Here is a 230,686-nt window from a genome sequence, read left to right as displayed (position 1 = left end):
TCTTCGAGACCCTGCGCCAGTGGCGTGCGGGCATCGCCAAGGCGCAGGGCGTGCCGGCCTACGTCGTCTTCGGCGACGTGACGCTGCGCGGCATCGCGTCGAGCCGTCCGGGCTCGATGGGCGAGCTGGCGGGCATCAGCGGCGTCGGCCAGAAGAAGCTCGACACCTACGGGCAGCAGGTGCTCGACGTCGTCTCGGGGGTCGCGCCCGAGGAGGCGGCGGCCCGGGCGGCGGAGTCCGGTGCCGGCACCGGCGCGGCCGGCTCGGGCGCCATGTCAGGCTCGACCTCGACCTCGACCTCGGCCTCTGGCTCGACCCCGTCGTTCCGGGCGGAGACGAGTTCCCGCAGCCGTCCCGCCGCCGCCCGCAGTTCTCGCCCGACGTCGACGTCGAGCGCGGCCCCGGTGGCCGACTCGGAGCCGTTCCCGTTCGACGACGAGCCGCCCTGGGACCCGTACGACGAGTCGGCCCCGCCCGACGACAACTACTGACGCGCCGCCCAGCCGAATACCGGGCCTGGCTGACGCGAACGGGACGAAGCGACGCGGGGTCCCGCGTCACCTCGTCCCTTTCGCGTCGTATGAGGCACCAGGCTCTCGCGTGGACGGCCGCGTCGGGGCGGAGGAGTCGTGGCGGCAGATCAGCGGCGCGGGGCAGCCTGCTCGGATGGGACGCCCGGACGCACCACGGGCGCAGGCACGACCGCGACCGGCGCCGTCGGCGTCCGTCGCTCCGAGACGGGCCCGGCCGACCCGAGTCGCAGCTCCGTCGTCCGCTGGGCGAGCATCACGAGCGCGACGGTGAGGGCGATCATCGCGCCGAACCCGCCGAGGAAGGGCCCGCCGCCCAGTCGGGTCACGTACGCGGCCGAGAGCAGCATCGCGCTCGCCAGGGGCGTGGTCAGGTAGGCCGCGCGCACCGGGACCAGCGGCACCGCTCCTCCTCGGGTGCCGTGCACCCGGAGGGCGACGAGCGTCGCCGCCACCGCGGCGAAGAGCGCCCCGGCGGTCGCGTAGAGCACCGTCGCGGCGAGCGGGGCCACGGTGCCGACGTGGCCGGCGTGGAGCGCGCCGAGCACGGAGAGCACGGCGAAGCCGACGTGCCAGATGGGGGCGAGCAGCCAGGCGGCCCGCTTCACGCGACCCGCGGGCAGCGGCAGCAGGCCGTCGAGCGGCCCCTCGACGAGGTCGCCCTGCGTCCGTCGTCCGTCGTCGAGCGTCAGCCCCCGCTGCGCTCCTGTACCTCGTCCAGTCCCCACGCGGCGAGCATAGGGAGGGGCTCGGACGGGCCGCAATCCTCCCTGAGGGGGACACCCGTTGTCCCCGCACCGGGCGACAGCGGGCGAGGCGGACGACGTCTTCCGCCACCCGCCCCACACGAGGAGGCGGCCAAAGGGTGAGCGGAACTCGCTTCTGCGAAGGGTGTGCCGCTGCCGCGACCGACCCGGCGACGGGCCGCGGTCAGGCCCGGCGGCAGGCTCGACGCGAGGCGAACGGTGCCTCGCATGCCCCGCGAGGCATGCCGTCTGCGCCACAGTGGTGCCGTGCTCACCTTCCTCAGCCGCGTCGTGCTCGTGCCCCTCGTCCGGCTGCTCTGGCGCCCGAGGGTCGTCGGGCGGCGCAACGTCCCGCGCCGCGGCGCCGTCATCCTCGCGAGCAACCACCTCTCGTTCATGGACAGCGTCGTGATCACGCTCATGGCCCCGCGCGAGGTCTCGTTCCTCGCCAAGAACGCCTACTTCACGGGCACGGGCCTCAAGGGCAGGCTCAGTCGTTCGTTCTTCTCGGGCATCGGCGCCATCGGCGTCGAGCGGGGAGCGGGCGCCGCCGCCCAGCAGGCGCTCGACCTCGGCCTGGGCCGGCTCACCGAGGGCCACGCCTTCGCGATCTACCCCGAGGGCACCCGCTCGCTCGACGGTCGCCTGTACAAGGGCCGGACAGGGGTCGCGTGGCTGGCGCTCACGAGCGGTGCGCCCGTCGTCCCCGTCGCGCTGACGGGCACCCAGGAACTGCAGCCGGTCGGCACGACCGTGCCGCGCCTCCGTCGCTTCACCGTCGAGTTCGGCGAGCCGATCGACCTGTCGCACCACGGCGACGCCAGGTCGGGTCGCGCCAGGCGGCACGCGACGGACGAGGTGATGGCCGCGATCCAGCGCCTGAGCGGCCAGGAGGAGGCCGGCGCCTACAACGAGCCGCCGACCCCGTCGGTCGTCGAGCGGGTCCGTCGCGCGATCCGGCGCGACCCCCTCGGGTCGGACGCCGTCGACTGACCCGGACCGCGCCTCCCGGGGGCCCTCGAGGAGGCGCGTGACGCCTTCCGGGAACAGCTGCCGGAGGCGCGTCGCCCCTCCCCGGGAACGCTGCAGGAGGCGCGGTGCGCCTCCCGGGTCCGGTGTCGGCGGCCGGGCGTACGGTCGATCCCGGCGGCGCGCGGCGCCGTCAGCGCGTCGACCGACCACGATCGACACCACGAACACGAACACGGACACGACGACGACGCGGCCCGGCGAGACGCCCGGCCGCAGGCGAGGAGCAGGCATGAAGGTCGCGGTGCTGGGCACGGGGATCATGGGGCAGGGCGTCGTCAGGACGCTCCTGCACGAGGGGCACGACGTCACAGCGTGGAACCGCACCCGCGACAAGGCCGAGCCGCTCGGCGGCGTCGGGGCGACCGTCGTCGACACCGCCCGCGAGGCGGTCGACGGGGCCGAGGTCGTCGTCACGGTGTTGTTCGACGGCGAGGCCGTGCTCGGCGTGCTGCGCGAGGCGACCTCTCCGGTCGACCCTACCGCCGCCTCCGACGCGACTGCCGCCCTCGGCACCTCGGCCGACGGCCCCGTCTGGGTCCAGGCGAGCACGATCGGCGCCGCCGACACCGCGCGGGTCGTCGACCTCGCCGCCGAGCGCGGCGTGCCGCTGGTCGAGGCGATGATGCTCGGCACCAAGAAGCCCGCCGAGACCGGCAAGCTGGTCATGCTCTCGGCCGGCGCCCCCGACCTCCTGGCCCGGGTGCAGCCCGTGCTCGACGCGATGGGCGCGAAGACGATCACCGCGGGCGACTCCGTCGGCCAGGGCACGGCGCTCAAGCTCGCCGCCAACGCGTGGATCGCGTCCGTCACCGCCGCGGCCGCCCAGTCGCTGGCCCTGACCCGGACGCTCGGGCTCGACCCGCAGCTGTTCCTCGACGCGATCGAGGGCGGTCATGCCGACACCCCCTACGCGCACATCAAGGGCGCCAGCATGATCGCGGGCGAGTACCCCGCGCAGTTCGCGCTCGACGGCCTCCGGAAGGACGTCTCGCTGATGCGCGAGGCCGCGACCGCGGCCGACGCCGGGTTCGACACCTCCTTGCTCGTTGCGCTGGCCGGTCTCTACGGCACGGCCTCCGACCGGGGGCACGGCGGCGACGACATCGCTGCGGTGCACGCCGCCTTCACCGACTGACCGCTCCCCGGGGCTGCGTTCCTGAGAACTTCCCTGACCCTGCCCGTGGCGCGGAATGACCGCGCCGTGGCCCGTGTTGGCACCGCAGGTGCGCGACGACGGGCACTCTCCCCGACGCGTCGCGAGACGACGCGGCCACCTCCTCCTCCCCACCGGAAAGGACCCCTTCGTGGATCTCTTCTCCTCCGCCGTCCTCGGCGACCTCGTCCTCTCGAACCGCGTCACCATGGCGCCGCTGACCCGCACCCGCGCCGACGCGGGCGACGTGCCCGGCGACGTCGTGGTCGAGCACTACGGCCAGCGGGCCACCCTCGGCATGATCGTCACCGAGGGCACCTACCCGACCCAGGAGGGCAAGGGCTACACCGGTCAGCCCGGCATCCTCACCGACGAGCAGGTCGCCGGCTGGAAGCGCGTCGCCGACGAGGTGCACGCGAAGGGCGGCACCATCGTCATGCAGGTGATGCACGCTGGCCGCGTCTCGCACCCCGACGTCACCGGCACCGACCGCATCGTCGCCCCGAGCGCCGTGGCCATCGACGGACAGGTGCACGTCCCCTCCGGCAAGGCCGAGTTCCCCGTGCCGCACGCCCTCACGACCGAGGAGGTGCGCCAGACCGTGCAGGACTTCGTCACCGCCTCGAAGCGCGCCGTCCTCGAGGCCGGCCTCGACGGCGTCGAGCTGCACAGCGCCAACGGCTACCTGCTGCACGAGTTCCTCTCGCCCGTGTCGAACGTCCGCACCGACGAGTACGGCGGCAGCCCCGCCGCGCGCGCCCGCCTCGGCATCGAGGTGGCCGAGGCCGTCTCCGCCGCGATCGGCGCCGGCCGCGTCGGCATCCGCATCTCGCCGATGCACAACATCCAGGACGTCGTCGAGACCGACCTCGACGACGTGACCGCGACCTACGACGCCCTGATGGACGGCCTCGCCCCCCTCGGCCTCGCCTACATGAGCGTGCTGCACTCCGACCCCCGCGGCGAGCTCGTCCAGCGCCTCCGCCGCCGCTTCGGCCAGGCGGTCGTGCTCAACAGCGGCTTCGGCACGGTCACCGACCTCGCCGAGGCGAAGGACCTGGTCGAGAACGGCCACGCCGACGCCGTCGCCGTGGGCCGCCTGGCCATCGCGAACCCCGACCTCGTTGCCCGCTGGGAGCGCGAGACCGAGCTCAACGAGCCGAACCCCGCCACCTTCTACGCCGACGGGGCGACCGGCTACACCGACTACCCGACGCTCGAGTCCGTCTCGCGGTGACCTCGGGGCGCCCTCCGCGCCTCCTCGGCCCGCTCGTCGAGATGGAGCGAGAGCTCCGGCCCGGCACCTCCGGCCACGCCACGGCGTGCGCCCTGCACCTGCAGGGCGCACGCCGTCGTGCGTCCGCCCCCGATCGAGGTCTGTCCGAGGTCGGCGGCGCGGGATACGATCCTCCCGGCGGACGCACCCGGCCCGCCGTCGAGGAGCCGTCGCACCCGGCCCCGCCCGTCAGGAGCAGCCCGTGTCGCCGTCGATCCCTCCCACGCCCGCCGACCTCGAGCGCCTGGCCGGCCTGCTGCGCCACGACCTGACGGGGGCCGAGATCGCCGTCGTCCCGTCCGCGTACTCGACCGACCCGCGTGGGGCGGTCCGGGTCCGTCTCGGTCGCCGCGCGTTCCTCGACCTCGCCGACGACGGCGCCTCCTGGTTCGTCGCGGGCCTCTGGGCCGACCAGGGCGGCGAGACCCCTCCGGGCGAGCGCCGTCGCGAGTTCCTGGCCGTGCCGCTGCAGGCCGAGGCCCCCGTCGTCGCGACCGCGGTCGTCGCCTCCGTCTGGCGCTGGGTCGAGGCGATCGGCGCGCACGAGGCGGACGCTCCGTTCACGCGCACGTCCCGTTCCGCACCTCCCGCCATCCCCGGCCCGGCCGTCTTCGGCGCCCCGGCGCCCGCGCCCTACGCGACGGCACCGGCGCCCTCCGCGACGGCACCGGCGCCCTCCGCGACGTCGGCGGTCGCTCCTCACGCGCCGACGCCCACGCAGTACGCGTCGTACGCGTCGACCGTGCCCGGCTCCACCTGGTCGGCTCCCTCCGCCCGGCCTCCGCGCCGCCGCAGGGGCCTCCTGATCGGCGGCCTCGTCGCCGCCGGCCTGCTCGTGCTCGCGGGCGGCACCGCTGCCGCGGTCGCCGTCGCGCACTCGGCCGCCGAGCTCGCGTCGGCCTCGACCTCGCCGGGCGGCGGCTCCGGCACGACCGGGGGTGCTCCCGAGACGAGCGGGGGCGTGCCCGACACGTCGGCGTTCGACCTCGAGGTGGGCGACTGCTTCGCCTTCGGCCTCGGCGACGCCACGGGCTCGGGCGACGTCGAGGACGTCGACCTGCAGTCGTGCGACGACGAGCACGACAACGAGACGTACCTGGTGTTCGACGCTCCGGACTCGAGCTGGCCTGGCAAGGAGGCCCTGTGGGACGACGCCGACAAGGGCTGCTACGCCGAGTTCGAGTCCTTCGTCGGCATCCCGTGGGACGACTCCGTGGCCGACTTCGGCTACCTGACCCCCACGGAGCAGAGCTGGTCGGAGGGCGACCGCGAGGTGCTCTGCTACGCCTTCATCGACGGCGACACGTCTCCCGGCACCCTCGAGGACTACGGCTACTGACGGGCGCGGTCCTGCGTCCGCCGTGGCGCCCCGAGCCGCCGCCTAGGATCGTCACGACGCCTCACCCGGTTCGTCGCCGCCCCGCCCCGTGACCCCAGGAGACCCCCCCGTGCAGCTCGTCGACCGTCTCTTCCGCACCGACGAGTGGCGGACCGTGCCGAACGCGATCACGGCCCTCCGCCTCCTGCTGCTGCCGATCTTCGTCGTGCTGATCGTCGGCGAGCACTACTGGTCGTCGATGGTCGTCATCGCGGTCGTGTTCCTCACCGACTTCGTCGACGGCTTCGTCGCGCGCCGCACCCACACCACCTCTGAGCTGGGCGCCTGGCTCGACCCGGTGGCCGACCGGCTCACGGTCATCGTCGTGGTGCTGGCCTTCTGGCTGGGCGGGCTCCTCAGCTGGCCGGTGTTCGTGCTGATCCTGCTGCCCGACGTGGTGCTGAGCCTCGTGGCGCTGATCGCGTTCGGGGGCGCCTCCTTCCCCGTGACGTGGGTGGGCAAGGTCCGCACCGCCCTCATCTTCGTGGGCCTGCTGATGCTGCTCGTCGGCGTCGCCGTGGTGGCCGAGTGGCGCGGCTCCGGGGGCGGCGACGGCCCTGAGGTGCTGGGCCAGCTGCTCGTCGTCGTGAGCAGCTTCGTGCTGCTGCTCGGGCTCGTCGGGCACTACGTCGCCGCCGTGCTCTACGGCCGCGACCTGGCCCGCCGCTGGCGGGCTCGCGGCCGCACCGCCTCCTGACCGGCGTCCGGTCCTCGCCGGCGGACACCGCGCCTCCTAGGCTCGGAGCATGTCGTCGCGCACCCTCGCCGCCGCCCGCGAACCCGGCTCGCCCGTGGCCGTGCTGCTGCCGGGGGCCGGCTACCCCGTCGCCGCACCGCTGCTCGCCTGGTCCGGAGCGGTCCTCGCCGCCCGCGGCTGGCACGTCGAGGCGGTCACCTGGTCGTTCGACGCCCGCTCCGGCGAGGGCGACCCCGTCCCGCTGATCGAGGAGGAGGCGGTCGCGGCTCGCGAGTCGGCCCGCGCCGCCGGGGCGCACGGCCCGTGCGTCGTCGTGGCCAAGTCGCTCGGCACGCTCGCCCTGCCGTGGGCGCTCCGCGAGGGCCTCACCGGCGCGTGGCTCACGCCGCTCAGCACCGACGGCGCGGTCCGGACGGCGCTCGCCGACGCCGGCCCGGAGCACCTCGTCGTGGCCGGCGACGCCGACCCGTTCTGGCGGCCTGCCGGGCTGGTCGCCCGAGCTGACGTCGCCACCGTCCCGGGGGCCGATCACGGGCTCACGCTCGGCGACGACTGGCGTGCGTCGCTCGCGGCCCAGTCCGCCGTCTTCGAGCGGCTCGACGCCTGGGCCGCGCAGTTCGACGCGTAGTCGGCGGGTTCCCGTCGTCGACGGCGGGTCAGCGCTGACCCGCCACGGGCGACGGGAACCCGCCGCACACGACCCGGACCCGCCGCGGGCGACGACGACCCGCCGGCTCCGCAGGGCCTCCTGCGGGCAGCGCCTCAGGTCGCGTTCCAGAGCCCCCGGTAGAAGGCGGTCCGCACCGGGTCGGGGTCGATCCCGTAGGCGTCGAGCCAGACGGCGTCCCAGCCGGGGCCGTAGTTCCACTCGAGGCTCATCGTCGCGACGGCGATGTCGGCCCAGCGGTCGGCGACCCCGAGCGCGTCGAGGTCGACGTGGCCCGACCACGTCCCGTCGTCGAGCAGCAGCGTGTTCGGCACGCACGCGTCGCCGTGGCAGACCACGAGCCGGTCGACCTCGGGGGCCGCCCCCAGCGAGTCGGGGTGCGACGAAGGAGGCGCGGTGCGCGCCCGCGCACTCGTCGCGATGCGGTCCTCCACTGACCAGCTGAACGGGCAGTTGGCCACCGGCAGGGCGTCGTGCAGCACGCGGAGCCCGTGCCCCGCCGCCCGCACCGCCCGCTCCGGGTCGCGCACCCACCGCAGGTCGACGGCGCTGCGGCCCGGCAGGCCCGCGGTCACGAGGTGGTCGCCCTCGTCGTCGCTGCCGATCTCGAGCACCCGCGGCACGACGGCGTGCTCGACGGCCCAGCGCAGGCGCATCTCCTCGGCGTGCAGGTCGAGCCCGCTGCCGTGCGGCGCCCACTTGGCGAACCGCCGGCCGGGACCGTCCCCGAGGCGGTACGTCACGCCTCCTGCCTCGTTCAGCCACACCGGCGTGACGGTGTCGCCGTCGGCCGCGGCGAGCACGGGATCCGGCACCACGAGGAGGCGGTCGTCACCGGCCGAGGACGCGTCGGGGATCATCCGCCCACGCTACGGCAGCGCCCGCGCACACGACGAGGCCCGCCCCGCTCAGCGGGACGGGCCTCGTCGACGTACGTGCGCTCAGATCAGCGCGAGGCCTTCTTGGCCTTCTTGATCGCGGCCTTGCGGGCGACGGCGACGTTCTTCTTGGCGCTCTTGCGCGCCTTCTTCACCTGGGGGTCGTTCCAGAACGAGCCGACGTAGCCCGAGATCTGCTTGTAGCGACCGTGCCCCGCCTTCGCGCCGAAGGTGTAGGCGATGAACGCGATGATGGCGATGAGCAAGAATCGGAAACTCATGGGTCCTCCCAGGGAACGTTGACGTGTTGCCTCGACGGTAGTCCCCGCGCCTGTGCGGCGTCTCGCCCGCGCGGATGAGACCGCCGAGGACTCGCTCGGCGGCTCGCCCGGGCCCCGCCCGGGCCCCGCCCGAGCCCAGACCAGGCCCGACCAGGCCCCGATCAAGCCCCGACGGGGCCCGGCCGGGAGTCCCGTCCCCGCCCGCAACCGCCCGGAAACACCCTCGCAACACCCCGTCAGTAGCGTCGAGCCATGGCAGACCTCTTCGACCGCTACGCCGCGGCGACCCCGGCCAGGGGCTCCTCCGCGAGGCAGCCGGCGCCCGCCTGGGACGAGATGTTCGCCTCGGACCGCGAGGTCCGTCGGGCTTACCAGGAGATCCACGCGACCCTCGAGGGCATGACGCAGGACGACCTCCGCGGCCGCACCGCGGCCCTCGCCGACTCGTACCTCGCGCAGGGCGTCACCTTCGACTTCGCCGGCGAGGAGCGACCGTTCCCCCTCGACGCGGTGCCCCGCGTGATCGAGCACGACGAGTGGCTGGACGTCGAGAAGGGCGTGAAGCAGCGGGTCAAGGCGCTGGAGGCGTTCCTCGCCGACGTCTACGGGCCGCAGCGGGCCGTCGCCGACGGGGTGATCCCCGCGGGGCTCATCACGAGCTCGAGCCACTTCCACCGCCAGGCCGCGGGCATCGACCCGGCGAACGGCGTGCGCATCCAGGTCAGCGGCATCGACCTGATCCGTGACGAGGCCGGTGCCTGGTGCGTCCTCGAGGACAACGTCCGCGTGCCCAGCGGCGTCAGCTACGTGATCTCGAACCGGCGGGTGATGGCACAGACGCTGCCCGAGCTCTTCGTCTCGATGAAGGTGCGCCCCGTGGGCGACTATCCCGCCCGCCTCCTCGCGGCCCTCAAGAAGAGCGCGCCGTCGGGGGTCGACGAGCCGACGGTGGTCGTGCTGACCCCCGGGGTCTTCAACTCGGCGTACTACGAGCACACCCTGCTGGCCCGGCTGATGGGCGTCGAGCTCGTCGAGGGCCGCGACCTCTACTGCTCGGGCGGCCGCGTCTTCATGCGCACGACGGGCGGCCCCGAGCGGGTCGACGTGATCTACCGACGGGTCGACGACGAGTTCCTCGACCCGCTGCAGTTCCGTGCCGACTCGGTGCTCGGATCGCCCGGCCTGCTGATGGCCGCGCGCCTCGGCACCGTCACCATCGCGAACGCGGTGGGCAACGGCGTCGCCGACGACAAGCTCGTCTACACGTACCTGCCCGAGCTGATCCGGTACTACCTGGGCGAGGAGGCGCTGCTGCCGAACGTGCGGACCTGGCGCCTCGAGGATCCCGGCGCCCTCGAGGAGGTGCTCGACCGCCTCGACGAGCTCGTGGTCAAGCCGGTCGACGGCTCCGGCGGCAAGGGCCTCGTCGTGGGGCCGGCCGCGAGCCGACGCGAGCTCGACGAGCTCCGCACCCGCCTGCAGCAGGACCCGCGCGGCTGGATCGCTCAGCCCGTCGTGCAGCTGAGCACCATCCCCACCCTCGTCGACGACGGCCTGCAGCCCCGCCACGCCGACCTCCGGCCCTTCGCCGTGCACGACGGCGACGACGTCTGGGTGCTGCCGGGCGGGCTGACGCGCGTGGCCCTGCCCGCGGGCCAGCTCGTCGTGAACAGCAGCCAGGGAGGCGGGTCGAAGGACACCTGGATCGTCGGAGGCGACGTGGCGGCCTGGGCAGGCCACGACGTGAGCGCCCTCATCGCGGAGCAGACGACGCCGACGCAGTCGATCCCGGTGATCACGCCGGAAGCCGCGGCTGCGGCAGCCGCCGCGGCGGACCACACGCCCGACCACGCCCCGCAGGACGACCCCCGCAACGACCAGCAGGCCCAGCAGCAGCAACAACGGGTCGACGACGGACCCGCCACCACGACCGAAGGACGACCATGCTGAGCCGCATCGCCGAGAGCCTCTTCTGGATCGGCCGGTACATCGAGCGGTCCGACGGGACGGCGCGCATCCTCGACGTGCACCTGCAGCTGCTGCTCGAGGACCCGTGGATCGACGAGGACACCGCCTGCCGCAGCCTCCTCTCGGTGATGGGCAGCGAGGCGGCCTCCGACGTGGCTCTCACCCGCGGCGACGTGCTCGCGCGGCTGGCCGTCGACCGGCACGACCCGGCCTCGATCGCGTACTCGCTCGGCGCCGCCCGCGAGAACGCGCGGCGGGCCCGCGAGATCGTCTCGACCGAGCTGTGGGAGTGCCTCAACACGACCCGCGCCCGCATGCCGCGCAAGGTCGCGGGCGACAAGGTTCACGAGTTCTTCGCCTGGGTGCGGGAGCGCAGCGCGCTCGCCGTGGGCATCATCGAGAGCGCCACGAGCCGCGACGAGGTGTGGCAGTTCTTCACCCTCGGCCGCTCGATCGAGCGCGCCGACATGACGGCGCGACTGCTCGCGACGCGGACGCTGACCGAGGCGTCGGGGCCGTCGTGGACGACGATCCTCCGCTCGTGCGGCGCGTACGAGGCCTACCTGCGCACCTACCGGGGCGTGCCGAGCGCGCGCAACACGGCGGAGTTCCTGCTGCTCGACCGGCTGTTCCCGCGCAGCGTGATGTTCGCGGTCAGCCGTGCCGAGGCCTGCCTCCGCGAGGTCGAGCCGTCGAACGGGCGGGTGATCGCGACCGACGGGGGCGTGCGGATCCTCGGGCAGATGCGCAGCGAGCTCGAGTTCCGGCCGATCGGCGACATCCTCGACGACCTGCCGGCCCAGATGGACGCCGTCCAGGCCGCGACGAGCGCCGCCTCCGAGGCCATCCGGCAGCGGTACTTCCCGACCAGCGCGGCCCCGACCTGGGTCGGTGAGCGATCGTGAGCCGGCTCCGGATCCGGCACCACACCGGCTTCTCCTACGCCGGCGAGGCCGTCGCGAGCTACAACGAGGCGCGCATGCTGCCGGCGCACGCCGAGGGGCAGTTCGTGCTGTCGTCGCACCTCCGCATCGACCCGGCCGCGGGCACCCACGAGTACGTCGACTACTGGGGCACCCGGGTGTCGGCGTTCGAGGTCCTGCTGCCGCACCGGCAGCTGTCGCTGACGGCGACGTCGACCGTCGAGCTGCGGCCGGTGCTGCACCCCGAGACGACGACGGGCTGGGACGACCTCGCCCGCGTCGCCGGCGCCACTGCCCAGTTCGTCGAGCACCTCGAGCAGACGCCGCTGACGGCGCCGCCGGCCGACCTGGTCGACCTGGCACTCGAGGCGAAGGGGGCGTCGACCTCGCCCTGCTCGACCGCGATGGAGATCTGCCAGAGGGTAGGAGGCGCGGTCCGGTACCTGCCGGGCGTCACCAACGTGAAGACGACGGCCGCCGAGAGCTGGGCCGCCCGGGCCGGGGTCTGCCAGGACATCGCGCACGTGACCGTGGGGGCGCTCCGCGCGGCGGGGATCCCGGCGCGGTACGTCAGCGGCTACCTGCACCCGCGGCCGTCGGCCGAGCTGCGCGAGACGGTCACGGGCGAGTCGCATGCCTGGATCGAGTGGTTCTGCGGCGCCTGGCACGGCTACGACCCCACGAACCTGATCGACATCGGCGACCGGCACGTGGTCGTCGGCCACGGCCGGGACTACCGCGACGTGCCGCCGCTGCGCGGGGTCTACGCGGGGTCGGGCGCGTCGTCGCTGTTCGTGACCGTGGAGATCACGCGCGAGGCGTAGCCGGCTCAGCAGCGAGCGAACGAGTACCCGGGGTCGTCGGCCGGCACCAGGTCGCGGTCGCGCACGACCGTGCTGCGCGGGGTCGACTCCCGCGAGCAGAGCCCCTCGACCGTGTCGCGGAGGTCGTCCGTGTACTCGATCGCGAGCACGCCGTCGCCGTACACGTCCGTGAAGGCCCCGCACTCGGAGTACAGGTCGCACTCCTCGACGACGGCGAAGTCGAAGCCGATCTCGTCACGGCCGCGCGCCTCCAGCTCTGCGGTGTTCTTCTGGCCGGCGGCGAGGCCTGCCTGGTGGGTGCGCGCGACGAGCAGCGTCGCGAAGGCGACCGCGTCGTCGAGGTCGAGCGCGCCGTCGGAGCGGCTGTACGAGTCGAGGTTGTCGAACTCGACCGCGTCGAAGCCGGCCGCCGCGCAGCCGTCGATGACCGGCGCCTGCAGCTCGGCCAGCGCCTCCCTGGCCTCGGCTGTGGAGGTGTCGAAGAGGTGCTCGTCCGGCCAGCCGGGGTCGACGAGCAGCCCGCCGGAGGCGTCGTGCAGCAGCAGGGACTCGGGCCAGACCGCGCCGGGCTGCGTCTGGAACCCGTTCACGTAGCAGATGTCGAACCCTGCGCCGGCGGGCTCGTCGGTGCTGTCGCGGGCGACGACCGTCACGCCGTCGGGCACGGGGGAGGCACCGCCGAGCTGGTAGTCGAAGCCGGCTCCGACGGGCCAGAGGTCGGCGTCGGACGCGCGTGCCGGGTCGGCAGCACCGGTCGCCCCCGCGGTCGCGGCGTCTGCACCGGCTACGGCGCCTGCTCCGCTCGTCGTCGCCGGCGTCGCGGCCGAGCAGCCGGCGAGCCCGACCACGAGCGCCGTCGCGGCGGCGACTGTCGCGACCACGGCCGCGGCTCCGGCGGCACGGCCCGACCGCTCGCGCGGGGAAGTCCGTCGACGTTCGTCCATGCCGCGAGCCTAGGTCAGCCTGGTCGGACGCCGGACGCCTCGGCGCGTCGGCGATGGATGCCCCATTCGGGACGAGATGCCACGGGGCCCGCCGCCATGTCGTCCCGTTCCCGTCATCTCAGCGCCGAGGGGCGACGGGCGCGGCCTCGTCGCGAGCTGCGTCGGGGGTGCCTGCACCGTCGGTGACGCCTGCACCGTCGGTCCTCGCCTCCGCAGTGGTGCCCCGCCCGCCGGTCGTCGAGCGGACGACTGCGACCGACCTCGCCACGGCGGCCGCGACCGACGTGGTCGCCGCGCGCTGCGCCGTCGAGGCGTGCTGCCCCGCACGACGCGTCGCGGCACCGGCGGCTCGTCGGGCCGTCGCCGCGTGGCGGTGTGCGGCGGTCCGGGCCGCGGACAGCGAGGCGGGGCCGCCGACGGAGGCGGCGGCCGTGCGAGCAGGCACGACGGACGTCGTGACCGGCGACGCCGACCCGGGCACCGCCTCCTGCGCGGGGGTCACGACGGTCGGGGGAGGCGGCGACGAGGTGGGGGAGAGCGCGGGGGCGAGGCGGTCAGCGGGTGCGGCCGTCGACGGGGCCGACGAGCCCTCCGCGGGCAGTTGTCCGAGCAGGCGGTCGGCCAGAGCGACGAGCAGCACGACCACGCCGCCGACGACGAGCGCGGACGCCAGCAGAAGGAACGAGACCGCGACGTAGTCGTAGGCGCCGTCGACGGCGCGGGCGTCCGCTGCCAGGCCGAGCGCGCCTCCGGCGACGACGGCGGCGAGAGCCGCTGCCGCGCACCGCGCTGTCCTGCCCATGTCCGGACCTTCCACGACGGGACGCCGCGGGGCCGGATCAGACCCGAGGACTCGTCATGAGCGGACTGTACGCCGGGCGGCCCGACCGTGGTAGCCCCTTGCGCTCAGCGGCCACGCGTTCACGACGTGCGCGACGTGACCTCGTCGGCGGCCAGCACGGCGGCGGCCTCGTCGCGCCGCTCGCGCGCGGGCCTGCCGCCGTCGCCGTCGTGCTCGACGGTGAAGTGCGGCACGAGCCGCGGGGCGATCCGACGCACGACCCCGGCGTCCGAGGCCGCGGCGACCGGTGCCACGCGCCGCACCCGCAGGTGCTGTCGGCGCACGAGCCAGACGACGGCGATCCCTGCCGCGACGAAGCCGGCCGCGGCGCCGACGCCGATCGCCCAGCGGGGCCCGGCCGTGTCGGCGACCCAGCCCACGATCGGGGCGCCGAGCGGCGTGCCGCCCGTGAAGATCGCCATGTAGAGCGCCATCACACGACCGCGCATCTCGGGGGCGGTCGACAGCTGCACCGTGCTGTTGGCCGTGGTCATCAGGGTGATCGACGAGAGCCCGACGGCGACCAGCACGGCGGCGAACGTCCAGTAGCTGGGCATCAGCGCGGCGACGGTGCAGGTCACCCCGAAGGAGGCGGCGGCCAGCACCAGCACGCGCATCCGCGGGCGCTCCCGTCGCGCCGAGAGCAGGGCGCCGGTCAGCGACCCCACCGCGATGCACGACGAGAGCAGGCCGAACCCGCTGGCGTCGACGCCGAACTCGACGCTCGCCATCGTCGACGTGAAGATCGGGAAGTTGAGGCCGAAGGTGCCGATCACGAAGATCATCGTGAAGACGACGAGCAGGTCGGGGCGCCCCTTCACGTAGCGGAACCCCTCCCTGATCTGTCCCTTCGCCCGCGACACCGGCGGCTTGTGCTCGAGCTGCGACACCCGGATGAACCGCAGCGACAGCAGCACCGCGGCGAACGAGGCCGCGTTGATCAGGAAGACCCAGCCGGTGCCCACGCTCGCGATCAGCACGCCGGCGACGGCCGGGCCGAGGAGGCGCGCGCCGTTGAACGAGGCCGAGTTCAGCGAGACGGCGTTCGAGAGGTGACCCGGGGGGACGAGCTCCGAGACGAAGCTCTGTCGGATCGGGGCGTCGATCGCGTTCACCGTGCCGAGCAGGAGCGCGAAGACCCACACCATCCAGAGCTGCGCGACGTCGGTGAGCACGAGCAGGCCGAGGGCCAGGCCGAGCAGGGCCATCGTGCCCTGGGTGAGCATGAGCATGCGGCGCCGGTCGAACCGGTCGGCGATGAGGCCGGTGACGGGCACGAGCAGGATGGGCGGCGCGAACTGCAGCGCCATGGTGATGCCGACCGCGGTCGCGTCGTGGTCGGTGAGGTGGGTGAGCACGAGCCAGTCCTGCGCGGTGGCCTGCATCCACGTGCCCGTGTTCGAGACGAGCGCGCCGCCGAACCAGAGCCGGTAGTTGTAGAGGCCGAGCGAGCGGAACATCGCGCTCACGAGCGGGTCAGCTTCCGGAGGATCTCGGTGGCGTCGGCCAGGGTGCGGCGCTCGTCGGCGGTCAGCGCGGCCAGCCGCGGCACCAGCCACTCGTCGCGGCGGCGTCGGGTCTCGAGCACGAACGCGGCACCCGCCTCCGTCGTCTCGAGCACCACCCGGCGACGGTCGTCGTCGTCGACCCGACGGCTGACCAGGCCGGCGTCGACGAGCTTGCCGACCGTGCGGTTCATCGACGGGGGAGTGACGCCCTCGTGCTCGGTCAGGGCGCCGATGGTGAGCGGCTGCTCCTGGAAGACGTAGCCGAGGGCCGTCATCTGCGCGTCGGAGACGTCGACGTCGGCCTTCTGCTGGCGCATCCGGCGGGCGAGGCGGAGCACGGAGCCGCGCACGTCGGAGGCGAGCTGGGCGTGCGGGACGGTGCGACGTGCAGGGGCTGCAGCTGCGGGTGCGGTGGTCTCGGTCATCGCCCGCCAGCCTAATCATTTAGCTCGCCTAAGTAAACGATCTGCGTCGATGTGCGACACCTGTTGCCGTCAGGTCAATGCAGGCGTATCGTCGAGGACGGCTCATCGAGGAGTCCCACACGACACGAGGAAGAAGCGACAGCATGGGCAAGTTCAGCGGCAAGACGGCGATCGTGACCGGCGGCGGGAGCGGCATCGGCGCCGAGGTCTCGCGCCAGCTCGCGGCGGAGGGCGCGTCGGTCGTCGTGACCGACATCAACGTCGAGGCGGCACAGCGCATCGTCGACGAGATCACCTCGGCCGGCGGCACCGCTGCCCCCTTCGAGCAGAACACCGCGAAGTGGGAGCAGTCGGAGGCGGCCGTCGCGTTCGCGAAGGAGACCTACGGGGCCCTGCACCTCGCGGTCAACAACGCCGGCATCGGCGCCGCGCCGCAGACCATCGGCGACTACGACATCGCTGCCTGGGACAGGGTCCGCTCGGTCGACCTCGACGGCGTCTTCTACGGCCTCAAGTTCCAGCTGCCCGCGATGGTGGAGGCCGGCGGCGGAGCCGTCGTCAACATGGCCTCCGTGCTCGGCTCGGTCGGCATCGCGAAGAACGCGGCCTACGTCACGAGCAAGCACGCCCTGATCGGCCTGACCAAGGTCGCGGCGCTCGAGTACACGGCACAGGGCGTCCGCACCAACGCCGTGGGCCCAGGGTTCATCGACACGCCGCTCGTCCGCTCGTCGATGTCGACCGACGAGCTGCACGCCCTCGAGGGCCAGCACGCGTCGGGCCGCCTCGGCACCGACTCCGAGGTCGCGGCGCTCGTGCTGTTCCTCCTCAGCCCCGAAGCGTCGTTCATCTCGGGCAGCTACCACCTCGTCGACGGCGGCTACTCGGCGCACTAGCACTCGCGTTCCCGCTGTCCCGGCTGCGTGAGCGGGGTGCGGCGGGTTCCCGTCGTCCGCGGCGGGTCCGCGCTGACCCGCCGGCGGCGACGGGAACCCGCCGCACTTCCTCCCGGGCGTGCAGGAGGCGCGGGCCGGCCCCTCGAGGCCGCCCCGCGCCCCGCTTCAGCCCCGCTTCAGCGCGCCCGCGCCAGGATGGGCACGCGGGCAGGGTGCGCGCGAGGAAGGGGCGGTCGTGCGCGTGCTCGTCGTCGAGGACCAGCCGACGCTGGCCGAGGGGCTCCGCGTCGGGCTCGAGGCCGAGGGCATGGCCGTCGACGTGGCGGGCACCGGCACCGACGCGCTCTGGCGCACGCGCCATGGCAGCTACGACGTGGTCGTCCTCGACATCATGCTGCCCGGCATGAGCGGCTACGCCGTCTGCCGGGCGATGCGCGAAGGAGGCGACTGGACGCCGGTCATCATGCTCACGGCCAAGGACGGCGAGTGGGACCAGGTCGAGGCCCTCGACACCGGTGCCGACGACTACCTCACCAAGCCGTTCTCGTTCGCGGTGCTGCTCGCCCGCCTCCGTGCGCTCGTCCGTCGCGGGGCCCGGGAGCGTCCGGTCGTGCTCGAGGCCGGCGACCTGCGGCTCGACCCGGCGTCGCGCGACGTCCGCCGGGGAGACGAGCAGATCGAGCTGACGAGCCGCGAGTTCGCCGTGCTGGAGTTCCTGATGCGCCGTGCCGGCAGCGTCGTCACGAAGCGCGAGGTGCTCGACGGCGTCTGGAACGACGACTTCGAGGGCGACCCGAACATCGTCGAGGTGTACGTCCGGCACCTCCGCAACAAGGTCGACCGGCCCTTCGGTCGCGAGTCGATCGTCACCCTGCGCGGCGCCGGCTACCGGCTGGAGGCGCGGGGTGGCTGACGACGCCGGTCGCGTCGGCCGCGGTGGTCGCGACGACGGCGGTGGTCGCCCGACCCGCACCGGTCGCCGTGGCTCGCTGCGCCTCCGCATCACCGCGGCCGCCGTGCTCGCCGTGGCGCTCACGCTCGGCGCGTTCGCGCTCGTCTTCGCGCTGGTGCAGCAGGCCGTGCTCGCGGACGCCCCGCGCTCGGCCGCGTCCGCCGACGTCGACCGTGCCGTGGCCGCGCTCGCGGGCGGGTCGAGCCCGGCCGTCGCCGTCTCCGGCGACGCCGACGGAGCGCTCGTGGCCGTCTTCGACGCCGCGGGGCAGCTCGTCGCGACGGGCGGCGACGACGACCTCGCCGCCTCCGCGCGACAGCTCGCGGGGGCCGCCTCGGGCAGCCGGGTCTCGCTCGACGGGGACGACTTCGTCGTCGAGACCGACGGTGCCGAGTCGGTGAGCACGACCACGTCGACTCCCTCGCCGTCGTCGAGCCCGAGCGCAGGCCCGAGCGCGAGTCCGTCCCCCGAGCCCGAGCCGGCGGAGTCCTCGTCCGACGACGACGACGCCCTCGACGAGGACGACGCCGCCGAGGCCGCGCGCGACGCGGCCGACGACGCGAGCGACGCCGCCGAGGACGCGAGCGCAGCCGCCGCGGCTGCCGCCGCCGAGGGCGACGACGACCTCGACGTCGAGACCGTCACGACACGGTGGGACGTCGTGGCCGCGCGCTCCCTCGACGAGGCGCAGGCCGCCTCCTCGGCCAGCCTGCTGACGCTCGGCGTGGCCGTCCCCGTGGCGCTGCTCGTGCTCGGCGTGACGACCTGGTTCGTGGTCGGGCGGGCCCTGCGCCCGGTCGAGTCGATGCGTCGCGAGGTCGCCGAGGTGACCGCCGCGAACCTGTCGCACCGCCTCGCCGACCCGGGCGGGGGAGACGAGGTGTCGCGGCTCGCCTCGACCCTGAACGGGATGCTCGACCGGCTGGACGCCTCCGCGACCGCGCAGCGGCGCTTCGTCGGCGACGCCTCGCACGAGCTCAAGACGCCGCTCGCGACGATCCGCCAGCACGCCGAGGTCGCGCTGCTGCACCCCGAGCGCATCGACGGGCGGGCGCTGGCCGGCACCGTCCTCGGCGAGGAGGCGCGCCTCACCTCCCTGGTGCAGGGCCTGCTGGTCCTCGCCCGCGCCGACGAGGGCGCGCTCGGCGTCGCCCGCCGCCCGGTCGACCTCGACGACCTCGTGCTGACGGAGGCGGCTCGCCTACGGTCGGGTGCGGCGACGGGTGCGGGTGGCGGTGCGGCCTCGGGTTCGGAGTCGACCTCGGGCTCGGACGAGCGCGTCGGTCGCGGTGTCTCCGTCGACGCCACGGCCGTGGGCCCGGCACGTGTGCGCGGCGACGAGGGGCTGCTCGGCCAGGTCGTCCGCAACCTCGTCGTGAACGCCTCCCGGCACGCGCGCTCGGCGGTGGCCGTGGGTCTCGTCGAGACGGCCGACGGCCGCGCGGTGCTCACCGTCGACGACGACGGTGCGGGGGTCGCCACGGACGACCGCGGGCGGATCTTCGAGCGCTTCGTCCGCCTCGACGAGGCCCGCGACCGCGACGCCGGGGGCAGCGGCCTCGGCCTCGCCATCGTCGCCGAGATCGTGCGCGTGCACGGAGGCGAGGTGCGGGTCGAGACGTCGCCCCTCGGCGGCGCCCGCTTCGTGGTCGACCTGCCCGCCGACCCGGCCTGACCTGCGCCGACCTGCCTGCCCGGCCGCGCCTCCTCGTCTCGCCGCTGCAGGGACACCCCGGAGTGGACGATGCACCTCGGAACGACGGGGTGCATCGTCCACAACAGGGTGTGGCGCGCAGCGACGGGTGACAAGTGACCGGTGACGGGCGGGCGGCGACGCTCGCTGAACGTTCCTTCAGGTCGCTTCAGGGGCGCTTCAGCGCCTGCCCGAGACAGTGGGGTCATCGCTCGACAGAGCACCACCCGCCGCACCGCGGCCCCATGATCGGAGTCACCGTGAAGAACGTCCTGAAGAGCAAGAAGTCCCTCCTCGTCGCCGGCGGGATCGTCGGGATCCTCGTGCTGGGCGGCGGCGGCGTGGCCGTCGCCTCGACCCTCGACGACCGCGTCGGCGGCGCGGCGAACGACCGGGCGCAGGAGGCGGCGCTCGCCGAGACCGGCGGAGGAACCGTCACCGACGTCGACCGTCTCGATGACGGCCTGCCCGGCTACGAGGTCGACGTCGTGCTGCCCGACGGCCGCGAGAGCACCGTGCTGCTGGGCGACGACTTCAGCGTCTCCTCGTCGCGCATCGACGACGACAGCGCCGGCCGTGACGACAGCTCCGGCCGTGACGACCGCGACGGCGACGACGACTCCGGCCGCGACGGCCGCGGCGACGACGACCTCTCCGACGACTCGACGGCCACGCCCGGCTCCTCGAGCACACCCGGCTCCGGCAGTACCTCGGGCGGCGACGACGACCTCGTCGGAACCGACTTCGACCAGGCCGCCGCGGCCGCGATCGCCGCTGCCGGCGGGGGCACCGTGACCGACGCCGACCGCAGCGACGACGGCGACACCGCCTACGAGGTCGACGTGCGCCTCGACGACGGGACCGAGGTCGACGTCGACCTCGACGCCTCCTTCGGGGTGCTCCGCACCGACGTCGACGACCGCCGCTGACCTGCCCGGCGCGCGCGCCTCCTCCGCACCCTCGGGACCCGCGCACGCCCGCGTGCGCGCCGGAGGGTGCGCGGCGTCGGCTCCGGGCTCCGGGCTCCGGGCTCCGGGCTCCGGTTCCGGGCTCCGGACTCCGTTCCTGGCTCCGGTTCCGGTTCCGGCTCCGGCTCCGGTTCCGGTTCCGGTTCCGAAAATGCCGACTGTTCGGGCCCTACTTGGGCTGCAACACCGCGATATCCGGTGCTCGCAGCCCTTCCGGTCGGGTTCTGCAGCCCGAGTCGCCCCTGGCGCCGGGCCCGCCGGCAGGAGCCGCCCGACGATGCGAGGATGACACCGTGCCCACCTTCTCCGCCGCGCGAGGCGACCACACGTTCGTCGACGCCCACGGCGTCACCGTCCACTGGTACGTCTGGCGGGCGGCCGACCCGCGCGGCTCGGTCCAGCTGATGCACGGCGTCGGCGAGCACGCGCTCCGCTACGAGGAGCTGGCGCAGCACCTCGTCCACGCGGGCTGGACCGTCTACGCCGACGACCACCTCGGCCACGGCGCGACCGGCCTCGGGCAGCACGGCGGCGACCACACGAAGCTCGGCCGCCTCGGCCCGTCGGGGCTGCGGGGAGCGGTGGAGGCGGTCGTCCAGTTCACGGGGATCATCCGCGACGACGCACCCGGCCTCCCCCTCGTGGCGCTCGGCCACTCGTGGGGGTCGCTGATGCTCCAGAAGATCGTCGACGAGCGGGCCTCGCTCTACGACGCCGTCGTGCTCAGCGGGACCGCTTACCGGGTGCCCGGCAGCATGAACGGCGGCGATCTCAACGCCCGGCACGCGCACCTCGGCACGACCGGCTTCGAGTGGCTGAGCCGCGACCCGGCGGTCGCGGCCGAGATGGCGGCCGACCCGCTCGCCGTCGACGCGAAGGTCGCGACCCTGTTCGGCTGGCGCGACGCGCTGCGGCTGCTCGGGCGCCCGGCCAAGCGGCTCGACCGCGACGTGTCGCTGCTTGTCCTCGTCGGGGGCGACGACCCGCTCGGCGGCGAGGAGAGCGCCCGCAAGCTCGCCGAGGCCTACGTGTCGAGGAGCGGCCTCACGGACGTCGAGCTCGTCGTGTACGACGGCGCCCGGCACGAGGTCTTCAAGGAGACGAACCGGGCCCAGGTCTTCGCCGACCTCGTCGCGTGGCTCGACGCGCGCCTCCCGCGCCCCTGACCCTGACCTCTCTCAAATTTGAGAGTCATCCGTCCCTCAACGGCCCGTGAGCCCTGGAGGCGCGGCGTGCAAGCACGGATCTCTCTCGCGTTGCGACGCGACCGCCGACGGTCACCATCGACCGCAGACCGTGCAGGCATAGGCTGCAGCCATGCACGGTGAGTACAAGGTCCCTGGCGGCAAGCTCGTGGTGGTCGACCTGGAGGTGCGCGAGGGCCGCATCGCCGAGTTCCGGCTCGCGGGCGACTTCTTCCTCGAGCCCGACACGGCGCTCGAAGCCATCGACCGTGCCGTGAACGGCCTGCCGGTCGAGTCCGATGCGGCGTCGATCGCCGCCGCGATCAAGGCGGGCCTCCCCGACGACGCGGTCCTGCTCGGCTTCTCGCCCGACGCGGTCGCGACGGCCATCCGCCGCAGCCTCTCGAAGGCGACCGACTGGCGCGACCACGACTGGCAGATCATCCACGACGCGCCCGTCTCGCCGAACATGCACCTCGCCCTCGACCAGGTCCTGACCGAGGAGGTGGGGGCCGGCCGCCGCCAGCCCACCCTCCGCTTCTGGGAGTGGGACCAGCCCGCCGTCGTCATCGGCAGCTTCCAGTCGCTCCGCAACGAGGTCGACCTCGACGCGGCCGCCGAGCACGGCTTCGAGGTCGTGCGGCGCATCAGCGGAGGCGGCGCCATGTTCATGGACGCCCAGTCGATCGTCACCTACTCGCTCTACGCCCCCGGCGAGCTCGTGCAGGGCATGAGCTTCGCCGACAGCTACGCCTACCTCGACGAGTGGGTCATCACGGCCCTGAAGTCGCTCGGCATCGACGCGTTCTACCAGCCGCTGAACGACATCACGAGCGCGAAGGGCAAGATCGGCGGGGCCGCCCAGAAGCGTCTCGGCAACGGAGCCCTGCTGCACCACGCCACGATGTCGTACGACATGGACGGCGAGAAGATGGTGAAGGTGCTGCGCATCGGTCGCGAGAAGATGAGCGACAAGGGCACCACCAGCGCGGCCAAGCGCGTCGACCCGCTGCGCAGCCAGACCGGGCTGCCGCGCGCCGAGATCATCGAGCGCATGAAGCAGACCTTCACCGGCCTCTACGGCGCCGAGGTCGGCCACGTCACCGACGACGAGCTCCGGGCGGCCGAGCAGCTCGTCACCACGAAGTTCGCGACGCCGGAGTGGCTCCGCCGCGTCCCCTGACCCGAGGAGGCGCGGGCCCGGTCGCCGAGTTCGGTCGCCGGACTGCCGGGCTCGGCCCGAGCCAGCAGATGCCCGAGTGGTCAGCACCTGTCCCTCCCGCGCACGGGAAGGACAGGTGCTGACCACTCGATGTGACGCGCGGGCGTCATGGGTCGGTGCGGCCCGAGCCCGAGCCTGAGCCTGAGCCTGAGCCCGAGCCTGAGCCCGAGCCCGAGCCCGAGGCTGGGCCCGTCTCGGAGGCCAGGCCCTAGCGGGTCAGGAGCTCCTGGTAGTCGACGTGCTCGTCGACCCAGTCGACGACGAACGGGCACATCGGCACGACGCGCAGCGAGGTCTCGGAGCGGACGTCGTCGAGCGCGCCCTGCACCAGCTGTGCCCCGAGGCCGGCGCCGCGGCGGGCGGGCTCGATCTCGGTGTGCGTGAAGCGGATCTCGTCGCCGACGACGTCGTAGGCGGCGAGGCCGATCGTGCTGCCGTCCTCGACGAGGACGTACTGGGCCTGCTCGGGGCGGTTCTCGACTGCTGTGCTCATCCCGACACGGTACGCCGGGTGGCTCGGGGGCTGTCCCCCGGTGCGAGAGGATGGCGACCATGCCCGTCGACTGGACCCGCGCCTCCTCGAGTCTCGTGGTCCACGGCGACAACCTCGACGCGACCGCGACGCTGCCCGACGGCGCGTTCACGGTCGTCTACCTCGATCCGCCCTTCAACACGGGCCGACCCCAGACGCGCCGCTCGACGACGTCGGTGCGCAGCGTGCCCGACTCGGCGACCGCCGTGACGGGCTTCAAGGGGCTCGGCTACGAGCGGATCCGCGGCGACCTGATGCGCTACGACGACCGCTTCGACGACTACTGGTCGTTCCTCGAACCGCGGCTCGCCGAGGCGTGGCGGCTGCTCGCCGACGACGGCACGCTCTACCTGCACCTCGACTACCGCGAGGCGCACTACGCCAAGGTGCTGCTCGACGCCCTGTTCGGCCGCGACTCGTTCCTCAACGAGATCATCTGGGCCTACGACTACGGCGCCAAGAGCCGCAACCGCTGGCCGACGAAGCACGACACGATCCTCGTCTACGTGAAGAGCCCGAAGGGGTACTTCTTCGACTCGGAGACCGTCGATCGCGAGCCCTACATGGCTCCCGGCTTGGTGACGCCCGAGAAGGTCGCGCGCGGCAAGCTGCCGACCGATGTCTGGTGGCACACGATCGTGTCGCCGACGGGACGCGAGAAGACCGGCTACCCGACGCAGAAGCCCGAGGGGGTGCTGCGGCGCATGGTGCAGGCGTCGTCGCGCGAGGGCGACTGGGTGCTCGACTTCTTCGCAGGCAGCGGCACGCTCGGCGCGGTGGCCGAGGCGCTGGGGCGTCGCTACGTGCTGGTCGACAGCAACGAGGAGGCGGTGGCCGTGATGCGCAGACGCCTCCCGGACGCGACGTTCGTCGTCGCCGAGCCGCCCCGGGCCTCCTCGGCCAGTTAGGCGGTTGCTGCGGGGGCAGGGAGGCGGCCCTCGAGCTCGGCGAGTGCCTCAGCCTCTGCCTCGGCGCGCGCCTCGGCGAGGGCGATCTCGGCGAGGGCGTGGTCGTCGACGTCGACGGCGGCCGTCATGGCCTCTAGGAACGACACGACCGCTGCGGTCTCGTCGGGCGAGAGGCCCTGGGCCGCGGTGATCATGCGGCCGTGCATGCCGGAGAGAGTGTCGGTGACCTCGGCGTGCGTGCCCTCGGTGGCCCGCAGCAGGACGCCGCGCTTGTCGGTGGGGTGGGGCAGGCGCTCGACGTGGCCGCTCGCGACGAGCCGGTTGATCAGCACCGACGTGGACGCGGAGGTGATGGCGAGGTGCTCGGCCAGCACCTTGGCGCTGACGGGCTCGTGCTTGCGGCCGGCCCGGACGAGGAACCGCAGCGCGGCGAGGTCGGTCTCGTTCATCTTCATGCTGTCGCGGGTGCGACGACGCATGTCCGACTCGGCGGCTCGGTAGCGGCGCAGGGCGTTCAGCACGGCGACTCCGCGCTCGCTGGCGCTGGAGCCGTACCAGTACCCCGTCGCGTCGTAGTTACGCCGGGTCGGCTCGGGAGGCATGCTAGAGAGTGTAGCTAAGCCGATCAGGGATTCCCATGCTGCGCGAGGGGTTCCCAGTCACTTCATGGCGGGTGCGACGGACCCGGGTCAGGCGGATCGGTCCGAGAACGGCCCGCCTGACCCGGGGCGGTCCGAGGACGGCCCGCCCGACGCGGGTCGCTCCGCCGACGGCCCGTCGCTCTCGACCGGGACGCTGCCCGTCGTCGGCGCGACCAGCGCGCCCGACGCGGCCGCCGCCTCCTGCGCTGCCAGCTCGGCCGCGAGCCGGTCGTCGTTCGCCTCGTCGATGGCCGACTTCTGCCGCAGCGGCGTCGCCTTGAGGAAGAAGCTGAGCACGAAGGCGACCAGCACGATGCCGAGCGCGACCCAGAACACGGTGACGGTCGCCTGCGCGAACCCGTCGAGGAACGGCGCCGCCAGTCGGCTGTCGGCCGTGGTGAGGAACGACGTGTTGCCGTTCAGCGCCCCGCCGACCTGCGACGAGTCGCCGTTCTGTGCCGCCTGGTAGAGGCCGAGGATGCTCGCGTTCGCGCTGTCGGCGGTGACGTTCGGGTCGGCCAGTGCCGCCTGGGCGTCGCGCTGCAGGGCAGGGTCGGCGAACGCCGCGGCGATCGTCTGCGGGATCCGCGAGAAGAGCACCGAGAACAGCACGGCGGTGCCGAGCGTGCCGCCGATCTGGCGGAAGAACGTCGACGCCGAGGTGGCCACGCCGATGTCGCGCGGGCCGACCGAGTTCTGCGACGCGATGGTGAGCGTCTGCATCAGCTGCCCGAGGCCGAGGCCGATCAGCAGCATGCCGATCATCATGAACCAGTAGGGCTTGTCGTACGAGAGGTTCGTGAACCAGAAGAAGCCGAGCGACATGAACGCGGTGCCCGTGATCGGGAAGATGCGGTAGCGGCCGGTCCGCGAGATGAGCTGGCCCGAGACGATCGACGAGATCATCAGCCCGGCGATCATCGGCAGCATCTGGAAGCCGCTCTCGGTCGGCGTCGAGCCGAGCACCAGCTGCAGGTAGAGCGGCACGGTCAGCAGCGCGCCGAACATGCCGAAGCCGACCAGCACGCCGAGCACGGTCGCCATCGAGAAGGTGGCGTTGCGGAACAGCTTCAGCGGGATGAGCGCGTCGTCGCCCATCGCCCGCTCGACCATGACGAACGAGACGATGCCGATCGCGCCGATCACGTAGCAGGCGAAGGCGCCGGGCGACGACCAGCCCCACTCGCGGCCCTGCTCGGCGACGAGCAGCAGGGGCACGGCGGCGACGATGACCGAGGCCGCGCCCCACCAGTCGATGCGGACGTTCTCGCGACGCACCTGGCCGGGGATGTGCAGGAACCGCACGACGATCGCCAACGCGACGACGCCGATCGGCAGGTTGACGAGGAACACCCAGCGCCAGCCGGTGACGAACAGGATCTGGTCGGCGCCCGCGAAGAGCCCGCCCACCAGCGGGCCGATCACGCTCGAGATGCCGAACACGGCGAGGAAGTAGCCCTGGTACTTGGCGCGTTCGCGCGGAGCGAGGATGTCGCCCATGATCGTCAGCGGCAGCGCCATCAGGCCGCCGGCGCCCATGCCCTGCACGGCACGGAACAGCGCGAGCTGGTACATGCTCGTCGAGAAGCCGGCCAGCAGCGAGCCCAGCAGGAAGATCGAGATCGCGATGAGGAACAGCGGCCGCCGCCCGAAGATGTCGGACAGCTTGCCGTAGATCGGCGTCGAGATCGTCGAGACGATCAGGTATGCGGTGGTCACCCACGCCTGCAGGCTCAGCCCGTCGAGGTCGTCGGCGATGGTCCGCATCGACGTGCCGACGATCGTCTGGTCGAGCGCCGACAGGAACATGCCCGCCATCAGGCCGAAGATCACGAAGAGGATCTGGCGGTGGGTCATCAGCCCCTGTCGCTCCGCGGGTGCCGAGGAGGCGGTGGTCGCAGGGGAGGAGGAGGCGGTGGTTCTCGACATGGCGCGGCGTCCTTCGGAGGGAACGAGGTGGTGGGGCTGCGGAGCAGGGCGGGGGCTGCTGGACCGGGCGTGGGCTGCGGAACGGGAGGAGCGAGGCGGCGACGCTGCAGCCGAGGGAGGCGCACCGAACGTGCGCAGACCGCAAAAGTACTGCACCGGCACGGCTTCCACCAGACGTGGCGGCGAGCCTGGGGACGCAGCGGGCCGAGCGGCTGCCGGGGGAGGAGCCGTAGCCTGGTGCGATGCCGTCCTCCCGCCGTCGCCGACCGTCGCATCACCGCTCGTCGGCGTCGGCCCCGCTGGCCGGGCTCGCGCTGGCCCTGGTGACGGCTGCGCTCGCGGGATGCACCTCGGGTGCCGCGCCGGACGCGAGCACGAGTGCGAGGCCGAGCGCGCCTCCTTCGTCGTCTGTTCCCGCCGCGACCGCCGAGCCCTCCGAGGAGCCTGCCCCCGTGACCAGCCCCGCCGAGCCCCCGACGCCCGCCGCGCCCGCCTTCGACAAGTCGGCGATGTCGATCGACGACCCCGCGAGCCTCTGGGTCGTGAGCGACAAGCTGAGGCCGCTGAGCCCGATCGACTACGTGCCGAGCGACCTCGTCACGATCGACGTGGCGTCGCAGAACCCTCCCGTGTTCCGTCGCGAGGCCGGCGACGCCCTGCTCGCGCTGTTCGCTGCGGGGGAGGCGGAGGGGGCCGGACAGTTCCAGGTGCAGAGCGCGTACCGGTCGTACGCCACGCAGGTGAGCGTCTACCAGGGCTGGGTCGACCGGCTCGGCCAGGCGCAGGCGGACATCCAGAGCGCTCGCCCCGGGCACAGCGAGCACCAGACGGGCCTCGTCGCCGACATCAGCCCGATCCCGCTGAGCTGCGCCCTGCAGGCCTGCTTCGGCGACACCGCCCAGGGGCAGTGGCTCGCCGCCAACGCGTGGCGCTACGGCTGGCTGCTGCGCTACCCGGCCGACAAGACGGCCGTCACGGGGTTCACCTACGAGCCGTGGCACTTCCGCTACGTGGGGGTGCCGCTCGCGACCGAGCTGCACACGACCGGCGTGACGACGCTCGAGGAGTTCTTCGGGCTGCCGGCCGCGCCGACCTACGCCGGCTGAGCCGCCGCCGCCGCCGCGCAGAACCTCCGCAAAACGGACGACTCGCCGCGGGGCCCCGCGTCAAGTCGTCCCTTTCGCGTCGCAACGCCCGCGGCAGGCCGGTCGGCCTGCCGCGGGCGGCGGGGCTGGCTAGGCGCCGAGCGCCGCGTCGACGATCTGCTTGGCCTCGGCCTGCACTCGCTTGAGGTGCTCGGGGCCCTCGAACGACTCGGCGTAGATCTTGTAGACGTCCTCGGTGCCGCTCGGGCGGGCCGCGAACCACGCCTTGTCGGTGACCACCTTGAGGCCGCCGACCGCAGCCCCGTTGCCCGGCGCCTCCGCCAGCTTGGCCGTGATGGGGTCGCCGGCGAGCTCGGTCGCCGTGATGTCGTCGCCGCTCAGCTTGCCGAGGCGTGCCTTCTGCTCCTTGCTGGCGGCGGCGTCGACGCGCTCGTAGACGGGGTCGCCGAACTCCTCGGTCAGCTCTGCGTAGAGCTGCGAGGGGGTCTTGCCGGTGACGGCGATGATCTCGCTGGCGAGCAGCGCGAGCAGGATGCCGTCCTTGTCGGTCGTCCAGACCGTGCCGTCCTTGCGCAGGAACGACGCCCCCGCGCTCTCCTCGCCGCCGAAGGCGACCGAGCCGTCGACCAGGCCGGGCACGAACCACTTGAAGCCGACCGGCACCTCCCACAGGCGACGGCCGTGCTTCTCGGCGACCCGGTCGATGATGCTCGACGACACGAGCGTCTTGCCGATGGCGGCGTCGTCGCGCCACTGCGGGCGGTGCGTGTAGAGGTAGTCGATGGCGACCGCGAGGTAGTGGTTGGGGTTCATCAGGCCGCCGTCGGGCGTGACGATGCCGTGGCGGTCGGCGTCGGCGTCGTTGCCCGTGAGCACGTCGAACTCGTCCTTGCGGTGCACGACGCTGGCCATTGCGGAGGCGCTCGACGGGTCCATCCGGATCTTGCCGTCCCAGTCGAGCGTCATGAAGCGCCAGGTCGGGTCGACGCCGGGGTTCGTGACCGTCAGGTCGAGGCCGTAGACGTCGCGGATGGCGCCCCAGTACTCGACGCTCGCGCCGCCCAGGGGGTCGGCGCCGATCTTCACGCCGGCCGCCTTGATGGCGTCGATGTCGATGACGTTGATCAGGTCGCCCACGTAGCCGCGCAGGAAGTCGTGCCGCCCGGCGCTGCCGTCGGCCTTGACGACGTCGACGTTGCCCGCGGCGATGATCTCGTTCGCGCGGTTCGCGATCCACGACGTGGCGTCGCTGTCGGCAGGCCCGCCGTGCGGAGGGTTGTACTTGAAGCCGCCGTCGCGGGGCGGGTTGTGGCTGGGGGTGACGACGATGCCGTCGGCCTTCTCGGTGTTGGCCGGGTCGGCGTTGTGCACGAGGATCGCGTGGCTCAGCGCGGGCGTCGGCACGTAGCCGCCGTCGGCGTCGGCGAGCACGTGCACGCCGTTGCCGACGAGCACCTCGATCGCCGTGCGCTCGGCGGGGGCGCTGAGCATGTGGGTGTCGCGCCCGATGAAGAGGGGGCCGGTGATGCCCTGGCCGGCGCGGTACTCGACGATCGCCTGCGTGATCGCGGCGATGTGCGTCTCGTTGAAGGCGGTGTCGAGCGACGAGCCGCGGTGGCCCGAGGTGCCGAAGACGACCTTCTGCTCGGGCACCGACACGTCGGGGACGAGCGAGTAGTAGGCGTCGACGAGCTCACCGGTGTCGATGAGGTCGCTGTCGAGTGCGGGGGTGCCTGCGCGATCGGTCATGCGCTCATCCTGGCACCAGCCGCCGACCTCCGTCGCTGCCCGGCCACGGCGCTCAGCAGGCTCTCGGACATCAGCAGGTCCTCGGACATCAGCAGGTCCTCGGACATCAGCAGGCCCTGGGTCGTCAGTAGGCTCTCCGTCATGCCGACCCCCGCCTCCTCGTCGACCTACAGCTACCTCGGCCCGGCCGGCACCTTCACGGAGGCGGCCCTCAAGCAGGTGCCCGAGGCCGCGGGCGCCGAGTGGCGCAGCGTGAACAACGTGGGCGAGGCGCTCGCCGACGTCGTGTCGGGCCGCAGCGTCGCCGCCATGATCGCGATCGAGAACAGCGTCGAGGGCGGCGTCTCGGCCACCCAGGACGCCCTGGCCACCGTGCCCGGCCTCCGCATCGTCGGCGAGTACCTGGTCGCGGTCGACTTCGTGCTCGTCGCGCGTCCGGGCACCCGCCTCGAGGAGGTGCGGGTCGTCAACGCGCACCCGGTCGCCTACGCGCAGACCCACCTCTGGCTCGAGGCGAACCTGCCGGGGCACGGGCACCTGCCGGCGACCTCGAACGTCGCTGCGGCGGCCGACCTGCTGTCGACGCCGGCCGGCGCAGGCCGCGCGGACGCCGCGGTGGCCCCGCCCACGATCACCGAGCACCACGACGTCGAGGTGCTGGCCCGCGAGATCGGCGACAACCGCAACGCCGTGACCCGCTTCGTGCTCGTCAGCCGCACCGTCCCGGTGCCTCCCGCGACGGGCGCCGACAAGACGAGCATCATCGTCGAGCTGCCCGAGGACGGCGCGGGCGCGCTCGTCGACATGCTCGAGCAGTTCGCGACCCGGGGCATCAACCTCAGCCTGATCCAGTCGCGGCCGATCGGCGACGCCCTCGGCCGGTACCGCTTCGTGATCGACCTCGAGGGGCACGTGCTCGACGAGCGCGTGGCCGACGCGCTGCTCGGGCTCAAGCGGTTCAGCCCCAACGTGATGTTCCTCGGGTCGTACCCCCGGGCCGACGCCCGCCCGGTCGTCGTCGTGCCGCGCTACGACGACGACGCGTTCGTCGACGCGCGCGACTGGCTCCGCGGGCTGGTCTCGGGAGCCTGAGCCGCGCCTCCTCGGCACGAGCGCGCCCCTTCGTCGTGCCTGACGGTTGGGAGCGGAGGAGGCGCGGGTCGTCAGGCCGGGACGCGCACCGTCAGCGCCCCGGGATCGACCCACGTCTTGATGGCGACGGCCTTGCCGACCGAGTCGCCGTCCATCTCGAAGTCCTGCGGCTCGTCCAGGCGCACGACGATCTCGCGCCCCTTCGAGTAGCGGACCGTGCGCACCTCGCGGCTGTGCGCCATGATCTTGCGTCCGACGGAGCTGCGACGCAGCACTCCGTTCTCCCACACGATCTTGACCCAGATCTGCACCCAGCCGAAGAAGCCGTCGGGGCGCAGGGCGACGATGTCGAAGACGCCGTCGTCGACCGCGGCGTCGGGCAGCAGCATGATGTTGCCGGGCAGCAGCCCGCAGTTGCCGACGAGCACCGTGTGGGCACGCATCGTCTTGCGGCCCTGGCCGTCGAGGTCGTACCGGATGACCATGCTGTTGTCGTCGCGGAGCGAGCGCGCGATGGCGTCGACGTAGGCGAGCCAGCCGACGCGGGCCTTGAGCTTCGGGTTGGTGTTGGCGAGCATCTTGGCGTCGAGGCCGATGCCGGCCATGACGACGAACGCGAAGCGCTCCCGCTCGCCGTTCTCACGCTCGACGTCGACGAGCCCGAGGTCGATGGCGCGGTCGCGGCCGGAGAACGCGGTGGCGACGGAGCCGTCGAGGTGGTCGAGGTCGAGGTTCAGGTTGCGGGCCAGCAGGTTGCCCGTGCCGCTCGGCAGCAGGGCGATGGCGGCGTGCGAGCCGCGGAGCGCCTCGGCCACGGCGCGGACCGTGCCGTCGCCGCCGGCCGCGATGACGACGTCGGCGCCCTCGGCCACGGCCGTCGCGGTGATGCCGCCGCCGGGATCCTCGACGCTGGTCTCGTAGAAGCGGGTCGGCCCCCAGCCGGCCTCGGCCTCGTGGCGCAGCACGGCCGCGCGGACCCTCGCGATGTCGACCTTGATGGGGTTGTAGACGACGGCAGCCGTCTTCTGGACCGTCGCGGCGGCGGGCGCCGAGGAGGACTCGGCGGGCGAGGCGGCGGGGGAGGTCGTCATCCGCCCACCGTAACGGGCGGGCACGACGCGAGGCCTGCCTCCTGCGCCGCCTGGGGAAGGATGCGCGGTCCGCACCTGCGCCTGGGGAGAGCGCCGAGCGTCAGGGGGCGTCCATAAGATGGACCCGTGATCGATCCCCAGCTGCTGCGCGATGCCCCCGACGTGATCAAGACGAGCCAGCGGGCCCGAGGTGAGTCGGAGTCGCTGGTCGACGACGCGGTCGCCGCCGACGCCGCCCGTCGCTCGGCCATCGCCTCGTTCGAGGAGCTGCGGGCCGAGCAGAACGCGTTCGGCAAGACCGTCGCCAAGGCGCCGAAAGAGGAGAAGGCCGGTCTCGTCGCGCAGGCCCAGCAGCTGGCCGCCAAGGTGAAGGAGGCGCAGGCCGCGTCGACCGAGGCCGACATCGCCTTCGACAAGGCCGTCCGGTCGCTCGGCAACGTCGTCGTCGACGGCGTGCCCGCCGGCGGGGAGGAGAACTTCGCGACGCTCCGCGAGGTCGGCACCCGCCCCTCCTTCGACTTCGAGCCCCTCGACCACGCCGACCTCGGCGAGAAGCTCGGCGCGATCGACATCAAGCGCGGCACGAAGGTGTCGGGCTCGCGCTTCTACTTCCTGCGCGGCATCGGCGCCCGCCTCGAGCTCGCGCTGATGAACATGGCGCTCGACAGGGCGATCGAGAACGACTTCACGCCGCTGATCACGCCGACGCTGGTGCGGCCCGAGATCATGGCGGGCACCGGGTTCCTCGGCTCGCACTCCGACGAGGTCTACCACCTGCCCGCCGACGACCTCTACCTGACGGGCACGAGCGAGGTGGCCCTCGCCGGGTACCACTCGGACGAGATCCTCGACGTGACGGCCGGGCCCATCCGCTACGCCGGCTGGTCGACCTGCTACCGACGTGAGGCGGGCGCCGCCGGCAAGGACAACCGCGGCATCCTCCGCGTGCACCAGTTCAACAAGCTCGAGATGTTCAGCTACGTGCACCCCGACCAGGCCGAGCAGGAGCACGACGCGCTCGTCGCCCTGCAGGAGTCGATGATGCAGGCGCTCGGCCTCAACTACCGCGTGATCGACGTGGCCGCGGGCGACCTCGGCTCGAGCGCGGCGCGCAAGTTCGACATCGAGGCCTGGGTGCCGACGCAGGGCACCTACCGCGAGCTCAGCAGCACCTCGAACTGCACCACGTTCCAGGCTCGTCGCCTCGACACCCGCTACCGCACCGAGAGCGGCAAGACCGCGCCCGTCGCGACGCTGAACGGCACGCTGGCGACCACGCGCTGGCTCGTGGCGATCCTCGAGACGCACCAGCAGGCCGACGGCTCGGTCGTCGTGCCCGAGGCGCTGCGTCCGTGGCTCGGCGGCCTCGAGGTCATCGAGCCGGTCGCGTGAGCGGCGGCGAGGTGGCGACCAGCGAGAGCTCGAGCTGGGACGACGACACCCGCCGTCGGTCGGCCCCCGTGGCGGCGACCGTGTCGGCCGACGAGCGCTGGCTCGTCGCGCTCGACGTCGACGGCACGATCATGCAAGAAGGCGGCACCATCTCGGAGGCGGTGGCCGGCGAGATCACGCGCCTCGCCTCCCAGGGGCACGCGGTGATGATCGCGACCGGACGATCGGTGTCGATGACCCTGCCCGTGATGGACCGCCTCGGCCTCGTGTCCGAGTACGTCGTCTGCGCGAACGGAGCCATCACGCTGGGGCGCGACGAGTCGGCGCCGACCGGCTACTCGCAGTTCCACGTCGAGGAGTTCGACCCGACCGACGTGCTGACCACCATCCGCGAGGGACTGCACGAGGCGGCCTACGCCGTCGAGGACCGCGACGGGGTCATGCGCTACTGCGGCTCGTTCCCCCAGGTGGAGCACACGGGCGGTGCCGAGAAGGTCGAGTTCGAGCAGCTCTTCGACATCGCGGCGACCCGCGTCGTCGTGGTGTCGCCGTCGCACGACACCGACGACTTCCTCGAGGTGGTCGAGCGGATGGGCCTGCAGAAGGTGAACTACAACGTCGGCTGGACGGCGTGGCTCGACATCGCGCCCGACGGCGTGACGAAGGCGACGGCCCTCGAGCGCGTGCGTGCCGAGCTCGGCATCCCGCGCGAGCGCGTGCTCGCCGTGGGCGACGGCCGCAACGACATCGCCATGCTGCAGTGGGCCGCCGCCGAGGGCCGCGGCGTCTCGATGGGACAGGCTCCCGACGACGTGCACGAGGTCGCCAACGAGCGCACCCGCACCGACCTCGACGACGGCCTCGCGGAGGCGCTCGCGCAGCTCTGAGCTGGCGCTGGCCGCTCGGAAGGGTGTGAGCCGACGAGAAGTGCGCTTCGGTGGTGGCCCGCGAGCAGTTCTCGCCGTTTCGTGGGCGGAGGGAGTGCCTCGGCTAGACTCGGCGCGGTCGCACCGGCTCCGGCGGGTGTGCCGGGAGGGCTGTCCGAGCGGCCGATGGAGCTTGTCTTGAAAACAAGTGGGCAGAGATGTCTCGTGGGTTCGAATCCCACGCCCTCCGCCACCACAGCCCGAGCAAGCAGCGAGACCAGCCGCGTCAGCCCGACCAACGCGCCGGCCTGCACCGCTGGCGTCGTGACGCTCTAGTCGTCCGTCGGGCGGCGGCGCTGCTGCTTCGTGGCCGAGCGCTCGTTCTTCGCGGTGAGCCGGCGGCGGTCCGAGCCGCGGGTGCGCCGGGTCGGACGCCGAGCTGCCGCGTCGGGAGCGAGTCCCGCTGCGACCACGTCGGCGAGCTTCGCCAGCGCGGTCTCGCGGTTGCGCAGCTGCGACCGCTGCTCGGACGACGTGACCGTCAGCACGCCGTCGACCAGTCGGCCGCCGAGACGGGCGAGCAGCAAGGCACGCTGGTCGTCGTTGACGGCGGCGGAGGAGGCGACGTCCCACGAGAGCTGCACCCGGCTGTCGGACGTGTTCACGTGCTGACCTCCCGGGCCCGACGAGCGCGAGAACCGCCAGACGAGCTCGGCCGCGGGCACGGTGAGCGCACGCGACACGACGAGGTCCATGCGGTCAGCTTCGCACGAGGCAGGCGCGGGCGGTGAGGGAGGCGCGGGTGGGGCTGGGGCGGCGCGGCTACGCGCCCTGCCCGGTCGCCTTGCGCAGCAGCGCCGCGATGACGGGGCTCGTCGTCTCGTCGACGCTCGCGAGCGCGTACGACGTCGGCCACATGTCGCCATCGTCGAGCTGGGCCGCGTCCTGGAAGCCCATCGTCGAGTAGCGGCCGCCGAACTTCGAGCCGGGCTGGAAGAACACGACGATCTTGCCGTCCGCGTCGGCGTACGAGGGGAACCCGTACCAGGTCTTGGGGGCGAGCATCGGGGCGTGCTCGAGGACCAGGGCGTGCAGTCCCTCGGCGACGACCCGCTCCTCCTCGGGCATCGCGGCGTGCGCGTCGAGGACCGCCTGCAGCTCGGCCGCTGCCTTGTCCGCGGACTTCTGCCGCTTGGCCTCGGCGCGCAGCTCGGCCGCGCGTTCCTTCATCGCCGCGCGCTCCTCCTTGCTGAAGCCCTGCTCGCCTGACGCCATGATGTGTTCCTCTCGTCGTGGACCTGTCGCCGCTGTTCGCGCAGCCGCAGCCGCAGCCGCAGCTCCGCGCACGGCAGCCGCAGCCGCAGCTCCGCGCACGGCAGCCGCGAGCGGGTCGCGCTCATCCTGGCCGCGCACCCCCGGCGCCACAAGTGCGCGCCCCTAGGGTGTGCACATGTCGTCGCCGTTCACGCGCATCCCCGCCGACCAGCACGTCGCCGCGAACGAGCTCGCCTTCGCGGTGCGGGACGCGAATCCCGTCTCGCCAGGCCACACGCTGGTCGTGCCGCGACGCGAGGTGGCGACCTGGTTCGACGCGACGGCGGACGAGCACGCTGCCCTCACGGCCCTGGTCGAGGAGGTGCGGCTGCAGCTGGACGACGAGCTCGCGCCCGACGGCTACACCCTCGGCGTCAACGTCGGGGAGGCGGCCGGCCAGACGGTCATGCACCTCCACGTGCACGTCATCCCCCGGTGGACGGGCGACGTGCCTGAGCCCCGCGGGGGAGTCCGCGGCGTCATCCCCGAGCGGCGCGACTACCCGCCGACGCCGTAGGCGGCCAAGGCGGACAAGGCGGCCAAGGCGGCTGGGCAGGCAGGCAGGCAGGCGGCCGGGCAGGCGGCCAGGTGAGCTGTCGGAGCGGGGACGGCAGACCTGCCGTCAGGCGGTCGACACCGCCGCCACGATCCGCTCCGCCCCGAACCGCCAGGCGGCGTCGACGTCGCCGCCGAGTCCGAAGCCGCCGGCGAGCTCCATGCTCACGAAGCCGGCGGCCCAGGCGGTCACCGTGCGCGCCGCCTCCAACGCCCGGTCCTCGCCCGCGAGGGCGCCCGCGTGATGCAGGATCGGCCGGCTCGTCGCCGCGCCGAACTCCGGCCGCGCGGTCGGGACGCCCGGCCCCGGCGTCATCACCAGCTGGAACGCCGCCGGCCGCTCGTGCCCGAACGCCCGGAAGCGGTCGACCAGGTCGCCCAGGTCGGCGCTCTGCTCGAGCCGCTCGCCCACCTCCTCGAGGGTCGCCTCCGCCACCAGCTGCACCAGCTGGTCCCGTCCCTGCACCCGCTTGTACAAGGAGGGGGCGCGCACGCCGACCCGCTGGGCCACCGCCTGCATGGTCAGGCCGGCCAGCCCCTCCGTCTCGAGCAGGTCGCGGGCGGCGGTAACGATGGCCTCCAAGGAGGTGCGGTCGGGAGTCGGCATCCGTCCACCATACCTATTGACCGTAGCCATGATGGCTATGTATCGTAGCCATCATGAAGATCAGCGAGCACGTCCACCGCCTCGGCAACGACATCGTCGCCTCCTACCTCGTCGTCACGCCCGAGGGCGTCACCGCCGTCGACGCCGGCCTGCCCGGGCACCGCCGCGAGCTGCTCGCCGAGCTCGCCTCGCTGGGCCTCGGACCGGCCGACGTCGCCGGCGTGGTCCTGACGCACGGCGACTCCGACCACGTCGGCTTCGCCGAGTGGCTGCGCCGCGAGCACGGGGTGCCGGTCTACGTCCACGCCGCCGACGCCTCCCGCGCGAAGGGCGGCGACAAGCCCGCCGGTCTGAAGCAGCAGATGAAGATCGGCGCGATGCTGCAGTTCCTCACGTACTTCGTCCGCAAGGGCGGCGCACGCTCGGCCTGGCTCAGCGAGGTCGTCGAGGTGCACGACGGCGACGTGCTCGACCTGCCCGGCTCGCCGCGCGTGATCAGCGTGCCCGGCCACTCGGAGGGCAGCATCGCCGTCCACGTGCCGCTCGCCGACGCCCTCTTCGTGGGCGACGCGCTGACGACCAGGCACGTGCTCACCGGCGCGGAGGGGCCACAGCCGGCGCCCTTCACCGACGAGCCCGAGCGCGCCGTCGCGTCGCTGCGCGCCCTGGTCGACACGGGCGCGACGTGGGTGCTGCCCGGGCACGGCGCCCCCTGGGGCGGGGGAGTCGGCGCCGCGGTCGCCGCCGTCGAGGCCGCCGCCGCGCGCTGACGCGCGGCGCGCGCTGACCCGCCGCGGGCCAGTCGCCGCTGGCGGCGGCACCCCGAAGTGGACCATGCACCTCGTCGTTCGGGGGTGTCTGGTCCACTCCGGGGTGCGGGGCCGATCGAGGGTGCTCCGCGCGCGGACCGCTCGCCGATCACGGGCGGACAGCGCGCATGCCTCGGCCGGACAGGACGCACACCGCTGGTGGACAGCACGCACGCCACGGGCACCGAGGAGGCGCGCACGCGACGTGCAGGATCACTCGCGCCGGTCCTGCGCAGCGGGGACGAGCGACGTACCCCCACCCCCGAAGACGGGCGACGGGAGCCTCCGGACGGGGGGTGGGGGCGGATCCGGCGTCGTGGTGCACTGACGTCGTCGCCAGGCGGGCCGATCGAGGCCCGTCGGCCGGCGCCGACGTCCAGCCGTCGGCGCAGCACCTGCGGCGCCGACGCCTGGTCGACGGCGCAGCACCCGCCCGGCCTCGGGAACCTCGTTCCCGGCTCCGGGACCCCGCACCACCTCATCACCCCGAAGGGCTCTCCCGTGATCGACCTCGCCCGCGCGGGCGTCGTCGCCGGGGCCGTCGTCGCGCTCGCGGCCGGTCTCGTCGTCGCGCCCCCCGCCTCCTCGTCCCCCGGCTCGGCTGCGGAGGCCGCGGCTCCCCGCACGACCGCGACCACCACCTCCTCGACGATCCGCACCGCGTCGGCGGCGACCGTCTTCAAGGGCGGGCTGCACGTCGAGCAGCAAGGCCCCGCCGCCACGGCCGCGACCCAGCTCGCCGCCCAGGGGCGCACTGCCGACGCCGCCGCGGCCCGCACGATCGCGGCTCAGCCGATCGCGATCTGGCTCGGCTCCTGGTACGACGACGCGATGCTGGTGAAGGTGATCCAGCGGAACCTGGCCGCCGCCGAGGCGAAGGGGACGACGCCGGTGTTCGTCACGTACGACATCCCCGGGCGCGACTGCGGCGGGCACTCCGCAGGAGGCGCGGCGAGCGACGCCGCCTACCTGGCCTGGAACCAGAGGGTCGCGACCGCGCTCGCGGGGCACCGAGCCGTCGTGCTGGTCGAGCCCGACTCGCTGGGGCACCTCAGCTCGTGCCCGGCCCTGACCGCGACCCGGACCGCCACGATCGCGAGCGCCGTCGCCGCCTTCTCCCGCGCGGGGGTGCCGGCCTACCTCGACGGGGGCAACTCGAACTGGGTGAAGCCCGCCGACATGGCCGTGCGGCTGAAGGCGGCCGGGATCGACCAGGCCCGTGGCTTCTACACGAACGTGGCGAACTACTACCCGGTCGACCAGGAGCGGGCCTACGCCGACGCGGTCTCCGCCGCGACGGGCGGGGCGCGCTACGTGATCGACGTGTCGCGGAACGGGCGCGGGTGGAAGGGCACCTGGTGCAACGCCCCCGGCGCCGGACTCGGGCAGACGCCCCGCGTGGCGACCTCGGGGACGAGCGCGCTCGACGCCCTGCTCTGGGTCAAGACGCCGGGCGCGAGCGACGGCACGTGCAACGGCGGGCCCGCGGCGGGCGTGTGGTTCCCGTCGTACGCGACGGCGCTGGTCGCGAACCGGCGCTGAGGCTCGGGTCGGCGTGCGTCAGGCCCTCGGGCCCGTCGCGCGCTGATCGGCTGCCTTCCTGCGTGCGCTCGGGGGCCGCACATGCCGACCGCAAGCGCCCTGCAGCCCCGATCGTGACCGGAAAACCCGCTGTTGCAAGGGGTGCGGTCGGCATTTGCGGAAAGCAGACCCGCCGCGCTTCGGGGAGGACGGTCTGATCCGAGCAAGGGGCGGCACAGCTGACCGACCGCAGACGCGCAGGAGGCGCGGCGCGAGCCTCGCTCGCACCGCGCCTCCTGCAGGCGGCCGGGTCGTCCCGGCGGGGCCGACCTAGAGCGTGGCCTCGGACGGGTCCCAGGCCTCGGCGAGCGGCTCCGGCTTCGCGACCGTCGAGGCGACCTCGACGACCGAGCGCGACTCCGCGGCCTCGCTGACGGCGAGCAGCACGTCGAGCACGTGCGACGCGACGGCGCCGCTCGCACGCTCGGCGTCACCGCCGCGCAGCGCCCGGGCGAGGTCGAGCACGCCCGAGCCCCGGCCGTAGGTCGATCCCGCGGCCGTGAGGGTGCTCGGCTCGTCCTGGCCGAAGCGCCACATCGTCGAGTCGCCCTCGAAGGTGTTGGGGTCGGGCAGCACGATGGTGCCCTCGGTGCCGCTGATCTCGACGAAGCCCATTCGGGGCAGCGCGTTCTGGAACGAGAAGGTCGACTGCGCCGACTGCCCGCCCTCGAACGAGATGAGCGCCGCGTGGTGCGTCGGCACCTCGACGGGGAACTCGGTGCCGGCACGGGGGCCGCTGCCGATGGAGCGCGTGGTGCGCGACGTCGACGAGACGGCGCTGACCGAGCTCGCGGCGCCGAAGGCGTGCACGAGCGTCGTCACGTAGTACGGGCCCATGTCGAACAGGGGGCCCGCGCCCTTCGCGAAGAGGAACTCGGGGTCCGGGTGCCACGCGTCGGGCCCGGGCACGTGGAACAGCGTCGTCGCGGTCAGCGGCTCGCCGATGTCGCCGCGGGCGATCGCGCGCATCGCCGACTGGATGCCGGCGCCCAGCACGGTGTCGGGTGCGCAGGCGACGCGGACGCCGGCCGCGTCGGCCGCGGCCAGCAGGTCGCTGCCCGAGGCGTGGTCGAGGGCCAGCGGCTTCTCGCTCCAGACGCTCTTGCCCGCGGCGACGATCTGGCGGCCGACCTCGGCGTGCACGGCGGGGATCGTCAGGTTGACGACGATCTCGATCTCGTCGATCGCCAGCAGCTCCTCGACGGTGCCGTGGCGGGGCACGCCGTACTCCTCGGCGCGCGACCGGGCACGGTCGGCGATCAGGTCGGCGACGAAGAGGACCTCGAGGTCGGGGAACTTCGTCATGTTCTCGAGGTAGGTGCCGCTGATGACGCCCGCGCCGACGACGCCGACGCCGACGCGGCCCGTGCGGCCGGTGCCGGTGCCCGTGCCGGTGCCCGTGCCGCCGGAGGCGCCCGTCTCGACGCCGGTCACTTGTCGTTCTCCGCGAGCCACGCGAGCGACTCGGCGATGCCGTCGAAGACGTCTGCGCTGTAGTCGTCGAACTCGACGACGCGCAGCGCGTGCGGCGCGGCGGCGAGCACGGCGGCGACGTCGACGTCGCCCTGGCCGGCGGGCGTCTGGTTCTTGAACGCGGCGGCGAGGGCCTCCGGCACCTCCAGGGCGCTCTCGCTGCTCGGCAGCGCGGTGGCGATGTCGCCCGAGATGCGGCCGTCCTTGACGTGCAGGAACTGGACGCGGTCGCCCAGCGACCGCAGCAGGGCGGGGGTGTCCATGCCGCCGACGGTCGACCAGAAGGTGTCGATCTCGAGCACGACGTCGTCGTTCAGGCGCTCGAGGAAGAACTCGTAGACGGGGCGCCCGTCGACCTTGTTCGCGAACTCCCACTGGTGGTTGTGGTAGCCGAACTTCAGTCCCGTGGCGGCCGCCTGCACCTGCAGCTCGTTGACGCGGTCGGCGATCGCGCGGGCGTCGTCGGCGGTCTGCCAGCGGTCGCTGGGGATGAAGGGGTCGATGACCGTGCCGACGCCGAGCTGGGCGGCGGCGGCGAAGGCGCGCTCGGGCTCGGTCGAGTCGATGACCGGCGCGTGGGCGGAGGGGGCGGTGACGCCCGAGGCGGCGAAGGCCTTCTCGAGCTCGTCGGCGCGGGCGACGAAGTCGTAGGGCTCGACCTTGGTGAAGCCGATCTCGGCGACGCGGGCGACGGCGCCCTGCAGGTCGGCCGAGATGGCGTCCCTGACCGTGTAGAGCTGGACGGAGGGTGACGAGGTCATGGCGAACTCCTTTGTCGTGGTGGATCTCGTGGTGGCCGGAGGGCCGGAGAGGAAGATCGAGGGCGTGCACGTCAACTCTGTCACTTCTGTCGACCCATGACAAAAGGTTCCCGACGATCGACAGGACGGAAGTCGGGATCGAGGAGGCGCCTCCTAGGCTGACCGGGTGCGCCTGCGACTCAGCCCCCGACTGCAGGGCGCCCCTCCCATGGTCGTCGTGCTCGTGCTGTACGCCCTCTCGCGGCTCGTGTCGAGCGCCTGGCTCGGCGGCCTCTTCTCGCTCGCGACCTCGCAGGGCTGGGCGTTCGCCAGCTACCGCGCCGACCCGAGCTTCGCCTCCTTCTCGGGCTCGTGGGACGCCAGCTACTACCGGACCATCGCCCAGCAGGGCTACCCGACCGAGCTGCCCGTCGACGACGACGGCCACGTGCTGCCCAACCCGTGGGCGTTCCTGCCGGTGTTCCCGGGGCTCGTGCGCGGCGTCGCGTCCGTGCTCGGCGTCGACCTCGCCGGGAACGCCTTCTTCGCGATCGGCCTCGTCGTGGCCGTGGTCGCCGGAGGCGGCGCCGCGGTGCTGCTGCACCGGGTCGTCCTCGAGACGGTCGGCCCGCAGAGCGCCCTCTGGGCCGTCGCCCTGTTCTGCTTCGGGCCGCTCTCGTTCGTGCTGCAAGTCGCCTACGCCGAGAGCCTGATGCTGCTGCTCACCTTCGCGGCGCTGCTGGCACTGGTGCGCCGGCAGTACCCGCTGATGGTCCCGTTCGGCGTCGTCGCCGCCTTCACCCGGCCCGGCGTGCTGGCGCTCGCCCTGGCGCTCGCCGTGACCGCGGTCGTGCGGCTGCGACGCGAGGGGCGGGGGTTCAGGAGGCGCGAGCGCGTCTCGGTCGTCGTGGCCGGGCTGCTGATCTCGGCGGCGGGCCTCGCGTGGCCCGTGATCGCGGACCACGTGACCGGCCGCTCGGGCGCCTACCTCGACACCGAGCTCTCGTGGTGGGTCGGGTTCGTCGGGCGCCAGCACTTCGCCCCGCTGACGCCCTGGTTCGTGATGGCGGGCACGTTCCTCGGCGTGGCGGGGATCGTGCTCGTCGGGGTGGTGCTCGGCGTCGTGGCCTGGGCGTTCACCCGTCGCTCGACGCAGGCGATGGGCGTCGAGGTCGTGTCGTACGCCGCGAGCTACCTGCTCTACCTCGTCGCGGTCTTCCTGCCGCAGCAGAGCCTGCCGAGGTTGCTGCTGCCCGTCGCGCCGTTGCTCGGCCACCCCGTGGTCGTGGCCGCGCCGCGCCTCCGGTGGGTGCTGCTCGGGGTCGGCGTCGTGCTGCAGCCCGTCGCCGTCGTGCTGCTCTGGTTCGTCGGCTACCCCTGACGGACGGGTGCCGCCGGTCGGTCCTGCCGACGGGGTCGTGCTCCGCGGCCGGAGGCCCCCCGTTCTGGGCGACGGACCGTTTCGTCGGGTTCCGCCCGTTACGATGCCGTTCTGCCCGCCCATCGCGCAGGCACGATCCCCGCCGACCGTCACCGGGTCCGCGTCGTGCCCGCGTCGACCGAGAGGACTCCGCGTGACCGACGACCGCGACCGCACCGCCAGCCGTGCCGAGAGCCGTACGAGCCGCCGCGCGGCCGAGACCTCGGGGCGCGGCGTCGCCCGTCACGGGCGCCTCCGGGCCACGGGTCCGCTCGGCACGATCGGCAAGGTCGTCGCCGGAGCGCTCGCCGTCGTGCTCGTGAGCGGGGCGTCCGTCGGGGCCATCGCGGCCTACCAGGTGCGCTCGGACCTCGGCACGGGCGTCGCGCTGCCCGCCGCGAAGGGGAAGACCCCGGTCGTCGCGTCCCCGCCGTCCGTCGACGCCTACCCGGGCGGCTTCAACGTGCTCGTCGTCGGCACCGACAACGACGCGGAACAGGACGAGGGCGCGTTCGGCAAGCGCGACGCCACCCTCAACGACGTCAACATCCTGCTGCACGTGTCGGCCGACCACTCCAACGCGACGGCCGTGAGCATCCCGCGCGACATGGTGGTCCCGATCCCCGCCTGCGCGAAGGAGGACGGCAGCGGCTACTACTCGGCCATGTCCGCCCGTCCGATGAACGAGGCGTACTCGTACGGCGGCCTCAGCTGCGTCGTGTCGACGGTGTCCGAGCTGACCGGCCTCGACATCCCCTTCGCGGGCATGATCTCGTTCAACGGCGTCATCGAGATGTCGAACGCCGTCGGCGGCGTCCCCGTCTGCGCCGCGACCCCGATCAAGGACCGCTACACCGGCCTCGACATCCAGGCCGGCGAGACGGTGCTCCAGGGCGAGCAGGCGCTGCAGTTCCTCCGCACGCGCCACGGCGTCGGCGACGGATCCGACCTCGGCCGCATCAGCAGCCAGCAGGTCTACCTGTCGTCGCTGCTGCGCACGGTCAAGAGCGCCGACACCCTCACGAACCCGACCAAGCTGTACTCCCTCGCCCGAGCGGCCGCGAGCAACATGACCCTCTCCGAGCAGCTCACCGACCTCGGCACCATGGTGCAGATCGGCTCGGCGCTGCGCGACCTCCCGCTCGACCAGGTCAACTTCGTCCAGTACCCCGGCACGACCGAGGGCACCGGCGTCTACGCGGGCAAGGTGCAGCCGATCACCTCGGTCGCGACGAAGCTCTTCGACGCGATCCGGGCCGACCAGCCGTTCACGCTCGAGGCAGGAAGCGAGGGGCTCGGCGCGGCGTCCGCCGCCACGGACGACGCGGCTGCGGACGACGCGGCTGCGGGCGACGTCGCAGGAGGCGCCTCCGCGGCGCCCGAGGCTCCTGCTGCCTCCGCCTCCGGGACTCCTGCCCCCACGGCCCCGGCGACCGGCACTCCGACCGACCCTGCCGTGGCTCCTGCCGGCCCGGAGGTCATCTCCGGCCTCACGGGCCAGTCGGCTGCGGAGCAGACCTGCTCGGTCGGCTTCCTGCAGAAGTAGTCCTGCCGACGGTGCCGGCGCGGTGCCCGGCAAGGCGGGGGAGAGGGCGTCCCGGCGAGTAACCAGCTCGCCGGGACGACCGGGGATCCCCGCGCGGGCGCCCGAACGCGCCGTGGGGGGCCCTGCGGTGCCGGGATCAGGGGTTCGGCACCGCAGGGGGTGTGACGTCGACGTCGTCGTCGACAGAGATGCCTCCGGTCGGTGCCGCGTCGGGGAGCGGCACAGCGTCGGGAAGTGCGTCGGAGGGCCGGGGCGGCGTCGTCGGGGGAGAGCCGCCGCGTCCGGGGACGCCCCGTGCTGCCGGGTGGTGCACGACTCCGCCGTCTCCGGCGCCAGGGGTACTCTATGAGTCGGCATATAGGTGGACAAGGCCGCGACGCCCCCCGAAAGGGGGATCAACGGGTGAAACACGGGTGAGCAGGCCCGCTCGTCGCGCCGAGGAGGTGCGGCTCGGCCCGCCGAGGAGGCGCGGTTCGGCAGATCGCGTCCGGCCCGCTATGATCGTGGGTGCGCCGTCACGTCCCGCACGAGACTGCGCATGGAGCCGTCGCATAGTTCGGCCTAGTGCACCACCCTGCTAAGGTGGAGTTCCCTTTGTGGGAACCGTGGGTTCAAATCCCACCGGCTCCGCGGGGCCCCGTCGCGTTGTGATCTCGCCAGATCGATGCACGGGGCCTTTTTCTTCGCCCCGGCGCGGTCGGACCAGTTCTTCGCCCCGGCGCGGTCGGACCAGGCGCCGCGGGGACGCAGGCCTCCCCGAGCCGCACCGCGTCAGCGGACCGCGAGGATGCAGGCCCCTCTGTGCCGCACCGCGTCAGCGAACCGCGAGGATGCCGCCCGCCGCCGTAGGGAACCCGTGAGGACGGCCGTCCGGACCCGTGCGTCGGTGTCTGCTGGGTGACCGTGCCCCCGTGGGGCACGCGACCGGCGCCGCCGGCCGCACCCGCTCCTCCTGGACTCGGAGTCACCACCGTGCTCGACCTCGTCTACCTGCTCGCCATCGTCGCCGTCATGGCGGTCGTCGCCCTCGTGGCGAAGGGGGTGGAGCGCCTGTGACCGCCCTCGGCATCGTCGCGGTCGTCCTCGCCGTCGCCGCCCTCGTCTACCTCGTGGTCGCGCTCGTCGCGCCCGAGAAGTTCTAGGCGGCCGGCGTGAACGACACCCTCGCGGGCCTCCTCCAGATCGCCACCGTCGTGCTGGTGCTCGTGGTGCTGCACCGGCCGCTCGGCGACCACATGGCGCGCACCTTCACGAGCACCCGCGACCTCGCGGCCGAGCGGCTGCTCTACCGCGTCGTCGGCGTCGACAGCTCGTCCGAGCAGACGTGGCGGGCGTACCTCCGCGGCGTGCTCGCCTTCTCGGTCGTCGGCCTCGTCCTGCTCTACGTGCTGCAGCGCACGCAGGCCCTGTTGCCCGCCTCCCTCGGCCTGCCTGCCGTGCCGCCCGACCTCGCGTTCAACACCGCCGCGAGCTTCGTCACGAACACGAACTGGCAGTCGTACTCGCCCGAGCTGACGATGGGCTACGCCGTCCAGCTCGCGGGCCTCGCCGTGCAGAACTTCGTCTCCGCGGCCGTCGGGATCGCCGTCGCCGTCGCGCTGATCCGCGGCCTCGCCCGCGCCCGCAGCGGCACCCTCGGCAACTTCTGGGTCGACCTCACCCGCTCGGTGACGCGCATCCTGCTGCCGCTCGCCGTCGTCGCTGCCTTCGTCCTGCTGGCCGGCGGCGTCGTGCAGACCTTCGCCGCCCCCGAGGCGGTCGGCACGCTGACCGGAGGCACGGCCGTGATCCCGGGCGGCCCGGTGGCCTCGCAGGAGGCGATCAAGCTGCTCGGCACGAACGGCGGCGGCTTCTTCAACGTCAACAGCGCGCACCCGTTCGAGAACCCGACCGCCTGGACCAACCTGTTCCAGGTCGTGCTCATGCTCGTCATCCCGTTCTCGCTGCCCCGCACCTTCGGCCGCATGGTCGGCTCAGCCCGCGAGGGCAGGGCGATCGCCGCAGTCATGACGACCATCGCCGTCGTCTCGCTCACCGCGATGACCTGGGCGGAGGTCCGGGGCGCCGGCACGGCTCCGCAGCTCGCCGGCGGTGCCTTGGAGGGCAAGGAGGTGCGGTTCGGCGTCTGGGGATCGACCCTGTTCGGCTCGACCTCGACCCTCACCTCGACGGGTGCCGTCGACTCGATGCACGACTCGTACACGGCGCTCGGCGGCATGGTCGCGATGATCGACATGATGCTCGGCGAGATCGCCCCCGGCGGGGTCGGCTCGGGGCTCTACGGGATCCTCGTGCTCGCCGTCATCACGGTGTTCATCGCGGGGCTGCTCGTCGGCCGGACTCCCGAGTACCTCGGCAAGGCGATCGGGCCGCGCGAGATCAAGCTCGCCAGCTTGTACATCCTCGTCACCCCGACCCTCGTGCTCACCGGTACGGCGCTGAGCTTCGCGATCCCCGCCGTGCGCGCCGACGTCGAGGGCACGTCGATCTGGAACCCCGGCCTGCACGGCTTCAGCGAGGTGCTCTACGCCTTCACCTCGGCCGCCAACAACAACGGCTCGGCCTTCGCCGGGCTCACGGCGAACACGCCCTGGTTCAACACGGCCCTCGGCGTCGCCGTGCTGCTCGGCCGGTTCGTGCCGATCGTGCTCGTGCTCGCCCTCGCCGGCTCGTTCGCCGCCCAGGGGAAGGCACCCGCGACCGCGGGCACCCTGCCCACCCACCGCCCGCAGTTCGTGGGCCTCCTCACCGGCGTCTCCGTGATCGTGACGGCGCTGACCTACTTCCCCGTGCTCGCACTGGGGCCGCTCGCCGAAGGGCTGAACTGACCATGGCCACCTCCACCGACACACCGACCGACTCGCCGACCGATTCGCCGACCGGCTCGTCCGCCGACTCCGCCACCACCGACCAGGGCACCGGCGTCGCGACCGACGGCTCTGCCGGCTCGGGCTCGTCCCGGGGCGGCGGCGCCTTCAGCGTCGCCCAGCTCGCCGCGGCGCTGCCCGGCGCGCTCCGCAAGCTCGACCCCCGACTGATGTGGCGGAACCCCGTCATGTTCATCGTCGAGGTCGGCGCCGCCTACACGACGGTGCTCGCCGTCGCGGGCGTCGTCACGGGACCGCAGACCTCGGGCGGCTCGGCCGTGCCCGGCTCGTTCACCTGGGCGATCGCGCTCTGGCTCTGGGCGACCGTCGTCTTCGCGAACCTCGCCGAGTCCGTGGCCGAGGGCCGCGGCAAGGCGCAGGCCGAGACGCTCCGGGCGACGCGGACCAGCACGACGGCGCGACGCGTGGCCTCGTGGGACGAGACCAGCGACCCCTCGGCCGAGCGCGCCTCCTCGGAGCAGGTGTCGTCGGCCGACCTCGTGCTGGGCGACGTGGTCGTGGTCGTGGCCGGCGAGGTCGTGCCGGGCGACGGCGACGTCGTCTGGGGCATCGCGAGCGTCGACGAGTCGGCGATCACGGGCGAGTCGGCCCCGGTGATCCGCGAGTCGGGCGGCGACCGCAGCGCCGTCACCGGCGGCACCCGGGTGCTGTCCGACCGGGTCGTCGTGCGCATCACCAGCAAGCCCGGCGAGACCTTCGTCGACCGGATGATCCGCCTCGTCGAGGGGGCCTCGCGGCAGAAGACGCCGAACGAGATCGCGCTGAACATCCTGCTCGCGAGCCTCTCGGTCGTCTTCGTCGTCGTGACGCTGACGCTGAACCCGATCGCGGCCTACAGCGACGCGTCGGTGAGCATCCCGGTGCTGATCGCCCTTCTGGTCTGCCTCATCCCCACGACGATCGGCGCGCTGCTCAGCGCCATCGGCATCGCCGGCATGGACCGCCTCGTGCAGCGCAACGTGCTCGCGATGTCGGGCCGGGCCGTCGAGGCCGCGGGCGACGTGACGACCCTGCTGCTCGACAAGACCGGCACCATCACCTACGGCAACCGGCGCGCGTCGGAGTTCGTGCCGCTGGACGCCGTCGCCCCGGGCGAGCTCGTCGACGCCGCAGCGACCGCGTCGCTCAGCGACCCGACCCCCGAGGGGCGCTCGATCGTCGACCTCGCCCTGACGACGGGCTGGCACGAGGGAGGCGCGTCGGGCGCTCCTGGCGACGGGAGCGTCGTCGTGCCGTTCACCGCCCAGACCCGCATGAGCGGCCTCGACCTGCCCGACGGGAGCGTGGTGCGGAAGGGGGCCGCCGCCTCCGTCGTCGCCTGGGCCGAGGAGGCGCGCGCCCTGCCCGCAGACCGGCGCGAGCAGCTGCGGGGCCTGGTCGACGCCGTGTCGGAGGCGGGCGGCACGCCGCTGGTCGTCGCCGTCGCGGACGCCACGGGCGAGCGCCGGGTGCTGGGCGTCGTCCACCTCAAGGACGTCGTCAAGGACGGCCTGCGCGAGCGCTTCGCCGAGCTGCGCACGATGGGGATCCGCACCGTGATGATCACGGGCGACAACCCGCTCACCGCCAAGGCCATTGCGGCCGAGGCCGGCGTCGACGACTACCTCGCCGAGGCGACGCCGGAGGACAAGCTCGCGCTGATCCGCCGCGAGCAGGAGGGCGGCGCGCTCGTCGCCATGACCGGCGACGGCACCAACGACGCCCCGGCGCTCGCGCAGGCCGACGTCGGCGTCGCGATGAACACGGGCACGTCGGCCGCGAAGGAGGCCGGCAACATGGTCGACCTCGACAGCGACCCGACGAAGCTGATCGACATCGTCCGGATCGGCAAGCAGCTGCTCATCACCCGCGGTGCCCTGACGACGTTCTCGATCGCGAACGACGTGGCGAAGTACTTCGCGATCATCCCGGCCATGTTCGCCGGGGTGTTCCCGGGGCTCGGGGTGCTGAACGTGATGCAGCTGAGCTCGCCGGCCTCGGCGATCCTCTCGGCGATCGTCTTCAACGCGCTCGTCATCGTCGTGCTCATCCCGCTGGCGCTGCGGGGCGTCGCGTACCGCGCGGCGTCGGCCTCCCAGGTGCTCAGCCGCAACCTGCTCGTCTACGGGGTCGGCGGCGTCGTCGCGCCCTTCGTCGGGATCAAGCTGATCGACCTCGTGGTCGCGCTGGTCCCCGGCTACTGAACGAGCGCTGCCTGACGCACCGCCTCCTGCACCGCACCCGCACCACCAGAAGAAGGAACCCCATGGACACCCGCTCGACGCTGCGCCAGTACGGCACGGCACTCCGCGCGATGGTCGCCGCGACCGTCGTGCTCGGCCTCGGCTACACCCTGCTCGTCACCGGCGTCGGACAGCTCGTGCTGCCGCACCAGGCGGACGGCTCCCGGCTCACCGTGGACGGCGAGGTCGTCGGCTCGTCGCTGCTCGGCCAGTCGTTCGTCGACGCCGACGGGGCCGCCCTGCCCGAGTGGTTCCAGTCGCGTCCCTCGGCGGCGGGCGACGGCTGGGACGCCGGCGCCTCGAGCGGCAGCAACCTCGGCCCGGAGAACGCCGACCTGATCGCCGCGATCGAGGAGCGCCGCGCCGCCGTCGCCTCCCTCGACGGGGTGGACCCCGCGTCGGTACCCGTCGATGCGCTGACGGCCTCGGCCTCGGGCCTCGACCCGGACATCTCGCCCGAGTGGGCGCGCCAGCAGGTCGAGCGCGTCGCCGCCGCGCGGTCGCTGCCCGTCGCCGAGGTGCGCGAGCTCGTCGAGCAGCACGTGCACGGCCGCGAGCTCGGCTACCTGGGGGAGCCCACGGTCGACGTGCTCGAGCTGAACGCCGCGCTGACGGAGCTCGGGTCGTGAGGGCGGCGGCTGCCGGGCGTTCGGCCGGTGCCTCGCGTGCGGCCGGTGTCACGCGTGCGGCCGGTGCCTCGCGTGCGGCAGGTGCCACGCGTGCTGACGTCGCCGTGTGCGCGGCCCCGGACGTGTCGGCGGCGCGTGCGAAGCTGGGCGCATGACACGAGGTCGGCTGCGGGTGCTGCTCGGCGCCGCTCCCGGCGTCGGCAAGACCTTCACGATGCTCGAGGAGGGCGCGAGGCTGCGCGACGAGGGCAAGGACGTCGTGGTGGCCGTGGTCGAGACCCACGGCCGGGCAGCGACCGCCGCCCGGCTGGGCGACCTCGAGGTGGTGCCGCGCGAGCGGCACGTGCACCGCGGGGTCGAGCTCGACGAGATGGACCTGGAAGCGGTGCTCGCCCGGGCGCCGCAGGTCGCGCTCGTCGACGAGCTCGCGCACAGCAACGCCCCGGGCTCCCGGCACGACAAGCGCTGGCGCGACGTGCAGGCCCTGCTCGACGCCGGCATCTCGGTGGTGTCGACGGTCAACGTGCAGCACGTCGAGTCGCTGGCCGACGTCGTCGAGCAGATCACCGGCGCGGCGCAGCACGAGACCGTGCCCGACGCGGTGCTGCGCGCGGCCGACCAGATCGAGGTCGTCGACCTGGCGCCGCAGGCGCTCCGCGACCGGCTCGCGGCGGGTGACGTCTACCCCGCCGCCCGGGTCGACGCGGCGCTCTCGAACTACTTCCGGCTCGGCAACCTCACCGCGCTGCGCGAGCTCGCCCTGCTCTGGCTCGCCGACGAGGTCGACAGCGCCCTCCGCGCGTACCGCGTCGAGCACGGCATCGACGCCGCGTGGGAGGCGCGCGAGCGCGTGGTCGTGGCCCTCACCGGAGGCGCGGAGGGCGAGACGCTGATCCGTCGCGCCGCGCGCATCGCGGCCCGCAGCGCCGGGGGCGAGCTGATCGCCGTGCACGTGAGCACCCCCGACGGCCTCCGGCAGGGCGCGCCCGGCGCGCTCGCGGCCCAGCGCGCCCTCGTCGAGAAGCTCGGCGGCAGCTACCACCAGGTCGTCGGCTCGGACGTGCCGAGGGCGCTGGTCGACTTCGCCAAGGGGGCCGACGCCTCCCAGCTCGTGATCGGCGTCAGCCGGCGCGGGCGGCTCGGGTCGCTCGTCACCGGGCCGGGCATCGGCGCGACCGTGATCCGCGAGTCGGGCCAGCTCGACGTGCACATCGTGACGCACTCGGCGGCCGGCCGGGGCTGGTCGCTGCCCAAGCTCGGCGGGGCGCTGTCGCGCTCGCGGGTCGTCACCGGCTTCGTGCTCGCGGCCGTCGTCGGGCCGCTGCTCACCTGGCTGCTCGCGGGGCACCGCACAGAAGACGGCATCGCGGGCACCGTGCTGCTGTTCCAGCTGCTCGTCGTCGTCGTGGCGGTGACCGGCGGCGTCTGGCCGGCGCTCTTCGCCGCCCTGTTGTCGGGCGTCACGCTCGACCTCTTCTTCATCGCGCCCATCTACAGCGTCACGATCGCCGAGCCGCTGCACCTGCTCGCTCTCGTGCTGTACGTGCTCAACGCCGCCATCGTCAGCTGGGTCGTCGACCAGGCGGCCCGGCGCAGCCGGTCGGCGGCCCGGGCCCTCGCCGAGACCGAGCTGCTCGCGACCGTGTCGGGCAGCGTGCTGCGGGGGCAGGACGCGCTGCAGGCGCTCGTCGCGCGGACCCGCGAGGCGTTCGGGCTGAGGCGGGTGCGGGTGCTGTCGGGCGACGAGGTGCTCGGCGACAGCGGGGTGGCGGGCGACGGGCCTGCCGGTGCTGGTGCATCGGCCGACGTCTCGACGCTGCCCGCGGGGGAGCACGGCGTGCTCGAGCTGACCGGCCAGCCGCTGCAGGCGGGCGACCGACGCCTCCTCGCCGTGGTCGCCGCGCAGGTCGAGGCGGCGCTCGAGCACTCGGCGCTCACCCGCACGGCCGGCCAGGTCGCGCCGCTCGCCGAGGTCGACCGGATGCGCAGCGCCTTGCTGGCCGCCGTCGGGCACGACCTGCGCCGACCGCTCGCCGCGGCGACCGCCTCCGTCAGCGGCCTGCGCCAGCCCGGAGTCGAGTGGAGCGACGCCGACCGCGACGAGTTGCTCGCCACCGCGTGGGAGAGCCTGGAGTCGCTGTCGACCCTCGTCACGAACCTGCTCGACGTCAGCCGGGTGCAGGCCGGGGCGCTCGCCGTCCGCACCGCGGTCGTCGACGTCGACGACGTCGTGCTCGGGGCGCTCGACGAGCTCGGGCTCGGGCCCGCCGACGTCGAGCTGGCGCTGCGCGCCTCGGTGCCGGCCGTCGTCGCCGACGCCGTGCTGCTGCAGCGGGTCCTCGTCAACCTGCTCGACAACGCGCTGCGCCACTCGCCCGACGGCACCCTCGTGCGCATCTCGACCAGCGGCTTCGCCGGCCGGGTGGAGGTGCGGGTCGTCGACCGCGGGCCCGGCGTCCCGCCTGAGCGCCGCGACGAGATCACCGTCGCGTTCCAGCGGCTCGGCGACACCGACAACTCCACGGGGCTCGGGCTCGGCCTCGCCCTGAGCAAGGGGTTCACGGAAGCGATGGGCGGCACCCTCACGATGGACGACACCCCGGGCGGCGGCCTCACCGCCGTCGTCTCCCTGCCCGAGGCCCCGACCCCCGCAGCCGGCGCGGATCCTCACGGGATCCCTACGTCGGGAACGCGATCGGCGCCTCCTGCGGGCGGTACCGTCGTCGAGGAGGGCCCGTGAAGATCCTGATCGCCGACGACGACCCGCAGATCCTGCGGGCGCTCAAGGTGACCCTCGGCGCCCACGGCTACGAGATCCACACCGCGTCCGACGGGCGCGAGGCGCTCGACGTCGCCATGACGCAGCACCCCGACCTGGTCATGCTCGACCTCGGCATGCCCCGGCTCGACGGCGTCGAGGTGATCGCGGGCCTGCGCGGCTGGTCGACCGCGCCCGTGCTCGTCGTCTCCGGACGCACCGACGCCGCCGACAAGGTCGAGGCGCTCGACGCGGGCGCCGACGACTACGTGACGAAGCCGTTCGCGATGGAGGAGCTGCTCGCGCGCATCCGCGCGCTCACCCGTCGCCTCGCTCCCGGCGACGACGACACGCCCGTGGTCGAGTTCGGCGACGTGCGGGTCGACCTGTCGGCCACGACGGTGACGCGCGCCGGCGAGCTCGTGCGGCTGACGCCGACCGAGTGGCGCGTGCTCGAGCTGCTGCTGCAGAGCCCGGGCAAGCTCGTCACCCGCGAGACCCTGCTGACGCAGGTGTGGGGGGCGTTCCACGCGAAGGACACGGGCTACCTCCGCCTCTACTTCGCGCAGCTGCGCAAGAAGCTCGAGCCGGTGCCGGCCGAGCCGCGCTACCTCGTCACCGAGCTGGGCATGGGCTACCGCTTCGTGCCGGACGGAGGCGCCGAGAAGCCCTGACCTCCGAGGAACCCGACCGCCGCGGCCGCCGTCGGGCCGCGCGGCGCACGCGATCTGCATGTCCGCCGTGGGCACGCTGGGAGCCTGTCGGGGACGTCCGAAGTCCTCACGACATCCTTACGCCCCACCGCCCCGTGCCGCCTCGCGCCGGGCGTAGCGTTGCTCCGTCGAGCCGTCCCGGGTGCGACGAGCGACGAGAGGTCACCGTGTCCACGACGTCCGAGCAGCGCGACGCCGACGCGCTGGAACCGGCGCTCTCCCGCACGTCGGGGTCGCGCCTCCGTGGCTGGCTGCTGGGCGGCCTCTCCGAGAACAGCGGCGCCCACCAGGGGCCGCACGCCACCACCGTCGAGAAGACGCACTCGTGGTGGCGCGTCATGTGCCTCACCGGGGTCGACTACTTCTCGACCCTCGGCTACCAGCCGGCGATCGCCGCCGTCGCGGCCGGCCTGCTCTCGCCGCTGGCGACGATCGTGCTCGTGCTGCTGACCCTCTTCGGCGCGCTGCCCGTCTACCGCCGCGTGGCCCGCGAGAGCCCCCGCGGCGAGGGCTCGATCGCGATGCTCGAGCGCCTGCTGCCCTGGTGGGGCGGCAAGGTCTTCGTGCTCGTGCTGCTCGGCTTCGCCGCCACCGACTTCATGATCACCATCACCCTCTCGGCCGCCGACGCCACGGCGCACGCCGTCGAGAACCCCTTCGCGCCGTCGTGGTTCCACGGGGCCGAGGTGCCGATCACGCTGTTCCTGGTCGCGCTGCTGGCCGCGGTGTTCCTCCGGGGGTTCAAGGAGGCGATCGGCATCGCCGTCGTCCTGGTCGGCGTCTTCCTGGCGCTGAACCTCGTCGTGATCGCCGTGGCGCTCGCCCACGTCGCCGAGAACCCGGTCGTCATCGGCAACTGGTGGCAGGCGCTGACCGTGCAGCACGGCAACCCGCTCGTCATGGTGGGCATCGCGCTGATCGTGTTCCCGAAGCTCGCGCTCGGCCTGTCGGGCTTCGAGACCGGCGTCGCCGTCATGCCGCAGATCACCGGCGACGCGAGCGACACCCCGCAGCAGCCGCTCGGCCGGATCCGCGGTGCACGCCGCCTGCTCACGTCGGCCGCGATCATCATGAGCTCGTTCCTCATCCTGTCGAGCTTCGTGACCACGCTGCTGATCCCGCAGGAGGAGTTCCAGTCGGGAGGCGAGGCGAACGGCCGTGCCCTCGCCTACCTCGCGCACGCCTACCTCGGCAACGGGTTCGGCACCCTCTACGACGTCGCCACCATCTGCATCCTCTGGTTCGCCGGCGCCTCGGCGATGGCGGGGCTGCTCAACATCGTGCCCCGCTACCTGCCGCGCTACGGCATGGCGCCGCAGTGGGCGCGGGCCGTGCGGCCGCTCGTGCTCGTCTTCACGGTGATCGCCTTCGTCATCACGATCGTGTTCGACGCCGACGTCGACGCCCAGGGCGGGGCGTACGCGACCGGAGTGCTCGTGCTCATCACCAGCGCCTCCGTGGCGGTGACCCTGTCCGCCCGCCGGGCGCGTCAGCGCAAGCGGACCGTCGCCTTCGGCGTCATCGCGGTCGTCTTCGTCTACACGACCGTCGTCAACGTGGTCGAGCGTCCCGACGGCGTCCGGATCGCCGCGATCTTCATCGTGGGCATCATGGCGGTGTCGCTGATCTCGCGCGTGCGGCGGTCGTTCCAGCTGCGCGCGACGTCGATCTCGTTCGACGACACGTCGCTCGGCTACGTCCGCGAGGACGCCGACGAGTACGGCTCGATCCGGATCATCGCGCACGAGCCGGGCCGCGAGGTCGCCGAGATCTACAAGAAGAAGCTGAGCGCCGAGCGCAAGTACAGCGGCATCCCGCAGCGCTCTCCCGTGATCTTCCTCGAGGTGCACCCGGGCGACTCGTCCGACTTCGAGGAGGACCTCGAGGTCACTGGGTGCGTCGTGCACGGCTACCGCGTGCTGCGCGTCACGAGCGGGGCCGTGCCCAACACGATCGCGTCGGTGCTGCTCGCGGTGCGCGACGAGACCGGGGTCGTGCCCGACGTCTACTTCGAGTGGACCGAGGGCAGCCCGCTGTCGAACATGGGGCGGTTCCTGGTCACCGGGGCCGGCGAGGTGGCGCCCGTGACGCGCGAGGTGCTGCGGCAGGCGGAGCCGCACCGCTCGCGCCGCCCCGACGTGCACGTCAGCTAGCCGCCGCGCCGCCGGCCAGCTCAGTTTCTCGCCGGCTCTAGCACGGGCAGCCCTTGCGTCCTCATTTGACGCGTTCCGGACAAATTGAGGCGCAAGAGCGCGTCATCCCGTCCGGAACGCGTCAGTCTGGCGAGTCAGGAGGCGCGAACCGGACGGCCGCGAGGCGCGTTGCCGTGCGCACGCGGCGGGGATCGACGGCGACGTGTGCCGCGCGGAGCAGGTCTGCCAGCCGTGCAGGGTGCACGACGTCGAGGAGGTCGAAGTGCACGACCGTGCGCACCTCACTCGAGCGCAGAAGTTCCCGGTCGCGTGCCTTCAACTGTCGGAGGGCCTCAGCGGTCGAACGTCCGGCGAGCATCTTCCCGTCGACGAGCTTCTCCATGCCGTCGAACTCGAGCAGGGCGCCGTCGTCGGGCAGGTGCATGTCGCCTCTCCCCGCGAACCGGCCGTGCACCGTGACGACCTTCTGCAGGACGGGTGCCTCGACGCCGAGTTCGTGCAGCACGATCCGGGCCAGGGACTCGCCGCCGTTCTCCGCCCACGGAGACGCGAACTCGATCACGCGTGCTGCCGCGCTCCCCCCTCGACGGTCGCCGGGGCCGACCGAGGCGAGCAGATCGGCTCGGACCCGGGCGAGCCGTTCATCGACGTGGGGCCCCGCATCGTGCCGACCGCTGAGGACGATGCGCCGGAGGACCGCGTCGGCACAGAGGACGGCGTCTCCGAACGACGCGGACTTGGCCACGTCGACGACGGTGCGCGAGAGGGACGTCGACGGAACGCCCGCGACTTCGACCACGTCGCGGGCGGCGAGCTCGCCCGGACGCACGTGGACGAGACGAGCGCGGCGGGCCTCGGCGCGGAGAGGATCGACGAGCTGCACGACCTCGCCGAAGGCGCGGTGGACGCGCGGCAGGTCGTGGACGGCGACGGCCGAGTCGTGGGACGCCACGAGCCGAGCAGGATGTCCTGCCAGCGCTGCACGGACGGTGACGACGTGACGGCCACGGTCGTCGAGAGCTGTCCAGGCGGCCGCAGCGACGTACACGCCTCGGCGCACACGATGCATGTCTCCCCGTTCGTGGCCTCGTCTCAGCGCCCGAGCCTCCTTCGCGTCACCGTAGGTCGCCGCGAAGCTCAGCGGGACGCGGAACGGGTCAGGTGCAGTCATGCGCCGAGTGTCGTTCTCCAGGAGGACGCCCGCGTCGCAGGAGGCTGCTGCCGGGGAGAGGCGACCTGTGAAGGCTGCTGGGGAGGAATCGCCTTCGGGATGTCTTCCGGACAGGATGACGCGCTGTAGCGCGGCACTTTGTCCGAACGGAGTCAAGAAGGGCGGGGGAGAGGCGGCGCGGCGCGGCGGGGTACAGCGGGCCGGGCGCTCAGCTTGGCCCCTGCAGCCGCGCAGCCTGTATGTCTGGTGCATGACCGCTTCCCGCTCCATGCCCTACCCCCTCGGCGTCACGCCCCTCGAGGGCGGCGGCGCCCACGTCGCCGTGTACTCCGAGACCGCCGACAAGATCTGGTTCTGCCTGTTCGACGACGCGGACGGCACCGACGGCACCGCGGGTGCCGCGGGCACCGAGACCCGCTTCGAGCTCACCGAGCGCACCGGCCACGTTTTCCACACCGTCGTCGAGGAGGCGCGCGTCGGATCCCGCTACGGCCTGCGTGTCGCAGGCCCCTGGGACCCGGCCGCCGGCCTCCGCCACAACGAGAACAAGCTGCTTCTCGACCCTTACGCCACGGCCCTCGACGGCCGCTTCGACTGGGGCCAGGCCGTGTTCGGCCACGACATGGACGAGCCCGAGACGATGGACACGACCGACTCCGCGTCGGCGATGCCGCGCAACGTGATCGCCGACCGCGACTTCGACTGGGGCTCCGACGAGCGCCCGCTGACCGCCCTCGAGGACACGGTCGTGTACGAGGTCCACGTGAAGGGCTTCACGCAGCAGCACCCGGACGTGCCCGAGGAGATCCGCGGCACCTACGCGGGCCTCGCGCACCCGGCCGCGATCAAGTACTTCACCGACCTCGGCGTCACCGCCGTCGAGCTGCTGCCCACGCACCAGTTCGTGCAGGACAGCCACCTCGAGGAGAAGGGCCTCCGCAACTACTGGGGCTACAACTCCATCGGCTTCTTCGCGCCGCACGACGAGTACGCCTCGGAGGCGGCGGGCACGCGAGGCGGCCAGGTCGCCGAGTTCAAGGCCATGGTCAAGGCCTTCCACGAGGCCGGCCTCGAGGTGTGGATGGACGTCGTCTACAACCACACGGCCGAGGGCAACCACATGGGTCCGACGATCTCGTTCAAGGGCATCGACAACGCGTCGTACTACCGCCTGGTCGAGGGCGAGGAGTCGGCGTACTTCGACACCACCGGCACCGGCAACAGCCTCAACGTCAGCCACCCGGCGGCGCTCGGCCTGATCATGGACAGCCTGCGCTACTGGGTCACCGAGATGCACGTCGACGGCTTCCGCTTCGACCTGGCGACGACGCTGACCCGTCAGGGCGGCGAGGCCAGCGAGCACAGCGCGTTCCTCACGCTGATCCACCAGGACCCGGTGCTGCAGAGCGTCAAGATGATCGCCGAGCCGTGGGACACCGCCGGCTACCAGGTCGGCGGCTTCCCGGCCGACTGGTCGGAATGGAACGGCAAGTTCCGCGACGACGTCCGCGAGTTCTGGAACGGCGAGCCCGGCGTCCTGTCGACCTTCTCCGACCGCGTGCTCGGCAGCCCCGACGTCTACGAGGACTCACGGCGCTCGCCGCTCTCGAGCGTCAACTTCGTCACGGCGCACGACGGCTTCACGCTGGCCGACCTGACGATGTACGCCGAGAAGCACAACGACGCCAACGGCGAGGACAACCAGGACGGCGAGAGCGACAACAAGTCGTTCAACGGCGGCGTCGAGGGCCCGACCGACGACGGCGCCGTCAACGAGTACCGCGACCGCCAGCGCCGCAACTTCCTCGGGACGCTGCTCATCAGTGCGGGCGTGCCGATGATCCTCGGCGGCGACGAGATCGCGCGCAGCCAGGGCGGCAACAACAACGCCTACTGCCAGGACAGCGAGATCTCGTGGTTCGACTGGGAGCGCGCCGACCGCGACCTGCTCGCCTTCACGACCGAGCTGATCACGCTGCGTCGCGAGAACCCGGCGCTGCGCCCCGACTGGTTCCGCTACGCGCCCGAGGTCGAGAGCGACGACCACGTCCAGGTGCGCCGGGCCGACGACCACTCGTTCTCGACGGGCGACTGGCAGCAGGGCGAGAACAAGGCGATCACCTTCGTGCTCACGCACAAGGACGCCGACGCCTTCGCGTACCTGACCAACGGCTCGACGAGCGTGGTCGAGTTCCAGGTGCCCGAGGCGCCCCACGGCGAATGGGAGCTCGCGAGCTCGAGCGATCCCGACCAGCAGGTCGAGGGTCCGGTGACGACGCTGCTCGTGCGCGACGCGAGCTTCACGCTGCTCCGCAGCCGCGCCTCCTAGGGGCACCAGGCGAGAGCTGACCCGAGGAGGCGCGCGTCGCCTCCTCGGGTCGGGTCGAGCCGGTCCTCGGAACAGGACCGCACGAGAACGCCGGAGGGCGGGCACCCAGGGGTGCCCGCCCTCCGGCGTGTGGTCGGGTCGGCGGCGTCAGGCCGTCGCGAGCTGACGTGCGTGCTCGACGAAGAAGTCGGCGTAGGACGGGCCTGCTGCGACGACGGGCACGCGGGGCGTCCGAGAGGTGCGGCGGCGCTTCGGGTAGGCGGCGATGCGGATCGGGGCGACGCTGGACTCGCGTCGGTAGAAGCTGCCGCTGGTGACGTCGACCCGGGAGCGGACGTGCTGGACGAGCTGTTCCGGGTCGAGGGCCGCGAGCTCGCGGGCCGACACGGAGGGGGCGGGGGGACGGGGTGCGTCAGTGTTCATGTTCGGCTCATTCCTGGCGCCCTGCGAACGCCTGATCGAACTGCGGATGATGGCTGTGCCGCCGTGAATCAGCACGTTCCCACTGTCGCAGTCGACCCTGGAAGTGTCTAGCTCACCTAACTATTGTTCGCGTCGCGGATACCCGCGTCACCACATGGGCCGCGCGCACGACCTGTCGGACGCGCCGCGTCGGGCGCGCCGCGTCGCGGGTGCCGCGTCGGGCGCGCCGGGTCGGCCCCGCCGGGTCAGACGCGCCGGTCGACGAGCGCGTCGGCAAGCTGCCGGGTGACCTCGGCGTCGACCGTCACCGGCTCGCCGTCCAGCGACGAGAGGGGCGCGACCAGCCGGCCGCTCGAGACGAGCCAGAGCGCGTCGGCCCGGCGTACCTCGTCCATCGGCAGCAGCACCTCGGCGACCTCGTGCCCGAGCGAGCGCAGCACCTCGAAGGCGGCGGCCTGGGTCGTGCCCTCGAGGATCCCCTGGTCGGTGCGCGGCGTGACGTACACGCCGTCGAGACGAGCGATCAGCGACGCCGACGGCCCCTCGAGCGCGTAGCCGTCGCTGCTCACGAAGAGCACGTCGTCGGCTCCCCGGCGGGCGGCCTCGCGCAGCACGCTCTTGTTGACGGCGTACGACAGCGTCTTGGCGCCCTGCAGCAGCCACGGCGAGGTCTGCGCGACGTCGTGCCGGTAGCCGCGGTCGAGCGACACGACGCGGATGCCGTGCAGGCGCTCGGCGTCGTGGTCGGGCATCAGCTCGGTGCGCACCCACGCCGTCGGCGTCCCGTCGCCTCCCTCGATGCCCCGGGTCACGACGAGCTTCTGCAGGAGGAGCGGCGCGGGCTCGTGCAGCCTCGCCGACTCGAGGCAGGCGGCCCGGATCACGTCGAGGTCGAGCTCGGGCAGGTCGAGCAGGGCCGCCGAGCGGGCGAGCCGGGCGAGATGCGGCTCCAGCGCCTGGATCGAGCCGTTCGAGACGCCGAGGCCCTCGAAGATCCCGTCGCCGCGGGTGACGCCGAGGTCGGTGACGTGGATCGTGTGCTCGGACGGATCGACGGCCCGCCAGCCCGTCTCGCCGGGAGCCCGCGGCGGCCCGCCCGCGGCCGCTCGGTCGATCAGCACGAGGACGGGAGGCGGGGCGTCGGTCATGAGGGCGACGCTAGCAGCGCCCCAGGGCTCCAGGACGGTCGCTAGGCGGACTAGTCAGAACGTCTAGCGAAAGTAGATGATGACCAGGCTTTTCCTTCAGAGTCAACCCCTGCCGGGACGTCGTCTGCAGCCGTAGGCTGGCGGAGCCCGCCTCGAGCAGGCACGTGGCTCTCCGCACCGTCGGAGCTTCACGCAGGGACGATCGCTGCGGAGGGTCACGAGGGGCAGGCCTGCCGCTGCCGGCCTGCCGTCCCCTCCGAGGAGGGGCCGCGCCCCTCGAGCGAGGAGCGCGACCCGGATGCCGCTCCGCGAGCGTGAGCTTCACGGGCAGGGAACGCTCGCGGTGAGCGACATCCTGTGGGACCGGTGAGGTCCCGACCCGACAAGGCTACGCGTTCCGTCGAGTGCCCCGGAAGGGGGCCAGCGGACGCGCACGGCATGCACAGGCTGCACGGAGCAGCTCGGCCGGGCCCGTACCCCGGCGAGGTCCCCCGTCCTGCCCGAGACCGTGCCGGCCACCACCCTGCCGGCCACCACCCTGCCGTCCACGGCCGTCCTGCCCACCGTCGTGCGACAGACTGGCGCCATGAGCTCCGAGCAGCCCCGCACGACCGTGACCGCCCGGGCGGTCGTCTTCGACATGGACGGGACGCTCGTCGACTCGACCGCCCTGGTCGAGCGCATCTGGACCGAGTGGTGCGGCCCGCTCGGCCTGCACCCCGGCGAGGTGCTGGCCTTCGCGCACGGCCGGCAGACCGCGGACACGGTCAGGCGGTTCCTGCCCGAGCTGGACGAGGAGGCGGTGCTCCGGCACGTCGACGCCCTGCTGTCGGTCGAGGGCGAGGCCCCCGACGGCGTGGTGGAGATCCCCGGCGCGGCCGCGTTCGTCGCCGCGCTGCCCGGGCAGCTCGTCGCGCTCGTGACGAGCGCCCCGGGGAACATCGCGCGGACCCGCACCGCCGTCGCGGGGGTCGGGCTGCCCGCGGTCGTGCTCGCCTCCGAGGACGTGCCCGTCGGCAAGCCCGCTCCCGACGGGTACCTGCGGGCGGCCGAGCTGCTGGGCGTCGACCCGGGCGACGTCGTCGTCTTCGAGGACGCGGAGGCGGGGCTGCAGGCCGCGCGCGCCTCCGGGGCCCAGGTCGTGGTCGTGGGCGACCACGACGGGCCGGCCGCCGAGGGGCTGACGCGCATCACGGACTACCGCGGCGCCGTGGTCGAGCTCGGCGACGACGGGCTGCTCACGATCACGCTCTGAGCCTGGGCGGCAGCGCCTGGGCGGCAGCGCCCGGGCGGCCGTCAGCCGCTGAGCGGGTGCGAGCCGGCGTGCGAGTCGCGCCGGCCGATCGCGCGGGCGAAGGCGCGCAGCGTGTCGCCGGAGGAGTGCCGGGGCGTCCAGCCGAGCTGCTCGCGTGCGGCGTCCGTCGACATGACGGGGACCTTGGCGGCGATGTCGAGCCAGCCGGGCTCCGTCGGCTGCAGGCGCAGCAGCCACGTCACGAGCGCCGCGGCGCGCATCACGCGGTAGGGCACCGGAAGCAGCCGCGTGCCGAACGCCTCCGCCACCATCTGCGGATCGACGATCGGCTCGGCCGCGAGGTTGAAGGCCCCACCGACCCGGCGGTCGATCGCGCGCCAGAAGGCGTCGGCGACGTCCTCGGCGTGCACGACCTGCGACACGAAGCGCGGCGCGAGGGGGAGGAAGGGGAGGCGGTGGTGCTGCATCCACCGGGTCGGGACCCAGCGGCCGAGGAACAGGCCGATGATCTCGCTCGCGGCGGCAGGCTGGAACACCAGCCCGGGACGCATCCGGGTCAGGACGACGTCGGGGTGTTTCACGGCCCACGCGTCCATCAGTCGTTCGTTGACCGCCTTGTGCTTCGAGTAGCTCGACCGGCGCACGCCCTTGGTCTTGTAGGACTCCGAGACGCGACGCGACTTGGGGCCGCGGCTGTAGGCGCCGACGGACGACGCGACGAGCACGTGCGGCACCCCGGCCAGGGCGACGGCGTCGAGCACGTGGCGGGTCCCGACGACGTTGGTGCGCCACATCGCGTCACGGTCGTGGCTGGGCTGCAGCGCCCAGCCGAGGTGCACGACGGCGTCGGCGCCGACGAAGGCGCGCGCCAGCCGGTCGGGCGAGGCGTCGTCGCCGACGTCGAGGGTGAACCACTGGACGTCGCCGTACGGCGGCGAGGCCGTGCGGGGCGCACGACGGGCGATGCCGACCAGCTCGGTGACGTCGGCTTCGGACTGGAGCCGCGTCAACAGGGCCGTGCCCAGGTTGCCGGTGGCTCCGACGACGACCACGCGCATGCTGCGGTCTCCCTCGCATAGCTCTCGGACAGGTGTGGACGCCTGGGGCTGCTGTCGCGGACCTGACGTCCCGTCGAGCCTACGCGGCGCGCCTGGGCCGCCGCCCGGGAGGGCGACGTGCTGCGGGCTGCTCCCTGGAGCATCGAGTTGCCCCGAACGGCTGCCTGGCAGTCTCGGAGGCGACCGTTCGGGGCAACTCACGCAGTCAGGGGGAGGTGAGGGAGCGGGAGCGCGCGGGGGAGGCGGAGGGGAGGGAGGGATCAGGCGGGGGCCGGGGCGCCGGCGGCCACGGCGATCGCGCGCACCGCCTCCTCGTCGAGGACGAACACCTCGGCGCCGTCGTGCTCGTCGTGCACCCGCACCGGCGTCGAGCGCACCGAGCCGTCGGGGAGCAGGTCGACGATGAGGAACCCTGACCCGCGCACGGCCCGCTCCGTGCCGTGCGGCGCGCAGACGTCGGTCTCGTTCGCGACCGCCGGGGCCGCGAGCACGGGCACCCCCGCCAGGGAGCCGACCACGGGGCGGTGGTAGTGGCCGGCGAGGACGACGCGGACGTCCGTTCCCTCGAGTGCCTCCGCCAGCGCCTCCGGAGCCTGCAGCGCCAGCGACTCGTGAAGCGTGGTGGGCGCGGGGAGCGGCGGGTGGTGCAGCACGACCACGCTGCCGCGCGGGGCCGGCTCGGCGAGCAGGTCGCGGAGGCGGTCGAGCTGCTCCGGTCGCAGCAGGCCGTAGCCGGCCCGCGGCACCGAGGTGTCGAGTGTGACGACGCGCCAGCCGTCGACGAGCGAGACGCCGTCGACGGGCTCCGTGGCGCAGGGCTGGGCGCCGTGCGCGAGGTGGCCGTCGCCGAGCACCTCCGTGAAGCCGGCGCGCAGGTCGTGGTTGCCGGGCACGAGGACGACGTCGACCTGCCCGTCCCGGCTCGCGGCCCAGGCCTCGAGCCGGTCGCGCAGCAGGGCGTAGGAGGCGGTGCTCCCGTCGTCCGACAGGTCGCCCGAGCCGACGAGCAGCCGGACGCCGTCGACCCGGGCCGCCTCGGCGAGGACGCGGTCGAGGGCGGCGAGCGTGTCGACGGACCCCTGGTGCAGGCTCCCGTCGCCGCTCAGGTGGGAGTCGCTCAGGTGGACGACGCGCAGGGCTCCGGGCGGAAGGGCGAACATGCGCCGACCCTACTCACTGGCCGACGGCGGGTGATCGTGCTGGAGGGCGGGTCGCGCGGGACCCGCCCTCGGCGCCGGATGCCCGCCCTCGGCGTGCGGGCATCCGGGCGTGCGGGCACGCGACCGGTCGGCGCGGCTAGGCCAGGAACTGCTCGACGGGCCCGAGGCGCGCGTCGAGCTTGGCGCCGAGCTCGGCGAACATCGCGGTGACCGCGTCCCACTGCTCGTGCGAGGGGTTCTGCGGCTCGACGTAGAGGCCGTAGAAGCGGCGACCGAGCGCGAGGGTCTCGAGCAGCACCGTCTCGGTGTCGTCGAGGAACTGCGTGCCGTCCTTGTTCAGGTCGGACGGCGACACGTTCAGGCCGGTCAGGGTGCGGAAGCCGCCCGCCGTCAGCGCCTTCGCGGTCGCCGACCGGGAGAGCCGCGGCAGTCGTTCCCGGCCGCCGCGCGGGTCGCCGTGGATGGTGCTCGCCTCGAGGCGGGCCCGGACGTGCGCGAACACGAGCTCCGGCTCGAGCACGGGGTGGGTGCCCGGGGGCGGAGGGGTGGCCATGTGCCCACTGTGGCAGGGCGGGCGGTGCGCGGTCAGGCCCAGTTCGGGGCCGACCCGGCCGGGGGTGGTGGCGCCTCCTCGACGCTGCCATCATGCCGGGAGGCAGCGTGGTCGCCGGCCCGCGCCGCCCTCCCGACGTGCCGGCGACACGACCGAGGGAGCACCGATGTCCGTCCAGCTCACGCCGTATCTCGCGTTCCGCACCCAGGCCCGCGAGGCACTCGACTTCTACGCCTCCGTCTTCGGCGGCGTCCCCACCTACAGCAGCTACTCCGAGTTCGGCATGGGCGGCGAGGGCGAGGGCGACAAGGTCATGCACGGGCAGCTCGCGACGCCGCACGGGCTCCTCCTCATGGCGGCCGACCGGCCCGACTCGGTCCCGCTCGAGAGCGAGAACGCGATCTCGCTCTCGCTCTTCGGCGCCGCCGAGGACGAGGACAGGCTGACCGGCTGGTTCGCCGCGCTCGCCGAGGGCGGCACGGTCCACGAGCAGCTCGCGAAGGCGCCGTGGGGCGACAGCTTCGGCCAGCTCGACGACCGGTTCGGCATCCACTGGATGGTGAACATCGGCGGCGAGGCGGCCTGAGGCGCCGAGGTCGACCCAGGGCGAGGGAGCCGAGGAGGTGCGGGGCGGCCGGGCAGCCGTGCCGCACCTCCTGCGGGCGGTCGCGTGCCGAGCTGGCGCGCGCGGTCGACGATGATGGAGGGATGGACGACTCCGCACGCTGCCCCTGCCTGAGCGGCGAGACCTGGGGGGCGTGCTGCGGGCCCCTGCACGCGCACGTCGTGCCGGCTCCCACCGCCGAGCGGCTGATGCGCTCGCGGTACTCGGCGTTCGCCGTCGGCGACGTCGGCTGGCTGCTCGAGACGTGGCACCCGTCGACCCGTCCGGACGAGCTGGAGCTCGACCCGACGGCGCGGTGGTTCCGGCTCGACGTGCTGCGGACCGAGCGTGGCGGGCCGCTCGACGACCAGGGCGTGGTCGAGTTCGCGGCGCACCGCCGGGTCGACGGGGACGCCGAGGTGCAGCGCGAGGTCAGCCGGTTCGTGCGCGACCGTTCGCGCCGGTGGCTGTACGTCGACGGCGTGCCCAGCTAGCCGGCGGGTTCCCGTCGCCCTCGGCGGGTGGATTCGGCGTGCGGCGGGTTCCCGTCGTCGGTGGCGGGTGGGCGCTCACCCGCCGGGAGCTACGCGAACCCGCCGACTCTGCAGAACAGCCCGCGCGGGGCACGCGGTGCGAGGTCCGGGCTAGGGCTGCGGGGTGCCCTGCGGGTGCGCGCCGGGGTCGAGCTGCCCGCCCGTCGACGCACGGCCGAGGGCGTGGGCGAGCTCGGCGAACGCCTCCTGCGACCGGGCCGCGCCGAGCGCCCCGCCCTTGACGAGACCGGTGCCGAGGTCGCGGCTGAGGCGCACCACGAGGCGGTCGGAGTCGTCGACGAAGTACTGGAGCCAGAGCACGACGTGGAACGCCTTCCCGGCGAAGACCCCCAGGAACAGCGTCTTGGTGAGGTCGCCGCGCACGGCCTTGGTGCTGCCGTTCGGCATCTGCTCGAGCCGGAACCCCTGCGCCTGGGCCACGTGGTCGACGAGCCTGCGCGAGTCGTCGTGCGGTCCCGTGAAGAAGTAGTCGTAGCTGCTGTCGGCCATGCGTCCCCCGTGTAGTTCCCCTGTCGCCCGAGCGGGCTCCGAGCGACAACCTAGCGCCACCCGCCGTGCTCGGACGCGTCCGCGCACGGCGACGCACCGCAGGCCCTGATCCGGTCTGCGGTGCGCCGCCGTGCGGAGCTGTCGCTGTTGCTGTTGCTGTTGCTGTTGCTGTTGCTGTTGCCGTCGCGGTCGCGGGTGCGATCGCGTCGTCGCTCAGGCGCGTGCCCGGCGACGAGCCGCGAGCAGCAGTCCGAGCCCGGCGAGGAGGGCCAGCAGGCCGGCCGCGAGGCCGCCCGTCGACTCGCTGCCGGTGAACGCGAGGGCCGAGGTGTCGGCCGCCGCGGCGACGGGCTGACCAGCCGAGGAGGCGGTCGAGACGAACACGGTGCGTCGCACCGTGGAGGCGGTCACCACGCCGGTGCCGGGGTCGGTCGTCACGACGACCTCGCCGCCGCCGGTCGTCGGCGGGACGTCGCCGTCACCCTCGGTCGTCGGGGTGGTGGGGTCCGACGGGTCGAAGGGGAAGGCGGGCGTCACGGGGACCACCGGGGTGCCGGGGTCCGCCGGGTCGACGGGGGTGCCTGGGTCGACGGGCGTGGTGCCGGTGGTGCCCGTCGGGTCGGTGCTGCTGTCGCCGATGACGGTCACGGCGTTCCCGCCGAGGTCGATCGGGATCGTGATGACGGGGATGATCTGGGTGCCGCCGGCGATGCCGTCGTCGCCCGAGGTGGTGCCGCTGGTGCCGGTGGCGGGCGTGGTGCCGGTGCCGGTGCCGGTGGTGGTGCCGGTGCTGCTGCTGTCGCCGATGACGCTGACGGCGTTGCCGCCAGCCGTGACCGGTGCGGTGATGACGGGCACGATCTGGGTGCCGCCGGCGATGCCGTCGTCGCCCGAGGTGGTGCCGCTGGTGCCGGTGGCGGGCGTGGTGCTGGTGCCCGTGCCGGTGGTGGTGCCGGTGCTGCTGCTGTCGCCGATGACGCTGACGGCGTTGCCGCCGGCGGTGACCGGCGCCGTGATCACGGGAACGACCTGGGTGCCGACGGCGATGCCGTCGTCGCCCGAGGTGGTGCTGCCGGTGCCCGTCGCAGGCGTGGTGCCCGTGCCTGTGCCGGTGCTGCTGCTGCTGCTGTCGCCGATGACGCTGACGGCGTTGCCGCCGGCGGTGACCGGTGCGGTGATGACGGGCACGATCTGGGTGCCGCCGGCGATGCCGTCGTCGCCCGAGGTGGTGCCCGTCGAGCCTGCTCCGGACGAGCCCGAGCCCGTCGAGGGCGTCGTGCCGACTGCCGGCGTGGTGCCGGTCGAGCTGCTGTCGCCGAGGACGCTGACCGCGTTGCCGCCGATCGTGACCGGCACCGAGACGCCGGGGACGATCTGCGTGCCGCCGAGGACGGAGTCCTCACCGCTCGTCGTCGCCCCGGGAGTCGCCGGGGTCGACGTGGTCGGGGTCGTCGTCGCCGGTGCGCCGGCGCCTGTGCTGGAGCTGTCGCCGAGGAGCGACAGCCCGTTGCCCGAGATCGTCACCGGGAGGGCGACGTCGACGAGTGCCTGGGTGCCGCCGCCGATCGAGTCGCTGCCGGAGGTGGTCGCCGCGGGAGCCTCGACCGCTGTGGTCGGAGCCGGTGCGGCAGGAGCCGCGGGCGCGGCCGGAGCCGTGCTGGCCGTGTCGCCGACGACCGAGATCGCGTTGTCGGTGACCGTGATCGGCACGTCGACCGAGATGATTCCCTGCGTGCCCGAGAGCAGACCCGAGTCGCCGCTGGTCGTCGTGACCGGGGCGGGCGCCGGTGCGGCAGCAGGCGCAGGGGCAGCAGGGGCCGCCGGCGCCGTCGCGGCGCTGTCGCCGACGACCGAGATCACGTTGCCGAGCGCCGACACGGGGGCGTCGACGACGGCCTGGACCTGGGTGCCCGAGAGCAGCCCGTCGTCCCCGGTGGTGGCAGGTGCCGCGTTCGCGGCGGTGGTTCCGAGGGCCCAGAGGCCTCCGACGAAGAGCGCTCCGGTGAGCCCTCTCGAGACGTACTTGTTCATGACGAACTCCAAGAGTGAGATGAGGTGTGGTGCCGCGGTCTCGCGGCGTGGTCGCGTGTGTCGTCGGCAGGCAGGTGCCTGCTGTCGGGCCGGCTGCGGGTGCAGCAGGGCCCTGACGACGCGACCGACCTCAGTCGGGGGAGCTGTCGGTGTCGTACGTGGGCGTCGACGGGAGATCGTCGTCGCCGTCCGCGGAGCCCGCCGAGACGGCGAGACCGGGAAGCGAGGAGGGGCGGGCCGCGTCGCCGACGACAGCTCCCGCCGAGCCGGCACCCGCGCCCGCCGAGCCGGAGCCGGTCGACCCGGTGCCGCCCGAGGGCAGGCCCGGGAGGCCGTCGTCGCCGAGGGGCGAGCGGTCGTCGCCGGGCAGGGGAGAGACGGGAGCCGGGGTGCCCGCGCCTGCGGGAAGGACAGCACCGGCGGCGGACGCCTGCGCTGCGATGCGGTCGCGAAGGATGCTGGCGGGGTCGGCCGCGACCACGTCGGCAGAGCCGACCGTCGCCTCGTCGGCCAGGGCGGCGGCGGCCGCGTCGTCGCCGGCTGCGATGCCGCTGGCAGGAGTCGAGGGGAGCGAGCCGCCGACGTGCGCACCGGGCGTGTCGGGCAGGTCGGGCAGGGGAGTCGTCACGGGCGGGACCGGCACGCCGGGCAGGCCCGGAGCAGGTGCTGCCGCCGCGTCGCCCGTGCTGCTGAGCGCGGTGTCGACGACACCGGCGACGGGGGCCGTGACGGCCGAGACCGGTGCCTGGCCGACGACGGCGGGGACGACGGGGGTGGCGGCGACGACCGTGTCGACGACCTGTGCGACCGGGGCCACGACGCTCGAGACGGGAGCCGCCGCGGCGACCTGCTGCACGGCCTGCGGCACCACCGGCGCCACGGCCTGGACGACCTGCTGCACCGGGGGAGCGACCGCAGCGGCCTGGGTGGCGACCTGCGTGACCGTCGACGCCGCGCCTCCTGCGGTCGTCCCGACGGCGGCGACGGGAACGTCGAGCGACTGCACGACGCCCCCGACCGCGGACGTGACGCCGCCGAGCAGCGACGAGTCGGCCGGGGGAGCGGCCGGTGCCGCCGACGCGGACGTCGACGAGAAGAACAGGCTCAGCACGACTGCCGCGAGAGCGACGAGGCCGGAGACCACGAGGAGGCGCACGAAGGAGAGAGCGGCCGGTCGCCGCATCGTCCCCTCGGCCGTCTGATCCACGGCACACCTTCTTCGGTCGCTGAGCTGCTGCCGGGGTGGTTGGGCCCGGCCGACGGGGGTGGTTGCCCCCGCTGTGCCCCTTTTCTACGCCGGTGTGCCGCAGATGTCCACGAAGATCCCTCATTTGTACCCCTGGACGCGTCTGGGGATCTCCTGTGGAGGAGCCACGACGTCGGGCATCTGCCGTCGCAGGCCGAGAGACGACAGCAGCGCCCGGGATCAGGCGAGCGGCAGCCTGAGCTCCAGCTCGCGGCTCGCGGGGTCGAGCACGTACGGCACGGTGACGCCGGTCGGCTCGAAGCCCCAACGGCGGTAGTAGGCGACCGCGCGCGCGTTGTCCTCGTGGACGTGGAGCGTCAGCGCCGAGCCCTCGGTGCGCGCCCACTCGACCACCGTGTCGAGCAGGGCGTCGGCGACCCCCGCCTCCTTGCCTCGGCGGCTCGGCCGCACGTAGACGCCGACGAGCATCGGGCTGCCGGGCGCATCGAGGTAGCCGCCCATGGTGCCGACCCACTCGCCGGTCTCGTCGTCGACGGCGGCGAGCAGCACGCTGTGGGGCGCCTGTCCGCGGGCGCCGCGCGAGCGCCACTCGGCCTCGCCGTGGGTCAGCCCGGTGGCGAGGGTCTCGCCGTACGCCAGGGGGGTGTCCTCGAGCATCTCGAGTCGCAGGTCGCGCACCTGCTGCCAGTCGTCGGCGGTCGTGCGGCGGATCGTGACGGTGCTCGGGACGCGCGGGCTCATGCGCCCAGCGTGCCACGCGCTGCGTGCCTGCCGCGCGCGGCTCAGCGCCGGGCGCGCCCGACGGGCACGGTGCCCTCGGGCGCGGCGAGCCGCTGCACCTCGCGCGCGGGCGAGATCAGCGTCGCGCGCCGGCCGAGCGCGTCGGGCTCGGCGGCCGCCCCGAGCACCTGCATCCGCTCGGGACGCTGCGCCCGCATCGACGCCGTCCACGCGCAGACGAGGGCGTCGAGCAGGTCCTCGCGGTGCTTGTACGGCCGGTCGACGAGCGGCGACGGCTCGTCGACGAGGAGGCGCGACACCGGGTGCGAGAGCAGCCGCAGCGGCGGGTCGACCGAGTCGAGGGCGGCCAGGCGCGAGATCAGGTCGTCGCAGGCGACCGCGCGTGCGCCGCGCCGCTCCTCCTTGGCGACGGTCGTGTCGGGACGCTTGTAGCGCGGCCGGCGCTCGTCGTAGCCGAGCTCCGCGGCCCCGACGAGCGTCGTGTACGGGTAGCACTCGAAGTACGAGACGGCGTCGGCCGGCACGGGCTCGACCCCGTCGTCGTAGACGGCTCCGGAGGCGGCCAGGCGCTCGCCGAGGGTGCGTCCGCCGAGCCACGGCAAGGAGGCGCTGGAGGCGTTCGCCGACACGTGCCACCGACCGTAGGCACGGCCGACGAGCCGTTCGCTCGGCCGCATGCCGGTCGCGTTCGGCACCAGCACGGGGGCGTCGATCGCGACGTGCGACCCCGGGGCGGCCCAGTGCAGCACCCACTCGGTCACCTCGTCGACACCGCGGGCCCAGCCGGCGTCGAGCACTGTCCCGTCGGCGGCGATCACCGCCAGGCCGGTCTCGTTCGCGGGCTTCGTCGGGGTGGAGTCGCGCCAGGCGAGGTCGACGCCGAGGTAGCGCGGGGCGTCGGTGGAGCTGTGCTCGTCGGCGCCCTGCCCGGCTGCCCTGTAGTCGTCGGCGCCCTGCCCGGCTGCCCCGTGGTCGGCAGGACCGTCGGCAGCCTCGGCCCCGGCGTCGGTCACGAGCGGCGGTCGAGCTTCCAGCCGACCCAGGCGGTGACGAGCACGACCCCGGCCGCGGCGAGCCGGGCGCCCGTCAGCACGCCGCTGCCGGTCGAGGTCGTCACACTCATGTCGCTGCCGATCCCGATGCCCCAGACGAGACCCGAGATCGTGAGGCAGGCGACGAGCGCGAGCCCCAGCAGGCCGGAGGTGAGGGCGAACGCCTTGGGCCCGACCGCGTCGACGGCGGCGGGGCTGCGGAGGCGGCCGCGGGCCCTCCCTGCGAGGCGCGAGGCCGTGAAGCGGACGGCGGCGAGCCAGAAGAGGGCGACGGCGCAGGCGCCGACGATGTCGCTCGAGCGGTGCCAGCCGTAGGCGACGGTCTGCTCGGCGACGATCGCGGCGAAGGCCGTGCCGATGAGGAACACGAGCGGGCGCACGTGGCGGCCGAACGCCGTCATCACGGCGAAGAGGGCGGCGACGGCGATCGTCGTGTGGCCGCTCGGGAAGCTGTTGCCGTACAGCTCGCCGGTGAGGTCGGGGCGCGGCACGAGCTGCTTGAGCACCTGGGTCGTCACCGTCGCGCCGATGATGAGCACGCCCGACTGCAGGGCGGCCCCGGGCCGGCGTCGGAGGAACGCGACCAGCATCGTCAGTCCGACGAGCAGCATGAGCGCTGCGGGCGAGATCGCGTCGAGCGCGGAGCCGGAACCGAGGAGGCGGTCGTCGTCGACCGAGCTGAGGATGCTGTCCTCGACGGACTGGCCCGTCTCGGTGAGCACGGCCATGACGTACACGCCGCCGAACGCGACGACGGAGGCGCCCGCCGCCACGATCCACCGGGCAGACCCGTGTCGCCGGACGGCGCTCGAGGTCGGGAGAACGCGGGCTGCAGTCACTTCCCCATAGAACAGCACCCCTCCTGGACGCCGCCTCACACCTGCCTGGTGATGCGTCGAGAAGGGCGCGACTCACAGGAGGCGGCACCTGACGGAGCGGGCCGGTTCCGTCTGCTGCGGCCCGCCTCCTGGGGCGTCCCCCTCCTCCTGGGAGGCGCGGCGGCTCGCCGGAGCATGATCGACGCACATCAGCCGACACGGTCGGCTCGACACGAGGAGGCGCTCGATGAGCACCACGAACAGCAACGAGCCGCAGCAGGGCGGGGTCACCGACGAGACGGCCGAGTTCGGCGACCGCTCGCAGGTCCCCGTCGCGGGCAGCACCGAGAACCACGGCGACGTGGAGCAGCCCGTCGCTCCCGGCACCGACGACGAGCCCGACCACGTCACAGGTCGCGAGGCCACCGGCGACGTGCTCGACCGCACGGGATCGGTCGACGCCTCCGACGTCGACGACCTTCTCGGCCGCCGCGAGGACCGCGACGACGACCACGAGGGCCCGCGCGCGCCGTAGCTCGCGATCGATGTGACGCTTGTGAGGGGTCTGCTCGCCGCAGATGCCCTCGTCGCGTCACCTCGTTCGCCAGAGAGCCGGGCTGAGACGAGGAGGCGCCCTCGATTCGCGAGGACGCCGTCGGTCGTGTATTGTTTCCCCCGGCCATTCGGCCGAGAAAACGCGCCTGTAGCTCAACGGATAGAGCATCTGACTACGGATCAGAAGGTTGGGGGTTCGAGTCCCTCCAGGCGCACAGGACACAACGAAAGGCCCGGTCTGAGACCGGGCCTTTTGCCTTTTCTGGCCTAACTCGCCCTAAACTCGCCCTAAACGACTCGTCGTGACAATGCCTCGTTTTGTGGCCCAGTCGCGGCGAGCAAAGGTGCTCCTGGGGGGGACGCTTGAGACTAGAAGCGGTAGCTGTCAAGAACTTCCGGGGCTACACAGATGAGCAAGAGGTGCTCATCGGGGACCTTACGACCATCGTCGGCCGGAACGACGTGGGCAAGTCGACCATTCTCGAAGCCCTGGCGATCTTCTTCGGCAGTGAGGTCGTCAAAGCCGACGCGGGTGACGTGAACGTCGACTCTGACGCTCAGGCGTTCGAGGTGACCTGTACCTTCAGCGAGCTGCCGGAGAAGATCGTGCTCGATGCCCAAGCGGAGACGTCGCTCAAAGATGAGTTCTTGCTGACGCAAACAGGACGCCTTCGTGTCCGAAAGCGATGGACGTGCTCCGGCGCTAAGCCCAAGGAGGAGGTCTTCGTCGTATGCCATCACCCGGTGGACGACGACCTGAATGACCTACTTCTGCTCGGCAACGCAGCCTTGAAGACACGGCTGGGCAAACATCTGGAGCCAGCCGACGCTGCGGAAGTGAACAAAGCGAGCAACCCGGCGATGCGCAAAGCGCTCTGGGCCTCCGAAGCGGAACTGGTCCTCGAGGAAAGAGATGTTCCCGTAAGTAAGGAGGACTCCAAGCGCATCTGGGAAAGACTTGCGCCGCTGCTCCCTCACTTTGCGCTCTTCCAGTCGGATCGGTCGAGCCGCGACTCGGACAGCAAAGTTCAAGATCCGATGAAGCTTGCCATCACGGCTGCGCTGGCAGAGAACGACGTCCAGCAGGCCTTGGCCGGCGTCGTCTCGATCGTGAGGGAAAGAGCGACAGAGCTGGCGACGCGGACGCACGCGGCCCTCGAAGAACTAGATCCGGAACTCGCGGATGGTCTGGTCGCCTCGTTCAAGAACGATCCCCGGTGGTCGTCTCTTTTCGGCGTGACGCTCGAAGGTAGGAATGGAATTCCGATCAACAAGCGAGGCAGCGGTGTGCGCCGACTCGTTCTCGTGAGCTTCTTCAAGGCTGAGGCGCAGCGTCAGATCGAGGAAGGGTCGAAGAGGAGCGTGATCTACGCCATTGAAGAACCCGAGACGTCCCAGCACCCGCGCAATCAGAAGATCCTTCTCGAGTCATTCCAGGAGATGGCCCAAAGTGAGGGTTGTCAGGTACTACTGACCACCCACAGCCCAGGTTTGGCAGGCCACCTCCCGACGGAGAGCCTTCGCTTCGTGGCGAGAAACGACGACGGTGCTCCCCAAGTTCGACCGGCCAACGAGGACACGTGGGACCGAATCGCACAGGAACTCGGCGTTCTGCCCGACGACCGAGTTCGAGCCCTAGTTTGTGTCGAGGGGCCGAACGATGTTGCTGGGTTGAAGGCTCTAAGCGGTGCGCTCTGCGACGGCGGAGAGTCGCTCATCGACCTACGGACTGACAACCGCTTCGCGTTCGTGCTGCTCGGTGGTGGAACACTGCACCAGTGGGTGTCGGAGCGTTATCTCAAGGGCTTCGGGCGCCCTGAGTTCCATCTCTACGACAATGACGTGTCCAGTTACCAGAAGGCGGTCGACCAAGTAAATGGTCGGTCAGATGGTTCGTCAGCGCGTCTGACCACGCGCCGGGAATTGGAGAACTACCTGCATCCGGATGCGATCACATCTGCCCTTGGTGTGACCGTGAGTTTCGGGCCAACCGATGATGTGCCTGCGCTCGTTTCAGCGGCGATGAAGGCCGACCCCAACCTCAAACCAGTCAAGGCGCAAACTGCCAAGCGGTACCTCGCGGAACGGGTGTTTCCCACAATGACCCGCAGTTTGCTCATCGAGGCGGGTGGAGCGGACGAGGTGCGCGATTGGATGCAAGCCCTGCAACAGATGGCGAAATGAGCCCGACGCTCACGAACTGACGCACGGCCGTCAAATCACCTCGGCGCGGGGAGCAAAGGCGTCCAGAGTGGCTCGGACGTCGGCCTTGAGCTCGGCTCGTTCGACGTACGAGGCCTGGGTGATGACCGTGTTGGAGTGACCCAGGATGCTGCTGGCAGCCGCAAGCCCCTCGTGCTTGTCCACCGCCGTCGCGACTGTTTTGCGGAGGTCGTGGAGGACGAAGTGCTCGACCCCGGCATCGTCGAGAGCCTTCCTCAGCGCTCGATAGATGTTGCTTCGCGAGAGAGGCTTGCCCGACTTGGTGCAGAAGACGAGGTCACTGTTCGGGTTTCGAGGCGCTTCTGCGAGCCGGGTACGCAGCCACTCCGGCACGCGGACGGCGCGCATGCTCGACTTCGTCTTCGTGCGTGGCTGTCGGTGCAGGCCCGTTCCGTTGTTCTGGTCGTTCCTCACTTCGACGGTCGTTCCGAGCACTCGCAGTGTGGGCTCATCGCCCTCAAGGTCGAGGTCGGTCCAGCGCAGAGCCAGGGCCTCGCCGATTCGTAGTCCTCCGCCGCCCAGCATGGTGTCGATGATGAGGTCGACGGGCACGGTGGGGGTCGGGCCGCCGCGGCCGAGTTCGGGTCGCATGTAGCGAGCAACTGCATCTCGAATGCTCTCAAGCTCCGCGGCAGGAAGAGCAGTCGGGGTGCTCGTCTTGGGCTTGACGGAGTCTGTGGCCCGGGCCGGGTTGAACGGAACGAACTGCTTCTTGTGCGCGTAGCCGAAGACGTTCATGAGCATGCTGCGGAGAGAGCGGGCCTGTGAAATCTGCCCACGTTCGACGAACTCCTGGAGGAAGTCGTCGAGCTGCACGATGCCGATGTCACGGATGTCTTCGTCACCAAAAGCTGGTTCCAGGTGAAGCCGCAGCAGGTCTCCGTAACGAACCCGGCTCGAGACGGCCAAGCCCTCACCCTGTGACGCCTTTAGCCAGCGGTGGGCCACATACGAGAAGGAGCGGCGGTCACGTGCGCGCTTGGCGTCCTCGGCCGCTCGACTCTCTTCCTCAGCTTGTTCGATGGACTGCTTCGCACGCGCCTCATTGGCCGCTTTGCGCTCTTCGAACTTGTCTTTCAGTGCCCTCTTGGCATCGGAGGGCGAGGTGCCCTGTGCGGAGACGCGTGTCGTCACGGTCAGGGAGTCTCGTATCGTCGCGGTCGCTGTCCACTTGTTCTTCGCCAGCTCCTTCGTTCGGATGTGGCCGTAATGGCCGACTCCGAGAGCCTTCCTGCCCATCAGCGCGTTCCCGAGTTGGTGGCGATGCAGGCGTCGACATCGGAGCGCCGGTAAAGAACACGGCGTCCTACCGTGAAGCCGACTGGGCCGTATCCAGGCTTGCCCTCGAGTCCCTTTAGGCGCCAAGACCGGACCGTCGAGAGGGTGACGTGGAATTCACGGGCGAGGTCGGCTGCGGTGAGCAGGGTCGTTGGCCGGGGGGCTTCGAGGATGGCGGACATGGCTTCGTTCCTGGTCAGGTTCTGCCGGCAGGCGCCGGCTCGCCAGCACCATGCGCGGCAGCTCACGACTCCTAAAGATGCGGAGTTGCGAAGGCTCTCTGGGGCCGTCTCAGTGGAAACGCAGCCCATGGACACGGTTCGCAGAAGTCATTCCTTCATGCCATCCGTCCGAGTCCGCACGGCGAGGTTTTCACCGGTATGTCAATTCTGGAGGCGCTGATCGTTATGCATTTAGGTAGAGGCGTCGTCCGGTCGACCGGGGTGCGAGCGATCGACGTCCTAGCAGCGACCGAGTTCCAGGCGCATTCGATGCAGCGGGGGACGACCGCTGACGCGTTCTCGCTCGACGGCTGCACGATGGCTGGGATCGATCAGTTGACCAGAGACCGGACCATCGCCGAACGGGACCCGGCTCCCTAGCTCCGCGGGATGTGCCCCTTGCTCTCGTCCACCCAGGTACCGCGGGGTGGCAGCCTCCCGCTAACGTCATGACTCTCGAGCATCTGACGGCAACTGGATGCTCCGTCAGCCTTGCCCGAAGCGGTTGCCTCTGGGTGGGTGCCACCCCGATCTGAGGCCTGGCACCGCTACGGCTCAGCCGCGCAGGCTGGTGTGACGGCGTCGGGCGCGTTGTCTCGAGTAGGAACGCGGTTCGTGGGCAGTCTGGTCAGCGCAAGTGACGGCCCAAGCAAGGTGCTGAGAACGACGGCGTCCTATCGAACGGCGTTGAAGATGAGCTCGTTGCACCTGCCTTCGCACGCGATGGAGGCGCTCAACCACTCCGGTCCGTATCTCTTGGCGGTGTCACGCGGAAGTAGTTTCGCTGGGATGACGGGAGTTACAAAGCCCAACCAGGAATGTAAACTTCGTGATACAAGCGCCCATGCACCTGACTATTAACTATGAGGCCGAATGACCACCCACAGTCCTGCCGAGGCCCAGCGGTCGGCGACCGCAGCCCGCGTCGTTTGGGAGACCGCGGACAAGTTCCTCCGCGGTGTCGTCGAGGAGACCGAGTACGGCGACTACATCCTGCCCTTCACGGTGCTCCGACGCCTCGAGTGCCTGCTCGTGCCGACGAAGGCCGAGCTCGTTCCGTTCATCGAAGACCTCATCGCAAGAGACACCCCGGCGCACTTCATCGACTCGCTCGTCAAGCGAAGGTTCGGCCTATCGTTCTACAACACGTCGCCGCTGAGCCTGGCGACGATTGCCTCGATCGACGACAACGTCTCGAAGTCAGTCACCGATTACGTTGAGGGGTTCTCGCATACGATCGCTGACATATGGACCTCCTTCGAGTTCCCGCGCCTCGTTAAGAAACTCGACGAGGCGAACACGCTCCACCAGGTCGTGCGCCACTTTGCAACACTTGACCTCTCGGCGGCATCGATGCCGAACACGGCGATGGGCGACCTCTTCGAGGACGTTATGTACCGTGCCTTCGACAAAAAGGGCAAGGCCGCGGGGGCCTTTTACACCCCGCGTGACGCCATCAAGCTGATGGTCGACGTTCTTTTCGCCTCCGATGAGGACTCGCTGGCTGGCCGCAACACGACCCGCTCGATTTACGACCCGACTGCAGGCTCGGGCGGCATGCTGCTCGTTGCGAAAGACCATCTCGCCGAGCTCAACCCTGACATCGAGGTCGGCCTCTTCGGTCAGGAGCTTATGGACGGCGCCTTTGCGCTCGGCAAGGCGGACCTCCTTATCCAAGGCGGACTGCCCGACGCCATCCGCCAAGGAGACACGCTCCTCAAGGATGAGTACGAGGGTCAGCAGTTCGATTACGTACTCTCCAATCCACCGTTTGGAATGGACTGGTCGAAGCAGGAGAAGAAGGTTAAGGCAGAGGCGCTCGCCATGGGCTCACGCTTTTCCCACGGTCTTCCGTCTAAGTCCGACGGGCAGATGCTCTTCCTCGCTCACTGCGCCTCAAAGCTCGCACCGGCGGGCAAGGCCGGCCATGGTGGGCGCGCTGCTGTCGTATCTAACGCATCGCCGCTGTTCAACTCGGACAAGGGTCCGAACGCGATCCGCCAGTGGCTGTTCGACGACGACCTCGTCGACGCGATCATCGCGCTGCCGACGCAGATGTTCTACGGCACAGCCATCGCCACGTACGTGTGGATCCTTGACACGAACAAAGAAGAGGAACGCAAGGGCAAAATCCAGCTCATCGACGCCTCGGCTCAGTGGGAAGGTATGCACAAGCCCTTGGGTGACAAGCGTCGCGGGATGAGCGAAAAGAACCGTCAAGCCGCTCTTGACGCGTACAAGGCTTTCGAGGACGCGGACCCTGCGATCTCGCGCATCATGACGCCCAAAGACTTTATGTTCCGAGACGTGCCTGTGTTCAAGCAGGCGCGCCTGGCGACTGTCGTCACCGACGAGGCTCTCGCGACTATCGCCAAACACGGGGCGTACGTGGGGGGTCATGAGGCGGTCATCCGCGGCCTCGACGGCTCGGCTTGGAATGGCTTGGCTGGAGCATTCATGCAGCGCTGCAAGGTCGCAGGTCTCAAGGCTCCGCTTGGCCTCGTCGACGCAGTCACGAAAGCTCTCGGTGTGCAGGACGAAAGTGCCGAGTTGGCTCTGGGCCGCAACAATGACCCGGTACTGCTTGACGGGTGGAAGATCACCGAGCGCGTGCCGATGAGCGAGGACCTTGACGAGCACATGACACGCGAAGTGCTGCCATTCGTCGAGGGCGCGACATGGGACGAGTTAAAGGCCAAGGAGGGCAATGAAATCCCGTTCACGCGCATTTTCTACGTCCCCGAGCAGCCGCGGGGGCTAGCAGAGATCGACGCCGACGTCGGCCGTCTTATGGCCGAGCTCTCGAAGCTGTTTAACGCGGTGCACCGCGATGCATGAGGCTGCTCCCTTCTGGTCGCTCGCGACGCTCGTCTCTGATAGCGCTGAGTCTGGAGATTTCCAAGTCGCACTTGAAGATATGGTCTCTCAAACCGGGCGGCTGGCTGACGGAGACTTGTCGACCTACGGGGCGAAAGGAACTCCGTTCGCCGAGGGGGATGTGCTCTTCGGCAAGCTCCGCCCATACCTGGCTAAGTACTGGCGTGCCGATCGCGCAGGTACTGCTGGCGGCGACATCCATGTGTATCGCCCTGCCTCCGATGTCGATCCGCGGTTCCTGAGTTACATCGTCGGGAGCCGTGACTTCGTGCGCTTTGCCACCGCGGCTTCCAAGGGCGTCAAGATGCCGCGCGTCGAGTGGATGAGCCTTCGGGGGCTTGCAGTCCACAAGCCCGACCTCGCGGCGCAGCGCCGCATAGCCGACTACCTCGACCGTGAAACCCGCGAGATCGACGCAATGATCGCGAAGATGGACGAGCTAACAAAGCAACTCGAAAGCCGGCGTAAAACAGTCGTAGTCTCTGCCACCCATCAGGCGGCACTCGCCCTTGAAGGCGTGGAAGGAGCTACGGCACCGCTACCCAGCGGTTGGCGTCTGCTGCCCCTCAAGTTTGCCGTTCAGGACGCTCAGACGGGTGTGTGGGGCGACGAGCCCAATGGTGGCGTGGACGACGTGCGATGCGCCCGAGTGGCGGACTTTGATCGCAACGAAATCAAGGTCACCGAAGTGCCTACAATCCGTCGCGTGCCCGAGAAGGACCGGGTGAAGTGTTCGCTTGAGCGCGGAGACATCCTCGTCGAGAAGTCGGGGGGCACTGACCGTAGCCCGGTTGGGACCATTGTCGCCTACGAGGGGGAAACGCCCGCGGTGTACGCGAACTTCATTCTTCGAGTGCGTCTCACAAACGAGCATGACGCGCGTTTCTGGCTCTACGCGTTGCACGGTAGCTACGTCGGCGGCCGCACGTGGAACTACGTGCGCCAAACCACCGGAATCCAAAACCTCGACGTCAAGGGCTTTATGTCGATGGTGCACGCCGTGCCATCGCTCGACGAGCAGAGGCGCATCGCAATTCAACTCGACGCCGTGACCTTGCGCATCGATACGATGCTCGCGAAAGTCGCTGAACTGAGGGCCCTCCTGGTGGAACGCCGGACGGCACTCATCACAGATGTCGTCACCGGAGACAAGGAAGCGCCATGAGCCACGCACAGACCCTTGAGCACGAGTTCGAGATGAACATTTGCCATGAGCTCGCGCAATGCGGCTGGCTCTTCGAGCACGATGGCATCACTTCGGCTAACGGCTGGGACGTCGCACGCGCAATGGTGCCCAGGGATGTGCTCGATTGGCTGCGGGCGCAGTACCCGGACGAGTACGAGAAGGCGGTGCCCTCGGACCTGCCCAATAGCTCTCTGATGCAGGCACAGGAAAAGCTTCTCGATCACCTAATCAAAGAGCTCGGCAAGGCGACGAAGATGGACCCTATTTCTGGGCACCCCGTCGGCGGTCTCCTTGGCGTGCTTCGCAGGGGCTTCAAGTACTCGCAGGTCGGTCGTTCGACGGCAGCGTTTGGACCGCTCATCGCTTTCCCTCCTGCCAACCAACTGCTCACTTCCGTCGTCGAGGAAGCAGCCGCAGTGAAGTTGCGCGTTCTGCGCCAAGTGCGTTTCGACACGACGACGACGGAGGAGATCGACGTGGTGCTAACCGCGAACGGCCTGCCGATCGTGACCATGGAACTGAAGACCGACAATACGCAGTCGGTGCAACATGCGATCACGCAGTACCGGAAGGACCGGGTCCCGAGCGCGACGCGCCCGCTGCTGCAGCCCGGGCGGGCTCTCGTCCACCTCGCCGTCTCGAACGACCTCGTCTATATGACGGGCAAGCTTGAGGGCGAGAAGACGACATTCCTGCCCTTCAATCAGGGGCACGGAGGTCATGAGGGCAACCCGCCCTCGGAGACAGGTTCCGCCACGAACTATCTGTGGCGCGACGTCCTGGCCCGCCCCATGTTCCTTCGCATCCTTAAGGACTTCGCGCTTTACGAGCCGAACCGTTCGCAGAAAAACGACGGGCGGCTCATCTTCCCAAGGTTCCATCAGCTCCGCGCCGTGGAGCGGATCGTCGGGAGCATCGAATCTGATGAGCCTCTGTCGCGATTTCTTGTGCAGCACTCGGCCGGTTCCGGAAAAACGAAGACGATCGCGTGGCTCGCCCATCGCCTCATCCGGCACATGGGTGCAGACGCCACCTCTACGTTCGACTCGGTCATCGTGGTCACCGACCGGATGGCGCTAGATCAGAACGTCAGGGACGATATCAAACTCGTCCAGTCGTCTGCCGGCCTCGTGGTCAATATTGGCGATGGGCCGGGCTCGAAGTCTTCGCAGGTGACGCAAGCGCTCCTCGAGGGCGGCCACATCATCACGTGCACCCTGCAAACCTTTCCTCACGTCATGAAGCTCATCGAGGACACGGACGCACTTCACGGCCGTCAGTGGGCTGTCATCGCCGACGAGGCCCACTCGTCGCAGTCCGGATCGTCCGCGAAGGCGCTCAAGGGTCTCCTCGTCGACGTCGAGCTCGACGAGGACGAGGGCATCAGTGCCGACGACCTGCTTGCGGCTACCGACTCGGCGATCGCGGCATCGGCCAACATCACGTTCGTTGCTCTCACCGCGACGCCCAAGGCAAAAACGCTGCGCTTGTTCGGTCGCCAGGTGTCCGGTGAGGAGCGCTGGGAGGCGTTCGATAACTACACGATGGCGCAGGCGATCGAGGAGGGCTTTATTTTTGACGTGCTCACGAACTACTCGACGTACGAGATGTTCTTGCGCGTCAGGAACACGCTCGATCTCGGCGGGGATGAGGACCCGCAGGTCGAGACGGGGCGGGCGGTCAAGGACATCGTGCGCTTCGCTCGCCTCCACCCGACCGCGATCGCGCAGAAAGTGCAGGTCGTAGTCGAACACTTCCGCCGGAATGTTGCTCACCTCCTCGACGGAGAGGCACGTGCGATGGTGGTCACGAGCGGCCGGAAGGACGCCGTGCGTTGGTCGGAGAAGATGAATGCGTACATCGGGAACATGGGCTACACCGAGCTCCGCACCCTCGTTGCGTTCTCAAGCACGATCAAGGACGACGCTGGGCAGGAGGTTACGGAGATCTCCTTGAATGGTCTCTCGGATGTGGCACAGGCGTTCCGAGAGGAGGACGATCACAAGGTCCTTATCGTCGCAAACAAGTTCCAGACTGGTTTCGATGAGCCGCGTCTCATGGCGATGTACGTCGACAAGGTCCTTAGCGGCATCACGACGGTGCAGACGCTCTCGCGTCTCAATCGCATCCACCCTGGCAAGAGTGCGCCGATGGTCGTGGACTTCACCAATGACCCAGCACAGATCCAGAATGACTTTGCGCGCTACTACACCGAGGCGAACATCGAGGGAGAGGTCGACGCGAACGCGCTCCAAACACTCGCCGAGCGCCTCGACGCGGTCGGTCTCTACACCGACTACCAGCTGCGCGCCGTGGCGGCGGCCTACGTCGAAAACCAAGGTGGCGAGGAGATTCGTAAGCAGCTCGGACAAATCACCATTCTGTGGAAGACGGAGCTGCAAAAGGCCAAGCTTACGAGCAACAAGGAGCGCTACGAAGAGCTCAAGCAGTTCCGTTCTGATGCAATCAGCTACCGCAACGCTTGGCAGTTCCTCTCACAGATCGTCGACTATGACGACGAGGATCTGCGGCTGCGCGCGGTGCTTATGTCGCTGCTAGCTCGCAACCTGCACTTGAAGCCCGAAATATACGATGATTCGTATATGGAGAATGTCGATCTCGCTGGTGTGCAGCTGCGCCCTGAAATGATCAACGCGAACTTCGCGCTCGACCCATCGGTCCAGAGTCTGGGTATCGAGATGCCCGGCTTTGACTCGGAACCGGGTAGTTCATCGGCAAAGCCAAAGGGCCCCCTCGATGTGGCTATCGCCCAGGTCAACGAATTGTTCAGCGCGAAGGGCGTTGAGGCAGCGCCCGGTTCGATCTCTGGCTTCATTACGGCTTACTGGGGCTACCTTGAACACGATGAAGAGGCAGCGGCGATGGCGAAAAACAACACGCTCGACCAACTTAAGGGATCGAAAAAGTTCTCTGATGCGAGCGATTACGCCATGTTCCAGGCGTTCTCTGACCACGACGAGATTCGTAAGGCGCTCAATGACCCGGCGATCCTCAAGCAGTTCGCGGCCATCAATGCCGAGATGATGAATGCCAAGTACCACCAGGCGGGGGAGTCGGTATGACACTGCTCTGCCCGACGTCGTGGTCGCGGACGCGTCCTTGGTTACAATTACACCGACAATGGCGGCTGCTAAGCGCCTCGTGGGTTGGGCCGCAGAAGCTATCCGGTGTGCTTTTCCGAGCTGCTACTGCACGGTTGATGCGTGGGCCGCGGCCACGTAGCGTGGAGACAAAGCATGGTTGATCAGACCCCGGGCTCGATGGGAGGGGTGGCACGCCGGATCCGTGCGGCACGCCTGTCCGGCGGGTGGTCGCAGGTCGATCTCGCCGACGCCGCTGGCGTCTCGCGGCCCTCAATAGCCCGTGTGGAGGCTGGTGGTGACGTCAACACTGCGACTCTTCGGGCCATATGTGAGGTTCTTGGGCTCGAGTTCATAGTCACTGAACATGTCGATGACTAGGGCTAATGCTTTTTGAGGCCGAGCTCACGCGCCAAGGCTTCGCGCGCTTGTGAAGAACGCACGAACCCGTCGCGACCAGGATCCGGATCTTTGCCGCTGAACCGATTCGGGCCCGTGCTTGGGAGATGATCGTTTAGTCATACCTGAGCCAAGGCAGAGTCGCGGTGTACTTTCCGCCCAGTACAGCTGAACGTCGCGTTGCGTCGCGCCGTGAGGTCGAGCGCGCCGGGTGTTGCGGCCGTCGCCGACGAGGCGGGGAAGAGTCACGCCGGCAGCCCCATGTAGGCAGCGTCACCCGGCACCTCTTTGAGGCGGGTTGTTGGCCGGGGGGGGTGAGGGCGGCGGACATGGCTTTGCTCCCGGCCGCGTTATGCCCGCAACTGGCGGCTCGCCGGCACCCTGCCCGGCAAACCCCGAGTCCTGTGCAAGCGCGGGTGCAAAGCCTCCTGGGGTGACTTCCTGCAGATTCGCGGCGCCGCGCATGGCGCAGGCATGCAGAAGTCATTCCTCCATGCCAGTGGTCCTGGCTCTCGTGGCGAGGTCCTCACCGGAACGTCCGACCAGATCGTCGAGGCGCTCATCGACCTGCACTTCGGTGAAGGCGTCGACCGGCCGACCGCGATGCGAGCGATTGCCGTCGTGGCTGCGACCGAGTTCCAGGCGGAGTCGATGCACAGGGCTTCGACCGCCGGCACCTTTTCGCTTGACGGGTGCACGATGGCGGAAATCGATCGACTGACTAGAGACCGAACCATCACTGACCGGGACTCGGCTCCCTGGCTCCGCCGCGATGTCCCGCTCGTTCTCGTCCACCCCGGTACCGCAGGATGGCAGCCGCCGCGGGGCAATGTGATGACTCTCGAGCATCAGACGGCTTCTGGCCTGTTGTTAGGTCTCGCCCGTAGCGGCTACCTCCGGGTGGGCGCCATCTCGATCTGAGTTCTGGCACCCACCCGGGGTCAGCTGCGCGTGCTGGCCTGGCGGCGCCGGGCCGCGCGCTCCGCTCGTGCAGCCTCCTCGCGGTCCTCGCGTCGGTCTGCCCGGATCCGGTTGATGCTCGTGGTTCCGAGCTCGAGTCCGTTGCTGCGGAGGGTGAGCTGCAGGTCAGCGGACGTGAGGTCGTCGTCGTCGAGAAGTCGGGCGAGGTTCTGGCGCGACACCGGGTCCAGGGTCCTGACGAACTCCTGGAACTTGCCGGCGTGGCGGGGGCGACGGATGGGCTTTTCGAACATGACGTTCTCTTCCTACGTGTTGCGCCCTCGAGTGGGCACGGATGAGTCTCTTGCGGAGACGAGGGACTTCTTCTCCCTCACCCATCAAATGGGTCACGATCGAACGAAAGTTAAGCCATCACTCCAAATTTGTTGGCGCGCATGTGATCAGGCCAGCGGTCCAGGGCTGGGGCACGGCTTGGCCACCACCTGGGGCAGCGTCGAACTCCCGGAAATTCAGGCCTGTTAGCTCTTCTTTTCTCTTCAGACCGGCAGATTTAGAAGCAAGAGCCGGCCCCCACGGTTCGCAGGTTCCTGCCCGCCCGTCGCTGTTGTTCCGGGCGCCTGCCCCAGGCGCTCGACAGCTGGCTACCCAACCTCTTGTCTGCCGTGTTGGGTTCGGCCCCCAAAAGAAAGATGAGTCCGGCACTTAACTTTCCGTCGTTCTTGCCCCCTTTCCCTTGTGTGCCGCCGAGTGGCGGTGCCCCGGAGACGGGATCACAAGGGATCGACCATGGGGGAAACCACCACCGAGAGCATGGCTCTTGACGAGCAAGACTGGGCAGCGCAGCACGCTGCGATCTGGGGCAGTCACGAGTGGCCCGCAGGCACGGTCATGAGCATCTGCAGCCAGGCTGTCGACAAGGTCACCGGCGTCAAGGGCGCCTTCCGAGGAATCGCGGCCGTCCCCATCAGCGACGCATCAGCTGCCTGGGACGTCCTGGTGACGGCAGCGTGCAAGGGCGACAACGTCTGGGTGGGAGTCGGGGGACTTCGGCCCAGCTTCGGGCCGGGACGGGGCAAGAAGGCCGACGTGCTCGCCTTGCCCGCGTTGTTCGTCGACGTCGACTTCAACAGCGGCGTGCACACGGCTGGGGACCGCAACCCGACGAAGGAACAGGCGCAGCGGTGGATCGATGCTGCTCCGCCGGCGACCGTCAAGGTCTTCACCGGAGGCGGTGTTCACCTTTACTTCGTCCTCGACGACCTCCTCGACCCGCACACCCCCGATGGCGCCGCCCTGCTCGAGGCCCACAAGAAGTTCTGGATGCAGCTCGCCGCGGAGGACGCCCTCAACATCGACGCCGGAGTCCTGGCGGATGCCGCCCGCATCCTGCGCCCCGCCGGGACCTGGAACGCGAACCAGGGCCGGCGCACCCGGCTCGAGTTCGCGGACGGACCCCGCTACTCAGCAACCGAGCTTCTGAGCCGCTACCCCGAGGCGTCAACGCCGGAGCCCCGACCGGAGAAGACCCGGGGCGCTGAGCCGCTGCGCGCGGTGACCGGTTCGGCTCCCGGGGCGTCCGAGCGCGTCGGTGACCGCTTCGCGCTGACCGTGCCGGTGAGCGTCTTCGCCGAAGCAGTCTTCGGTGCCGAGGAGCGCCCCCAGAACGGACTGACATTCCCCGGCCCCGACGGGGACCTCGGCCCACTGGACTCAGCCCGCATCTACCGGGCCACGAACGGTGAGCCGGAGCGGCTGACCATCTTCGACACCACAATCCAGAGCATCTTCGGGCTTGACGGGCAGAACCACTCCTGGTCGTCCTTTGACCTCCTCGCCCACGCCTTCGGCGGCCCCACGGGGTACCGGAGGGCGGCGCGCCTGGTCGCGGACGGCGAACGCGGCGGGACCTGGCCGCTGCCGTTCTTCACCAGCCTCCCCGCCGTGCTCGACCCCGACGTCCTCCGCGCGTTCGGCATCGCACCAGCGCCGCAAACGGTCTCGATGGCGCCACCGCCGGTGACGCCCCTCCCGGCCGTCACCGGGCCGCAGGCCGTTGTTCTGGCACCCGTGGGGGCGTGGGCTGACGACGCTGCCGAAGCCAACGACGAGACTGCGCTGCTGGACCTCCTCGGCCCGACCTCCACGTCGACCCCGGCCGCGGCGGAAGCACCTTTGACCATCGCTCGTGCCGTGGCCGACCGTGTACCCGCCCGGTTCGAACTCGAGGACGGACTACGCGCCTACGTCTGGGACGAGACCGCAGCAGGAGAGACCAGGCACGGCATCTACAAGACCGTCCGCTTCCAGCTACCCGACCTGACGCACGGGGAACGCCTCGAGCGGATCAGCAGCTGGGTCGCGTTCAAGAGCCGCAAGACCGAGCAGCTCACCGTCGACACACAGGGCCGGAAGGTCATCGCCGCCGAGGCCAAGGTCAGCGTCACCCTCGCGAGGTCCGACGGACGGGTGCGCACCCAGGCCGGCTTCACCACTGCGGAAGCGCACTCCGCGAAGACCGTCGTCGACCGCCTCGACGTCGGCGTCAGCCTCCCGATCAGCACCGTCGCCCGCGAGCAGGTCGGCAACGCCCTGCGTGAGCTCGGCACCGACGGTGGCACCGACGTCGTCGAGGCCTACGGCACTCTCGGCTGGCTGAAGCCCGACACCGGGGGATGGACCTACCTCGCGCCTGCCGGATCGGTCAACGCCCAGGGAACCGTCCCGGGCTTCACCGTCGGCAGCCCACCCCGAAGCGAAGAAGACTCCCTCCTCGAAGCGCAGCTCGCCTACGGCTTCACAGACCTCCCCTCGGACGCCACGGCCATCCGGACGGCGGCGTCGGCCATCCCGGCGTTCCTCGCCATCACGCCCACGAGCCACGCCGCGTTCGCGATGCTGGGCCTCGCCCTCGCCGCCCCGCTGGCACTCTCCGAGCGGACCAGCGTGTTCCTGGTCAGCCCGCCGGACGCGGGTAAGACGCAGCTGCTGCGCGCCTTCCAGGCGTTCCTTACGGGCAACGCCTACCTCTCCTCGTGGACGGGTTCTTCCCTGCCGAGCGCTACTGCGCTCGGGGCCTCGATCACCGCCAAATGGGCGCGTCACGCTGTCAGCATTCACGACGATTTCAGGGTCCCCCAGGACCGCCGCAAGGCCGACGTCGTCAACCTCGCGGTCGCGAACGTCGTTCAGGCCAGCTACGGAGGTGCTGGTTCCGGGGCGAAGTCCACTGTCGACGGCGGACTCAAGACTGCCTCCGAAGCCGAGACGTGCGCCATCATCTCCGGCGAAGCCCTGCCCGGCGGAGGAGTCGGTGTACTCTCCCGCATCCTGGCCATCGATCTCCCGCCGGGCGCCGTCGCGATGACGCCCCGAGACGCGTCCCCCTTCGACGCCTTCCGCGAGGCGCATGCGACTGCTGCACAGGCGCTCTACGGCGCCTACATCCGCTTCCTCGCCAGCCGCCTCGACACTGCCGGCACCCTCCGCCAGTTCCGAACCACGAACGAGCGTCTCCGAGCTGAGAACGCACCCAGGGCGGGCCGCTCCGCGAGCAACGCCTCCGTCGTCGGCGCCGGCTGGACGATGCTCCGCCTCTTCGCCGAGACCGCCGGCTTCGCTGACCTCATTCCCATCCAGGAGGACGTCGTCAAGGCGCTCGACGACCTCGCCGGGGCCAACGCAGCCCTCGTGCTGGACGCGAACCCCGCGCAGGCCATCGTCAACGCCGCCCGCGACACCATCGCCTCGAAGACCGGTCACATCGCCCTGCACGACGGCAGCATGCCCACCGGGGAGGAAGCGACGCGCCTCGGCTGGCAGTGGACGGCCCGTACGGCGACCGCTGGCGTCTACGAGCCCACCCGTTTCGAGGTCGGCGTGCTCTCTGAGGACCGTCAGTACGTCGTCCTCCGCAACCAGGCCGTCACGGACCTCAAGCGGCGAAACCCCGCCCTGGAAGGCCTGCCGATGGGGCAGCTCAACGCCGGCTTCCTCAGCCTCGTCAAGGACGGCACGACCCCGGGAAGCAAGGCCCCCCGGTCCATCGCGGGCGAGACCCGCCCCCGCGGCTACGTCTTGCCCGCCGCCGCCTTCGACCTCTGACACCCAACCTGCCGCATGCCCAATCGGTAGGAGCACCCGCGTCCTACCGATGAAAGGAACACCTCATGACCTGTCACCTCAACTGGGGCCAGCCCAGTCCGAGGCCGCCTCCCGGAACCACTTTTTCCGCCGCATGTCTTCCAGGCGCAGGCCACAAAGCGACCGCCACCCGGCGAATCGTCCGGCCGGTAGAGCGAACGCTCGCCCACCTCAGGACGCATCGTGGCCACCACTTTCCTCTCCACCGCCCGAACCCTCACAAGCCAGCAAGAAATGGACTTGGCCAGGCGCATCGCCGCCGGCTCACGGCAGGCGGCCTTTGAGCTTGCCGGTTCAGTCGGCCCGCTCATCCGCTCGCAGGCACGTCGAGTCGCGGCTTCGCACCCGACACTCGATGCCGACGACCTGGACATGCGCGGCTGGCTGGGAGCGGCGAAAGCAGTCGCCCACTTCGCGCCCCAGCAGGACGGCACGAGCGAGGAAGAGGTGCGCCACCCCCAGTTCCCTGCATTCGCCGCGCCCTACGTCCACGCCGAGCTGATGGACGAGGTGCGTCGCTACGCGACCCCCGTCGTCATCCCTGAGCACGTCTTCAAGGCCCGAAAGGGACGCGACGCCGCCTCGGCCGTCATCCTGCCGTGGCTCTGTGCCATCTCGCTCGACGGGGCCAAAAGCACCACGGAGCTTGCCGCTGAGGACCAGGCTCAAGTCATCAGCAGCATCGATGTGCGGCGGGCCATCGGGCAGCTCCCCGACAAGCAGCGCTACGTGATGCTCCGCATCCTGGAAGACGCTCCCGCCACGGACATCGCAGTGGAGTTGGGCGTCGGTACTGCACGCGTCTCCCAGCTCCGCAGTAGCGCCGCGGACTTCCTGCGGGAATCTCTCGCAACATATCGAGCCGCGGCCTAAACATTGTCGCCTCCTTGCCCCATCTACCCATCAGACGCCCCAGTGAGGGGTGCTCGACACCCACCGGCAAAACGCCAGAAAGAGGTAACCATGAACATCACTCGAGCGACCTGCATCTACTGCGACATCCTGCTCGCCACCGTCAAGGCCGACGACGAGCTCGAGGCCGAGGGGCACACCCCACAGCTCGACGGAGCAGCAGGAGACGAGGTCCGTGCAGCAGCCGTCACCATCCGAACCGCTCGGACCTACCTCGCGACGGACCACGAAGGCGCCGACTGCCCCCACCGCGAACTCATCGGCGAATGACGACGCACGCCGAACCGAACCAGTCCCCAAGTCACGCTTCCCGCTCTGGGACCTGGCGTCACAGGGAACTCGTCCTCGCCGCCGCCGCCGACATCCTCGACCACCGCAGGAGCAGCGACTACGCCTGCCGGTGCAGCACATGCGACGCCATCGTCGCTGCAGCAGACCAGCTGATCTAGACCGCGCAACACCACAACCAACAGGAGAACCACATGCCCACAAAGACCAAGGCCGACATCAAGGCTGAAGCTGCACTGTTCAAGTACGAGCGACAGATCCACCTCCGCCGGAGGCTCGGTGACTACACCTACCCCGGGCTCACCCCCGAGCGGATCGAGGAGCTCCTGGACGCGGCCCACATCGTCCGTCAGCTGAACGCGGAGGACGCCTTCAGAGCTGAGCGCCGAGCGGCTCGGCGGGATCTGGCCCGAGCGCGGGCCGCGATGGCCTCGTAGCCGCTCGGCCAACTGTCGTGAGTCCACCTGGTCGGACACCCTGCGACCCCGGCTCGCAACGACGCCGCCCCATGTCGATTGCCGAAATGATGGGCGGCGTCGTCGCGTCGTTGTACGACTGTGCTGGTGCTCAAGTCGCCCGCCGACGACGCCGTGACGAGAGAGCAGCTGTCACACACGTGGACCGGGCTTCCGGCCCGCGGGAACTCGGCTTACGCACCTTCTTCGCAGCGCGAGGACGACGATCTCCTCGAGTGCTTGCCCAGGATCACGACGTGTACCAGCCGGTTGCGCAACAGCCGAGAAGCACCTTTGTCGGACACTCGTCCATCGCGCACGAGACCAACCGTCCACCGCCTCCGAGGTGACGCAAACGTCAGAAGAGACTCTTTCGGCACAGCGTGACTTCGGATGAGCTCGACAGACACGAGAATCGCCCACCGGCTCTGAGGCGCTGGCAGCCCCTTCACTCTGCCTTATGCCCTCCTCAGCTCGCGCGCCTCCGTCAAGAGAGCACAGGCAACCTGTAGCCGTCCACGGGACGCATCACGAAGCCAGCAGGTAGGCGCCCCCACGTGAGCCACGAGAAGAACACATCCACACACGTCGCGGGGTCCAACAGCACGTTCGGGTCGGCAACCGAGGCGTGCGGCCAGACGTCACCCGCACGCGTCACGACAACCGGTTCGGCACACGGTGCGCCAGCCGGGGCGACGATCCCCACGCCACTGTCGAAGCCCACCTCGACAAGTAGTGGAGTGCGGCTGCCGCCCGTGCATTGAGCCCACCGATACGTGGAGCTCATCTTGATGGCGGGTTCCACGATGAGGTAGCCGGCACGCGCTGAACCGACCCGGTCGACGAGTCGACGCACGCCTGGCCATCGCGTGACGCCGTCTGAGGCCGGGAACCGCCATTCGACCTCAGTCTCCGCCGCCTCGCCGACAGCCACAAGCTCGAGGTCGCGGAGATTCGATTGAAGGGTGAGGTGCATCTCCATCCATGCGCGGCTAGTCATCTCCCGATTGGCTTGACACCAAGTGCTCATCGACGTTCGACGCTGAACTCTAGAAACGTCCCATGGCCTTCAGGGCCCTGAACTCGGAGACGTGGGTCCGTCCCACCGGGCTGCACGGATCTCAGTTCTCCCTCGGCGACCGCCGAATCCAGGCTCGTGAAGCACTGCCGGCGCTTGTGCTTCTGGGCCTGCAGGGAATGGCAGCGGTCGACTTGAGGCGCTCTTTCTCAGGTCCAGTGCCGAGGACGGTGGCTATCCGAGGCATGCGGTGAAACGTCACTCGCCCTCGTCCCGACGGCCGGCACGGCTGACGACACGCCAGCCGCAGGGACAACCCCCGTATCGCTGTAGAAGCCGACGCTCGACGAGGGCCGAGCGTCGTCGCTGCCGCAGGGCGAGGTATCCCGTGCCCGAGGCGTCCGACACCGAGCTCGAGACGTACTCCGAACGGAGTACGTGTTCCTGGTCTCATGGCACGACGCGGAGGCGAGCCAAGTCCGCGAACCTTGGACGAACCAGAAGCCGCAGCCACTCGAGGAGACATCGATGACCACCATCAGCCACACGTCCGCCTACTTCGCCCCCGTCGCAGCCCGCACCGCGGCTCAGCAGATCACGACCACCCCTCGCCGAGCCCGCCGCGACCGCTGGCGCATCATGCGGACTGCGCTGACCCCGGCACGCTGGGCCCTGATCGTCGTCTGGGTCCTCTCGCTCGTCGTCGGTCACGTGGTGTACGCGATCGGCCTGGCGGTGCTCGCTCTCGTTGCCGCTATGACGAATCAGCCCAGCCAGGTGCACTCGACTGCGTCCGGCGAGCGAACGGCTTCCTGACGATGATCGCCGAACACGGTGATCTGATGGCACGTGTGTCGGTTCCCAGCGGAGACCGACTTCGTGAGTCTGGGTGGGGCACGCGTGCTCTGCGCATCCTCGTCGTCGATGAAGAAGAACCGATCACGCGCTTGCTGGAGATCGCGCTGCAGCTCGAGGGCTGGTCGGTCGAGTCGGCTGCGTCCGTAGAGTCGGCCATCGCGATGCTCGAGGAGCAGCGTCCTGACGCTGTCGTGCTCGACATGATGCTGCCGGACGGGAGTGGCGTCGAGGTCGTCCTCGAGATGCGTCGACAGGGGCTTGAAACCCCCGTGGTGTTCCTCACTGGTCGGTCCGACCTCGACGATCGTCTCGATGCATTCGGGGCCGGTGCTGACGACTACATCACCAAACCATTTGCGCTCGAGGGCGTCGTCGACAAGCTTCGCGGCCTGTTCCGGAGTCAGGGCAGGGCAGGTGCCTCGACGATCGGCAAAGACTCGTCAACAGGCTGGCGGAAGAGGGAGGGGACTTCGTGACGCCCAGGTCGCTGTGGGGGCTTGCCTCGAGCTGCCGCGACGGGGTGGGAGCAGACCAACGGTCCGTGCGCATCGAGGGACCAGAGCTCGTTCTGGTCGCGGCGATCTGATGGCCCCCGTCAGTCATTCTCCAGGTACCGACGGCAGGCCTGCACCGCATGTGGACGCCACCGGGGAAACGCCGACCGAGCCGATCGACATGATCCAGCTCCTTGCCGAGTGACGGCCGCTCTCCGCTTCGAGCACGGGCGATGGCCCGACACCACGAGCCTCCACCGCGCCGGTGGGGGCTCTTGATGTTTCGTAGGGGCGGGACGGCTCCATCCGCCAGCGCCAGGACCTACTCCATCTGGAGTACACGGGTCGATCCCGACAGACGACGGCCGGGTCATCGGATCGAGAAACGATGGGGTCATCCCGGGGTGAGCAGACCCTGGCCCCCCACCTCTCTCGCTCTCAAGGAGTCCGCATGTCCCTGTTCCTCTCCCGGATCGGGCGCTTCAGCGCCCGGCACCGGTTCATCGTCACCGGCATCTGGCTGGTCTTGTTCGCCGCTCTGATCGGAGCGTTCGCCATCGGTTCGACTCGCGACAAGCCGGAGGCAGCGGCACAGACAGCATCATCGTCGACCGCGGCCTCGGAGACCCTCGACCGGCTCGCGACCGAGTTCCCCTCCATGGGTGGCGCGCAGGACCCTGCGGCGGACTCGCTGCAGCTGGTGTTCGAGGCACCCGCCGGCAGTTCCGTCACCGACCCTGCCACCTCGGCCGTCGTCACCGACACCCTCTCCGACGCCGCGAAGCTGCCCGGTGTCGCTGCGGTCACGAACCCCCTGGACCCCGCTGCGCCGTACATCTCCTCCGACGGTTCCGTCGCCGTCGCGACCCTGTCCTATGGGGGCCTCGGCGACACCGCCGACAAGGAGGCCGACTACGCCGCCGCGCTCGACCTGCAGGAGTCGGCCACCGGCGACGTACGCGTCGAACTCGGCGGCAACCTCCTCGAGACCCAGGCTCCCGAAGCAGGCATCGGCGAGGCCGTCGGCGTGATCGCCGCCCTGCTCGTGCTCGTGCTCACGTTCGGGTCGCTCTTGGCAGCCGGCGCCAACCTGCTCGTCGCGGCCTTCGGTGTCGGTCTCGGCACGGTCGGCATCCTCACCTACGGCGCGTTCTTCCCCATGGGCGACAACACCCTCATCCTCGCTGCCATGCTCGGCCTCGCCGTCGGCATCGACTACAGCCTGTTCATCCTCAGCCGGTTCCGCTCCGAACTGCGCGACGGACGCAACGTCGAGGACGCCGTCGCTCGCTCCGTCGGCACGGCTGGTACCGCGGTCGTCTTCGCCGGGCTCACCGTGATCGTCGCCCTGGTTGGGCTCGTCGTGGTGAACATGCGGGCGATCACCGAGATGGGAGTCGCCGCAGCGGTCGCCGTCGCGATCTCCGTCCTGATCGCCCTGACCCTCCTGCCCGTGCTCATGCGCACCCTCGGACGCCGTGCCCTCCCTCGACGCGAGCGCCACCTCCGTGAGACTGCACGACTCGCGGACGAGCCCGCCCGCCGTGGTTTCCTCGCCGGCTGGGCCCGCACGGTCGTGAAGCACCCGGTCCTGGCCGTGGTCGCCGGCGTCGTCGTCCTCGTCGTCGTCGCCCTGCCCACGCTGAGCATGAAGACGGCGTACAACGTGCCCGGCGGCACCGATCCAGAGTCCACCGAACGTGCCGCGTACAACCTGGTCCTCGACGAGTTCGGTGGCGTCCAGAGCCCCCTGATCGTCCTCGCCGAGGGCACGGACATCGCCCAGGACGCCGCAGCCACGGCCGCAGAACTGAGCAGCCTCGACGGGGTCCAGTCAGTCACCCCTGGTCAGATCGCCGACAGCGGCGACGCCGTAATGTACACGGTCATCCCGACGGGCAGCCCGATCGACGACGACACCATCGACCTCGTCTCGGCGATCCGCGACGACACCTCCGTGAGCGGCGTCACCCTCGAGGTGACCGGTGAGGCAGCCATCTACATCGACGAGTCGGCCGCCCTCAACCAGGCCTTGATCAAGTACGTCATCGTGATCGCGGTGCTCTCGCTCGTCCTGCTGACCGTCATGTTCCGCTCGTTGCTGATCCCGATCGTCGCCACCCTGGGCTACCTCCTGTCGCTCCTGGCGTCCTTCGGCGGCAGCGTCGCGGTCTTCCAGTGGGGCTGGCTCGATGCCATCATCCCCGCCCCCCAGGGCGACCCGATGCTCAGCCTGCTGCCCATCCTGCTGGTCGGCGTGCTGTTCGGCCTCGCGATGGACTATCAGGTGTTCCTCGTGTCCCGTATCCAGGAGATGCACTCGAAGGGCATGACCCCGAAGGAGGCTGTGGTAGCCGGGTTCAGCAAGTCGGCCCCCGTTCTCGTGGCGGCTGGCACGATCATGACCGTGGTCTTCGCCGGGTTCGCGTCGAGCACCATGGCGATCGCCGCCTCCATCGCGTTCGGCCTCGTCGTCGGAGTGCTGGCCGACGTGTTCATCGTCCGACTCGTGCTCATGCCGGCAGTGCTCTCTCTGCTCGGAAAGGCCGCGTGGTGGCTCCCGGCCTGGTTGGACCGCATCATCCCGCGTCTCGACATCGAGGGCCACGCCCTCGACGCTCACGACGCGGAGAGCCCGGCCCGCACGCCGGATCGCGAGCTCGTGGACGCCTGACCCCGCTGGCCCAGGGCACGCCGGACCTCTCCACCGAGGCCCGGCGTGCCTCGCGCATGACGACAGATCCGACCGAGACAGGACAGGATGACACCGTGACGATGGACAGTGCTGAGCAGTACCTCCGGCCCGAGCCCTGGTACCGCCGACCTGCGACCCTGGACAGGACCGCGTTCGTCGTGTCGCTGGCCGCCCTGGCGGGAGAGACCGTGCACTTGCTGGGCACGTCCTCAGCGGCTCCCGTGGGCGCCTGGTTCGCGTTCGCGCTCGCGGGGGTCGGGGTCATCGTCGCGCGCCGATCCGCCTGGGCAGGGCTCGTCTTCGTCCTCGGCGGGGCGTTGACCAGCGGTCTCGCCGGGTGGGACCCGATCACCTTGTGGACCATCGCGGTCTTCACCGTGTTCTCCGCCACCGTCCGCGGTGTCTCGGCCGTCAGGAGTGGTCTCGTGACCGCGCTGGTGACCGCACTGTCCGAGGCTCTCGCGCTCTCGTTCCAGATCGCCCAGCCCGAGGTCACGCTGGCGGCCGCGACGTCGATCGCCGGCGCGGCCGCGGGCAGCGCCCTGCTCAGCCAACACCGCTACTGGCGCTCGCTCGAAGAACGCACCAGGGACGCCCTGCTCACGCGTGAGGCCGAGGCCGACCGCCGGGTCGCGGAGGAGAGGCTCCGGATCGCGCGGGACCTGCACGACGTCGTCGGCCACGAGGTCGCCATCGTGAGCATGCACCTCGGCGTCGCCGAGGTCAGCCTGCCCTCGGGGGCGGACGCCGCCCGACGAGCTCTCGCAGACGCACGCATCGGGGTGCAAGCCGTTCTCCACGAGACGCAGGAGATCCTGTCGCTGCTCCGCGCCTCCGGCCCGTCGTCGGACGACGACACCCGACCGGCTCCCGGCACCGCGGGACTGGAGGCGCTCGTCGCGTCGTTCGAGGGCACGGGCCTCGACGTCCGGGCACGACTGGCATGCCTGCCTCCTGGTCTCGACGCGACCATCGACACCGCCGTGTACCGGATCGTGCAAGAAGCACTGACGAACGCGCTCAAGTACGGCAGGGGCACGGTCGACCTAGACGTCCTCCTGGTGAACGCGACCATCACCATCCGTGCGCGGAACGACCGGCGGACCGACGTCGTCGTCGCCGGGAGGCGTGCCGGGCTGGGCCTGGTGGGCATGACCGAGCGGGCTCGCAGTGCGGGCGGAGACGTGGACGTCGCCGCCGACGAGGCGACCTTCACGGTGACCGTGACCCTGGACATCGACGGAAGGCACGACTCATGATCGACCACCCCATGCCGGGCGGCAGCAAGGCTCCCGTGCGCGTGCTCATCGTCGACGACCAGCTGATGATCCGACTCGGGCTGCGGGGGATGCTCGAGGCGAGCGACGGCACGGAGGTCGTGGCCGACCTGGAGGACGGCCTGCAGGCAGTCGACTACGTCAAGGAGCATCCTGTCGACCTCGTGCTGATGGACATCCGCATGCCGGGCATCGACGGCGTGGAGGCGACCCGACGCATCCGTGCCGACGAGACGACCGCCGATGTCAAGATCCTCGTCTTGACCACGTTCGACAACGACTCCGTCGTCATAGCGGCCCTGCGCGCCGGAGCGAACGGCTTCCTCAGCAAGGGCGTCGGTCCGACGGAGCTGATCGCCGGGATCGTCGACGTCGCCCAGGGCGGCGGCGTGCTGTCGGCCAGGGCATCCGCGGCCCTGATCGAGCAGGTCGCACAGACGGCATCGGCTCCCGTCGACGAGGCTCTTGCAGCGACCTTCGCCCAGTTGACGCCCCGCGAGCGCGACGTCGTGATCGCGGCGGCCTCAGGCCGAGACAACCAACAGATCGCCCAGCAGCTGTTCGTCTCGCCCTTCACCGTCAAGACCCACGTCTCGCGAGCCATGATGAAGGTAGGCGCACGAGACCGGGCCCAACTCGTCGCTCTCACCTACCAAGCCGGGTTGATCCGCTGAGTCGTGGTACGACGAGTCTGTGTCCGAGGATGCCAGCTCTTCGCCGAGGGCTGCGTCTCTGGTGCTGGCCTGGGGTCCGGAGACGTCACGTCGTCCCGCCAGCGATGAGCTCGAGCGAGAGTTCGACCGAGCTGCCCGGAGAGCCGTGCTCGGCCCGGTCGATCGTCGCCAGGATCGACGCCACAGCTCCCCGAGCGGCTGCTGCCATGTCGTACTGGACCGTCGCGAGCGCTGGCTGCGTCAGACGCGACAGGGGCGTGGCGTCCATGCCGATGACGGCGAGGTCGCCGGGGACGGACCAGCCCTGGGACGTCGCGACCGAGAGGAGCGCGGTCGCGACGTCGTCGTTGTAGCACCCCACGGCGACGCCTCGGTCACCGAGGTCGTCGAGGGCTCGAGCCGCCGACCCAGGGTCGATGTCGAGATGGACGATGATCGGCTGGGGCAGTCCCCGAGACACTGCGACCTCGGCGAACGCCGCTTCACGATCGGCACCGAACGGGTCGCGGCGGGCGTCCTCGAGGTGGGCGTAGGCGAGGCGTCGGTGACCGCGAGAGACGAGATGTTCGGCCTGCAGCGTCCCGATCTCCCGGTTCAGCGGGCTGCGACTCGTCGTGCCGGGATCGATGGCGTCGACGCCCCGTGCGGCCAGCAACGCGCGTTCGGCCTCGGAGAAGGAGGTCAGCGACAGCACGGCACGTGGCTGCAGGCTCGAGACGAGGCTGTCGAGCACCTCGGTCGAGGGCGTCGAGAGACGCAGGACCAAGGTGAGGCCGCGACGGGCCAGCTCATCGGTCAGCGACTCGAAGACCGTCTGCAGGTTGCCGCCGAACGTGGTGTCGGGGATGAGCGCGACCACCACGTCGCTCGAGCCCCGAGCCAGGGCTCGGCCGGCAGCCGAAGGGCGGTACCCGAGGTCGGTGACGGCTCGGAGAACGCGGTCGCGCGTCTCTGCGGTGAAGCGAGCGCCTCGCCCGTTGAGGATCTGGCTGACCACCGCTCGCGAGACGCCCGCGTCTCTGGCGACGTCTTCACTGGTGACCGGCACGCCTGCTCCTCCGTCTCGGCTGTGACGATGTTACCGAGAGTTGACAGGCCCGGAGAGCCGTGGTTGAGTCGGTAACGCGCGATACCTCGCGATGACGACGATGTTCTTGGAGGCTCCCCGTGGCTGTCATGGTTCTCAACGACGGCTGGTCGTTCCGGCGCAAGGTCAGTGCGTTCGCCGAACTGGGCGGGGCGGGAGGCGCGTGGACGGACGTGACGCTGCCGCACGACGCGCAGATCGCCACCACCCGCGAACCCGATCTGGCGAACGGGGCCGCGCCCGGCTACTTCGCCGGAGGCGCATGGGAGTACCGCAGGCAGCTCGAGGTGCCGGAAGAGGCGGCGGGCCAGCTGTGGGCTCTCGAGTTCGACGGCGTCCACCGCGATGCCATGGTCTACGTGAACGGTGCCCTGGCCGGACAACACGCGTTCGGCTATTCGCGGTTCGTGGTCCGGATCGACCCCTGGCTCCGACACGGTGAGGTCAACACGATCGCGGTGCACTGCCGCACCCACCAGGACAGTCGTTGGTACACAGGGGCCGGCATCTACCGCGACGTGCGCCTCATCGTCAAGGACGCCGTTCACCTGGCCGTCGACGGTGTCACGGTCACGACGCCCGACGTCGATGCTGATCGCGCCCTGGTCGAGATCGCCGCTGTCGTCGAGAACTCCAGCACGACCACACGCACGGTACGGCTGTCGTCCTCCCTCGATGAGGCGGGTCTGGCCGAGGTCGCCTCTGACAGCTCTCCGGTGACCCTCCTGCCGGGAGAGCGCGCCACGGTCCGTCACCGGCTTCTCGTGTCCGACCCCGCCCTGTGGAACGTCGAGCAGCCCTCCCTGTACACCGCGCGCCTGGCTCTGACCGACGGCGATCGTCGCCTCGACGACGAGGTCGTCCCTGTCGGCATCCGCACGCTGCAGGTCGACGCCCGCCGCGGCCTCCGGATCAACGGCGAGCCTCTCGTGCTCCGAGGCGCGTGCATCCACCACGACAACGGGCCTCTCGGTGCGGCGTCCATCGCACGCGCTGAGGAGCGCCGGATCGAGCTCCTCAAGGCAGCCGGCTTCAACGCCGTCCGCAGCGCACACAACCCGATCAGCACCGCCCTCCTCGAGGCCTGCGACCGGCTCGGCATGCTCGTCATGGACGAGACCTTCGACATGTGGACCTCGAGCAAGAGCGACTTCGACTACGCCTCCGACTTCACGCAGTGGTGGGAGCGAGACGTGGAGGCACTCGTGGCCAAGGACCGCAACCACCCGAGCGTCGTGATGTACTCGATCGGGAACGAGATCCCCGAGACCGGGGCGATCAGCGGAGGCGTCTGGAGCAGGCGGCTCGCCGAGAAGGTCCGGTCGCTCGACCCCACCCGCTTCGTCACCAACGGGATCAACGGCTTCGTCTCGGTGCTCGACATGGTGACGGCAGGCATGGCACAGCAGCGCGAGGCGATGGCCTCGGCCGAACCCCAGGCCGGAGGCGGGGTGAACGCCATGATGACCCAGGTCGGCGACATGATGAACCAGATCTCGGCGTCACCACAGGTCAGCGAGCGGACCGAGGAGTCGTTCTCGGTCCTCGACATCGCAGGGATGAACTACGGCGACGGTCGCTACGAGCTCGATGCACAGCGGTTCCCGAACCGCGTCATCGTCGGCAGCGAGACGTTCCCCTCCCGCATCGCCCGCAACTGGGAGCTCGTCGAGCAGCATGAGCACGTCATCGGTGACTTCACCTGGGTGGGCTGGGACTACCTGGGCGAGGCCGGCCTCGGCGGGGTCAGCTACCCCGACGGTGCCACGGCGCACGCCGCGGCCAAGGCGTACCCCTGGCTCGCGGCGTCCAGTGGCGATCTCGACATCACCGGCCACCGGCGCCCCGTCTCGTACTACCGCGAGACCGTGTTCGGTCTCCGGGCCGAGCCGTACGTCGCCGTGCAGCGGCCGGAGCGGCACGGGCAGCCGGTCCAGGGGACCCCGTGGTCGTGGAGCGACGCCCTGCCCAGCTGGAGCTGGGAGGGGCACGAGGGGGCACCCGTCACCATCGAGGTCTACAGCGACGCCGACGAGGTCGAGCTCGTGCTGGACGGCACGTCGCTCGGCAGGTCGTCGGTCGGTGACGAGCTGGCTTTCCGGGCGACGTTCGAGACCACGTACAGCCCGGGACAGCTGGTCGCCGTCGCCCGGCGTGGCGGCGTCGAGACCGGGAGGACGACCCTGAGGTCGGCCGCGCACGAGCTCCGCCTCCAGGTGACAGCAGACCGGAGCCAGCTGGAGCAGGGCACGACCGACCTCGCGTTCATCGACGTGTCCCTCACCGACGAGAGCGGAGTGCTCCGCCCGCTGGCCGACCGTGAGATCTCCGTCGTCGTGGAGGGAGCGGCTGTGCTCCAGGCGCTCGGCAGTGGCGACCCCGCACCCCATGAGCTGTTCTCGGGCTCGACCCGCAGCACCTACGACGGCCGCGCTCTCGCGATCGTCCGCCCGACCGGCGTCGGCCCCGTCTCCGTCGCCGTGTCCGCAGACGGGTGCGAGCCCGTCGGCCTCACGCTCACCGTCGCTTGACCGACATCCCCGTCACCGCCGAAGGGACCACCATGACCGACACCGGACGCCCCGCATTCATCAGCGCCGCCGAGCCGAGCGAGGAGGGAAGCCCCGCGCCATATTTCCGTCGTGGCTTCGAGGTGGGCGACGGCCTCGTCCGGGCCACGCTCACCGCGACCGCCCTGGGCATCGCAGAGATCTGGGTCAACGGTCGCCGAGTCGGGGATGAGGTCCTCTTCCCCGGCTGGACCTCCTACTCGCACCGCATCGTCGCGCGCACCCACGACGTCACGGACCTGGTGGCCGTGGGTGACAACGCGGTCGGCGCCATCGTCGGTGAGGGCTGGGCCGTCGGCCCCCTGACATGGGAGAACAACCGCCACAACTACGCCGACCGCCCAGCCCTGCACGCGCGACTGGAGCTCGAATACGCCGACCGGACCGACGTCGTCACGACCGATGCGTCCTTCCGCGTCGGCACGGGCGCCGTCCGGTCGAGCGGCATCTACGCGGGCGAGGTGCACGACGCCCGGGCCGAGCCGGTCGGGTGGGCCTCAGCCGACTTCGACGACTCCTCCTGGGTCCCGGCAGCGGCCTACGACGCCGAGGTCGGACGCGTCGAGGTCGACGGGGCCCCGCCCATCCGTCGCATCGAGGAGCTGACGCCCACCTCGATCACGGAGCGCGCCTCCGGACGTTTCATCGTCGACTTCGGCCAGAACATCTCGGGCTGGGTGCGCCTCACCGTCTCCGGCGACGCAGGGGACACGATCGTGCTGCGGCATGCCGAGCTGCTCACCCCGGAGGGCGGCCTCGAGCTCGAGACGCTCCGCAGTGCCGCGGCGACCGACCGCTACACGCTGCGCGGCGGGGGCGAAGAGACCTGGGAGCCCGCATTCACCTTCCATGGATTCCGGTACGCCGAGGTCGCGGGATGGCCCGGGACGCTCGGCGCCGACGACCTCCGCGCCGTCGTCGTGCACAGCGACATGGAGCGCACCGGCTGGTTCGAGACGTCCGACCCGCTCGTGACGAAGCTGCACGAGAACACGGTGTGGTCGATGCGCGACAACTTCGTGGGCGTCCCGACGGACTGCCCGCAGCGCGACGAGCGCCTCGGCTGGACCGGCGACCTCAACGCCTTCTCGCCGACGGCCACCTATCTCTACGACGTGCGGGGCGTGCTCGGGTCGTGGCTCCAGGACCTCGCAGCCGAGCAGGAGGCGGCGGGCACCGTGCCGTGGAGCGTTCCGGACGTGCTGCCCACCCCCTCCACCGCGACCGCGCTCTGGAGCGACGTCGCGGTGAGCTTGCCGTGGCAGCTCTACCAGGAGTACGGGGACCCTGAGATCCTCCGTTCCAGTTGGACGTCCATGACCTCGTTCATGGGCGAGGTCGAGGCCGCATTCGACGACGACGGGCTCTGGGGCCACGGCTTCCAGTTCGGCGACTGGCTCGACCCCGATGCCCCCTCCGACAACCCTGCCGGCGGCAAGACGGACCGATACCTCGTCGCGCAGGCCTACCTCTGCAGGACCACGCGCGAGCTCGCATCGGCGGCCGAGGTCCTCGGCAAGCGCGACGACGCCCGGCACTACGGCGCGCTCGCCGATCGCGTGCGTACAGCCTTCCGGCGGCACTTCGTGACCGAGGTCGGCCGTGTCGTGAGCGAGTCCGCGACGGGCTACGCGCTCCCCATCATGTTCGGCCTGCTCGACGACGACCAGCGGCAGGTGGCCGGAGACCGGCTGCGCGAGATCGTCACCGCCGTCGGCGGCACCATCTCGACGGGCTTCGCGGGCACGCCCCTCATCACGGACGCGCTGAGCAGCACGGGGCACGTCGACGTCGCCTACGACATGCTCCTGCAGAAGAAGAGCCCGTCCTTCCTCTATCCGGTCACCATGGGAGCGACGACCATCTGGGAGCGCTGGGACTCCGTACTGCCGGACGGCACGATCAACGCCACGGGCATGACGTCGCTGAACCACTACGCTCTCGGGGCCGTCGCCGACTGGCTGCACCGCGTCGTGGGCGGGCTCACCAGGACCTCGCCCGGCTGGGAGACCTTCACGGTCGCCCCTCTGCCCGGAGGTGGGCTCACCTCGGCCAGGACGGCGCACGAGACGGTACGCGGTCGCGCGGAGAGCAACTGGTACGTCGACGGCGAGGAGCTCGTGCTCGACGTGGTCGTGCCCGAAGGCGCGACCGCGACGGTCGTGCCGCCGCTCCACCCGGAGGCGCTCGTGGTGGAGGTGGGCGCGGGCCGTCACTCGTGGCGCTGGCCCCGGCCGGCCGGGTTCGGCGAGGACGTCGTGCTGACGCTCGAGTCACCCGTCAAGGACGTCATGAAGGACGACACGGCGTGGGCGGCCGTCTTGGACGTGCTCCGCACCTACTTCCCGGGGGTTCCTGTGGAGGCGGCGGGGAGCCAGCTCGGCGACGCCCCTCTCGGGATGCTCGCACAGCGCCATCCCTCGGCCTCCGAGGACATGGCACGCGACCTGCTCGCCGCCCTCGCGACCGGCACCTCATGACCAGCTGATCTGTCGAGCGAGGGGATCGAATGGACGACGGCCCCATGTCTAGGGCCCTCGACCAGATCTCCGCTGAAACGATTCATTCTTACCATTGACGCACGCCTCGCGGTGTGATTTCCTCTTGGTTACGCGCGTTACCCACCCGCACTCGAACAATGGAGTTCCGTCATGACCGACGCACCCGGCAAGCACCCCGCCCCTCGTCCGGCGACGGACCATCCCGTTCCCGAGTTGCCGCTCTCGGCAGCAGGGAACCTCGAGATCGGCGCCGAGCAGATCAGTGAGGGCCTCCGCGAGTCCGGTGAGAGCGAACGGCCGAAGTTCCGGAAGGGCTATCTCGCTCTCCTCTTCTTGGCGCAGTTCACCCTCTACCTGGCATTCGTCGCCCCGATCGCTTACTCGCTGGCCGTTCGCATCGACCAGATCGCGCCGGACTCCCGCAACTCGCTCCTCGCGCTCGCCGCGGGCATTCCCGGCATCCTGGTGGTCGTCCTGATGCCGCTCGTCGGCATGCTCAGCGACCGGACGCGGTCCCGCTTCGGCCGGCGACGCCCCTGGCTGGTGGGAGGTGTGCTCCTCGGACTCATCGGGTCGATCGCGATCGGATTCACCGACACTCCCTTCGCGCTCATCGCCGGCTGGTCGATCGCCTACGTCGGCTACTCCACCTCGGCAGCCATGATCGTCAACCACCTCGCAGACAAGCTGCCCGAGCAGCAGCGTGGACGCGTCACGGGCATCATCGGGGCCATCAACCAGATCGCGCCGTTGTTCGGCGTCGTCCTCGGCGGAGTCCTCGCCAGCACCGGAGCCGGCCTCTTCCTGTATCCCGGAATCATCGCGTTCGTCGGCATGACGATCTTCGCCATCGCGATGCGGGACCCCCGCGTGACTGCGCCTCGTGTGACCTCGAGCCCGAAGCAGATCCTCCGGGGGTTTTACTTCAACCCGAAGCGCTACCCCAACTTGGCGTGGGTGTTCCTCAGCCGGGCCTTCGTCTTCCTCGCGCTGTCCTTCTCGCTCTACAACGTCTACCTCCTCCAAGATCGGCTCGGTCTGAGCCCCGCCGAGGTGGCGCAGCTCGTCTCGCTCTCCGGCATCCTGAGCATCGTCGGCGGCATCGGCGGCGCCATGGGGTCCGGGTGGCTCTCGGACAAGCTCAAGACGCGGAAGCCCTTCCTCCTCGTCAGCGGCATCGTCATCGGGATCGGTCTCGTCGGGACAGGTACGACAGCCAGCATCCCGCAGTACGTCGTCGCGAGCCTCCTCACCGCGTTCGGCATCGGTGTCTACGGTGCCGTCGATCAGGCCCTGGCTCTCGACGTGCTGCCCAAGGACGAGGACGAGAACGGGCGCTACCTCTCGCTCCTGCAGTTGGCGAGCTCGATCCCTCAGGCCGCTGGAGCGTTCCTGGCGGGTGGCATCCTGGCGCTCTTCAGCGGCGAGTACACCGCAGTGTTCATCGCAGGAGCGATCTGTGCCGTCCTCGGCGCCCTGGCCATCTTGCCCATCAGCGTGGGGCGGCGGGCCGAGCTCTCGACCACGAGCGTCACCGTTCCTCGCTGAAACGTGGCAGACGTGGCAGACGTGGCAGACGATCGGATGAGTGACGTGACTGAGCAGGCCGACGAATTCGCCGAGCCCTTCGTCGACGTCGATGAGTGGCGTGAACGCCCTGCGCCTCATCGTTACGTCCACGGGGGATTCGCGGGCACCGACACCCGGTTCTCGTTCCACCTGCCTCCGGCCGAGCAGTACGAGGGTCGTTTCTTCCAGTACATCACCCCGGTCCCCGACAGCGAGCACTTCTCCGAGGGTCTGACGGGGGAGGAGGACAAGATCTCGTTCGCCCTCGAGAGCGGTGGTTGCTTCGTCGAGACGAACGGCGGCGGACAAGCGTCGGGCGACCCGTTCTCCGGCGCCGACCCCACCATCGCCGCCTATCGCGCGAACGCGGCAGCGGCGAAGCAAGCGCGCGTCGTCGCGTCGGAGATGTACGGCGAACATCGCGCCTGGGGCTATGCGTTCGGAGGCAGCGGCGGCGCGTTCCGCACGATCGGCGGAGCTGAGAACACGACGGGTGTCTGGGACGGTGTCGTGCCGTTCGTGATCGGCTCGCCGTTGTCGATCCCCAACTGCTTCACGGCGCGCATGCACGCGCTGCGCGTGCTCCGGGGTCGATGGGGAGGCATCGTCGACGCCCTGGACGCCGGAGGCAGCGGCGACCCGTACGTCGATCTCGACGCCGAGCAGGCCGACGCCCTCCGGGAGGTCACCAGCATGGGCTTCCCGCCGCGTTCCTGGTTCGGCCACGCGACGATGGGCATGCACGCCCTGGCCGTCCTGTATCCCGGGCTCCGCGCGGTCGACCCCCGGTACTTCGACGACTTCTGGACCGTCCCCGGCTACCTGGGCGCCGACTCCGGCAGCTCCGTGCACCGCGATCGCGTTCAGCTCCCGACGCGGATCACCGGTCTGCTCACCGCAGGGGACCTCGCTGGTGCCGGAGTCGGCGATGTCCCGCACCCGGGCGAGTCGACGGGTGCCGCCGACGACGCCTGGTTGGGTCTCGGTGCTGGAGGGGCCACCGTGGCCGTCCGTCTCGCCGACGTCCCCGAGGTCGACCCGCAGGCCGCCGAGCTCATCGTCACCACCGGTGCATCGGCGGGGTCCCGCCTCGTCGTGCTCCAGCTCGTCGGCGACGTGGCCGTCTTCGGGCCGCTGGACCCTCGAGAGGCTGCCGCACTCGGGGAGGGCGACGAGGTCCTACTCGACAACAGCGGGTTCCTCGCGGTCCAGACCTACCACCGCCATCAGGTGCCCGGCCCTGAGTTCACCGTGTGGGACCAGTTCCGTGACGAGAAGGGTCGACCGCGGTACCCTCAGCGCCCGATGCTCGTGGGTCCGATGTTCGCCGCCGGAGCCGCGGGCACGGTGCAGACAGGACGATTCGGCGGTCGCATGATTGTGGTCGAGTCGTTGCTCGACCGGGAGGCGTACCCGTGGCAGGCGGACTGGTACCGATCTCAGGTCGAGGCACACCTCGGACACTCCGTCGACGACCGCTTCCGGTTGTGGATGATCGACCATGCGCTGCACGGCGACTTCACTGACCAGGAGCACCCCAGTCGAACGGTCAGCTACCTCGGCGTCGTGCACCAGGCACTTCGCGACCTGAGCGCGTGGGTCGAGCGGGGGATCGAACCCCCGGCGACGACACGCTACGAGATCGTCGACGGCCAGGTCGTAGTACCCGACACGGCCGAACAGCGGCGGGGTGTCCAGCCCCTCGTCCACCTCACCGCTGACGGGTCGGAGCACGCCGAGGTGAGCGTTGGGCAGGAGATCGTGCTGCGAGCCGAGGCCACGACCCCCGGCACGGGCACGATCGTCGCTATCGAGTGGGGCGAGGAGGCGCGGGGCATCGTCACAGCGCAGCCGGACATCGCCTCGGGCCCCGCCGTCGAGGTTGAGCGCCGTGTCTCATTCGCCTCTGCCGGGACGTACTTCCCGACCGTGCGCGTCACGGCACATCGTGACGGCAACCGGGACGACCGTTTCGCGAGGTTGCAGAACCTCGCTCGAGTGAGGGTGACCGTTCGATGACCGCATTCCCCGACGACTTCCTCTGGGGCGCCTCCTCGGCTCCGCACCAGAACGAGGGAAACAACACGAACAGCGACATGTGGGCCCTCGAGCAGCTGCCCGGATCATCGTTCGCCGAGCGCAGCGGCGACGGGCTCGATTTCTACCATCGGTGGAGAGAGGACATCGACCTGCTGAAGTCCTTGGGCTTGTCCGCGTTCCGCTTCGGGATCGAATGGGCCCGGGTCGAACCCGTCAGGGGCCATGTCGCGAGAGCTGAGCTCGGGCACTACCGGCGCATCATCGAGTACTGCCTCGAGGTCGGTGTCGAGCCGGTCGTGACGTTGCACCACTTCTCGAGCCCACTCTGGTTCGTACAGGCGGGCGGGTGGGCATCAGACGAGGCCGTCGACCGGTTCGGGGACTACGTCACGGCGGTCGCGCCCATCCTCGACGGGGTCACCTGGGTCGCGACGATCAACGAGCCGAACATGTTCGCCGTCATGCACCAGATGAGCACGCCGCTGCAGTACGACGATCCTCAGGCGGTGCTGGCCCGCATGCGCGAAGCGGCGTCACCCGTGAGCGGGGAAGCCGGCATCAACGCCTTCACCATGCCAGAGCCGAAGCCGGCAGCGACGGCAGTCATGATCCGAGCCCATGAGCGAGCCCGGGAGATCCTGCACGACCTCACGTCGGTCGAGGTGGGTTGGACCATCGCCGTGCAGGGCCTCGTGGCTCGATCTGGCCATGAGGAGGATCTCGCCCGGTACCGACAAACGTGGGAGGGCGCCTATCTCGAGGTCAGCCGAGAGGACGACTGGGTGGGTGTCCAGTCGTACACGAGTCAACTCGTCGGCCCGGACGGACTCGAAGGGGCTCCCGACGGGGCGGAGCTGACGCAGGTCGGCTGGGCGTACCGCCCTGACGCCCTGGAGATGGCCCTCCGGCAGACGTGGCAGGCCACCGGCGGCACCCCCATGCTCATCACGGAGAATGGCATCGCCACGACCGACGACGCCCGCCGGATCGACTACACGGCGGGCGCCCTCGAGGGAGTCGCCAGCGCCATCGCGGACGGGCTGGACGTGAGGGGCTACCTGCACTGGACCTTCGTCGACAACTTCGAATGGGTGCATGGGTACGACGTCACCTTCGGTCTCGTCGCCGTGGACCTCGTGACCTTCGACAGGACCCCGAAGCCCAGTGCCCGGTGGCTGGGGCGCGTTGCCCAAGCCAATTCCCTCACTGCCGTCGCGGGTGCTTGATGACACTCAGCCCGGAGTGCCCGCTGGGACGGACTCGCGTGCTGGTTCCTGTCCCGGGTCCTGCGGTGTCTTCAACACGAGCGTAGCCACGGCAGCGAGGAGGTAGAGAGCCACGAAGACCCAGATGATCACGGCCATGTTGCTCACACCGCCGAGGAGTCCGACGAGGACAGGGCCCACGAAGGCCGACAGGCCCGCAGCGAGGGTGTAGACGGCGAGAGCGCTGCCCTTGTCTTCGGTCTTCACCATGGAGGGAACGAGGGCCGTGAGCGGAACGAAGCCCGCCAAGCCGATGCCGAAGACGGCCCAGCAGAGCACGGCGACCGCGAAGTTCGGGCCGACGGCAAGGGGCACGTAGTAGAGCAGCAGTGCCCCTACGGCGCAGGTGACGCAGCCGAACCAGGTCACGGTCCGCTTCCAGCCGAATCGGTCTCCGATGAGGCCGAATGCGAGATTCGCGAAGATGTTGGCCGTGTAGACGATGGTCACGATCTGCAGGTACTCGCCCTGTGAGAAGCCCACTTCGTTCGTGAAGAAGAACGGAGCGACGATGAACAGGGCGAAGTTGGGTGCCGTGTTCACGAGACGGGCGAAGGCGCCGGCGCTCACTCGTGGTTCGCGCCACAGGATCGAGAGGCCCTTGCCCATCTCGTGGAGGGGGCTGGTGCCGGGCGCCCCGAGTGGGCCTGCGAATGTGCGTTCCCGGACGCCGAGCAGGGCCACGACGGCGCCTGTGGCAACCAGTCCGGCAGACAGCCACAGGGTTCCGAACTCACCGAAGACAGGAATCGACGCCGAGGCGACGAGCGAGCCCAGCGTGGGGAGGCCTGCTCCGAAGACGAACCAGAACCACCCGACGGAGCTTCCACGCTGATGCGCCGGCGTCGCGGCGTTGATCCAGACCAAGAACGCGTAGGCGAAGAAGGGATACCCGATTCCCCGGATCGAGTAAGCAACGACGGCCACCCAGTGGACGTCCATCCCCACCCCGACCCCGAGGAACAACGCCTCGAAGACGACCCAGTTCAGGGCTCCGATGAACATGACCCGGCGCGGTCCGAGAATGCTCGAGAGCGTGCCGGCGAGCCACGAGCCGATCGTGACGAAGATGCCGTAGAGGCTGATCGTGATGGCGGCGGCAGACTCGGAGAAGCCCTCCGAATCGACCAGGAACGGCGACAGGTAGTTCGATTCGACGCCGTCACCCACCATGAAGAGCAAGACTCCGACGAATCCCCAGAAGAGGGGCGCGGGGATGCCGGCTCGATCAACGAGGCGCGCAGGGGCAGACAGGGTTGTGGTCACGTGATGTTCCCTTTCGTCAACAGCGACGGGACCACGCTAAGCCAAAAAGTACGGACTGTACAGACAATACGAACAACACGGGCGGACGTTTCACTGCAAAGAGAAGGCCCCGCAGCTGGTCGCTGCGGGGCCTCTCTCGTGGACCAGGAGGTGCGGGTCAGCTCCCCGACTGGCCGAAGGAGCCGAGCTGCCTGGTCGCCTCGACGACGCGGGCGGCCATGGCGGACTCGGCGACCTTGCCCCAGGCGCGGGGGTCGTACTGCTTCTTGTTGCCGACCTCGCCGTCGACCTTGAGGAACCCGTCGTAGTTCTTGAGCACGGTGTCGGCGATGGACCGGCTGAAGGCGTACTGGGTGTCGGTGTCGAGGTTCATCTTGACGACGCCGTTCGAGACGGCCTCGCGGATCTCGGCGTCGGACGAGCCGGACCCGCCGTGGAACACGAGCTCGAGGGGCTTCTCGGCCGTGCCGAAGCGCTCCTGGATGCCCTGCTGGATCTCGCCGAGCAGCTCGGGACGGAGCTTGACGTTGCCGGGCTTGTAGACGCCGTGGACGTTGCCGAAGGTGAGGGCGGCGATGTAGCGGCCGTTCTCGCCGAGGCCGAGGGTCTCGACGGCGCGGGTCACGTCGCCGACCGTCGTGTAGAGGGCCTCGTTCGAGCCCTCGTGCTGGACGCCGTCCTCCTCGCCGCCGACGACGCCGATCTCGACCTCGAGGATCGCGTTGATCGCGGCGGTGCGCTTGAGCATCTGCTGGGCGATCTCGAGGTTCTCGTCTAGGGGGATGGCCGAGCCGTCCCACATGTGCGACTGGAACAGCGGGTTGCGACCGGCCTTGACCTCCTCCTCGCTGGCGGCGATGAGGGGCAGCACGAAGCCGTCGAGGGCGTCCTTGGGGCAGTGGTCGGTGTGCAGCGCGACGGTGACGGGGTAGTTCTTGGCGACCTCGGTCGCGAACTTCGCGAAGGCGATCGCACCCGCGGCCCGGTTCTTGACCGTGTGGCCGGCGAAGTAGTCGGCGCCGCCCGTGGTGACCTGGATGATGCCGTCGCTACCGGCCTCCGTCAGGCCCTGCAGCACGGCGTTGATCGTCTGGGACGACGACACGTTGACCGAGGGGTAGGCGAACCCCTTGTTCTTCGCCTTGTCCAGCATCTCGGCGTACTGCTCGGGGGTTGCGACGGGCATGCGTTCTTCTTTCTGATCGTCGTGCAGCAGCGGGGACGCAGTCCCTGCCGCGTTTGTCTCTCGTTGCTGTTGCTTATTCCGTGTCGCTGTACCACTTCGAGACGAGGTGGTCGGCCTCGACCCGGCGGATGGTGCCCGAGTGCGAGCGCAGCACGATGGACGACGTGCGGATCATGCCCTGCTTGCGCTTGACACCGGCGACGAGCGCGCCGTCGGTGACGCCGGTGGCGACGAAGTAGGCGTTGTCGCCCTTGACGAGGTCGTCCTGGTCGAGCACGCGGTCGAGGTCGTGGCCGGCGTCGATCGCCTTCTGGCGCTCCGCGTCGTCCTTCGGGGCGAGGCGCGTGAGGATGAGTCCGCCGAGCGCCTTGACGGCGCAGGCCGTGATGATGCCCTCGGGGGTGCCGCCGACGCCGACGCACATGTCGATGCGCGAGTCGGGGCGGGCGGCGTTGATGCCGCCGGCGACGTCGCCGTCGAGCAGCAGGCGGGTGCCGGCGCCGGCGGCGTGGATCTGCTGGATCAGGTCGGCGTGACGGGGACGGTCGAGGACCGCCACCTGGATGTCCTCGACGGCGAGGCCCTTGGCGTCGGCGAGGGCGCGGATGTTGTCGCCGACCGGCTTGTCGAGGTCGATGACGCCGATGCCCTCGGGGCCGGTGACGATCTTGTCCATGTAGAAGACGGCGCTGGGGTCGAACATGCTGCCGCGGTCGCTGACCGCGATCACCGAGAGGGCGTTCATGCGGCCGGCGGCGGTGAGGCTCGTGCCGTCGATGGGGTCGACGGCGATGTCGCAGGCGGGGCCGAAGCCGTTGCCGACGTGCTCTCCGTTGAAGAGCATCGGCGCCTCGTCCTTCTCGCCCTCGCCGATGACGACGACGCCGTCGAAGGCGACGGTGCCGAGGAACTTGCGCATCGCGTCGACGGCGGCGCCGTCGGCGGCGTTCTTGTCGCCCTTGCCGATGAACGGGGCGCTGCGGATCGCGGCCGCCTCGGTCGCCCTCACCAGCTCCATGCCGAGGTTGCGATCAGGGTGCGTGTATGACTCCGGCTGTTCGCTCACGCGGTCACCTGCACCTTGATCTGGTCGGGGCTCTTCGCTGCGGTCAGTGCCTCTGCGTAGTCCTCGAGCGTGAACGTCGCAGTGACGAGGCTCTTGAGCTCGTCCTGAAGATCGACCATGCGTTCGGCCGATTCGCCGTACTTCTCGGCCAATGAGTTCGAACCGATGATGCTCAGTTCCTTTGCGAACACCTCGTAGGGGTTCAAAGCGACTGTCGCGGTGGGGGAAGCCACGCCCATCTGGACGAGACGGCCGCGGGGACCGAGGGAGGAGATCGCCTGTGAGATCGCGACGGGATGTCCACTCGCGTCGAGGGCCAGATCGAAGACCTTGTTGTCGAGGTCGTCGGCCGACGCCACTGCCTGAACAGCTCCGAGTTCGAGCGCGGCGTTGCGGCGGGCCTCGTTGGGCTCGACGACTCGGATGCCCGTTGCCCCCTCGGCGCGGCCGAGGATCACAGCCATCAGCCCGATCGACCCAGCTCCGAAGATGACGAGCTCCTGCTCCTTCCAGTCCGGCACTCGCTCAAGGGCGTGGAGGACGCACGCGAAGGGCTCGATCAGGGGTGCCGCACCGTGACTGATGGAGGTGTTCAAGGGGAAGACGATCTCGCTGGGAACGGCGACGAACTCAGCGACAGAACCGTTGATGGCCACGCCGACGGGAAGGATGTTCTGGCAGAGGTTGGTTGCCCCTCGGAGGCACCACGTGCACTTGCCGCACGACACGTTCGGGTTCACGCCCACGTAGTCGCCCTCTTGGACGGAGGTGACCCCCGCGCCGACTTCCGTCACATAGCCGGCGAATTCGTGGCCGGGAACGACGGGGAACCGCCCGTGCGGGTAGTCACCGGAGATGAGGTGGAGATCGGTGCCGCACACGCCGGTGCCGACAGGGGCGATGACGACCCATCCTTCTTGCGCCGTAGGCACGGGCAGGTCCTGGATCTCGATCCCACCTGCGCCATCGGCCACCGCGGCTCGCATCGTCTTGCTCATGTTGATCTCCAAACTTGATCTGAGACAGAGGGGCCGCCGAGTTCGATGCGCGTCACGACGCTGGGATGCCGGGGCCGCGCATTCTCGGGGCTTGTTCCGCATGCTTCTGACTGTCCTGCGAGGACATCGCTGTTCTCGTGAAGATGTGCCTGCACACTCGCTTTCGCGTGATTCCAAAATAGCCGATCTTGTCCGCCTTGTCGATGCTGTACGTACAGTTCCGCCGTCGTGGGCGATTGATGGCCCTGTACGCTTCCAGGCAAAGGAGAGTGGCCGTGACGCAGACCATCGATCGCCAGTCCCCAGTTCCGTACTGGGAGCAACTATTCGGCATTCTTCGGGACGACATCGTCAGTGGAAGGTATCCGGCCGAGGAACGACTCCCGAGTGAGCTCGAGTTGGGTCGGCAGTTCGCTCTGTCACGAGCAACGATCCGCCAGACGTTGTCCAACCTTGAAGCCGAGGGCTTCGCGAAGCGTGTCCCGCGTCGAGGTGTCTTCGCCTCGCTCCCGACTGAGCCCTCGGGGTGGACTGTCGAGCAGGGCTTCCTGGAGTCGCAGATCCATCACGGCAGAACCGGCATCGAGACCAAGGTCGTCGACGCCGCGTTCGTGGTTCCTGCTCAGCACGTCGCGGAGGCCCTCGGCATCGACGCCGGGGCCAAGGTCTTCGCCCTCCAGCGTGTTCGTTCCCTGGACGGGCGCGTGACCATGTTCAGCACCAACTGGTTCCCGGACGAAGCAGCACGAGTCATGTCGACGGCGCCCCAGGTGCTCGATGGTTCGGGATCGGTGAACGAGACTCTTGCGGCTGCGGGCTTCACGGTGCACGGCGGGCATCGCGTCCTCAGGGCGATGAAGGCTCCCGAGAACGTTGCGAAGCACTTGGGCGTCACGTCCAGCGACCCGGTCCTTCGTGTGCGGTCATCGTCGTGGGCTCAGGGCGACAAACGATTCGACTACTACGAGACGTGGGTGTTGACCGACATCGTTCCCCTCGAGGTGCACATCTCAGCCAGCTAGTTCTGCTGCCGGCCAGCAGCAGCAGCACCAGCGGCGCCTTGCAGGGCTTGCTGAGCGTCGGGGGTCCAGCCGATCCCCTTGGCGGCCAAGAGTGCAGCGCTCACCCCCGTGAGTTCTGGTTCGGTGATGAGTCTCGGGCTGAACCCGTTCACGGCGGCCTTGATGGCGACCCAGCCAGGGGACCGAGCCCATCCGCCAGCGAGCCAGACATCAGAGCGCGCTGTCCGTTCCGTGTCAGCAGTCGGTCGGATGTCCTTCACGGCCTCTCGGCCAGCCACTGCGAGTGCTCCGAGGACGGCTGTTGCTCGAGAGCGGGAATCTCTGGGGGCATCTAGCGCGTAGGCAGGCGTTCCGCCGCCACGTCGGCCCGGGATGAAGTGCCTGGCTTCCAGGATCGACTCGATGGGAGCGGCGCCGTCGAGAAGGCGCCGGATTTGCCTTGCCACCTCGGGGTCTTGCGATGCCCACTGGACGTTCCTGGCAAGTTCTTCTACCCGCAGGAAGGTGAAACCTGGGGTGTCGATGCTGGGGGCGATGTCGAGGTGACGACGCACGGGGTGAGTCGAGTCTGCGGGCCGCGCCACGATCACTTCTGCTGTCCCCATGGAATCGAGGACCGCGCCTACGCTCAGCTGTTCTGCGCCCCAACCGGCGATGAGGTGATCGTGTCCACCCACGATGACGACGGCATCGCGTCCGAGGATTCCTTCGTCATGCAGCCGCGGAGAAACCAGCGGTCCTGCCAGGTGTCCTGCGGGGCGGACGGGGGGAAGAAGATCCACCGACCCGAGCGTGAGGTCGATCCTGGACGACGACCACGCATGTTCTCGCGAACGCCGCGCACCGGTTCGCGACGCGAGGGATTCGCTCATGAACGTGCGACCCGTCCACCGAACCCCAGGAAGGTCCGTGAGGGCGACCCAATGGGCGGCGTTCTCGGCACCTGCCTCACTGCGTGCCCATGCCCACCCGACCATCGTGCGAGCCGGATCGCTGTCGACGTCGAAGCCCTCGTCGGACCCTAGGAGCGGCCCGAGCTCACGGAAGATCGACTGTCGTCGCGGGTCGAACCACGCGAGCGGGGCCGAGACTCCGCGACCATCGTGGTCGACGAGGATGCCGTCCTCACCGACGCCGGCAGTGCACACCCCGACGACCGAGAAGTGGCTGCTGCACGCCTCGATGATCATGTCCTCGATGCACTTCAGGAGACCATCGACGTCGACGGACAGCCCCAGCGCATCTCGCGGCGTCGTGCGGACCACCCGAGCTACGACAGCGCCCTGATGATCCAGGACGATCACCTTGACGTTGCTCGTGCCGACGTCCACACCACAGACGACGTCCGTGCGCGCCCCATGGGTCATCAGCGCACCTTCCTCGGGTCCTCGTTCGTCGCCGAGAAGTGCATCGGGCGTGAGGGTCGAGGGCTGATGACAAGAATACCGCCAGGCGTCTGCCGCCCCCGGAGACTCTTGGGTCCTCGGGGCGGGTCAATGGCGTCAGTACCCCAAGGCGGCTTTCGCCTTCTCGTGTTGCTCGTTGATCTGCGCCTCGAGGGGCCGAGGGACGAGTTCGGAGATGGAGATGGGCCAGGCGGGGAAGTCGCCGGTGAGCGCTGCTGCGGCTTGCATGGCTGCACCCTTGGTGACGTACTCGTCGAGCAGCGGCACGTAGACCGGAATGTCCACCATCTCGCTCAGGATGGCTTGAACTGCGACGCTCTGGGCTGCGCCGCCGATGAGGAGAAGGCGTTCAGGTTCGACACCGCAGGAGCGCAGCGCTGTCAGCATCTCGACTTGGCTTGCCAGGGTTCCCTCGATGACTGCTCGAGCGAAGTTCGCTCGAGTGAAGTTCGTCAGGGACGCTTCGTGGAGCGAGCCGCGTGCGTGCGGGAGATCGGGGGTCCGCTCGCCTTCGAAGTACGGCAGGAGGGTGAGCCCTTCGGCTCCTGGGGGTGCCGAGAGGGCCAGCTGTGCGAGCTCGTCGTACGTGCAGCCGAGGAGGGCTGCGCCGAGGTCGAAGTTGCGCGCGGCGTTCAGGGTGGCCACGAGGGGGAGATGGTGCCCGGTGGCGTCGGCGTAGCTGCACACGTAGCCCGCATAGTCGTGGACCGGTGTCGCGGTCTTGGCGTAGACGACTCCCGAGGTGCCGAGGGACAGCACAGCGTCGCCCTCGTCGAGACCGAGAGCGAGAGAAGCCGCAGCGTTGTCTCCACTGCCGACGCCGATGGGGATGCCCGCAGGGATGCCGGGGATGTCAGCCCCTGTCACACCTGCTCGCTCGAGCGGGCCGAGAACCCTAGGGAGAAGAGCTGTCTTCCCCAAGGCCATCTCGAAGAGGTCCAAGCAGTACTCGTCGGTCTCTCCCGACCAGTAGCCCGTGCCGCTCGCTTCAGAGCGGTCGGTCGTCAGGTGTTCGAGCCCACCGTCACCGACGCCGAATCCCATGAGCCGCCACGTCAGCCAGTCGTGCACGATCGCCACTGCTTCGGTGCGGAGGGCCGCCTCGGGGTGCAGATCACGGAGCCATCGCAGCTTCGTCACGGTGTCGGACAGTGTCAGAGGAAGACCTGTGCGCCTGATCCACTCGTCCTTGCCCAACTCGTCGTTGAGATCGCCCATGTGGGAGTGGGAACTTGTGTCGTTCCAAAGCGGTGAGTCACAGACGACCGCTCCCTGGCCGTCGAGGAAGATCGGGGTGTGCTGTTGGCCGCTGACGGCTATCGCAGCGACGTCGTCCAGACCGCCCGCTCGGCGAACGGCCGTGAGCAGGGCCGTCCACCAAGACTCCGGATCGATGATCGTGCCGGAGGGGTGCGATGCCTTCCCCTCCCTGACGGTCTCTCCGCTGTAGAGGTCCCTGACGGTCACCTTGCACGCTTGCGTCGATGAATCGACTCCTGCGACGAGCACCATTGCGTCCCCTTGTATGTACGGCTTCATGATATTTCGTTGATCGGGCAGAACGGGCGGCGGCTCACGAGGGCAGGCCCTTGAGGTAGTCCCACCGCTCACGGACTCGGTCTGCCCAGCCCTGGATGCGAAGGCTGCGTTGCTGCTCGTCTGTCACGTCGAAGGGGTCACACGAGAGCCAGCTGCCGTCTGCCCCGGAGGCCAGCGATTGCGCACCTCGAGAAACGACCTCAGGGAAGGTCGACACGCTCAGGGGTGTCCCGAGGAGGTCGGCCTTGAGCTGCAGCCAGAGCAGGTTCTGGCTCGCGGGCCCGATGACCTTGATGCGCGTCGGAGCGGCCCTGAATAGCTCAAGGACGTCCCGGAACTGCAGCACCATCCCGAGGAAGCACCCGAGGATGATGTCATCCGAGGTCGTCGTCGGAGAAAGTCCCACGATGATGCCTCGAGCCGACGCGTCCTTGGTCGGAGGCGGGCTGCCTCGGAACTGAGGCAGGAACAGAGGTGCCGCATCCAGATCGACATCTCCGGCGAGGTATCGAGCGTGAAGGCCAGCGATGCGTTCGGTGATCGTCTCGGCGTCGAGATCCAGCATTGTCTGCAGGGTCGCGAACGCTGAGCCACCCGTGGGTATGGAAGCGAACAGCGTGAAGCCCTCTCCTGTGCAAGAGATGCCGTTCGCGAGCTTGGAGGCGGCGAAGTGGTCGTCGAGGCTCGGCAAGTCGCGGAGGAAGAGGAGGCCTTCGGTGGTTCCTGTCGAGTTGAGGAGTTCTCCGGGAAGGAGTTCTGCACCGACGGCGCCGACCATGTGGTCGTGCCCCGCCACGTGCACGAAGACGTCTGGCGAAAGTCCTGACGCTGCGGCGAAGGTCGGGTTCATGACCGAGCCGGCCGAAGCAGGGCGCAACTCGGGAAGGATCGACTTCTGCAATCCCAGCTTTCCGAGTACGTCCTCTGACCATGAGCCGCTGCCGAGGTCGAGGGCCATGGTGCGGCTGGCGAGGGAAGGCTCTGCCCAGCGCTGTCCCGTCATGCGGGCGGCCAGGTACTCGGCGACGTTCAGCCACTGGGCGTCCCCCAGGTCGCCCGCTGCCTGGTCGACAGCCCATGCGATCTTGGACAGGCCGTAGTTCGCGTTCACTGGCAGGCCCGTCACCTCATAGATGCGGGCCCGCGCCGATTCGTCGAGCGAGTCCAGATACGATGCGCCGCGATGGTCGTGCCACAGGATCAGCGGCGAGGCCAAGGTGCCGTCTGATCGAACGAGTCCGCCGGACTCGCCGACAGCGGTGACGGCCACGCGAGCGACCGAGGTGCGCTGCGGGTCGCTCAGGTCCCCGGCGAATGTGACGACGGCCTCGATGAGAGCGTCCACGTCGTAGACCTCGCCCCAGGTGTCCTCCAGCGTCGGCGTCGGGACTCGTGCAGATTCGAGGAGGCGACCCTCAGCATCGAAGAAGCAGAGCTTGATGCTGGTGGTCCCTACATCGACGGTGATCGTAGGAAGCACGACGAGATCCTCGCTTAGTTGACGGAGGGGTTGAACGTACGGATGCGGCCCTCGACGACATCGGAGATCGCGACGACGGCGTCCTTGGACACGCGGATGAGGGATGCTTCTCGCGGGTTGGCCGCGTATGCCTCGCCGAAGGATCGGATCATGGCGTTTCGCAGGTCGCTGGCGACGTTGACCTTGACGACGTTGAACTCGTGGAGGCGAGCGAGCTGCTCGTCAGGGAGGCCGGATCCTCCGTGGATGACCAGGGGCACCGGGCTAGCGTCCCTGACCTGGCCGAGGAGGTCGAAGTCGATCTTCGCGTTCGGGACGAATCCGTGCTGGTTGCCGACGGAGACCGCGAGCATGTCGCAGCCGACTGCGTCGACGAATTCCTTGGCCTGGACAGGGTCTGTGTGCGCAGCGAACTCAGGGGCGACGTCGTCTTCCTTGCCGCCGATGCTGCCCAGTTCCGCCTCGAGGGCGAGGTTCCGCGGCGTCATCTCCCGGGCGATCGTGGAAGTCTTCACGTTGTCCTCGAACGAGGCCTCGGAGTCGTCGATCATGATCGACGTGAAGCGGGCCATCAATGCGGCGTGCACGGCCGACAGGGACTTGCCGTGGTCCAGGTGGAGCGCCACGGGCACCTTGGAAGACTCCAGACGGCGGGCGACCATGTCGTAGATGTACTCGTAGCCGGACAAGGAGACGTTCGTCGGTGCCACCTGGATGAAGGTCGGGACACCGACCTTGTCGACAGCGTCCAGGATGCCGAGGGTCGTCTCGAGATTGGTCGTGTTGAACGCGCCAGCGACGAGTCCCCGTGAGGAGCACTCCTGGATGACGTCGATACCACTTACGAGAGCCATGGAGAGTCCTTTCGATGGTGGGTGCCTGGTCACCAGCGATTCTCAGAGCGATGCTCGGCAGTGAGTCAGGAGGCCGCTTTCGCAGTGAGGTGCGAGGCGCCTGTCCCGTGGGGGCAGCTATCTGCTGCTTTTGACAAGCCTAGGGCGTTCAGTACGCCCCGTCCAGTCTGTACGTACAAAACGAACGATCAGTCACGGAGCGCAGCGACGAGACGACGCACCACCCGGCCCGTGTCGGGCTGGGTGGTGCGTCGTGAGTGGCGGTCGAGATCAGGCGGTCGCAGCGCCCTTGCCGTTGTTCGGAGTCTCGACGATGCCTTCCTCGACGGCGCCCTGCAGCGTTCCGCCCTGTTCGACGACTCGCTGAGCGCTCTCGGGAACGCGAAGCCAGCGCACCGAGATGCCGGCCAGGACGTAGAGGACCGCGAAGATGATCGTCACGCCTCCCGCACCGAGCGGCGCGAGGAAGATGGCGACGATGGCAGGGCCCACGAAGGTCGCGGCGCCGGCGCCGAGGTTGAGGACGGCGATCGAGTTGCCCTTCTGGTTGGGGGCCATCAGCGACATCAGCACGGAGATCGGAGTGAAGCCGGCGAGGGTGATCCCGAAGAGGGCGGCGCAGAGGGCAGCTACCCAGTACTGGTCACTGACGTACTGAGGGAGGAAGTAGAAGGCCAGTACGGCGATGGCGCTGCCGATGCAGCCGAACCAGCGGAGGGTGCGGTGCCAGCCCATCCGGTCGCTGAGGACTCCGAAGAACAGGTTGGCGAAGATATTCGAGGCGCCCAGAATGAAGACCAACTGCAGCCAGCCGGATGTTCCGAACCCGAGGTCGTCGGCGAAGATCGCCGGGAAGAAGACGAACAGGCCGAACTGCGGTGCAGTGTTCACGATGCGGACCAGGCAGCCGAGGCCGACGCGGGGGCTGGTGAAGGCGATGGCGATGCTGTTCACCAGGCTGTGCCCGGTGGAGACGCCGGGTGCTGCCAGGCGGCCGCCGCCCTGGGCCTTCCGCAGCCCTGCGAGGGCGAAGACGCCGCCCAGGATGACCAGTCCCAGGGACAGCCAGAACGTGTTGTAGGCGCCGAGGAGTGGGATCGATCCGCTCGCGACGAGCGATCCGAGGGTGGGGAGCCCGCCGGTGAAGGCGAAGTAGAACCAGCCGACAGCCGAGCCCAGGCGGTGTGCAGGACTGGCCCCCAGGATCCACACGAGGAAGCCGTAGGCGAAGAAGGGGTAAGCGATCCCTCGGAGGCCGTAGATGACGAGCATCAGGGGGTAGCTCTCGCTCGGCAGGGCCACAGCGAGGAACAGAACTTGAAGAGCGGCCCACAGGACGAGACCGATGATCATGACCCGCCGCGGGCCCCACACGTCGGACAGGGCGCCTGACAGCCACGACCCGAGGGTGACCATGAGTCCGTAGACGGAGATGATGACGGCTGCGTTCGTCTCCGACCCGGCGCCGTTGTCAGCGAGGTAGGGGGCGATGTAGCCGGACTCGACACCGTCGCCGATCATGAAGAGCAGGAGGCCTACGAAGCCCCAGATCAGCGGTTTCGGTAGACCCATCCGCTCGATCACGCCGTTGGAGCCGGGACCGCCGGTGCGGATTGTCGTCGTCGTTGACATCGTGACCCTTCAAAGTTTTCTCGTGCGTCATCGGGGGAGCTTTGAGTGCAGCTCGAAGGCGAGGTGCTTCGCGAACGACCTCAGATACGGTCTGTCCATGCTGTACGTACAGAAGGTAGCAAATGCATGTCGTGGGCGCCAGCGCGATTTCATTCCGACCGCTTCGGGCCTCGAGAGCCCCTGCCGCCGATCGGGGTCGGCAGCCGCTGCTCGCATGGTTGACACTCAAAGTGACTGCGCTCATAATTGAGTTTCCTCGGTAAATCGGAAGATTCTCCGAGAGCCCGACGACCCGGAAGTGACCACCATGCGAGCCTTCGCCTTCGACGCCTACAAGCAGCCCCTGCACGAGACCGACGTCCCCGAGCCCACCATCGGCATCCACGACGTCCTCATCAAGGTCGAGGCCGCCGGCCTCAACCACCTCGACGCGAAGATCCGCGAGGGCGAGTTCAAGCTCATCCTTCCGTACAAGGCACCCCTGACCCTCGGGCACGACCTGGCCGGCACGGTCATCGAGGTCGGCGGCTCGGTCCGCAGCCTGAGGCCCGGCGACGCGGTCTACGCACGCCCCCGCGACCACCGCATCGGCACCTTCGCCGAGCGCATCGCCGTCGACGAGTCCGACGTGGCCCTCGCCCCGACCACGATCAGCACCATCGAGGCCGCGTCCCTGCCTCTCGTCGCGCTGACGGCCTGGCAGGCCCTCGTCGAGCGCGGCGACGTGCAGCCCGGGCAGAAGGTGCTGATCCACGCCGGCGCGGGCGGGGTCGGCTCGATCGCGATCCAGCTCGCGAAGCACCTCGGCGCGCACGTCGCGACCACCGCCTCCTCGTCGAACGTCGACTTCCTCCGCGAGCTCGGCGCCGACGTCGTCGTCGACTACCGCACCCAGGCTTTCGAGGAGGAGCTGTCCGGCTACGACCTCGTCCTCGATAGCCTCGGCGGTGAGAACCTCGCCAAGTCCCTCCGGGTGCTGCGCCCGGGCGGCCTCACGATCGGCATCCAGGGCCCGCCCACGCCCGCCTTCGCCGAGGCCGCGGGCCTCAATCCCGTCGTGCGCCTCGCCATCGCTGGCCTCAGTCGCAAGGTGCGTGCCCAGGCGAAGAAGCTCGGGGTCCGATACGAGTTCCTCTTCATGCACGCCGACGGCAGCCAGCTCCGAGAGATCGCCACACTCGTCGACGCGGGCGCGATCCGCCCGGTCGTCGGCGCGACGCACCCGTTCACCGAGACCGCCACCGCCCTCGACGGGCTCGACAAGGCCGGGATCCGCGGTAAGACCGTCATCACCCTCCCGTAGCTCGCCCCGCCACAGATCCGCGTCGCCCCCAAGAAGAGAACCGTCATGACCACCTCAGAACCCGTCGTCAGCTCGTATGCTTACGCCCCCTCGAAGACCGTCACCGCGAACGGCATCCGTTACGCCTACCGCGAGCTCGGGCCACGGGGCGGCATCCCGGTCGTGTTCTTCGTGCACCTCGCCGCGACCCTCGACAACTGGGACCCGCGCATCGTCGACGCGATCGCTGCTCATCGGCACGTCATCACCTTCGACCAGCAGGGCGTCGGCGCCTCGTCGGGGCGTGTGCCGGACACCATGGAACAGGCGGCCGACGACGCCTACGCCTTCATCAGTGCTCTCGGTCACGACACGATCGACGTCTTCGCGCTGTCGATGGGCGGCATGATCGCCCAGGACCTCGTCGTGTCGCACCCCGAGCTCATCCGCAAGCTCGTCTTGACCGGGACCGGCCCGCGTGGCGGGAAAGACATCGACAAGGTCGCCGGCATCACCTTTTACGACGTCCTGCGATCTGTCTTGACGCGGTCCGACCCGAAGGAGTTCCTCTTCTTCAACCGAGACCGTGTCGGCAAGACCGCCGGCAAGGCGTTCGTGGCCCGCCTCGCGGAACGCACCCGCGACCGCGACGCCAAGATCAGCCTCCGAGCATTCGCCACCCAGCTCAAGGCGATACAGAGCTACGGCCGCTCGAGACCGTCTGATCTGGGTGTCATCACTCAGCCGACCCTGATCGTCAACGGCGACCACTACCGCATGGTCCCCACGGTGCTCTCGCAGGACCTGCACCGCCGCATCGCCGGGTCAGAGTTGATCATCTACCCGAACTCCGGCCACGGCAGCATCTTCCAATACTGGGAGCAGTTCACGACGGCCGCGGCGAAATTCCTCACGGACTGATCCCTCTTTTCTTCGACGAAAGCAGCCCACATGACCTCACTCCAGAACGCAGTCGTCCTCGTCACCGGTGCGAACGGAGGCCTCGGCACCGAGTTCGTCCGTGCCGCCCTCGCTCGTGGGGCAGCCAAGGTCTATGCCACAGCCCGGGCCCCTCGGGAATGGGGCGACGAACGCGTCGTCGAGTTGACGCTCGACGTGACGGACGCCGCGTCGGTCGCCGCTGCGGCCGCCGCAGCGCCCGACGTGACCGTTCTAGTCAACAACGCAGGCGGGCTGCCGGCTACCGCGAGCATGCTCGACATCGAAGAAGCCGACCTCCGTCAGACGATGGAGATCAACTTCTTCGCTCCTGTCCGAATGGCTCAGGCCTTCGCCCCCGCTCTCGTCGCTGCCGCCGACGGAGCCCTGATCGACATCCACTCCGTGGCCAGTTGGTATGCCTTCGGCGGGGGATACAGCGCTTCGAAGGCTGCGTTCTGGTCCGCCACCAACACGCTGCGGCTCGAGCTGGCTCCCCGAGGGGTGTTGGTCACGGGCGTGCACGTCGGATACGTCGACACCGCGATGGCCGCGCATGCAGACGGAGAGAAGATGCGCCCGGCCGAACTAGTGGCCGCCGTCCTCGACGGGGTCGAGGCGGGTGCCTTCGAGGTCGTCGCCGACGAGCTCAGCGCGGCCGTAAAAGCAGGTCTCTCCGGACCGATCGCAGAGCTCTACCCCGAACTCGCCAGCTGACCGCCTGGGGGCCTGCTGGGCTCACCGAGGCGGCAGGATCACCTCGAGCTGACGTCGCACCCCCGCGACGATCTCGTCGTCCGGCACGGACTCGTCGACCGCCGACGACATCGCGAGCATCATCACCGCCGACACGACGTGGGCGAACGCGGCCGCGTCGGAGGGCGCCGCCGAGGTGAGGCGCACCACGATCTCGGCCACCGCCTCCTCGGTCCTGGCCACGATCGCGAGCGCCTCCGCGTGGTGCGGCTCCGTCGCGTCGCCGAACGCCATCTCGCGGAGGTAGGTGCGGCCGTTCTCGACCTGGGCCCGGTTGCAGTGCACGATCGGCTCGAGCACGGCGACGACGGCGTCGAGCGCGGTCGAGGCGGCCGAGGAGGCGCGGATCCCCTCGTCGAGGGAGCGCGCGTAGGCGTCGTTCTGCGCCAGCAGCAGCAGCTCGCCCTTCGTGCGGGCGTAGAGGAACAGCGTGCCGGCGCCGACGTCGGCCGCCTCGGCGATCTGCTGCGTCGTCACCTCGTCCACCCCGTGCCGGGAGAACAGGTCGGACGCGGCGCGCGTTATGCGCTCGAGCTTCTCCTGCTTGTTGCGCTCGCGGCGGCCGAGCGACGGAGCGGTCGACGACATGGGCCCTCCTGGTACGGACATATGCTGGAATAGAAACTGACTCAACTCAATTATGACAGGAGTCAGCTACAACGACTCGGTCACGAGTCGCCTCATCCTCGCACCACCCCCGGAAGGAACACCCATGACCGACATCACCGGCTCCGTCGTCCTCGTCACCGGAGCGAACGGGGGCATCGGCACCCGCTTCGTCGAGGCCGCCCTCGCCCGCGGCGCCGCCAAGGTCTACGCCACCGCCCGCACCCCGCGCACCTGGGAGGACGACCGCGTCGTGCCCCTCACCCTCGACGTCACCGACGCCTCCTCGATCGCAGCGGTCGTGGAAGCCGCCCCCGACGTGACGATCCTCGTCAACAACGCCGGCGCGAACGCCCCCACGCCGGGCATCCTCAGCCACACCGACGACGAGATCCGCGCGAACGTCGAGACCAACTTCCTGGGGCCGCTGTTCCTCGCCCGGGCCTACGCACCCCTCCTCTCGGCCCACGGCGGCGGCACGGCGATCATCGACATCCACTCCGCGCTCTCCTGGTACGCCGTCGCCGGCATCTACTCAGCGACGAAGGCCGCGCTCTGGTCGGCCACCAACTCGCTGCGCCTCGAGCTGCAGCCCGCGGACGTCCAGGTCGTCGGCGTGCACGTCGGCTACGTCGACACCGCCATGGCCGCCGGCGTCACCGACGTCAAGACCGACCCGGCGGTGCTCGTGTCCGACGTGCTCGACGCCCTCGAGGCCGGCGAGCACGAGGTGCTTGCGGACGAGACCTCGCGCCAGGTGAGGGCGGCGCTCTCGGCACCGCTCGAGGCGCTCTACCCGCAACTCGCGCGGGACTGACGACGGGAGCGTCGACCCTAGGTCCACCAGGCTCGCTGCTCCGACCGATGGTCGGTCAGTGTGCCCGGCGTGCTACCGCTGTGCGGACGAGTTGCGGATCACGAGCATCGGGTCGAGCTCGACGTGGCGTGGCTCCGTCGGTGTCTCCCGGATGCGGTCCATCAACAGCTCGATCGCGGTCGCTCCGATCTTGACGCCGTATTGGTCGACGGTCGTGAGCGAGACGAGCGGGTGGCTCGCCAGCTCGATGTTGTCGTAGCCGACGACAGAGACTTCACGGGCGGACAGCCCCCGTTCGGCGACGGCACGTAGGGCCCCGATGGCGAGGGTGTCGTTGCCGGCGAAGATCGCCGTAGTGCGACGGGCCCTGTCATCCAGGAGGAGTCGGGTGGCGATGTAGGCCGAGTTCTCCGATGCGTCCGAGAACACGACGTGGGGTCGCAACTCGTTCTCGAGCATGCATCGTTCGTAGGTCGCCTGCCGGATCGCGTGTGGGGTGGAGGAATCGGCCCGGGTCGGGCCGGACCCCACCGTGAGGTGTGCGATTTCCCGATGGCCCAGTGCTAGGAGGTGCTCCATCGCCGACGTGACTCCCGCGCGGTCGTCGTTGGTGACCGTGTCGTAGTTATTTTGGCGGTCGTGGCGGCCGACCAGCACCATGGGGACGTACTCGGCGAGCCGATCCAGGTAGCTCGGAGTGACTTCGAGGGAGATCGCGAGGATGCCATCGACCTGCCTGTCGACGAGGGCGTCGAGGACCTTCTTGTCCCCCTCGCCGTCGAGAGCCGGAGCGATAATGAGCTGGTAGCCGCTGCCGGCCAACCCATGCGCCGCTCCCGTGGTGACCTGCGTGAAGAAGTCGTTGCCGAGCTGGGGCATCTCCGAGCCGATCGCGATCGTGAAGGTCTGACCACGCATGCCACGCGCCCCGGTGCGCGGACGGTAATTCAGGTCGTCGATCGCACGTTGCACCCGCTGCTGCATCGCGGGGCTGACTCCGTAGGCGTTGCGGATGACCTTGGAGACAGCACCCTGAGACACTCCCGCATGGCTGGCGACATCGGCGAGCGAAGGTCGACGACGGCGCCCTTGCTCGTTGACCTGTGTCATCGTCGCTCCCTCTGCGTCCTGCCCTCGGGCTGCCTCACTGTACTGGGGCGGCGTCGATCGGTTCACGGACTGGTGCGATGACCTGGTGCGTTCCTGGCGGCAGTTCCTGGTCAGGTCGTCCCCTCCGGCGGAACACGCCGACCGAGCCGCGAGGGATCGTGATGTCGTACCGTACGTCGTCGCCCGATCGCGCCCAGCTGACCTCGGCGTGGCCGTGGGGGGTGGCCAGGGAGCTGCGCGCCCAGTCGATGCCGGGGCCGATGTCGGGGGCGATGAGGATCTTGCGGTAACCCGGTTCCAGAGGGGCGAGGCCGCCGACGACACGATGCATCCAGTCAGCGACGGCGCCGAGCGCGTAGTGGTTGAAGCTGGTCATGCCACCGGGATTGATGCTCCCGTCGGGGAGCATGGAGTTCCACCGTTCCCAGATGGTCGTCGCGCCCATCGTGACCGGGTAGAGCCACGAGGGGCACTCGCGCTGGAGCAGGAGCCTGTAAGCCGTGGCCGTCTGGCCGGTGGACGTGAGGGCGTCGTTGATGAAGGGCGTACCGGCGAAGCCGGTCGAGATGTGGAAGCCGCTCTCCTGGACGAGTTCCGCGAGCCGCTCGCCTGCCCACGCCTCCTGCTCGGGTTCGAGGAGGCCGAAGACGATGGCGAGCGAGTACACGGTCGTGCAGTCGCTCAGGATCACGCCAGAGTGCACGTACTCACGGTGGAAAGCGGCGCGAAGGCTGTCTGCCATGCTCTTGAACTCGGCTGCCTCAGCGGCATGTCCGAGGACGGTCGCAGTTGCACTGATACGTGCAGCGCTGCGGTACGCACACGCGGTCGCGACGACTCCGGGGTGCGCCTTGGCGGCGCCGGGCTCATCTGCCGGCGCGTCGGGGTCGAGCCAGTCCCCGAACTGGAAACCGGTGTCCCACACCCCTGTCGAGGACAACAGGGATCGTAGGCGGCGACCGTAGGTGACCATCGACTCGAAGGTCTCGTCGAGCACTCGCGGATCGCCGTACGCCTCCCAGAGCGACCACGGGACCCAGACGGCCGCATCGCTCCAGAACGCGGCGATCTCCTCGGCGCCGGCGCCTTCCTGAGCGACAGTCGCGTACTTCAGGACATCGGGAACGATGTACGGGACGACGCCGTCGTGGTGGTCCTGCTCGAGGGCGACGTCACGGAGCCAGTCGGCGAGGAAGTCCTGCACGTCGAAGAGGTAGGCGGCGGTGGGGGCGAATGCAGACAGGTCGCCCGTCCAGCCGAGGCGTTCGTCTCGTTGCGGGCAGTCAGTGGGGATGTCGACGAAGTTGCCGCGCATGCCGCGAACGACGTTCTCGTGCAGTTGGTTCAGGTCGGGCACGGAGCACTCGAACGATCCGATGCGTCGCAGGTCGGACGAGATGGCGATCGCAGAGGCCGCTGCCTCGACGTCTCGCAGGGGTGCGTCCCAGCCGATGATCTCGGCGTAGCGGAAGCCGTGGAACGTGAAGGTCGGCTCGAAGACGTCGTCCCCGCCCGAGAGGATGTAGACATCGGTGGACTTCGCCGACCGAAGGGTGCGCAGGGCCAACTCTCCGTCTTCCAGGACTTCGGCCTGCCTGACCGTGACCGTCGTTCCCGGCGCGCCCCTGAGCTTGAGACGAACGAAGCCGACGATGTTCTCGCCGAAGTCGATCAGGGTCGTCCCGGAGGGCCCGTACCACGTCTTCTGCGCGGACAACTCGTCGATGCGTCGGACCGGAGGTGCCGGATCGAGGTCAAATTCTTCAGGATCGTAGTCGACTGCATGGACGGTCCCCCAGTCGGGACTGCTGAAGCCGGGCATCTTCCAGCTCTCGTCACGGAGCCGGGCATCGATGGTCTGTCCGTCGTAGAAGTCGTTAGCGACGATCTCGCTGGGCCCGACGGACCAGGTCTCGTCCGTGACGACGACCTGCTCGTGTCCGTCCGCGAAGCAGATACGCAGCCGCGCCCAAGCGGCGATCTCATCGCCGTACCGGGCGGTCTCGATCCACCCGAGTCGACCGCGGTACCAGCCATTCCCCACCGCAATGCCCAGGGTCGAGTCCTGAGTGAGCAATCTCGTAACGTCGTGATCGACGTAATGGAGTCGCCACTCGTAGCTGGTCCATCCAGGTGTGAACAAGGCATCGGAAACCGCGTTCCCGTTGACCCAGGCTTCGCAGATGCCGAGCGCGCTGAGCGACAGAACCGCTGACGTCACAGGCCCATGACCGTCATCGAGCTGCAGATCGCGGCGGAACAGTGGTGCACTTGCTGGCTCGTTGTCGGCAGCGATGAAGCGAGCAGTTCCGAAGGTCATGAGGTCTCTTTCGGGGCACACAGACCGAGTCTGCGGACGAGTTGGTGTTGGTGCTGACATCGCTCTGGGGTGGCCGCAGACCCTCTCCGGTGCGCAGCTCTGCGCCGAGCGAACGACTCACGGTAGTTCCGGATGAGTTCACGTGTCAATCGATTTACAAAGCTCGCCCTCGCTCTGTCAACCGATTTACGTCAACTGATTGACGAGAACTGCGATGGCCCCTACTGTCGGTCTCGCGTCGCCTCGTGGCTGTTCTTGAGACCACCAGACGGCTTGCCTGGCCAACGCGGTCCGGGTACTCACCCTTGAAGTCCAATGGAGCATTTCATGCGTAAAACAGCACTCGTGCCCGCGGCCGTCCTCTCGGCGCTCGCACTCGGCCTTGCAGGTTGTTCTGCCGGCCCGCAGTCCGCTAGTGGCGGCGACGACAACACGTTGACCATCTCGGGGTGGAGCGGCGATGAGGTCATGTCCGCCCTCGCGAGCCAGTTCGAGAAGGACAACCCAGGTGTCACGGTGAAGATCACCGAGCTCCCCTGGCCCAACATCCTCACCCAGATCAACACCGAGATGGTCTCGGGGACCGCGTCCGACTTCGTCGTCGTGTTCCCGGGCAACGGCAACCCGATCACGGCGCAGACCCTCGCCAAGGGAAACTTCCTCGAAGACCTCAGCTCCGACGAATGGACCGGCGAGTTCAGCGACGTCAACAAGGCCGTGATGGGCGCCGACGGCAAGATCCTCATGGGCTCCAACAACCTCACCATCATCCCTGCCACCTACAACACGCAGGCCCTGCAAGCACTCGGCGCCACAGCTCCCACCACCTGGACAGAGGTCCTCGACCTGTGCTCCACCGCGAAGGCGGAAGGAAAGGTCGCCTACGCGTTGGCGGGACTCGCCGGCGGGACCTATAACTACCTCCCCTACGCCCTGTCGGCAACGCTGGTCGATGGCGCTAATCCCGATTTCGTCTCGGAGCAGGCCTCGGGCAATGCAACGTTCACCGATTCTGAGTGGTCCACGGTCTTCGACAAGTACCTCGAGATGATGGACGCTGGCTGCTTCACGGCCGACGCGCTGGGGACGAGTCTCGAGGTCGCTCAGGGCCAGGTCGCGAAGGGCGACGCCGTCGGCATCGTCACCGTCAGCAACCAGATCGGCGACATCGAGCGTGCAGCGCCAGAGGGTTCGACCTTCGAGACGGCACCTCTGCCCGCGACTGACGACCCGTCCGAGACAGTCCTGCCGGTCGGGCTGGGTTCCGGATACGGCGTGAACGCCAAGGCCAAGAACAAGGATCTCGCGAACAAGTTCATGGACTTCTACCTGAGCGAACAGGGCGTCCAACTGGCGCTCGACACCGGTTCCATCTTCCCGAGCGTGCCCGTCGAGGGGTTCGAGCCCACGCCGACCCTCGAGGGCGTCGCCGAGCAGGCCCAGAGCGACAAGACCGCTGCGTTCCCCGACCAGACCTGGCCCAACTCCAACACCACGAAGGTGTACCAGGACGAACTCCAGAAGCTCCTCGGCGGGCAGACCACGGTCGACGACGCCCTGGAAGCCATGGACTCCGCCTACGCAGGCTAGTTCCGCGACGCCCCCCGAGGCGGTGCGATGCCGTCAGGCTCCGCGCATCGCACCGCCCGTCCACGCCAGCCACTGTGCAGAGAGAAGAACAGAACCATGGCCATCGCCCCTGCCGCCGCGGCGAGCACCCTGTCAAAGAAGAAGCCGAGCCGCCGTTATCGCGGGTACGCCCAGACCGTCTGGTGGTTCGTCCTACCTGCCGCCGTCGTCTACGTCTTCGCAGTCATCGTTCCCAGCGTCCAGGGTGCCTTGTTCGCCTTCACCAACTGGGATGGCGTGTCGGCTGAGCGGGCATGGGTCGGAGCGAAGAACTTCCTCGCGATCTTCGACGATCCCGATGCTGTCGTCGCGATTCGGAACACCCTGCTGATCGCTGTCGCGGTCACCATCATCCAGAACGTCCTTGGGCTTCTCGTGGCACTCGGGCTGAACTCGCAGATCAAGTCCCGCAACATCCTGCGAGTCGTCATCTTTGCCCCCGTCGTGATCACGTCCATCGCAGTCGGGTTCCTCTGGCAGAACCTCTTCGCTCCTGCCGGTGGCATCAACCTCGCTCTCGAGGCTGTGGGACTGGGCGGGTTGCGTCAGAACTGGCTCGGAGACCCAGACATCGCAATCTGGTCGATCATCATCGTCGTGATCTGGCAGTTCGTCGGGTACTCGATGGTGATCTTCTTGGCCGGACTCCAAGGTGTCCCGGAAGAGGTGCTCGAGGCTGCTGCCATCGACGGCGCAGGTCCGATTCGTCGCTTCTGGTCGGTCGTGCGGCCCATGCTCGCCCCGGCGATCACGATCAACGTGATGCTCTCGATCATCGGCGGCTTCAAGCTCTTCGACCAGGTCTTCGCCATGACGCAGGGCGGCCCGGGCGGAGCCACGAACACGATCTCGACCCTGATCTACGCGAACGCCTTCCAGCTCGGCCGATTCTCGTACGGAGTCACCCTCGCCGTGGTCCTGACCGTGTTCGTCGCGATCGCCTCTGCCATCCAGTACAAGCTGCTGTCACGACAGGAGAACTGACATGTTCCGGTACACATGGCGGACCGCCGTTCTCGAGGCAGTCATGATCCTCGTGGCCATCGTCTTCCTCTTCCCCATCTACGTCCTGGTCAGCCTCGCGCTCAAGGCCCCGGGCGACCAGAGCTCGACCCTCGCGCCGCCGCTCCAGCCGACGTTCCAGAACTTCATCGACGCGTGGAACCAGGGCGGTCTGGGAACGGCACTGATCAACAGCGCCGTCGTCTCGGTGGTGGCCATCACGATCATCGTCGTTCTCAGCTCCGCCGCCGCCTACCCCTTGTCGCGGCTCGCCACCCGGTGGTCCAAGGGGACCTACTACCTGTTCCTCCTCGGACTGCTCCTCCCCGCCCAGCTCGCTCTGCTGCCCCTCTACCAGACGATCCGCGACCTAGGCCTGCTGGGGAGCCTCGCGGGTGTCATCCTCGTCACTGTCGGGCAGAGCATGCCCTTCTCGATCTTCCTCTACGCCGGGTTCATGCGTGCCCTGCCGGCGGACTTCGAGGAGGCGGCGTCGCTCGACGGGGCCAGTGCGTTGCGCGCCTTCCGGTCCATCGTGTTCCCACTCGTCCGTCCGATCACGGGCACCGTGATCATCCTCACGGCAGTGTCGACGTGGAACGAGTTCCTCACGCCTCTGCTCTATCTCTCTGGATCGCAGCAGCAGACGATCACGATCGCGGTCTACGGTTTCGTCGGCCAGTACGGGGCGCAGTGGAACCTCATCTTCGCCGGCATCATCATCAGCATCCTGCCGATCTTGATCGCCTACTTCTTCCTGCAGCGTTACATCGTCGCCGGATTCGCCGGGGGACTTAAAGGCTGACGCCGCACGGCAGGCGAGCGGCGGTCAAGCGTGGTCGAGAGCGGCGACCTGGCGAGCGATCCCCGTCATCCCTCTGAGGAGTCCTCGCAGCTCCGACAGGCTGAGGCCTTCCAGCACGTCGTCCCGGAACTCGGGGCGGGCCGAGACGATGTCGCGCACGACCGATCGACCGAGGGGCGTCGCTGTCACTCGCCGGACACGGTGGTCGGCCGGATCCTCGACCCGCTCGACCGCTCCCAGTGTCGTGAGGCGGTCGAGCAGGCCGGACATGGCAGCCTCGGAGACTCCACACGTCGTCGCGAGACCCCGACCAGTGGCGGCGCCGTCGCCGGTGACGAGGAGGGTCAGCACCTTGAGCTGCTGAACGGTCAGGCCGAGGGACAAGAGGGGCGCGGCCGAGGCTGGCAGCGTTGCCGTCTCGAGGAGGGTCGTCACGGCCCGGAGTTCACTCGCGATGCGCTCTCGTTCGGTCATGGTGCCCTCGTCGGCGTTCACGTTCACACACTAGAGCAGAACTGACAGGCACGATCCAGGTCCAGATGCTTAAGGTCGTATTAAGCAGTTGTCGCACGTCGGCTGCGTTCACGAGACCGCACGAGGAGCACCATGACCGACCGCACGTCCGACCGCCTCGACCTCGCCCCCAGCGCTGACGACCTCGACGCCCTTCGTGACAAGTACGCGGCGGAACGCGACCGCCGCCTCCGTCCCGACGGGGCGGGCCAGTACCGCCGGGTTGCTGGTAAGTTCGGCTACTACGCGAAGGACCCTTACACGCCGTGGACGGAAAGGCAGGCGTTGACCGACCGGGTGGAAGTCTTGGTCGTCGGTGCGGGCTTCGGCGGTCTCGTGACGGCCGCGCGCCTCCGCCAGGCCGGGATCGACTCTCTCCGTCTCATGGACGAGGCTGGTGACGTCGGCGGTACCTGGTACTGGAACCGCTACCCCGGGGTCCACTGCGACATCGAGTCCTACGTCTACATGCCCCTTCTCGAAGAGGTGGGGACGGTGCCAGAGTGGCGGTACGCACCGGGGGAGGAGATCAGGAGGCACGCCGTCGCGATCGCCGAGGCGTTCGACCTCTACCGGGACGCGGTCTTCCAGACCCGCATCACAGAGCTCACCTGGGACGACGATGCGGCGGAGTGGATCGTGAACACCGATCGAGGCGACCGGATGCGTGCCCGCTTCGTCGTCACCTCGTCTGGCACCCTCAGTCAGCCGAAGCTCCCCGGCATCCCCGGGATCGAGTGCTTCCGCGGGCACACCTTCCACACGAGCCGATGGGACTACGGCTACACGGGCGGCACGCCCGACGGCGACCTGACCGGGCTGGCCGACAAGAAGGTGGCCGTCATCGGGACGGGAGCGACCGGCCTGCAGGTGGTGCCGCACGTGGGCCGTGACGCGCAGCACACGTTCGTCTTCCAGCGCACGCCCTCGACCGTCGACGTGCGGGACAACCGCCGCACCGACCCGGACTGGGCGGCGTCGCTCCGACCCGGGTGGCAGAAGAAGCGGCAAGACAACTTCCTGGCCGTCGTCTCCGGCGAGGACGTCGATGTCGACCTCACGCAGGACGGCTGGACGTCGACTCCCGACCTCCAGCGCGCGATGATCACGGGCAAGCTCGACCCCGCCCTGACCCCCGAGGAGCGCGAGCGTCGTGACGAACTCCTCGACGCGCAGAAGATGGACGCCATCCGGGCACGGGTGGACACCGTCGTCGACGACCCGACCATTGCGGAGGTGCTCAAGCCCTGGTACCGCTACATGTGCAAGCGCCCCGGGTTCAGCGACACGTACCTCCAGACCTTCAACCGCGAGAACGTCACACTCGTCGACGCGGCCGACCACGGTGGCATCACCCGCATGACCGAGACGGGGATCGTCGTCGGCGACACCGAGTACGAGGTCGACTGCGTCATCTTCGCCACCGGCTTCGAGGTCGGGGTCTCGGGCGTCCTCAGCGGGACCATGCCCGTGCACGGTCGTGATGGCCGCACCTTGCTCGAGGCTTGGGCGAGAGGGCCCGAGACGCTGCACGGCTTCTACAGCCACGGGTTCCCGAACCTCTTCCAGCTCGGGGCCCTGCAGAACGCGAATTCGGTGAACTTCGTCCACATCTTGCAAGACCAAGCAGAGCACATCGCGGCGGTCGTCACCGCGGCGCGTCAGGCGGGTGCCGGGATCGTCGAGCCCAGCGAGGAGGCGCAGCGAGAGTGGACGAGGGAGGTCCAGGAATCGGCCTTCGACAACGAGCAGTTCCAGGCCGACTGCACACCGGGCTACTACAACAGCGAGGGCAAGGGGCGGCCGAACGACTTCACGTACGGACCCGGTCCCGTCGAGTTCCACCGGGTCCTCGAGGCTTGGCGTGAGGAGCACCTCGACGAAGTCCTCCGGGTCGAGACCGAGGTCTGCTCGTGACTGGACGTCGCGTCGTGGGCGGCCTCGCCGCGTTCGTCAGTGCGACCGTCTTCCTGGTCGGGTGTACGTCCACGTCGAAGCCAGGACCCGGCGGCACGCCCGACACGCGGGTCACGACCGCCACTCAGCTTCTCACGGTCACTGACGTGCACCCGGAGACCGGGTCGACGTTGCTGGAAGGCCCGACGTTCGGGCCGGACGGAGATCTCTACATCGTCGACGTCACGGCACCGGCGGGCGAGCCGAAGGTGATCCGCATCGACGTCGAGACCCAGGCCGTCACGCCGGTCTACACCGACGACATCAGCGCGTTCACCTCGGCGCAGTTCAGCCCGTTCGACGGCCGCCTCTACCTCACGGACATCGCGGGCGGCGCCATCACGAGCATCACCCCGGAGGGTGAGGACCCCCAGGTGTTCCATGCGGGTGAGGTAGACGGTCAACGGTTCAGCCCGGACGACTTGGCATTCGACGAGCACGGTGACCTCTACGTGAGCGACTTCACAGCCTTCCCCGGAGCGCCTCTCGAGGCTGCCTCCCTCGGGGGGCGCGTCGTGCGGTTCGACGCCGAGGCGGCCGAGCCCACGGTCGTCCTGGACGGCTTGGCTTCGCCGAACGGCATCTCGTTCACCGACGACTTCAGAGGTCTCTGGCTGAGCCAGTACGCGGCGAACCGCATCGACCTGCTGACGCTGACCGAGGACGGAAAGGGCGCAGCATCCGTGCACCCGGCTGTGTACGTCGACGCCGGGTCGGCGCATGTCGACTCGAACGCGGTCGACGCCGAGGGCAACATCTACCAAGGGTTCGAGGGCTCGCCACGGATCGTGGTGCACGGCGCGGACGGCAACGAGCTGGCTGCGATCGAGCTCCCCGCGGACGATGTCGCGGCTGGCCTGTCGTCGGCCACGAACGTCGCGATCGAGCCAGGAACTGACAAGGGCTACATCATGGTCAGTGGGGCCGCCGGCGGGTACGTGTACGAGTTCACGGCGCTCGCCGAGGGCATCAGGCAGTCCAACGGAGGTTGAGCGGTCGACGCAGCTGGCAGAAGGGCTTCTACGACTACTCGGAGCGGTGAGCGACCCGGACTGGGAGGGCGCTACGAAACCCGAGCGTCATCGCCGAACTTGGCGAGGTCCTCGATCGCGGACTCGTCGACGTAGGCGCGGCGGACGCGGTCATGGACGGTGAACAGCATCTCGACGAGCCCGGCGACGATGAAGTACAGGCCCACCTGTAGCACGAAGAGCGACATGACGCGGTCGGCCGTCACGAGGGCGACGATCCCCATCAGCACCGCAACGGCAGCGCTGATGAGCAGGAGTGCACCGCGCATGCCACGGCGAGGGCGACGGTACAACAAGGGAAAGCCGTCCTTCGCGCTCGAGCAGCCGGCCGCGATCAGGGCCGCGCCGAGCAGCAGGTTGGTCGGCGTCACGAGGCTCTCCACGTTCGCCAGGCCGACCAGCAGGAGCGCGAACGCGAAGACGCCGCCGGCGATCCAGGGCCAGCGCACCTCGTGCTCCTTCCTGTACCGCGCCGCGTACCGCAGGAGGCGCACGGCGACGACCACGCTCACGACGAACGTGGCGAAGGCGCCCAGCACCTGGAGCGCGACGACGGGTGCCTCGACGAACAGGACCCCCACGACGACGAGGAGCGCACCGCGCATCATCTGGCCCCGGCGCAACAGCTCGGACGTGTCGACCCTGCGCACCGCGCGACGCAGTACGCGGACCGTCGTACCGAGGGAACGACGCGTCTCGCTCCGGCTGCGCACGAGGGAGAAGAGCACTGATTCGAAGCTGCCGTGGTCACGACGGGCGACGTCCTGGACCAGGGTGGCGCCTCCGGCCCCCAGGGCGGTGAAGAGCGCGTCGGTGAAGTCGCGACGGTCGTCGTGTGCCGCGTCCTCGAGCCAGGCGTCGATGAGGCCGGAGACGGTGGCGGCACGGGCGGAACCAGTCGCCCGCTCCACGAGGTGCGTGCCCTCGACCTGCCACGTCATGATGTCGTGCTGCACGATGCCCTTGCCGGTCGACGCCACGATGAGCGAGGCGGGACCGCTCTCGAAGAGCCGTCCGATGACGGCGAACTCGGGCACGATCTTCGTGGTCCGTGAGCGGAGGACCTCACGGGCATCGAGATCGGTGATCTCGGGGCTCAGCCCGGGACCGTCGTTGTCGTAGACATGGACGATGCGCTCCCGATCGGCAGGTGTCGTCGACAGGGCGGCGAAGACCGCGAGGTGCCCACCCTTGGAGTGCCCGCCCACGCGCACGGGCCCTGAAGTGGTCGCCAGGACCTCGCGGAGATACGCGGCGGCCGAGGTCTGGGCCGGCACGCGGTCGAAGCTCAGGGTGAAGTCCTCGCGCCAGCCCACCAGGGAGTTGTCGGTGCCCCGGAACGCGACGTAGCTGCTGCCGTCCGGCAGAGCCACCGTCACGGCCGCGAACTGGGTGCCGGTCACCGCGTCCGTGATGTCCACGGCGCCGGAGAGGAGGGCCTCGCCGAAGCGCCGCGACGAGCCCGCGTCGACGACCAGCGCCGGGGGCACGAAGACGAGACGCCGGGAACGTGGCGTGCCCGCCTCCTGCTCGGTCAGCGCCCGTCCCACGGCCTGGAGCGTGACCGCTCCGCCCCCGAGGGGCGGGACGAGGTCTCCGAGTTCGACGTTGGCCAACGCGGCGAGCACCAGATTGTCGACGATGTTGAAGGCGTCGTCGTCGAACGGCAGGTCGCCGCGCCAGCGCACGTAGTCGTGGAGGTTCGGCATGAGGTCAGAGGGCAGCGGAACCGGTGGGCGCAGTCGCGTCGGGTCAGTCGCGGTCGGCGTCGGGAGCCGGGACGGATGCGAAGAGGTCGGCGACGCTCGTGTCGACGGGGACGGCGACGATCCTCTCGGCGTCGAGGGACTCGAGCACTCGGCGTGCGCTGGCGACGGTGTCCGTCGCGAGCTCGAACACGACGACGGATTCACGGGCCCCCAGGGAGGCGCCGAGCTCACGCAGCTCGGCGTCCTTGAACCCGACGTCGCGGAGCTTCGAGGCCAGAACGCCGATGCCGCTGCCTGCGAGCACGCCGAGGGGTCCTCCGATGAGGCCGATCGCTCCGCCGACGAGTGCTCCGCGCCCGGCTCCCCAGTCCTTGGTCTCCATGAAGCGGGGTGTCCCGTCCGACTTGACGGAGAGGATTGCTGTGTTCCCGATCTTGCCTGGGTGCGCGACCGTGACGGCAGCGCCTGCACGGGAGCCGCCATCGGGCGTGCTGAACGACGCGGCGAGGATCTGGCGGGTGGTGGCTCGGTCGTGTTCCGTGGTGGTGCTCATGATGGGCTCCTTCTCGTGGCGCCGGCACCTGCCGGCTCATGGGACCACTCTCGCCGACGACGCCGGGGGCGGAGTCGTCCTCAGGGACGGTCCTCGCCTCGTCCGTCTGCAGTAGTCCCGGTGAGGAGGCGCTGCAGGCCAGGGGCATAGAGGGCGACGACCTCGTCGGCAGGTGCGTCGCGGAGGAAGCGGTCGTCGTAGACCGCGAGCGCGGACATGAGGCCCGTCAGCTGGGCCGCGAAGAGGTGCGCCCGTAGGCGGGCGTCCGGACCGGCGAGCTTCGCGACGAGCGGGTCGGCGAAGAACGTGATCGTCGACTCGCGGAGGCGTGCGTGGATCTCCGGTCGGCCGGAGGCTCGCACGATCGCCCCGAAGCTCTGCAGTCCCTTCTTGCGGCTCGCCATGATGCGTGCCACCGCCCGCTCGGCGACCTGCTCGACGGGCCCGTCGAGCAGGGCCTGCCACGCCTGGACGCCGTCCACGCTGACGACGAACAGCGCCTCCTTCGATCCGAAGTGGCGGATGACGATCGCCGGATTCACGCCGGCGTCGGCAGCGATGTCACGGATGCCGGTCGCGTCGAAGCCGTCGGCGGTGAAGAGGCGACGCGCCGAGGCGCGGATCGCGTCCTTCACCGAAGCGCTGCGATCAATGCGGCCTGGCGGCGGTGAAACGGACATCTTGCCTTCTCTCGGGTTGCGACGTCGTCAGTCAGAGTCTCGCGCATCCGAGATGGGCCAGGCGCATTTGACCTGACTGTCAACGCCGTTTACATTGTAAATGCTGTTTACATCTATCTGTGGAGATCCCGTGACCGACACCCCCGCCCCCGCGATGGCTCAGGGGGCCGAGACGGCCCCTGCTCCCTCGGTGGCCGAGCCGAGCCGCGCTTCCGTCGCCAAGAAGCTCGTCTTCGCTCTTCTCCTGCCGCTGTACTTCGTCATCGTGTTCCCTGTCATGTTCGTGTCCGCCCTGCACGCGCCCACGCCCCACGACCTCTCGCTGATCGTCGTCGGGCCGGCTCAGGTCGTGGGGCAGATCGCCGACGGGCTCGACGAGACCAGGGAGTTCCGGGCGACCCACACCGACGTCGTCGAAGAGGCGCGCAGCAGCGTCGAGGACCGCGCCGTCGAGGGGGCGATCGAGATCACCCCCGTGCCCGCTGCCGACCCGACGGAGCAGACCGACTTCGTGGTCACCACCTACTACGCTGACGCCGAGGGGCGATCGGTGGGGTCAGCCGTGCGAGCAGCAGGCGACCAGGTGGCCGAGCAGCTGGGCACGACGGCCTCGGCCGTCGACGTCGCCCCGCTGGCTGCGACCGACACGCTCGGCACGACGCTCTTCTACCTGCTCACGTACACGTCGCTCGCGGCTTACCTCGTCATCATCGTGCTGACCCAGGTCCAGCCTCGCGCCCGGCTCCGCACCCGGTACCTCGCGTCGGCGATCACGGCGGTCATCGCTCCGCTCATCGTCTTCGGCCTGTCGTCGATCTGGGTCGGCGACTACGGTGCGAGCTTCGGCACCATCGCGGGACTGCTCGGCGTCAACGCCCTCTACGTCTTCACCGTGGGAGCGGCGGCGATCCTCATCCAGCAGTTCCTCGGCAACGTAGCGACCTTCGGGATCATGGGCTTCATCGTCTTCCTGAACTTCCCGAGCGCAGGAGGCGCGGGCCCGTCGGCCATGCTGCCGCCCTTCTGGCAGGCGGTGCACTCCTTCTACTTCGGCGCCGGTGCGAACGAGGCGTTCCGGTCCATCGTCTACTTCAACGGCGCCGGGGCACAGAGATGGGTGCTGCAGTTGCTCGCGTGGACGGTCGGTCTCGTCCTCGCCACGGTGGTCGTGCACCTCGTCAAGACGGTGCGGGCGCAACGTGTCGATCTCGCCCTGCTCACCGACCGCGATGCGCAGCACGTCGACGCGCGGCGAGAGCTGCGCGAGGCGAACAGCCTCGTCGACGACGAGGCTGGCGACCGTCACCGCCACGTCAAGGTCGAGGCCTACGTCCTGGACGACGAACCCGACGCCGAAGCGCCGACGAGCGAGCCACGCCGCTCGATCACCGCCGGTCACCCCTCCACTTCCGAAGGAACGGCCCGATGACCGCCTCCGAACAGCGCCCGCACGGCACGCATCTCCCGGAGCGCTTCGAGATGCCCGAGAACCACCTCGACGTCGTCGTGTCGCCCGGGTCCATCGACACCTCGCGGCGTGCGTCGCTCAAGACCACGCTCATCGCGGTCGTCTCCATGCCGTTGTTCTTCCTGCTGGCCTTCACCATCTGCTACGTGAGTGCCTCACACGCGCCGGTGCCACACGACCTGGCGCTCACCATCAGCGGTCCGGCCTCGATCACCGACCCGCTCGCTGAGATGATCGACGACGAAGCCCCGGCAGCCTTCGACGTCACGCAGACGATCAGTGCCGACGATGCTCGCGAGGCCGTGGCGAAGCGGGAGGCTGTGGGAGCGGTCGTCGTCGACGGCTCCGACGTCACGACGGTCATCGCCTCCGGAGGCGGTGCCCTGGCCACGCAAGTCGTCCAGACCGCAGGGCAGGAGATCGCGGACGAGCTCGGCGGCGTGAACACGGTCGAGGACGCATCGCCCCTGCCGGCCGACGACCCCGGAGGATCGGTGCTCTTCTTCCTGCTCGTCGCCTGCACGGTCGGCCCGTTCCTCAGCATCACGGCCATCAGCCAGGTCCTGCGGAAGGCGCGGACGCGAACGTACGTGGCGACCGCGGCGGGTGCCGCCGTGCTCGTGCCGGTCATCGCGTTCTCGATGATCAGTCTGTACGTGGACTACGGAGTGACTTTCGGCACGGTTGCCGCGGTCCTCGGGGTGGCGATGATCTACGCCTTCACCGTGGGCCTGCTGGCGACGTTCTTCACCAAGGTCGCCGGCCAGGGCGGGGTGCTGCTCGTCATCCTCTTCCTGGTCGCCCTCAACTTCCCGAGCGCGGGCGGGACCGCTCCTGAGTCGATGCTCCCGCCGTTCTGGCAGGTGCTGCACCAGGGATGGCTCGGGGCCGGAGCCTTCGAGCAGATGCGGAACATCCTCTTCTTCGCCGGTGACGGCAGCCACCGCTGGCTCATGCAGCTGCTCATCTGGACGGCGACGGCCGCAGCGCTGGTCGGACTCGTCACGGTACGCGACAGGCGGCGGTCGGCAGCGGGCGACGTCGGCCATGACGCTGATGGGAACAGCCCCTCAGTGGGAGCAGCCGTGGTCGGGTGAGGTGCAGGGGCAAACGACCCGAGACATCCGAGGCGCGTCGTCGAGTTCGTCCGGGAGCTAGCCTCGCAACATGTCGACAGCTGCGTCCACCTCCTCGTCCGACATGACGCGACGCGTTGGTCGTCCGATCGCGACCGACCGCGCGGCGGTCGCCCGGACTGCCCTCGCCCTCTTCGAGGAGCGCGGGTACGACTCCGTGAGCATGGCCGACATCGCCGAGGCTGCAGGGGTCGGACGGCGCAGCCTGTTCCGTCATGCCAGGAGCAAAGCGGATCTCGTCTGGGACGGCGCGGGCCCCGCGGCCGACGAGATGGGCAGGCGTCTTCGATGTGCGCCTGCGGGGGTGCCGATGCTCGTCGCGTACCGCGAGGCGTTCGTCGGCGCGATGGAGTCCGCCGCGGTCGACCTCGTCGCGACGCGCAGCCGCCTTCGGCTCATCGTGCGGCACGCGGAGCTCCGCGCTGCTGCGCCGCAGCACCTCGCGGAGACCGCGGAGGTGCTGTGCGGTTTCGTGGAGGACAGGCGGCCGGAACTGGCCGGGACTGTCGGACTCCAAGTCGTGGCGGAGGCTCTCGGCGCGGCATCCTTCGCGGCGCTGCGCTGGTGGGCGACGGCTCCCGACGAGAGGGGCGAACGTTCGCTCCGTGAGGCGGTCGAGGAGGCACTGGAGGCGCTCGCCGTGTTGTGCGGACCGGCCAGCGCCTCCTGAACCGTCGCTCAGATCGCTGACCAGCCACCGTCCGAAGCGAGGACGACGCCGTTGACGTTCGACGCGTCGTCGCTGGCCAGCCAGGTGATGGACGCAGCCATGACGTCTGCCTCGACGGGGGTCGGGATGGTCGCCTGCATGATCGGCCCGAGCACCGCCGCGGCGACCCGCGACTTCATGGGAGCCTCGATGTTCGTGATGGTGGGTCCGGGTGCGACGGCGTTCGTGCGGATGCCCTGCTTGGCGTAGATCACCGCGGTGTTCTTCGTCATCCCGGCGACGGCGTGCTTGGAGGCGGTGTACGCGAGCCCGGCTGCCGAGCCTCGGAGGGACGCCTCGGAGGCGACGTTCACGATGGCGCCCCGGCCGGCCTCGAGCATGAGGGGCAGGACGGCGCGCGTGAGGCGCATGACCGCCGTCACGTTGACGGCGAACACGAAGTCCCACGCCGCGTCGTCGATCTCACCGGCGGGCACGAACGCGTCCATGACGCCCGCGACGTTGGCGAGGGCGTCGACTCGTCCTCCGGCGGCCTCGACGACCGCTTGGATGCCTTCCTGACTGGTGATGTCGCCCGCCACAGTGATCAGCTCGAGGTCGGGGTGCTCGGCGACGAGCTCGTCGAGACGCTGCGCGACGACGTCCGCCGCGATCACCCGAGCGCCCTCGCGCGCGAAACGCAGGGCAGACGCGCGACCGATGCCGCTGCCAGCTCCGGTGACGATGACGGTCTTGCCAGCGAATCGGTCGGCGACGATGGTGTTCTGAGACATGGTTCCCCTTACGTTCGGGGCGGGCCTCGAGGCCCGCCGCTGAAACTATTGTGGCATCAAGTGCCGTAAGTCTTATGGCATGCATCTCCACGCATACGACGTCGGTCACTCGGATCTGAGCATCGCGTCCCCTCCACGGACGACACGACCGTTCAGGCCTTGGGTGGGACGCGCGTTGTGGTCGTGAACGGCGTCCAGGCGGGCGATCTGCTCCGCGGACAACGTGACTGGTTCGGAGAAGACGACCCCGGAGACGCCCTCGCTGCAGGGCGGAGTGGTCAGGCTCCCGTCGTAGGACCAGTACTGCAGCGACGACGGAAGAAGCGATGCGACATCGATCGTCGAAGTTGTGCCGTCCGGGCCGGTCGCCGTGTCGAGGAACGTCTGCCACGGCTCCGACGCGGAGCCCTCGTCGACGAGGACGCTCAGGACGAGCAGCTGTCCGTCGTCAGAGGTGTGCACGAGGTGCATTTCGGCGACCGGTGCAACGCCGTCCACGGTGTGTTCTGCCGGCGTGTGTGCGTGCATCTGGAGGAGCTCGAAGTCACGGCTACCTGCGCGCACCGTAGAGCCGTCCTCACCGACCTCGACCTGCGAGGCGTGACCGGTGTCCGCTTCCGTCACCGGAGCGACCCGAGTGCCGATGCTCACGTCGTCTGAGAGGTCAGGCACAGTACGCGGCAGGTCGATCGGGGATTGCGAAGTTCCCGAGGCACACAGGTCGTAGTCCTCCGATAGGCCACCCCACGCCTCGGGCCCGCCGACCTCCTCGTAGGACCAATGGGCCGGGGCCCGACCAGTGGGGGGCGGTGTCCCGGTCTGTCGCGAGGCCTCGTCACTGGTGCTGGAACAAGCGGTGAGGAAGAGGGAGCTTGCAGTCAGGCCCGCGAGAGCGAGCACGAGGGGCATCTTCGATGGCATGGTCGTCTCCGAGAAGTCGATGACCTGGTCCGCGGTCGGCCAAGTACTGAGGAGACCAGCCTCGTGACGCTCTATCGCTCGTGCGTCATCCGCGTGAATCGGTTCCGCTACTCCAGCTGTACTACGCCGAAGACTCCAAACAGTCCCGCGAGGGGCGAGCATGCTCACGGGCAGGAACCTGTCAGCATGTGCTGGATCGCACCACGTGCCTTGCTCGCCCTTTTGGTCGCCCTAAACGGCCCCACTCAGATGCATCTCCATGGTTCTCGATCGCAGAAGCCGGTGAACTGCACGTTGTCCGTCCCGCGTGTTTGTCGACGACCCGGCCTCGCCAAGGGCTCGGCGACGGTCTGACCACGGATCAGAAGGTTGGGGGTTCGAGTCCCTCCAGGCGCACGACACTCAGCGCGGCCCCTGCCCTACTAGGCAGGGGCCGTTCTTCGTTTTGGTGCTCGTCCGGCCGCCTGCCGGCGGCGTGCGTCCTGCGGACGCGAGCCTGCCGGCGGTCGGCGTCCTGCGGACGCGAGCCTGCGGGGGCCGGCGCCCTGCGGACGCGAGCCTGGCCGCGGCGGGTCCCGAGCTAGTCGTCGACGGCCGGAGGCGCGGGGCGCGGGTGGCGGATGGTCGCGACGGTGCCCGTGACGCAGACGGCGGTCGCGAGGAGCAGTGCGACGAGGAAGAGGACGTGCCCCACGGCCACACCTCGGCTGTCAGTCGCCATCGCGACGACGACGCTCACGGCGGAGGTCAGCCACACGACCGCGGCGATGCCCCAGCCCACGGAGGAGCCGCGGAACGTCGGCTTCTGCACGCGGAGCCGGCCCTGGTCGCGGTTCGTCTCGTCGTCCATCGTCGTGGTCCCCTCGTCGTCGTCGACCTCTCCACCGTACGTCGAGCCCCCTCGCCGGCTCAAGGGCCGGGCCGCGAGCGGGGTCCTCCTCCAGGATGGCGAGCATCGTCCGCGAGACGGTCGGCACGAGGCCGCGGGCCTGTGATGCTCGCGGGATGAAGCGTTCGTCCACGGTGACCCTCGCGCGGTGGCTGCTGGGCGCCGCGGCCGGCCTCGTGCTCGGCGGTGCCACCTCCTACGGCCAGCAGTACCTGCCTGGCGGGCTGAGCTCGTTCGCGAACTCGAGCGGCGGCTGGACGGTCCTCACCTTCGCGACCGTCGTCGTGGTCACGCGGAGGCCGAGCGCTCGCAGGTGGTGGACGGCAGCCGGTCTCGGTCTCGTCGTCTTCCACGCCGCGGTCCAGGGGTACGTGGTCGTGTCCACCCTGCGGGGCTTCCCCGACTCGTACGGTCCGGGCGACTTCTGGTTCACGGCGGCGACCCTGGCCGGGCCCGTCATCGGGCTCGCCGGGCTGTGGTGGTGGTCGCGGCGCCCCGTCCTCCGTGCGGCGGGGATCGCGGTCCTCGCCGCCGTGATGATCGGCGACGGCGTCTCCGGGCTCGTCCGCGTCGCGGAGACGACGGGGACGACCTGGTGGCTGATCAGCATCGCGCTGGGCGTCGCGGCGCTCGGCTGGGTCGTGGTCCGTCGCCTCGACGGGTGGCGGGAGCGCGCGCTCGCTGTCGGGCTCACGACCGTCGGGGCCGCGGCCTTCGTCGCCCTGTTCAGCGTGCTCTGACCTCAGCCTGCTCTGACGCTGCTGCTGCGCACGATCAGGCGTGGCGGCAGCACGACCGTCTCGTGCCGGTGGGTCGACGGGTGGTCGAGCTCGTCCCGGAGGAGGCGCATGGCCTGGCCTCCCATCTCGACGCCGGGCTGCCCCACGGTCGTGAGCGGGAGGGTCGTGCCCTGGGCGAAGTGGTTGTCGTCGTAGCCGGTGATCGACAGATCGCGGGGGATGTCCACCCCGCCGAGCAGCAACGACTGCACGATGCCCGACGCGAGTGCGTCGGAGGCGGCGACGATCCCGTCCGGCCTGCCTGCCGCCTCCTGGGCGAGGAGTTCGCTGCCCACGGTGAGACCGGCGCGCACCGTCAGTGCCGAGGTGGTCATCAGGCGGAGCGAGACGCCGGCGTCTCGGGCCGCGGCCGAGGCGCCCTCGAACCGGTGCCGCACGGCGGTGAGGTCGAGGGGGCCGCCGACGAAGACGAGCTCCCGGCGGCCCTGCTCGAGGAGGTGCTCGGCCGCCAGGCGTCCGCCGAGCTCCTCGTCGACGACGACGCCGCAGCTCTCGTCGCCGTCGCCCGGCCAGTTGACGTAGACGACTCGCAGCCCGCGACGCCGCAGCCGACGCGCCTCGTCCATCGGGCCGTCGAACGGGGCGAGGACGATGCCCGCCGCCTGGGCCTGCTCGAACAGGTTGAGGTACCCCGTCTGCTTGTCGAGGTCGACGTCGGAGTTGCCGAGCAGCACCGACTGCTGAGCGAGGTCCGCCTCGCGCTCGACGCCGCGGGCGATGTCGAGGAAGTACGAGTTGCCGAGGTCGACGGCGACGAAGCCGACGAGGGTGCCCCGGCCCGCTGCGAGGGTGCGCGCGGAGGTGTTCGGCACGAAGCCGAGGGAGGCGATGGCCGACTCGACCTTCAGGCGCGTCGCCGGTCGGACCCGGTCGGGCGTGTTCACCACGTTCGACACCGTGCCCAGCGAGACCCCGGCCAGCCTCGCGACGTCGGCCATCACCGGCGGGCGGTGCGGGGAGGGAGGGATCGAGACGCTCATCGTGGAGCCGAGCCTAGCTCGCGATCGATCGAGATCGGGTGTTGACAAGCCCATGGTGTCCGGTCAATTATGAAGCGCTTCAACTTTCATGAGGCGCCCACCATTCAAGGAGGAATGATGTCCCGCACCGCACGTCGTGTCGCTGCCTTCACCGTCGCCGGCCTGACCATCGCTGGCCTCACCGCGTGCTCGGGTGGCGGAGCGGGCCAGGCAGCGACCGAGTTCACCGTCCTGGGCAACGTCGAGAACGAGGTCGTCCCTGCAACGCTTCAGACCCTGGCCGACGGCGCCTGCTCGACCGAGAACGACGCCATGCCCCTCAAGGTCGAGACCGTCCCGCAGACGAACCTCAACCAGCAGGTGCAGCTGCTCGCCGGTCAGGGCGGCCTCCCCGTCATGTACGCCGTCGACACGAACGAGCTCGTGCAGCAGCTCGACGACGCCGGCTTCGTCGCGCACTTCGACGAGCTGCTCGACGAGATCGGCGCGGCCGACTCGATCGAGCCCGCCGCGCGGTCGACCGTCGAGTCGCTCTACGACGGCGAGTTCCTGGTGCTGCCGACCGAGTACAACATCGAGGGCATCTGGTACAACAAGACGCTCTTCGCCGACAACGGCGTCGACGTGCCCGAGAGCTGGGACGACGTGGTCGCTGCGGCCGGCACGTTCCAGGACGCCGGCCTCACCCCGTTCGCCGCGAGCGGTGAGCAGGGCTGGCCCCTGACGCGCCTCGTCGGGAACCTGATCGAGCGCGAGCTCGGCCCCGACGCCCTCCAGGCCGTTGCCGACGGCGACGCCGAGCTGACGGACCCCGAGTACGTGGCCGCGGCCCAGCAGGTCGCCGACCTCGGCGCGGCCGGCTACTTCGGCGAGGGGGTCGGCTCGATCGACTACGACACGTCGATCAACCAGTTCCTCAACGGCAGCTCGCCGATGCTCTACATGGGCAGCTGGGTCCTGAGCAACTTCGCGGACGACACGGCGAACCAGATCGGCGAGGACGCCATCGGCTACCTTCCCTTCCCCGCCGTCGAGGGCGGCGAGGGCGACAGCAGCCAGCTCGTGGCCAACGTCGGCCTGCCCTTCACGATCAACCCGAGCGTGCTCAACGACGACAGCAAGGCCTGGGTCAAGTGCATCGCCGAGAACTACGGCCAGGTCGCCCTGGAGGACAGCAGCCGCATCTCCGGCTTCACGGTGTCGGGCGACGCCGCCGGCACCGCGCTGACGACGGAGGTGCGCGACCGCATCGCGGCCACCGACACCACCATCCCCTGGTTCGAGGCGTACTTCAACACGCAGGCGACGACGACCTCGCAGCAGAACGCCGCCCAGCTCGTCACCGGCGCCATCACGGCAGAGGAGTTCATGACGCTGGTCCAGGGCGACCTGGGCTGACGCCTCCTCGGCGGGGCAGGGGCGCGCCGATCGCGCGTCCCTGCCCCCGCCGACCCTCCACGACCGTCTGCTCGGACCGAAGGCACCCCATGAACCCCCTGCTCGGCGACCGGCGCGCGACCCTCATCCTCATCGGGCCCGCCCTGCTCATCTACTCCGTCGTGATGCTCGTCCCCATCGTCGTCTCGTTCGGCTACACCCTGGCCAGCGGCAACGCGATCACGGGCTTCACCTTCTCGGGACTCGAGAACTACCAGCGCCTCCTCACCGACACCCGGGTGCGCGACGCGCTGCTGCTCACGGTCCGCTACGCCGTGCTCATGACGATCCTGCAGGTCGGCTTCGGATACCTCCTGTCGCTGATGTACGTCTTCGTGCTGCGGAAGTGGTCGAGCGCCGTCCGCACCCTGGTGTTCTTCCCCGTCGTCCTGCCGACGGTCGCGGTCGCGCTGCTGTTCCAGCAGATGTTCGCGATCGCCCCGCAGAACGGACTCGTCAACACGGCGCTGGAGGCCGTCGGGCTGTCGTCGGTCGACTGGTTCGGCGACGGCGGCACGGCGTTCCTCGTGATCATCGTGATGGACGTCTGGCGGTCCATGGGCTTCTACGGGGTGCTTCTCTACGCCGGTCTGCTCGACATCCCCGAGGAGGTGTTCGAGTCGGCCCGCATCGACGGTGCCTCCGGCTTCGGGCTCGTCCGACGCATCGTCCTGCCGCTCTCGCTGCCCGTGCTGGTCTCGTCGTTGATCTTCTCCGTCAACGGGACGCTCAAGGTCTTCGACAGCATCCTCGCGCTCACCAACGGCGGGCCGGGCACGTCCACCAGCCCCCTCACGATCTACATGTTCGACACGTCGTTCCGCTTCGGGCAGTACGGCTACGGCAGCACCGTCGCGTTCCTGCTCACGGTCGTGTCGCTGCTCGTGACCGTCTTCATCTTCCGCGCCAACCGCCGCGACCTCACGAAGGACTGACCGATGACCTCCGTCGACACCGCCGTCCCCGCGACGTCTGCGCCCCTCCGCCGTCCGACCGCGAGGCGCCGCACGGCTCCCCGACGGCGCCTCGGGCAGGTCGTCAGCGGCGCGCTCGTCGCGCTCCTCCTCGTGATCGTCGTGGGGCCGCTCGTCTGGATGCTCCTCGGCTCCTTCAAGACGCAGACGGAGTTCCTCGAGCAGCCCGTCTGGGCGCTGCCCGCGCAGTGGAACTTCGACAACTACGTCTTCGCGTGGACAGAGGGCAACTTCGCGCAGTACGCGTCGAACTCCGTCCTGACCGTGTTCCCGTCGCTCCTCCTCGTGCTGCTCTTCGGCTCCATGGCGGGCTTCGCCCTCGAGGTCCTGGTCTGGAAGGGCCGCGGCGCGATCCTGATCACGTTCCTGGCCGGCATCATGGTCCCGACGCAGATGATCCTGCTGCCGCTCTTCGCCGCGTACTTCCGCCTCGGGCTGACCGGCACCCTCTGGCCGCTGCTCATCACGTACACGGCGACGAGCCTGCCTCTCGCGGTGTTCCTGATGGCCACCTTCTTCCGGGCCGTCCCGCGCGAGATCTTCGAGGCGGCGATGCTCGACGGGGCCGGGATCGTCAGGTCGTTCTTCCTCGTCGGCCTGCCCATGGTCCGCAACGCGCTCTTCACCGTCGGGCTGGTCCAGTTCTTCATGCTCTGGAACGACCTCCTCATCGCCCTGACCTTCACGAACTCCGGGTCGCTCCGCACGTTGCAGGTGGGCCTGCTGAACTTCACCGGCCAGTTCGGCTCGGTGCAGTACGGGCCGCTCTTCGCCGCGATCTGCCTGAACGTCGTGGCGATCCTCGTGATCTACCTGTTCCTCAACAAGCAAGTGCAGAAGGGCCTGACCGCCGGTGCGGTCAAGGGGTGACCATGAGCGCGACCATCACCGACCTGCGGGTCGAGCACGGCCGTGACGCCCTGGGCCTCGGCACCCCTCGTCCCCGCCTGAGCTGGCAGCTCGACGGCCCGTCCGGCTGGCGGCAGGAGTCCGTCGAGATCGCCCTCGAGGCGGACGGGCGGCAGGTGGCGACGGCGGTCGTCGGCACCGCCGAGCAGGTCCTCGTGCCCTGGCCGTTCGCCGACCTCGCCTCGCGGCAGCGGGTCGAGGTCCGCGTCCGCGTCACGGGCGCCGACGGCGAGACGTCGACGTGGAGCGCCCCGATCCCCGTCGAGGCGGGCCTCCTCGCACCGTCGGACTGGCTCGCGCGCCCGGTCGGCGGGTCCTGGCCCGAGGAGCCCGGCACGGACCGACGCCCCTCCCGTGTCCGGCGCGCCTTCCGCCTCGACGCAGCCGTCGCCTCCGCTCGCCTCTACGCGACCGCACACGGCGTCTTCGAGGCCGAGCTCAACGGCGTCCGTGTCGGCGACGAGGAGCTCTCCCCGGGCTGGACCTCGTACGACGCCCGCCTGCGCTACCGCACCTACGACGTCACCCACCTCCTCTCGGCCGGCGAGAACGTGGTCGGCGCCTGGCTCGGCGACGGCTGGTACCGCGGGCGCCTCGGCTTCAACGGCGGCTACCACGACCTCTACGGGACGGATCTGTCGTTCCTGGCCCAGCTCGAGGTCGAGCTCGTCGACGGGACGCGCGTCGTCGTGGCCACCGACGAGACGTGGGAGGCGGCGCCCAGCCCGATCTCGTTCAGCGGGCTCTACGACGGGGAGCGCCACGACCTGCGGCTCGACGGCGACGGCTGGTCGAGTGCCGGTGCCGACCGGGACGGATGGAGTTCCGTGGCCACGGGGGAGCGCGACCCGAGGACCCTCGTCGCACCCGAGCAGCCACCCGTGCGCTGCACCGACGAGATCGCCCCGGTGGCGCACTGGACCACACCGGGCGGCACCGTCGTGCTCGACTTCGGACAGAACCTGGTCGGTCGCCTCCGTGTCACGGTCGACGGCGAGGCCGGGCACGAGGTGACGTTGCGCCACGCCGAGGTGCTGCAGGACGGGCTGCTCTACCGGCGCACCCTCCGCCTGGCTGCAGCGGAGGACGTCGTGACGCTCAGCGGCCGCGGGCCCGTCACCTGGGAGCCCCGCTTCACCATCCACGGCTTCCGCTACGCCGAGGTCGAGGGGTGGCCGGGGGAGTTCGACCCCGCGGCGGTCGTCGCTCGGGTCCTGCACACCGACATGGAGCGCACGGGCTGGTTCGCGTGCTCGGACCCCGGCCTCGAGCGCCTGCACGAGAACGTGCTGTGGAGCACCCGCGGCAACTTCGTCGACATCCCGACCGACTGCCCGCAGCGCGACGAGCGCCTGGGCTGGACGGGCGACATCCAGGTGTTCGCGCCCACCGCCTCCTACCTGTACGACTGCTCGGGCATGCTCGGCTCGTGGCTGCAGGACCTCGCCGTCGACCAGCTGCTGGACGGCACGGTGCCGTGGTTCGTGCCGCGGATCCCCGGCGGCCCGTCGTGGGAGCCGATCGAGCCGGGCGCGGTCTGGGGCGACGCCGCGGTGCTCACGCCCTGGACGCTCTGGGAGCGCTTCGGCGACGCGGGCGTGCTGGCCCGCCAGTGGGACTCGGCCAAGGCCTGGGTCGACCTGATCCTCGCCCGGGCCGGGGACGACCGGATCTGGGACGAGGGCTTCCAGCTCGGCGACTGGCTCGACCCGGCCGCGCCGCCGGACGACCCGGCCGACGCGCTCACCGACCGGTACCTCGTCGCGTCGGCGTACCTGTACTGGTCGACCCGCCACCTGGCGGCCACCGCCGCCGTCCTCGGCAAGGGCGCCGAGGCCGCGCGCTACGACTCGATCGCCGAGGAGGTGCGCGAGGCCTTCGTGGGGCGCTGGACCGACGGCCGCGGGCACACGACGAGCGACGCTCAGACCGCCTACGGGCTCGCCCTCGAGTTCGGGTTGGTCGAGGGAGAGAACGCGCAGGCCGCGGGCGACCGGCTCGCCGAGCTCGTCGCCGAGGCCGGCAACCGCATCGCGACCGGCTTCGCCGGGACCCCCGTCGTCGCCCCCGCCCTCACCCGGACGGGACACGTCGACCGGGCCTACGACCTGGTCCTCGAGCGTTCGTGCCCGTCGTGGCTGTACACCGTCGACATGGGCGGGACGACCATCTGGGAGCGCTGGGACAGCATGCTCCCGGACGGCACGGTCAACCCCGGCGAGATGACGAGCTTCAACCACTACGCGCTCGGCGCCGTGGCGGACTGGATGCACGCCACCGTCGCGGGGCTGGCGCCCGCGGCACCTGGCTGGCGCAGGATCCGCTTCGCCCCGCGCCCCGGCGGCGGGCTGACGCACGCGTCGGGTCGACACTTGTCGCCCTACGGCGAGGTGTCGTCAGCGTGGCGGGTCGAGGGCGAGGTGTTCGCGCTCACGGTCGTGCTGCCCGTCGGCACGACGGGCGAGGTCTCCCTGCCCGACGGCACGACCGTCGAGGTGTCACACGGTCGCCACGAGTTCACCTGCTCAGCGGCCGCGACCGCGGGCGTCGGTGCCGCCGCGGGCTGATCAGCATCCGCGCCGCCGTAGGCGCACCGTGCCGCAAGTGCCGACCGCGTGGCCCGTGATGACGGGATTCCCGAGTGTTGCAGCGCCCCTTCGAGGCTGCCGGTCGGCATTTGAGGAGAGCGAGCGTCGGTGCGGGCTGATCAGGCGGGAGCGCCGGTCGGTCAGGCGTCGGGCACGGTGCTCGCGCGCACCACGAGCTCGGGCGCGAAGACCACTCGGCGCGGCGAGCGGGCGGGGTCGTCGATCTCGTCCTGGAGGATGTCCATCGCGGTCTGCCCGATCAGGGCGCTGGGCTGACGGATCGAGCTGAGCGGCACCACGGCCGCCCGGGCGAAGTCGATGTCGTCGTAGCCGATCAGGGCCACGTCGTCGGGCACGCGCAGGTCGCCGAGCATCACGAGCGACTGCAGCACGCCCATCGCCACGAGGTCGTTCGCGGCGAAGACCGCGTCGGGTCGCTCGCCCGCCGGGCGCGACATGAGCTCGGCGGCGGCGGCGCGACCGTGCTCCACCGTCAGCGCGGGAACCTCCACGACCTCGAGCGTCGCGGCAGGACGGGAGGCGGCGGTCTCGGCCGGCGCCTCCGCGTTCGCGGCGCGCACCGCCTCCTGCGCGCCCCGGAGGCGGTCGGCCACCTGCTGCAGGTCGAGCGGCCCGCCGACGAACGCGAGACGGCGGCGACCGACCGACAGGAGGTGCTCGGCAGCGAGCTGGCCGCCGCGCACGTCGTCGACGGAGACCGACGAGAAGTCCGTGAGCTCGGCCTGCCGGTCGACGAGCACCGCGGGGGTCCCGCGTCGGCGCAGCCGCGCCAGCCGGGCGGTCACGTCGCCGACCGGGGAGATGAGGATGCCGAGCACGCGGTTCTCCTCGAAGAGGTCGAGGTAGTGCGCCTCGCGCTCGACCTGCTGGTCGCTGTTGCCGAGCAGGACGACGCGGCCCGCCTTCTCGGCGGCCGTCTCCGCGCCGCGTGCGACGTCGGAGAAGAACGGGTTGCCCCCGTCGAGGATCACGAGGCCGATGGCCCGGCTCGCCCCGGCTCGGAGCTGTCGTGCGGCGTCGTTGCGGACGAACCCCAGCTCGTCGATCGCCGCGTGCACGCGCTCGACCGTGGCGGGGCTGACCTTGTCCGGCCGGTTCAGCACGTTCGAGACCGTGCCGACCGAGACGCCCGCCGTGGTCGCGACGTCGCGGATGCTCACCGACTCCACCCGCGCCTCCTGCCCTGGGTCGTGCTCCCTGACGACGGGGCCGAGTCTAGGCCGGGCCTCGCCGGGGGCGACGACCGGCGGGCCGCGAGCCGCGAGCCGCGGGCGGCCGAGACGCAACTGGTGCTTGACGCCGTCCCGGCCCGCCCCTACTGTCGTCCCCAAGACCTTTTGAAACGATTCATTTCTCGATGAGGAGAACGATCGATGTCGATCGACCCCACGCCCGGCGGCCTCTCGCCGACGGCCCCCGTGCTCGAGCTGAGGGGGGCCCGCAAGACGTTCGGCGCCGTGGTCGCGCTGGCCAGCGGCAGCGTGCAGCTGCGCGCCGGCGAGATCAACGCCCTCGTCGGCGAGAACGGCGCCGGCAAGTCGACGATGGTCAAGATCCTCGCCGGGGTGCACCAGCCCGACAGCGGCGAGTTCCTCTTCGACGGGCACCCGATCGTCTTCCGCACCCCGGCCGAGAGCAAGGCCGCCGGCGTGAGCGTCATCTACCAGGAGCCCACGCTGTTCCCCGACCTCACCGTCGCCGAGAACATCTTCGTCGGCCGACAGCCCACCTCGCGCCTCGGCTTCATCGACCGCGCGAAGATGCGTGCCGACGCGCGCGCCCTGTTCGCGCGGCTCGGCGTGCCCATCGACCCCGACCGCGTAGCCGAGGGCCTGTCGATCGCCGACCAGCAGATCATCGAGATCGCCAAGGCCATCTCCCTCGACGCCAAGGTCCTGATCATGGACGAGCCGACGGCAGCCCTCAGCGGCGTCGAGGTCGAGCGTCTGTTCGGCGTCGCGCGGGCGCTCCGTGACCGCGGCAGCGCGATCATGTTCATCTCGCACCGCTTCGACGAGGTCTTCGGCCTCAGCGACCGCATCACGGTGATGCGTGACGGCGCCTTCATCTCCGAGCACGCGACCGGCGACGTGACGACGGCCGAGATCGTCCGCGCCATGGTCGGCCGCGACGTCGACCAGCTGTTCCCCAAGCAGGAGGCGCGGATCGGCGAGCCCGTCGTCACCGTCGAGGGCCTGACGCGGCAGGGCGTCTTCCACGACGTGTCGTTCGAGGTGCGGGCCGGCGAGATCGTCGGCCTGGCCGGCCTCGTCGGCGCGGGCCGCACCGAGGTCGCCAGGGCGCTCTTCGGCATCGACCGCTACGACGCCGGCAGCGTCACGGTGAACGGCAAGCCGCTCGCCCGCCGCGACCCGATGGCCGCCATCACCGCGGGCATCGGCTTCGTGCCCGAGGACAGGCGCAAGCAGGGTCTCGTGATGGACATGTCGGTCAGCCGCAACACCACGCTGACCCTCCGCAGGACGCTGAGCCGCTTCGGCCTGGTCAGCGCCCGACGCGAGCGGGAGGCGGCGGCCGACTGGTCGCAGCGACTCCAGGTCAAGACCGGCAGCCAGGAGCTCGCCGTCGCGACCCTGTCGGGCGGCAACCAGCAGAAGGTCGTGCTGGCGAAGTGGCTGGCGACCGACCCGACCTTCCTGATCGTGGACGAGCCGACCCGCGGCATCGACGTCGGCACGAAGAGCGAGGTGCACCGGCTGATCAGCGACCTCGCCGGCCGCGGCATCGCCGTGCTGATGATCTCGTCCGAGCTGCCGGAGGTGCTCGGCATGGCCGACCGCGTGCTCGTCATGCACGAGGGGCGGCTCACCGCGACCCTCGACCGCGCCGACGCCACGGCCGAGCGCGTCATGCACGCGGCGACCGGGTCGGACGCGGCGGACCTGACCGAGGCCACGCAGGCCGCACCCGCAGCCAGCCCGACCAACCCGACCACGCCCCCGACAGCGACCGCAGAGGCCACCCGATGACCACCTCCCACGCCCTCGCGCCTGCCCCCACGTCGGGACGGAACCCGGTCGCCTCGCTGCTCCGGCAGCGCGAGGTGCCCGTCGCGTCCGCCCTCGTCGTGCTGGTGATCGTCACGACGATCGCCAACCCGCTCTTCGTCTCGGCCCAGGGCGTGAAGGACCTCATGCTGAACGCGACGATCACGGTGATCATGGCCGTCGGCCTCGGCACCGTCATCATCACGAACAACATCGACCTCTCGGTCGGGTCGATCCTCGGGCTCGTCGCCTTCGCGACCGGCACGGTGTTCGCCGCCGCGCCCGACATCCCGATCGTGTTCGTGTTCCTGATCGGGCTCGCGATCGGGGCGGTGCTCGGGGCCGTGAACGGGTTCCTGGTGACCGTGGCCAGGGTGCCGTCGCTCGTCATCACCCTCGGGATGCTCTACATCTACCGCGGGCTCAACAACGCCTGGGCCGGTGGCCAGCAGTACTTCGCGGGCGACCGCCCCGCCGCCTTCGGGCGCCTGTCGGTCGACACGGTGCTCGGCGTCCCGATCATCACGATCATCGCCGTGGTCGTCGTCGTGCTCGTCGCCGTGTTCCTGGCACGCACGCGGCCCGGCCGCGACCTGTACGCCATCGGCTCGGACGAGGAGGCGGCACGCCTGTTCGGGATCGCGGTGAGCAGGCGGGTCGTGACGGCCTTCGTCCTCAACGGCACGCTGACCGGCCTGGCGGGCGTGCTCTACGCCAGCCGCTTCAACTCGGTCGGTGCGACGACCGGCACCGGGCTCGAGCTGGACATCGTCGCCGCGGCCGTCGTCGGCGGCATCGCGATCTTCGGCGGCTCGGGCAGCGTCGTCGGCGCGGCGATCGGCGCCGTGCTGCTGACCACCATCACGAGCAGCCTCACCGCCCTCGGCGTCGACAAGTTCTGGCAGCAGGCCATCGTCGGCGTCCTCATCCTGACCGCCATCCTCGTCGAGCGGATCGCCTCGATCCGCAAGGCCCGACGACTGCGCACGAGCGAGGCCACCAATGCCTGACCAGACCGTCACCCGCGCCCCCGAGGCCTCCACGTCGTCCCCCTGGACGGGCGCACGCGACCCCGGAGCGCGCGCCGAGCGGGCGCTGCGCCGCCGCCGCCTCCTCAGCGGCCGCGGGGCGATCATGGTCTGGGCCCTGCTCGCGACCCTGCTCGTCTGTGCCCTGACGGTGCCCCGGTTCGCCAGCGTGCAGACCACCGGGTTCCTGCTGCTCGACGCCATCCCGATCCTCATGATCGCCATGCCGATGGCCCTGGTCGTCATCACCGGCGAGATCGACCTCTCGGTCGCCAGCACCGCGGGTCTGACGAGCGCCACGATGGGCGTGCTGTGGGCCGCCGGCTGGGGCATCCCCGAGATCTTCGTCGTCTGCGTGCTGATCGGCGTCGTCTGCGGCGCCCTGAACGGCGCGCTCGTGACGACGATCGGGCTGCCGAGCCTCGCGGTCACCATCGGCACCCTCGCGCTCTACCGCGGGCTGGCCCTCGTCGTGATCGGCGACAACGCCGTCGCGAACTTCCCGCCCGGGCTCACCTCGTTCTTCACGTCGAAGATCGGCGGAACGGGCATCCCGACGGTGATGATCGGAGTCGTCGTCGTGATCCTCTTCTTCGGGGTGCTGCTGCACTTCAGCTCGTTCGGCCGGGCACTGCCCGCGATCGGCTTCAGCAAGGAGGCCGCGAGCTTCGTCGGCGTCCACGTCGGCCGCGCCAAGTTCTGGATGTTCGTCTCGACCGGCGTCGTCTCGGCGCTGGTCGGCATCTACTGGACCCTCCGCTACTCGAGCGCCCGCAGCGACAACGCGACCGGCATCGAGCTGGCCGTGATCGCCGCGGTGCTGCTCGGCGGCGTCTCGATCTTCGGCGGCCGTGGCTCCATCCCCGGCGTCGTCGCCGGCGTGCTGATCATCTCGAGCATCAGCTACGCGCTGCGGCTCGGCGGCATCAGCGACGTCGTGCTCAACGTCGTCACCGGCCTGCTGCTCGTCGGGAGCGTGGTGACGCCGAGCCTGATCTCGGTCGTCCGCGAGAAGACCCGAGCGAGACGGGCGGCGAGGGCCGTGCTGGCCCGCTCTGCCGAGCACGCCTGAGCCGCGCCCGCACCGCCCGACCCCACGAACCCACCCGCACCACCACACCACACCCGCACCGTCCCACCCACAGCAAAGGACAGAACGATGGAGTTCCCCACCTACACCCGAGGCCGTACCCTCCGGCGTGCCGCCGCTGCTGTCGCCGCCCTCGCGACCGTCACCCTCGTCGCCTCCGGCTGCGCCCTCACGGCGGCCAGCGACGACGCCAGCTCGGGCTCCGGCTCGGGCGGCACCGAGTCGATCGCCTTCGTGCCGAAGCAGCTGAACAACCCCTACACCGACGTCGTGCTCGGCGGCGGCGAGTCCGCGTCGAAGGCGATCGGCTACGACTACAGCGTCGTGGGCCCGCTCGAGGCGAGCGCCTCCTCACAGGTCACGTTCCTCAACACCCTCACGCAGCAGGGCACGAACGTCATCGTCATCGCCGCGAACGACCCCGACGCGGTCGGGCCGGCCCTGAAGGAGGCGCGCGACGGCGGAGCGAAGATCGTCGCCTTCGACTCGGACACCAACCCCGACTACCGCGACGTGTTCGTCAGCCAGGTCGAGGCCAAGGACGTCGCGCTGATCCAGATCCGCCAGATGAGCGAGCAGATCGGCGGCCAGGGCGACATCGCGATCCTCTCCGCGACCGCGAACGCCACGAACCAGAACGAGTGGATCAAGTACATCCAGGAGGAGGTCGACACGAACCCGGACTACGCCGGCATCACCATCGTCTCGACCGTCTACGGCGACGACGACGACGCCAAGTCGTTCCAGGAGGCGCAGGGCCTGCTGCAGGCCAACCCGGACCTCAAGGGCATCATCTCGCCGACCACGGTCGGCATCGCCGCGACGGCCCGCTACCTCTCGACCTCGGAGTACAAGGGCAAGGTCGCGCTGACCGGGCTCGGCCTGCCGAACGAGATGCGCGAGTTCGTCAAGGACGGGACCGTCACCGCGTTCGCCCTCTGGGACCCGGCACAGCTCGGCGAGGTCGCGGCCTACGCCGGCCAGGCGCTGGTCGACGGCACGATCACCGGCGAGGAGGGCGACACCTTCACGGCCGGCGACCTCGGTGAGCGCACAGTCGGGGCCGACGGCATCGTCATCGTCGGCCCGCCGACCGAGTTCGACGCCGACAACATCGACGACTACGACTTCTAGGCACTCCCCGTAGTCGTCGTCCGTCGCGGGGCGCGGCGGTGCGCACGACCGGCACCGCCGCCTCCCGGCACGACCTCGCCCTTCCTCCCTCTCTTCCCTCGGCCCCTGCACCGGAGCGATCTCCATGAGCACCACCTCCTCGTCGGTCGGCGACCTGCTGCCCCCGTTCCGCCGTCGTCGCACCCGCGTCGGCCTCGTGGCCGGCGGGCTCGGCACCTACTGGCCCCAGTTCCCCGGACTGCTGCCCCAGCTGCAGGAGTCCACCCGCTACGTCGTCGAGCGCTTCGGCGCCCTCGACGCCGAGACGATCGACACCGGCTTCATCTCGGACGCGCAGGAGGCGCGGGTCGCGGCCGACACGCTGCGCACGGCCGACTGCGACCTGATCGTCGTCTTCCTCACCACGTACCTGACCTCGTCGATGGTCCTGCCGATCGCGCAGCGGGCCGGCGTGCCCGTGCTCGTCATCGACCTGCAGCCCACCCCGTCGATGGACCACGACCGCTTCGACACCGGCCTGTGGCTCGCCTACTGCGGACAGTGCCCGGTGCCCGAGGTCGCGAACGTCTTCGCCCGCGCGGGCATCGAGTTCCGATCGGTCACGGGCCACCTCCGCAGCGAGCGGGCCTGGAGGCGCATCGAGCGCTGGGTGCACGCCGCCGGCGTCCGCGCACGGCTGCGCGAGGCCCGCCACGGGCTGATGGGCCACCTCTACCCGGGCATGCTCGACGTCTCGACCGACCTCACGCTGCTCTCGACCCACTTCGGGTCGCACGTCGAGGTGCTCGAGCTCGACGACCTCCGCGTGCGCGTCGACGAGGTCTCCGACGCCGCGGTCGGGGAGAGGGTCGCCCTCGCCCGCCAGGTGTTCGACGTCGACCCCTCCGTCGCCGACGACGACCTCGACTGGGCCGCGCGCGTGTCGGTCGGCCTCGACCGCCTCGTCGACGACTTCGACCTCGACTCGCTCGCCTACTACCACCGCGGCCTCGCGGGTGAGCAGCACGAGCGGCTCGGCGCGGGCCTCATCCTCGGGGCGTCGTTGCTGAACGCCCGCGGCGTGCCGGCCGTGGGCGAGTACGAGCTGCGCACCTCCGTCGCGATGCTCGCGGCGCAGGCGCTCGGGGTCGGCGGGTCGTTCACCGAGATCCAGGCGATCAACTTCGACGACGACGTGGTCGAGATGGGCCACGACGGGCCGGCGCACCTCGCGATCTCGTCGTCGCGTCCCGTGCTGCGGGGGCTCGGCGTGTTCCACGGCAAGCGCGGGCACGGCGTCAGCGTCGAGTTCGACGTGCAGCCGGGCCCGGTCACGACCTTCGGCCTCGGCCAGGACCGTGACGGCGCGTTGTCGTTCGTCACGAGCGAGGGCACGGTGGTGCCGGGACCGCTGCTCGCCATCGGCAACACGACCTCGCGCGTCGACTTCGGCGGCGACCCCGGCGAGTGGGTCGACGAGTGGTCGCGCAGCGGCATCGGGCACCACTGGGGGCTCTGCGTCGGCCACGTCGCGCGCGACGTCGCCGCCGCGGCGTCGCTGCTCGGCATCGAGCACCGCCACGTCGCGGCGCCGTTCGACGACGCCGACGGCTTCGAGCGCAGCCTGGGCCGCGCGACGTCGTGAGCAGGCGAGCGGCCGGTCGCCGGATCGTCTTGCCGAGGGCCCGGACGCACGCTACGCTCGATCTATTGAAACGATTCAACGACGAACCGGAGACCACCTGATGACCGCCCACGACCACGAGCGATACGCGTTCCGGCTGCAGGTCGCGCCCGACCGCCTGGACGAGTACGCCGGTCGTCACGCCGAGGTCTGGCCCGAGATGCTGCAGGCGCTCCACGACAGCGGCTGGCACGGCTACTCCCTCTTCGCTGCTCCCGACGGCCTGCTCGTCGGCTACGTCGAGGCCGTGTCGCTCGAGGCCGCCCAGGCGGCGATGGTCCGGACCGAGGTCAACGCCCGCTGGCAGGCCTCGATGGCCGAGTTCTTCACCTCGCTCGACGGCACGCCTCCTGACGAGGGCTTCGAGCTGCTCACGCAGGTCTTCAACCTGGAGGCGCAGCTCGGCCTCCCGGGCGGCGGCCGCCAGCCCGACCGCACGGGCCCCACGGCGGCGGCCCCCACGACCCCGGCTGCCGCAGCCCCCACGACCCCGGCGTCATCGACGACGACCGGCACCACGACCACGGGAGAGGCATCATGACCACCTTCGACGACATCGCGCCGACGCTCGAGCGCCAGGCGATCGAGCTGCCCAGCTGGGCGTTCGGCAACTCGGGGACCCGCTTCAAGGTCTTCGGCACGCCGGGCACGCCCCGCACGCCCGAGGAGAAGATCGCCGACGCGGCGCGCGTCCACGAGCACACGGGCCTGGCGCCGAGCGTGGCCCTGCACATCCCGTGGGACGAGGTCGACGACTTCGGCGCCCTCCGCTCGTACGCCGAGGGGCTCGGCGTCGCCCTCGGCACCGTGAACTCGAACACGTTCCAGGACGACGCGTACAAGTTCGGCAGCCTGGCCCACAGCGACGCGGCCGTGCGGCGCAAGGCGGTCGACCACCACCTCCGCTGCCTCGAGATCATGCACGAGACCGGCTCGCGCGACCTCAAGATCTGGCTCGCCGACGGCACCAACTACCCCGGGCAGGACTCGCTCCGCCAGCGCCAGGACCACCTGGCCGAGTCGCTCGCCGAGATCTACGCCGGCCTCGGCGCCGAGCAGCGCCTCGTGCTCGAGTACAAGTTCTTCGAGCCGGCGTTCTACCACACCGACGTCCCCGACTGGGGCACCAGCTACGCGCAGGTGAGCGCCCTCGGCGACCGCGCGCTGACCTGCCTCGACACCGGCCACCACGCCCCCGGCACCAACATCGAGTTCATCGTCATGCAGCTGCTGCGGCTCGGCAAGCTCGGCTCGTTCGACTTCAACTCGCGCTTCTACGCCGACGACGACCTGATCGTCGGAGCGGCCGACCCGTTCCAGCTGTTCCGCATCCTGTTCGAGGTCGTCGACGGCGGCGGCCTCGAGGTCGGCTCGCCCGTGCAGTTCATGCTCGACCAGTGCCACAACGTCGAGGACAAGATCCCCGGCCAGATCCGCAGCGTGCTGAACGTGCAGGAGATGACGGCGCGCGCCCTGCTCGTCGACCGTCCGGCGCTCGACGCGGCCCGCGCCTCCCACGACGTGCTCGGCGCGAACGCCGTGCTGATGGACGCCTTCTACACCGACGTCCGCCCGGCGCTGGCCGACTGGCGCGAGGGCCGCGGCCTGCCGCGCGACCCGATGGCGGCGTACCTCACGAGCGGCACGCCCGAGCGCCTGGCCGCCGAGCGCGCGGGCGGCAAGCAGCTCAGCTGGACCTGACCCGCGCCTCCTGGCCGGCGGCTCGCCCTTCCCACCCGCACGCGGCGACCCGACCCGACCCGCGCCTCCTCGACCTGCTCCTCCTGACCTCGAACGGACCTCCCTCGTGACCAGCACCACGACCAGCACCGCCGCCGACCTCGTCGCGCGCAGCAACCGCCTCGGCGCCGACCCGGCGAACACGAACTACGCCGGCGGCAACACCTCGGCCAAGGGCACCGCGACCGACCCGGCGACGGGCGAGCCGGTCGAGCTGCTCTGGGTCAAGGGCAGCGGGGGAGACCTCGGCACCCTCACCGAAGACGGCCTCGCCGTGCTGCGCCTCGACCGGCTGCGGGGGCTCGCGAACGTCTACCGCGGGGTCGAGCACGAGGACGAGATGGTCGCCGCCTTCGACTACGCCCTGCACGGCAAGGGAGGCGCGGCACCGTCGATAGACACCGCCATGCACGGCCTCGTCGACGCCGCTCACGTCGACCACCTGCACCCCGACGCGGGCATCGCGATCGCGACGGCGGCCGATGGCGAGCGGCTGACGGCCGAGATCTTCGGCGGCGCGGTCGTCTGGGTCCCGTGGCGCCGACCGGGCTGGCAGCTCGGCCTCGACATCGCCGCGATCAAGGCCGAGCACCCGGAGGCGCGCGGCACGATCCTGGGCGGGCACGGCATCACCGCGTGGGGCGACACCAGCGAGGAGGCGGAGGCGGCCTCGCGCTGGATCATCGAGACCGCGCAGGCCTGGCTCGACGAGCACTCGCGGCCCGAGCCCTTCGGCCCGGCCCTCGCCGGCTACGCGGCCCTGCCCGTCGACGAGCGCCGCGCCAAGGCCGCGGCGCTCGCACCCGTCGTCCGCGGCATCGCGTCGCACGACCGGCCGCAGGTCGGCTCGTTCACCGACAGCGACGTCGTGCTCGACTTCCTCGCCAGCACCGAGCACCCCCGGCTCGCGGCGCTCGGCACGAGCTGCCCCGACCACTTCCTCCGCACGAAGGTGCGGCCGCTGGTGCTCGACCTGCCGGCCGACGCGACCGTCGAGGAGTCGATCGCGCGCCTCCGTGAACTGCACGAGCAGTACCGCCTCGACTACCAGGCGTACTACGACCGGCACGCGACGACCGACAGCCCCGCGATCCGCGGCGCCGACCCGCTGATCGTGCTCGTGCCCGGCGTCGGCATGTTCTCGTACGGCGGCGACGCCCAGACGGCGCGCGTCGCCGGCGAGTTCTACGTCAACGCGATCGCCGTGATGCGCGGCGCCGAGGGCGTCTCGAGCTACGCGCCGATCGACGAGGCCGAGAAGTTCCGGATCGAGTACTGGGCCCTCGAGGAGGCGAAGCTGCAGCGACGGCCCGCGCCGAAGCCGCTCGCCACCCGCGTCGCGCTCGTGACCGGTGCCGCGTCGGGCATCGGCAAGGCCATCGCCACCCGGCTCGCCGCCGAGGGGGCCTGCGTCGTGATCGCCGACCTCGACCTCGCCAAGGCGCAGGCCGCGGCGTCCGAGATCGGCGGGCCGGACGTGGCCCGCGGCGTCGCCGCCGACGTCAGCGACGAGGCCGCGGTGAAGGCGTCGATCGCCGAGGTGCTGCTGGCGTTCGGCGGGCTCGACCTCGTCGTCAACAACGCCGGGCTCAGCCTGTCGAAGTCGCTCTTCGACACCACCGAGGCCGACTGGGACCTGCAGCACGACGTGATGGCCAAGGGCTCGTTCCTCGTCGCGAAGAACGCGGCCCGCGTACTCGTCGACCAGGGCCTCGGCGGCGACATCGTCTACATCTCGTCGAAGAACTCGGTCTTCGCCGGCCCGAACAACATCGCCTACAGCGCGACGAAGGCCGACCAGGCCCACCAGGTCAGGCTGCTCGCGGCGGAGCTCGGCGAGCACGGCATCCGTGTCAACGGCATCAACCCCGACGGCGTCGTGCGCGGCTCGGGCATCTTCGCCAGCGGCTGGGGCGCCAACCGCGCCGCGACCTACGGCGTCGACGAGAAGGACCTCGGCGCCTTCTACGCGCAGCGCACCATCCTCAAGCGCGAGGTCGTGCCCGAGAACGTCGCCGCCGCCGTCTACGCCATCTGCACGAGCGACTTCTCGCACACGACCGGGCTGCACGTGCCGGTCGACGCGGGGGTCGCCGCGGCCTTCCTGCGATGAGCCAGGGCGGCTCGAGCCCCGCGGGAGGCGTCGTCGCCGCGGTCGACCTCGGGGCGACGAGCGGGCGCGTCGTGCTCGGGCACGTCGACCGTGACGGCGTCCGGCTGCAGCACGTCGCCCGGTTCGCGAACGACCCGGTCACGCTGCCCGAGGGGCAGGGCGCAGGAGGCGCGGGCCGGGTCGGCCTGCACTGGGACGTCCTGGGGCTCTGGCGGTCGGTCTCGGCGGGGCTGACGCAGGCCCTCCGTGACGAGCCGGGCGTGGCCTCGATCGGCGTGGACTCCTGGGCCGTCGACTACGGGCTGCTGCGCGAGGGCCGCCTCCTCGGCTCTCCGTACCACTACCGCGACGAGCGCTCGGCAGCGGGGGTCGAGACGGTGCACGCCGTCGTGCCGCCCGGTGAGCTCTTCGCGCGCACCGGCCTGCAGCACCTGCCGTTCAACACCGTCTTCCAGCTCGCCGCCGACCAGGCGTCGGGCGTCCTCGCCCCGGCCGATCGTGCCCTGCTCGTGCCCGACCTCGTCTCGTGGTGGCTCACCGGCACGGCCGCGACCGAGCGCACCAACGCCTCGACGACGGGTCTGCTGTCGCCGGCGACGGGGGAGTGGGACGTCGAGCTGATGGGCCGGCTCGGGCTGACGCCCGACTTGTTCGCGCCGCTCGTCGACCCGGGCGCTTCCCTCGGTCCGCTGCTGCCCTCGGTCGCCGCGGCGATCGGCGCCCCGGCGTCGCTCGGGGTCACGGCGGTCGGGTCGCACGACACCGCCTCGGCCGTGGTCGCCGTGCCGCTCACAGGCGACGACGCCGCCTACGTGTCGAGCGGCACGTGGTCGCTCGTCGGCCTCGAGCTGCCGTCACCGCTGCTCGGCGAGGACGTCCGTGCGGCCGGCTTCACGAACGAGGGCGGCGTCGACGGGCGGGTGCGGTTCCTCAAGAACGTGTCGGGCCTGTGGCTGCTGAGCGAGTCGATGCGTGCGTGGAGCCGCTCGGGCACCTCGGCCGCCGAGCGCAGCAGCGACCTCGCGGCCCTGCTCGCCGAGGCGGCGGCCGTGACCCGGCCCGTCGCCGTCTTCGACGCCACCGACGTGCGCTTCACCCCGCCGGGCGACATGCCCGCGCGCATCGAGGCGTGGTGCGTCGAGCACGACGTGGAGCCGCCGCGGGGCCGCCCCGAGACCGTGCGCAGCATCCTCGAGTCGCTCGCGGCCGCGTACGCCGAGACGCTGCGGGATGCCGAGCGGCTCTCGGGCCGCACGATTCGCACCGTGCACGTCGTCGGGGGCGGCTCGCAGAACGAGCTGCTCTGCCAGTTGACCGCCGACTGCACGGGCTGCACCGTGCTGGCCGGGCCGGTCGAGGCGACGGCGCTCGGCAACGTGCTCGTCCAGGCGCGGGCCGCAGGGCTCGTGCACGGGAGCCTCGAGTCCTTGCGTGCCCTGGTGCGTCGCAGCTCCTCACCCGTCCGCTACGAGCCGCGGACCACCGCGGCCCCCACCTCGCAGAGAGGCTGAGACCATGGTCCAGCGTCAGTTCCCCAAGCCCGTCGAGCTGCTCGAGTACCTGAGCTTCAAGAAGCCCGAGCTCGACGGGCGCAAGCGCCGCCTCGAGGCCGCCCTGACGATCGAGGACCTGCGGACGATCGCGAAGCGCCGCACGCCGAAGGCCGCGTTCGACTACACGGACGGCAGCGCGGAGGCGGAGATCTCGATCACGCGGGCCCGGCAGGCGTTCGAGGACGTCGAGTTCCATCCGGAGGTGCTGCGGGACGTGGCCGACATCGACACGACGGCGACGGTGTTCGGGGCGCCGTCGGCGATGCCGTTCGCGATCGCGCCGACCGGGTTCACCCGTCTCATGCAGACCGAAGGAGAGACGGCCGGCGCCTCGGCTGCGGCGGCCGCAGGCATCCCGTTCACCCTGTCGACGCTGGGGACGACGTCGATCGAGGACGTGAAGGCAGCCAACCCGCACGGGCGCAACTGGTTCCAGCTCTACGTCATGCGGCAGCGCGACATCTCGTACGGCCTCGTGGAGCGGGCGGCGGCCGCCGGGTACGAGACCCTCTTCTTCACGGTGGACACCCCGGTCGCGGGGGCGCGCCTCCGGGACAAGCGGAACGGGTTCTCGATCCCGCCGCAGCTGACGCTGGGGACGGTGCTCGACGCGTTGCCCCGACCGTGGTGGTGGTACGACTTCCTCACGACGAACAAGCTGGAGTTCGCGTCGTTGAGCGCCACCGGCGGGACGGTCGGCGATCTGCTCGACCTGGCGATGGACCCCACGATCAGCTTCGACGACCTGCGGATCATCCGCGAGATGTGGCCGGGCAAGCTGGCGGTGAAGGGCGTGCAGAGCGTCGACGACGCGAAGAAGTTCGTGGACGCGGGAGTCGACGGGATCGTGCTGTCGAACCACGGCGGGCGGCAGCTCGACCGGGCGCCGATCCCCTTCCACCTCCTTCCGGAGGTGGTGCGCGAGGTGGGCGCGGACACGGACGTCCTCGTCGACACCGGCATCATGAACGGCGCCGACATCGTCGCGTCCGTCGCGCTCGGGGCCAAGACGACCCTGATCGGGCGGGCGTACCTCTACGGGCTCATGGCCGGCGGGCGGCAGGGCGTCGACCGCACGATCGAGATCCTCTCGGACCAGGTCGTGCGGACGATGAAGCTGCTCGGAGCGCACTCGCTCGAGGAGCTGGAGCCGAGGCACGTGACCCAGCTCGAGCGCCTGGCGCCGCGCGCCCGCAGCTGACCGTAGCGGTCGACGAGTCGCCCCGATCTGCTGGCTCGAGGGCGCGGGGGCAGCGGATCGGGGCAACTCGCCTCGGCTCGAGGTGGGCAGGTGGGCAGGCGGGCAGGCGGGCGGGCAGGCGGGCAGGCGGCCGCCGTCACGCACCGTCACCGGCGTGCGGGTGTCGGCGGCGGCGGGCAGGGTGGGGTGATGAGTTCCCCCGACCCGGACACCGCCGACCCGACACCCGTCGTCCACGTGCTGCACGACAACGAGGAGTGGCTGCCGCCGCTGCTCGCAACGCTCGACGCGGCGGGGGTGCCGCACGCCGAGCACCTGCTCGACGGGAGCTCCTTCGACCTCTCGGCCGCGCCTCCTGCGGGGGTGTTCTGGTCGCGCCTGAGCGCGTCGGCCGCCACCCGCGGCAGGGCGACCGCGAAGGAGGTGGCGCGCGCGACCCTGCGCTGGGCCGAGCGGCACGGGCGCCGGGTCGTGAACGGCAGCGGGGTCGTCGAGCTCGAGGTGAGCAAGGTCGCGCAGTACCTGGCGCTGTCGGCGCACGGCTTCGACGTCCCGCGGACGGTCGCGGTCTTCGGCACGGCCGACCTGAAGGTGCGGGCGCGGGAGCTGCCGACGCCGTTCATCACGAAGCACAACCAGGGCGGCAAGGGCATCGGGGTGCGCCGGTTCGACGACCACGAGTCGTTCGACGCCTACGTCGACGGTCCCGACTTCGAGCAGCCCGCCGACGGCGTCACCCTGCTGCAGGAGTACCTGCAGGCCGAGGAGCCTTTCGTCACCCGCGCCGAGTTCGTGGGCGGGCGCTTCGTCTACGCGGTGCGGGTCGACACGTCCGCCGGCAGCTTCGAGCTGTGCCCGGCGGACGCGTGCGTCGTCCCGACGGGCGCCGACCCGGCGACCTGGGCGTCGTTCGCGGTGCGCCCCTCGGTGACGGCGGAGCACCCGCTCGTGGTCCGGCTCGAAGCGTTCCTCGCCGCGCAGGGCATCGAGGTCGCCGGCGTCGAGTTCATCGAGACGGTCGACGGCCGGGTCGTGCCCTACGACGTCAACACGAACACGAACTACAACCCGGACGTCGAGCGGGAGTCGTCGGTGTCGGCGACGGCGGCGCTCGCCGAGTTCCTCGGGGGCGCGCTGGCGGCCGCGGCGTAGCGCCGCGGCCGCCGCGCGGGTCGCGCCGCGCGGGTCGCGCCGCGCGGGTCGCGCCGCGAAAGCGACAAAGCGACGCGGGGCCCCGCGGAGGTTTGTCGTTTTCGCGTCGGGACAGCCCGGGGGCGCGGTCGCCGACGCGTCAGCGGCCGTCGAACAGCTCGACCACCTGGCGGCGGACGGATGCGCGGTCCGTGATCGGCGCGGGCCACGGCACGGTGAGCACGCCCTCCGTGCCGTCGGCGTCCGTCACGGACCAGGTCGTCTCGAGCGCGTCGAACCCGAGCATCAGCGCGGCCGTCGCCCCCGGCGCGCCGTGCCGCCGCACGATCACCACCCCGTCCGAGGCGTGGTCGTCGCGCATGTGCCGCAGCACCGCCTCGACGACGTCGTCGCCGAAGGGCAGCCGGCGGGCGTCGGCGTCGGCATCGGCGTCGGCGTCGGCGCGGCTCACGAGGCGCCTCCCGACGCGACAGGAGCGGCCGGGCCCGCCGCAGCGCCCGAGTCCGGCCCGGCGGCCGGGCCCGCCGCAGCGCCCGAGTCCGGCCCGGCGACCGGGCCCGCCGCAGCGCCCGGGTCCGGCCCGGCGTCGAGGCCGCGCTCGGCGTCGAGCTCGGCCAGGAGGCGCGTGTTCAGGTCGTAGGCGTGCAGCACCTCCGTGACCACCGCCTCCTCGTCGGCCTCGCCCCAGGGGAGGGAGTCGAGCCGAGCGCGGTACTCGTCCTTGAAGGCGGTCGGGTCGGGGACGTCGTCGAAGGCGAAGAACGTCGTCGCCTCGTCGGGCAGCCCGTAGCGCTGCCGCAGGGCGCGGCCGATGTGCTGCCCGCCCGACAGGTCGCCGAGGTAGCGCGTGTAGTGGTGCGCGACGAACGCGGTCGGCGACGAGACGGCAGCGCCCCGGAGGCGGCCGACGTACTCGATCGTGGCGGGCACGGCCTCGAGGCGGTCGCGCCAGGCGGGCCCGACGAGGTGCTCGAGGTCGGCCTCGAGCGACGGCAGCCGCGTCAGCCGGTCGGTCACGAACGCGCCCGCGACCGGGTGCGCTGCCGCGCCGACGGCCGCCTGTTCGAGCGCTCGGTACACGTGCCAGTACTGGGCGAGGAGGCGGACGAGATCGTCCCTGCTGCACGTACCGCGCATCAGGTCGGCCATGAAGCCCGCCCGGCTGCTCGTGCCGTGCCCGCTGCGTGTGCGGGTGCGCAGCAGCTCCGAGAACGGGACGGGCGACGGGGGCACGGCGAGGTCGGGCTCGAGGGCCGGTGCGGTCGTTGTGGCGTCGATCGCGGGCCCGGTGGTGACGGCGGTGCTGGTCACGGTGTCTCCTTCTCGTCGTGCGCGGTGGTGGAGCTGGCCGGGCTGGAGCCGCCGGTGCCGTCGTCCGAGGCCGCGGAGCTGCTGGCGGCCAGCCGGCGACGACGCACGACGAGCCACGCGAGCGCCCCGAGGAGCGCCGCCGCGGCGACAGCGGACCAGGCGAGGGCGGCGGGCGTCGGGCCCGCATCGGTGCTGGCGTCCCGCGACGCGGACGCCGCCGCCGCGGGGGCGGACGTGGCCGTCTGCGTGGCGTCGGCCTCGTCGGCCGAGGTGACCGCCGCCTCCTCGGCGTCGACCGGCGCGGTGCAGGCCACTGGCACGTCCGCGGTCAGCGGGTCGAGCGCGGTGCCCGGCTCGTAGCTGCCGAAGGCGGCGGCTCCCTCGGCGGTCAGCGTCGTCGGCGCCCCCGCGAACGAGAGCGCTCCCGTGCCGGGGTCGACGGGCGAGGCGCTGAGGTCGACGTCGGCGAACGGGACGTCCGGCGAGCTGACGGCCACCCCCTCCTGCGTCGTCCCGGCCACGTCGAGCAGCAGCTGGGCCGAGGTGGGCGACGTGAAGCGCAGCACCGGGTCGGCGAGCGTCGTGTCGAGCACGCCCTGGTGGCCGGTGAACCGGACGCTGCCCACGAAGGCGACGTCGTCGGTCGTGACGTCGCCCGCCGGGCCGTCGCCGAGCTGGCCGGCCCCGGAGGCCCAGCCGAACGACGGTGTCGCGTAGGTCGCGCCTCCTTCGGGCGTCCAGGCGCCCTTGGCGATCGAGCCGCTGATGTACGACCGGAACGACTCCTTCACGCCCCAGCTCAGGGTCGCCCCCGAGACGGTGCACGAGGAGGCGCCGGTCGCGGCGGCGGCACCGGCCACGGCCCCCGAGGGGGCCGGCAGCACCGCCGCGGCGGCCGCCAAGGCGAGAGCCCCGACGACCACCGCGGCGGTGCGGCGCCGAGCGGCGCCCGCTGCCCGAGCGGCGCCTGCGGCCCGAGCGGCGCCTGTGGCACGAGCCTCAGGCACGGGCGACCTCGAGCGCAGGCGCGGTCTCGAGCGCACCGAGCGCACCGGTGCGACGACGGCGCACGGCCACCGCCCCGAGCCCGGTGAGCAGCAGCAGCGAGCCGAGCAGCAGGCCGCCGAGGCCCTGGTCCCCGCCCGTGAACGCGAGGGCGGACCCGGCCGGGGCGGTGCTGCCGTCGCACGCGACGGTCGCGCCGAGCGGCAGCGAGAACGACACCGGGTCGAGCGCCTCGCCCGCCTGGTAGAAGTCGCCGAACGCGACCGCGCCGGCCGCGGTGAGGGTGGCGGGCACGCCCGACCAGCCGAGGGCGCTGACCGTGGCCGTGCGCGAGCCCTGGCCGAGGGCGAGGGTCGCCAGGGCGAGGCCCCTCGTCGTGACGGCGGCCCCGCCGGCGAGCGGCTTGCTCGTCATGTCGACGACGAGGGTCGCCTGGCTGCCCGAGACGAGCTGCACGCGCGGTGCGGAGATCGTCATGTCGAGCGAGCCTCCGTGGCCGGTGAAGTGGACTCCGCCGTCCCAGCTCACCGAGCCGCGGCCGGCCTCGGTGTTGACCGAGCCCGAGCCGCCCGACCAGGCATAGGCCCCGCCGGAGGCGGTGGTCACGCCGTCGAGGGACACCGCGCCCTTCGCGATCGGTCCCGTGATGTACGAGCGGTAGCTCTCCTTGACGCCCCAGCTGAGGGTCGCGCCGCTGACCGCGCGGGCGACGCAGCGGTCCTGCTCGGCGGCCGCGCCGGTCGGCGTGCCGGTGCCGGTCGGGACGACGCCGTTCCCGGAGCCCGTGCCCGCGCCTCCTCCGGGCAGCGGGGCGACGATCGGCGTGTCGCCGCCGGGCTCGGCGACCGCGGTGCGGAAGCCGAACGAGACGGGGTCGGCGGCCTGGCCGCGGTACTGCGCCCAGCCCGCGGGCGACAGGGTGTCGCTGAAGGTGCCGGCGACCGAGTCCCAGCGGGCGGTCGGCGCCGCGGCGGCGTCGAGCGCGGCGAGCAGGCTCACGGCGGGAGCGCCGGTCGCGGTGCTCCGGTTCGCCGCGCTCGGGACCGCCGTGCTCTGTGCCAGGCGGACGAGCTCGATCCGCTCGGTCGAGCCGAGGCCGGCCGTGTCGCTCGTCGAGGTGCGGGCGGTGAGCACCGAGCCGCCGTCGGCGGTCGTCGTCACCCTGGGGTCGGCGAAGCCGATGCTGAAGCCGTGCGAGGCGCTCGTGAAGAGCACGGCGCCCGTGTAGCGGATCGTGCCGAGCCCCGTGGCGGGGTCGAAGTCGCCGCCGTCGACCTGGTCGAAGACGAAGCGTCCGTCGGGGGCGACGGTGGCGCCTCCGGAGACCGCCGTCGTGCCGGCCGCGATGGTCGCGAGGTAGCCGCGCCAGGAGTCCTTGAAGCCCCAGGCGAGGTTGCCCTGCCCGGCCTCGGGCTCGGTGCCGGGGCCGGGGACCTCGGGGTCGGGCGTCCCGGGCTCGGGCGTCGTCACGGGTGCGGCGCCCCAGGCGAGCGAGACGGGCGACGGCGGCTTGGTCGCGTTCGCGGCCGTGGTGCCGGACGTGTAGTAGAAGGCGCGCACGGCGCTCGGGACCTGCAGCACGAAGGCGTTCGACCAGGCGTCGTCGAAGTCGCGGCTCCAGGTGCCCTGCGCGGTCGTGCCCTCATAGGCCAGGGGAGCGGTGAGCTCTCCGTCGGCGGCGAGGTCGGGGAACGAGGCCCCTGCCACGGCCGCGACGACGGTCTCGGTCGGTGCGGAGGCGCTCTCCGTGCCGACGCCGGTGCGGACGCCGGCGCTCCAGGTGCCGGTGCCGTCGGACGCGATCGCGAGCGACGGGTCGACGAGCTCGACCCACTGGCCGGCGGGCGGGAAGAAGCTCGCGTAGGCCGCGACCCTCATCGTGCCGGTGAACTCGACGACGACGCAGTCCGCGTCGCCCGTGGCGGTGCCGCCGGTGAGCGCGAAGGTCTGGCCGTCCTCGGCGAGCGAGATGCCGCCTCCTGCGGTCTTGGTCCAGCCGGAGCTGTAGGCCGACCAGCCCCAGCGGGCGGTGACATCGTCGGAGGTGGCGACGGCCGTGCTGCCCGGCGTGCAGGCCGTGGGCTGCGCCGCGTCGACGACGGACCAGTTGGCCGCAGCGGTCGCGCCCTGGCCGGTGCCCATCAGCGGAGCCGAGGAGGCGCGGAACGCGGTGCTGCCGGAGGTGCCGCCCGCGTAGGCGGCCGAGATCGCGTGGCCGCCGGGGGCGAGGGGCGTCGTCAGGGTGGCGACGCCGTCGACGAGGGGCGCGGTGCCGAGGTCGACCGGTGTCGTGGAACCGGCCGGGGTCGCGCTGAAGGCGACGGCGCCGGTGGGCGTCGACGTGCCGTCGGAGGCGACCGTCGCGGTGAAGGTCGAGGGGGCAGGCGCGACGACCGGGGCCGGGGTCGTCGCCGCGACCTTCGTGGTCGTGTCGAGCGTCGTGACGGGGTCGGGGTCCGCGGTCGGGTCAGGCGTCGGCTCGGGGTCGGGGGTCGGCTCGGGCTCGGGGGTGGGCTCGGGCTCCGGCTCGGCGGCGAGCGTGCGGTCGACCGTGATCGTGACGGGGTCGAGCGACGAGCCGGTCGCACGCACCTGCGGCGTCTGCGAGGCGTCGGAGCCCTCGAGCAGCGCGAGCACCTGGGCGCCCTGGGCGGTGATCGCGGCGGGGGCGGCGGTCCAGGTGACCGAGGTCGGCGTGCTGACGGCCTGGACGGCCGAGAGATCGACCGTCGCGAACGTGCGCGTCGCCTTCGCCGCCGTCGGCAGGGCCGGGTTCAGGTCGTGCGACGAGCCGGCGGTGGTGCCGGAGATCGTGGCGACGCCCCCGGAGATCGAGACCGTGGGGGAGCCGAGGTGCACGTAGTTGCCCTGGGCCGTGCCGACCTGGGCGTCGCTGCCGAGCACGTAGCCGATGCGCGCGGTGCCCGAGAAGGCGAGCTCGCCCTGCTGGGACGCGTCGTCCCACGTGCCGCCCGAGAGCGGGAAGGTCGCGAGGTCGTCGACGAACGAGGCGGGGGCCGTGGCCGTGCGGTAGTTCGCGAAGGCCATCCGGTAGTCGGCGTCGATCCCCCAGCTGAGGGAGCCGGCGGTCGCGTCGACCGGTGCTGCGGCCGCGGGCTCGACCGGGGCCGCGAGGCCGACGAGGCCGGCGCCGGCCACGAGCGACGCGGCGACGAGGAGGGACAGGTGGCGGCGCGCCGAGGCGCGCGGGAGTGGTGTCACAGAGGGGCTCCAGAGATGTCGGAGGGGCAGGTCGGACTCGACCGCCGGGGACTCCTGCACCGTATTTAGGTGAGCCTCATTAAGGCAAGGCTTACCTAACTATTGCCCTCCGTCGTTACCGGACCGTGACGTTCGGTCCCGTCCGACTGCCCGGGCGCGGCTCACTGGCCGGGCGCGTAGACCGCGCGGGCCAGCGCCGCGAGCACCTCCGGCGTGCGGGGGCCGAAGCTGAGCACCTGCCCGTCGGCCATGTCGACGAACCGCCGGTGCTCGCCGGCCGCCGTCAGCGCGACGGCGGGCTTCGCCGCGAGCAGCCCGTCGACGCCGCCGGCGCTCTCGAGTCCGCCCGTCATCACGAGGAACACGTCGGGGTCGGCCGCGACGAGCGCCTCGTCGGTCATCGGCCTGGCGCCGACCCACCCGATCTCGGCCGCGACGTCGACCCCGCCGAGCCCGTCGACCAGCGCGTCGGCGCCCGTCCCCTCGCCGAGCAGGTAGTAGATGCCCGCACTGCCGCGCAGGTAGAGGAACGCGATGCGCAGCCGGTCCGCCTCGGCGGCGGGGGCGAGCCCGGCGATCTGGGCCTGCACCTCCTTCGTGCGGGCGTCCACTTCGTCGGCCAGCGCCTCGCCGGCCGCGGGCACCCCGAGGGCGGCCCCGACCGAGCGTGCCAGGTCGCCCGCCCCGGCCGGCGACGGCTCGTTCTCGACGTAGACGACGGTCACCCCCGACTGGCGGAGCTGCTGCACGACGTCCGTCGGCCCGATGCTGCCGTCGGTGATCACCAGTGTCGGCTCGAGCGCCAGCACGGCCTCGGCGTTGATCGAGTGGCCCTCCTTCGTGACGACGGGCAGGTCGGCGGCGCTGTCGAAGGTCGTCGAGACGTCGCGTCCGACGAGCAGGTCGCCGAGCCCCAGTCCCGTGACCGTGGCCGCGAGCGCGCCCGAGATGTCGAGGGCGAGCAGTCGCGACGTGTCGGTGACGACCTGGGGCGTGTCGCCGGTCAGGTCGCGAGACGTCACCTGGGCGGGGAGGCTCGCGGTGCCGGGGTCGACGAGCGGCACGACCTCGTCCGAGGCGAGCACCGCGGTCGACGGGCCCTCGAGCGTGCGCAGGTCGGCGGGCACGTCGAGCTCGTCGAGCGGGGTGGCTGCTGTGCCGGTGCCGGTGCCGGTGCCGACGCCGGTGATCCCGTCACCGCTCGCTGCGTCGCCCGACGTGCAGCCGGTCGTGACGAGGGCGATGCCGAGGGCGAGTGCGGTCGCGACGCCCGCCCGCCTCCGCCCAGCGTGCCTCGAGCTGCGGGGCGCCGTGGGCGCCGAGGTGGGGGCCGGCGACAGCGGCGAGCACGGGAAGTCGAGGGGCAGCATGTAGGTAAGGCTATCCTTACCGCGTGTCCCTCCGCATCGACCACCACGCAGACCCGCGCGCAGACCCCCGCGCCGACCCGCGCACGGCCCACCGCACCGGCCACCGCACCCGGCACCGCCGCCTGGTCGCCCTCACCCTCGTCGTGCTGCTCGCGCTCGTGCTCGTCGTGGCCGTGCTCTCGGCGGGCATCGGCCAGTACCCGGTCGCGCCGCGCGACGTCGTCGGCGCGGTGCTGAGGGCCTGGGGCGCAGGAGGCGCCCCCAGCGACCCCGACGCCCGCTTCGTCGACCAGGTGGTCACCGGCATCCGGCTGCCGCGGGTGGCCCTCGCTCTCGTGGTGGGCGCCGCGCTCGCCGCCGCCGGCACGCTGATGCAGGCCGTCTTCGCCAACCCGCTGGCCGAGCCCGCGGTGATCGGGGTCAGCTCCGGGGCCGCGCTCGGCGCCTCCTCGACGGTCGTGTTCGGCTGGGTGTCGGCCGGTCTCTGGGTGACGCCGACGGCGGCCTTCGCCTGCGGTCTCGTGACGACGCTGCTCGTCTACGGCCTCTCGCGCTCGGGAGGGAAGACCGAGGTCGTCACGCTCGTGCTCACCGGCATCGCCGTCAACGCGGTCGCGGGGGCGGGCATCGCGCTGCTGACGTTCCTCGCCGACACGCAGGCGCGGGAGCAGATCGTCTTCTGGCAGATGGGCAGCATCAACGGGGCGCTCTGGACCGACGTCGCGGTCGCCCTCCCGATCGTCGTGGTGGGTGTCGGCGGTGCCGCCCTGCTCGTTCGCGAGCTCGACCTGCTGGCCCTCGGCGAGCGGAGCGCGTCGCACCTGGGCGTCGACGTCGAGCGTCTCCGGATCGTCGCCATCGTGCTCGTCGCCCTGCTCGTCGGGGCCGGCGTGGCGTTCACGGGCATCATCGCGTTCGTCGGGCTCGTGGTGCCGCACCTGCTGCGGATGGTCGTCGGCCCGTCGCACGGCGGGCTGCTCGCCACGAGCACGGTCGCCGGAGCGCTGCTCGTGCTCGTCGCCGACACCGCCGCGCGCGTCGTCGTGCCGAACGCCGACCTGCCGCTCGGGCTGCTCACCTCGCTGGTCGGCGGGCCGTTCTTCTTCTGGCTGCTGCGGCGCACGCGGCGTCGGGCTGGGGGCTGGGCATGAGCCGCGGAGGTGCGACCGGCGGAGGCGCGACGGATGGAGGCGCGATCGGCGGAGGCGCGACCGGCGGAGGCACGACCGGCGGAGGCACGACCGGCCGTACCGCGACCGGCCGTGGTGCGACCGGCCGTCGAGGCGCGACCGGCCGTGGTGCGACCGTCCGTGGTGCGGAGGGCGAGCGCGAGATCCCCGCCGCCGCCCTCCGCGTCCGCGGCCTCGGGGTCGAGCTCGAGGGCACGACGATCCTCGACGGCGTCGACCTCGACGTCCGTCCCGGCGAGGTCGTGGCCCTGCTCGGCCCGAACGGCGCGGGCAAGTCGACCCTGCTCGGCTGCGTGGCCGGCGACGTCGCGGCCGCTCGCGGCACCGTGGAGCTGGACGAGCGCCTCCTCGGCTCGTTCAGCTCCGGTGAGCGGGCGCGTCGTCGCGGGGTCATGACGCAGGAGGCGCACGTCGCGTTCCCGTTCACGGTCGCGGAGGTCGTCGCGCTCGGCCGTGCCCCGTGGTCGCGCAGCCCGGAGGCGGACCGCGACGACGCCGTCGTCGACGAGGCGCTCGCCGCCACGGACACGACGGCGCTGCGCGACCGGCGGTTCCCGTCGCTCTCGGGCGGCGAGCGCGCCCGGGCCTCGTTCGCCCGGCTGCTGGCGCAGCGGACGCCGGTGCTGCTGCTCGACGAGCCCACCGCCGCCCTCGACCTCGGCCACCAGGAGCAGCTGCTCGGCACCCTCCGCGACCTCGCCTCGGCGGGCGCCTCCGTCGTCGTGGTGCTGCACGACCTCAGCCTCGCGGCGGCCTGGGCCGACCGTCTCGTGCTGCTCGAGCGGGGCCGCGTCGTCGCGGCGGGCACCCCGGCCGAGGTGCTCACGGCCGAGCGGGTGTCGCAGGTGTACGGGCACCCGGTCACGATCGTGCCCGACCCGTCGACCGGGGCGCCGCTCGTCGTGCCGGTGCGGGTGCGCGGGGGGTCGCCTCGCGAGCTACACCCCCGGACCAGCGCTGCACCCTCTGTTCCAGGGGTGTAGCGCTGGATCAGGGGTGTAGCTCGGCCGGAGCGCGGGCCGCGGGCCTGGAGCGCGTCGCTACGCTGGGGGTCGGCAGGGGAGGTCGCCGTGGGGAGCACGAAGCCGGTCGCCATGGCGGCGGTCCACGCGCTGGTCGTCGGCGCCGCCGTCGCGGTCGCGACTCCGTGGGCGCTCGTCGTGCCGGTGCTCGTCTCCCTCCTGACGGGTCCGCTCGGTGGTGCGGCGGTGGCCGGGGTGCCCGCGTTCGGCATCCTGTGGCTCATCGACGCGGCGTTCCGGAACGGCTTGCCCGGGTCGGGCCTGAGGGCAGCGCTGCCCGCCGTCGTCCTCGCCTTCGGAGCGTTCGCCGTGTGCTCGGCACAGCTGCAGCTCTTCCGGGACCCGGAGGCGGCGGTCCCGTCGGACCTGTCGGTCGCCCTCTGGACGGGCGGGCTCAGCGCGGCAGCCGTGATCGTGACGCACGTCCTGTTCGACCGCGACCCGACAGCCGCGCGCGCTGAGCCCGGCACCGACCCCGGCGCCGCCGATCCGACCACGAGGAGCCCCGTGACCACGACTGACGGCACTGAGCCCGCCGCCGCAGCCTCCGAAGCCGACTCCGCCGAGCATGCCGAGGCTGCCAGACTCGCCGAGCCGGCCGCACCTGCCCCCGAGCGCTTCGACCACGTCGTCGTCGGCGGGGGCGTGATGGGGGCGGCGACCGCGCGGGCGCTGGCACGGGCAGGCGACGGCGGCGGCGCGAGCGTCCTGCTCGTCGAGCAGTTCGGCCGAGGCCACGACCGCGGGTCGTCGCACGGAGCGAGCCGGATCTTCCGTCGCGGGTACACCGCCGACGACTGGGTCGCGCTGACGGGCGACGCGATCACGGCCTGGCAGGGACTCGAGGCCGAGACGGGTCGCACCCTGCTCGACTTCACGGGGGCGCTCGACCACGGCGACCCGGTCGCGCTCGACGAGATCCAGGCGGCGCTCGAGCGCGGCGGCGTCGTCCACGAGCGGCTCACGCCCGACGAGGCCGGCGCACGCTGGCCGGGGCTCCGCTTCGACACGAGCGTGTTGTTCCACCCGCAGGCGGGCCGGGTCCGCTCGGCCGACGCCGCCGAGGCGCTGCTCGACAGCGCCTCAGCCGCGGGCGCCGAGCTCCGCTTCGACACCGCCGTGGCCGCGATCGAGACGATGGGGGACGACGTCGTGCTCCGACTCGAGGGCGCAGGAGGCGCCTCCTCGACGGTCGTCTCGACCAGCGTCGTGCTCGCGGTCGGCTCCTGGGCGCGGTACCTGGCTGGTGACCTCGTGAGGCGCGCGGGAGCGTCGCTGCCCGAGGTCAGGGTCACGCAGGAGGAGCCCGCCCACTTCGCGACGGAGCTGCCCGACGACGCCTGGCCGAGCTTCGTCCACCACCCGACCGACCCGGCGCTGCGAGCCCGGGTCAGCACGATCTACGGGCTGCTCACCCCGGGCGAAGGCGTCAAGGTAGGCACCCACGGCACCGGCCGCGAGGTGCACCCCGACGCCCGTCTGGCCTCGCCCGGCGCGGAGGGGCAGGCCGTGCTGCGCGACTACGTCGCCGCGTGGGTGCCCGGCGTCGACGTCGACACGCTCGCGCCGATCAGCTGCCTCTACGACACGACGCCGACGGAGGACCCGGTGCTCGACCGCGTCGGCTCCGTCACCGTCGCGACGGGGTTCTCGGGGCACGGCTTCAAGTTCGGCGCCGTCTTCGGCGAGCTGCTGGCCGGCGTCGCGACGGGGACTCCCGCGCCCGAGCGGTTCCGGTTGCGGCAGGGCTGACCCCCGTCGCGGCCCGGGGTCCTGGCCTCGCGTCGCTCAGGCCCCGCGTCGCTCAGGTCTCGCGTCTCAGGCCTCGAGTCGCTCGTGCTTCGTCAGTCGTTCGTGGGGCGTCGCCTGCCGCCCCTGAGTCCCTGAGCGACGAACACGATGCCGACGACGAGCATCGGCAGTCCCGCCCACGGCGTGTCGAGCGCGAGGAACAGCGTGAGGCCGAGCAGGCCGAACACCACCCCGATCCCGATGTTGTCGCTGCGCTTCTTCTCCTCCGCCGCGGCCTTCGCGCCGGCCTGCGTCTCGGGTCGCTCCTCGTCCATCGCTCCAGGCTAGGCAGGTGCTCGCGTCGAGTCCTCCCTCTCCCGACGGACCTCAGGAGGAGGTCGTCCCGACCGCCTTCGCGGTCGCGCAGCGTCCCTCCGCGAGAGCGACGAAGCGACGTGATGTTCCGCGGCGGCTTGTCGCTTTCGCGGAGGTTCGCGCCGCGACGGCGGCGGCCGACGGCGCGGGCGGCGGGCGGCGGGCGGCGTCAGCCTGCGGGGCCGAGCAGGTCGCGCGCGAGCTCGCGGACCGCGGCGCGGCCGGCCCTGTTCGCGCCCACCGTCGACTGCGACGGCCCGAAGCCGATCAGGTGCACCCGCCGGTCGCGGGCGGCCCGGGTGCCGACGAGCGGGACGCCGCCGAGCGGCCCGCGCAGGTCGAGCCCGTCGAGGTGCCCGACGCTCGGCCGGAACCCCGTCGCCCACAGCACGGCGTCGACGCTCGTCGTCGAGCCGTCGGCCTCGACCACGTGCCGCGGCCCCATCGCGGTGAACATCGGACGCCTCTCGAGCACGCCGCGCCGCGCGGCCTCGCGGGCGTAGCCGGTCCAGATCAGCCCGGTGTACGACACGATGCTGCCCGGGAGGCGGCCGGCCGCAGCGTCCTCGGTGACCCGGCGCTCGACGTCGACGCCGTCCGACCCCGAGGTGAAGTCGTGGTCGAGGAACACCGGCTCACGCCGCGTGTACCAGAGCGTCGTCGCGACCCGGCTGATCTCGTCGAGCAGCTGCACCGCCGAGATGCCGCCGCCGACGACGGCGACGCGCCTCCCCGCGAACTCGGCCGCCGAGACGTACTCGCGTGTGTGCAGCTGACGACCCGTGAACGAGGAGGCGCCGGGTACGTCCGGCAGCACCGGCTCGTCCCAGGTGCCCGTCGCGTTCACGAGCGCGCGCGTGGTCCACGTGCCGGCGTCGCTCTCGACCCGCAGCAGGCCCTCCGGGTCGACGTCGACGCCCGCGACCCTCGTCACGTGCACGGGACGGTGCACCCGCGGCTGCTCCGCCTCCTCGTAGGCGGCGAAGTAGCGCGGCACGGCGACCCGGCTCGGCTCGGACTCGTCGACGGGCGGCAGCGCCATGCCCGGCAGGTCGAAGATGCCGTTGACGGTGGCCATCCGCAGCGACTCCCAGCGGTGCCGCCACGCGCCTCCCGGTACCTCGCCGGCGTCGACGACGACGAACGTCGGCGCAGTGTCCGCAGAGCCAGGGCCAGAGCCAGAGCCAGAGCCAGAGCCAGAGCGGGAGCCGGAGCCCGCACTGCCCTCGGCCGCGACGAACCCCCGGAGGCGCAGGTGGTGCGCCGCGGACAGCCCGGCCTGGCCTGCCCCCACGACGGTGACCGTCGCGTGCCGCAGGTCGCTGAGGGGGTGCACGGGACCACGCTACGGCGGTGACCGGGGAGACCCGTCGCGCAGCGCGCACGGCCGGTCACCCGGGCCGCCCGCGCACCCCTCTCGCGGACCCCCATTCCGGGGGTCGATGGACCGGATCGGGGGACATGCGGCGAAATAGGTCGAGCGATCCTCGCCGACGTGCCCTATCGTCGGGCGGGTAGCGAGTCTGCTGCCTCGGTCTCACCAACCGACGGCGCAGGCGCCAACCACCGCTGCCATGAGGATCAGGAGCGAGTCCATGAGGACTGAAGCACTCGCGCGCGCCGAAAAAGGGCGACCGACCGCGCACCGTCACCACTCCAGGGCGAAGCAGGGCGTGGCCGTGCTCACGGCCGCCCTGCTCGGCATCGGCGGCAGCGTGCTCGCCGCGGCCCCGGCCACGGCCGCACCGGCGGCCTCGATCGCGGAGGGCAGGTTCCTGGACGGCACCGCCCTCGGGCTCGACCTCGCGAACGTTCTGCTGCTGCAGCCCGCCGCGGCCACGAACACGGGTCAGCCTGCCCCGGTGACGCGGGCGACGCCCCTCGACGTGACGGTGCTCAACGCGGCCCGCGCCGACCTCGGCAGCGGCATCCAGCTGCTCGGCCTGAACGGCCTCCTCACCGTCGGCGCCGTCAACCAGTACGCGCAGGCGAACGCCAACGGCAGCTCGACCGCCGCCTCCGGGGCCGTGACCAACGCCGGCGCGATCGGCGTCGGCGGCCAGGCCGGGGTGCCGCAGGCGAACGCCAGCTTCAACCTCAGCCGCCTGGTGAACACGCAGGCCCTCGCCAACCTCCGCGTCACGACGGGCGCGCTCTCGGCCACCGCGGCTCAGGCCGCCGGGCCGAACGGGGCCCAGACCGGCGCGTACCAGATCGCCGACCTCGACCTCAGCCTCACCAGTCCGGTCCTCGCGACGACGATCAACGGCCTCCGCTCGACCCTCACGGGCCTGCAGCCCACCGTCGACGCGATCCCCGGCACCCTGACCGGCCTCCTCGGACCGACCGTCCAGGTCACGGGCCTGCCGAACCTGACCACCCTCGGCAACTCGCTCACGACCGTGACGAGCGCCGACGGGTCGATCACCGCGAACCTGCAGACGGGCGCGATCACGATCGACGTCCCGACCGTCCTCGCGACGCAGGGCGTGAACATCAACACGCTGCCGGCCGGCACCGAGCTGACGCCCTACATCACGACCGCGCTCACGACGCAGCTGCTCCCGGCCCTCACGGTCGCGCTGCAGTCCCTGGTGACGCAGATCACCAGCGGCCTCAACGGCGTCACGGCGACCGTCAACGTGCTCGGTGCGCGGGTGCCCGTCTCGCTCGCCGTGCTCTCGCCGGTCCTCAACACGGTGATCGGCACCGTCGTGGCGCCGGTGAACACCGTCATCTCGGGCCTCGGCGGCACCGTCGTCACCCCGCTCGCCACCGCGCTCACCGGCGTCGTGTCGCTCCGCGTCAACAACAAGACGACCGCCGGCGGCACCTTCACGCAGAGCGCCCTCCGCGTCGGCCTGCTCGGCGTCCTCCAGGCAGGCACCGCCGTGGAGCTCGCCTCCGCCTCGGTCGGCCCGAACGCCGGCCCGCTCGCCGCGCCGACGCTCACCGGCATCACGCCCGTCGAGGGCCCGGTCGCGGGCGGCACCGCCGTCACGGTCACCGGCTCGGCCTTCACCGCGGACTCGCGCGTGAGCGTCGACGGCGGCGCGCCGATCACGCCCACGGCGGTCTCGGGCGACGGCACCTCGCTCACCTTCGCCACGCCCGCCCACGCGGCAGGCCCGGTGCCGGTCACCGTCACCACCGCGGTCGGCACCTCCGGCCCGCAGACCTTCACCTACATCCCGGTGCCCGCGACCACGGGCCTCACGCCCGCGCAGGGCCCCGTCGGAGGCGGCACCACGGTGACCGTCGCCGGTTCCGGGTTCCTCGCCGACTCGACCGTCTCGGTCGACGGCTCCGCGCCGATCACGCCCGACAGCATCGCCGCGGACGGCACCTCGCTGACGTTCACGACGCCGGCGCACGCCCTCGGCGACGTGCCCGTCACGGTGACGACGCGCGGGGGCACCAGCGCCCCGCAGACGTTCACCTACCTGCCCGCGCCCGCGGGCGCGCCCGTCCTGGCCGGCATCACGCCGGACGAGGGCCCGGCAGGAGGCGGCACCCCCGTCACGATCACCGGCACCGGCTTCTCCGCCGGCTCGACGGTCTCCGTCGACGGGTCCGAGCCGATCACGCCCGACACGATCGCGACGGACGGCACCTCGCTGACGTTCACGACGCCCGCGCACGCCCCCGGCCCGGTGCCGGTGACGGTCACGAACGGCACGGGCACCTCGGCGCCCCAGACGTTCACCTACCTCGCGCCTCCGCTCGCCGCTCCCGTCCTGGACACGATCACGCCTGACGAGGGCCCGGTGGGAGGCGGCACCTCCGTCACGATCACCGGCACCGGCTTCACCGCCGGCTCCACGGTCTCGGTCGACGGCTCGGCCCCGATCACGCCCGACGTGCTCGCCGACGACGGCACGTCGCTGACGTTCACGACGCCCGCGCACGTCGAGGGCACCATCGCCGTCACGGTGACGAACGCCGGCGGCACGTCCTCGCCCCTGGACTTCACCTACACGCCCGCCCCGGCCACCGCGCCGGTGCTGATCGACATCGAGCCCGAGGTCGGTCCGGCAGGAGGCGGCACCCCCGTCACGATCACCGGCACCGGCTTCACCGCCGGCTCGACGGTCTCGGTCGACGGCTCCGCCCCGATCACGCCCGACACGATCGCGACCGACGGCACGTCGCTGACGTACACCTCGCCGGCGCACGTCGCCGGCACGGTGTCCGTCACGGTGACGAACGACGGCGGCACCTCCGCCCCGCTCGACTTCACCTACGAGCCCGCCCCCCTCGCCGCTCCCGTGCTCGCCACGATCGACCCCGACGAGGGGCCTGCAGGAGGCGGCACCGCCGTCACGATCACCGGCACCGGCTTCGAGGTCGGCTCGACGGTCTCGGTCGACGGCTCGGCACCGATCACGCCCACGGTGATCGCTGCCGACGGCACCTCGCTCACGTACACGGCCCCGGCGCACGTCGCCGGCACCGTGCCCGTCACGGTGACGAACGCGGGCGGCACCTCCGCCCCGCTCGAGTTCACCTACCTGCCCGCACCTCCGACGGCGCCCGTGCTCGCGACGATCGACCCTGCCCAGGGACCGGCCGGGGGCGGCACGCCCGTCACCGTGACCGGCACCGGCTTCACCCCCGGCTCGACCGTGACCATCGGCGACACGACGGGCCTCGTGCCCGACGCCGTCTCCGACGACGGCACGGAGCTGACCTTCACGACCCCGGCCAACGCCGCGGGCGAGGTCACCGTCACGGTGACGACCGAGGGGGGCACGTCCGCACCGCTGCCGTTCACGTACACCGCGCCTCCTGCGGGTGCTCCGGTGCTCGCGACGATCGACCCTGTCGAGGGGCCGGTCGCCGGCCGCACCGTCGTGACGCTCACCGGCTCGGGCTTCCTGCCCGGTTCGACCGTCAGCATCGGCGACACGACGGGCCTCGTGCCCGACTCGATCGACCTGACCGGCACGACCCTGACCTTCACGACCCCGGCGAACGCCGCGGGGCCCGTGACCGTCACGGTGACGAACCTGGCGGGGACGAGCGCGCCGCTCGGCTTCACCTACCTGCCTGCCCCGGCCGACGCGCCGGTGCTCATCTCGGCCACCCCGGCCGAGGGACCGGTCGGAGGCGGCACGGTCGTCACCGTCGCTGGCTCGGCCTTCACGCCCGGCTCGACGGTCTCGATCGGCGACACGGTCGGCCTCGTGCCCGACTCGATCTCGACGGACGGCACCGAGCTGGTCTTCACGACCCCGGCGAACGCCGCGGGCCCCGTGAGCATCACCGTCACGAACGCCGCCGGCACGAGCGCCGCGCTGCCGTTCACGTACCTGCCGGCCCCGGCCGACGCCCCCGTGCTCACGACGATCGACCCTGACCAGGGCCCAGTCGGCGGCGGCACGCCGGTGACGATCACCGGCACCGGATTCACGGCCGGCTCCACCGTCACGATCGGCGACACGACGGGCCTCGTGCCCGACGACATCGCCGACGACGGCACCTCGTTGACCTTCACGACCCCGGCCAACGCCGAGGGGCCCGTGACGGTCACGGTGACGAACGACGCGGGCACCAGCGCGCCGCTCGGCTTCACCTACGTGGCGGCCCCCGCCGGCGCCCCCGTGCTCGCGACGATCGACCCCGTGGAGGGACCGGTCGGAGGCGGCACCCCGGTGACGATCACCGGCACCGGCTTCGCGGCCGGGTCGACCGTGTCGATCGGTGCGTCCGCGGGCATCGTGCCCGACGACATCGCCGACGACGGCACGTCGTTGACCTTCACGACCCCGGCGAACGTCGCCGGTCCCGTGACGGTCACGGTGACGAACGACGCGGGCACCAGCGCGCCGCTCGGCTTCACCTACGTCGCGGCGCCCGTCACCGCACCCGTGCTGACGACGCTGGCGCCCGACTCGGGCCCGGTCGGCGGCGGCACCCCGGTGATCATCACCGGGACCGGCTTCACGCCCGGCGCCACCGTCTCGATCGGCGGCACGGCCGGCATCGTGCCCGACGACGTCTCCGACGACGGCACCGAGCTGACCTTCACGACCCCGGCGAACGTCGCCGGAGGCGTGCCGGTCACGGTGACGACCGACGGCGGCACCTCCGCGCCGCTGACCTTCACCTACGAGGCGGCCCCGGCGGGCGCACCGGTCCTGACGTCGCTGACGCCGGAGTCCGGCCCGGCCGGCGGCGGCACCTCCGTCACGATCTCGGGCTCGGCCTTCCTGCCCGGGTCGACGGTCACGATCGGCGGCACGGCAGGCATCGTCCCCGATGAGATCGGAGTCGGCGGCACGACGCTGACCTTCACGACGCCCCCGGGCGCCCCGGGTGACGCTGCCGTGACGGTGACCAACCTGGCGGGCACCAGCGCGCCCCTCGAGTTCACGTACCTCGCGCCTCCTCTGGGCTCGCCCGTGCTGACGGCCATCGCGCCCGACGCCGGACCGGCCGCGGGCGGCACCTCGGTGACGCTCACGGGCACCGGCTTCACCCCCGGGTCGACGATCACGATCGGCGACGCGACGGGCATCGTGGGCACCCTCTCGCCCGACGGCACGCAGCTCACGTTCACGACCCCCGGCGGCACCGCCGGAGACGTGCCCGTGACGGTCACGAACGCGACGGGCACCAGCGCGCCCCTGACGTTCACGTACCAGGCGGCGCCCGTCGTCGCACCGACGCTGACGAGCCTGACGCCCGCCGAGGGCCCTGCGGGAGGCGGCACCGACGTCACGATCGTCGGCACCGGCTTCACGGGCGACTCGACGGTCACGGTCGGCACCACGACGGGCATCGTGCCCCTCTCGGTCTCGACCGACGGCACCTCGCTGGTCTTCACGACGCCGGCCGGCGCCGTGGGACAGGCCGACGTCTCGGTGACGACCCCGGCAGGCACGAGCGGCACCCTGCCGTTCACCTACCAGGCGGCCCCGGTCGGCGCGCCCGTGCTCGCGACGCTGTCGCCGACCAGCGGTCCTGCAGGAGGCGGCACCACGGTGACCGTCACCGGCACCGGCTTCACCCCCGGGTCGACGGTCTCCGTGGACGGCTCCGCGCCGATCACCCCCGTGATCAACGGTGCCGGCACGTCGCTGACCTTCACGACCCCGGCGCACGCCGCGGGCCCCGTGCAGGTCACGGTGACGAACGAGGCGGGCACCTCCGCCCCGCTGCCCTTCACCTACCTGGCCCCGGCGTCCACCGCGCCCCTGCTGCTGAGCCTGGCGCCCGCGTCGGGCCCGGTCGGCGGAGGCACCGTCGTGACGATCACCGGCTCGGGCTTCGTGGTCGGCGCGACGACGGTCTCGATCGACGGAGGCGCCGCCCTGACGCCCTCGTTCGTCTCGCTCGACGGCACGCAGCTGACCTTCACCACCCCGGCCGACACGGCCGGACCGGTGCCGGTCACGGTGACCACCGCCGGCGGCACCAGCGCGCCGCTGACCTTCACCTACGTCGCGGCTCCCGCCGGGGCGCCGGTGCTGGCCTCGCTCACGCCGAGCTCCGGTCCGGTCGGCGGCGGCCAGACGGTGACGATCACGGGCACCGGCTTCGCGGCCGGGTCCACGGTCTCGGTCGACGGCGGGGCAGCGATCACGCCCGCCACGATCAGCGCCGACGGCACGTCGCTGACGTTCACCACTCCGGCGCACGTCGCCGGGCTGGTGCAGGTGACCGTCACGAACGCCACGGGCACGAGCGCCCCGCTGACGTACTCGTACCAGGCCGCGGCCGCGCTGGCTCCCCAGCTGACGTCGCTGACGCCTCCCACGGGTCCCCTCGGCGGCGGCACCGTCGTCACCGTGACGGGCACCGGGTTCACGCCGGGCTCGACCGTCTCGGTCGGCGGCTCCGCCCCGATCACGCCGGACAGCATCTCGGCCGACGGCACGACGCTGACGTTCACGACCCCGGCCGGCACGGCGGGCAGCACGACCGTCACCGTGACGAACGCCGCAGGCACGAGCGCCCCGCTGCCCTTCGTCTACGCCGAGGCGGGCGCGCCGCCCGTCGTCACCTCGCCCGTGCAGGGCCAGGTCGTCACGACGCCGAACCCGGTCGTCACGGGCACGGGGACGCCGGGCTACACGGTCACCGTGCGGATCCTCGCCCGGGTGCTCTGCACCACGGTCGTCGCGGCCGACGGCACCTGGGCCTGCTCGCCGCTGGGCGGGCTGCCCGAGGGCGAGTACACGCTGACGGCCACGCAGACCGGGCCCGACGGGGTCGCCTCGGCAGCCTCGGCTCCGGTCCAGTTCGCCGTCGACCTGCCGGCTGCCGGCGGACCCGGTGCCGGGACGCCCGGCACGGGCACGCCCGGCGCGGGCACGCCCGGCGCCGGCGGCAACGGCGGCTCGGGCTCGGGCGGCTGGTACAGCGGCACCGCGGGCAGTGGCCCGCTGGCCTTCACGGGCAGCGACACCGCGCCGGTCCTGCTGGCCGCGCTGCTGCTGATGGTCGCCGGCGGGTTCCTCACCCTGCGGAGGAGGTCGCGCCGCAGCTGAGCCCGCTCAGCAGCTGAGCCGCTGAGCCCGCTCAGCGACCGCAGGAGGTGCCCGTCCGGCCAGACCGGACGGGCACCTCCTCGTCGGGGTCGCGCAGTAGCCGTGCCGCACGGGACGGTCTGTCGGTAGCGTCGGGGCATGAGCGATCCCGTGACTCCTCCCTCGGCCCACGTCCACCCTCCGGCCGCAGCCTCGGCGTCCACGGGCATCGACCGGAGGGCGCTCGTCGTCGCGGGCGCACTCGTCGGGCTGGGCGCCCTGGTCACGGCCGCGCGCTTCCTGGTCGGCCTTGCCGCTCTCGCGACGACCTCGCTGTACGCGGTCCTGCCGGTCTTCGCCCTGATCGCGACCCTCGCCACGTCCGCGGGGCTCTGGCTGGTCAGCGGCCGAGGGGGCATCTGCGCGACCTCGCCCGCCGGACGCGTCGCGCTGCGCATCGCTGCCGTCACCCAGGTGCTCGTCGCAGTCCTCGCGCTCATCCCGGCCGTCCTCGCTGCGGGTCCGGGGCCGCTCGTCGTCCTCCTCCTCACGGTCGTGTCCGTCGTCGCGGCCCTCGTGGGAGCCGTGCTGGCAGCGCGCTCCGGCAGCGTCCGGGGCGTCGCGGGCTGGGTCCTCCTGCCGTGGACGGTGGTGGCCCTCGTCCGCACCGTCGTGTTCTCCACCCCGGTCGGGTTCGCGCTCGGCGCCTCCTCCATCACGGCGTTCGCGTATGGCGGGCAGGTGCTCACGATCGTCACCCTGCTCCTCGTGGCGGTCGCGTGGCTCGTCGCCGGGCTGCGCACAGCTCGCTGATCTCCCCTCGGCGCACGCGAAGAACCGCGATCCGAACCATGAACCGCGACAAAGCGCGGTTCATGGTTCGGAATCCGGTTCATGGGCACGGGCGGCAGCCCGGGCGGTAGTGACACAGGCTCGTTGACACGCCCGGGCCGCGGGACTACGTTCTGGCCATGAGCGGTCCCGACGCTTCTCCCGGCCGCGTGCCGACCTCCTCCTCGCGCCCGGCAGCCCCCGGTGCACCGGCCCCCGACACCCCGGCCCCCGACACCCCGGCCCCCGCCACCTCTGCCCCAGGCACCCCGTCCGCCGGCAAGGGCCTCGCGGCCGGCACCCTCGGCCTCTGGGGCTCGACCGTCATCGGCCTCGCGAGCACGGCGCCCGTCTACTCCCTGGTCGCGACGCTCGGCTTCGTGGTCGCCGCCGTCGGGGCGCAGGCGCCGATCGCGTTCATCGTGGCGTTCATCCCGATGCTGTTCATCGCCTTCGCCTACCGCGAGCTGAACCGGGCCGTGCCCGACTGCGGCACGACCTTCACGTGGGTGACGAAGGCCTTCGGCCCCCGCGTCGGCTGGATGGGCGGCTGGGGCGTCGCCATCGCCGGCATCGTCGTGCTGGCGAACCTCTCGCAGATCGCCGGGCAGTACACCTGGCTGATGGTCGGCGACGGCTCGCTCGCCGAGAACGTGCCGCTGGTCACCGCGACCGGCGTCGTGTTCATCGCCCTGATGACCTGGATCAGCTACCGCGGCCTCGAGCTCGGCGAGCGCGTGCAGAACGTGCTGCTGGGCGTCCAGTACGTGGCCCTCGCGCTCTTCGTCGTCGTCGCGCTCTACAAGATCGCGACGGGCGACGCCCCGAACGCGACCCCGGTCGAGTGGAGCTGGTTCGACCCGACCGCGTTCACCGACTGGTCGGGCTTCGTCGAGGCCGTGCTGCTCGCCCTGTTCATCTACTGGGGCTGGGACGCCTGCCTCGCCCTCACCGAGGAGACCAAGGACCCGCAGCGCACCCCCGGCCGCGCCGCCGTGCTGTCGACGGCGATCCTGCTCGTCACCTACGTCGGGGTCACCGTCGTCGCGATGTCGTTCGCGGGCCTCGGCAGCACGGGCATCGGCCTCGCGAACGAGGCGAACGCCGACGACGTCTTCTTCGCGCTCAAGGACCCGGTGCTCGGCCCGCTCTCGGTCGTGCTCGTCATCTCGGTGCTCGTCTCTGCCGTCTCGTCGACGCAGACGACCATCTTGCCGACGGCCCGCGGCACCCTCGCCATGGCCGTCTACGGCGCCCTGCCCGCCCGGTTCGGCCGGGTGCACCCGAGGTTCCGCACTCCGTCGTTCTCGACCTTCGTGATGGGCGTCGTCGCGATCGTCTTCTACGTCGTCATGACGCTCGTGAGCGCGAACGTGCTGCAGGACTCGATCCTCTCGCTGGGCCTCGCCATCGCCTTCTACTACGGGCTGACCGGCTACGCGTGCGTCTGGTACTTCCGGCGCGAGCTGACGTCGTCGTGGCAGGCGTTCCTGTTCAAGGGGCTGCTGCCGCTGCTCGGCGCGCTGATGCTCACGTACGCCTTCGTGCAGTCGGTGGTCGACATGCTCGCGCCCGACTACGGCTACACGGTGCTGCTCGGCATCGGCGGCACCTTCGTGATCGGCATCGGCTCGCTGCTGCTCGGGGCCGTGCTGATGGTCGTCTGGTCCGCGTTCGCCGAGTCCCGCCCGTTCTTCCGCGGCGAGAGCCTGAACCGCGACACGGAGGTGCTCGTGCCCGACGAGCCCGAGATCTACACGCGTTCCATCGACGGAGGACTGGCATGACGACGGCACCCACCACCCCCGCACCCGGCGACGTCGCCGCGGCACCGGCCCGCATCCTGATCGTCGGCGCCGGAGGCGTCGGCTCGGCCGCCGTCCGCATCGCCGTGCGGCGCGCCTTCTTCGAGCTGCTCGTCGTCGCCGACCACGACCCGGCCCGCCCGCAGGCTCTGGTGGCCTCGCTGGCCGACCCGCGCCTCCTCGGCGCCTCGGTCGACGCGTCGAGCGCCGACTCGGTCACGGCCCTGATCCGCGAACACGCGATCACGCACGTGCTGAACGCCGTCGACCCGCGCTTCGTGATGCCGATCTTCGAGGGCGCCTTCGCGGGCGGCGCGGTCTACCTCGACATGGCGATGAGCCTGTCGAGGCCGCACCCCGACGAGCCGCACGCGCTGACCGGCGTCAAGCTCGGCGACGAGCAGTTCGCGCAGGAGGAGCGGTGGCGGGACGCAGGACGACTCGCCCTGGTCGGCATGGGCGTCGAGCCCGGCATGTCCGACGTGTTCGCGCGATGGGCGGAGGACGAGCTGTTCAGCGAGATCGACGAGCTCGGCGTGCGCGACGGCGCCGACCTGGTGGTCAGGGGCTACGACTTCGCTCCCTCCTTCTCGATCTGGACCACCATCGAGGAGTGCCTGAACCCCCCGGTCGTCTGGGAGGAGGGGCGAGGCTGGTACACCACGGCCCCGTTCAGCGAGCCCGAGGTCTTCGACTTCCCCGAGGGGATCGGCCCGGTCGAGTGCGTCAACGTCGAGCACGAGGAGGTGCTGCTGATGCCCCGCTGGACGAGCGCGAAGCGCGTCACCTTCAAGTACGGGCTCGGGCAGGAGTTCATCGACGTGCTGAGGACGCTGAACAAGCTCGGGCTCGACAGGACGGCCCCGGTCGACGTCAAGGGGGTGCAGGTCTCGCCGCGCGACGTGGTCGCGGCCGTGCTGCCCGACCCGGCGACGCTCGGCGACGTGATGTCGGGCAAGACGTGTGCGGGCGTCTGGGTGCGGGGCACGGGCAAGGACGGCAGGCCGCGGTCGACGTACCTCTACCACGTGGCCGACAACGAGACCTCGATGCGCGAGTACGGCTCGCAGGCCGTCGTGTGGCAGACGGCGCTCGGTCCGGTCATCGCCCTCGAGCTGCTCGCCACGGGCGTCTGGTCGGGCGTCGGGATCCTCGGGCCAGAGGCCTTCCCGGCCGGGCCGTTCCTCGACTTGCTCGCGTCGCCCGAGGGGCACGACTCGCCGTGGGGGATGGTCGAGAAGCCGATCTGAGCGGCGACGCGGCGCGACCTCGGCGCAGCCGCGTCGGCCCTCCTGCGGCCTTCCGTCGGCCCTCCGGCGGCGGCGACCGCCAGGATGGTCGGATGGCCCTCTCGCACCGTGCCCGCTCCGTTCGCCGCTCGACGGCGCCGTCCGGTGCGTCCGGCCCGTCCTACGCCTCGTCGTCCGCGCGATCGACCGCCTCGCGTGACGAGCCGACCAGCCCGCTGCGGCGCCCCGGCGCGTTCCGCTTCGGCCTGATCGCGACCCTCGGCGGCGGGCTCGGCGTCGGCATCATCGTCGCCCTGATGGCGCTCTCGACGATCCTCGTCTACATCGGCCTCGCGTTCTTCCTCGCCCTCGCCTTCGAGCCCGTCGTGCGGCGCCTCTCCCGGGCCGGCGCCCCGCGCTGGGTCGGCGTCGTCGTCTCGATCGTGCTCGTGCTCGGCGCGGTCGTCGGCATCCTCGCCGCGGTCGTGCCCGCGCTCGTCGAGCAGGTCGGCCACGTGATCCGCACGGCGCCCGCCGCCCTGCAGGACATCTCGCGCCAGCCGTGGGTGCAGCAGGCCGTCGAGACCCTCGGCCTCGAGGTCGACGTCGACGACGCGGTCGCCGCCGTCAGCTCGTACCTGCTCGACCCCGACCGCCTGCTCGCCCTCGGGGGCGGCGTGCTCGCCGTCGGACAGGGCATCACCAACGGCATCACCGCGGTGATCATTGTCGCCATCCTCACGATCTACTTCGCCGTGACGCTGCCGCAGATGCTCCGCTCACTGAGCCGGGCCGTGCCGCGCAGCCACCGCGAGCGCGTGATGGACATCTCGGACGAGATCTTCCTGTCCGTCGGCCGCTACGTCGCGGGGCAGGTGGCGCTCGCCGCGATCAACGCCGTCTTCGTCTTCGTGGTGCTGACGATCGCCGGCGGTCCGGTGCCCGTGCTGTTCGCGGCCCTGGCGTTCCTCGGCGCGCTCATCCCCGTCGTCGGCACCGTGGTCGCGTACGCGATCATCATCGCGGCGACCCTCAGCGTCTCGCCGGTGACCGCGATCGTCGTGGGCGTCGTGCTGCTGGTCTACGCGCAGATCGAGGCGTACGTGCTCACGCCGCGGGTCATGTCGAAGGCCGTGGCCGTGCCGGGGGCGCTGGTGATCGTCGCGGCGTTCGGCGGGGGAGCGCTCGGCGGCGTGCTCGGCGCGCTCGTCGCGATCCCGATCGCCACGGCGGGGGTCGTCGTGTTCGAGCGCGTCGTCGTGCCGCGACAGCAGAAGTCCTAGGGAGCGTCCGGCTCGGGCGGGCGGGTGCGGAGCGGCGCGTCGTCGCCGGACTCCGCGGCGTGCTCCTCCTCGTCGACCGAGCTGCCGGAGGCGGCGTCGACGAAGCGCGCCCCGCCCACCGCGGCGGCGCGGCGCACGAGCTCGGCGACGAGCGCCTCGTCCTCGGGCTCGAGCTCGTCGTCGGGGGCGGTCTCGATCATCAGCTGGCTGGCGGGGCCGAGCAGCAGCTCGGCGGTGGCCGCCGAGCCGTGCTCGTCGCTCGTGGGCACGTCGACGATGTCGGTCGTGCCGTTCTGCCCAAGGGCCGCGGCGTAGGCGATGACGGCCTCGGCGATCGCGTCGCCCGTCATCACGCGGTTCTCGCCGTAGACGATGTACTTCATGGTCCCCCTCGGTAGGCCTCCAGCATGCTCTGGCGAGCGTGTGCGCGCTCGCAGGAGGCGCCTCCTGCGACGAGCGGGAGAGTCACCCCATCGGGGGGTGCCTCGGCTCCGAAGACATGCCCGGGTGTTCCCTAGGCACCCTGCGCGGCTCGCGGCCGCGCGCCTCCGGGAGCCCGAACTCCCGGCGGACGCCGAGAGCCCCGACTCTCGGCACGGGCTCCTGCGTCAAGGGCGACGCACGGGCCTGCCAGGGGGCTCGCCCGGGGCGCCGGCGCAGGACACCTGCCGTTCACCTACTCTTCGTCCGATCAGTGCACAAGGGGGTGTTCCTGACCAATTCCGGACAAAGCGCCTGGCTGGGAGCAAGCTGGTGGTCGACCTCGGGTCGCCTGCCCCGAAGCGGCCCCTCACCTTCTTACGAAAGGGCTCATCATGGGCTTCCTCGCCTTCATCCTCCTCGGCCTCATCGCCGGCGCCATCGCCAAGCTCATCCTCCCCGGCCGTCAGGGCGGCGGATGGCTCGCCACCCTCGTCCTCGGCGTGATCGGCGCCCTCATCGGCGGCTGGATCGGCGGCGCCGTGTTCGGCGTCGGCTACGACGGCTTCTTCTCCATCCAGAGCTGGCTCATCGCCATCGTCGGCGCCATCGTCGTCCTGCTCATCTGGGGCCTCATCACCGGTCGTCGCGGCGCCAAGCGCTGACTCGACCCGCAGCAACCGAAGGCCCCCGTCGCTCTGCGGCGGGGGCCTTCGCCGTCCCCGCTAGCGGCTCGCCGGCACCGACACCGGCCCCGTCGTGCCGCGGACGACGAGCTTCGTCGGCAGCTGCACCTCGGGCCGGTCGATGACCCCGCCCTCGAGCAGCGTGAACAGCATGGTCGTGGCCACCGTCCCGAGGCGGTGCATCGGCTGCCGCACGGTCGTCAGCGCCGGCTGCTCCCGCGAGGCCTCGGGGATGTCGTCGAACCCGACGAGGCTGAGGTCGTCGGGCACGCTCAGGCCGAGCTCGTGGGCCGTGCGCAGCACGGCGATCGCCGACAGGTCGTTGGCCGCGAACACGGCGGTCGGGCGGTCGGCCGCCCTGACGTCGAGCAGCTCGCGGGCGGCACGGCGTGCGGCGCCCATCTCGAAGTCGCCGTCACGGGTCAGCGCGGGGTCGCGCACGATGCCCGCCGAGCGGAGCGCGTCGGCGTAGCCGGCCTCGCGCAGCGACGCGGAGCGCAGGTCGGGCCGCCCGGCGAGGAACCCGATGCGCCGATGCCCCAGGGAGACGAGGTGCTCGACCGCCTGCACCGCGCCTCCTCGGCTGTCGGCCTCGACGCTCGGCAGGTCGGCACGCCCCTTGTGCGGGTCGACCGCGACGACCGGCACGCTCGTGGTCGTCGTCAGGACCGACGGGGTGACGAGGATCGCGCCGTCGATGAGCGTGCCGCTGAGGCGGCTGAGCGAGCGACGCTCCCAGCCGTCGGCGCCGCCCTGGTGCGCGCCGCTGTAGGCCAGCAGGTCGTACTCGGCGCCGAGCTGGCGCACGGCGGTGCCGACGCCCTTGAGCACCTCCGAGCTGAACGGCTCGAAGTCGGCCACGAGCACGCCGATCACCCCGGTGCGGCGGGCCCGCATGCTGCTGGCGACGAGGCTCGACTCGTAGCCGAGCGCGTCGACGACGGCCATCACCTTGGCCGTCGTCTCGGGGGAGACCCCGTACCGGCCGTTGACCGCCTTCGAGACGGTCGCGAGCGAGACGCCCGCCGCCGCGGCGACGTCGTGGATGGTCGGACGAGCGTTCACGAGCGCGAGCCTAGCCCTGTCGAAATGGTTTTCGAAAACGTTTGACACCCTTTTGGCCATTTCTGACACTGGTCCCACGCAGCACATCGGAGCGCTGCGTCACGGGCCGACCACGGCCGCTCAACGACGAGGAACAGGTGGCAACGATGGCGAGCAAGACGATGACGACGAGGCGACTCCTGGCAGGGTCCGCAGCCCTGCTGGTGGGAGCCGGCCTGCTGACCGGCTGCAGCGCAGGCGGCGGCGGAGGCGGCGCCGACGACGGCACCCTCACCCTGTGGCAGAACTCCACCACCGGCCCCGGCCAGGACTTCTGGACGAAGGCGGCGGCCGACTTCACGAAGGCGAACCCCGACGTCGCGATCGACGTCCAGACGGTGCAGAACGAGGACTTCGACAGCAAGCTGCAGACCGCCCTCAACTCGGGCGACGCCCCCGACGTGTTCCTGCAGCGCGGCGGCGGCAAGCTCCAGGCGATGGTCCAGGCCGGCCAGGTGAAGGACATCACCGACGGCATCTCGGACGACGCTCGCGCCGACATCAGCGAGGGCACCTTCGGGGCCGGCTCGATCGACGGCAAGGTGTACTCGATGCCGATCGCCGTGCTGCCCGGCGGCTTCTGGTACAGCCAGGACGTGTTCGACGCGGCCGGCATCACGACGCCCCCCACGACGATCGACGAGCTCGACGACGCCGTCACCGCGCTGAAGGACTCGGGCACCCAGCCCGTCGCCCTCGGCGGCAAGGACGCCTGGCCCGCCGCGCACTGGTACTTCTTCTTCGCCCTGCGCGCCTGCAGCAGCGACACGCTCGAGCAGGCCGCGACCGACCGCGACTTCAGCGACCCGTGCTGGGTCGACGCGGCGCAGGACCTCGCCGACTTCCGCGACACCGAGCCCTTCAACGAGGGCTTCCTCACCACGGCCGCCCAGCAGGGCGCCGGCAGCTCGGCCGGCCTCATCGCCAACAAGCAGGCCGGCATGGAGCTGATGGGCGCGTGGGACCCGGGCGTCATCGCCTCGCTCACGCCCGACGCGAAGCCGCTGCCCGACCTCGGCTGGTTCCCGTTCCCCGCGATCGACGGCGGCGACGGCGAGCCCGGCGCGATCATGGGCGGCGTCGACGGCTACTCGTGCTCGGCCGGCGCACCCGACTCGTGCGTCGACTTCCTGAACTACCTGGCCACCCCCGACGTGCAGGAGGCGTACTACGAGGCCTTCAACGCGCCTCCGGTGAACACGGTCGCCCAGCAGGCCGTCACCGAGCCCTACCTGCAGGAGGTGCTGGCCGCCTACAACGACGCCCCGTTCGTCTCGCAGTGGCTCGACACCGTCTACGGCCTCAACGTCGGCAACGCGATGAACGTCGCCGTGGTCGACCTGCTCTCGGGCGACGGCACGCCGCAGGAGTTCGTGGACGCCGTCGACGCGGCCGCCAAGAAGGCGTAGGCCCCTCGTGAGCCTCCGCGAACCCCCCGTGCGGCCCGCCGCACCAGCCGGGGCTCACGCCACCGCCGGGGGCGAGGCAGTCGCCTCGCCCCCGGCGGCCTCCCGGGCCGTGTCCCGGCAGGGGCGTGGTGCCCGCGGCCTCGAGATCGCGCTGCTGGTCGGCCCGGCCCTCGTGGTCTTCCTGGCCTTCGTGGTCTTCCCGATCGTGATGGCCGCCTACTACGGCTTCTTCAGCTGGCAGGGCTTCGGCCCGCCGACCGACTTCGTCGGGTTCCGCAACTACCTGACGATCTTCCAGGACACGACGTTCCTCGACGCCCTGCGCCACAACGCCACGATCGTGGTGCTCTCGCTGGTGCTGCAGGGGCCCGTCGCGATCGGCCTGGCCCTGCTGCTCAACCGCAAGCTGCGCGGGCAGTCGCTGATCCGGGTGCTGATCTTCGTGCCCTACGTGATCAGCGAGGTCGTCGTCGGCACCGGCTGGAGCCTCATGCTCCAGGGCAGCGGCGCCGTCAACGACGTGCTGACGAAGGTCGGCCTCGGTGCCTTCACGCAGGACTGGCTCGCCGACCCGAGCATCGCCATCTGGACCCTGCTCGTCATCATCACCTGGAAGTACGTCGGCTTCGCCGTGATCCTGTTCCTCGCCGGCCTGCAGGGCGTGCCCGAGGAGCTCAGCGAGGCGGCGGCGATCGACGGCGCGAGCTGGTGGCAGATCCAGCGCCGCATCACGCTGCCGCTGCTCGGCCCGACCCTGCGCATCTGGGCGTTCCTGTCGATCATCGGCTCGCTGCAGCTGTTCGACCTCGTCTACATCATCTGGGGCCAGTACATCGCGGCCACCGCCGGCACGTCGACGATGGCGACGTACATGGTCGCCAACGGCCGCACCTCGGGCAGCTACGGCTACGGCAACGCCGTCGCCGTCGTGCTGTTCCTCATCTCGCTCGTCGTCGCCCTCGTCTACCAGCGCTTCGTGCTGCGGCGCGACACGGCCGGCGCCCTCACCACGTCAGGAGACGAGTCATGACCGCGAGCACCCTGCCCGCCCGCCCGCGCGGCGCGGCGGGCCCGGACGGCGGAGACGCGGGCACACGGGCGCGCACGCCCCGGTCCACGGCCGACCGGCCGACCCGCAGGAGGCGCGGCATCGCCGACCCCGGACGCGGCGTCGCGTACGTGGTCGCGGCGGTCGTCATCGTGGCGATGCTCGCCCCCGTGGCGTTCATCGTGATCGGCGGCTTCCGCACCAACGCGCAGATCACGACCGACCCCTCCGGGTTCCCGAGCCCCTGGCAGGTCGGCAACTACCTCGACGTGCTGACCGGCGGCACCTTCTGGCGGCAGGTCGGCAACTCGCTGATCTCGGCCGGCGCCACCACGATCGGCACGGTCGCCCTCGGCCTCGCCGCGAGCTACGTGCTGGCGCGCTACCGGTTCGCCGGGCGCGGGGTGCTCTACGCGCTCTTCGCCGCCGGGCTGATGTTCCCGATGACCGTCGCCATCACGCCGCTCTACCTCGTGATCCGCGACCTCGGGCTGACGAACTCGCTGGCCGGGGTGATCCTGCCGCAGATCGCCTTCGCGCTGCCGACGACGATCATCATCCTCGTTCCGTTCCTGCGGGCGATCCCCGACGAGATCGAGGAGGCCGCGTTCATCGACGGCTGCAGCCGACTCGGCTTCTTCTTCCGCATGGTGGTGCGCCTGTCGCTGCCGGGGGTGATCACGGTCGGCATCCTCGCCTTCATCGGCGCGTGGAACTCGTACCTGCTGCCGCTGTTCATCCTCAACGACCCGTCGACGTTCACCCTGCCGCTCGGCGTGCAGGCGTTCTCGTCGCAGTACTCGGTCGACACGGCACGGGTGCTCGCCTTCACGGCGCTGTCGATGCTGCCCGCGCTGATCTTCTTCAGCCTGTTCGAGCGCCGCATCGTCGGCGGCCTGACGGGGGCGGTGAAGGGATGACCATCGAGATCCAGCACGAGACGGATCGCCACGGGGACGACGGCCGGCCCGACGGGCGTGCCGGGGGCCGCGTCGGGGGTCGAGCCGAGGAGGCGCGGGCCGCGACGAGCGCGACCGGTCTCGTCCTCAGCGACCGCGTCCGCCGCCTCCTCGACGACATGTCGCTCGACGAGAAGCTGGCCCAGCTGGTCGGCTGGTGGGTCGACCAGGGCGGCGGCGCCGTGGCGCCGATGCAGGGCGCGATGACCCCCAGCGACGACTACGGAGCGGCGACCGAGCACGGCCTCGGACACCTGACCCGGGTCTACGGGACGCGACCGGTCGACCCGGTGCAGCGCGCCTCCTGGCTGTGGGAGGAGCAGCGCCGGCTGCGCACCGAGACGCGTCTCGGCATCCCGGCGATCGTGCACGAGGAGTGCCTGACGGGCCTCGCCGCCTGGCAGGCCGCGACGTTCCCGACGCCGCTCGCGTGGGGCGCCTCCTTCGACCCCGACCTCGTGGAGCGGATGGCGGCGCTGATCGGCGGCTCCATGCGCGAGCTCGGCGTGCACCAGGGCCTCGCGCCGGTGCTCGACGTGGTCCGCGACCCGCGGTGGGGGCGCGTCGACGAGTGCATCGCCGAGGACCCGTACGTCGTGGGCACCGTCGGCACCGCGTACGTGCGCGGCCTCCAGTCGGCCGGGGTGCACGCCACGCTCAAGCACTTCGTCGGCTACTCGCTCTCGGACGCGGGCCGCAACCACGCCCCCGCGAACGTCGGGCCGCGCTACCTCGCCGACGTGCTGCTGCCGCCGTTCGAGATGGCCGTGCGCGACGGCGGGGTGCGCTCGGTGATGAACTCGTACGCCGAGGTCGACGGCGTGCCCGTCGGCTCGACGCCCGAGTACCTGACCGACCTGCTGCGCGGCGAGTGGGGCTTCGACGGCGTCGTCGTGTCCGACTACTTCGCGGTGGCGTTCCTCGAGGTGATGCACGCCGTCGCCGCCGACCGCGGCGAGGCCGCCGCGCTCGCCCTCGAGGCGGGCATCGACGTCGAGCTGCCCACCGGCGACGCCTACCTCGCCCCGCTCGCCGAGCGCGTGCGGGCCGGGCTGGTCGACGAGACGCTGGTCGACCTCGCCGTCGCCCGCGTGCTCGCGGAGAAGGAGGAGCTCGGCCTGCTCGACGAGGCCGCGCTCGACGCCGCGGAGGCAGCCGGGCCGCCGACCGAGATCGACCTCGACAGCCCGGCGCACCGCGCGGTCGCGCGCCGCCTGGCCGACGAGTCGGTCGTGCTGCTCACGAACGACGGGGTGCTGCCGCTCGGCGGTGGCGGTGGCGGTGGCGGTGGCGGTGGCGCCGGAGTCGGCGTCGACCCGAGCGCCGGCCCGGCCCGTGTCGCCTTGATCGGCCCGAACGCCGACAGCGCCGAGGCGCTGATGGGCTGCTACTCGTTCGTCAACCACGTGCTGGCGCACCACCCCGGGGTGCCCACGGGCATCGCGGTGCCGACCGTGGCGGAGGCGCTCCGCGAGGAGCTGCCCTCCGCCGAGCTCGTCGTCGTGCCCGGCTGCGAGGTCGAGGGCGCTCTCGACGCGGACGCCCGCTCGGGCATCGACGAGGCCGTCCGCGAGGCAGCAGCCTCCGACGTCGCCGTCGTCGTGGTCGGCGACCGCGCCGGGCTCTTCGGCCGCGGCACCGTCGGCGAGGGCAACGACGTCGAGAGCCTCGAGCTGCCGGGACCGCAGCGCGACCTCGTGGAGGCGGTCGTCGCCTCCGGCACCCCGGTCGTGCTGGTCGTGCTGTCGGGTCGTCCCTACGCGATCGGCTGGGCGGTCTCCGGGCCGTCCGCCCCGGCGGCGGTCGTGCAGGCGTTCTTCCCGGGGGAGGAGGGCGGCCCCGCGATCGCCGGCGTGCTCTCGGGCAGCGTCGTGCCCTCGGGCCGGCTGCCCGTCTCGCTGCCGCGGTCGGCCGGCGCGCAGCCGTTCTCGTACCTGCACCCGCCGCTCGGCGGCCCGAGCGAGGTGACGAGCGCCGACAGCACCCCGGTGCTGCCGTTCGGCCACGGGCTCTCGTACACGACCTTCGAGCGGACGGGGCTCGTCGTCGAGGGTGCAGGCTCGGGCGCGGGCGAGGTGCCCGCAGGAGGAGCGTTCACCGCGACCGTGACGGTGCGGAACACGGGCGGCCGGGCCGGCGTCGACGTGGTGCAGCTCTACGCGCACGACGTCGTCGCCTCGGTGACCCGGCCGGTCGCGCAGCTGCTCGGCTACGCCCGGGTCGAGCTCGAACCGGGGCAGGAGGCGCGGGTGACGTTCCACGTGCCCACGCAGCGTCTCGCGTTCAGCGACCGCCGGATGCGGCGCGTGGTCGAGCCCGGCGCCGTGGAGCTCTGGGTCGGTGCCTCGTGCGCCGAGCGCGAGACGCAGGCGGCGCTCGCGATCACCGGGCCGGTGCACCTCGTCGGGCTCGACGACGCCCGCGTGGTCGCGGTCGAGGTCGAGCTGCGCTGAGCCCGCTCGTGCGGGCGTTCGCTCGTGCGCTCGTGCGTGCGTGCCGAGCTGCACCCCTCGACCGGCGCTGCACCCCGTGATCCGGGGGTGTAGCGCCGGATCGGTGGCGTAGCTCGCGTCGGACGCTCAGCCCGCCCGCGGCTGGTGCCGGACGCCGGGGAAGCGCGCGTCCAGCTGCGCGTCGATCGCCTCCGCGAGGACGTCGCCGACGTCGATGAACACCGTCTCGGCGGCGTCCGACATCGCCGACCCCAGAGGCTCGCACCGGTCGAGTGGCTCGTCGCCCCCTGCGCCGACGAGCCCGCGCTGCACCAGCACCTCGACCGCGTCCACCAGCAGCCCGACGGTGTGGCCGTCCCGGCCGAGGGCGTCGAGCACGTCGCCCAGCACGAGGGGCGCCACGGCGTCGAGGGTGTGCGGCCACAGATCCTCCTGCTCCGGGTCGTCGAGCAGCTCCCACCACCCCGTCGTGAGCTGGTGGAGCAGGGCCGGCTCCACGGACGAGAAGAGCGTCCTCCAGGGCGGCGTCCCGGCCAGGTCCTGCAGCGACGTGGGCAGGCCGGGCGAGCTCCGGGCGACGGCGGCGCCGATCCGCGTCCGGGCGAAGGGCGTCGCGGTCCGGAGCTCGGCCCGTCGCTGCTCCGACTCGACGATCGCGGCGTACCAGGCGGGCAGGTGCTCCGGCGAGCGGGGGTGCGTCTCGAGATCGGAGACCCACTCCGCGTCGCCGGGCCGCGCGTCCGCGGCACGCTCGGGCGCGCGCCAGCGGTCGGTCGCCTGCAGGTGAGTGTGCGGCCGCGTGTCGGGGTTGAGCCGCAGGTCGAAGGAGGCGTCCGGGAAGACGGTGAGGAACGCGCTCAGCCAGGCGCCCCGAGCCGGGTCGGTCGTGGTCTCCCGCAGCTCGCGGAGCAGGTCGTGGACCCTCGCCCCCACGAGCGGGTCGCCGCGGTGCACGGTGCCGTCACGCAGCAGGGTCGTGCCGGTGCTCCAGGAACTCCGGTCGAGCACGACGAACTCGTGGTCGGTCCGCGACCAGGGCAGGCCCCGGTGCGCGTCGACGACGTCCATGGCGAGCTGGCGGACGAGGAGGCGCGCCTCGCCGCGCGTCCCGGGCTCGAGCAGCTCGTCGTCCGAGCTCACGGGCCGCCGGACGGCCTTCGTCAGCCACGCCGGCGTGTGCCTGCGGGACCGGGGGAAGTCGGCGAGGTCCAGCACGAAGTCGCTGTCGTAGGGGAGCGGCGGCACCGGCCACGCGCCCGCGCGGGCGGTGTCGCGGAGGAACTCCGGCCGGCCGTCGTGGTCGTAGGAGAACGTCTCGTGCACCGTCTCGCCGGAGAGCCTCCGGCTCACGTGCAGCGACGCGACGAACCAGGCACCCCGGTCGGCGTCGGCGGTCTCGCGGCGGAGGTCGACGAAGGTCGACCGCAGTTCGTCCGGCACCGGGACGAGCCGGCGCCCGTGCTGCGGGTGCGACGCGAAGATCCGGCAGGTCGTGATGCCGGCGACCTCGCCGAAGACGACGTCGAGGCCGTCCCACGGGACGCGGCCGGCCGCGCGTCGGGCGAGCTCGACGACGTCCTGTTCGAGGGGGTGCACGGACCCACGGTACCGACTGACCCGCCGGCGTGTCCCGGCACCGCTACGCGCGGGTGCGGGCCGCCGTCACGAGGGCGTCGACCACGACGAAGACCACGAGCCCGAGGCCGACCATCGGCAGGAACAGCCCCACCACGAGGCCGACGGCGACGACCGCGACGAGGCCCTGCCACGGGGCGCGGACGAGGGCACCTGCGGGAGCAGGGCGTCCGGCACGGAGGCGGCCCGCGCCTCCTGCGGGGCCTCGCCGCCACCACATCAGGTAGCCGAACACGACCATCGCGGCGACCCCGAGGGCCGTGACGACCAGGAGGAGCTGGTTCGGCAGGCCGAACATGGTGCCCATGTGAGTGTCGACGCCCCAGCGGGCCAGCTTCGCCATCAGCGGGTGGTCGGCGAAGTCGGTCCGGTCGACGACGGCGAGCGTGGCGCCGTCGACCGCCGTGGAGTCGACCTGGGTCGGCCAGCTCCGCTTGATCTCGGTCACGGTCCAGGCGCTGTCCGCGTCGGCGGGCGGCTTGATCTCGACCAGGCCGGTGTCGACGTTCACGGTCCGCGCGACGGCGAGCACGTCGTCGAACCGGGCCGGGTCGACGTCGGAGACGCCGGGGGCGGCCGCTCCGTGGTGGCCGGCGTGGGGGTCGGCCGCGACGTCCGCGGCGTCGGGGGCAGCGCCTCCTGCGGTGCCGGTGGACTCGGCCGGCAGGGCGGTGTCGAGCGTGGGGGCGGTCCAGCTGAGTGCGGCGCGCAGTGCGGTGACGTTGTCGCCGGCGTGCTGGGACCAAGTGATGCCCGTCGCCGAGAGGAACAGCGCGCCGACCGTCAGCACGATGCCGACGGATGCGTGCCAGGAGAACAGCCGACGCAGGCCCGTCGCGCGCACGTCGGGCCGCACGAGGTCGCGCCGCGCCCGTGCACGGGCCTGTCCCGGCCCACGTGCGCGCAGGCGGCGGGCGATCCACAGGCCGAGGCCCGCCAGCACGACGACGCCGAGCCAGCTGGCGGCCAGCTCGCTGTAGAGACGGCCGACGTCGCCGAGCCCGAGGCTGCGGTGCAGGTCGGAGATCGTCGTGCGCAGCGGCAGCGACCCGCTCGTGCCGTAGACGGGCAGGTCGCCGCGGATCTCCGCCGTCGCCGGGTCGACGAAGATCGCCCGGGTCTGGCTCTCGATCAGGTCGTCGCCCGTGAAGAGCACCCGCGTGGTGTCGCCCGGCTCGGGTGCGGGACGCACGGCGACGAGCTCGCCGCCGTCCCCGACCACCCGCTCGGCTGCCTCGACCTGGTCGGCGAGCGGGAGTGCCGGCCCGGTGCCCGGAGCCGTCAGCTCGTCGGCGTAGACGACCTGCTCGAGCGTCGGCGCGAGCGCGTAGGCCGCACCGGTCAGGGCCGCGACGAGGATGAACGGCCCCACCACGATCGCCGCCCAGAAGTGCAGGCGCAGCAGCAGCGGGCCGAGCCAGCTGCCGATCCCGCCGGGTGCGACCCGTTCGGCGCGGGGCGCCGGGAGGGCGCCGGGTGCACCGAGCTCGCGAGCGGGGGTGCTGCTCTGCGTCTGGGCTGTTCCGTCACGTGCCGGATCGGCCGGGGGCGCGGACGGTGTCTCCGCTGTCCCGTTCGGTGACGGATCGGCCGGGGGCGTGCGTGGTGCATCTGCTGTTCCGTCACGTGCCGGATCGGCCGGGGGCGTGCGTGGTGCATCTGCTGTTCCGTCTCGTGACGGATCAGCGGGAGCGGGGACGGGAGGGGCGCTCGCGCTCATCGGCGGGCCTCCGCAGCGCGACGGCGCAGCGTCGTCGTGAGCAGGACGAGCCCGACGACTCCCACGACGAGGGCTCCCACGGCGAGGGCCCTGGCCGTCTCGTCGACGGGAACAGGTGCCGAGGAGGCGGCGGCCGCCTCCTGCGAGCCGGTCGGGTCGTCGGTGCTGCTGGCACCCGCTCCGCCGCCGTCCGCGTCGGTCAGGGTCAGGACGGGCGCCGGCGACGCGGGCTCCGCGTCGGAGCCCGGCTCGGCGAGCTCGACCCAGTCGTACGAGCCGACCTCGCAGGTCTGCACGGTGGGGAACGCGACGAGGTCGCCTGCCGCGCCCCCGACCGGGAGCAGGGCCGAGACGGCGACCGTGTCGCGGAAGCCGTCGGGGAGGGCGGAGCCCGGGGCGGCCGTCCAGGTGACCGTCGTGCCGGCGGCCGCTCCGCTGTCGGTGCTGGTGTCGGTGCCGGTCTCGGCGGTCTCGGCGGTGTCGACGGTCTCGGCACCGACTGCTGCGGCGGTCGGCGCCTCGGTGATCGACCAGCCGGGCTTGATCGTCGGCGTCACGGCCTGGACCTCGGCGGGGAACGTGACGGCGAGGGAGGTGGTGGGGGATCCCTCGCAGCCGTGGCCGACCGCGAAGGTGAGGACGCTGAGCGCCGCGGGGGCGGTCGACGAGGCCTCGAGCTCGACGTGGGCCTGGGCGGCGACGGGCCCGGCCAGCGCGAGGGCGAGCCCCGCGGCGGACGCCACGACGGCGCCGACGAGGCGGGTGCGGGCGAGGGAGGTGGTGCGGGCGCGTGGGCGCATGGAGATGTCCTTCGAGCAGGCGGGGCGGACCCCGCGGCGACAGGGGAGGCCGTCCGGGCCGGACCGGCGGGAGCGGTCGGGCACGCACGACGCCGCGCCCGCCGTCAGGAGGCGTGCGCGGCTCTAGGTCGTCGCCGGCGCGGGCGGCCCGCGAAGGGCTCGCGTGGTCGCGAGCAGCAGCGTGACGAGCGGTCGCGGGGCGCGCTCGACGCGCACGGCGCCGCGCGGCCGGTGCGGCACGACGAGCGCCGTCACGCGGACGACGAGCCGCACGAGCACCAGCCCCAGCGCGCGGACGAGCTGCCGCACGGCCGACGTCCCCACGCGGAGCGACGCGATCGTCACGAGACCGGCCACGACGTGCGCGCCGACCATGCTGCCGTCGTGGGCTCCGGCGGCGAGCTCGGGCAGGACGGCGGTCGCTCCGGGGAGGTGGTGGCCGGCATGGGCGCCGCCCGCGCCTCCTGCGGCCCCGTCGTCGGCCACCGGGGCCATCGGGGCCATTCCGCCCGCGAGCGTGAACACGGCGTGCAACAGGCCCTGGGTAGCCGCGACGGCGACGACGAGCCGGGGCAGCGTCACGCGCCGGCCGCCGAGCGCGAAGCAGACGAGCACGCTGACGACGACGGCGGTCCCGAGCAGCAGCGCGGGCGGGAACGTGCCGCCGCCGAGGGCGTGCGCGGCGGCCGTGACGAGGGTGCTGACGCCCGCGGACAGGGCGGCGCGCAGCATGCGCTGCCGGCGTGCGTCCACGGGGGCCTCCTGGGGGTCGGGCTCCACGGTAGCCGAGCGCGGGACGGTGTCGGGGGCAGGGTGCAGGATGGGCCGCATGGCACACCTCCTCGTCACCGGTTCCTCCGACGGCCTCGGGCACGGCTCGGCCGCGGCCCTCCTCGAGCAGGGGCACGACGTCGTCGTGCACGTGCGGGGCGAGCAGCGGAAGGGGGCGGTGGCCGGCCTCCTCGAGCGGGGTGCCCGCCTCCTCGTCGCCGACTTCGGCGTGCGCGACGACGTCCTCCGCGCCGTCGCCGAGCTGAACGACGGCCCGGCCCTCGACGGCGTCGTGCACAACGCCGGCGTCTACTCGGGCGCGCCGCTGATCCCGGTCAACGTCGTCGCCCCGTACTTGCTCACCGCCCTGCTCGAGCACCCGACGCGGCACGTCTACCTCAGCAGCGGGATGCACCGCAGCGGCACCGCCTCCCTCGACGGGATCGACTGGGCCGGCGGGCGCGCGACGGGCAGCTACTCCGACAGCAAGCTGTTCGTCACGGCCCTCTCGGCCGCGGTGGCGCGTCGGTCGCCCTCCCTCTTCACCGCCTCCGTCGACCCCGGCTGGGTCGCGACGAAGATGGGCGGCCCCTCGGCCCCCGACGACTTCGAGCTGGGCCACCGCACGCAAGACCGGCTGGTCGTCGGTGCGGGCGCGGACTCCGACGTCAGCGGCGCGTACTGGCACCACGACCGGCAGCAGCAGCCTGAGGCGGCGGCGCTCGACGAGGCCTTCCAGGACGAGCTGCTCGTGGCGCTCGCCGAGGCGACCGGGGTCGAGCTCCCCGAGCGCTGATCACCCCGGCGTCGTGACAGACCCTCACTACCTCGCGATCGTCCGTCTTGGCAAGCCCCGGATCGGGGCTCCGACGACGCGTACGACGGGGACATGCCGATCCCCACACGCGGCTTCGCCCGCATCGTCGCCTACGTATTGCTGGTCTCCGTCGCGGACAAGGCCACTGCCCTGAACGAGCACGTGCACCACGGCCGCCCTCGCGGCAGACACGCTCACGCCAGGGGCGGAGCGGTCTCGCCCGCCGGGACGCCCGCCGGCCGAGCCCCGGCGCTGACGGGAGCGGTCTCGTGATCGAGCGCGGCAACACGAAGCACGACCCCGAGCAGGACGAGCAGCTGCGGCACGAGCAGCCGATGAACACTCCGTCGAAGGGCGACCCCACCAACTCCTCCCAGCCGAGATGACCGGTGCCCGCCGGGGGCTCGCGCCGCCGGGGACCTGGCCCTGGTCGTCGTGCTCTGGTCGCAGCGGGCCCGTCGGCGGCGGGCGCGCGGTGCGCTGTCTGCCGAGCAGTCGTCGTCCAGGACGACAGATGTAGCGTAGAAGGCGTCCCGGGAGGGCGTGCCGCGTCTTCCCGGGACCAGGACTCGCCGCGCACCCGAGCTCCGAGCCCTTCATCGTCGAAGTCAGGAGAGCACCATGACCACCACGCCCGCACCTGCCCCCACGCCCGCCGTCGACCGCTTCGCCGACAAGGTCGTCCTCATCACCGGCGGAGGATCCGGCCTCGGCCGTGCCGCCGCCGTCCGCCTGGCCGCGGAGGGCGCCTCCCTCGCCCTCGTCGACGTCAGCGAGAAGGGCCTCGCCGACAGCGTCGAGGCGATCCGCTCGTCGACGCCCGACGCCGAGGTGCTGACCGTCGTCGCCGACGTCTCGAAGGAGGCGGAGGTCGACTCCTACGTCGCGGCCACCCTCGAGCGCTTCTCGCGCATCGACGGCTTCTTCAACAACGCCGGCATCGAGGGCCGCCAGAACCTCACCGAGGACTTCACGGCCGACGAGTTCGACAAGGTCGTGGCGATCAACCTGCGCGGCGTGTTCCTCGGTCTCGAGAAGGTGCTCGCGGTGATGCGCCGACAGGGCTCGGGCATGGTCGTCAACACGGCGAGCGTCGGCGGGATCCGCGGCGTCGGCAACCAGTCCGGCTACGCGGCGGCCAAGCACGGCGTCGTCGGCCTGACCCGCAACTCGGCCGTCGAGTACGGCCGGTTCGGCATCCGCATCAACGCGATCGCCCCCGGTGCCATCTGGACGCCGATGGTCGAGGCCTCCATGAAGCAGATCAGCGCCGACGACCCCCGCGGCGCCGCCGAGCAGTTCATCCAGGGCAACCCCACGAAGCGCTACGGCGAGGCCCCCGAGATCGCGTCGGTCGTCGCGTTCCTCCTCTCGGACGACGCCTCCTACGTCAACGCGGCCGTCGTGCCGATCGACGGCGGGCAGTCCGCGGCGTACTGACGCCCAGGGGAACGGGGCGCGGGGCACGGGGCACGGGGCGCACCCGAGGAGTCGGCGCATCCTCCTCCTGAGCGACGAGGCAGGACGCCCCCAGTTGTGGTCAGAACGACCGTCCTGAGTGATCCTCGCCAGTATCGTCGGCTCGACACTCGTGGTCACCGTGGCGGCGCTGGGCCGCCACGGTCCTCTCCTCACCAAAGGTCCCCTGTGCCCCGAACGCCCCGCGTCGCACTGCCGTCGCGCCCGCTCCGCTCCTCCGCCTCACCCTCCACCCGATCCGCTCGCCGCACCTCCGTCGCCCGTCTCGCCACCGCCGCGGTCGCGGTCGTGGCCGTCGCCGCCCTGGGCCTGACCGGCACGGGCACCGCGCTGGCGGCGGACGCTCCGGCCGCCCCGGCGCAGACGACCTTCGTCGACGAGGGCTTCACGGGCACGACCGCCGGTTCCGGCTACGTGCTGCCCACCTCGCCGTCGGGCACGAACTCCGCGTGCCTCACCGGCAAGTCGACCCGATCGACCTCGACGGACGACTCGCTGCCCGGCTGCGTCACGCCCCTCGACGCCGCCGGCCAGGGCGCGCTCCGTCTCACGAGCGCCGAGCTGAACCGCACGGGCGGCGTCGGCGCCCGTCAGTCGGTCCCGATCACCAAGGGCATCGACGCGATCTTCGACAGCTACCAGTACAACGGCACAGCCGACGGCACGGGCACCACCGCCGACGGCATCGTGTTCTACCTCGCGGCGACCGACCCCTACGCCCCGGCCGTTCCCCAGCAGATCGGCCAGCTCGGCGGATCGCTCGGCTACAGCGGGACGCGCTCGGGCTCGGGCCTCGCCAACGCCTACCTCGGCATCGGCCTCGACCGCTACGGCAACTTCGTCGCCCCCGACTTCCAGGGCACCGGCTGCTCGACGCCCTCGCCGCAGCGGGTCCGGACCCCGGACAGCGTGACCGTGCGCGGCCCCGGCAACGGGACGACCGGCTACTGCGTCGTCTCGTCCGCGAAGCTGCAGAGCGGCTCGCTCAGCAAGGCCGGCGTGACCGACCGGAACCAGGCCAAGGTGCCCGTCGAGATCCTGATCAACCCGACCGCCCAGCCCCTCACGGGCAGCCGCGCCACGGACGTGACAGTCGCGCCCGGCCAGTACTCCGTCGTCTTCACCCCGATCGGAGGCGCCCGCCAGGTCCTCACCGGCGACCTGCCGAAGCTCGGCGCGTCGAACGTCGCGGGCATCCCCTCCTCCTGGATCGACCAGGCCACCGGGTTCCCCTACAAGCTCACCTACGGCTGGGTCGCCGGCACCGGCGGCGCCTCCGACGTCCACGAGGTCAACTACCTGAAGGCGCAGACCCTGGCCGGTCCCGTGCCCGTCCTGTCGGCGACTGCCGCCGACGTCACGATCGCCCGCGGGACGCAGGGCGTGCACGCCGTGGCCCCGACGGTCTCGGCGCAGGGCGGCAGCGAGTCGCAGCCGATCCGCACGACGACCACGTTCCCCGTCGGCGTGACCCCCGCCTCCTCGTTCGACCCCGGCGACGGCTGGACCTGCGACGTCGCGGGCCAGGAGGTCGTCTGCGAGTTCGTGCCCACGACGGAGCTGGCGCCCGGCACGACCCTCCCGACCGTGCGCGTGCCGGTCACCACGTCGGGGACGGCACGTGACCACAGCGTCTCGACCGTCGTCGCCTCGCGCGACGCCGAGGCCCGCACGGTCACCTCTGTCGTGACCGTGCCGGTGCAGGCCGTCGTCGGCACGTCCTCCGACGTCGCGGCCCAGCGCGGTGTCGAGACGACGCTCCGCGCGACGTTCTCGTCGACCTCGGCCGGCGCGACGACGCCCTCCGGCCTCGCCGTGTTCCGCGACGCCGAGACCGGTGTCGAGCTGTGCTCGGCGAAGCTCGACGGCACCGGCGCCGCCGCGTGCTCGACCACGCCGGCCGAGGTGGGGACGCGCGGCGTCGTCGTCTCGTACGCCGGGAACTCCGACCACGCCGCGGCGTCGACCACCTTCGACCTGGTCGTCGCCCGGAGCACCACCGCGACGGCCCTCGCGGAGCCCGCGCAGGAGGCGCGTCACGGCGTCCCGACGACGCTGACGGCCACGGACCTGCCTGCCGACGCGACCGGTACGGTCGACTTCGTCACGGCGGACGGCACCGTGCTCTGCACGGCGACCCTCCCGGCGACGTCGTGCGCCGCCCCGGCCGACCTGGCCGCGGGCGAGCACCAGGTGTCGGCCCGCTACTCGGGCGACGGCGACCACGAGGGCTCGACCTCGGCGCCCCGCGGCCTCCGCGTGGCCAAGGGGACGGCCGTGATCGGCGCGCCCTCGACGGGCAGCGGCACCGGCGACGGCACGGGCGACGGCTCCGGCGACGGCGACGGCCCTGACGAGGCCGACACGACCGTCGAGGTCGTGCACGGGCAGCCGGCGGTCCTCGACTCCGAGGGCGTCCCCGCCGGGGCGACCGGGACCATCGCCTACACGATGTCCGACGGCACCGTCCTCTGCACCGCGACGCTGCCCGACACCTCCTGCACCGTGCCCGCCGGGCTCCGCGGCGGCACCCACGTGGTCCGCGCGGTGTACAGCGGCGACGCGAACTACGACCCTGCCGAGGGCGAGCCGTTCGACCTGGTCGTCGCCCCCGAGCCGACGTCGCCGACGGTCGGCACGTCCGGGGCAGGCGCCGTCGCCGGCAGCCCGGTGCGCCTCGTGGTGTCCGGCCTGCCCCGGGGCGCCACCGGCACGGTCGTGTTCCGCGAGGACGACACCGTGCTCTGCACCGTGGTCCTGCCCGCCGACGGCTGCGAGGTGACCGGTCTCGCCGCCGGCACCCGCTCGATCACGGCCGACTACAGCGGCGACGCCGACTTCGCCGCCTCGAGCGTCACGAACGCGGTCGTCGTCGCGGCCGCTCCGGTGCCCGCCGCGCCCGCTGCGGGACAGGCGGGGGCACCGTCCGCGCCCGCCGCCTCCTCGTCGGACGCTGCCGGCAGCTCGGCCGCAGCGGCGGCCTCGGCACTCGCCTTCACCGGCAGCTCGGTCGTGACGACGCTGGCGCTCTCGCTCGGCGCGGCGCTGCTGCTGGCCGGCCTCGTGCTGGTGCTGGCTCGCCGCCTCCGTCGCCAGGGGTCGTCGCAGGGTTGAGCCGCCGCGGCCGCGGGGGCAGGTCGAGCCCGAGACGGGCGAGTTCGCCGGTCTCGGGCTGTCGCGGTCGCCCGGCCGCGACGGACCCGCCCGTCTGCGGCACGCGGCACGCGGCACGCGGCGGGGCGTAGAACGGAGCCGTGTCCGCCGCCCCGCCGCTCCCGCACCGACCCGTCACGCAGCACGACTGGCGGGAGGTGGTCGGCCTGCACTGGCGGGTCGAGCCCGACCGCGTCGCCCCGCTCGTGCCGCTCGGCACCCGCCCCGACGAGCACGACGGCGCGGCCTGGGCCAGCCTCGTCGCCTACCGCTTCGTCGACAGCACCGTGCCGCCCCTGCCGAGGCTCGGCCGCCTCGGCACGATGACCGAGATCGTGGTGCAGCTGGCGACGGTCGACGACGCCGGCAGGCAGGGCGTCGCCTACCGGTCGATCGACACCCAGCACCTCCCGGCCGTGCTCGCCGCGCGCACCATCGGCCTGCCCTACGTCTGGGCCAGGGCCGGGTCCCTCGTGCGGCCGGACGACGTCGCCCACCGCACACAGCGGCATCGAGGAGGCGCGGGCAGCCTCGTCCGCGTCGTCCCCGGCCACGAGGTGGTCGCGCCCGACCCGGCCCTCGAGTTCCTGACGGAGCGCTGGGGCGTGCACGCCCCCTCCTTCGGCCGGGCCCGCTGGTGGCGGAGGGCCCACGAGCCCTGGCCCCTGCGGACCGCGACGGTGACCCGCCTCGACGACGAGCTGCTCGCGGCAGCCGGCCTGCCCGGCCTCGTCGATCGCGAGCCCGACCTCACGACGTGGTCGCCCGGCGTCGTCGTCCGGTACTCGCGCGGCTGACCCCTCGCGCGGCTGACGCTCAGCCTCCGCCCCTACGCTCGCCGAATCGAGACGATCGGTCTCGTTACACGCGAGGAAGCGAGACACCATGACCACGAACGACCGCCCGCTGACCGGCTCCACCTCCATCGGCGACTGGCTCGACCACCCCGAGGGCGGTGCCCTCGTCCGTGAGGTGCTCGGGCAGGGAGGCGCGTTCGACGAGTCGTCGCTCGCTCCCGTGCGCGGCCTGCCGCTGCAGCAGCTCGTCGCGCTGAGCCAGGGCCAGCTGCCGCAGGCCCTCGTCGACGACCTCGTCCTCCGGGCCAACGGCGGCGTGGTCCCCGAGGAGGCGGCGGGCGGCGACGACACCGGCCCCTGGCGCGAGAAGGCCACGCCGGGCCGGTTCACGGGCAAGACCGTCGTCGTGACCGGCGCGGCCTCCGGGATCGGCCGGGCGACCGCCTCCCGCGTGGCCCGCGAGGGCGGCCGCGTCGTCGCCGTCGACCTGTTCGCCGACAAGCTCGAGGCGCTCGTCGCCGACCTGCCCGACATCGACGTCGCCCTCGTGACCGTCGCCGGCGACATCACGGCGCAGGAGGACGTCGACCGCATCGTCGCCGCCGCCGACGGCCGCATCGACGCCCTCGCCAACATCGCGGGCATCAACGACGACTTCTCGCCGCTGCACGAGACGAGCGACGCCATGTGGGACAAGGTCATCGCCGTCAACCTCACCGGCGCGTTCAAGCTCTCGCGGGCGGTGCTGCCGCTCATGCAGGAGGCGGGCCGCGGCTCGGTCGTCAACGTCGCCTCCGAGGCGGGGCTGCGCGGCAACGCCTCGGGCAACGCCTACACGGTGTCGAAGCACGGCGTGGTCGGCCTGACCAAGTCGGCCGCGTTCATGTACGCGGGCCAGGGCATCCGGGTCAACGCGGTGGCGCCCGGCGGCGTCGCGACGGGCATCCCGTTCCCGGCGACCGTGTCCGAGGTCGGGTCGGCGCGGCTGCGGCCCTTCCAGGCGGCGATCCCGAGCATCGCCACCGCCGAGGAGCTGGCGGCGTCGATCACGTTCCTGCTGAGCGACGACGCGGTCAACATCAACGGCGCGATCCTCGCGAGCGACGGCGGCTGGTCGGTGCAGTAGCGGCGATCCACCAAGCTGGAGCCATGACCACGACACGGCCCGGTCGCGCCCGCAGCGAGGAGGCACGCCTCGCGATCCTGCTGGCGACCCGCGACGAGCTCGCCGAGCGCGGCTACGACAAGCTCTCGCTCGACCGGGTCGCGGTCGCGGCCGGCGTCGGCAAGCAGACCATCTACCGTTGGTGGTCGTCCAAGGCGGCGCTCGTGGCCGAGGGAGTGCTCGAGGGGCACCTGATGCCCGGTCTCGCGGTGCCGAGCACGGAGACCGACAGCGACGACGTCTGGGCCGACGTCGCCGGGTGGCTGCGTGACTTCGGCCGGGCGCTCGCGACGCCCTCGACCGCCGCCCTGCTGCGGGCGACGTCGGCGGCCACGGCCGAGGACGACGAGGTGGCGGCACGCTACGACGAGCAGCTCACGACGGTGACGAGGGTGGCCCTGGAGGCGCGGTTCGACCGTGCCGTCGAGTCCGGCCAGGTGCGCGGCGACGCCCCGACCGCGACGGCGGTCGAGGCGTTGGTGGGCCTGCTCAGCTACCACATCGTGACGAGGCGGCAGCTGACGGAGGAGTCGATCGACGGCGTCGTCCGACTCCTCCGGGACGGCGTCGGCGCCTGAGGGCGCGCCCGGCCGACGGCGGACTAGTGCTTGGGCGGGCCCGGCTTGGGGTGCCCGGGGATCGAGTCGCCCGAGAGGTTCAGGTCGGCGGGGTCGACCTCGACCGTGCCGACGTCGTCCGGGCCGCCGGTGCCGGGCAGGGTCGTGATCGCGTCCTCGTCGATGTCGTCGTCGACGGCGGGGGAGTCCGACACGGACGTCGACTGCATCTCGTCGATCGTCTCGTCGCTGCGCGGGCTGTCGAACGTGGGGTCGTCGGTGTCCGTGGTCGCCTCGGAGGGCCGCTTGCTGTGATCGTCGTTGGTCATGGGCGCGAGCGTACGCCGTGTCCCGAGGGGCGACACCCAGGTCGCAGGAGGCGGTGCGCACGTCCCGGGGGCCGGCCGCCGCCTCCTGCAGGGCCGGCCCGTGCCTCCTACAGGGCGGTCGCGCGCAGCAGCAGCAGCTGCTCGGGGTGCAGGGCAGGCAGCTGCAGCCCCTGCTCGGAGAGCACGCCGCCCGACAGCACGACGCCCCCGTCCACGACCCAAGGCGGCGGCGAGTCGGACCGTGTGCGCGGCACGTCGCCGGGCGCCTGCAGCTGGACGCGGTACCGCCGTGCCGGGTCGAGCCCGGGCAGCGGCACGGACCCCGTCGCCGAGGTCAGCGGCGTCGTCAGCTGGACCAAGGCGAAGAGGGCGTCCGACCCGTCCTGCGACACGACGCCGTGCAGCAGCGACGACTCGTCGACGTGGTCGGCGCGCACGACGCGACCGGAGTGCACGAGCGGTCGCACCTCTTTGTAGAGGTCGACCCAGCGGGCGAGTTCGGCGCGCTCGTCGGCGGAGGCGCGGGAGACGTCCCACTCGACACCGAAGTGGCTGAACAGCGCGGTGCCGGCACGGAACGCGAGGGTGTGCGTGCGGCCCGTCGAGTGCGAGTGCGGCGAGCCGACGTGCGAGCCGACGATCTCGCCGGGCAGCAGCTGCGAGGTCCAGCGCTGGATCTGCTGGCGCTCGAGCGGGTCGATGTTGTCGCTGGCCCAGACCCGGTCGGTGCGCTCGAGCACGCCGAGGTCGGCTCGGGCCCCTCCGGACGAGCACGACTCGATCTCGACGGCCGGGAACCGCCCGCGCAGCTCGTCGAGCAGGCGGTAGAGGGCGAGGGTCTGCTCGTGCACGCCCGGCGTGCCGGTGGGGGAGTGGCCGGCCTCGAGCAGGTCGCGGTTGTGGTCCCACTTGACGTACGCGACGTCGTGCGAGCCGAGCAGGTCGGTGAGCCGCTCGAGCAGGTACGCGTACGCCTCGGGGTGCCCGAGGTCGAGCACCTGCTGGCTGCGCCCGGTCATGGGGAGCCGGCCGGCCGGCGCGAGCATCCACTCGGGGTGCGCGCGGGCCAGGTCGCTGTCGGGGTTGACCATCTCGGGCTCGACCCAGATGCCGAAGTCGAGGCCGAGCTCGCGGACGGCGCCGATCAGCGGCTCGAGGCCGTCGGGCCAGACCGTCTCGTCGACGAACCAGTCGCCGAGGCCGGCCGTGTCGTCGCGCCGCCCGCGGAACCAGCCGTCGTCGAGCACGAACCGCTCGGCGCCGACCTCGGCGGCCGCGCGGGCGAGCTCGACGAGCCGGTCGAGGTCGTGGTCGAAGTAGACGGCCTCCCAGGTGTTGAGGACGACGGGCCGGGGCGACGAGGGGTGCCCGGGGCGCGACCGGAGGTGCTCGTGGAACCGCGCCGCGGCGGCGTCGAGGCCTCGCCCCCAGGAGGCGTAGACCCACGGCCCCTGGTACGTCTCGCCGGCTGCGAGCCGCACCTCGCCGGGCAGCAGCAGCTCGCCGCCGCCGATCACGCTCGTGCCGCTCGCCATGCGCTCGGCGTACTCGCGGTGGTCGCCGCTCCACGCGACGTGCAGGGTCCACACCTCCCCGGACGAGAAGCCGAAGCCGGGCGTGCCGGCGGCCAGCACCAAGGAGGCGTCGGCCCCGGTCCGTCCGCGCCGCGAGTCGCGCAGGTGCGCGCCCACGACGAACGGCAGCCGCTGCGGGGCGCGCTCGCGGCCCCACCGGCCGGCGAGGTCGAGCACCTCCTGGGCGCGCCGGGGCACGGGCAGGGCGATCTGCAGCGAGTCGACGACGAACTCGTCGCCGGAGGTGCGGGTGACCGCGGCACGGCTGCGCAGCAGCCCGGACCCGAGCAGCTCGACGACGACGTCGACCGCGAGGCCCGACTGCTCGTCGACGCCGTGCACGGTGAGCACGCGGTCCGCGAGCGTCGTGGCCTGCGCCCGGAACAGCGGCGTCCAGGACGTCCCGGCGCTGTGCCCCTCGAGCCCGGGCTGGCCCCGCCAGCCTCCCGAGGCGAGCGGCAGCAGCTCGACGACCTCGGGCTCGTCGAGCTCGTTCGGCACGACGCCGGCGAGGCCGCCGCGGACGACGGCGTCGAGCTCGGCCGCGGACAGGTCGCCGAGGGCGGCGCCCCACCAGGCGACGACGGGCAGGCGGCCCGCGCCGAGGTCGAGGACGACGCTCACGCCGCCCGAGGTGAGGTGGACGACCGAAGGAGTCGTGTCAGCCGTGTGCCCCGCCGTCGCAGGGTCGGTCGTCTGGTCGGTCGTGGGGTCGGACGGCGTCGTCATCGTGCTCCTCTGGCGGGGTCGCGTGCTGCCGAGGGGGTCGACCTCGACGTTTATTTGTAGTGCGCAACGATGTAGTGGGTCAAGGACGGGGTCCCTCGTTACACTCTGAGCGTCGGAGGAGGCGCCGTGGACGACCCAGCCGAGCCGTTCAGCAACACGAGGCCCGCACCGCTGCTGCCGCGCCGCGGCACCGGTCACCAGGTGGTCGTCGAGCTCTTGCTGCACGGCCCGCTGACCCGCGGCGAGCTGGGGCTCGCGCTCGGCCTCACCCCGGGGTCGGTCACCCGGGCCGTCCGGCCACTGCTCGACATCGGGGTGGCGACCGAGCTCGGCGCGGTGCTGGGCCCCGGGCTCGGGCGCCCCGTGACCCCGCTCGACCTGGTCCTCGACCGCGACGTGGTCGTCGGGGTCAAGATCACCGCCGCCCGCGTCTGGGGCGTGGTCGCCGGCCTGCGCGCCGAGGTGCTGCACGAGGCGTCGACGGAGCTCGCGTCGACGGATCCCGTCGTCGTGGCGGACGCCTTCGCCGACCTCGTGCGTGAGCTGCTCGTCCTGTGTCCGGACCGGGCCGTCCACGGCGTCGGGGTGAGCGTGGGCGGCCAGCTCGACGCCGCGGGCCGGGTCTCGGTCGCCCCGCTGCTCGGGTGGGTCGACGTCGATCTCGGCACCGCCCTCCGCCAGCGGCTGGACCATCCCGTCGTCGTCGACAACGACGTGGTGTCGCTCGTCCGCGCGGAGCGCTGGCTCGGGTCCGCGCGGGACCTCGACCGCTTCGCCCTGGTGACGATCGGTGCGGGCCTGGGCTACGCCCTGGTCGTCGGGGGAGAGATCCTCGACCTGCCGACGAGCGCGCGGAGCCCGATCGCCCACGTGCCGCTCGGCGTCGGCGACGGCGTCTGCGACGAGGGCCACCGGGGGTGCGCCTCCTCGGTGCTGGCCCTGGCGGCCGTGCTCGACCGGGCCGCCGAGGCCCTCGGGCGGGGCGGCGACGTCTCGCTCGACGACCTGCTGGCCGCGCACGCGTCCGGGCACGCCGGGGCGACCGCCGTCGTCGAGGAGGCGGCGGTGGCGCTGGGCGCGCTGCTCGCGCTCGTCGCCGACCTGGCCTGGCCGCGCGCGATCGTCGTCACGGGCGACGGGATCGGGCTGGCCCTGGCGGGCCGTGACGTCGTCGACGCAGCGATGCGGGCTCGTCGAGCCGCTGATGCCGAGCCCGTGGCGGTCGACCTGCAGGCGACCGGGTTCGCGCGGTGGGCGCGGGGCGCGGCCGTCGCGGCGGTCGAGACGTTCGTCGTCGGCCGCTGACCGGTCACGGCGGCTGATGGTCGGGACGGTCCCGGCTAGCGCCTCCGGGGCGTCTTGTCGACCCCGGTCCGGGTGCGGCCGGGCGTGCGTAGCGTCAGGCCATGAGCGACCACGACGAGACCGAGACCGCGACCGCGACCGAGACCGCGACCGAGACGGCCCGACGGGCCGACGCGCCGCAGGACGGCCAGCCCGCCCAGCAGCAGGACCTCCCCGGCGCGGAGGGCGACCTCGCCCCCCGTGCCGACCACGGCGAACGGAGCTACCGCGGCTCCGGCCGCCTCGAGGGCAAGGCGACGATCGTCACCGGGGCGGACAGCGGCATCGGCAAGGCCGTCGCCCTGGCGTTCGCGCGCGAGGGCGCCGACGTCGTGGTCAGCTACCTGGACGAGGAGGAGGACGCTCAGGACACGCGTCGCCTGGTCGAGGAGGCGGGCCGTCGTGCCGTCCTCGTGCCCGGCGACCTCGCGGACCCGGCCCACTGCCGCGAGGTCGTGGCGACCGCCGTCCGCGAGCTCGGCCGCGTCGACGTGCTCGTGAGCAACGCGGCTGTCCAGTGGACCCACGACTCGATCCTCGACATCAGCGACGACGAGTGGGACCGCACGATGGCGGTCAACCTGAGCGCGTTCTTCCACCTGGTGAAGGCCGCCGTGCCCCACATGGCACCGGGCTCGTCGATCATCGGCACCTCGTCCGTCAACTCCGACAGCCCGCCCCCGACGCTGCTGCCCTACAGCGTCACGAAGTCCGGCATCGCGAACATGACGGCGAGCCTCGCGCAGATGCTCGCCGACGCGGGCATCCGGGCCAACTCGGTCGCCCCCGGCCCGATCTGGACGCCCTTGATCCCGGCCACCATGCCTCCTGAGCAGGTGGAGCAGTTCGGCCAGGACGTTCCCCTCGCACGCCCGGGCCAGCCGGCAGAGGTCGCGCCGGTCTACGTGCTCCTCGCCTCCGACGAGGCCAGCTACGTCTCGGGCGCGCGCGTCGCGGTCACGGGCGGGAAGCCGATCCTCTGATGCGCACCCCCTCCTCCTTCGTGTCGGTCCTCCGCCGCCCGTCGCACGTGCGCGAGGGCGATCTCCGGGCGATCGCCGACCAGGTCGTCGTCGTCACCGGGGCCACCAGCGGGATCGGCCTCGCGACGGCCCGTCTCGCGGCCGCTCGGGGCGCCGCCGTCGTCCTGGTGGCCCGGGACGAGGGGGCGCTGGTCGCCGAGGCGGACCGGCTCCGCCGCGAGGGCGGCCGGGCCGCGCACGCCGTCGCCGACGTGGGCGACCCCGCGGCCGTCGACGCCGCGGCCCAGGTGGCCGTCGACACGTTCGGCGGCTTCGACACGTGGGTCTCGAACGCCGGGGTGTCGATCCTCGGAGGCGTGGACGAGGTGCCCCTCGACGACATGCGCCGGCTCTTCGACACGGACTTCTGGGGCGTCGTGCACGGCACCCGGACGGCCCTCGCCCACTTCGGGGGAGCCCGCCGGGAGGAGCACGGCCCCGGCACGCTCGAGGTCGGCGGGCGGGCCGGTGCGCTGATCACGGTCGGCAGCGTGTTCGGCGACCGTGCCGACCCGGTGCAGCCCGTCTATGCGAGCGCGAAGCACGCCGTGCACGGCTGGGTCGACGGCGTGCGCATGCAGGCCGAGGTCTCGGGACTGCCGGTGTCCGTGACGCTCGTGCACCCCGGCCGGGTCGCGACGCCCTACGGCGACCACGCCGAGAGCCTGATCGACCAGCACCCTGCCCACCGGGACGTCGTGTACGCGCCCGAGGTCGTCGCCGAGGCCGTCCTCCACGCGGCCGAGCACCCTGTCCGGGACCTGCACGTGGGCGGCCAGGCCAAGGCGGGCGCAGTCCTGGCGGGGCTCTTCCCGAGGGCGACCGACCGGGTCATGGAGCGCTACCTGCCGTGGTCGTCGCACGACGATCGGCCGTCACAGGCCCCGTCGGACTCGGCGCTGTGGTCGCCGGGGCGACGGGTGGGCGTGCGGGGCCAGCACCCGGGGCTCGTGAGGGAGCACAGCAGCTGGCTCTGGGCGGTCCGGCACCGGGGAGGGCTCCGCGGTGCGGCGTTGCTCCTCGGCGTCGTGGCCGCGGGGGCGGCCGCCGTCACGCGCCGGGCATCGCGCAGCGCCTGACTTTTCCCGTTATTCCGGAACTTCCGTTATCGTGGAGGAATGGCTTCCCACGATGTCCTGCAGGCCGAGCTCGACGAGCTGCGCCGCGCGCTCGCCGGAGCGCTCACCAGGCTCGACGCGCTCGAGCAGGGCGTCGCCGACACCGGTGCCGGTGAGCGGGCGGGCACCTCCTCGGCGCCGTCCCCCTCCTCCGCCAGCGCGGTCGACGAAGCCACGGACGTCTTCTGGGCGCTCGACGGCGTGAAGAAGCGCCTCGACCCGCCGGGAGGCATCGTCTTCGCGGGCTCCGTCGCGGTGCCCGCGGGCCCCGTCGACTGGCAGATCACGCTGACCACCGACGGGCTGCTCGCCGCCGACTGGGCGCAGGCCGCTCCGTCGCTCGCCGCGCTCGGCAACGCCACGCGGCTCGGCCTGCTGCAGGCGGTCGTGGGAGGCGCGGACACGGTCGCGCAGATCTCGGCCGAGGGGGGCCTCGGGTCGACCGGGCAGTTGTACCACCACCTGGGTCAGCTGGTCGCGACGGGGTGGCTCGTGGCCGTGGGGCGGGGGCGGTACGCCGTGCCGCCCGAGCGGGTCGTGCCGCTGCTCGTCGTGCTCGGCGCCGCGGGGAGGACCTCGTGAGCGGGGCCGAGCGTCGCGCCGGCCGTGGCGGACGCCGCATCGTCGCCGCCGTGGTCGCGGGCGTCGTCACGCTCGGCCTGGGCGCCGCCGCGATCCCGCGCCCGCCGTCGCTCTCGGCCGAGACGACCGGCGACGAGGCGCTGATCCAGCGGGTCCGTGACGAGCTGCCCGCCGGCGCCTTCGACCGGCTCGCCGTCGCGGTCGTCGACGGCGACGAGGTCACCCGTGCCGAGTTCGGCACGGCCACGGGGCCGAGGGCCGACGAGTTCGAGATCGGGTCGGTGACGAAGACGGTCACCGCCTCCTTGTACGCGGTCGCCCAGCAGCGCGGCGAGGTGCAGCGCGAGAGCACGCTCGGCGAGCTCCTCGGGGTGACGGGCGACGCCTCCTCGATCACCCTCGAGGAGCTGGCGACGCAGCACAGCGGCCTGCCGCGGCTCCCCGCCGACCTGTCCTTCACGGGGAGGGTGCTGCTCGCGAACTTGTCGGGTGCCGACCCGTACACCGACGACGTCGCCGCACTCGTCGGGCAGGCCTCGCGGGCCGAGGTCGACGACGAGAAGCCGTACGGCTACTCCAACTTCGGGATGGCGCTGCTCGGGCAGGCGCTGGCCGCGGCGGCCGACACGCCCTGGGAGCAGCTCGTCGCCGAGCGCGTCGCCGAGCCTCTCGGCCTGGCCGACACGTACGCGCCGGGCGACCCGGACGGGCTCCGCGCGGACGCGCCCACCGGCTTCACGTCGAGCGGGCGGCACGCGGACGCCTGGACCATGCGGGCCTTCGGCCCCGCCGGCAGCGTCCGCTCGACTCTCGACGACATGGTCGCCTACACGGTGGCGCAGCGCGACGACCGGGCTCCGGGGGTGATCGCGACCGAGCCGCTCGTCGAGGCGGGCGGCGGCGGCGCCGAGATCGGCTGGGCGTGGATGACGACGCCGCACGACGGCGGCGGCGGCGACGAGGGCTCGGCGCCCGGGGGGACCTCGACCTGGCACAACGGGATGACGGGCGGCTACGCGAGCTTCGTCGGCTTCGACCGTGACTCCGACCGTGCGGTGGTCGTGCTGAGCAGCTCGGCCGTCAGCCTGGACGACCTCGCCTTCGAGCTGCTGGTGGAGGAGAAGTGACCTGGATCTCGGCCGCCGTCGTCGGCGTGCTCGCCCTGTTCGTGCCGGGGGCCTTCGCGTTCTCGGTCTGGACCGCGAAGGAGGCGCGGCGCACCCGCAGCCGCGTCGACCTGCTGATCGCCGCGCTGAACTCGGTGGTGGTCCTGGTGGTGCTGCACCAGCTGCTGCCCTGGAGCTCGGTGCCCGTGGCGCTCTGGCTGCTGCCGGTGCTGCTCGTCGCGGCCGGCGTGGCGGGCGCGGTGCTGCGCTGGCCGGGCCTGCCGTGGCTGCGGGCCGACCGGTCGCGTCGGCGGGTCGTGGCGGACGTCGTGCTGGAGGTCGTCGTCGCGGCTGCGGTCGTGGTCGTGCTGGTCGCCCTCTGAGGCGGTGCGTGTCGCCGTACGACGATATTGCACTCTGTCGCCGTACGGCGACATGGTAGTTTGTCGCCGTACGGCGACATCCCGTACTGTGGTCGTACGGCGACATGACTGCGCCGGCCATCAGCGGGAGGAACGCCGTGTACACGATGCGAGAGGCAGCTGCCGTGGTCCGCGAGCTCCGCGACGAGCGGGGATGGACGCAGGCTCAGCTGGCCGAGAGGGCACGTGTCTCACGCTCCTTCGTCGCGGACGTGGAGGCAGGCAAGGCGAGCGTCGAGGCGTCGAAGGTCTTCGACCTCTGGCAGGCGCTCGGCTTCGAGGTCGCCCTGCGAGCTCGCGACACCGGCGACGTCCGATGGTGACTGAGCTGGCAGTCCACCTCGATGGACAGCTCTGCGGCGTGGTGACCCAGTCCGCCGGAGGCGACGTGACGTTCCGCTACGACGAGCCCTGGCGCCGGTCGCCGTCGCCGACGCCGCTCTCGTTGTCGATGCCCCTCGCGGCGGCGACGCACAGGAAGCGTGTCGTGCTGCCGTTCCTCCGGGGGCTGCTCACCGACAACGCGGAGGCGCTCGAGGCCACCGCCAGGCGGTTCGGGGTCTCCCGGGCGAATCCGGTCGCCTTGCTCGAGCGCGTCGGGGCGGACGTCGCAGGGTCGGTCCAGATCACGGGGCCCGGGTCGTCGCCCGAGGACGCGACGGGGTCGCGTGACCTCGTCACGCCCGTCTCCGACGCCGCGGTCGGCACGATGCTCCGCCATGCCGTGTCGGAGTACGCGGAAGGGGTGCCGTGGTCCGACGCCGTCGGCCGGTTCAGCCTCGCCGGTGCACAGCCCAAGATCGCCCTGCACCGTCTCGACGACGGCTGGGGGACGCCGCGGGAGGCGACCCCGACGACGCACATCCTCAAGCCGGTCGCCGGTGCGGCGCGTCGCATCGACGTGGTCGAGCAGCTCACCATGCGCGCGGCGCACCACCTGGGCAACGACGTGGCGGAGTCGGAGCTCGTCGAGATCGACGGTCTCGACGTGTACGTCACGCGGCGCTACGACCGCGAGCTCGTCGAGGGCACGTGGCGTCGACTGCACCAGGAGGATCTCTGCCAGGCGCTCGCGGTCTCCCCGGACAAGAAGTACCAGCACCGCGACGGAGGGCCCGGGCTGGCTGCCGTCGCGGGACTCGCCCGGTCCCTGCCCCGAGAGGCAGACCGGCGCGAGCTCGCCGCGACGTTCTATCGGGCCGTCGTGTTCAACGTCGTCGCCGGGTGCACCGACGCCCACGCGAAGAACTACTCGGTGCTGCTCGACGGTGACCACGTGTCCCTGGCCCCGCTCTACGACCTCGTCACCTACGCGCCCTACTGGGACCGCGTCTCCCGCATCGACAGCGCCATGCACGTGGGCGGCGAGTACTCGTTGGCGCGCATCGGGGCAGGAGATCTCGTCGACGCGGGCCGGTCCTTCGGGCTTGGGCGCGAGGAAGCCACGGAGGTCGTCGAGGGCGTCCGGCGCGGGCTCGTCGCGGCCTTCGAGCAGGCCGTCGACGGGCTGCGCGAGGACGTGCGTCTCTCGTCGGGCATCGTCGACGACGTGATGGCCGGCGTCCGCGCCCTGCCGCTCGTCCACGGCTGACCTGCAGGCGCGCGGCCGTGCCCGCTACGTGATCGTGATCGGCGTCCCGAGCGGGAGCATCGCGGCGAGCTCGCTGATGTCGGCGTTCGAGAGGCGGATGCAGCCGTGGCTGGCGGCCTGGCCGATGCTGGCCTCGTCGTCCGTGCCGTGCAGGCCGATCTGGCCGGGGCCTCCGCCGAACGAGTTGAGGGCGTCGGAGAACGCGGAGAGGCCGTAGGCGAAGGGGCCGTAGCCCTGGTTCGTCGGGGCGAGCAGCTCGGTCAGGTAGAACGAGCCGGTCGGCGTCGGCGTGCCGCCGGTGCCGGTCGCGACCGGGAACGACTTCTTCTCGACGCCGGCGTCGTAGAGCACGAGGGTGTTGCTCGTCGTCGAGGCGACCAGGGCGTAGGAGGTGGTGGTCAAGGTCACGGCGGAGGCCGGCACCCAGCCGCTGCTCCCGTTCGGCCGCTGCGCGACGGAGACGTTCACCCAGTCGCCCTCCTGGCCGAGCACGAGCAGCACGAGCGGCGCGCCGGACGCCTGTGGGTTGTCCAGGGTGGTCGTGACGGCGCCGTCGGGGGCGTCGTGCACCTCGACCGAACGGCCCGTGACGCTCGCGACGGTCGACGTCGAGGGGACGGCGGGGGCGGCGCTCAGCGTCGGGGTCGGCGCGGGGGCGGTGGCGGACGGGGTCGAGCTCGGCGCCGGACGGTCGGGCTCGTCGTCGGCGGTGGAGCACCCCGTGAGGAGGGCAGCGGAGAGCACGACGGCGGCGAGGGGAGCGAGGCGACGGAGCACGGCCTCAGTGTACGTGGACGTGACGAAGTCTCAGGCGGCCGCGAGGCGGAACAGCTCCCGCTCGACGTCGAGCGCGAACTCCCGCAGCCGCTCGACCTGCAGCCCGGAGACGTCCCGAGGCTGCGGATCGAAGACGCACAAGGCCCCGATCCGCGTGCCGTCGGCCGTGTGCACAGGCCAGCCCGCGTAGAAGCGGATGTCGTTGCGGGGCAGCTCGAGCCCCTCCGCCCACGCGTCGGCGACGACGAAGGGCTCCTCCGAGCGGATCGTCGTGACGCAGAACGACTCGCTCAGCGGCATCGCCCGCGCGGACCCGAGCGTGCTGACGACGGCCCACTGGTGGTCGTCGAGGACGAGGTCGAACGCGGCTCCGTCGGTCGAGAAGGCCTCCCTCGCGCGGTCGGCGATGTCGTGCAGCGCCGCCGTCGGCTCCGCCTGCCCCAGCCCGGAGGCGGTGATCGCGTCCAGCCGGACGCGCTCGGGCTGCGGGCGGCTGCGGGCCTTCTGCGGGGAGTCGGTGCGGGCGCGCTGGGCGTGCAGCAGCGGTGCCACGTGCTCGCTGAGTGCGTCGGCCCACTGCTCGTAGAGACGGCCGGTGGGGTCGTCGACGGCGGGGGGCGCCTCCTCGGCTCGGCCGTCCTGCGTGAGGCGCGGGAGCGCGGGCAGCGCGAGGTGCGTCACGCGGGCGTGGGCAGAGCAGACCTCGTCGGCGGCGTCGCTCAGCAGCCGCGCGTGGCGCTCGGCAGCGGCGGACGCGCGCAGCCCGAAGGTCGAGAGCGCGTCGCCCGGGGGAGCCGAGACGACGACCACCCGCGCGCAGGGCCGGAGTCGTGCCAGGAGCGAGACGACGACGGCGTCGAGCTCGCGGGCCCAGGGGCGCGGCGAGCGCAGCGTGAGGGCGTCGGCCGCTCCGAGGGTGACCACGACGACGTCCCAGTTCTCGAGGAAGACGTCGTCGAGGGCGGCTCGGACGGCCGGGAGCCGGTGCGTCGCCTCCGCCAACGCCGCCACGTGGGAGCCGCGACCCGTGCGGCGGGCGAGCCTCCGCGAGACACGGCCCGGCAGCGCCAGGTCGTGGGAGCTGACCCCCCAGCCCACGGCAGGACCTGCCCCGACGACGAGCACGCGGTCGGGGTCGACGCCTGCCCCGGCGCCGAAGGGGACGTCGCGCGGACGCGGGGTCGAGCTCGCCCTGGCGCGGAGCCACGCGTACCGCGCGGCCGAGACGGGCGAGCGGAGGAGGCGCCCGGCGGCCCCCGCGACGTCGTCCCGTCGGTCCCCGGTCGCGCCGCTCGGGCCCGCGTCGTCCGTGCCTGTGTCGCCTGTCTTCGTCGTCGTCGACATGGTCCGTCTCCCTGATCCGTCGTGCCCGCGAGTCGGTGAGCAGCAGGGCTGCCTCGCGTCCGGCACCCCCCGGCGCCGTGCCCCCACGCTAGCCACGGCGCGGCGGGCGGACAAGGCTGTCCGCCCGCCTTGCAGCCAGCTGTCGGCCTCGTCCCCCGCGCACCCGCCGACCCGGACCCGCTGCCGCAGCACCGCCTACCATCGCCCGGATGCCCTCCTCACGCTCGCGCGCCTCCTCGACACCCGCCGACGCGACCGTCGCCGTGCCCGCCGACGCGACTGCCGACGTTCCCGTGGCCGCACCGGATGCTGCGGTCACAGACGGCTTCGTCCGCGTCCGAGGCGCCCGCGAGAACAACCTGCGCGACGTGGACGTCGACGTGCCCCGCGACCGCATCGTCGCGTTCACCGGGGTCTCCGGCTCGGGCAAGTCGTCGCTCGCGTTCGGCACGATCTTCGCGGAGGCTCAGCGCCGGTTCCTGGAGTCGGTCGCGCCCTACGCCCGCCGACTCATCGCCCAGGGCAGCACCCCGCACGTCGCGTCCATCACCGGCCTGCCGCCGGCCGTCGCCCTGCAGCAGCGCCGCGGCGCGCCCAGCTCGCGGTCGACCGTCGGCACCCTCACCACCCTCTCGAACTCGACCCGCATGCTCTGGTCGCGCGCGGGCAGCTACCCCGCCGGCGCCGAGCGGCTCGAGTCCGACTCCTTCTCGCCGAACACCGTCGCCGGCGCCTGCCCGCGCTGCCACGGGCTCGGCACCGCCCACGAGGTCACCGAGGCGTCGGCGGTCCACGACGACTCGCTCAGCATCCGCGAGGGGGCCATCGCCGCCTGGCCCGGCGCCTGGCAGGGCAAGAACCTCCGCGACGTCACCGCCGTGCTCGGCCACGACATCGACTGCCCGTGGCGCGAGCTGCCGAAGGCCGACCGCGACTGGCTCCTCTTCACCGAGGAGCAGCCCATCGTCGAGGTCGTCCCGCAGCGCGACCGTGTCGCGAAGCCGTACAAGGGCCGGTTCTGGAGCGCCCGGGCCTTCGTGCTGCACACCCTCGCCGACTCCCAGAGCGAGACGCAGCGCGCCAAGGTGCTGCAGTTCGTCGAGTCGGGCCCCTGCTCGCTCTGCGGCGGCACCGGACTGACGCGCGCGGCGCTCGCCGTGACCTTCGCGGGGCGAACGATCGCCGAGCTGAACGGGCTGCCCCTGTCCGAGGTGGCCGAGGTGCTGCGGCCGACCGCCTCGCTGGCGCACGCGACCGCGGCGACCTCGCGCGCCTCCTCGGGCGAGGGCACCGAGGTGGCCGTCACCATCGCACGCGACCTGCTGTCGCGGGTCGAGGTGCTCACCGGCCTCGGGCTCGGCTACCTCAGCCTCGACCGCGCGACGCCGACGCTCTCGCCGGGCGAGATGCAGCGGCTGCGGATCGCGACGCAGCTGCGCTCCGGGCTCTTCGGCGTCGTCTACGTACTCGACGAGCCGAGCGCGGGCCTGCACCCGGCCGACGCCGAGTCGCTGGTCGAGGTGCTCGAGGCCCTCCGCGCCGGGGGCAACAGCGTGTTCGTCGTCGAGCACGACATGGAGATCGTCCGTCGCGCCGACTGGGTCGTCGACGTCGGGCCGGGCGCCGGCACCGGGGGAGGAGAGGTGCTCTACAGCGGCCCCGTCGACGGCCTCGCCGACGTCGAGGCGTCGGTCACCCGTCGGTTCCTCGCGCCGCGTCGCGCGCCGTCGGCCCCGTGGCGCGACGGCGAGGAGGCGCGCGAGGCCACCGAGGAGGCGCGCGACACCGCCGAGGACGCACCCGCCTCCCGTTCCCCGCGCGTCCCGTCAGCGTGGCTCGAGCTGCGCGACGTCGCCCGGCACAACCTCCGTGCCCTCGACGTCGACGTGCCGCTCGGGGTGCTCACCGCCGTCACGGGCGTGTCCGGCTCGGGCAAGTCGAGCCTCGTCGGCGGCGTCCTCGCCGAGCGGGCGACCGAGCACCCGCTGGTCGACCGCGTGGTGCAGGTCGACCAGGCGCCGATCGGACGCACCCCGCGGTCGAACCTCGCGACGTACACCGGCCTGTTCGACGCGGTGCGCGCCTCCTTCGCGGCCACCGACGAAGCGAGGGCACGCGGCTGGGGCGCCGGGCGCTTCTCGTTCAACGTGGTCGGCGGTCGCTGCGAGGTCTGCCAGGGCGAGGGCTCGGTCACGGTCGAGCTGCTCTTCCTGCCGGGCAGCTGGGCGCCCTGCCCGGAGTGCCACGGGGCGCGGTACACGGCCGAGACGCTCGAGGTGACCTGGCACGGCGCGACGATCGCCGACGTGCTCGGGATGACCGTCGACGAGGCCGAGGGGTTCCTCGGCGACGTGCCGGCCGCCTCCCGCGCGCTCTCGACGCTGCGGCAGGTCGGCCTCGGCTACCTGCGGCTGGGGCAGCCGGCCCCCGAGCTGTCGGGCGGCGAGGCGCAGCGGATCAAGCTCGCGACCGAGCTGCAGCGGATGCGCGGCGGCCACACGCTGTACCTGCTCGACGAGCCGACGACGGGCCTGCACCCCGCGGACGTCGAGCTGCTCGTCGCGCAGCTGCAGCGGCTGGTCGACGCGGGCAGCACGGTCGTCGTGGTCGAGCACGCGATGGACGTCGTCGCGGCCGCCGACCACGTGATCGACCTCGGCCCCGGCGGGGGAGACGCGGGCGGGCAGGTCGTCGCGACGGGTACGCCGCGCGAGGTCGCCGAGTCGGGCGCGAGCCGCACGGCGCCGTACCTGGCCCGGGCCCTCGGCCGCTGAGGCGTCGGCCGAAGTTCCCAGCGATTCCCCACCTGGGCGCCGTGCACCGAGTGCGTCGCTGCACTTAGTGTAGGCAGGTGCCCTCGACCGCCCCCGCCCTCGACCGACGTGCCGCCCTCAAGGCGCGGCACCGTCAGGCGATCCTCGACGCGGCCGACGCGCTGATCGCGGAGCAGGGCGCCCCGCGCTTCAGCGTCGACGAGCTCGCCGCCCGCGCGGACGTGTCGCGCCGCACGATCTTCAACCACTTCGCGAGCCTCGACGAGGTCGTGATGACGCTCTGCACGGCGGCTCTGACCGACGCGATCGACGAGTTCCGGGCGGCCACGACGGCCGTGGCGACCTCCGAGGTCGCCGGCACCCGCTCCTCCTTGTTCGACGAGGTGGTGCTCGCTCTCCGCAGCATCGACCTGCCGGCCGTCGTCGCCTACCTGTGGCGCGTGCTCGACGGCGACGCGGAGGCGAACGGCGCAAACAAGGGAGTGCAGGACGTCTTCTCCCGCGCGACCGAACACCTCGCCGCCGATGCCGCCCGACGGAGCATCGCGGTCGACCAGCTTGACGTCGAGCTCCTCGTGAGCTCGCTGCTGCACGGCATCGCGGTCATCGCCGAGCACTGGGTGCGCCGGACGGACGGCGCCCTGGACGACGAAGGCCGGGCCGTCTGGGCCGAGCTGCTCGATCGTCTCGTGACGAGCGTGCGCACCGGCTACGCGCCCCCTGCCTGACCCCAGGCCGACCCCGACCCCACCGCCCCGACCTGCCCGACCCCACCTCCTTCCCGACGACGCGACGCGAGGCTCCACCACCCCACGGACCGACCACCGGCCCACCGCACCACCAGGAGGACGACCGCCCATGGCATCCCTGCTCTACCGACTCGGCCGGCTGTCGGCCCGACGCGCCTGGGTGGTGATCGCCGCCTGGATCGTCGTGCTCGGCCTCGCCGGCGGCTCGTTCGCCCTCTTCGGCGGCACGCTGACCACCGCCGTGAGCATCCCCGGCACGAAGACGCAGGAGGTGTCGGACCAGCTCGCCGACAAATTCCCGCAGGCGAGCGGCGGCACGGGCTCGGTCGTCTTCACGACCAGCGACGACAGCGCCTTCAGCGCCGACCAGCAGGCCGACATCGTCTCGCTGCTCGGCGGCATGACCGACCTCGACGACGTCAAGGGCACGGTCGACCCGTTCGCCACGCAGGCACAGCTCGCCGACCAGCAGGCGAAGATCGACTCCGGTCGCCAGCAGATCACGGACGGCCGCAGCCAGATCGAGTCCGGCCAGGCGCAGATCGACGCCGCCCAGGCGCAGCTCACCGCGGGCCAGCAGCAGCTCGACGCCGCGCGCGCCCAGGCGGCGGCCGCCGGCCAGCTCGCCGCGGCGCAGGCGCAGCTCGACGCTCAGCAGGCGCAGATCACCGCGGGTCAGCAGCAGATCGACACGCAGCAGGCGACCCTCGACTCGAGCCTCTCCGAGCTCGAGACGCAGGAGAAGACGCTCGAGGACGGCGCCTCGCTGCTCGACCTCTCGTCCGGCATCCGCCAGGTGTCGGAGGACGGCACCACGGCCGTCGCCACCGTCCAGTTCGACAAGGCGCTCAACCTGGTGCCCTCGGAGGCGAAGGAGGCGGTCGTCTCGCACCTGGAGGACGCCGACATCGCCGGCGTCGACGTCGAGGTCTCGAACGACATCGCCGCGACGATCCCCGAGATCCTCGGCCCGGGCGAGGTCGGCGGCGTCATCATCGCCGCCATCGTCCTGTTCGTCATGCTCGGCACCCTGATCGGCGCCGGCCTGCCCCTGCTCAACGCCCTGGTCGGTGTCGGCGTCGGCGTGCTCGCCTCGCTGTCG

Annotated in this window: 191 protein-coding genes and 3 tRNA genes (2 of these 194 cut by a window edge); 122 read left to right on the top strand and 72 right to left on the bottom strand. The window is 71.5% G+C overall.

Annotated features, from left to right (window positions below):
- Positions 1 to 491, top strand: the 3' portion of a protein-coding gene (recQ, locus tag EDF18_RS07865) for a DNA helicase RecQ (protein WP_123547123.1). Its footprint begins 1,693 nt before the window's first position; the window shows 491 of its 2,184 coding nt (coding positions 1,694-2,184); its start codon lies off the left edge, out of view; the stop codon is at positions 489 to 491.
- A gap of 149 nt (positions 492 to 640) precedes the next feature.
- On the opposite strand, the gene EDF18_RS07860 is transcribed toward recQ, so the two are convergent.
- Complete coding sequence (locus tag EDF18_RS07860) at positions 641 to 1,258, bottom strand: hypothetical protein (protein WP_123547122.1); 618 nt, start codon at positions 1,256 to 1,258, stop codon at positions 641 to 643.
- Between the two features lie 246 nt (positions 1,259 to 1,504).
- On the opposite strand from EDF18_RS07860, the gene EDF18_RS07855 reads away from it, so the two are divergent.
- The 6 genes from EDF18_RS07855 (at position 1,505) to EDF18_RS07825 (ending at position 7,440) form a co-directional block, all read left to right on the top strand.
- Positions 1,505 to 2,269, top strand: coding sequence for a 1-acyl-sn-glycerol-3-phosphate acyltransferase (locus EDF18_RS07855; protein ID WP_123547121.1), 765 nt, complete (start codon positions 1,505 to 1,507; stop codon positions 2,267 to 2,269).
- Positions 2,270 to 2,537: 268 nt separating this feature from the next.
- Positions 2,538 to 3,443 (top strand): NAD(P)-dependent oxidoreductase, encoded by a 906-nt coding sequence (locus tag EDF18_RS07850; protein WP_199732360.1) that lies wholly within the window; start codon positions 2,538 to 2,540, stop codon positions 3,441 to 3,443.
- Positions 3,444 to 3,612: 169 nt separating this feature from the next.
- Positions 3,613 to 4,698 (top strand): alkene reductase, encoded by a 1,086-nt coding sequence (locus tag EDF18_RS07845; protein ID WP_123547120.1) that lies wholly within the window; start codon positions 3,613 to 3,615, stop codon positions 4,696 to 4,698.
- A gap of 241 nt (positions 4,699 to 4,939) precedes the next feature.
- The gene (locus tag EDF18_RS07835) at positions 4,940 to 6,076 is read left to right on the top strand and encodes a septum formation family protein (protein WP_123547118.1); all 1,137 of its coding nucleotides are present in this window, start codon (positions 4,940 to 4,942) and stop codon (positions 6,074 to 6,076) included.
- Between the two features lie 109 nt (positions 6,077 to 6,185).
- Positions 6,186 to 6,812 (top strand): CDP-alcohol phosphatidyltransferase family protein, encoded by a 627-nt coding sequence (locus tag EDF18_RS07830; protein WP_158614650.1) that lies wholly within the window; start codon positions 6,186 to 6,188, stop codon positions 6,810 to 6,812.
- A gap of 49 nt (positions 6,813 to 6,861) precedes the next feature.
- Positions 6,862 to 7,440: a hypothetical protein gene (locus EDF18_RS07825; protein WP_123547116.1), complete on the top strand. Its 579-nt coding sequence runs from the start codon at positions 6,862 to 6,864 to the stop codon at positions 7,438 to 7,440.
- Between the two features lie 134 nt (positions 7,441 to 7,574).
- Here EDF18_RS07825 and EDF18_RS07820 read toward each other — a convergent pair whose 3' ends face one another.
- Positions 7,575 to 8,339 carry an aminoglycoside 3'-phosphotransferase gene (locus EDF18_RS07820; protein ID WP_123547115.1) on the bottom strand — a complete coding sequence of 255 codons (765 nt, stop codon included), beginning with the start codon at positions 8,337 to 8,339 and terminating at the stop codon, positions 7,575 to 7,577.
- A gap of 86 nt (positions 8,340 to 8,425) precedes the next feature.
- On the bottom strand, positions 8,426 to 8,638 hold the full coding sequence (locus tag EDF18_RS07815; RefSeq protein ID WP_123547114.1) for a hypothetical protein: 213 nt from the start codon (positions 8,636 to 8,638) through the stop codon (positions 8,426 to 8,428).
- Between the two features lie 252 nt (positions 8,639 to 8,890).
- Here EDF18_RS07815 and EDF18_RS07810 point away from each other — a divergent pair, with 252 nt between their 5' ends.
- The 3 genes from EDF18_RS07810 to EDF18_RS07800 are packed head-to-tail and all read left to right on the top strand — an operon-like array spanning position 8,891 to position 12,353.
- Complete coding sequence (locus tag EDF18_RS07810; protein WP_123547113.1) at positions 8,891 to 10,588, top strand: circularly permuted type 2 ATP-grasp protein; 1,698 nt, start codon at positions 8,891 to 8,893, stop codon at positions 10,586 to 10,588.
- A complete protein-coding gene (locus tag EDF18_RS07805) occupies positions 10,582 to 11,511 on the top strand; it encodes an alpha-E domain-containing protein (protein WP_123547112.1) in 930 nt (309 codons plus the stop codon). The genes EDF18_RS07810 and EDF18_RS07805 overlap by 7 nt, the downstream gene beginning before the upstream one ends.
- Positions 11,508 to 12,353, top strand: a complete 846-nt coding sequence (locus tag EDF18_RS07800; protein WP_123547111.1) for a transglutaminase family protein — start codon at positions 11,508 to 11,510, stop codon at positions 12,351 to 12,353. The genes EDF18_RS07805 and EDF18_RS07800 overlap by 4 nt, the downstream gene beginning before the upstream one ends.
- 5 nt (positions 12,354 to 12,358) lie before the next feature.
- Here the strand turns inward: EDF18_RS07800 and EDF18_RS07795 are convergent, their stop codons facing one another.
- From EDF18_RS07795 to EDF18_RS07780, 4 genes are all read right to left on the bottom strand, one after another.
- The gene (locus tag EDF18_RS07795) at positions 12,359 to 13,297 is read right to left on the bottom strand and encodes an endo alpha-1,4 polygalactosaminidase (RefSeq protein WP_123547110.1); all 939 of its coding nucleotides are present in this window, start codon (positions 13,295 to 13,297) and stop codon (positions 12,359 to 12,361) included.
- A gap of 118 nt (positions 13,298 to 13,415) precedes the next feature.
- Complete coding sequence (locus EDF18_RS07790; protein ID WP_123547109.1) at positions 13,416 to 14,099, bottom strand: hypothetical protein; 684 nt, start codon at positions 14,097 to 14,099, stop codon at positions 13,416 to 13,418.
- Between the two features lie 119 nt (positions 14,100 to 14,218).
- Positions 14,219 to 15,607, bottom strand: coding sequence for an MFS transporter (locus tag EDF18_RS07785; protein ID WP_123547108.1), 1,389 nt, complete (start codon positions 15,605 to 15,607; stop codon positions 14,219 to 14,221).
- A complete protein-coding gene (locus EDF18_RS07780; RefSeq protein ID WP_123547107.1) occupies positions 15,604 to 16,071 on the bottom strand; it encodes a MarR family winged helix-turn-helix transcriptional regulator in 468 nt (155 codons plus the stop codon). The genes EDF18_RS07785 and EDF18_RS07780 overlap by 4 nt, the downstream gene beginning before the upstream one ends.
- A gap of 143 nt (positions 16,072 to 16,214) precedes the next feature.
- Between EDF18_RS07780 and EDF18_RS07775 the strand changes: the two genes are divergently transcribed.
- The 6 genes from EDF18_RS07775 (at position 16,215) to EDF18_RS07745 (ending at position 22,947) form a co-directional block, all read left to right on the top strand.
- Positions 16,215 to 16,967: an SDR family NAD(P)-dependent oxidoreductase gene (locus tag EDF18_RS07775; protein WP_123547106.1), complete on the top strand. Its 753-nt coding sequence runs from the start codon at positions 16,215 to 16,217 to the stop codon at positions 16,965 to 16,967.
- 235 nt (positions 16,968 to 17,202) lie between these two features.
- Positions 17,203 to 17,880, top strand: coding sequence for a response regulator transcription factor (locus tag EDF18_RS07770; protein ID WP_123547105.1), 678 nt, complete (start codon positions 17,203 to 17,205; stop codon positions 17,878 to 17,880).
- Entirely contained in the window at positions 17,873 to 19,594 is a 1,722-nt protein-coding gene (locus EDF18_RS07765) for a cell wall metabolism sensor histidine kinase WalK (RefSeq protein ID WP_233569027.1), read from the top strand. Before EDF18_RS07770 ends, EDF18_RS07765 begins: the two co-directional genes overlap by 8 nt.
- 263 nt (positions 19,595 to 19,857) lie before the next feature.
- Positions 19,858 to 20,541, top strand: coding sequence for a PepSY domain-containing protein (locus tag EDF18_RS07760; RefSeq protein WP_123547104.1), 684 nt, complete (start codon positions 19,858 to 19,860; stop codon positions 20,539 to 20,541).
- Positions 20,542 to 20,873: 332 nt separating this feature from the next.
- Positions 20,874 to 21,746, top strand: a complete 873-nt coding sequence (locus EDF18_RS07750) for an alpha/beta fold hydrolase (RefSeq protein WP_123547103.1) — start codon at positions 20,874 to 20,876, stop codon at positions 21,744 to 21,746.
- A gap of 151 nt (positions 21,747 to 21,897) precedes the next feature.
- Complete coding sequence (locus tag EDF18_RS07745) at positions 21,898 to 22,947, top strand: biotin/lipoate A/B protein ligase family protein (protein WP_123547102.1); 1,050 nt, start codon at positions 21,898 to 21,900, stop codon at positions 22,945 to 22,947.
- Positions 22,948 to 23,194: 247 nt separating this feature from the next.
- Here EDF18_RS07745 and EDF18_RS07740 read toward each other — a convergent pair whose 3' ends face one another.
- Positions 23,195 to 23,479: a GNAT family N-acetyltransferase gene (locus EDF18_RS07740; protein ID WP_123547101.1), complete on the bottom strand. Its 285-nt coding sequence runs from the start codon at positions 23,477 to 23,479 to the stop codon at positions 23,195 to 23,197.
- A gap of 59 nt (positions 23,480 to 23,538) precedes the next feature.
- Between EDF18_RS07740 and EDF18_RS07735 the strand changes: the two genes are divergently transcribed.
- Positions 23,539 to 24,426, top strand: a complete 888-nt coding sequence (locus EDF18_RS07735) for a site-specific DNA-methyltransferase (protein ID WP_233569026.1) — start codon at positions 23,539 to 23,541, stop codon at positions 24,424 to 24,426.
- Here the strand turns inward: EDF18_RS07735 and EDF18_RS07730 are convergent.
- Complete coding sequence (locus EDF18_RS07730) at positions 24,423 to 25,028, bottom strand: MarR family winged helix-turn-helix transcriptional regulator (protein ID WP_123547099.1); 606 nt, start codon at positions 25,026 to 25,028, stop codon at positions 24,423 to 24,425. The two genes, EDF18_RS07735 and EDF18_RS07730, sit on opposite strands and share 4 nt — an antisense overlap.
- 87 nt (positions 25,029 to 25,115) lie before the next feature.
- The gene (locus tag EDF18_RS07725) at positions 25,116 to 26,996 is read right to left on the bottom strand and encodes an MDR family MFS transporter (RefSeq protein ID WP_369878205.1); all 1,881 of its coding nucleotides are present in this window, start codon (positions 26,994 to 26,996) and stop codon (positions 25,116 to 25,118) included.
- Positions 26,997 to 27,448: 452 nt separating this feature from the next.
- Here EDF18_RS07725 and EDF18_RS07720 point away from each other — a divergent pair, with 452 nt between their 5' ends.
- Complete coding sequence (locus EDF18_RS07720; protein WP_233569025.1) at positions 27,449 to 28,102, top strand: M15 family metallopeptidase; 654 nt, start codon at positions 27,449 to 27,451, stop codon at positions 28,100 to 28,102.
- A 129-nt stretch (positions 28,103 to 28,231) separates the two neighbouring features.
- Here EDF18_RS07720 and pgm read toward each other — a convergent pair whose 3' ends face one another.
- Together pgm and EDF18_RS16330 are read right to left on the bottom strand one after the other, a co-directional pair.
- Entirely contained in the window at positions 28,232 to 29,851 is a 1,620-nt protein-coding gene (gene pgm, locus EDF18_RS07715) for a phosphoglucomutase (alpha-D-glucose-1,6-bisphosphate-dependent) (protein ID WP_123547096.1), read from the bottom strand.
- The gene (locus tag EDF18_RS16330; protein WP_158614649.1) at positions 29,848 to 29,994 is read right to left on the bottom strand and encodes a hypothetical protein; all 147 of its coding nucleotides are present in this window, start codon (positions 29,992 to 29,994) and stop codon (positions 29,848 to 29,850) included. The genes pgm and EDF18_RS16330 overlap by 4 nt, the downstream gene beginning before the upstream one ends.
- On the opposite strand from EDF18_RS16330, the gene pheA reads away from it, so the two are divergent.
- Positions 29,993 to 30,943: a prephenate dehydratase gene (gene pheA / locus EDF18_RS07710; RefSeq protein WP_123547095.1), complete on the top strand. Its 951-nt coding sequence runs from the start codon at positions 29,993 to 29,995 to the stop codon at positions 30,941 to 30,943. The genes EDF18_RS16330 and pheA overlap by 2 nt on opposite strands.
- A 71-nt stretch (positions 30,944 to 31,014) precedes the next feature.
- Here the strand turns inward: pheA and EDF18_RS07705 are convergent, their stop codons facing one another.
- Positions 31,015 to 32,034, bottom strand: coding sequence for a diacylglycerol kinase family protein (locus EDF18_RS07705; RefSeq protein ID WP_123547094.1), 1,020 nt, complete (start codon positions 32,032 to 32,034; stop codon positions 31,015 to 31,017).
- 126 nt (positions 32,035 to 32,160) lie between these two features.
- Between EDF18_RS07705 and serS the strand changes: the two genes are divergently transcribed.
- The 3 genes from serS (at position 32,161) to EDF18_RS07690 (ending at position 34,545) form a co-directional block, all read left to right on the top strand.
- Positions 32,161 to 33,426, top strand: a complete 1,266-nt coding sequence (gene serS / locus EDF18_RS07700; RefSeq protein WP_123547093.1) for a serine--tRNA ligase — start codon at positions 32,161 to 32,163, stop codon at positions 33,424 to 33,426.
- Positions 33,423 to 34,313, top strand: coding sequence for an HAD family hydrolase (locus EDF18_RS07695; RefSeq protein WP_233569024.1), 891 nt, complete (start codon positions 33,423 to 33,425; stop codon positions 34,311 to 34,313). The genes serS and EDF18_RS07695 overlap by 4 nt, the downstream gene beginning before the upstream one ends.
- 144 nt (positions 34,314 to 34,457) lie before the next feature.
- Positions 34,458 to 34,545 (top strand) — tRNA-Ser (locus EDF18_RS07690).
- A 79-nt stretch (positions 34,546 to 34,624) separates the two neighbouring features.
- Here EDF18_RS07690 and arfB read toward each other — a convergent pair.
- Entirely contained in the window at positions 34,625 to 35,047 is a 423-nt protein-coding gene (gene arfB, locus EDF18_RS07685; RefSeq protein ID WP_123547092.1) for an alternative ribosome rescue aminoacyl-tRNA hydrolase ArfB, read from the bottom strand.
- 67 nt (positions 35,048 to 35,114) lie between these two features.
- Positions 35,115 to 35,567 (bottom strand): hypothetical protein, encoded by a 453-nt coding sequence (locus tag EDF18_RS07680; RefSeq protein WP_123547091.1) that lies wholly within the window; start codon positions 35,565 to 35,567, stop codon positions 35,115 to 35,117.
- A gap of 175 nt (positions 35,568 to 35,742) precedes the next feature.
- Between EDF18_RS07680 and EDF18_RS07675 the strand changes: the two genes are divergently transcribed.
- Positions 35,743 to 36,123: an HIT family protein gene (locus EDF18_RS07675; protein ID WP_199732356.1), complete on the top strand. Its 381-nt coding sequence runs from the start codon at positions 35,743 to 35,745 to the stop codon at positions 36,121 to 36,123.
- 105 nt (positions 36,124 to 36,228) lie between these two features.
- Here EDF18_RS07675 and EDF18_RS07670 read toward each other — a convergent pair whose 3' ends face one another.
- On the bottom strand, positions 36,229 to 36,768 hold the full coding sequence (locus tag EDF18_RS07670; RefSeq protein ID WP_123547089.1) for a TetR/AcrR family transcriptional regulator: 540 nt from the start codon (positions 36,766 to 36,768) through the stop codon (positions 36,229 to 36,231).
- Positions 36,769 to 36,821: 53 nt separating this feature from the next.
- Between EDF18_RS07670 and EDF18_RS07665 the strand changes: the two genes are divergently transcribed.
- Both EDF18_RS07665 and EDF18_RS07660 read left to right on the top strand, forming a co-directional pair.
- Entirely contained in the window at positions 36,822 to 37,538 is a 717-nt protein-coding gene (locus tag EDF18_RS07665; protein ID WP_123547088.1) for an MBL fold metallo-hydrolase, read from the top strand.
- Positions 37,539 to 38,078: 540 nt separating this feature from the next.
- Positions 38,079 to 39,119, top strand: coding sequence for a glycoside hydrolase family 6 protein (locus EDF18_RS07660; RefSeq protein WP_158614648.1), 1,041 nt, complete (start codon positions 38,079 to 38,081; stop codon positions 39,117 to 39,119).
- A gap of 309 nt (positions 39,120 to 39,428) precedes the next feature.
- Here EDF18_RS07660 and EDF18_RS07655 read toward each other — a convergent pair whose 3' ends face one another.
- Complete coding sequence (locus tag EDF18_RS07655; RefSeq protein WP_233569067.1) at positions 39,429 to 40,487, bottom strand: Gfo/Idh/MocA family protein; 1,059 nt, start codon at positions 40,485 to 40,487, stop codon at positions 39,429 to 39,431.
- Between the two features lie 101 nt (positions 40,488 to 40,588).
- The gene (locus EDF18_RS07650) at positions 40,589 to 41,392 is read right to left on the bottom strand and encodes a sugar phosphate isomerase/epimerase (protein ID WP_123547085.1); all 804 of its coding nucleotides are present in this window, start codon (positions 41,390 to 41,392) and stop codon (positions 40,589 to 40,591) included.
- Between the two features lie 166 nt (positions 41,393 to 41,558).
- Between EDF18_RS07650 and EDF18_RS07645 the strand changes: the two genes are divergently transcribed.
- The 11 genes from EDF18_RS07645 to EDF18_RS07600 all read left to right on the top strand — a co-directional run bounded on the left by EDF18_RS07645 (position 41,559) and on the right by EDF18_RS07600 (position 55,700).
- Complete coding sequence (locus EDF18_RS07645) at positions 41,559 to 42,752, top strand: mannosyltransferase family protein (RefSeq protein ID WP_233569023.1); 1,194 nt, start codon at positions 41,559 to 41,561, stop codon at positions 42,750 to 42,752.
- Positions 42,753 to 42,945: 193 nt separating this feature from the next.
- Complete coding sequence (locus tag EDF18_RS07640) at positions 42,946 to 44,337, top strand: LCP family protein (protein WP_233569022.1); 1,392 nt, start codon at positions 42,946 to 42,948, stop codon at positions 44,335 to 44,337.
- 540 nt (positions 44,338 to 44,877) lie between these two features.
- A tRNA-Ser gene (locus tag EDF18_RS07635) sits at positions 44,878 to 44,967 on the top strand.
- 267 nt (positions 44,968 to 45,234) lie between these two features.
- Positions 45,235 to 45,393 carry a hypothetical protein gene (locus tag EDF18_RS16325; RefSeq protein WP_158614647.1) on the top strand — a complete coding sequence of 53 codons (159 nt, stop codon included), beginning with the start codon at positions 45,235 to 45,237 and terminating at the stop codon, positions 45,391 to 45,393.
- Entirely contained in the window at positions 45,390 to 45,479 is a 90-nt protein-coding gene (locus tag EDF18_RS07630; RefSeq protein ID WP_123547082.1) for a potassium-transporting ATPase subunit F, read from the top strand. The genes EDF18_RS16325 and EDF18_RS07630 overlap by 4 nt, the downstream gene beginning before the upstream one ends.
- A gap of 9 nt (positions 45,480 to 45,488) precedes the next feature.
- Positions 45,489 to 47,165: a potassium-transporting ATPase subunit KdpA gene (gene kdpA / locus EDF18_RS07625; protein ID WP_123547081.1), complete on the top strand. Its 1,677-nt coding sequence runs from the start codon at positions 45,489 to 45,491 to the stop codon at positions 47,163 to 47,165.
- Positions 47,166 to 47,167: 2 nt separating this feature from the next.
- Positions 47,168 to 49,408, top strand: coding sequence for a potassium-transporting ATPase subunit KdpB (gene kdpB, locus EDF18_RS07620; RefSeq protein WP_123547080.1), 2,241 nt, complete (start codon positions 47,168 to 47,170; stop codon positions 49,406 to 49,408).
- A 62-nt stretch (positions 49,409 to 49,470) separates the two neighbouring features.
- Positions 49,471 to 50,076 carry a potassium-transporting ATPase subunit KdpC gene (gene kdpC / locus EDF18_RS07615; protein ID WP_123547079.1) on the top strand — a complete coding sequence of 202 codons (606 nt, stop codon included), beginning with the start codon at positions 49,471 to 49,473 and terminating at the stop codon, positions 50,074 to 50,076.
- 151 nt (positions 50,077 to 50,227) lie between these two features.
- Entirely contained in the window at positions 50,228 to 52,816 is a 2,589-nt protein-coding gene (locus tag EDF18_RS07610) for an ATP-binding protein (RefSeq protein ID WP_123547078.1), read from the top strand.
- On the top strand, positions 52,813 to 53,508 hold the full coding sequence (locus EDF18_RS07605; protein WP_123547077.1) for a response regulator: 696 nt from the start codon (positions 52,813 to 52,815) through the stop codon (positions 53,506 to 53,508). The genes EDF18_RS07610 and EDF18_RS07605 overlap by 4 nt, the downstream gene beginning before the upstream one ends.
- Positions 53,509 to 53,750: 242 nt before the next feature.
- Positions 53,751 to 55,700: an APC family permease gene (locus tag EDF18_RS07600; protein ID WP_123547369.1), complete on the top strand. Its 1,950-nt coding sequence runs from the start codon at positions 53,751 to 53,753 to the stop codon at positions 55,698 to 55,700.
- A 121-nt stretch (positions 55,701 to 55,821) separates the two neighbouring features.
- Here EDF18_RS07600 and EDF18_RS07595 read toward each other — a convergent pair whose 3' ends face one another.
- The gene (locus EDF18_RS07595; protein ID WP_148050063.1) at positions 55,822 to 56,871 is read right to left on the bottom strand and encodes a hypothetical protein; all 1,050 of its coding nucleotides are present in this window, start codon (positions 56,869 to 56,871) and stop codon (positions 55,822 to 55,824) included.
- Positions 56,872 to 57,121: 250 nt separating this feature from the next.
- Here EDF18_RS07595 and glgX point away from each other — a divergent pair, with 250 nt between their 5' ends.
- On the top strand, positions 57,122 to 59,200 hold the full coding sequence (gene glgX, locus EDF18_RS07590) for a glycogen debranching protein GlgX (protein ID WP_123547075.1): 2,079 nt from the start codon (positions 57,122 to 57,124) through the stop codon (positions 59,198 to 59,200).
- 147 nt (positions 59,201 to 59,347) lie between these two features.
- Here glgX and EDF18_RS07585 read toward each other — a convergent pair whose 3' ends face one another.
- Both EDF18_RS07585 and EDF18_RS07580 read right to left on the bottom strand, forming a co-directional pair.
- Positions 59,348 to 59,623 (bottom strand): hypothetical protein, encoded by a 276-nt coding sequence (locus EDF18_RS07585; protein ID WP_123547074.1) that lies wholly within the window; start codon positions 59,621 to 59,623, stop codon positions 59,348 to 59,350.
- A 245-nt stretch (positions 59,624 to 59,868) separates the two neighbouring features.
- Entirely contained in the window at positions 59,869 to 60,771 is a 903-nt protein-coding gene (locus tag EDF18_RS07580) for an aminodeoxychorismate lyase (RefSeq protein ID WP_123547073.1), read from the bottom strand.
- Positions 60,772 to 61,357: 586 nt separating this feature from the next.
- Here EDF18_RS07580 and EDF18_RS07575 point away from each other — a divergent pair.
- On the top strand, positions 61,358 to 62,026 hold the full coding sequence (locus EDF18_RS07575; RefSeq protein WP_123547368.1) for an HAD-IA family hydrolase: 669 nt from the start codon (positions 61,358 to 61,360) through the stop codon (positions 62,024 to 62,026).
- 41 nt (positions 62,027 to 62,067) lie between these two features.
- Here EDF18_RS07575 and EDF18_RS07570 read toward each other — a convergent pair whose 3' ends face one another.
- The 3 genes from EDF18_RS07570 to EDF18_RS07560 form a co-directional block, all read right to left on the bottom strand.
- On the bottom strand, positions 62,068 to 63,084 hold the full coding sequence (locus EDF18_RS07570) for an NAD-dependent epimerase/dehydratase family protein (RefSeq protein WP_123547072.1): 1,017 nt from the start codon (positions 63,082 to 63,084) through the stop codon (positions 62,068 to 62,070).
- Between the two features lie 260 nt (positions 63,085 to 63,344).
- Positions 63,345 to 64,244 (bottom strand): metallophosphoesterase, encoded by a 900-nt coding sequence (locus tag EDF18_RS07565; RefSeq protein ID WP_123547071.1) that lies wholly within the window; start codon positions 64,242 to 64,244, stop codon positions 63,345 to 63,347.
- A 136-nt stretch (positions 64,245 to 64,380) separates the two neighbouring features.
- Positions 64,381 to 64,797 carry a hypothetical protein gene (locus EDF18_RS07560; protein ID WP_123547070.1) on the bottom strand — a complete coding sequence of 139 codons (417 nt, stop codon included), beginning with the start codon at positions 64,795 to 64,797 and terminating at the stop codon, positions 64,381 to 64,383.
- Positions 64,798 to 64,963: 166 nt separating this feature from the next.
- Here EDF18_RS07560 and EDF18_RS07555 point away from each other — a divergent pair, with 166 nt between their 5' ends.
- Both EDF18_RS07555 and EDF18_RS07550 read left to right on the top strand, forming a co-directional pair.
- Positions 64,964 to 65,383: a VOC family protein gene (locus tag EDF18_RS07555; RefSeq protein ID WP_123547069.1), complete on the top strand. Its 420-nt coding sequence runs from the start codon at positions 64,964 to 64,966 to the stop codon at positions 65,381 to 65,383.
- A gap of 122 nt (positions 65,384 to 65,505) precedes the next feature.
- Positions 65,506 to 65,895 (top strand): YchJ family protein, encoded by a 390-nt coding sequence (locus EDF18_RS07550; RefSeq protein ID WP_123547068.1) that lies wholly within the window; start codon positions 65,506 to 65,508, stop codon positions 65,893 to 65,895.
- Positions 65,896 to 66,045: 150 nt separating this feature from the next.
- On the opposite strand, the gene EDF18_RS07545 is transcribed toward EDF18_RS07550, so the two are convergent.
- From EDF18_RS07545 to EDF18_RS07520, 6 genes are all read right to left on the bottom strand, one after another.
- Complete coding sequence (locus tag EDF18_RS07545) at positions 66,046 to 66,444, bottom strand: hypothetical protein (RefSeq protein WP_123547067.1); 399 nt, start codon at positions 66,442 to 66,444, stop codon at positions 66,046 to 66,048.
- A 213-nt stretch (positions 66,445 to 66,657) separates the two neighbouring features.
- A complete protein-coding gene (locus tag EDF18_RS16750; RefSeq protein WP_123547066.1) occupies positions 66,658 to 68,475 on the bottom strand; it encodes a chaplin family protein in 1,818 nt (605 codons plus the stop codon).
- A gap of 130 nt (positions 68,476 to 68,605) precedes the next feature.
- A complete protein-coding gene (locus EDF18_RS07535) occupies positions 68,606 to 69,682 on the bottom strand; it encodes a hypothetical protein (RefSeq protein WP_123547065.1) in 1,077 nt (358 codons plus the stop codon).
- Between the two features lie 219 nt (positions 69,683 to 69,901).
- A complete protein-coding gene (locus tag EDF18_RS07530; RefSeq protein ID WP_123547064.1) occupies positions 69,902 to 70,423 on the bottom strand; it encodes a GNAT family N-acetyltransferase in 522 nt (173 codons plus the stop codon).
- Positions 70,424 to 70,464: 41 nt separating this feature from the next.
- Positions 70,465 to 71,436 carry a DUF429 domain-containing protein gene (locus tag EDF18_RS07525; protein WP_199732354.1) on the bottom strand — a complete coding sequence of 324 codons (972 nt, stop codon included), beginning with the start codon at positions 71,434 to 71,436 and terminating at the stop codon, positions 70,465 to 70,467.
- Complete coding sequence (locus EDF18_RS07520; RefSeq protein ID WP_133738986.1) at positions 71,433 to 72,314, bottom strand: phosphatase PAP2 family protein; 882 nt, start codon at positions 72,312 to 72,314, stop codon at positions 71,433 to 71,435. Before EDF18_RS07520 ends, EDF18_RS07525 begins: the two co-directional genes overlap by 4 nt.
- Before the next feature lie 226 nt (positions 72,315 to 72,540).
- On the opposite strand from EDF18_RS07520, the gene EDF18_RS07515 reads away from it, so the two are divergent.
- The 3 genes from EDF18_RS07515 (at position 72,541) to EDF18_RS07505 (ending at position 75,032) form a co-directional block, all read left to right on the top strand.
- Entirely contained in the window at positions 72,541 to 72,828 is a 288-nt protein-coding gene (locus EDF18_RS07515) for a hypothetical protein (RefSeq protein WP_123547062.1), read from the top strand.
- A gap of 162 nt (positions 72,829 to 72,990) precedes the next feature.
- A tRNA-Arg gene (locus EDF18_RS07510) sits at positions 72,991 to 73,063 on the top strand.
- A gap of 103 nt (positions 73,064 to 73,166) precedes the next feature.
- Positions 73,167 to 75,032: an ATP-binding protein gene (locus tag EDF18_RS07505; RefSeq protein ID WP_369878202.1), complete on the top strand. Its 1,866-nt coding sequence runs from the start codon at positions 73,167 to 73,169 to the stop codon at positions 75,030 to 75,032.
- 30 nt (positions 75,033 to 75,062) lie between these two features.
- Here EDF18_RS07505 and EDF18_RS07500 read toward each other — a convergent pair whose 3' ends face one another.
- Complete coding sequence (locus EDF18_RS07500; RefSeq protein ID WP_158614646.1) at positions 75,063 to 76,205, bottom strand: site-specific integrase; 1,143 nt, start codon at positions 76,203 to 76,205, stop codon at positions 75,063 to 75,065.
- A 1,238-nt stretch (positions 76,206 to 77,443) separates the two neighbouring features.
- Between EDF18_RS07500 and EDF18_RS07485 the strand changes: the two genes are divergently transcribed.
- The 5 genes from EDF18_RS07485 (at position 77,444) to EDF18_RS07465 (ending at position 85,054) form a co-directional block, all read left to right on the top strand.
- On the top strand, positions 77,444 to 79,408 hold the full coding sequence (locus EDF18_RS07485) for a class I SAM-dependent DNA methyltransferase (RefSeq protein WP_123547057.1): 1,965 nt from the start codon (positions 77,444 to 77,446) through the stop codon (positions 79,406 to 79,408).
- Positions 79,401 to 80,612 carry a hypothetical protein gene (locus EDF18_RS07480; RefSeq protein ID WP_148050062.1) on the top strand — a complete coding sequence of 404 codons (1,212 nt, stop codon included), beginning with the start codon at positions 79,401 to 79,403 and terminating at the stop codon, positions 80,610 to 80,612. Before EDF18_RS07485 ends, EDF18_RS07480 begins: the two co-directional genes overlap by 8 nt.
- The gene (locus EDF18_RS07475) at positions 80,609 to 83,716 is read left to right on the top strand and encodes a type I restriction endonuclease subunit R (protein WP_123547055.1); all 3,108 of its coding nucleotides are present in this window, start codon (positions 80,609 to 80,611) and stop codon (positions 83,714 to 83,716) included. Before EDF18_RS07480 ends, EDF18_RS07475 begins: the two co-directional genes overlap by 4 nt.
- Before the next feature lie 174 nt (positions 83,717 to 83,890).
- Entirely contained in the window at positions 83,891 to 84,115 is a 225-nt protein-coding gene (locus tag EDF18_RS07470) for a helix-turn-helix transcriptional regulator (protein ID WP_123547054.1), read from the top strand.
- A 492-nt stretch (positions 84,116 to 84,607) separates the two neighbouring features.
- A complete protein-coding gene (locus EDF18_RS07465) occupies positions 84,608 to 85,054 on the top strand; it encodes a hypothetical protein (protein ID WP_123547053.1) in 447 nt (148 codons plus the stop codon).
- A gap of 20 nt (positions 85,055 to 85,074) precedes the next feature.
- On the opposite strand, the gene EDF18_RS07460 is transcribed toward EDF18_RS07465, so the two are convergent.
- Positions 85,075 to 85,347, bottom strand: coding sequence for a hypothetical protein (locus EDF18_RS07460; RefSeq protein ID WP_123547052.1), 273 nt, complete (start codon positions 85,345 to 85,347; stop codon positions 85,075 to 85,077).
- A gap of 493 nt (positions 85,348 to 85,840) precedes the next feature.
- On the opposite strand from EDF18_RS07460, the gene EDF18_RS07455 reads away from it, so the two are divergent.
- The 4 genes from EDF18_RS07455 to EDF18_RS07435 all read left to right on the top strand — a co-directional run bounded on the left by EDF18_RS07455 (position 85,841) and on the right by EDF18_RS07435 (position 90,831).
- Entirely contained in the window at positions 85,841 to 89,155 is a 3,315-nt protein-coding gene (locus tag EDF18_RS07455) for a hypothetical protein (RefSeq protein WP_148050061.1), read from the top strand.
- Positions 89,156 to 89,377: 222 nt separating this feature from the next.
- Positions 89,378 to 90,067 (top strand): sigma-70 family RNA polymerase sigma factor, encoded by a 690-nt coding sequence (locus EDF18_RS07450; RefSeq protein ID WP_123547050.1) that lies wholly within the window; start codon positions 89,378 to 89,380, stop codon positions 90,065 to 90,067.
- 90 nt (positions 90,068 to 90,157) lie between these two features.
- Positions 90,158 to 90,376 carry a hypothetical protein gene (locus EDF18_RS07445; protein ID WP_123547049.1) on the top strand — a complete coding sequence of 73 codons (219 nt, stop codon included), beginning with the start codon at positions 90,158 to 90,160 and terminating at the stop codon, positions 90,374 to 90,376.
- 212 nt (positions 90,377 to 90,588) lie between these two features.
- The gene (locus EDF18_RS07435; RefSeq protein ID WP_123547047.1) at positions 90,589 to 90,831 is read left to right on the top strand and encodes a hypothetical protein; all 243 of its coding nucleotides are present in this window, start codon (positions 90,589 to 90,591) and stop codon (positions 90,829 to 90,831) included.
- 505 nt (positions 90,832 to 91,336) lie between these two features.
- Here EDF18_RS07435 and EDF18_RS07430 read toward each other — a convergent pair.
- Positions 91,337 to 91,831 carry a hypothetical protein gene (locus EDF18_RS07430; protein WP_148050060.1) on the bottom strand — a complete coding sequence of 165 codons (495 nt, stop codon included), beginning with the start codon at positions 91,829 to 91,831 and terminating at the stop codon, positions 91,337 to 91,339.
- 564 nt (positions 91,832 to 92,395) lie between these two features.
- On the opposite strand from EDF18_RS07430, the gene EDF18_RS07425 reads away from it, so the two are divergent.
- The 5 genes from EDF18_RS07425 (at position 92,396) to EDF18_RS07405 (ending at position 97,865) form a co-directional block, all read left to right on the top strand.
- The gene (locus EDF18_RS07425; RefSeq protein ID WP_148050059.1) at positions 92,396 to 92,683 is read left to right on the top strand and encodes a hypothetical protein; all 288 of its coding nucleotides are present in this window, start codon (positions 92,396 to 92,398) and stop codon (positions 92,681 to 92,683) included.
- Between the two features lie 2 nt (positions 92,684 to 92,685).
- The gene (locus EDF18_RS07420) at positions 92,686 to 93,201 is read left to right on the top strand and encodes a response regulator (RefSeq protein WP_123520031.1); all 516 of its coding nucleotides are present in this window, start codon (positions 92,686 to 92,688) and stop codon (positions 93,199 to 93,201) included.
- A gap of 469 nt (positions 93,202 to 93,670) precedes the next feature.
- Complete coding sequence (locus EDF18_RS07415) at positions 93,671 to 95,893, top strand: MMPL family transporter (RefSeq protein WP_123353548.1); 2,223 nt, start codon at positions 93,671 to 93,673, stop codon at positions 95,891 to 95,893.
- 101 nt (positions 95,894 to 95,994) lie between these two features.
- Positions 95,995 to 97,173 (top strand): sensor histidine kinase, encoded by a 1,179-nt coding sequence (locus EDF18_RS07410; protein ID WP_233569066.1) that lies wholly within the window; start codon positions 95,995 to 95,997, stop codon positions 97,171 to 97,173.
- Positions 97,170 to 97,865: a response regulator transcription factor gene (locus tag EDF18_RS07405; protein WP_233569020.1), complete on the top strand. Its 696-nt coding sequence runs from the start codon at positions 97,170 to 97,172 to the stop codon at positions 97,863 to 97,865. The genes EDF18_RS07410 and EDF18_RS07405 overlap by 4 nt, the downstream gene beginning before the upstream one ends.
- Before the next feature lie 85 nt (positions 97,866 to 97,950).
- Here EDF18_RS07405 and EDF18_RS07400 read toward each other — a convergent pair whose 3' ends face one another.
- Complete coding sequence (locus tag EDF18_RS07400; protein ID WP_123353550.1) at positions 97,951 to 98,913, bottom strand: LacI family DNA-binding transcriptional regulator; 963 nt, start codon at positions 98,911 to 98,913, stop codon at positions 97,951 to 97,953.
- A gap of 128 nt (positions 98,914 to 99,041) precedes the next feature.
- Between EDF18_RS07400 and EDF18_RS07395 the strand changes: the two genes are divergently transcribed.
- From EDF18_RS07395 to EDF18_RS07375, 5 genes are all read left to right on the top strand, one after another.
- Positions 99,042 to 101,483: a glycoside hydrolase family 2 TIM barrel-domain containing protein gene (locus tag EDF18_RS07395; protein ID WP_123547045.1), complete on the top strand. Its 2,442-nt coding sequence runs from the start codon at positions 99,042 to 99,044 to the stop codon at positions 101,481 to 101,483.
- Between the two features lie 32 nt (positions 101,484 to 101,515).
- Positions 101,516 to 104,002 (top strand): alpha-L-rhamnosidase, encoded by a 2,487-nt coding sequence (locus tag EDF18_RS07390; protein ID WP_123547044.1) that lies wholly within the window; start codon positions 101,516 to 101,518, stop codon positions 104,000 to 104,002.
- A gap of 171 nt (positions 104,003 to 104,173) precedes the next feature.
- Positions 104,174 to 105,571, top strand: coding sequence for an MFS transporter (locus EDF18_RS07385; protein ID WP_123353552.1), 1,398 nt, complete (start codon positions 104,174 to 104,176; stop codon positions 105,569 to 105,571).
- 36 nt (positions 105,572 to 105,607) lie between these two features.
- Positions 105,608 to 107,611, top strand: a complete 2,004-nt coding sequence (locus EDF18_RS07380) for a hypothetical protein (RefSeq protein ID WP_123547043.1) — start codon at positions 105,608 to 105,610, stop codon at positions 107,609 to 107,611.
- The gene (locus EDF18_RS07375) at positions 107,608 to 108,858 is read left to right on the top strand and encodes a glycoside hydrolase family 1 protein (RefSeq protein ID WP_123547042.1); all 1,251 of its coding nucleotides are present in this window, start codon (positions 107,608 to 107,610) and stop codon (positions 108,856 to 108,858) included. Before EDF18_RS07380 ends, EDF18_RS07375 begins: the two co-directional genes overlap by 4 nt.
- Positions 108,859 to 108,864: 6 nt before the next feature.
- On the opposite strand, the gene EDF18_RS07370 is transcribed toward EDF18_RS07375, so the two are convergent.
- From EDF18_RS07370 to EDF18_RS07355, 4 genes are all read right to left on the bottom strand, one after another.
- On the bottom strand, positions 108,865 to 110,163 hold the full coding sequence (locus EDF18_RS07370) for an MFS transporter (RefSeq protein WP_148050058.1): 1,299 nt from the start codon (positions 110,161 to 110,163) through the stop codon (positions 108,865 to 108,867).
- A 157-nt stretch (positions 110,164 to 110,320) separates the two neighbouring features.
- Positions 110,321 to 111,349, bottom strand: coding sequence for a class II fructose-bisphosphate aldolase (fbaA, locus tag EDF18_RS07365; protein WP_123547040.1), 1,029 nt, complete (start codon positions 111,347 to 111,349; stop codon positions 110,321 to 110,323).
- 73 nt (positions 111,350 to 111,422) lie between these two features.
- Positions 111,423 to 112,367 (bottom strand): class II fructose-bisphosphatase, encoded by a 945-nt coding sequence (gene glpX, locus EDF18_RS07360; protein WP_123547039.1) that lies wholly within the window; start codon positions 112,365 to 112,367, stop codon positions 111,423 to 111,425.
- A gap of 44 nt (positions 112,368 to 112,411) precedes the next feature.
- Positions 112,412 to 113,413 (bottom strand): zinc-binding dehydrogenase, encoded by a 1,002-nt coding sequence (locus EDF18_RS07355; protein ID WP_158613289.1) that lies wholly within the window; start codon positions 113,411 to 113,413, stop codon positions 112,412 to 112,414.
- A 275-nt stretch (positions 113,414 to 113,688) separates the two neighbouring features.
- Between EDF18_RS07355 and EDF18_RS07350 the strand changes: the two genes are divergently transcribed.
- Positions 113,689 to 114,435 carry a GntR family transcriptional regulator gene (locus EDF18_RS07350; protein ID WP_158614645.1) on the top strand — a complete coding sequence of 249 codons (747 nt, stop codon included), beginning with the start codon at positions 113,689 to 113,691 and terminating at the stop codon, positions 114,433 to 114,435.
- Here the strand turns inward: EDF18_RS07350 and EDF18_RS07345 are convergent.
- The 5 genes from EDF18_RS07345 to EDF18_RS07325 form a co-directional block, all read right to left on the bottom strand.
- Entirely contained in the window at positions 114,432 to 115,802 is a 1,371-nt protein-coding gene (locus EDF18_RS07345; protein ID WP_123547036.1) for an FGGY family carbohydrate kinase, read from the bottom strand. The two genes, EDF18_RS07350 and EDF18_RS07345, sit on opposite strands and share 4 nt — an antisense overlap.
- A 135-nt stretch (positions 115,803 to 115,937) precedes the next feature.
- Positions 115,938 to 117,380 (bottom strand): FGGY family carbohydrate kinase, encoded by a 1,443-nt coding sequence (locus tag EDF18_RS07340; RefSeq protein ID WP_199732353.1) that lies wholly within the window; start codon positions 117,378 to 117,380, stop codon positions 115,938 to 115,940.
- A gap of 34 nt (positions 117,381 to 117,414) precedes the next feature.
- Complete coding sequence (locus EDF18_RS07335; RefSeq protein WP_123547035.1) at positions 117,415 to 118,860, bottom strand: L-fuculokinase; 1,446 nt, start codon at positions 118,858 to 118,860, stop codon at positions 117,415 to 117,417.
- A gap of 14 nt (positions 118,861 to 118,874) precedes the next feature.
- Entirely contained in the window at positions 118,875 to 119,714 is an 840-nt protein-coding gene (locus EDF18_RS07330; RefSeq protein ID WP_123547034.1) for a class II fructose-bisphosphate aldolase, read from the bottom strand.
- A 270-nt stretch (positions 119,715 to 119,984) separates the two neighbouring features.
- Positions 119,985 to 121,346: an MFS transporter gene (locus EDF18_RS07325; protein ID WP_123547033.1), complete on the bottom strand. Its 1,362-nt coding sequence runs from the start codon at positions 121,344 to 121,346 to the stop codon at positions 119,985 to 119,987.
- Between the two features lie 307 nt (positions 121,347 to 121,653).
- Between EDF18_RS07325 and EDF18_RS07320 the strand changes: the two genes are divergently transcribed.
- From EDF18_RS07320 to EDF18_RS07310, 3 genes are read left to right on the top strand one after another with little or no spacing between them, the layout of a single operon-like run.
- Positions 121,654 to 122,649 carry an NADP-dependent oxidoreductase gene (locus EDF18_RS07320; RefSeq protein WP_123547366.1) on the top strand — a complete coding sequence of 332 codons (996 nt, stop codon included), beginning with the start codon at positions 121,654 to 121,656 and terminating at the stop codon, positions 122,647 to 122,649.
- Positions 122,650 to 122,694: 45 nt separating this feature from the next.
- Positions 122,695 to 123,549 carry an alpha/beta fold hydrolase gene (locus EDF18_RS07315; protein ID WP_123547032.1) on the top strand — a complete coding sequence of 285 codons (855 nt, stop codon included), beginning with the start codon at positions 122,695 to 122,697 and terminating at the stop codon, positions 123,547 to 123,549.
- Between the two features lie 30 nt (positions 123,550 to 123,579).
- Entirely contained in the window at positions 123,580 to 124,284 is a 705-nt protein-coding gene (locus EDF18_RS07310) for an SDR family oxidoreductase (protein WP_123353566.1), read from the top strand.
- 21 nt (positions 124,285 to 124,305) lie between these two features.
- Here EDF18_RS07310 and EDF18_RS07305 read toward each other — a convergent pair whose 3' ends face one another.
- Entirely contained in the window at positions 124,306 to 124,911 is a 606-nt protein-coding gene (locus tag EDF18_RS07305; RefSeq protein WP_123547031.1) for a TetR/AcrR family transcriptional regulator, read from the bottom strand.
- A gap of 124 nt (positions 124,912 to 125,035) precedes the next feature.
- Here EDF18_RS07305 and EDF18_RS07300 point away from each other — a divergent pair, with 124 nt between their 5' ends.
- Positions 125,036 to 125,746 carry an SDR family oxidoreductase gene (locus tag EDF18_RS07300; RefSeq protein ID WP_123547030.1) on the top strand — a complete coding sequence of 237 codons (711 nt, stop codon included), beginning with the start codon at positions 125,036 to 125,038 and terminating at the stop codon, positions 125,744 to 125,746.
- 72 nt (positions 125,747 to 125,818) lie between these two features.
- Here the strand turns inward: EDF18_RS07300 and EDF18_RS07295 are convergent, their stop codons facing one another.
- Both EDF18_RS07295 and EDF18_RS07290 read right to left on the bottom strand, forming a co-directional pair.
- Complete coding sequence (locus tag EDF18_RS07295; RefSeq protein ID WP_123547029.1) at positions 125,819 to 126,856, bottom strand: LacI family DNA-binding transcriptional regulator; 1,038 nt, start codon at positions 126,854 to 126,856, stop codon at positions 125,819 to 125,821.
- 34 nt (positions 126,857 to 126,890) lie between these two features.
- On the bottom strand, positions 126,891 to 129,176 hold the full coding sequence (locus tag EDF18_RS07290) for an alpha-L-rhamnosidase (protein WP_123547028.1): 2,286 nt from the start codon (positions 129,174 to 129,176) through the stop codon (positions 126,891 to 126,893).
- 345 nt (positions 129,177 to 129,521) lie between these two features.
- Here EDF18_RS07290 and EDF18_RS07285 point away from each other — a divergent pair, with 345 nt between their 5' ends.
- From EDF18_RS07285 to EDF18_RS07275, 3 genes are all read left to right on the top strand, one after another.
- Positions 129,522 to 130,766 (top strand): ABC transporter substrate-binding protein, encoded by a 1,245-nt coding sequence (locus EDF18_RS07285; RefSeq protein WP_158614644.1) that lies wholly within the window; start codon positions 129,522 to 129,524, stop codon positions 130,764 to 130,766.
- Between the two features lie 96 nt (positions 130,767 to 130,862).
- Positions 130,863 to 131,789, top strand: coding sequence for a carbohydrate ABC transporter permease (locus EDF18_RS07280; protein ID WP_123547026.1), 927 nt, complete (start codon positions 130,863 to 130,865; stop codon positions 131,787 to 131,789).
- Between the two features lies 1 nt (position 131,790).
- Positions 131,791 to 132,612, top strand: coding sequence for a carbohydrate ABC transporter permease (locus tag EDF18_RS07275; protein WP_123547025.1), 822 nt, complete (start codon positions 131,791 to 131,793; stop codon positions 132,610 to 132,612).
- 24 nt (positions 132,613 to 132,636) lie between these two features.
- On the opposite strand, the gene EDF18_RS07270 is transcribed toward EDF18_RS07275, so the two are convergent.
- Entirely contained in the window at positions 132,637 to 133,086 is a 450-nt protein-coding gene (locus EDF18_RS07270) for a MarR family winged helix-turn-helix transcriptional regulator (RefSeq protein WP_123547365.1), read from the bottom strand.
- 132 nt (positions 133,087 to 133,218) lie between these two features.
- On the opposite strand from EDF18_RS07270, the gene EDF18_RS07265 reads away from it, so the two are divergent.
- Together EDF18_RS07265 and EDF18_RS07260 are read left to right on the top strand one after the other, a co-directional pair.
- Positions 133,219 to 135,042: an NAD(P)/FAD-dependent oxidoreductase gene (locus EDF18_RS07265; RefSeq protein ID WP_123547024.1), complete on the top strand. Its 1,824-nt coding sequence runs from the start codon at positions 133,219 to 133,221 to the stop codon at positions 135,040 to 135,042.
- A gap of 146 nt (positions 135,043 to 135,188) precedes the next feature.
- Positions 135,189 to 136,073 (top strand): SMP-30/gluconolactonase/LRE family protein, encoded by an 885-nt coding sequence (locus tag EDF18_RS07260; protein ID WP_199732351.1) that lies wholly within the window; start codon positions 135,189 to 135,191, stop codon positions 136,071 to 136,073.
- A 71-nt stretch (positions 136,074 to 136,144) separates the two neighbouring features.
- Here the strand turns inward: EDF18_RS07260 and EDF18_RS07255 are convergent, their stop codons facing one another.
- From EDF18_RS07255 to EDF18_RS07245, 3 genes are all read right to left on the bottom strand, one after another.
- Positions 136,145 to 137,821: an Mbeg1-like protein gene (locus EDF18_RS07255; protein WP_123547022.1), complete on the bottom strand. Its 1,677-nt coding sequence runs from the start codon at positions 137,819 to 137,821 to the stop codon at positions 136,145 to 136,147.
- Positions 137,822 to 137,864: 43 nt separating this feature from the next.
- Complete coding sequence (locus tag EDF18_RS07250; RefSeq protein WP_123520023.1) at positions 137,865 to 138,374, bottom strand: DUF1269 domain-containing protein; 510 nt, start codon at positions 138,372 to 138,374, stop codon at positions 137,865 to 137,867.
- An 80-nt stretch (positions 138,375 to 138,454) separates the two neighbouring features.
- Positions 138,455 to 139,009: a TetR family transcriptional regulator gene (locus tag EDF18_RS07245; RefSeq protein ID WP_158613291.1), complete on the bottom strand. Its 555-nt coding sequence runs from the start codon at positions 139,007 to 139,009 to the stop codon at positions 138,455 to 138,457.
- A gap of 175 nt (positions 139,010 to 139,184) precedes the next feature.
- On the opposite strand from EDF18_RS07245, the gene EDF18_RS07240 reads away from it, so the two are divergent.
- The 3 genes from EDF18_RS07240 to EDF18_RS07230 all read left to right on the top strand — a co-directional run bounded on the left by EDF18_RS07240 (position 139,185) and on the right by EDF18_RS07230 (position 142,328).
- Positions 139,185 to 140,483 (top strand): ABC transporter permease, encoded by a 1,299-nt coding sequence (locus tag EDF18_RS07240; protein WP_123547021.1) that lies wholly within the window; start codon positions 139,185 to 139,187, stop codon positions 140,481 to 140,483.
- Positions 140,480 to 141,619: an ABC transporter permease gene (locus tag EDF18_RS07235; RefSeq protein WP_123547020.1), complete on the top strand. Its 1,140-nt coding sequence runs from the start codon at positions 140,480 to 140,482 to the stop codon at positions 141,617 to 141,619. The genes EDF18_RS07240 and EDF18_RS07235 overlap by 4 nt, the downstream gene beginning before the upstream one ends.
- Before the next feature lie 70 nt (positions 141,620 to 141,689).
- A complete protein-coding gene (locus tag EDF18_RS07230) occupies positions 141,690 to 142,328 on the top strand; it encodes a TetR family transcriptional regulator (protein ID WP_123547019.1) in 639 nt (212 codons plus the stop codon).
- A gap of 8 nt (positions 142,329 to 142,336) precedes the next feature.
- Here the strand turns inward: EDF18_RS07230 and EDF18_RS07225 are convergent, their stop codons facing one another.
- From EDF18_RS07225 to EDF18_RS07215, 3 genes are all read right to left on the bottom strand, one after another.
- Positions 142,337 to 143,101, bottom strand: a complete 765-nt coding sequence (locus tag EDF18_RS07225; protein WP_123547018.1) for an SDR family NAD(P)-dependent oxidoreductase — start codon at positions 143,099 to 143,101, stop codon at positions 142,337 to 142,339.
- A 105-nt stretch (positions 143,102 to 143,206) separates the two neighbouring features.
- Entirely contained in the window at positions 143,207 to 144,010 is an 804-nt protein-coding gene (locus tag EDF18_RS07220; protein WP_233569065.1) for a carbonic anhydrase, read from the bottom strand.
- Positions 144,011 to 144,602: 592 nt separating this feature from the next.
- Positions 144,603 to 144,872, bottom strand: coding sequence for a hypothetical protein (locus EDF18_RS07215; protein WP_148050056.1), 270 nt, complete (start codon positions 144,870 to 144,872; stop codon positions 144,603 to 144,605).
- Between the two features lie 155 nt (positions 144,873 to 145,027).
- Here EDF18_RS07215 and EDF18_RS07210 point away from each other — a divergent pair, with 155 nt between their 5' ends.
- Positions 145,028 to 145,651, top strand: coding sequence for a DUF6518 family protein (locus EDF18_RS07210; RefSeq protein WP_123547015.1), 624 nt, complete (start codon positions 145,028 to 145,030; stop codon positions 145,649 to 145,651).
- A 2-nt stretch (positions 145,652 to 145,653) separates the two neighbouring features.
- On the opposite strand, the gene EDF18_RS07205 is transcribed toward EDF18_RS07210, so the two are convergent.
- On the bottom strand, positions 145,654 to 146,691 hold the full coding sequence (locus tag EDF18_RS07205) for a LacI family DNA-binding transcriptional regulator (protein WP_123547014.1): 1,038 nt from the start codon (positions 146,689 to 146,691) through the stop codon (positions 145,654 to 145,656).
- Positions 146,692 to 146,808: 117 nt separating this feature from the next.
- Between EDF18_RS07205 and EDF18_RS07200 the strand changes: the two genes are divergently transcribed.
- The 4 genes from EDF18_RS07200 to EDF18_RS07185 all read left to right on the top strand — a co-directional run bounded on the left by EDF18_RS07200 (position 146,809) and on the right by EDF18_RS07185 (position 152,578).
- Positions 146,809 to 148,089, top strand: coding sequence for an ABC transporter substrate-binding protein (locus tag EDF18_RS07200; protein ID WP_233569018.1), 1,281 nt, complete (start codon positions 146,809 to 146,811; stop codon positions 148,087 to 148,089).
- A gap of 89 nt (positions 148,090 to 148,178) precedes the next feature.
- A complete protein-coding gene (locus EDF18_RS07195; protein WP_123547012.1) occupies positions 148,179 to 149,063 on the top strand; it encodes a carbohydrate ABC transporter permease in 885 nt (294 codons plus the stop codon).
- Between the two features lie 3 nt (positions 149,064 to 149,066).
- Complete coding sequence (locus EDF18_RS07190) at positions 149,067 to 149,972, top strand: carbohydrate ABC transporter permease (protein ID WP_123547011.1); 906 nt, start codon at positions 149,067 to 149,069, stop codon at positions 149,970 to 149,972.
- Positions 149,973 to 149,974: 2 nt separating this feature from the next.
- On the top strand, positions 149,975 to 152,578 hold the full coding sequence (locus EDF18_RS07185; protein WP_123547010.1) for a glycoside hydrolase family 78 protein: 2,604 nt from the start codon (positions 149,975 to 149,977) through the stop codon (positions 152,576 to 152,578).
- A 161-nt stretch (positions 152,579 to 152,739) separates the two neighbouring features.
- Here the strand turns inward: EDF18_RS07185 and EDF18_RS07180 are convergent, their stop codons facing one another.
- The gene (locus tag EDF18_RS07180) at positions 152,740 to 153,789 is read right to left on the bottom strand and encodes a LacI family DNA-binding transcriptional regulator (RefSeq protein ID WP_199732349.1); all 1,050 of its coding nucleotides are present in this window, start codon (positions 153,787 to 153,789) and stop codon (positions 152,740 to 152,742) included.
- 204 nt (positions 153,790 to 153,993) lie between these two features.
- Between EDF18_RS07180 and EDF18_RS07175 the strand changes: the two genes are divergently transcribed.
- From EDF18_RS07175 to EDF18_RS07125, 11 genes are all read left to right on the top strand, one after another.
- The gene (locus EDF18_RS07175; RefSeq protein ID WP_123547009.1) at positions 153,994 to 155,610 is read left to right on the top strand and encodes a sugar ABC transporter ATP-binding protein; all 1,617 of its coding nucleotides are present in this window, start codon (positions 153,994 to 153,996) and stop codon (positions 155,608 to 155,610) included.
- Positions 155,607 to 156,638: an ABC transporter permease gene (locus EDF18_RS07170; protein WP_123547008.1), complete on the top strand. Its 1,032-nt coding sequence runs from the start codon at positions 155,607 to 155,609 to the stop codon at positions 156,636 to 156,638. The genes EDF18_RS07175 and EDF18_RS07170 overlap by 4 nt, the downstream gene beginning before the upstream one ends.
- The gene (locus EDF18_RS07165) at positions 156,631 to 157,728 is read left to right on the top strand and encodes an ABC transporter permease (RefSeq protein WP_123547007.1); all 1,098 of its coding nucleotides are present in this window, start codon (positions 156,631 to 156,633) and stop codon (positions 157,726 to 157,728) included. Before EDF18_RS07170 ends, EDF18_RS07165 begins: the two co-directional genes overlap by 8 nt.
- 87 nt (positions 157,729 to 157,815) lie before the next feature.
- Positions 157,816 to 158,880, top strand: coding sequence for a rhamnose ABC transporter substrate-binding protein (rhaS, locus tag EDF18_RS07160; RefSeq protein ID WP_123547006.1), 1,065 nt, complete (start codon positions 157,816 to 157,818; stop codon positions 158,878 to 158,880).
- 124 nt (positions 158,881 to 159,004) lie between these two features.
- Complete coding sequence (locus tag EDF18_RS07155; RefSeq protein WP_123547005.1) at positions 159,005 to 160,504, top strand: L-fucose/L-arabinose isomerase family protein; 1,500 nt, start codon at positions 159,005 to 159,007, stop codon at positions 160,502 to 160,504.
- A 100-nt stretch (positions 160,505 to 160,604) separates the two neighbouring features.
- A complete protein-coding gene (locus EDF18_RS07150) occupies positions 160,605 to 161,084 on the top strand; it encodes an L-rhamnose mutarotase (protein ID WP_123547004.1) in 480 nt (159 codons plus the stop codon).
- A complete protein-coding gene (gene rhaI, locus EDF18_RS07145) occupies positions 161,081 to 162,244 on the top strand; it encodes an L-rhamnose isomerase (RefSeq protein WP_123547003.1) in 1,164 nt (387 codons plus the stop codon). Before EDF18_RS07150 ends, rhaI begins: the two co-directional genes overlap by 4 nt.
- A 106-nt stretch (positions 162,245 to 162,350) precedes the next feature.
- Positions 162,351 to 164,396, top strand: coding sequence for a bifunctional aldolase/short-chain dehydrogenase (locus EDF18_RS07140; protein ID WP_123547002.1), 2,046 nt, complete (start codon positions 162,351 to 162,353; stop codon positions 164,394 to 164,396).
- Complete coding sequence (locus tag EDF18_RS07135; protein ID WP_123547001.1) at positions 164,393 to 165,907, top strand: rhamnulokinase family protein; 1,515 nt, start codon at positions 164,393 to 164,395, stop codon at positions 165,905 to 165,907. Before EDF18_RS07140 ends, EDF18_RS07135 begins: the two co-directional genes overlap by 4 nt.
- Positions 165,908 to 165,911: 4 nt before the next feature.
- A complete protein-coding gene (locus tag EDF18_RS07130) occupies positions 165,912 to 167,150 on the top strand; it encodes an alpha-hydroxy acid oxidase (RefSeq protein WP_123547000.1) in 1,239 nt (412 codons plus the stop codon).
- 189 nt (positions 167,151 to 167,339) lie between these two features.
- On the top strand, positions 167,340 to 168,302 hold the full coding sequence (locus EDF18_RS07125) for a RimK family alpha-L-glutamate ligase (RefSeq protein WP_123546999.1): 963 nt from the start codon (positions 167,340 to 167,342) through the stop codon (positions 168,300 to 168,302).
- Between the two features lie 139 nt (positions 168,303 to 168,441).
- Here EDF18_RS07125 and EDF18_RS07120 read toward each other — a convergent pair whose 3' ends face one another.
- From EDF18_RS07120 to EDF18_RS07100, 5 genes are all read right to left on the bottom strand, one after another.
- Positions 168,442 to 168,753 carry a DUF2470 domain-containing protein gene (locus EDF18_RS07120; protein ID WP_233569017.1) on the bottom strand — a complete coding sequence of 104 codons (312 nt, stop codon included), beginning with the start codon at positions 168,751 to 168,753 and terminating at the stop codon, positions 168,442 to 168,444.
- On the bottom strand, positions 168,750 to 169,613 hold the full coding sequence (locus EDF18_RS07115) for a heme oxygenase (biliverdin-producing) (RefSeq protein WP_233569016.1): 864 nt from the start codon (positions 169,611 to 169,613) through the stop codon (positions 168,750 to 168,752). The genes EDF18_RS07120 and EDF18_RS07115 overlap by 4 nt, the downstream gene beginning before the upstream one ends.
- A complete protein-coding gene (locus EDF18_RS07110; RefSeq protein ID WP_158614641.1) occupies positions 169,610 to 170,620 on the bottom strand; it encodes an HtaA domain-containing protein in 1,011 nt (336 codons plus the stop codon). The genes EDF18_RS07115 and EDF18_RS07110 overlap by 4 nt, the downstream gene beginning before the upstream one ends.
- On the bottom strand, positions 170,613 to 173,840 hold the full coding sequence (locus EDF18_RS16745; protein ID WP_123546997.1) for an HtaA domain-containing protein: 3,228 nt from the start codon (positions 173,838 to 173,840) through the stop codon (positions 170,613 to 170,615). Before EDF18_RS16745 ends, EDF18_RS07110 begins: the two co-directional genes overlap by 8 nt.
- A gap of 161 nt (positions 173,841 to 174,001) precedes the next feature.
- Entirely contained in the window at positions 174,002 to 175,210 is a 1,209-nt protein-coding gene (locus EDF18_RS07100) for a hemin ABC transporter substrate-binding protein (RefSeq protein WP_123546996.1), read from the bottom strand.
- A 23-nt stretch (positions 175,211 to 175,233) separates the two neighbouring features.
- Between EDF18_RS07100 and EDF18_RS07095 the strand changes: the two genes are divergently transcribed.
- The 3 genes from EDF18_RS07095 to EDF18_RS07085 all read left to right on the top strand — a co-directional run bounded on the left by EDF18_RS07095 (position 175,234) and on the right by EDF18_RS07085 (position 179,174).
- On the top strand, positions 175,234 to 176,361 hold the full coding sequence (locus tag EDF18_RS07095) for a FecCD family ABC transporter permease (RefSeq protein WP_369878187.1): 1,128 nt from the start codon (positions 175,234 to 175,236) through the stop codon (positions 176,359 to 176,361).
- Positions 176,358 to 177,383: a heme ABC transporter ATP-binding protein gene (locus tag EDF18_RS07090; RefSeq protein WP_199732348.1), complete on the top strand. Its 1,026-nt coding sequence runs from the start codon at positions 176,358 to 176,360 to the stop codon at positions 177,381 to 177,383. The genes EDF18_RS07095 and EDF18_RS07090 overlap by 4 nt, the downstream gene beginning before the upstream one ends.
- Before the next feature lie 87 nt (positions 177,384 to 177,470).
- Positions 177,471 to 179,174, top strand: coding sequence for an FAD-dependent oxidoreductase (locus tag EDF18_RS07085; protein WP_233569015.1), 1,704 nt, complete (start codon positions 177,471 to 177,473; stop codon positions 179,172 to 179,174).
- A gap of 92 nt (positions 179,175 to 179,266) precedes the next feature.
- On the opposite strand, the gene EDF18_RS07080 is transcribed toward EDF18_RS07085, so the two are convergent.
- On the bottom strand, positions 179,267 to 179,488 hold the full coding sequence (locus tag EDF18_RS07080) for a hypothetical protein (protein ID WP_123546994.1): 222 nt from the start codon (positions 179,486 to 179,488) through the stop codon (positions 179,267 to 179,269).
- A gap of 209 nt (positions 179,489 to 179,697) precedes the next feature.
- Positions 179,698 to 180,606 carry an NAD(P)-binding domain-containing protein gene (locus EDF18_RS07075; RefSeq protein ID WP_233569014.1) on the bottom strand — a complete coding sequence of 303 codons (909 nt, stop codon included), beginning with the start codon at positions 180,604 to 180,606 and terminating at the stop codon, positions 179,698 to 179,700.
- Positions 180,607 to 181,123: 517 nt separating this feature from the next.
- Here EDF18_RS07075 and EDF18_RS07070 point away from each other — a divergent pair.
- From EDF18_RS07070 to EDF18_RS07050, 5 genes are all read left to right on the top strand, one after another.
- Positions 181,124 to 188,023 carry an IPT/TIG domain-containing protein gene (locus tag EDF18_RS07070; RefSeq protein WP_158614640.1) on the top strand — a complete coding sequence of 2,300 codons (6,900 nt, stop codon included), beginning with the start codon at positions 181,124 to 181,126 and terminating at the stop codon, positions 188,021 to 188,023.
- A gap of 138 nt (positions 188,024 to 188,161) precedes the next feature.
- Complete coding sequence (locus tag EDF18_RS07065; RefSeq protein ID WP_148050055.1) at positions 188,162 to 188,815, top strand: hypothetical protein; 654 nt, start codon at positions 188,162 to 188,164, stop codon at positions 188,813 to 188,815.
- Positions 188,816 to 188,973: 158 nt separating this feature from the next.
- Positions 188,974 to 190,620, top strand: coding sequence for an APC family permease (locus EDF18_RS07060; RefSeq protein WP_123546991.1), 1,647 nt, complete (start codon positions 188,974 to 188,976; stop codon positions 190,618 to 190,620).
- Entirely contained in the window at positions 190,617 to 191,888 is a 1,272-nt protein-coding gene (locus EDF18_RS07055) for a saccharopine dehydrogenase family protein (RefSeq protein ID WP_123546990.1), read from the top strand. The genes EDF18_RS07060 and EDF18_RS07055 overlap by 4 nt, the downstream gene beginning before the upstream one ends.
- A 92-nt stretch (positions 191,889 to 191,980) precedes the next feature.
- Complete coding sequence (locus EDF18_RS07050; RefSeq protein WP_123546989.1) at positions 191,981 to 193,150, top strand: AI-2E family transporter; 1,170 nt, start codon at positions 191,981 to 191,983, stop codon at positions 193,148 to 193,150.
- Here the strand turns inward: EDF18_RS07050 and EDF18_RS07045 are convergent.
- On the bottom strand, positions 193,147 to 193,533 hold the full coding sequence (locus EDF18_RS07045; protein ID WP_123546988.1) for a hypothetical protein: 387 nt from the start codon (positions 193,531 to 193,533) through the stop codon (positions 193,147 to 193,149). The two genes, EDF18_RS07050 and EDF18_RS07045, sit on opposite strands and share 4 nt — an antisense overlap.
- Positions 193,534 to 193,965: 432 nt before the next feature.
- Here EDF18_RS07045 and EDF18_RS07040 point away from each other — a divergent pair, with 432 nt between their 5' ends.
- Positions 193,966 to 194,235: a GlsB/YeaQ/YmgE family stress response membrane protein gene (locus tag EDF18_RS07040; protein ID WP_123546987.1), complete on the top strand. Its 270-nt coding sequence runs from the start codon at positions 193,966 to 193,968 to the stop codon at positions 194,233 to 194,235.
- Positions 194,236 to 194,295: 60 nt separating this feature from the next.
- Here EDF18_RS07040 and EDF18_RS07035 read toward each other — a convergent pair whose 3' ends face one another.
- On the bottom strand, positions 194,296 to 195,321 hold the full coding sequence (locus EDF18_RS07035; RefSeq protein WP_123546986.1) for a LacI family DNA-binding transcriptional regulator: 1,026 nt from the start codon (positions 195,319 to 195,321) through the stop codon (positions 194,296 to 194,298).
- A gap of 161 nt (positions 195,322 to 195,482) precedes the next feature.
- Here EDF18_RS07035 and EDF18_RS07030 point away from each other — a divergent pair, with 161 nt between their 5' ends.
- The 4 genes from EDF18_RS07030 (at position 195,483) to EDF18_RS07015 (ending at position 201,229) form a co-directional block, all read left to right on the top strand.
- Positions 195,483 to 196,769, top strand: a complete 1,287-nt coding sequence (locus EDF18_RS07030) for an ABC transporter substrate-binding protein (protein ID WP_123547358.1) — start codon at positions 195,483 to 195,485, stop codon at positions 196,767 to 196,769.
- A 7-nt stretch (positions 196,770 to 196,776) separates the two neighbouring features.
- Positions 196,777 to 197,799: a carbohydrate ABC transporter permease gene (locus tag EDF18_RS07025; RefSeq protein WP_123546985.1), complete on the top strand. Its 1,023-nt coding sequence runs from the start codon at positions 196,777 to 196,779 to the stop codon at positions 197,797 to 197,799.
- Entirely contained in the window at positions 197,796 to 198,737 is a 942-nt protein-coding gene (locus EDF18_RS07020) for a carbohydrate ABC transporter permease (protein WP_123546984.1), read from the top strand. The genes EDF18_RS07025 and EDF18_RS07020 overlap by 4 nt, the downstream gene beginning before the upstream one ends.
- Before the next feature lie 158 nt (positions 198,738 to 198,895).
- Entirely contained in the window at positions 198,896 to 201,229 is a 2,334-nt protein-coding gene (locus tag EDF18_RS07015) for a glycoside hydrolase family 3 N-terminal domain-containing protein (RefSeq protein WP_123547357.1), read from the top strand.
- Between the two features lie 126 nt (positions 201,230 to 201,355).
- Here the strand turns inward: EDF18_RS07015 and EDF18_RS07010 are convergent, their stop codons facing one another.
- From EDF18_RS07010 to EDF18_RS06995, 4 genes are all read right to left on the bottom strand, one after another.
- Entirely contained in the window at positions 201,356 to 202,825 is a 1,470-nt protein-coding gene (locus EDF18_RS07010) for a hypothetical protein (protein ID WP_123546983.1), read from the bottom strand.
- A 43-nt stretch (positions 202,826 to 202,868) separates the two neighbouring features.
- Complete coding sequence (locus EDF18_RS07005; RefSeq protein ID WP_369878214.1) at positions 202,869 to 204,260, bottom strand: PepSY-associated TM helix domain-containing protein; 1,392 nt, start codon at positions 204,258 to 204,260, stop codon at positions 202,869 to 202,871.
- Between the two features lie 320 nt (positions 204,261 to 204,580).
- Positions 204,581 to 205,384, bottom strand: coding sequence for a YcnI family protein (locus EDF18_RS07000; protein ID WP_123546981.1), 804 nt, complete (start codon positions 205,382 to 205,384; stop codon positions 204,581 to 204,583).
- 123 nt (positions 205,385 to 205,507) lie between these two features.
- Positions 205,508 to 206,215, bottom strand: coding sequence for a hypothetical protein (locus EDF18_RS06995; RefSeq protein ID WP_233569013.1), 708 nt, complete (start codon positions 206,213 to 206,215; stop codon positions 205,508 to 205,510).
- On the opposite strand from EDF18_RS06995, the gene EDF18_RS06990 reads away from it, so the two are divergent.
- The 7 genes from EDF18_RS06990 (at position 206,214) to EDF18_RS06960 (ending at position 214,144) form a co-directional block, all read left to right on the top strand.
- Positions 206,214 to 206,951: an SDR family NAD(P)-dependent oxidoreductase gene (locus tag EDF18_RS06990; protein WP_123546980.1), complete on the top strand. Its 738-nt coding sequence runs from the start codon at positions 206,214 to 206,216 to the stop codon at positions 206,949 to 206,951. The two genes, EDF18_RS06995 and EDF18_RS06990, sit on opposite strands and share 2 nt — an antisense overlap.
- A gap of 93 nt (positions 206,952 to 207,044) precedes the next feature.
- Positions 207,045 to 207,245, top strand: coding sequence for a hypothetical protein (locus EDF18_RS06985; protein ID WP_123546979.1), 201 nt, complete (start codon positions 207,045 to 207,047; stop codon positions 207,243 to 207,245).
- A 348-nt stretch (positions 207,246 to 207,593) separates the two neighbouring features.
- Entirely contained in the window at positions 207,594 to 208,412 is an 819-nt protein-coding gene (locus EDF18_RS06980) for an SDR family oxidoreductase (protein WP_123546978.1), read from the top strand.
- A 207-nt stretch (positions 208,413 to 208,619) separates the two neighbouring features.
- Complete coding sequence (locus EDF18_RS06975; RefSeq protein WP_123546977.1) at positions 208,620 to 211,565, top strand: Ig-like domain repeat protein; 2,946 nt, start codon at positions 208,620 to 208,622, stop codon at positions 211,563 to 211,565.
- A gap of 140 nt (positions 211,566 to 211,705) precedes the next feature.
- Positions 211,706 to 212,401 carry a YqjF family protein gene (locus EDF18_RS06970; RefSeq protein ID WP_123546976.1) on the top strand — a complete coding sequence of 232 codons (696 nt, stop codon included), beginning with the start codon at positions 211,706 to 211,708 and terminating at the stop codon, positions 212,399 to 212,401.
- 88 nt (positions 212,402 to 212,489) lie between these two features.
- A complete protein-coding gene (locus EDF18_RS06965; RefSeq protein ID WP_123546975.1) occupies positions 212,490 to 213,527 on the top strand; it encodes an SDR family NAD(P)-dependent oxidoreductase in 1,038 nt (345 codons plus the stop codon).
- Between the two features lie 23 nt (positions 213,528 to 213,550).
- Positions 213,551 to 214,144, top strand: coding sequence for a TetR/AcrR family transcriptional regulator (locus EDF18_RS06960; protein ID WP_123546974.1), 594 nt, complete (start codon positions 213,551 to 213,553; stop codon positions 214,142 to 214,144).
- A gap of 23 nt (positions 214,145 to 214,167) precedes the next feature.
- On the opposite strand, the gene EDF18_RS06955 is transcribed toward EDF18_RS06960, so the two are convergent.
- The gene (locus EDF18_RS06955; protein WP_123546973.1) at positions 214,168 to 214,452 is read right to left on the bottom strand and encodes a hypothetical protein; all 285 of its coding nucleotides are present in this window, start codon (positions 214,450 to 214,452) and stop codon (positions 214,168 to 214,170) included.
- A gap of 107 nt (positions 214,453 to 214,559) precedes the next feature.
- The gene (locus tag EDF18_RS06950; RefSeq protein ID WP_123546972.1) at positions 214,560 to 216,755 is read right to left on the bottom strand and encodes an alpha-galactosidase; all 2,196 of its coding nucleotides are present in this window, start codon (positions 216,753 to 216,755) and stop codon (positions 214,560 to 214,562) included.
- A 126-nt stretch (positions 216,756 to 216,881) separates the two neighbouring features.
- Here EDF18_RS06950 and EDF18_RS06945 point away from each other — a divergent pair, with 126 nt between their 5' ends.
- From EDF18_RS06945 to EDF18_RS06910, 8 genes are all read left to right on the top strand, one after another.
- A complete protein-coding gene (locus EDF18_RS06945) occupies positions 216,882 to 218,060 on the top strand; it encodes an ROK family protein (protein ID WP_158614639.1) in 1,179 nt (392 codons plus the stop codon).
- A 101-nt stretch (positions 218,061 to 218,161) separates the two neighbouring features.
- Complete coding sequence (locus EDF18_RS06940) at positions 218,162 to 219,082, top strand: SDR family oxidoreductase (protein WP_123546970.1); 921 nt, start codon at positions 218,162 to 218,164, stop codon at positions 219,080 to 219,082.
- Positions 219,082 to 220,200: an SDR family oxidoreductase gene (locus EDF18_RS06935; protein ID WP_123546969.1), complete on the top strand. Its 1,119-nt coding sequence runs from the start codon at positions 219,082 to 219,084 to the stop codon at positions 220,198 to 220,200. The genes EDF18_RS06940 and EDF18_RS06935 overlap by 1 nt, the downstream gene beginning before the upstream one ends.
- A 39-nt stretch (positions 220,201 to 220,239) precedes the next feature.
- A complete protein-coding gene (locus EDF18_RS06930; RefSeq protein ID WP_199732345.1) occupies positions 220,240 to 220,821 on the top strand; it encodes a helix-turn-helix transcriptional regulator in 582 nt (193 codons plus the stop codon).
- Complete coding sequence (locus EDF18_RS06925) at positions 220,818 to 221,948, top strand: serine hydrolase (RefSeq protein ID WP_158614638.1); 1,131 nt, start codon at positions 220,818 to 220,820, stop codon at positions 221,946 to 221,948. Before EDF18_RS06930 ends, EDF18_RS06925 begins: the two co-directional genes overlap by 4 nt.
- Entirely contained in the window at positions 221,945 to 222,310 is a 366-nt protein-coding gene (locus EDF18_RS06920; RefSeq protein ID WP_123546967.1) for a hypothetical protein, read from the top strand. The genes EDF18_RS06925 and EDF18_RS06920 overlap by 4 nt, the downstream gene beginning before the upstream one ends.
- Before the next feature lie 146 nt (positions 222,311 to 222,456).
- Positions 222,457 to 222,672, top strand: coding sequence for a helix-turn-helix domain-containing protein (locus EDF18_RS06915; protein ID WP_123547354.1), 216 nt, complete (start codon positions 222,457 to 222,459; stop codon positions 222,670 to 222,672).
- On the top strand, positions 222,666 to 223,940 hold the full coding sequence (locus tag EDF18_RS06910; protein WP_123546966.1) for a HipA domain-containing protein: 1,275 nt from the start codon (positions 222,666 to 222,668) through the stop codon (positions 223,938 to 223,940). The genes EDF18_RS06915 and EDF18_RS06910 overlap by 7 nt, the downstream gene beginning before the upstream one ends.
- 24 nt (positions 223,941 to 223,964) lie before the next feature.
- Here the strand turns inward: EDF18_RS06910 and EDF18_RS06905 are convergent, their stop codons facing one another.
- Together EDF18_RS06905 and EDF18_RS06900 are read right to left on the bottom strand one after the other, a co-directional pair.
- Positions 223,965 to 224,717 (bottom strand): L,D-transpeptidase family protein, encoded by a 753-nt coding sequence (locus EDF18_RS06905; RefSeq protein ID WP_233569012.1) that lies wholly within the window; start codon positions 224,715 to 224,717, stop codon positions 223,965 to 223,967.
- 30 nt (positions 224,718 to 224,747) lie between these two features.
- Positions 224,748 to 226,061, bottom strand: coding sequence for a GDSL-type esterase/lipase family protein (locus EDF18_RS06900; RefSeq protein WP_123546965.1), 1,314 nt, complete (start codon positions 226,059 to 226,061; stop codon positions 224,748 to 224,750).
- Positions 226,062 to 226,270: 209 nt separating this feature from the next.
- Between EDF18_RS06900 and EDF18_RS06895 the strand changes: the two genes are divergently transcribed.
- From EDF18_RS06895 to EDF18_RS06885, 3 genes are all read left to right on the top strand, one after another.
- Positions 226,271 to 228,835 carry an excinuclease ABC subunit UvrA gene (locus EDF18_RS06895; protein ID WP_123546964.1) on the top strand — a complete coding sequence of 855 codons (2,565 nt, stop codon included), beginning with the start codon at positions 226,271 to 226,273 and terminating at the stop codon, positions 228,833 to 228,835.
- A 77-nt stretch (positions 228,836 to 228,912) separates the two neighbouring features.
- Positions 228,913 to 229,563, top strand: a complete 651-nt coding sequence (locus EDF18_RS06890) for a TetR/AcrR family transcriptional regulator (protein ID WP_123546963.1) — start codon at positions 228,913 to 228,915, stop codon at positions 229,561 to 229,563.
- Between the two features lie 130 nt (positions 229,564 to 229,693).
- A protein-coding gene (locus EDF18_RS06885) for an MMPL family transporter (protein WP_123546962.1) crosses the window boundary here: on the top strand, positions 229,694 to 230,686 show its beginning. It continues 1,629 nt past the right edge of the window; only the first 993 of its 2,622 coding nucleotides appear in the window; the start codon lies at positions 229,694 to 229,696; its stop codon lies beyond the right edge, outside the window.

Source organism: Frigoribacterium sp. PhB107, from assembly GCF_003751515.1.
Lineage (GTDB): Bacteria > Actinomycetota > Actinomycetes > Actinomycetales > Microbacteriaceae > Frigoribacterium.
Note: the sequence above shows the minus strand (reverse complement) of the source record. Positions and strands in the feature narration are given on the sequence as shown.

What these genes read in the sequence shown, in the direction of transcription:
- EDF18_RS07855 (WP_123547121.1), top strand. Translation starts at nt 1,505, where the DNA reads ATGCCCCGCGAGGCATGCCGTCTGCGCCACAGTGGTGCCGTGCTCACC.
- EDF18_RS07850 (WP_199732360.1), top strand. Translation starts at nt 2,538, where the DNA reads ATGAAGGTCGCGGTGCTGGGCACGGGGATCATGGGGCAGGGCGTCGTC.
- EDF18_RS07825 (WP_123547116.1), top strand. Translation starts at nt 6,862, where the DNA reads ATGTCGTCGCGCACCCTCGCCGCCGCCCGCGAACCCGGCTCGCCCGTG.
- EDF18_RS07820 (WP_123547115.1), bottom strand. Translation starts at nt 8,339, where the DNA reads ATGATCCCCGACGCGTCCTCGGCCGGTGACGACCGCCTCCTCGTGGTG.
- EDF18_RS07815 (WP_123547114.1), bottom strand. Translation starts at nt 8,638, where the DNA reads ATGAGTTTCCGATTCTTGCTCATCGCCATCATCGCGTTCATCGCCTAC.
- EDF18_RS07810 (WP_123547113.1), top strand. Translation starts at nt 8,891, where the DNA reads ATGGCAGACCTCTTCGACCGCTACGCCGCGGCGACCCCGGCCAGGGGC.
- EDF18_RS07805 (WP_123547112.1), top strand. Translation starts at nt 10,582, where the DNA reads ATGCTGAGCCGCATCGCCGAGAGCCTCTTCTGGATCGGCCGGTACATC.
- EDF18_RS07795 (WP_123547110.1), bottom strand. Translation starts at nt 13,297, where the DNA reads ATGGACGAACGTCGACGGACTTCCCCGCGCGAGCGGTCGGGCCGTGCC.
- EDF18_RS07790 (WP_123547109.1), bottom strand. Translation starts at nt 14,099, where the DNA reads ATGGGCAGGACAGCGCGGTGCGCGGCAGCGGCTCTCGCCGCCGTCGTC.
- EDF18_RS07780 (WP_123547107.1), bottom strand. Translation starts at nt 16,071, where the DNA reads ATGACCGAGACCACCGCACCCGCAGCTGCAGCCCCTGCACGTCGCACC.
- EDF18_RS07775 (WP_123547106.1), top strand. Translation starts at nt 16,215, where the DNA reads ATGGGCAAGTTCAGCGGCAAGACGGCGATCGTGACCGGCGGCGGGAGC.
- EDF18_RS07760 (WP_123547104.1), top strand. Translation starts at nt 19,858, where the DNA reads ATGATCGGAGTCACCGTGAAGAACGTCCTGAAGAGCAAGAAGTCCCTC.
- EDF18_RS07745 (WP_123547102.1), top strand. Translation starts at nt 21,898, where the DNA reads ATGCACGGTGAGTACAAGGTCCCTGGCGGCAAGCTCGTGGTGGTCGAC.
- EDF18_RS07740 (WP_123547101.1), bottom strand. Translation starts at nt 23,479, where the DNA reads ATGAGCACAGCAGTCGAGAACCGCCCCGAGCAGGCCCAGTACGTCCTC.
- EDF18_RS07735 (WP_233569026.1), top strand. Translation starts at nt 23,539, where the DNA reads ATGCCCGTCGACTGGACCCGCGCCTCCTCGAGTCTCGTGGTCCACGGC.
- EDF18_RS07730 (WP_123547099.1), bottom strand. Translation starts at nt 25,028, where the DNA reads ATGCCTCCCGAGCCGACCCGGCGTAACTACGACGCGACGGGGTACTGG.
- EDF18_RS07725 (WP_369878205.1), bottom strand. Translation starts at nt 26,996, where the DNA reads ATGTCGAGAACCACCGCCTCCTCCTCCCCTGCGACCACCGCCTCCTCG.
- pgm (WP_123547096.1), bottom strand. Translation starts at nt 29,851, where the DNA reads ATGACCGATCGCGCAGGCACCCCCGCACTCGACAGCGACCTCATCGAC.
- pheA (WP_123547095.1), top strand. Translation starts at nt 29,993, where the DNA reads ATGCCGACCCCCGCCTCCTCGTCGACCTACAGCTACCTCGGCCCGGCC.
- EDF18_RS16330 (WP_158614649.1), bottom strand. Translation starts at nt 29,994, where the DNA reads ATGACGGAGAGCCTACTGACGACCCAGGGCCTGCTGATGTCCGAGGAC.
- EDF18_RS07705 (WP_123547094.1), bottom strand. Translation starts at nt 32,034, where the DNA reads ATGACGACCTCCCCCGCCGCCTCGCCCGCCGAGTCCTCCTCGGCGCCC.
- arfB (WP_123547092.1), bottom strand. Translation starts at nt 35,047, where the DNA reads ATGGACCTCGTCGTGTCGCGTGCGCTCACCGTGCCCGCGGCCGAGCTC.
- EDF18_RS07680 (WP_123547091.1), bottom strand. Translation starts at nt 35,567, where the DNA reads ATGGCGTCAGGCGAGCAGGGCTTCAGCAAGGAGGAGCGCGCGGCGATG.
- EDF18_RS07675 (WP_199732356.1), top strand. Translation starts at nt 35,743, where the DNA reads ATGTCGTCGCCGTTCACGCGCATCCCCGCCGACCAGCACGTCGCCGCG.
- EDF18_RS07670 (WP_123547089.1), bottom strand. Translation starts at nt 36,768, where the DNA reads ATGCCGACTCCCGACCGCACCTCCTTGGAGGCCATCGTTACCGCCGCC.
- EDF18_RS07665 (WP_123547088.1), top strand. Translation starts at nt 36,822, where the DNA reads ATGAAGATCAGCGAGCACGTCCACCGCCTCGGCAACGACATCGTCGCC.
- EDF18_RS07650 (WP_123547085.1), bottom strand. Translation starts at nt 41,392, where the DNA reads ATGACCTCGTCACCCTCCGTCCAGCTCTACACGGTCAGGGACGCCATC.
- kdpB (WP_123547080.1), top strand. Translation starts at nt 47,168, where the DNA reads ATGGCCACCTCCACCGACACACCGACCGACTCGCCGACCGATTCGCCG.
- kdpC (WP_123547079.1), top strand. Translation starts at nt 49,471, where the DNA reads ATGGACACCCGCTCGACGCTGCGCCAGTACGGCACGGCACTCCGCGCG.
- EDF18_RS07610 (WP_123547078.1), top strand. Translation starts at nt 50,228, where the DNA reads ATGACACGAGGTCGGCTGCGGGTGCTGCTCGGCGCCGCTCCCGGCGTC.
- EDF18_RS07595 (WP_148050063.1), bottom strand. Translation starts at nt 56,871, where the DNA reads ATGACTGCACCTGACCCGTTCCGCGTCCCGCTGAGCTTCGCGGCGACC.
- glgX (WP_123547075.1), top strand. Translation starts at nt 57,122, where the DNA reads ATGACCGCTTCCCGCTCCATGCCCTACCCCCTCGGCGTCACGCCCCTC.
- EDF18_RS07585 (WP_123547074.1), bottom strand. Translation starts at nt 59,623, where the DNA reads ATGAACACTGACGCACCCCGTCCCCCCGCCCCCTCCGTGTCGGCCCGC.
- EDF18_RS07580 (WP_123547073.1), bottom strand. Translation starts at nt 60,771, where the DNA reads ATGACCGACGCCCCGCCTCCCGTCCTCGTGCTGATCGACCGAGCGGCC.
- EDF18_RS07575 (WP_123547368.1), top strand. Translation starts at nt 61,358, where the DNA reads ATGAGCTCCGAGCAGCCCCGCACGACCGTGACCGCCCGGGCGGTCGTC.
- EDF18_RS07570 (WP_123547072.1), bottom strand. Translation starts at nt 63,084, where the DNA reads ATGCGCGTGGTCGTCGTCGGAGCCACCGGCAACCTGGGCACGGCCCTG.
- EDF18_RS07565 (WP_123547071.1), bottom strand. Translation starts at nt 64,244, where the DNA reads ATGTTCGCCCTTCCGCCCGGAGCCCTGCGCGTCGTCCACCTGAGCGAC.
- EDF18_RS07560 (WP_123547070.1), bottom strand. Translation starts at nt 64,797, where the DNA reads ATGGCCACCCCTCCGCCCCCGGGCACCCACCCCGTGCTCGAGCCGGAG.
- EDF18_RS07555 (WP_123547069.1), top strand. Translation starts at nt 64,964, where the DNA reads ATGTCCGTCCAGCTCACGCCGTATCTCGCGTTCCGCACCCAGGCCCGC.
- EDF18_RS07550 (WP_123547068.1), top strand. Translation starts at nt 65,506, where the DNA reads ATGGACGACTCCGCACGCTGCCCCTGCCTGAGCGGCGAGACCTGGGGG.
- EDF18_RS07545 (WP_123547067.1), bottom strand. Translation starts at nt 66,444, where the DNA reads ATGGCCGACAGCAGCTACGACTACTTCTTCACGGGACCGCACGACGAC.
- EDF18_RS16750 (WP_123547066.1), bottom strand. Translation starts at nt 68,475, where the DNA reads ATGAACAAGTACGTCTCGAGAGGGCTCACCGGAGCGCTCTTCGTCGGA.
- EDF18_RS07530 (WP_123547064.1), bottom strand. Translation starts at nt 70,423, where the DNA reads ATGAGCCCGCGCGTCCCGAGCACCGTCACGATCCGCCGCACGACCGCC.
- EDF18_RS07515 (WP_123547062.1), top strand. Translation starts at nt 72,541, where the DNA reads ATGAGCACCACGAACAGCAACGAGCCGCAGCAGGGCGGGGTCACCGAC.
- EDF18_RS07485 (WP_123547057.1), top strand. Translation starts at nt 77,444, where the DNA reads ATGACCACCCACAGTCCTGCCGAGGCCCAGCGGTCGGCGACCGCAGCC.
- EDF18_RS07480 (WP_148050062.1), top strand. Translation starts at nt 79,401, where the DNA reads ATGCATGAGGCTGCTCCCTTCTGGTCGCTCGCGACGCTCGTCTCTGAT.
- EDF18_RS07475 (WP_123547055.1), top strand. Translation starts at nt 80,609, where the DNA reads ATGAGCCACGCACAGACCCTTGAGCACGAGTTCGAGATGAACATTTGC.
- EDF18_RS07470 (WP_123547054.1), top strand. Translation starts at nt 83,891, where the DNA reads ATGGTTGATCAGACCCCGGGCTCGATGGGAGGGGTGGCACGCCGGATC.
- EDF18_RS07465 (WP_123547053.1), top strand. Translation starts at nt 84,608, where the DNA reads ATGCAGAAGTCATTCCTCCATGCCAGTGGTCCTGGCTCTCGTGGCGAG.
- EDF18_RS07460 (WP_123547052.1), bottom strand. Translation starts at nt 85,347, where the DNA reads ATGTTCGAAAAGCCCATCCGTCGCCCCCGCCACGCCGGCAAGTTCCAG.
- EDF18_RS07455 (WP_148050061.1), top strand. Translation starts at nt 85,841, where the DNA reads ATGGGGGAAACCACCACCGAGAGCATGGCTCTTGACGAGCAAGACTGG.
- EDF18_RS07445 (WP_123547049.1), top strand. Translation starts at nt 90,158, where the DNA reads ATGAACATCACTCGAGCGACCTGCATCTACTGCGACATCCTGCTCGCC.
- EDF18_RS07435 (WP_123547047.1), top strand. Translation starts at nt 90,589, where the DNA reads ATGCCCACAAAGACCAAGGCCGACATCAAGGCTGAAGCTGCACTGTTC.
- EDF18_RS07430 (WP_148050060.1), bottom strand. Translation starts at nt 91,831, where the DNA reads ATGGAGATGCACCTCACCCTTCAATCGAATCTCCGCGACCTCGAGCTT.
- EDF18_RS07425 (WP_148050059.1), top strand. Translation starts at nt 92,396, where the DNA reads ATGACCACCATCAGCCACACGTCCGCCTACTTCGCCCCCGTCGCAGCC.
- EDF18_RS07420 (WP_123520031.1), top strand. Translation starts at nt 92,686, where the DNA reads ATGATCGCCGAACACGGTGATCTGATGGCACGTGTGTCGGTTCCCAGC.
- EDF18_RS07415 (WP_123353548.1), top strand. Translation starts at nt 93,671, where the DNA reads ATGTCCCTGTTCCTCTCCCGGATCGGGCGCTTCAGCGCCCGGCACCGG.
- EDF18_RS07410 (WP_233569066.1), top strand. Translation starts at nt 95,995, where the DNA reads ATGGACAGTGCTGAGCAGTACCTCCGGCCCGAGCCCTGGTACCGCCGA.
- EDF18_RS07405 (WP_233569020.1), top strand. Translation starts at nt 97,170, where the DNA reads ATGATCGACCACCCCATGCCGGGCGGCAGCAAGGCTCCCGTGCGCGTG.
- EDF18_RS07395 (WP_123547045.1), top strand. Translation starts at nt 99,042, where the DNA reads ATGGTTCTCAACGACGGCTGGTCGTTCCGGCGCAAGGTCAGTGCGTTC.
- EDF18_RS07390 (WP_123547044.1), top strand. Translation starts at nt 101,516, where the DNA reads ATGACCGACACCGGACGCCCCGCATTCATCAGCGCCGCCGAGCCGAGC.
- EDF18_RS07385 (WP_123353552.1), top strand. Translation starts at nt 104,174, where the DNA reads ATGACCGACGCACCCGGCAAGCACCCCGCCCCTCGTCCGGCGACGGAC.
- EDF18_RS07380 (WP_123547043.1), top strand. Translation starts at nt 105,608, where the DNA reads ATGAGTGACGTGACTGAGCAGGCCGACGAATTCGCCGAGCCCTTCGTC.
- EDF18_RS07375 (WP_123547042.1), top strand. Translation starts at nt 107,608, where the DNA reads ATGACCGCATTCCCCGACGACTTCCTCTGGGGCGCCTCCTCGGCTCCG.
- fbaA (WP_123547040.1), bottom strand. Translation starts at nt 111,349, where the DNA reads ATGCCCGTCGCAACCCCCGAGCAGTACGCCGAGATGCTGGACAAGGCG.
- glpX (WP_123547039.1), bottom strand. Translation starts at nt 112,367, where the DNA reads ATGGAGCTGGTGAGGGCGACCGAGGCGGCCGCGATCCGCAGCGCCCCG.
- EDF18_RS07355 (WP_158613289.1), bottom strand. Translation starts at nt 113,413, where the DNA reads ATGAGCAAGACGATGCGAGCCGCGGTGGCCGATGGCGCAGGTGGGATC.
- EDF18_RS07345 (WP_123547036.1), bottom strand. Translation starts at nt 115,802, where the DNA reads ATGACCCATGGGGCGCGCACGGACGTCGTCTGTGGTGTGGACGTCGGC.
- EDF18_RS07340 (WP_199732353.1), bottom strand. Translation starts at nt 117,380, where the DNA reads ATGAAGCCGTACATACAAGGGGACGCAATGGTGCTCGTCGCAGGAGTC.
- EDF18_RS07330 (WP_123547034.1), bottom strand. Translation starts at nt 119,714, where the DNA reads ATGGCTCTCGTAAGTGGTATCGACGTCATCCAGGAGTGCTCCTCACGG.
- EDF18_RS07325 (WP_123547033.1), bottom strand. Translation starts at nt 121,346, where the DNA reads ATGTCAACGACGACGACAATCCGCACCGGCGGTCCCGGCTCCAACGGC.
- EDF18_RS07320 (WP_123547366.1), top strand. Translation starts at nt 121,654, where the DNA reads ATGCGAGCCTTCGCCTTCGACGCCTACAAGCAGCCCCTGCACGAGACC.
- EDF18_RS07315 (WP_123547032.1), top strand. Translation starts at nt 122,695, where the DNA reads ATGACCACCTCAGAACCCGTCGTCAGCTCGTATGCTTACGCCCCCTCG.
- EDF18_RS07310 (WP_123353566.1), top strand. Translation starts at nt 123,580, where the DNA reads ATGACCTCACTCCAGAACGCAGTCGTCCTCGTCACCGGTGCGAACGGA.
- EDF18_RS07305 (WP_123547031.1), bottom strand. Translation starts at nt 124,911, where the DNA reads ATGTCGTCGACCGCTCCGTCGCTCGGCCGCCGCGAGCGCAACAAGCAG.
- EDF18_RS07300 (WP_123547030.1), top strand. Translation starts at nt 125,036, where the DNA reads ATGACCGACATCACCGGCTCCGTCGTCCTCGTCACCGGAGCGAACGGG.
- EDF18_RS07295 (WP_123547029.1), bottom strand. Translation starts at nt 126,856, where the DNA reads ATGACACAGGTCAACGAGCAAGGGCGCCGTCGTCGACCTTCGCTCGCC.
- EDF18_RS07290 (WP_123547028.1), bottom strand. Translation starts at nt 129,176, where the DNA reads ATGACCTTCGGAACTGCTCGCTTCATCGCTGCCGACAACGAGCCAGCA.
- EDF18_RS07280 (WP_123547026.1), top strand. Translation starts at nt 130,863, where the DNA reads ATGGCCATCGCCCCTGCCGCCGCGGCGAGCACCCTGTCAAAGAAGAAG.
- EDF18_RS07275 (WP_123547025.1), top strand. Translation starts at nt 131,791, where the DNA reads ATGTTCCGGTACACATGGCGGACCGCCGTTCTCGAGGCAGTCATGATC.
- EDF18_RS07270 (WP_123547365.1), bottom strand. Translation starts at nt 133,086, where the DNA reads ATGACCGAACGAGAGCGCATCGCGAGTGAACTCCGGGCCGTGACGACC.
- EDF18_RS07265 (WP_123547024.1), top strand. Translation starts at nt 133,219, where the DNA reads ATGACCGACCGCACGTCCGACCGCCTCGACCTCGCCCCCAGCGCTGAC.
- EDF18_RS07255 (WP_123547022.1), bottom strand. Translation starts at nt 137,821, where the DNA reads ATGCCGAACCTCCACGACTACGTGCGCTGGCGCGGCGACCTGCCGTTC.
- EDF18_RS07250 (WP_123520023.1), bottom strand. Translation starts at nt 138,374, where the DNA reads ATGAGCACCACCACGGAACACGACCGAGCCACCACCCGCCAGATCCTC.
- EDF18_RS07235 (WP_123547020.1), top strand. Translation starts at nt 140,480, where the DNA reads ATGACCGCCTCCGAACAGCGCCCGCACGGCACGCATCTCCCGGAGCGC.
- EDF18_RS07230 (WP_123547019.1), top strand. Translation starts at nt 141,690, where the DNA reads ATGTCGACAGCTGCGTCCACCTCCTCGTCCGACATGACGCGACGCGTT.
- EDF18_RS07225 (WP_123547018.1), bottom strand. Translation starts at nt 143,101, where the DNA reads ATGTCTCAGAACACCATCGTCGCCGACCGATTCGCTGGCAAGACCGTC.
- EDF18_RS07220 (WP_233569065.1), bottom strand. Translation starts at nt 144,010, where the DNA reads ATGCCCCTCGTGCTCGCTCTCGCGGGCCTGACTGCAAGCTCCCTCTTC.
- EDF18_RS07215 (WP_148050056.1), bottom strand. Translation starts at nt 144,872, where the DNA reads ATGGACGACGAGACGAACCGCGACCAGGGCCGGCTCCGCGTGCAGAAG.
- EDF18_RS07210 (WP_123547015.1), top strand. Translation starts at nt 145,028, where the DNA reads ATGAAGCGTTCGTCCACGGTGACCCTCGCGCGGTGGCTGCTGGGCGCC.
- EDF18_RS07205 (WP_123547014.1), bottom strand. Translation starts at nt 146,691, where the DNA reads ATGAGCGTCTCGATCCCTCCCTCCCCGCACCGCCCGCCGGTGATGGCC.
- EDF18_RS07200 (WP_233569018.1), top strand. Translation starts at nt 146,809, where the DNA reads ATGTCCCGCACCGCACGTCGTGTCGCTGCCTTCACCGTCGCCGGCCTG.
- EDF18_RS07195 (WP_123547012.1), top strand. Translation starts at nt 148,179, where the DNA reads ATGAACCCCCTGCTCGGCGACCGGCGCGCGACCCTCATCCTCATCGGG.
- EDF18_RS07190 (WP_123547011.1), top strand. Translation starts at nt 149,067, where the DNA reads ATGACCTCCGTCGACACCGCCGTCCCCGCGACGTCTGCGCCCCTCCGC.
- EDF18_RS07185 (WP_123547010.1), top strand. Translation starts at nt 149,975, where the DNA reads ATGAGCGCGACCATCACCGACCTGCGGGTCGAGCACGGCCGTGACGCC.
- EDF18_RS07175 (WP_123547009.1), top strand. Translation starts at nt 153,994, where the DNA reads ATGTCGATCGACCCCACGCCCGGCGGCCTCTCGCCGACGGCCCCCGTG.
- EDF18_RS07170 (WP_123547008.1), top strand. Translation starts at nt 155,607, where the DNA reads ATGACCACCTCCCACGCCCTCGCGCCTGCCCCCACGTCGGGACGGAAC.
- EDF18_RS07165 (WP_123547007.1), top strand. Translation starts at nt 156,631, where the DNA reads ATGCCTGACCAGACCGTCACCCGCGCCCCCGAGGCCTCCACGTCGTCC.
- rhaS (WP_123547006.1), top strand. Translation starts at nt 157,816, where the DNA reads ATGGAGTTCCCCACCTACACCCGAGGCCGTACCCTCCGGCGTGCCGCC.
- EDF18_RS07155 (WP_123547005.1), top strand. Translation starts at nt 159,005, where the DNA reads ATGAGCACCACCTCCTCGTCGGTCGGCGACCTGCTGCCCCCGTTCCGC.
- EDF18_RS07150 (WP_123547004.1), top strand. Translation starts at nt 160,605, where the DNA reads ATGACCGCCCACGACCACGAGCGATACGCGTTCCGGCTGCAGGTCGCG.
- rhaI (WP_123547003.1), top strand. Translation starts at nt 161,081, where the DNA reads ATGACCACCTTCGACGACATCGCGCCGACGCTCGAGCGCCAGGCGATC.
- EDF18_RS07135 (WP_123547001.1), top strand. Translation starts at nt 164,393, where the DNA reads ATGAGCCAGGGCGGCTCGAGCCCCGCGGGAGGCGTCGTCGCCGCGGTC.
- EDF18_RS07130 (WP_123547000.1), top strand. Translation starts at nt 165,912, where the DNA reads ATGGTCCAGCGTCAGTTCCCCAAGCCCGTCGAGCTGCTCGAGTACCTG.
- EDF18_RS07125 (WP_123546999.1), top strand. Translation starts at nt 167,340, where the DNA reads ATGAGTTCCCCCGACCCGGACACCGCCGACCCGACACCCGTCGTCCAC.
- EDF18_RS07100 (WP_123546996.1), bottom strand. Translation starts at nt 175,210, where the DNA reads ATGCTGCCCCTCGACTTCCCGTGCTCGCCGCTGTCGCCGGCCCCCACC.
- EDF18_RS07090 (WP_199732348.1), top strand. Translation starts at nt 176,358, where the DNA reads ATGAGCCGCGGAGGTGCGACCGGCGGAGGCGCGACGGATGGAGGCGCG.
- EDF18_RS07080 (WP_123546994.1), bottom strand. Translation starts at nt 179,488, where the DNA reads ATGGACGAGGAGCGACCCGAGACGCAGGCCGGCGCGAAGGCCGCGGCG.
- EDF18_RS07075 (WP_233569014.1), bottom strand. Translation starts at nt 180,606, where the DNA reads ATGGCCACCGTCAACGGCATCTTCGACCTGCCGGGCATGGCGCTGCCG.
- EDF18_RS07070 (WP_158614640.1), top strand. Translation starts at nt 181,124, where the DNA reads ATGAGGACTGAAGCACTCGCGCGCGCCGAAAAAGGGCGACCGACCGCG.
- EDF18_RS07065 (WP_148050055.1), top strand. Translation starts at nt 188,162, where the DNA reads ATGAGCGATCCCGTGACTCCTCCCTCGGCCCACGTCCACCCTCCGGCC.
- EDF18_RS07060 (WP_123546991.1), top strand. Translation starts at nt 188,974, where the DNA reads ATGAGCGGTCCCGACGCTTCTCCCGGCCGCGTGCCGACCTCCTCCTCG.
- EDF18_RS07055 (WP_123546990.1), top strand. Translation starts at nt 190,617, where the DNA reads ATGACGACGGCACCCACCACCCCCGCACCCGGCGACGTCGCCGCGGCA.
- EDF18_RS07050 (WP_123546989.1), top strand. Translation starts at nt 191,981, where the DNA reads ATGGCCCTCTCGCACCGTGCCCGCTCCGTTCGCCGCTCGACGGCGCCG.
- EDF18_RS07045 (WP_123546988.1), bottom strand. Translation starts at nt 193,533, where the DNA reads ATGAAGTACATCGTCTACGGCGAGAACCGCGTGATGACGGGCGACGCG.
- EDF18_RS07040 (WP_123546987.1), top strand. Translation starts at nt 193,966, where the DNA reads ATGGGCTTCCTCGCCTTCATCCTCCTCGGCCTCATCGCCGGCGCCATC.
- EDF18_RS07030 (WP_123547358.1), top strand. Translation starts at nt 195,483, where the DNA reads ATGACGACGAGGCGACTCCTGGCAGGGTCCGCAGCCCTGCTGGTGGGA.
- EDF18_RS07020 (WP_123546984.1), top strand. Translation starts at nt 197,796, where the DNA reads ATGACCGCGAGCACCCTGCCCGCCCGCCCGCGCGGCGCGGCGGGCCCG.
- EDF18_RS07015 (WP_123547357.1), top strand. Translation starts at nt 198,896, where the DNA reads ATGTCGCTCGACGAGAAGCTGGCCCAGCTGGTCGGCTGGTGGGTCGAC.
- EDF18_RS07000 (WP_123546981.1), bottom strand. Translation starts at nt 205,384, where the DNA reads ATGCGCCCACGCGCCCGCACCACCTCCCTCGCCCGCACCCGCCTCGTC.
- EDF18_RS06990 (WP_123546980.1), top strand. Translation starts at nt 206,214, where the DNA reads ATGGCACACCTCCTCGTCACCGGTTCCTCCGACGGCCTCGGGCACGGC.
- EDF18_RS06995 (WP_233569013.1), bottom strand. Translation starts at nt 206,215, where the DNA reads ATGCGGCCCATCCTGCACCCTGCCCCCGACACCGTCCCGCGCTCGGCT.
- EDF18_RS06985 (WP_123546979.1), top strand. Translation starts at nt 207,045, where the DNA reads ATGCCGATCCCCACACGCGGCTTCGCCCGCATCGTCGCCTACGTATTG.
- EDF18_RS06980 (WP_123546978.1), top strand. Translation starts at nt 207,594, where the DNA reads ATGACCACCACGCCCGCACCTGCCCCCACGCCCGCCGTCGACCGCTTC.
- EDF18_RS06965 (WP_123546975.1), top strand. Translation starts at nt 212,490, where the DNA reads ATGACCACGAACGACCGCCCGCTGACCGGCTCCACCTCCATCGGCGAC.
- EDF18_RS06960 (WP_123546974.1), top strand. Translation starts at nt 213,551, where the DNA reads ATGACCACGACACGGCCCGGTCGCGCCCGCAGCGAGGAGGCACGCCTC.
- EDF18_RS06955 (WP_123546973.1), bottom strand. Translation starts at nt 214,452, where the DNA reads ATGACCAACGACGATCACAGCAAGCGGCCCTCCGAGGCGACCACGGAC.
- EDF18_RS06950 (WP_123546972.1), bottom strand. Translation starts at nt 216,755, where the DNA reads ATGACGACGCCGTCCGACCCCACGACCGACCAGACGACCGACCCTGCG.
- EDF18_RS06940 (WP_123546970.1), top strand. Translation starts at nt 218,162, where the DNA reads ATGAGCGACCACGACGAGACCGAGACCGCGACCGCGACCGAGACCGCG.
- EDF18_RS06935 (WP_123546969.1), top strand. Translation starts at nt 219,082, where the DNA reads ATGCGCACCCCCTCCTCCTTCGTGTCGGTCCTCCGCCGCCCGTCGCAC.
- EDF18_RS06930 (WP_199732345.1), top strand. Translation starts at nt 220,240, where the DNA reads ATGGCTTCCCACGATGTCCTGCAGGCCGAGCTCGACGAGCTGCGCCGC.
- EDF18_RS06915 (WP_123547354.1), top strand. Translation starts at nt 222,457, where the DNA reads ATGCGAGAGGCAGCTGCCGTGGTCCGCGAGCTCCGCGACGAGCGGGGA.
- EDF18_RS06910 (WP_123546966.1), top strand. Translation starts at nt 222,666, where the DNA reads ATGGTGACTGAGCTGGCAGTCCACCTCGATGGACAGCTCTGCGGCGTG.
- EDF18_RS06900 (WP_123546965.1), bottom strand. Translation starts at nt 226,061, where the DNA reads ATGTCGACGACGACGAAGACAGGCGACACAGGCACGGACGACGCGGGC.
- EDF18_RS06895 (WP_123546964.1), top strand. Translation starts at nt 226,271, where the DNA reads ATGCCCTCCTCACGCTCGCGCGCCTCCTCGACACCCGCCGACGCGACC.